200 protein-coding genes and 1 riboswitch (2 of these 201 cut by a window edge) are annotated in these 230686 nt (G+C 56.3%); of the genes, 102 read left to right on the top strand and 98 right to left on the bottom strand.

What is annotated here, in order from left to right; translation table 11 throughout:
* The 5 genes from hutG to AC236I_RS17085 form a co-directional block, all read left to right on the top strand.
* On the top strand, window positions 1-173 hold the 3' end of the coding sequence (gene hutG / locus AC236I_RS17105) for a formimidoylglutamase (RefSeq protein WP_048024134.1). Its footprint begins 784 nt before the window's first position; only the last 173 of its 957 coding nucleotides appear in the window; its start codon lies beyond the left edge, outside the window; the stop codon is at window positions 171-173.
* A gap of 56 nt (window positions 174-229) precedes the next feature.
* On the top strand, window positions 230-955 hold the full coding sequence (locus AC236I_RS17100; RefSeq protein ID WP_099144840.1) for a histidine utilization repressor: 726 nt from the start codon (window positions 230-232) through the stop codon (window positions 953-955).
* 143 nt (window positions 956-1098) lie between these two features.
* Window positions 1099-2784, top strand: coding sequence for a urocanate hydratase (gene hutU, locus AC236I_RS17095; protein WP_180554015.1), 1686 nt, complete (start codon window positions 1099-1101; stop codon window positions 2782-2784).
* A gap of 1 nt (window position 2785) precedes the next feature.
* Window positions 2786-4318: a histidine ammonia-lyase gene (hutH, locus tag AC236I_RS17090; RefSeq protein WP_004859756.1), complete on the top strand. Its 1533-nt coding sequence runs from the start codon at window positions 2786-2788 to the stop codon at window positions 4316-4318.
* A gap of 99 nt (window positions 4319-4417) precedes the next feature.
* Window positions 4418-5824, top strand: a complete 1407-nt coding sequence (locus AC236I_RS17085) for an amino acid permease (protein WP_004859757.1) — start codon at window positions 4418-4420, stop codon at window positions 5822-5824.
* Window positions 5825-6071: 247 nt separating this feature from the next.
* On the opposite strand, the gene AC236I_RS17080 is transcribed toward AC236I_RS17085, so the two are convergent.
* Both AC236I_RS17080 and bioA read right to left on the bottom strand, forming a co-directional pair.
* On the bottom strand, window positions 6072-6548 hold the full coding sequence (locus AC236I_RS17080) for a kinase inhibitor (protein ID WP_075808801.1): 477 nt from the start codon (window positions 6546-6548) through the stop codon (window positions 6072-6074).
* Window positions 6549-6623: 75 nt separating this feature from the next.
* A complete protein-coding gene (bioA, locus tag AC236I_RS17075; protein WP_004859759.1) occupies window positions 6624-7913 on the bottom strand; it encodes an adenosylmethionine--8-amino-7-oxononanoate transaminase in 1290 nt (429 codons plus the stop codon).
* Window positions 7914-7998: 85 nt separating this feature from the next.
* Between bioA and bioB the strand changes: the two genes are divergently transcribed.
* Genes bioB through bioD form a run of 4 tightly spaced genes read left to right on the top strand, consistent with a single transcriptional unit; the run spans window position 7999 to window position 11647 of the window.
* Entirely contained in the window at window positions 7999-9039 is a 1041-nt protein-coding gene (gene bioB / locus AC236I_RS17070; protein WP_004859760.1) for a biotin synthase BioB, read from the top strand.
* A complete protein-coding gene (bioF, locus tag AC236I_RS17065) occupies window positions 9036-10193 on the top strand; it encodes an 8-amino-7-oxononanoate synthase (protein WP_487608558.1) in 1158 nt (385 codons plus the stop codon). Before bioB ends, bioF begins: the two co-directional genes overlap by 4 nt.
* Window positions 10177-10932: a malonyl-ACP O-methyltransferase BioC gene (gene bioC, locus AC236I_RS17060; protein ID WP_004859762.1), complete on the top strand. Its 756-nt coding sequence runs from the start codon at window positions 10177-10179 to the stop codon at window positions 10930-10932. The genes bioF and bioC overlap by 17 nt, the downstream gene beginning before the upstream one ends.
* Window positions 10925-11647, top strand: a complete 723-nt coding sequence (gene bioD, locus AC236I_RS17055) for a dethiobiotin synthase (RefSeq protein WP_004859763.1) — start codon at window positions 10925-10927, stop codon at window positions 11645-11647. The genes bioC and bioD overlap by 8 nt, the downstream gene beginning before the upstream one ends.
* On the opposite strand, the gene AC236I_RS17050 is transcribed toward bioD, so the two are convergent.
* Window positions 11589-12311 carry an ABC transporter ATP-binding protein gene (locus AC236I_RS17050; RefSeq protein ID WP_004859764.1) on the bottom strand — a complete coding sequence of 241 codons (723 nt, stop codon included), beginning with the start codon at window positions 12309-12311 and terminating at the stop codon, window positions 11589-11591. The two genes, bioD and AC236I_RS17050, sit on opposite strands and share 59 nt — an antisense overlap.
* A 737-nt stretch (window positions 12312-13048) precedes the next feature.
* Between AC236I_RS17050 and uvrB the strand changes: the two genes are divergently transcribed.
* Window positions 13049-15070 carry an excinuclease ABC subunit UvrB gene (gene uvrB, locus AC236I_RS17045; RefSeq protein WP_004859765.1) on the top strand — a complete coding sequence of 674 codons (2022 nt, stop codon included), beginning with the start codon at window positions 13049-13051 and terminating at the stop codon, window positions 15068-15070.
* Window positions 15071-15305: 235 nt separating this feature from the next.
* Here the strand turns inward: uvrB and pmrB are convergent, their stop codons facing one another.
* From pmrB to yvcK, 4 genes are all read right to left on the bottom strand, one after another.
* Complete coding sequence (gene pmrB, locus AC236I_RS17040; RefSeq protein WP_004859767.1) at window positions 15306-16397, bottom strand: two-component system sensor histidine kinase PmrB; 1092 nt, start codon at window positions 16395-16397, stop codon at window positions 15306-15308.
* Window positions 16398-16401: 4 nt separating this feature from the next.
* A complete protein-coding gene (gene pmrA / locus AC236I_RS17035; protein WP_004859768.1) occupies window positions 16402-17073 on the bottom strand; it encodes a two-component system response regulator PmrA in 672 nt (223 codons plus the stop codon).
* Complete coding sequence (eptA, locus tag AC236I_RS17030) at window positions 17070-18716, bottom strand: phosphoethanolamine transferase EptA (protein ID WP_487608557.1); 1647 nt, start codon at window positions 18714-18716, stop codon at window positions 17070-17072. The genes pmrA and eptA overlap by 4 nt, the downstream gene beginning before the upstream one ends.
* Before the next feature lie 118 nt (window positions 18717-18834).
* Entirely contained in the window at window positions 18835-19740 is a 906-nt protein-coding gene (yvcK, locus tag AC236I_RS17025) for a uridine diphosphate-N-acetylglucosamine-binding protein YvcK (RefSeq protein ID WP_004859770.1), read from the bottom strand.
* Window positions 19741-19949: 209 nt separating this feature from the next.
* Window positions 19950-20088: riboswitch (molybdenum cofactor riboswitch) on the top strand.
* Here yvcK and moaA point away from each other — a divergent pair.
* From moaA to AC236I_RS16995, 6 genes are all read left to right on the top strand, one after another.
* A complete protein-coding gene (moaA, locus tag AC236I_RS17020; protein ID WP_487608556.1) occupies window positions 20076-21065 on the top strand; it encodes a GTP 3',8-cyclase MoaA in 990 nt (329 codons plus the stop codon). It overlaps the preceding riboswitch by 13 nt.
* Window positions 21066-21087: 22 nt before the next feature.
* Window positions 21088-21600, top strand: coding sequence for a molybdenum cofactor biosynthesis protein B (moaB, locus tag AC236I_RS17015; RefSeq protein WP_004859772.1), 513 nt, complete (start codon window positions 21088-21090; stop codon window positions 21598-21600).
* 3 nt (window positions 21601-21603) lie between these two features.
* A complete protein-coding gene (gene moaC / locus AC236I_RS17010) occupies window positions 21604-22092 on the top strand; it encodes a cyclic pyranopterin monophosphate synthase MoaC (protein WP_015584850.1) in 489 nt (162 codons plus the stop codon).
* Complete coding sequence (moaD, locus tag AC236I_RS17005) at window positions 22085-22333, top strand: molybdopterin synthase sulfur carrier subunit (RefSeq protein ID WP_048024123.1); 249 nt, start codon at window positions 22085-22087, stop codon at window positions 22331-22333. The genes moaC and moaD overlap by 8 nt, the downstream gene beginning before the upstream one ends.
* Window positions 22334-22786: a molybdopterin synthase catalytic subunit MoaE gene (gene moaE / locus AC236I_RS17000; protein WP_004859775.1), complete on the top strand. Its 453-nt coding sequence runs from the start codon at window positions 22334-22336 to the stop codon at window positions 22784-22786.
* Between the two features lie 45 nt (window positions 22787-22831).
* A complete protein-coding gene (locus AC236I_RS16995) occupies window positions 22832-23536 on the top strand; it encodes a Bax inhibitor-1/YccA family protein (protein WP_004859776.1) in 705 nt (234 codons plus the stop codon).
* A gap of 59 nt (window positions 23537-23595) precedes the next feature.
* On the opposite strand, the gene AC236I_RS16990 is transcribed toward AC236I_RS16995, so the two are convergent.
* Genes AC236I_RS16990 through AC236I_RS16980 form a run of 3 tightly spaced genes read right to left on the bottom strand, consistent with a single transcriptional unit; the run spans window position 23596 to window position 26560 of the window.
* A complete protein-coding gene (locus AC236I_RS16990; protein ID WP_004859777.1) occupies window positions 23596-24561 on the bottom strand; it encodes a lysylphosphatidylglycerol synthase domain-containing protein in 966 nt (321 codons plus the stop codon).
* A complete protein-coding gene (gene clsB, locus AC236I_RS16985) occupies window positions 24561-25805 on the bottom strand; it encodes a cardiolipin synthase ClsB (protein ID WP_004859778.1) in 1245 nt (414 codons plus the stop codon). The genes AC236I_RS16990 and clsB overlap by 1 nt, the downstream gene beginning before the upstream one ends.
* Window positions 25802-26560, bottom strand: coding sequence for an endonuclease/exonuclease/phosphatase family protein (locus AC236I_RS16980; protein ID WP_004859779.1), 759 nt, complete (start codon window positions 26558-26560; stop codon window positions 25802-25804). The genes clsB and AC236I_RS16980 overlap by 4 nt, the downstream gene beginning before the upstream one ends.
* Window positions 26561-26691: 131 nt before the next feature.
* Between AC236I_RS16980 and AC236I_RS16975 the strand changes: the two genes are divergently transcribed.
* Complete coding sequence (locus AC236I_RS16975) at window positions 26692-27129, top strand: YbhQ family protein (protein ID WP_015584848.1); 438 nt, start codon at window positions 26692-26694, stop codon at window positions 27127-27129.
* A gap of 328 nt (window positions 27130-27457) precedes the next feature.
* On the opposite strand, the gene AC236I_RS16970 is transcribed toward AC236I_RS16975, so the two are convergent.
* The 5 genes from AC236I_RS16970 to cecR all read right to left on the bottom strand — a co-directional run bounded on the left by AC236I_RS16970 (window position 27458) and on the right by cecR (window position 33188).
* Window positions 27458-28564, bottom strand: coding sequence for an ABC transporter permease (locus tag AC236I_RS16970; protein ID WP_004859781.1), 1107 nt, complete (start codon window positions 28562-28564; stop codon window positions 27458-27460).
* Window positions 28565-28663: 99 nt separating this feature from the next.
* Window positions 28664-29797: an ABC transporter permease gene (locus AC236I_RS16965; RefSeq protein ID WP_004859782.1), complete on the bottom strand. Its 1134-nt coding sequence runs from the start codon at window positions 29795-29797 to the stop codon at window positions 28664-28666.
* On the bottom strand, window positions 29787-31526 hold the full coding sequence (locus AC236I_RS16960; protein WP_438304001.1) for an ATP-binding cassette domain-containing protein: 1740 nt from the start codon (window positions 31524-31526) through the stop codon (window positions 29787-29789). The genes AC236I_RS16965 and AC236I_RS16960 overlap by 11 nt, the downstream gene beginning before the upstream one ends.
* A complete protein-coding gene (gene hlyD, locus AC236I_RS16955) occupies window positions 31519-32514 on the bottom strand; it encodes a secretion protein HlyD (RefSeq protein WP_162661523.1) in 996 nt (331 codons plus the stop codon). The genes AC236I_RS16960 and hlyD overlap by 8 nt, the downstream gene beginning before the upstream one ends.
* On the bottom strand, window positions 32511-33188 hold the full coding sequence (gene cecR / locus AC236I_RS16950) for a transcriptional regulator CecR (protein WP_004859787.1): 678 nt from the start codon (window positions 33186-33188) through the stop codon (window positions 32511-32513). The genes hlyD and cecR overlap by 4 nt, the downstream gene beginning before the upstream one ends.
* 282 nt (window positions 33189-33470) lie before the next feature.
* On the opposite strand from cecR, the gene rhlE reads away from it, so the two are divergent.
* From rhlE to ybiB, 3 genes are all read left to right on the top strand, one after another.
* The gene (gene rhlE, locus AC236I_RS16945; protein ID WP_015584846.1) at window positions 33471-34871 is read left to right on the top strand and encodes an ATP-dependent RNA helicase RhlE; all 1401 of its coding nucleotides are present in this window, start codon (window positions 33471-33473) and stop codon (window positions 34869-34871) included.
* 233 nt (window positions 34872-35104) lie between these two features.
* Window positions 35105-37249: an ATP-dependent DNA helicase DinG gene (gene dinG, locus AC236I_RS16940; RefSeq protein ID WP_004859791.1), complete on the top strand. Its 2145-nt coding sequence runs from the start codon at window positions 35105-35107 to the stop codon at window positions 37247-37249.
* Between the two features lie 42 nt (window positions 37250-37291).
* Window positions 37292-38260 carry a DNA-binding protein YbiB gene (gene ybiB, locus AC236I_RS16935; protein WP_004859793.1) on the top strand — a complete coding sequence of 323 codons (969 nt, stop codon included), beginning with the start codon at window positions 37292-37294 and terminating at the stop codon, window positions 38258-38260.
* A 128-nt stretch (window positions 38261-38388) separates the two neighbouring features.
* Here ybiB and ybiJ read toward each other — a convergent pair whose 3' ends face one another.
* The 6 genes from ybiJ to AC236I_RS16905 form a co-directional block, all read right to left on the bottom strand.
* Window positions 38389-38649: a DUF1471 family protein YbiJ gene (gene ybiJ / locus AC236I_RS16930; RefSeq protein ID WP_004859796.1), complete on the bottom strand. Its 261-nt coding sequence runs from the start codon at window positions 38647-38649 to the stop codon at window positions 38389-38391.
* Between the two features lie 285 nt (window positions 38650-38934).
* Complete coding sequence (locus AC236I_RS16925; RefSeq protein ID WP_004859799.1) at window positions 38935-39201, bottom strand: DksA/TraR family C4-type zinc finger protein; 267 nt, start codon at window positions 39199-39201, stop codon at window positions 38935-38937.
* 266 nt (window positions 39202-39467) lie between these two features.
* Complete coding sequence (gene ybiX / locus AC236I_RS16920; protein WP_004859801.1) at window positions 39468-40145, bottom strand: PKHD-type hydroxylase YbiX; 678 nt, start codon at window positions 40143-40145, stop codon at window positions 39468-39470.
* A 45-nt stretch (window positions 40146-40190) separates the two neighbouring features.
* Window positions 40191-42479, bottom strand: coding sequence for a catecholate siderophore receptor Fiu (locus AC236I_RS16915; RefSeq protein WP_004859802.1), 2289 nt, complete (start codon window positions 42477-42479; stop codon window positions 40191-40193).
* A gap of 271 nt (window positions 42480-42750) precedes the next feature.
* Window positions 42751-43017, bottom strand: a complete 267-nt coding sequence (locus AC236I_RS16910; protein WP_032716935.1) for a YdgH/BhsA/McbA-like domain containing protein — start codon at window positions 43015-43017, stop codon at window positions 42751-42753.
* A 155-nt stretch (window positions 43018-43172) separates the two neighbouring features.
* Entirely contained in the window at window positions 43173-43787 is a 615-nt protein-coding gene (locus AC236I_RS16905; protein WP_004859806.1) for a flavin reductase family protein, read from the bottom strand.
* A gap of 95 nt (window positions 43788-43882) precedes the next feature.
* Here AC236I_RS16905 and rlmF point away from each other — a divergent pair, with 95 nt between their 5' ends.
* A complete protein-coding gene (gene rlmF / locus AC236I_RS16900) occupies window positions 43883-44803 on the top strand; it encodes a 23S rRNA (adenine(1618)-N(6))-methyltransferase RlmF (protein WP_015584842.1) in 921 nt (306 codons plus the stop codon).
* Window positions 44804-44855: 52 nt separating this feature from the next.
* Here rlmF and ybiO read toward each other — a convergent pair whose 3' ends face one another.
* The 6 genes from ybiO to rhtA all read right to left on the bottom strand — a co-directional run bounded on the left by ybiO (window position 44856) and on the right by rhtA (window position 51507).
* A complete protein-coding gene (gene ybiO, locus AC236I_RS16895; protein WP_266279196.1) occupies window positions 44856-47069 on the bottom strand; it encodes a mechanosensitive channel protein in 2214 nt (737 codons plus the stop codon).
* 117 nt (window positions 47070-47186) lie between these two features.
* Entirely contained in the window at window positions 47187-47909 is a 723-nt protein-coding gene (glnQ, locus tag AC236I_RS16890; protein ID WP_004859814.1) for a glutamine ABC transporter ATP-binding protein GlnQ, read from the bottom strand.
* Window positions 47906-48565: a glutamine ABC transporter permease GlnP gene (gene glnP / locus AC236I_RS16885; RefSeq protein ID WP_004859816.1), complete on the bottom strand. Its 660-nt coding sequence runs from the start codon at window positions 48563-48565 to the stop codon at window positions 47906-47908. The genes glnQ and glnP overlap by 4 nt, the downstream gene beginning before the upstream one ends.
* Window positions 48566-48715: 150 nt before the next feature.
* The gene (gene glnH, locus AC236I_RS16880) at window positions 48716-49462 is read right to left on the bottom strand and encodes a glutamine ABC transporter substrate-binding protein GlnH (RefSeq protein ID WP_004859818.1); all 747 of its coding nucleotides are present in this window, start codon (window positions 49460-49462) and stop codon (window positions 48716-48718) included.
* A 404-nt stretch (window positions 49463-49866) separates the two neighbouring features.
* A complete protein-coding gene (gene dps, locus AC236I_RS16875) occupies window positions 49867-50370 on the bottom strand; it encodes a DNA starvation/stationary phase protection protein Dps (protein ID WP_004859819.1) in 504 nt (167 codons plus the stop codon).
* Between the two features lie 249 nt (window positions 50371-50619).
* Complete coding sequence (rhtA, locus tag AC236I_RS16870) at window positions 50620-51507, bottom strand: threonine/homoserine exporter RhtA (RefSeq protein WP_004859821.1); 888 nt, start codon at window positions 51505-51507, stop codon at window positions 50620-50622.
* A gap of 353 nt (window positions 51508-51860) precedes the next feature.
* On the opposite strand from rhtA, the gene ompX reads away from it, so the two are divergent.
* Window positions 51861-52370: an outer membrane protein OmpX gene (ompX, locus tag AC236I_RS16865; RefSeq protein ID WP_004859826.1), complete on the top strand. Its 510-nt coding sequence runs from the start codon at window positions 51861-51863 to the stop codon at window positions 52368-52370.
* Window positions 52371-52477: 107 nt separating this feature from the next.
* On the opposite strand, the gene AC236I_RS16860 is transcribed toward ompX, so the two are convergent.
* Complete coding sequence (locus tag AC236I_RS16860) at window positions 52478-54055, bottom strand: phosphoethanolamine transferase (protein ID WP_015584840.1); 1578 nt, start codon at window positions 54053-54055, stop codon at window positions 52478-52480.
* A 269-nt stretch (window positions 54056-54324) separates the two neighbouring features.
* The gene (gene mntS / locus AC236I_RS16855) at window positions 54325-54450 is read right to left on the bottom strand and encodes a manganase accumulation protein MntS (protein ID WP_004859832.1); all 126 of its coding nucleotides are present in this window, start codon (window positions 54448-54450) and stop codon (window positions 54325-54327) included.
* A 181-nt stretch (window positions 54451-54631) separates the two neighbouring features.
* On the opposite strand from mntS, the gene mntR reads away from it, so the two are divergent.
* The 5 genes from mntR to AC236I_RS16830 all read left to right on the top strand — a co-directional run bounded on the left by mntR (window position 54632) and on the right by AC236I_RS16830 (window position 59706).
* Window positions 54632-55105, top strand: coding sequence for a manganese-binding transcriptional regulator MntR (gene mntR / locus AC236I_RS16850; protein ID WP_004859834.1), 474 nt, complete (start codon window positions 54632-54634; stop codon window positions 55103-55105).
* The gene (locus AC236I_RS16845) at window positions 55102-56214 is read left to right on the top strand and encodes an anion transporter (RefSeq protein ID WP_004859836.1); all 1113 of its coding nucleotides are present in this window, start codon (window positions 55102-55104) and stop codon (window positions 56212-56214) included. The genes mntR and AC236I_RS16845 overlap by 4 nt, the downstream gene beginning before the upstream one ends.
* A gap of 107 nt (window positions 56215-56321) precedes the next feature.
* Window positions 56322-57362: an aldo/keto reductase gene (locus AC236I_RS16840; RefSeq protein WP_015584838.1), complete on the top strand. Its 1041-nt coding sequence runs from the start codon at window positions 56322-56324 to the stop codon at window positions 57360-57362.
* 154 nt (window positions 57363-57516) lie between these two features.
* Entirely contained in the window at window positions 57517-58893 is a 1377-nt protein-coding gene (locus AC236I_RS16835; protein WP_032716938.1) for a glycoside hydrolase family 1 protein, read from the top strand.
* Between the two features lie 96 nt (window positions 58894-58989).
* The gene (locus tag AC236I_RS16830; protein ID WP_004859844.1) at window positions 58990-59706 is read left to right on the top strand and encodes a GntR family transcriptional regulator; all 717 of its coding nucleotides are present in this window, start codon (window positions 58990-58992) and stop codon (window positions 59704-59706) included.
* Window positions 59707-60001: 295 nt separating this feature from the next.
* Here AC236I_RS16830 and ldtB read toward each other — a convergent pair whose 3' ends face one another.
* Together ldtB and AC236I_RS16820 are read right to left on the bottom strand one after the other, a co-directional pair.
* Window positions 60002-60925: a L,D-transpeptidase gene (ldtB, locus tag AC236I_RS16825; RefSeq protein ID WP_160873486.1), complete on the bottom strand. Its 924-nt coding sequence runs from the start codon at window positions 60923-60925 to the stop codon at window positions 60002-60004.
* Window positions 60926-61116: 191 nt separating this feature from the next.
* The gene (locus tag AC236I_RS16820; RefSeq protein WP_004859850.1) at window positions 61117-61899 is read right to left on the bottom strand and encodes a tyrosine-protein phosphatase; all 783 of its coding nucleotides are present in this window, start codon (window positions 61897-61899) and stop codon (window positions 61117-61119) included.
* Window positions 61900-62077: 178 nt separating this feature from the next.
* Between AC236I_RS16820 and AC236I_RS16815 the strand changes: the two genes are divergently transcribed.
* Window positions 62078-63673, top strand: a complete 1596-nt coding sequence (locus AC236I_RS16815; protein ID WP_004859854.1) for an ABC-F family ATPase — start codon at window positions 62078-62080, stop codon at window positions 63671-63673.
* A 406-nt stretch (window positions 63674-64079) separates the two neighbouring features.
* Here AC236I_RS16815 and AC236I_RS16810 read toward each other — a convergent pair whose 3' ends face one another.
* The 3 genes from AC236I_RS16810 to AC236I_RS16800 all read right to left on the bottom strand — a co-directional run bounded on the left by AC236I_RS16810 (window position 64080) and on the right by AC236I_RS16800 (window position 68155).
* Window positions 64080-64328, bottom strand: coding sequence for a hypothetical protein (locus AC236I_RS16810; protein ID WP_054829194.1), 249 nt, complete (start codon window positions 64326-64328; stop codon window positions 64080-64082).
* A 144-nt stretch (window positions 64329-64472) separates the two neighbouring features.
* Entirely contained in the window at window positions 64473-66839 is a 2367-nt protein-coding gene (locus tag AC236I_RS16805; protein WP_487608555.1) for a glycoside hydrolase family 31 protein, read from the bottom strand.
* Between the two features lie 14 nt (window positions 66840-66853).
* Entirely contained in the window at window positions 66854-68155 is a 1302-nt protein-coding gene (locus AC236I_RS16800; protein ID WP_015584831.1) for an MFS transporter, read from the bottom strand.
* A gap of 284 nt (window positions 68156-68439) precedes the next feature.
* Here AC236I_RS16800 and AC236I_RS16795 point away from each other — a divergent pair, with 284 nt between their 5' ends.
* The gene (locus AC236I_RS16795) at window positions 68440-69531 is read left to right on the top strand and encodes a LacI family DNA-binding transcriptional regulator (protein ID WP_162098176.1); all 1092 of its coding nucleotides are present in this window, start codon (window positions 68440-68442) and stop codon (window positions 69529-69531) included.
* Here the strand turns inward: AC236I_RS16795 and AC236I_RS16790 are convergent.
* The 6 genes from AC236I_RS16790 to moeA all read right to left on the bottom strand — a co-directional run bounded on the left by AC236I_RS16790 (window position 69528) and on the right by moeA (window position 77619).
* Complete coding sequence (locus tag AC236I_RS16790; protein WP_004859865.1) at window positions 69528-70793, bottom strand: DUF1479 domain-containing protein; 1266 nt, start codon at window positions 70791-70793, stop codon at window positions 69528-69530. The two genes, AC236I_RS16795 and AC236I_RS16790, sit on opposite strands and share 4 nt — an antisense overlap.
* A 147-nt stretch (window positions 70794-70940) precedes the next feature.
* Complete coding sequence (locus AC236I_RS16785; RefSeq protein WP_004859868.1) at window positions 70941-71756, bottom strand: Cof-type HAD-IIB family hydrolase; 816 nt, start codon at window positions 71754-71756, stop codon at window positions 70941-70943.
* A 382-nt stretch (window positions 71757-72138) separates the two neighbouring features.
* Complete coding sequence (locus tag AC236I_RS16780; protein WP_004859870.1) at window positions 72139-74571, bottom strand: formate C-acetyltransferase/glycerol dehydratase family glycyl radical enzyme; 2433 nt, start codon at window positions 74569-74571, stop codon at window positions 72139-72141.
* 4 nt (window positions 74572-74575) lie between these two features.
* Window positions 74576-75475, bottom strand: coding sequence for a glycyl-radical enzyme activating protein (locus AC236I_RS16775; protein WP_004859872.1), 900 nt, complete (start codon window positions 75473-75475; stop codon window positions 74576-74578).
* Window positions 75476-75628: 153 nt separating this feature from the next.
* Window positions 75629-76384 (bottom strand): molybdopterin-synthase adenylyltransferase MoeB, encoded by a 756-nt coding sequence (moeB, locus tag AC236I_RS16770; RefSeq protein ID WP_015584830.1) that lies wholly within the window; start codon window positions 76382-76384, stop codon window positions 75629-75631.
* Window positions 76384-77619: a molybdopterin molybdotransferase MoeA gene (gene moeA, locus AC236I_RS16765; protein ID WP_004859877.1), complete on the bottom strand. Its 1236-nt coding sequence runs from the start codon at window positions 77617-77619 to the stop codon at window positions 76384-76386. Before moeA ends, moeB begins: the two co-directional genes overlap by 1 nt.
* A 279-nt stretch (window positions 77620-77898) precedes the next feature.
* Between moeA and iaaA the strand changes: the two genes are divergently transcribed.
* From iaaA to gsiD, 5 genes are all read left to right on the top strand, one after another.
* Window positions 77899-78840: a beta-aspartyl-peptidase gene (gene iaaA / locus AC236I_RS16760; protein WP_487608554.1), complete on the top strand. Its 942-nt coding sequence runs from the start codon at window positions 77899-77901 to the stop codon at window positions 78838-78840.
* An 11-nt stretch (window positions 78841-78851) separates the two neighbouring features.
* Window positions 78852-80708, top strand: a complete 1857-nt coding sequence (gsiA, locus tag AC236I_RS16755) for a glutathione ABC transporter ATP-binding protein GsiA (protein WP_032724625.1) — start codon at window positions 78852-78854, stop codon at window positions 80706-80708.
* A 37-nt stretch (window positions 80709-80745) separates the two neighbouring features.
* Entirely contained in the window at window positions 80746-82287 is a 1542-nt protein-coding gene (gene gsiB, locus AC236I_RS16750; RefSeq protein WP_015584829.1) for a glutathione ABC transporter substrate-binding protein GsiB, read from the top strand.
* A 106-nt stretch (window positions 82288-82393) separates the two neighbouring features.
* Window positions 82394-83314, top strand: coding sequence for a glutathione ABC transporter permease GsiC (gene gsiC / locus AC236I_RS16745; protein ID WP_015584828.1), 921 nt, complete (start codon window positions 82394-82396; stop codon window positions 83312-83314).
* A 1-nt stretch (window position 83315) separates the two neighbouring features.
* The gene (gsiD, locus tag AC236I_RS16740; RefSeq protein WP_004859886.1) at window positions 83316-84227 is read left to right on the top strand and encodes a glutathione ABC transporter permease GsiD; all 912 of its coding nucleotides are present in this window, start codon (window positions 83316-83318) and stop codon (window positions 84225-84227) included.
* Between the two features lie 118 nt (window positions 84228-84345).
* Here gsiD and rimO read toward each other — a convergent pair whose 3' ends face one another.
* Window positions 84346-85671: a 30S ribosomal protein S12 methylthiotransferase RimO gene (rimO, locus tag AC236I_RS16735; RefSeq protein ID WP_004859888.1), complete on the bottom strand. Its 1326-nt coding sequence runs from the start codon at window positions 85669-85671 to the stop codon at window positions 84346-84348.
* 128 nt (window positions 85672-85799) lie between these two features.
* A complete protein-coding gene (locus tag AC236I_RS16730; protein ID WP_162098177.1) occupies window positions 85800-87038 on the bottom strand; it encodes an oligosaccharide MFS transporter in 1239 nt (412 codons plus the stop codon).
* A 406-nt stretch (window positions 87039-87444) separates the two neighbouring features.
* Here AC236I_RS16730 and bssR point away from each other — a divergent pair, with 406 nt between their 5' ends.
* Window positions 87445-87828 (top strand): biofilm formation regulator BssR, encoded by a 384-nt coding sequence (gene bssR / locus AC236I_RS16725; RefSeq protein WP_004859892.1) that lies wholly within the window; start codon window positions 87445-87447, stop codon window positions 87826-87828.
* Between the two features lie 141 nt (window positions 87829-87969).
* Window positions 87970-89058 carry a PQQ-dependent sugar dehydrogenase gene (locus tag AC236I_RS16720; protein WP_224050162.1) on the top strand — a complete coding sequence of 363 codons (1089 nt, stop codon included), beginning with the start codon at window positions 87970-87972 and terminating at the stop codon, window positions 89056-89058.
* Between the two features lie 2 nt (window positions 89059-89060).
* On the opposite strand, the gene AC236I_RS16715 is transcribed toward AC236I_RS16720, so the two are convergent.
* Window positions 89061-89687, bottom strand: coding sequence for a glutathione S-transferase family protein (locus AC236I_RS16715; protein WP_004859898.1), 627 nt, complete (start codon window positions 89685-89687; stop codon window positions 89061-89063).
* A gap of 256 nt (window positions 89688-89943) precedes the next feature.
* Here AC236I_RS16715 and dacC point away from each other — a divergent pair, with 256 nt between their 5' ends.
* Window positions 89944-91146, top strand: a complete 1203-nt coding sequence (gene dacC / locus AC236I_RS16710; protein ID WP_015584824.1) for a serine-type D-Ala-D-Ala carboxypeptidase — start codon at window positions 89944-89946, stop codon at window positions 91144-91146.
* A gap of 28 nt (window positions 91147-91174) precedes the next feature.
* Here the strand turns inward: dacC and deoR are convergent, their stop codons facing one another.
* Together deoR and ybjG are read right to left on the bottom strand one after the other, a co-directional pair.
* Window positions 91175-91933: a DNA-binding transcriptional repressor DeoR gene (gene deoR / locus AC236I_RS16705; protein WP_004859902.1), complete on the bottom strand. Its 759-nt coding sequence runs from the start codon at window positions 91931-91933 to the stop codon at window positions 91175-91177.
* Between the two features lie 69 nt (window positions 91934-92002).
* Window positions 92003-92596 (bottom strand): undecaprenyl-diphosphate phosphatase, encoded by a 594-nt coding sequence (ybjG, locus tag AC236I_RS16700; RefSeq protein ID WP_015584823.1) that lies wholly within the window; start codon window positions 92594-92596, stop codon window positions 92003-92005.
* Between the two features lie 326 nt (window positions 92597-92922).
* Between ybjG and AC236I_RS16695 the strand changes: the two genes are divergently transcribed.
* The gene (locus AC236I_RS16695; RefSeq protein WP_004859906.1) at window positions 92923-94161 is read left to right on the top strand and encodes an MFS transporter; all 1239 of its coding nucleotides are present in this window, start codon (window positions 92923-92925) and stop codon (window positions 94159-94161) included.
* A gap of 47 nt (window positions 94162-94208) precedes the next feature.
* Here the strand turns inward: AC236I_RS16695 and AC236I_RS16690 are convergent, their stop codons facing one another.
* Together AC236I_RS16690 and AC236I_RS16685 are read right to left on the bottom strand one after the other, a co-directional pair.
* Window positions 94209-95021, bottom strand: coding sequence for a Cof-type HAD-IIB family hydrolase (locus AC236I_RS16690; protein ID WP_004859908.1), 813 nt, complete (start codon window positions 95019-95021; stop codon window positions 94209-94211).
* Window positions 95021-96223, bottom strand: coding sequence for an MFS transporter (locus AC236I_RS16685; protein ID WP_004859909.1), 1203 nt, complete (start codon window positions 96221-96223; stop codon window positions 95021-95023). Before AC236I_RS16685 ends, AC236I_RS16690 begins: the two co-directional genes overlap by 1 nt.
* A 158-nt stretch (window positions 96224-96381) precedes the next feature.
* Between AC236I_RS16685 and AC236I_RS16680 the strand changes: the two genes are divergently transcribed.
* On the top strand, window positions 96382-96930 hold the full coding sequence (locus tag AC236I_RS16680) for a TetR/AcrR family transcriptional regulator (protein WP_004859910.1): 549 nt from the start codon (window positions 96382-96384) through the stop codon (window positions 96928-96930).
* 43 nt (window positions 96931-96973) lie between these two features.
* Here the strand turns inward: AC236I_RS16680 and AC236I_RS16675 are convergent, their stop codons facing one another.
* The 3 genes from AC236I_RS16675 to AC236I_RS16665 form a co-directional block, all read right to left on the bottom strand.
* On the bottom strand, window positions 96974-97774 hold the full coding sequence (locus AC236I_RS16675; protein WP_113991206.1) for an SDR family NAD(P)-dependent oxidoreductase: 801 nt from the start codon (window positions 97772-97774) through the stop codon (window positions 96974-96976).
* A gap of 79 nt (window positions 97775-97853) precedes the next feature.
* Window positions 97854-98660 (bottom strand): DUF6216 family protein, encoded by an 807-nt coding sequence (locus AC236I_RS16670; RefSeq protein ID WP_113991205.1) that lies wholly within the window; start codon window positions 98658-98660, stop codon window positions 97854-97856.
* A 462-nt stretch (window positions 98661-99122) separates the two neighbouring features.
* Window positions 99123-100808 carry an aspartate:alanine antiporter gene (locus AC236I_RS16665; RefSeq protein WP_004859941.1) on the bottom strand — a complete coding sequence of 562 codons (1686 nt, stop codon included), beginning with the start codon at window positions 100806-100808 and terminating at the stop codon, window positions 99123-99125.
* A gap of 268 nt (window positions 100809-101076) precedes the next feature.
* On the opposite strand from AC236I_RS16665, the gene AC236I_RS16660 reads away from it, so the two are divergent.
* A complete protein-coding gene (locus AC236I_RS16660; RefSeq protein WP_004859943.1) occupies window positions 101077-101460 on the top strand; it encodes an inner membrane protein YbjM in 384 nt (127 codons plus the stop codon).
* A gap of 6 nt (window positions 101461-101466) precedes the next feature.
* Here the strand turns inward: AC236I_RS16660 and AC236I_RS16655 are convergent, their stop codons facing one another.
* A complete protein-coding gene (locus AC236I_RS16655) occupies window positions 101467-101730 on the bottom strand; it encodes a GrxA family glutaredoxin (RefSeq protein ID WP_004859945.1) in 264 nt (87 codons plus the stop codon).
* 209 nt (window positions 101731-101939) lie between these two features.
* Between AC236I_RS16655 and AC236I_RS16650 the strand changes: the two genes are divergently transcribed.
* From AC236I_RS16650 to AC236I_RS16595, 12 genes are all read left to right on the top strand, one after another.
* Window positions 101940-102227 (top strand): YbjC family protein, encoded by a 288-nt coding sequence (locus AC236I_RS16650; protein ID WP_015584819.1) that lies wholly within the window; start codon window positions 101940-101942, stop codon window positions 102225-102227.
* The gene (nfsA, locus tag AC236I_RS16645) at window positions 102211-102933 is read left to right on the top strand and encodes an oxygen-insensitive NADPH nitroreductase (protein WP_487608553.1); all 723 of its coding nucleotides are present in this window, start codon (window positions 102211-102213) and stop codon (window positions 102931-102933) included. Before AC236I_RS16650 ends, nfsA begins: the two co-directional genes overlap by 17 nt.
* A gap of 113 nt (window positions 102934-103046) precedes the next feature.
* On the top strand, window positions 103047-103949 hold the full coding sequence (gene rimK / locus AC236I_RS16640) for a 30S ribosomal protein S6--L-glutamate ligase (protein WP_004859950.1): 903 nt from the start codon (window positions 103047-103049) through the stop codon (window positions 103947-103949).
* Window positions 103950-104037: 88 nt separating this feature from the next.
* The gene (locus AC236I_RS16635) at window positions 104038-104517 is read left to right on the top strand and encodes a type III secretion system chaperone family protein (RefSeq protein ID WP_004859952.1); all 480 of its coding nucleotides are present in this window, start codon (window positions 104038-104040) and stop codon (window positions 104515-104517) included.
* Between the two features lie 348 nt (window positions 104518-104865).
* On the top strand, window positions 104866-105978 hold the full coding sequence (gene potF, locus AC236I_RS16630; protein ID WP_004859954.1) for a spermidine/putrescine ABC transporter substrate-binding protein PotF: 1113 nt from the start codon (window positions 104866-104868) through the stop codon (window positions 105976-105978).
* Window positions 105979-106165: 187 nt separating this feature from the next.
* The gene (gene potG / locus AC236I_RS16625; RefSeq protein WP_004859956.1) at window positions 106166-107299 is read left to right on the top strand and encodes a putrescine ABC transporter ATP-binding subunit PotG; all 1134 of its coding nucleotides are present in this window, start codon (window positions 106166-106168) and stop codon (window positions 107297-107299) included.
* Window positions 107300-107309: 10 nt separating this feature from the next.
* Window positions 107310-108263: a putrescine ABC transporter permease PotH gene (potH, locus tag AC236I_RS16620; protein WP_004859957.1), complete on the top strand. Its 954-nt coding sequence runs from the start codon at window positions 107310-107312 to the stop codon at window positions 108261-108263.
* Complete coding sequence (gene potI / locus AC236I_RS16615) at window positions 108260-109105, top strand: putrescine ABC transporter permease PotI (protein ID WP_004859959.1); 846 nt, start codon at window positions 108260-108262, stop codon at window positions 109103-109105. Before potH ends, potI begins: the two co-directional genes overlap by 4 nt.
* Window positions 109106-109180: 75 nt before the next feature.
* The gene (locus tag AC236I_RS16610) at window positions 109181-109654 is read left to right on the top strand and encodes a YbjO family protein (RefSeq protein WP_004859962.1); all 474 of its coding nucleotides are present in this window, start codon (window positions 109181-109183) and stop codon (window positions 109652-109654) included.
* Window positions 109655-109696: 42 nt separating this feature from the next.
* Window positions 109697-110827 carry a 23S rRNA (uracil(747)-C(5))-methyltransferase RlmC gene (gene rlmC, locus AC236I_RS16605; RefSeq protein ID WP_004859963.1) on the top strand — a complete coding sequence of 377 codons (1131 nt, stop codon included), beginning with the start codon at window positions 109697-109699 and terminating at the stop codon, window positions 110825-110827.
* Between the two features lie 78 nt (window positions 110828-110905).
* Window positions 110906-111622, top strand: a complete 717-nt coding sequence (locus AC236I_RS16600) for a response regulator transcription factor (protein WP_004859966.1) — start codon at window positions 110906-110908, stop codon at window positions 111620-111622.
* The gene (locus tag AC236I_RS16595) at window positions 111619-113097 is read left to right on the top strand and encodes a sensor histidine kinase (RefSeq protein WP_044348951.1); all 1479 of its coding nucleotides are present in this window, start codon (window positions 111619-111621) and stop codon (window positions 113095-113097) included. The genes AC236I_RS16600 and AC236I_RS16595 overlap by 4 nt, the downstream gene beginning before the upstream one ends.
* A 78-nt stretch (window positions 113098-113175) precedes the next feature.
* On the opposite strand, the gene artJ is transcribed toward AC236I_RS16595, so the two are convergent.
* The 6 genes from artJ to AC236I_RS16565 all read right to left on the bottom strand — a co-directional run bounded on the left by artJ (window position 113176) and on the right by AC236I_RS16565 (window position 117739).
* Window positions 113176-113907, bottom strand: coding sequence for an arginine ABC transporter substrate-binding protein ArtJ (gene artJ, locus AC236I_RS16590; protein ID WP_004859969.1), 732 nt, complete (start codon window positions 113905-113907; stop codon window positions 113176-113178).
* Window positions 113908-114126: 219 nt separating this feature from the next.
* Entirely contained in the window at window positions 114127-114795 is a 669-nt protein-coding gene (gene artM / locus AC236I_RS16585) for an arginine ABC transporter permease ArtM (protein ID WP_004859971.1), read from the bottom strand.
* On the bottom strand, window positions 114795-115511 hold the full coding sequence (gene artQ / locus AC236I_RS16580; RefSeq protein WP_004859972.1) for an arginine ABC transporter permease ArtQ: 717 nt from the start codon (window positions 115509-115511) through the stop codon (window positions 114795-114797). Before artQ ends, artM begins: the two co-directional genes overlap by 1 nt.
* Before the next feature lie 6 nt (window positions 115512-115517).
* Entirely contained in the window at window positions 115518-116249 is a 732-nt protein-coding gene (gene artI / locus AC236I_RS16575; RefSeq protein ID WP_004859975.1) for an arginine ABC transporter substrate-binding protein ArtI, read from the bottom strand.
* Window positions 116250-116268: 19 nt separating this feature from the next.
* Window positions 116269-116997: an arginine ABC transporter ATP-binding protein ArtP gene (gene artP, locus AC236I_RS16570; RefSeq protein WP_004859977.1), complete on the bottom strand. Its 729-nt coding sequence runs from the start codon at window positions 116995-116997 to the stop codon at window positions 116269-116271.
* 223 nt (window positions 116998-117220) lie between these two features.
* Window positions 117221-117739 carry a lipoprotein gene (locus AC236I_RS16565; RefSeq protein ID WP_004859979.1) on the bottom strand — a complete coding sequence of 173 codons (519 nt, stop codon included), beginning with the start codon at window positions 117737-117739 and terminating at the stop codon, window positions 117221-117223.
* 253 nt (window positions 117740-117992) lie between these two features.
* Here AC236I_RS16565 and AC236I_RS16560 point away from each other — a divergent pair, with 253 nt between their 5' ends.
* Complete coding sequence (locus tag AC236I_RS16560) at window positions 117993-118907, top strand: hypothetical protein (RefSeq protein WP_064359924.1); 915 nt, start codon at window positions 117993-117995, stop codon at window positions 118905-118907.
* A 50-nt stretch (window positions 118908-118957) separates the two neighbouring features.
* Here the strand turns inward: AC236I_RS16560 and AC236I_RS16555 are convergent, their stop codons facing one another.
* Both AC236I_RS16555 and yahO read right to left on the bottom strand, forming a co-directional pair.
* Window positions 118958-120145, bottom strand: coding sequence for an OmpP1/FadL family transporter (locus AC236I_RS16555; RefSeq protein WP_004859984.1), 1188 nt, complete (start codon window positions 120143-120145; stop codon window positions 118958-118960).
* Window positions 120146-120450: 305 nt separating this feature from the next.
* Window positions 120451-120723 (bottom strand): DUF1471 family periplasmic protein YahO, encoded by a 273-nt coding sequence (yahO, locus tag AC236I_RS16550; RefSeq protein WP_004859987.1) that lies wholly within the window; start codon window positions 120721-120723, stop codon window positions 120451-120453.
* Window positions 120724-121127: 404 nt separating this feature from the next.
* On the opposite strand from yahO, the gene AC236I_RS16545 reads away from it, so the two are divergent.
* The gene (locus AC236I_RS16545) at window positions 121128-121955 is read left to right on the top strand and encodes an N-acetylmuramoyl-L-alanine amidase (protein WP_123629431.1); all 828 of its coding nucleotides are present in this window, start codon (window positions 121128-121130) and stop codon (window positions 121953-121955) included.
* A 7-nt stretch (window positions 121956-121962) separates the two neighbouring features.
* Here AC236I_RS16545 and AC236I_RS16540 read toward each other — a convergent pair whose 3' ends face one another.
* The 4 genes from AC236I_RS16540 to poxB form a co-directional block, all read right to left on the bottom strand.
* Window positions 121963-122976, bottom strand: coding sequence for an NAD-dependent epimerase/dehydratase family protein (locus AC236I_RS16540; protein WP_004859991.1), 1014 nt, complete (start codon window positions 122974-122976; stop codon window positions 121963-121965).
* A 96-nt stretch (window positions 122977-123072) separates the two neighbouring features.
* A complete protein-coding gene (locus AC236I_RS16535) occupies window positions 123073-124506 on the bottom strand; it encodes an SDR family oxidoreductase (RefSeq protein WP_015584809.1) in 1434 nt (477 codons plus the stop codon).
* A 10-nt stretch (window positions 124507-124516) separates the two neighbouring features.
* A complete protein-coding gene (gene ltaE / locus AC236I_RS16530; RefSeq protein ID WP_015584808.1) occupies window positions 124517-125518 on the bottom strand; it encodes a low-specificity L-threonine aldolase in 1002 nt (333 codons plus the stop codon).
* Window positions 125519-125670: 152 nt separating this feature from the next.
* Window positions 125671-127389, bottom strand: coding sequence for a ubiquinone-dependent pyruvate dehydrogenase (poxB, locus tag AC236I_RS16525; protein ID WP_004859997.1), 1719 nt, complete (start codon window positions 127387-127389; stop codon window positions 125671-125673).
* A 151-nt stretch (window positions 127390-127540) separates the two neighbouring features.
* Between poxB and AC236I_RS16520 the strand changes: the two genes are divergently transcribed.
* Window positions 127541-127975 carry a DoxX family protein gene (locus AC236I_RS16520; protein WP_044351378.1) on the top strand — a complete coding sequence of 145 codons (435 nt, stop codon included), beginning with the start codon at window positions 127541-127543 and terminating at the stop codon, window positions 127973-127975.
* A gap of 151 nt (window positions 127976-128126) precedes the next feature.
* Here AC236I_RS16520 and hcr read toward each other — a convergent pair whose 3' ends face one another.
* The 4 genes from hcr to aqpZ all read right to left on the bottom strand — a co-directional run bounded on the left by hcr (window position 128127) and on the right by aqpZ (window position 132705).
* Window positions 128127-129095, bottom strand: a complete 969-nt coding sequence (gene hcr / locus AC236I_RS16515) for an NADH oxidoreductase (RefSeq protein ID WP_004860001.1) — start codon at window positions 129093-129095, stop codon at window positions 128127-128129.
* Window positions 129096-129106: 11 nt separating this feature from the next.
* A complete protein-coding gene (gene hcp / locus AC236I_RS16510) occupies window positions 129107-130759 on the bottom strand; it encodes a hydroxylamine reductase (RefSeq protein ID WP_487608552.1) in 1653 nt (550 codons plus the stop codon).
* Between the two features lie 223 nt (window positions 130760-130982).
* Complete coding sequence (locus AC236I_RS16505) at window positions 130983-131882, bottom strand: LysO family transporter (protein WP_004860005.1); 900 nt, start codon at window positions 131880-131882, stop codon at window positions 130983-130985.
* 127 nt (window positions 131883-132009) lie between these two features.
* Window positions 132010-132705: an aquaporin Z gene (gene aqpZ / locus AC236I_RS16500; RefSeq protein WP_004860006.1), complete on the bottom strand. Its 696-nt coding sequence runs from the start codon at window positions 132703-132705 to the stop codon at window positions 132010-132012.
* 395 nt (window positions 132706-133100) lie between these two features.
* On the opposite strand from aqpZ, the gene AC236I_RS16495 reads away from it, so the two are divergent.
* The 3 genes from AC236I_RS16495 to macB all read left to right on the top strand — a co-directional run bounded on the left by AC236I_RS16495 (window position 133101) and on the right by macB (window position 137919).
* Window positions 133101-134759 carry an ATP-dependent endonuclease gene (locus tag AC236I_RS16495; RefSeq protein WP_044349967.1) on the top strand — a complete coding sequence of 553 codons (1659 nt, stop codon included), beginning with the start codon at window positions 133101-133103 and terminating at the stop codon, window positions 134757-134759.
* Window positions 134760-134860: 101 nt separating this feature from the next.
* Complete coding sequence (gene macA, locus AC236I_RS16490; RefSeq protein WP_004860011.1) at window positions 134861-135976, top strand: macrolide transporter subunit MacA; 1116 nt, start codon at window positions 134861-134863, stop codon at window positions 135974-135976.
* Complete coding sequence (gene macB, locus AC236I_RS16485; RefSeq protein WP_015584805.1) at window positions 135973-137919, top strand: macrolide ABC transporter ATP-binding protein/permease MacB; 1947 nt, start codon at window positions 135973-135975, stop codon at window positions 137917-137919. The genes macA and macB overlap by 4 nt, the downstream gene beginning before the upstream one ends.
* A 68-nt stretch (window positions 137920-137987) precedes the next feature.
* On the opposite strand, the gene cspD is transcribed toward macB, so the two are convergent.
* Window positions 137988-138209 carry a cold shock-like protein CspD gene (cspD, locus tag AC236I_RS16480; protein ID WP_004860015.1) on the bottom strand — a complete coding sequence of 74 codons (222 nt, stop codon included), beginning with the start codon at window positions 138207-138209 and terminating at the stop codon, window positions 137988-137990.
* 325 nt (window positions 138210-138534) lie between these two features.
* On the opposite strand from cspD, the gene clpS reads away from it, so the two are divergent.
* The gene (clpS, locus tag AC236I_RS16475) at window positions 138535-138852 is read left to right on the top strand and encodes an ATP-dependent Clp protease adapter ClpS (RefSeq protein ID WP_004860017.1); all 318 of its coding nucleotides are present in this window, start codon (window positions 138535-138537) and stop codon (window positions 138850-138852) included.
* Window positions 138853-138882: 30 nt separating this feature from the next.
* Window positions 138883-141162, top strand: a complete 2280-nt coding sequence (gene clpA, locus AC236I_RS16470; RefSeq protein WP_004860019.1) for an ATP-dependent Clp protease ATP-binding subunit ClpA — start codon at window positions 138883-138885, stop codon at window positions 141160-141162.
* 130 nt (window positions 141163-141292) lie between these two features.
* On the opposite strand, the gene infA is transcribed toward clpA, so the two are convergent.
* The 5 genes from infA to trxB form a co-directional block, all read right to left on the bottom strand.
* Window positions 141293-141511, bottom strand: coding sequence for a translation initiation factor IF-1 (gene infA / locus AC236I_RS16465; RefSeq protein ID WP_002211347.1), 219 nt, complete (start codon window positions 141509-141511; stop codon window positions 141293-141295).
* Window positions 141512-141895: 384 nt separating this feature from the next.
* The gene (aat, locus tag AC236I_RS16460) at window positions 141896-142600 is read right to left on the bottom strand and encodes a leucyl/phenylalanyl-tRNA--protein transferase (protein WP_204279967.1); all 705 of its coding nucleotides are present in this window, start codon (window positions 142598-142600) and stop codon (window positions 141896-141898) included.
* A 160-nt stretch (window positions 142601-142760) separates the two neighbouring features.
* Complete coding sequence (cydC, locus tag AC236I_RS16455) at window positions 142761-144482, bottom strand: heme ABC transporter ATP-binding protein/permease CydC (protein WP_075808819.1); 1722 nt, start codon at window positions 144480-144482, stop codon at window positions 142761-142763.
* Window positions 144483-146249, bottom strand: coding sequence for a heme ABC transporter permease/ATP-binding protein CydD (gene cydD, locus AC236I_RS16450; RefSeq protein ID WP_126509837.1), 1767 nt, complete (start codon window positions 146247-146249; stop codon window positions 144483-144485).
* A 114-nt stretch (window positions 146250-146363) separates the two neighbouring features.
* Window positions 146364-147332, bottom strand: coding sequence for a thioredoxin-disulfide reductase (gene trxB / locus AC236I_RS16445; protein ID WP_004860029.1), 969 nt, complete (start codon window positions 147330-147332; stop codon window positions 146364-146366).
* Between the two features lie 535 nt (window positions 147333-147867).
* Between trxB and lrp the strand changes: the two genes are divergently transcribed.
* The 9 genes from lrp (at window position 147868) to AC236I_RS16400 (ending at window position 161781) form a co-directional block, all read left to right on the top strand.
* The gene (lrp, locus tag AC236I_RS16440) at window positions 147868-148362 is read left to right on the top strand and encodes a leucine-responsive transcriptional regulator Lrp (protein WP_000228469.1); all 495 of its coding nucleotides are present in this window, start codon (window positions 147868-147870) and stop codon (window positions 148360-148362) included.
* Between the two features lie 135 nt (window positions 148363-148497).
* Window positions 148498-152757: a DNA translocase FtsK gene (gene ftsK, locus AC236I_RS16435; RefSeq protein ID WP_487608551.1), complete on the top strand. Its 4260-nt coding sequence runs from the start codon at window positions 148498-148500 to the stop codon at window positions 152755-152757.
* Window positions 152758-152880: 123 nt separating this feature from the next.
* A complete protein-coding gene (lolA, locus tag AC236I_RS16430) occupies window positions 152881-153492 on the top strand; it encodes an outer membrane lipoprotein periplasmic chaperone LolA (RefSeq protein ID WP_004860037.1) in 612 nt (203 codons plus the stop codon).
* Window positions 153493-153500: 8 nt separating this feature from the next.
* Entirely contained in the window at window positions 153501-154844 is a 1344-nt protein-coding gene (gene rarA, locus AC236I_RS16425; RefSeq protein ID WP_015584803.1) for a replication-associated recombination protein RarA, read from the top strand.
* A 91-nt stretch (window positions 154845-154935) separates the two neighbouring features.
* Window positions 154936-156228, top strand: a complete 1293-nt coding sequence (gene serS / locus AC236I_RS16420; protein ID WP_004860040.1) for a serine--tRNA ligase — start codon at window positions 154936-154938, stop codon at window positions 156226-156228.
* Window positions 156229-156429: 201 nt separating this feature from the next.
* Window positions 156430-158868: a dimethylsulfoxide reductase subunit A gene (dmsA, locus tag AC236I_RS16415; protein ID WP_487608550.1), complete on the top strand. Its 2439-nt coding sequence runs from the start codon at window positions 156430-156432 to the stop codon at window positions 158866-158868.
* Between the two features lie 10 nt (window positions 158869-158878).
* The gene (locus AC236I_RS16410; protein WP_487608549.1) at window positions 158879-159496 is read left to right on the top strand and encodes a DMSO/selenate family reductase complex B subunit; all 618 of its coding nucleotides are present in this window, start codon (window positions 158879-158881) and stop codon (window positions 159494-159496) included.
* 1 nt (window position 159497) lies between these two features.
* Window positions 159498-160361, top strand: coding sequence for a dimethyl sulfoxide reductase anchor subunit family protein (locus AC236I_RS16405; protein WP_004860046.1), 864 nt, complete (start codon window positions 159498-159500; stop codon window positions 160359-160361).
* Window positions 160362-160632: 271 nt separating this feature from the next.
* Window positions 160633-161781 carry an MFS transporter gene (locus AC236I_RS16400; RefSeq protein WP_015584800.1) on the top strand — a complete coding sequence of 383 codons (1149 nt, stop codon included), beginning with the start codon at window positions 160633-160635 and terminating at the stop codon, window positions 161779-161781.
* A gap of 56 nt (window positions 161782-161837) precedes the next feature.
* Here the strand turns inward: AC236I_RS16400 and AC236I_RS16395 are convergent, their stop codons facing one another.
* The 5 genes from AC236I_RS16395 to AC236I_RS16375 are packed head-to-tail and all read right to left on the bottom strand — an operon-like array spanning window position 161838 to window position 165610.
* Window positions 161838-162278 carry a PTS sugar transporter subunit IIA gene (locus AC236I_RS16395; protein ID WP_004860048.1) on the bottom strand — a complete coding sequence of 147 codons (441 nt, stop codon included), beginning with the start codon at window positions 162276-162278 and terminating at the stop codon, window positions 161838-161840.
* Between the two features lie 52 nt (window positions 162279-162330).
* Complete coding sequence (locus tag AC236I_RS16390; protein ID WP_032716977.1) at window positions 162331-163242, bottom strand: transketolase family protein; 912 nt, start codon at window positions 163240-163242, stop codon at window positions 162331-162333.
* Window positions 163242-164039: a transketolase gene (locus AC236I_RS16385; protein ID WP_044352287.1), complete on the bottom strand. Its 798-nt coding sequence runs from the start codon at window positions 164037-164039 to the stop codon at window positions 163242-163244. The genes AC236I_RS16390 and AC236I_RS16385 overlap by 1 nt, the downstream gene beginning before the upstream one ends.
* A gap of 12 nt (window positions 164040-164051) precedes the next feature.
* Window positions 164052-165317, bottom strand: a complete 1266-nt coding sequence (ulaA, locus tag AC236I_RS16380; RefSeq protein WP_015584799.1) for a PTS ascorbate transporter subunit IIC — start codon at window positions 165315-165317, stop codon at window positions 164052-164054.
* A 17-nt stretch (window positions 165318-165334) separates the two neighbouring features.
* Entirely contained in the window at window positions 165335-165610 is a 276-nt protein-coding gene (locus tag AC236I_RS16375) for a PTS sugar transporter subunit IIB (RefSeq protein ID WP_015584798.1), read from the bottom strand.
* A 122-nt stretch (window positions 165611-165732) separates the two neighbouring features.
* On the opposite strand from AC236I_RS16375, the gene AC236I_RS16370 reads away from it, so the two are divergent.
* The gene (locus AC236I_RS16370; protein ID WP_015584797.1) at window positions 165733-166581 is read left to right on the top strand and encodes a MurR/RpiR family transcriptional regulator; all 849 of its coding nucleotides are present in this window, start codon (window positions 165733-165735) and stop codon (window positions 166579-166581) included.
* An 89-nt stretch (window positions 166582-166670) separates the two neighbouring features.
* Here the strand turns inward: AC236I_RS16370 and pflA are convergent, their stop codons facing one another.
* The 4 genes from pflA to ycaO form a co-directional block, all read right to left on the bottom strand.
* Entirely contained in the window at window positions 166671-167411 is a 741-nt protein-coding gene (gene pflA, locus AC236I_RS16365; protein WP_004860059.1) for a pyruvate formate lyase 1-activating protein, read from the bottom strand.
* A gap of 200 nt (window positions 167412-167611) precedes the next feature.
* Complete coding sequence (gene pflB, locus AC236I_RS16360) at window positions 167612-169894, bottom strand: formate C-acetyltransferase (RefSeq protein ID WP_004860061.1); 2283 nt, start codon at window positions 169892-169894, stop codon at window positions 167612-167614.
* A 51-nt stretch (window positions 169895-169945) separates the two neighbouring features.
* Window positions 169946-170803 carry a formate transporter FocA gene (gene focA, locus AC236I_RS16355; protein ID WP_004860063.1) on the bottom strand — a complete coding sequence of 286 codons (858 nt, stop codon included), beginning with the start codon at window positions 170801-170803 and terminating at the stop codon, window positions 169946-169948.
* A gap of 385 nt (window positions 170804-171188) precedes the next feature.
* Window positions 171189-172949: a 30S ribosomal protein S12 methylthiotransferase accessory factor YcaO gene (gene ycaO, locus AC236I_RS16350; protein WP_004860065.1), complete on the bottom strand. Its 1761-nt coding sequence runs from the start codon at window positions 172947-172949 to the stop codon at window positions 171189-171191.
* Between the two features lie 115 nt (window positions 172950-173064).
* On the opposite strand from ycaO, the gene AC236I_RS16345 reads away from it, so the two are divergent.
* The 13 genes from AC236I_RS16345 to AC236I_RS16285 all read left to right on the top strand — a co-directional run bounded on the left by AC236I_RS16345 (window position 173065) and on the right by AC236I_RS16285 (window position 188109).
* Window positions 173065-173757 (top strand): DUF421 domain-containing protein, encoded by a 693-nt coding sequence (locus AC236I_RS16345; RefSeq protein WP_064367996.1) that lies wholly within the window; start codon window positions 173065-173067, stop codon window positions 173755-173757.
* 187 nt (window positions 173758-173944) lie between these two features.
* The gene (serC, locus tag AC236I_RS16340; protein WP_004860069.1) at window positions 173945-175033 is read left to right on the top strand and encodes a 3-phosphoserine/phosphohydroxythreonine transaminase; all 1089 of its coding nucleotides are present in this window, start codon (window positions 173945-173947) and stop codon (window positions 175031-175033) included.
* 72 nt (window positions 175034-175105) lie between these two features.
* Window positions 175106-176389: a 3-phosphoshikimate 1-carboxyvinyltransferase gene (gene aroA / locus AC236I_RS16335; protein WP_015584795.1), complete on the top strand. Its 1284-nt coding sequence runs from the start codon at window positions 175106-175108 to the stop codon at window positions 176387-176389.
* Between the two features lie 204 nt (window positions 176390-176593).
* Window positions 176594-177277, top strand: a complete 684-nt coding sequence (gene cmk / locus AC236I_RS16330) for a (d)CMP kinase (protein WP_004860072.1) — start codon at window positions 176594-176596, stop codon at window positions 177275-177277.
* Between the two features lie 136 nt (window positions 177278-177413).
* A complete protein-coding gene (gene rpsA, locus AC236I_RS16325; protein WP_004860074.1) occupies window positions 177414-179087 on the top strand; it encodes a 30S ribosomal protein S1 in 1674 nt (557 codons plus the stop codon).
* Between the two features lie 151 nt (window positions 179088-179238).
* Complete coding sequence (gene ihfB, locus AC236I_RS16320; protein WP_004100704.1) at window positions 179239-179526, top strand: integration host factor subunit beta; 288 nt, start codon at window positions 179239-179241, stop codon at window positions 179524-179526.
* A gap of 209 nt (window positions 179527-179735) precedes the next feature.
* Window positions 179736-182000 (top strand): ComEC family protein, encoded by a 2265-nt coding sequence (locus AC236I_RS16315; RefSeq protein ID WP_104897116.1) that lies wholly within the window; start codon window positions 179736-179738, stop codon window positions 181998-182000.
* 36 nt (window positions 182001-182036) lie between these two features.
* On the top strand, window positions 182037-183785 hold the full coding sequence (gene msbA, locus AC236I_RS16310; RefSeq protein ID WP_004860079.1) for a lipid A ABC transporter ATP-binding protein/permease MsbA: 1749 nt from the start codon (window positions 182037-182039) through the stop codon (window positions 183783-183785).
* Window positions 183782-184762, top strand: a complete 981-nt coding sequence (lpxK, locus tag AC236I_RS16305) for a tetraacyldisaccharide 4'-kinase (RefSeq protein ID WP_048023150.1) — start codon at window positions 183782-183784, stop codon at window positions 184760-184762. Before msbA ends, lpxK begins: the two co-directional genes overlap by 4 nt.
* A gap of 55 nt (window positions 184763-184817) precedes the next feature.
* Window positions 184818-186047 carry a winged helix-turn-helix domain-containing protein gene (locus tag AC236I_RS16300; RefSeq protein ID WP_004860083.1) on the top strand — a complete coding sequence of 410 codons (1230 nt, stop codon included), beginning with the start codon at window positions 184818-184820 and terminating at the stop codon, window positions 186045-186047.
* 101 nt (window positions 186048-186148) lie between these two features.
* Entirely contained in the window at window positions 186149-186331 is a 183-nt protein-coding gene (locus tag AC236I_RS16295; RefSeq protein WP_004860086.1) for a Trm112 family protein, read from the top strand.
* Window positions 186328-187074, top strand: coding sequence for a 3-deoxy-manno-octulosonate cytidylyltransferase (gene kdsB / locus AC236I_RS16290; protein WP_004860088.1), 747 nt, complete (start codon window positions 186328-186330; stop codon window positions 187072-187074). Before AC236I_RS16295 ends, kdsB begins: the two co-directional genes overlap by 4 nt.
* A gap of 141 nt (window positions 187075-187215) precedes the next feature.
* On the top strand, window positions 187216-188109 hold the full coding sequence (locus AC236I_RS16285) for a YcbJ family phosphotransferase (RefSeq protein WP_015584791.1): 894 nt from the start codon (window positions 187216-187218) through the stop codon (window positions 188107-188109).
* Here the strand turns inward: AC236I_RS16285 and elyC are convergent.
* Window positions 188086-188865: an envelope biogenesis factor ElyC gene (gene elyC / locus AC236I_RS16280; protein WP_004860091.1), complete on the bottom strand. Its 780-nt coding sequence runs from the start codon at window positions 188863-188865 to the stop codon at window positions 188086-188088. The genes AC236I_RS16285 and elyC overlap by 24 nt on opposite strands.
* Window positions 188866-188986: 121 nt before the next feature.
* On the opposite strand from elyC, the gene cmoM reads away from it, so the two are divergent.
* The 7 genes from cmoM to AC236I_RS16245 all read left to right on the top strand — a co-directional run bounded on the left by cmoM (window position 188987) and on the right by AC236I_RS16245 (window position 199593).
* The gene (cmoM, locus tag AC236I_RS16275; protein ID WP_213894660.1) at window positions 188987-189766 is read left to right on the top strand and encodes a tRNA uridine 5-oxyacetic acid(34) methyltransferase CmoM; all 780 of its coding nucleotides are present in this window, start codon (window positions 188987-188989) and stop codon (window positions 189764-189766) included.
* A 3-nt stretch (window positions 189767-189769) separates the two neighbouring features.
* Entirely contained in the window at window positions 189770-191092 is a 1323-nt protein-coding gene (gene mukF, locus AC236I_RS16270; RefSeq protein WP_004860096.1) for a chromosome partition protein MukF, read from the top strand.
* Window positions 191073-191777 (top strand): chromosome partition protein MukE, encoded by a 705-nt coding sequence (gene mukE / locus AC236I_RS16265; protein ID WP_004860098.1) that lies wholly within the window; start codon window positions 191073-191075, stop codon window positions 191775-191777. The genes mukF and mukE overlap by 20 nt, the downstream gene beginning before the upstream one ends.
* Window positions 191777-196225, top strand: a complete 4449-nt coding sequence (gene mukB / locus AC236I_RS16260; RefSeq protein WP_004860100.1) for a chromosome partition protein MukB — start codon at window positions 191777-191779, stop codon at window positions 196223-196225. The genes mukE and mukB overlap by 1 nt, the downstream gene beginning before the upstream one ends.
* Before the next feature lie 184 nt (window positions 196226-196409).
* Window positions 196410-198200 (top strand): L,D-transpeptidase, encoded by a 1791-nt coding sequence (ldtD, locus tag AC236I_RS16255; RefSeq protein WP_044349110.1) that lies wholly within the window; start codon window positions 196410-196412, stop codon window positions 198198-198200.
* 180 nt (window positions 198201-198380) lie between these two features.
* Window positions 198381-198932: a peptidoglycan L,D-endopeptidase MepK gene (mepK, locus tag AC236I_RS16250; RefSeq protein WP_015584788.1), complete on the top strand. Its 552-nt coding sequence runs from the start codon at window positions 198381-198383 to the stop codon at window positions 198930-198932.
* A 13-nt stretch (window positions 198933-198945) separates the two neighbouring features.
* Window positions 198946-199593 (top strand): MBL fold metallo-hydrolase, encoded by a 648-nt coding sequence (locus AC236I_RS16245; protein WP_015584787.1) that lies wholly within the window; start codon window positions 198946-198948, stop codon window positions 199591-199593.
* Between the two features lie 65 nt (window positions 199594-199658).
* Here the strand turns inward: AC236I_RS16245 and aspC are convergent, their stop codons facing one another.
* The 4 genes from aspC to pncB form a co-directional block, all read right to left on the bottom strand.
* Window positions 199659-200849, bottom strand: a complete 1191-nt coding sequence (aspC, locus tag AC236I_RS16240; protein WP_004860107.1) for an aspartate transaminase — start codon at window positions 200847-200849, stop codon at window positions 199659-199661.
* Window positions 200850-201032: 183 nt separating this feature from the next.
* Window positions 201033-202115, bottom strand: a complete 1083-nt coding sequence (locus AC236I_RS16235) for a porin (RefSeq protein WP_004860110.1) — start codon at window positions 202113-202115, stop codon at window positions 201033-201035.
* A 591-nt stretch (window positions 202116-202706) separates the two neighbouring features.
* Window positions 202707-204107, bottom strand: coding sequence for an asparagine--tRNA ligase (gene asnS / locus AC236I_RS16230; RefSeq protein WP_004860113.1), 1401 nt, complete (start codon window positions 204105-204107; stop codon window positions 202707-202709).
* Between the two features lie 177 nt (window positions 204108-204284).
* Window positions 204285-205487, bottom strand: a complete 1203-nt coding sequence (gene pncB, locus AC236I_RS16225; protein WP_004860115.1) for a nicotinate phosphoribosyltransferase — start codon at window positions 205485-205487, stop codon at window positions 204285-204287.
* Window positions 205488-205817: 330 nt separating this feature from the next.
* On the opposite strand from pncB, the gene pepN reads away from it, so the two are divergent.
* On the top strand, window positions 205818-208433 hold the full coding sequence (gene pepN / locus AC236I_RS16220; protein ID WP_004860118.1) for an aminopeptidase N: 2616 nt from the start codon (window positions 205818-205820) through the stop codon (window positions 208431-208433).
* A 110-nt stretch (window positions 208434-208543) separates the two neighbouring features.
* Here the strand turns inward: pepN and ssuB are convergent, their stop codons facing one another.
* The 5 genes from ssuB to ssuE are packed head-to-tail and all read right to left on the bottom strand — an operon-like array spanning window position 208544 to window position 212788.
* A complete protein-coding gene (gene ssuB / locus AC236I_RS16215) occupies window positions 208544-209317 on the bottom strand; it encodes an aliphatic sulfonates ABC transporter ATP-binding protein (RefSeq protein ID WP_004860120.1) in 774 nt (257 codons plus the stop codon).
* Window positions 209314-210105 (bottom strand): aliphatic sulfonate ABC transporter permease SsuC, encoded by a 792-nt coding sequence (ssuC, locus tag AC236I_RS16210; protein ID WP_004860122.1) that lies wholly within the window; start codon window positions 210103-210105, stop codon window positions 209314-209316. The genes ssuB and ssuC overlap by 4 nt, the downstream gene beginning before the upstream one ends.
* Window positions 210106-210115: 10 nt before the next feature.
* Window positions 210116-211261, bottom strand: a complete 1146-nt coding sequence (gene ssuD / locus AC236I_RS16205) for an FMNH2-dependent alkanesulfonate monooxygenase (RefSeq protein WP_015584716.1) — start codon at window positions 211259-211261, stop codon at window positions 210116-210118.
* Window positions 211258-212220 carry a sulfonate ABC transporter substrate-binding protein gene (locus tag AC236I_RS16200; protein ID WP_097357569.1) on the bottom strand — a complete coding sequence of 321 codons (963 nt, stop codon included), beginning with the start codon at window positions 212218-212220 and terminating at the stop codon, window positions 211258-211260. Before AC236I_RS16200 ends, ssuD begins: the two co-directional genes overlap by 4 nt.
* Entirely contained in the window at window positions 212213-212788 is a 576-nt protein-coding gene (ssuE, locus tag AC236I_RS16195; protein ID WP_004860128.1) for an NADPH-dependent FMN reductase, read from the bottom strand. Before ssuE ends, AC236I_RS16200 begins: the two co-directional genes overlap by 8 nt.
* 250 nt (window positions 212789-213038) lie before the next feature.
* Between ssuE and pyrD the strand changes: the two genes are divergently transcribed.
* Window positions 213039-214049, top strand: a complete 1011-nt coding sequence (gene pyrD, locus AC236I_RS16190) for a quinone-dependent dihydroorotate dehydrogenase (RefSeq protein WP_004860131.1) — start codon at window positions 213039-213041, stop codon at window positions 214047-214049.
* Between the two features lie 167 nt (window positions 214050-214216).
* A complete protein-coding gene (zapC, locus tag AC236I_RS16185) occupies window positions 214217-214759 on the top strand; it encodes a cell division protein ZapC (protein ID WP_004860132.1) in 543 nt (180 codons plus the stop codon).
* A gap of 6 nt (window positions 214760-214765) precedes the next feature.
* On the opposite strand, the gene AC236I_RS16180 is transcribed toward zapC, so the two are convergent.
* Entirely contained in the window at window positions 214766-215875 is a 1110-nt protein-coding gene (locus AC236I_RS16180) for a YcbX family protein (RefSeq protein WP_268650881.1), read from the bottom strand.
* A gap of 98 nt (window positions 215876-215973) precedes the next feature.
* Between AC236I_RS16180 and rlmKL the strand changes: the two genes are divergently transcribed.
* The 6 genes from rlmKL (at window position 215974) to rmf (ending at window position 223892) form a co-directional block, all read left to right on the top strand.
* A complete protein-coding gene (rlmKL, locus tag AC236I_RS16175) occupies window positions 215974-218079 on the top strand; it encodes a bifunctional 23S rRNA (guanine(2069)-N(7))-methyltransferase RlmK/23S rRNA (guanine(2445)-N(2))-methyltransferase RlmL (RefSeq protein ID WP_015584713.1) in 2106 nt (701 codons plus the stop codon).
* Window positions 218080-218091: 12 nt separating this feature from the next.
* Window positions 218092-219999 carry an ABC transporter ATP-binding protein gene (locus AC236I_RS16170; protein ID WP_004860139.1) on the top strand — a complete coding sequence of 636 codons (1908 nt, stop codon included), beginning with the start codon at window positions 218092-218094 and terminating at the stop codon, window positions 219997-219999.
* A gap of 14 nt (window positions 220000-220013) precedes the next feature.
* Window positions 220014-221282, top strand: coding sequence for a membrane integrity-associated transporter subunit PqiA (gene pqiA, locus AC236I_RS16165; protein ID WP_044346494.1), 1269 nt, complete (start codon window positions 220014-220016; stop codon window positions 221280-221282).
* Entirely contained in the window at window positions 221272-222909 is a 1638-nt protein-coding gene (gene pqiB, locus AC236I_RS16160; RefSeq protein WP_004860144.1) for an intermembrane transport protein PqiB, read from the top strand. The genes pqiA and pqiB overlap by 11 nt, the downstream gene beginning before the upstream one ends.
* The gene (gene pqiC, locus AC236I_RS16155; protein WP_004860145.1) at window positions 222909-223469 is read left to right on the top strand and encodes a membrane integrity-associated transporter subunit PqiC; all 561 of its coding nucleotides are present in this window, start codon (window positions 222909-222911) and stop codon (window positions 223467-223469) included. The genes pqiB and pqiC overlap by 1 nt, the downstream gene beginning before the upstream one ends.
* Before the next feature lie 255 nt (window positions 223470-223724).
* A complete protein-coding gene (gene rmf, locus AC236I_RS16150; protein WP_004871568.1) occupies window positions 223725-223892 on the top strand; it encodes a ribosome modulation factor in 168 nt (55 codons plus the stop codon).
* Window positions 223893-223958: 66 nt separating this feature from the next.
* On the opposite strand, the gene fabA is transcribed toward rmf, so the two are convergent.
* Window positions 223959-224477, bottom strand: a complete 519-nt coding sequence (fabA, locus tag AC236I_RS16145; RefSeq protein ID WP_004860150.1) for a bifunctional 3-hydroxydecanoyl-ACP dehydratase/trans-2-decenoyl-ACP isomerase — start codon at window positions 224475-224477, stop codon at window positions 223959-223961.
* 69 nt (window positions 224478-224546) lie between these two features.
* Window positions 224547-226304, bottom strand: a complete 1758-nt coding sequence (locus tag AC236I_RS16140) for an AAA family ATPase (protein WP_097357567.1) — start codon at window positions 226302-226304, stop codon at window positions 224547-224549.
* Between the two features lie 185 nt (window positions 226305-226489).
* Here AC236I_RS16140 and matP point away from each other — a divergent pair, with 185 nt between their 5' ends.
* Window positions 226490-226942: a macrodomain Ter protein MatP gene (gene matP / locus AC236I_RS16135; protein ID WP_048023133.1), complete on the top strand. Its 453-nt coding sequence runs from the start codon at window positions 226490-226492 to the stop codon at window positions 226940-226942.
* A 108-nt stretch (window positions 226943-227050) separates the two neighbouring features.
* On the opposite strand, the gene ompA is transcribed toward matP, so the two are convergent.
* Together ompA and sulA are read right to left on the bottom strand one after the other, a co-directional pair.
* The gene (ompA, locus tag AC236I_RS16130) at window positions 227051-228121 is read right to left on the bottom strand and encodes a porin OmpA (RefSeq protein ID WP_004860157.1); all 1071 of its coding nucleotides are present in this window, start codon (window positions 228119-228121) and stop codon (window positions 227051-227053) included.
* A gap of 352 nt (window positions 228122-228473) precedes the next feature.
* A complete protein-coding gene (gene sulA, locus AC236I_RS16125) occupies window positions 228474-228983 on the bottom strand; it encodes an SOS-induced cell division inhibitor SulA (RefSeq protein WP_004860159.1) in 510 nt (169 codons plus the stop codon).
* Between the two features lie 26 nt (window positions 228984-229009).
* On the opposite strand from sulA, the gene AC236I_RS16120 reads away from it, so the two are divergent.
* Window positions 229010-229330: a hypothetical protein gene (locus tag AC236I_RS16120; RefSeq protein WP_128620917.1), complete on the top strand. Its 321-nt coding sequence runs from the start codon at window positions 229010-229012 to the stop codon at window positions 229328-229330.
* A gap of 114 nt (window positions 229331-229444) precedes the next feature.
* Window positions 229445-230068 carry a TfoX/Sxy family DNA transformation protein gene (locus tag AC236I_RS16115; protein WP_004860161.1) on the top strand — a complete coding sequence of 208 codons (624 nt, stop codon included), beginning with the start codon at window positions 229445-229447 and terminating at the stop codon, window positions 230066-230068.
* On the opposite strand, the gene yccS is transcribed toward AC236I_RS16115, so the two are convergent.
* Window positions 230056-230686, bottom strand: the final stretch of a protein-coding gene (gene yccS, locus AC236I_RS16110) for a YccS family putative transporter (RefSeq protein WP_004860163.1). The gene runs 1505 nt beyond the window's last position; only the last 631 of its 2136 coding nucleotides appear in the window; the start codon falls outside the window, past its right edge — the gene reads right to left on this strand; its stop codon occupies window positions 230056-230058. The two genes, AC236I_RS16115 and yccS, sit on opposite strands and share 13 nt — an antisense overlap.

Genomic DNA, 230686 nt, shown 5'->3' with positions numbered 1-230686 from the left:
CGGCGCTGGGCATTCCGCTGGCGATCCTGCTGCGCATCGTTGAACCGTTATGCCGCAGCGGAAAACTGCAGGCGGTGGATCTGGTGGAGTTTAATCCGCAGTTTGACATTGACAGCCAGGGGGCCCGTGCGGCGGCCCGGCTGGCATGGCAAATCGCCCATTGGTGGCGCTGACGATTCAGTATATTCTGACCGTTTCGCCGCCCATTGAGTATAAGGAAAGTCAGGCTATGTTTTCACAGCAATCTCGAACCGCGCCTGCCCCGTTTTATGAAAAGGTGAAGCAGGCGATCAGCGAAAAGATTCAGCGCGGCGTCTGGCGTCCCCACGACCGCATTCCTTCCGAGGCGGAACTGGTGGCCCAGTTTGGTTTCAGTCGCATGACGATCAATCGGGCGCTGCGTGAACTCACGGATGAAGGTTTACTGGTACGTTTGCAGGGTGTCGGTACCTTTGTCGCGGAGCCGAAAGGGCAGTCGGCGCTGTTTGAAGTGCGGAGCATCGCCGACGAGATTATCTCCCGTCGCCATCAGCACCGCTGCGAGGTGCTGCTGCTGGAAGAGACCGAAGCCGATCTTATCCAGTCGGCTGCGCTGAATGTCGCCGAAGGGACGCGGATTTTTCACTCTCTGATGGTGCATTTTGAAAACGACATTCCGGTACAGATTGAAGACCGCTGCGTCAATGCGGCGGTGGTGCCGGCGTATTTACATCAGGACTATACCGTCACCACACCGCATGATTACCTGTCGCTGATTGCGCCGTTAACCGAAGGCGAGCACATCGTCGAAGCGGTACAGGCCAGCGCCAAAGAGTGCGAACTGCTGCATATCCATGCCCACGATCCTTGCCTGCTGATCCGGCGCCGTACCTGGTCTACCACGCATATTGTTTCCCACGCCCGTCTTCTGTTCCCGGGTAGCCGCTACCGGCTGCAGGGCCACTTCACTTCCTGACAATCGTCTGCGTCGGCAAAAGCGTGATTGCTGACGCAATATAACAAAATTGTATCATTTCTGTTAAATCCTGGCTTGCGTAGAGTTGTATAGACAAGTATATGTATCTACGTAAACAACGTTAATTGTCAGGAGAAACCCCGATGTCGCAAAGCAAATATCGCCAGCAAGACGTACGTGCACCGCGAGGCACGACGTTGAATGCCAGGAGCTGGTTGACCGAAGCACCGCTGCGTATGTTAATGAACAACCTCGATCCCGATGTTGCCGAGAACCCACATGAGCTGGTGGTCTACGGCGGTATTGGTCGCGCGGCGCGTAACTGGGAATGCTATGACGCTATCGTGAAGGCGCTGAAAAACCTGGAAAGCGATGAGACGCTGCTGGTGCAGTCCGGTAAGCCGGTTGGCGTATTTAAAACCCATGAAAATTCACCGCGCGTACTGATTGCCAACTCCAACCTGGTCCCGCACTGGGCGACCTGGGAACATTTCAATGAGCTGGATGCAAAAGGTCTGGCGATGTACGGCCAGATGACCGCGGGCAGCTGGATCTATATCGGTAGCCAGGGCATCGTGCAGGGCACCTACGAAACGTTCGTCGAAGCCGGACGTCAGCACTATCAGGGCAGCCTGAAGGGGCGCTGGGTCCTCACCGCCGGTCTGGGCGGTATGGGCGGCGCACAGCCGCTGGCGGCGACGCTGGCAGGCGCCTGCTCGCTGAATATCGAATGTCAGCAGAGCCGGATCGATTTCCGTCTGCGTACCCGCTACGTTGACGAGCAGGCCACCTCGCTGGATGACGCGCTGGCCCGCATCAAGAAATATACCGCCGATGGCCGGGCTATCTCTATCGCCCTGTGCGGCAATGCCGCCGATATCGTGCCGGAGATGGTGAAGCGCGGCGTGCGCCCGGATATGGTCACCGACCAGACCAGCGCCCACGATCCGCTGCATGGCTATCTGCCGAAAGGCTGGACCTGGGAAGAGTATCAGGCGAAAGCTGAATCCGACCCGCAGGGGACGATTCTGGCGGCCAAGCGTTCGATGGCCGACCATGTTCAGGCGATGCTGGCCTTCAACGAAATGGGCGTACCGACCTTCGACTACGGCAACAATATCCGCCAGATGGCGCAGGAGATGGGCGTCGACAATGCGTTCGACTTCCCGGGTTTTGTCCCGGCCTATATTCGCCCGCTGTTCTGCCGCGGCATCGGTCCGTTCCGCTGGGTGGCCCTCTCCGGCGATCCGCAGGATATCTACAAAACCGACGCCAAAGTGAAAGAGATCATCAAAGATGATCAGCATCTGCACCACTGGCTGGATATGGCGCGTGAGCGTATTAGCTTCCAGGGACTGCCGGCGCGTATTTGCTGGGTGGGGCTGGAGTGGCGCCAGAAGCTGGGGCTGGCCTTTAACGAAATGGTCCGCAGCGGTGAAGTATCTGCGCCGATCGTCATTGGTCGTGACCACCTTGACTCTGGCTCGGTTGCCAGCCCGAACCGCGAAACTGAATCCATGCGTGATGGCTCCGATGCCGTCTCCGACTGGCCGCTGCTGAACGCCTTACTCAATACCGCCAGCGGCGCGACCTGGGTGTCGCTGCATCACGGTGGTGGCGTCGGGATGGGCTTCTCGCAGCACTCCGGGATGGTTATCGTCTGTGACGGTACCGACGAAGCGGCCGCGCGTATTGCCCGCGTGCTGCATAACGATCCGGCGACCGGGGTGATGCGTCACGCCGATGCGGGTTACGACATCGCGATTGAGTGCGCGGCGGAACAAGGACTGAATCTTCCTATGGTGGCAGCAACGCAGGGGCAACGCTGAGATGAAAAACTTAACTCTGATTCCAGGTCAACTGAGTCTGGCGCAGCTACGCGAGGTGTTCCAGCATCCGCTGACCATCACTCTCGACGAGCAGGCTTTTGCCGCTATTAACGAGAGCGTCGCCTGCGTCAACGCCATTCTGGCCGAAGGACGCACCGCTTACGGCATTAACACCGGTTTTGGCCTGCTGGCGTCAACGCGGATCTCCACGGACGATCTGGAAAACCTGCAGCGTTCTCTGGTGCTGTCTCATGCGGCGGGCATTGGTGAGCCGCTGGATGATGCCATGGCACGTCTGATTATGGTGCTGAAGATTAACAGCCTTTCCCGCGGCTTCTCCGGGATTCGTCTGAGCGTCATTCAGGCGCTGATTCAACTGGTGAATAAAGGCGTCACGCCGTGGATCCCGGCTAAAGGTTCCGTCGGCGCATCCGGTGACCTGGCGCCGCTGGCGCACATGTCCCTGACGTTGCTGGGTGAGGGGAAAGCCCGCGTCGACGGCGAGTGGATGCCGGCGCTGCAGGCGTTGAAAAAAGTGGGTCTCGAGCCGATTACCCTGGCGGCGAAAGAGGGGCTGGCGCTGCTGAACGGTACTCAGGCATCGACGGCGTTTGCGCTGCGCGGCCTGTTTGACGCGGAAGATCTGTTTGCTTCCGCGGTGGTATGCGGCGCGCTCACCACCGAAGCGGCGCTGGGATCGCGTCGTCCGTTTGATTCGCGTATTCACGAAGCGCGCGGCCAGCGCGGGCAGATTGACGCTGCGGCGCTGTATCGCCATGTGCTGACCGACAGCAGCGAGATTTCGCAGTCGCATCACAACTGTAGCAAAGTGCAGGACCCGTACTCTCTGCGCTGTCAGCCGCAGGTGATGGGCGCCTGTCTGACCCAGATTCGCCAGGCCGCGGAAGTCCTGCTGATTGAGGCCAATGCGGTGTCGGATAACCCGCTGGTCTTCGCCGCCGAGAATGAAGTGATCTCCGGCGGTAACTTCCACGCCGAACCGGTAGCGATGGCGGCGGATAACATTGCGCTGGCGATTGCCGAAATCGGTTCGCTGTCCGAGCGTCGTATTGCGCTGATGATGGACAGTCATATGTCGCAGCTGCCGCCTTTCCTTGTGAAAAATGGCGGCGTCAACTCCGGCTTTATGATTGCGCAGGTGACCGCTGCGGCGTTAGCCAGTGAGAACAAAGCGCTGGCGCACCCGCACAGCGTTGATAGCCTGCCGACGTCGGCAAACCAGGAAGATCACGTCTCGATGGCGCCGGCTGCCGGTCGTCGTCTGTGGGCGATGGCGGAAAACACTCGCGGCGTGCTGGCCGTGGAGTGGCTGGCCGCCGTCCAGGGGCTGGATATGCGCGAAGGGCTGGCCAGCAGTCCGCTGCTGGAAGAGGCGCGTCATCTGCTGCGCGAGCGGGTTTCGCATTACACCCAGGATCGCTTCTTCGCCCCGGATATCGATAACGCTATTGAGCTTCTGGCTGCGCGCCACCTGACGCGACTGCTCCCTGCCGTCTTGCCTGGTCAGATCTGACCCTCGTTGTTTTCTGTACCCGTGTCGGGGGGATAAGCTCCCCCCGGCCGTCCTACACGCATATTTGTCGTCATACAAAAATTATCAGGACACTTGCATATGCAACAACAACCACAATCGCCACAAAAGCCCCACCTGCTGCGCGGGCTGAATGCCCGACATATTCGCTTCATCGCGCTCGGTTCCGCCATTGGTACCGGGCTGTTTTATGGTTCTGCCGCCGCCATTAAGGCCGCGGGACCGGCGGTTCTGCTGGCCTATCTGATCGGCGGCGCGGCGGTATTTATCGTCATGCGTGCGCTGGGCGAAATGGCGGTACGCAACCCCGTTTCCGGCTCCTTCGGCAGCTATGCCCGCCAGTATCTCGGGCCGCTGGCCGGGTTTATTACCGGCTGGACCTATACCTTTGAGATGGTGATTGTCGCCCTGGCGGATGTCACCGCGTTTGGTATCTATATGGGGCTCTGGTACCCGGATGTGCCGCGCTGGATTTGGGTACTGAGTATTATCTTCTTCATCGGCGCGATGAACTTGTGCCACGTGCGCATTTTCGGCGAGATGGAGTTCTGGCTGTCGCTGATTAAAGTGGTGGCGATTATTGCGATGATCGTCGCCGGCGGCAGCATTATTTTCTTCGGCTTTGGTCATGCCTTCCCGGCGACGGGGCTGGAAAACCTGTGGAGCCACGGCGGGTTCGCGCCGAACGGCTGGCAGGGAATTGTTGCGTCGCTGGGTATTGTGATGTTTGCCTTTGGCGGCGTCGAAATTATCGGCGTGACCGCGGCGGAAGCGCAGAACCCGAAGAAAGTGATTCCGCAGGCAATTAATACCATCCCGCTGCGTATCGTGCTGTTCTATGTCTGCACGCTGGCGATCCTGATGGCCATTTTCCCGTGGAACAGCTTTGGCGAGCAGGGCAGCCCGTTCGTGCTTATTTTTAGCGGCCTGGGGATTCCGGCGGCGGCGACAATCCTCAATATCATCGTGATCAGCGCCAGTATTTCAGCCATCAATAGCGATATTTTTGGCGCCGGTCGCATGATGTACGGCATGGCAAAAGAGGGGATGGCGCCGAAAAGCTTCCAGCGAATCGCCAGCAACGGCGTGCCGTGGATGACGGTAGTGGTGATGGGCGTGGCGCTGCTGGTGGCGGTAGTGCTGAACTATCTGATGCCGGAACAGGTCTTTGTGCTGATTGCCTCCCTGGCGGCATTTGCAACGGTATGGGTCTGGCTGATGATCCTGCTGGCTCATTTCGCCATGCGTCGCGGTTTGTCGGCAGAAGAACGTCGCCAGATTGCGTTCCCGGTGCCGTTCTGGCCGGTTGCGCCGCTGCTGACCCTGCTGTTTATGGGACTGGTGATTGCGGTGCTCGGGATGGTGGAGGAGACGCGGATTGCGCTGATCGCCGGTCTGGTCTGGCTTGGGCTGCTGACGATTATCTGGTATGCGAAAGTCAAAAAAACCGTGCGGATGCCGGTGGCTGAGCAGTCATCTTCGAGCTGAATGAGTCCCCGGTGGCGCTGCGCTTACCGGGGCTACAAGGGGTTGTCAGGTATCGCGGGTGGGCGTAATTCGCGCCCCTGGAGGCTCCCCCGGTGGCGCTGCGCTTACCGGGGCTACAAAGGGGCTGTCAGGTATCCCGGGTGGCGTAATTCGCGCCCCGGGCCAGGTTTACCGGGCCACAAAGGGGTTGTCCGGTCGCCCGGATAAGGCGTAAGCCGCTATCCGGGGAGGGACTGACGGGAGAAAGTCAGATAAACAGGGCGGTGATGGATGCGCTGCCCAACGAATGAAAATGGACGTTAAAGCCTACCATCGCACCGCTTGCCCCTTCATCGACCTCGATCTTCTCGACATCCAGCGCATGCACCGTAAAGATGTAGCGATGGCTTTCCCCTTTTGGCGGCGCCGCGCCGCCGTAGCCGGGGAGGCCGAAATCGGTGCGGGTCTGGATTGCGCTGGCCGGCAGCGGGGCCAGACCGGAGCCGGCTCCCTGCGGTAGTTCGCGCGTTTCCGCCGGTAGATTGGCGACCAGCCAGTGCCACCAGCCGGAGCCGGTGGGCGCATCGGGATCGTAACAGGTCACCACAAAGCTTTTAGTTCCGTCAGGCACCTTGTCCCACGCCAGATGCGGCGAGATATTATCGCCATCGTAGCCCATGCCGTTAAATACATGGCGGTGGGGCAATTTCCCGCCATCCTGCAGATCGTGACTGATTAGGTTCATGCCGTCTCGTCTCCTCTGGGATAATCAACTGATTAACAAAGAAGTGTAGTCCTGTTGACGGCCAGTTTCTGCTACTTATTCGCGAAAAAATGTTTCGTTGAGCACCGCCGCGTTAACCGCCTGGGTCAGGCGCGTCAGCTGCCGCGGGGTAATCACGTACGGCGGCATCAGGTAAATCAGGCGGCCGAACGGGCGAATCCATACGCCTTGTTCGACGAAGAAGCGCTGCAGCGCGGCCATATTGACCGGGCGGCAAGTTTCCACCACGCCGATGGCGCCCAGCACGCGGACATCGGCGACCAGCGGGGATTCCCGTGCCGGAGCCAGCTCGACATTAAGCTGCGCTTCAATCGCGGCGACCTGGCCTTGCCATTCGCCGCTTTCCAGCAGACGCAAACTTTCTGTCGCCACCGCGCAGGCCAGCGGATTGCCCATAAAGGTCGGGCCGTGCATAAAGCAGCCGGCTTCGCCGTCGCTGATGGTCTCTGCCACCGAACGGGTGGTGAGGGTAGCCGACAGCGTCATGGTTCCGCCGGTCAGCGCTTTGCCGAGACACAGAATATCCGGGGCGATATCCGCGTGTTCGCAGGCAAACAGCTTGCCGGTCCGGCCAAATCCGGTGGCAATCTCATCGGCAATCAGCAGAATGCCCTCACGATCGCACATCTTGCGGATGCGCTTCAGCCACTCAGGATGATACATCCTCATGCCGCCGGCACCCTGTACGACCGGTTCGAGAATGACCGCCGCGATCTCATCCCGATGGGCCGCCATCAGGCGGGCAAACGGCACCATATCCCGTTCATCCCACTCGCCGCCAAAGCGGCTTTGCGGCGCCGGGGCGAACAGGTTATCCGGCAAATAGCCCTGCCACAAACTGTGCATGGAGTTATCCGGATCGCAGACCGACATCGCGCCAAAGGTATCGCCGTGGTAGCCGTTGCGGAAGGTGAGAAAGCGCCGCCGCGCTGCGCCTTTTGCCTGCCAGTACTGCAGGGCCATCTTCATGGCCACTTCCACCGCGACCGAGCCGGAGTCGGCGAGGAATACGCACTCCAGCGACTCCGGAGTCATCGCCACCAGCTGGCGGCACAGCGCCACCGCCGAAGGGTGGGTGATACCGCCAAACATCACGTGCGACATCTGGTCAATCTGCGCTTTCATCGCGGCGTTTAAACGAGGGTGATTGTAGCCGTGGATTGCCGCCCACCAGGATGACATTCCGTCAATCAGCTGCTCTCCGCCGGCGAGGGACAGCTCGCAGCCGTGGGCGGAAACCACCGGATAGACCGGCAGAGGAGAAGTCATGGAGGTGTAGGGGTGCCAAATGTGGCGCCGATCGAAGGCGAGATCGTCCGTTGTCATAAGTGACTTGTAAACCATTTTGAAAACATTTAGGTTTACGAGTATAAACCGAACCGACAATTAACAAAACCCTTTGGAGAGGCCAATGGCTCACCACGCACGCTGGACAATGTCGCAAGTTACTGAGTTGTTTAATAAACCATTGTTAGATCTGCTGTTTGAAGCGCAGCAGACCCATCGCCAGCACTTCGATCCGCGTCAGGTCCAGGTCAGCACGCTGCTGTCGATCAAAACCGGCGCCTGTCCGGAAGATTGTAAATATTGCCCGCAAAGCGCGCGCTACAAAACCGGTCTCGAATCGGAGCGTCTGATGGAAGTTGAGCAGGTGCTGGAGTCCGCGCGCCAGGCAAAAAATGCCGGATCAACGCGCTTCTGCATGGGGGCCGCCTGGAAGAACCCCAACGATCGCGATATGCCGTATCTGGAGCAAATGGTCAAAGGCGTCAAAGCGTTGGGGCTCGAATCCTGCATGACGCTCGGCACCTTGACCGACACCCAGGCGCAGCGCCTCGCGGGAGCCGGGCTGGACTACTACAATCACAACCTCGATACCTCGCCGGAATTTTACGGCAACATCATTACCACCCGCACCTATCAGGAGCGCCTGGACACCCTCGACAAAGTGCGTGACGCCGGGATTAAGGTGTGTTCCGGCGGGATCGTCGGCTTAGGCGAAACCGAGAAAGATCGCGCCGGCCTGCTGTTACAGCTGGCTAATTTGCCAACGCCGCCGGAAAGCGTGCCGATCAACATGCTGGTTAAGGTGAAGGGCACGCCGCTGGCCGATAACGACGATGTCGATGCTTTCGATTTTATCCGCACCATTGCGGTGGCGCGCATCATGATGCCGACCTCGTACGTGCGTCTTTCCGCCGGCCGCGAGCAGATGAACGAACAGACCCAGGCGATGTGCTTTATGGCCGGGGCGAACTCGATTTTCTACGGCTGCAAGCTGCTGACCACGCCGAACCCGGAAGAGGACAAAGACCTGCAGCTGTTCCGCAAACTGGGGCTTAACCCGCAGCAGACGGCGGTGCTGGAAGGCGATAACGAGCAACAGCAGCGTCTGGAACATGCGCTGAATAACCCCGATACCGAGGAATACTACAACGCGGCGGTGCTATGAGCTGGCAGCAACGCATCGACCAGGCGCTGAGCGAGCGGCGGCAGGCGGATGCATTCCGTCGCCGCCAGCCGGTGGCGCAGGGTGCCGGGCGTTGGCTTATCCGTGAAGATCGGCGCTGGCTGAATTTCTCCAGCAATGATTATCTCGGACTGAGCCAGCATCCGCAGATTATCGCCGCCTGGCAGCAGGGGGCGGCGCGTTATGGCGTGGGTTCCGGCGGCTCCGGCCACGTCAGCGGTTACAGCGAGGCGCATCGTGAACTGGAAGAGAGCCTGGCGGACTGGCTGGGATATCCGCGCGCGCTGCTGTTTATTTCCGGGTTTGCCGCCAACCAGGCGCTGATTACCGCGCTGCTCGCCAGGGACGATCGCATCGTTGCGGATCGCCTGAGCCACGCCTCTTTACTCGAAGCGGCCAGCCTGAGCCCGGCGCAGCTCAGACGCTTTGCGCACAACGACGTGCAGCAGTTGAGTGAACTTCTCGGCAAGCCGCTGGCGGGGCAACAGCTGGTGGTGACGGAAGGGGTGTTCAGCATGGATGGCGATAGTGCACCGCTTCGCGATATTGCCCCAACGACCCGGGCGGCCGGCGGCTGGCTGCTGGTGGACGATGCGCATGGTATTGGCGTCGTGGGCGATGAAGGGCGCGGCAGCTGTCACGCGCAAAACGTCCGCCCGGAACTGCTGGTCGTGACCTTCGGTAAAGCCTTTGGCGTCAGCGGCGCGGCGATCCTGTGCGACGAGGCGCTGGCGGACTATCTGCTGCAGTTTGCCCGACATCTGATTTACAGCACCGCCATGCCGCCGGCCCAGGCGGTTGCGCTGAGCGCCGCGCTGGCGGTGATCCGCAGCGATGATGGCCGGCAGCGGCGGGAACAACTGGCCAGCCGCGTGGTGCAATTTCGCGACGGTATGGCGGATTTTCCGGGGGAGCTGAGCGCCTCGACCAGCGCGATTCAGCCGCTGATCGTGGGTGACAATACGCGGGCGTTGCAGCTGGCGGCGCGCCTGCGTGAGCAGGGCTGCTGGGCGACGGCCATTCGTCCGCCGACGGTGCCGGCAGGCAGCGCGCGGCTGCGCCTGACGCTGACCGCGGCCCATGAGCCGACTGATATTACCCGTCTGCTGGAGGTGCTGCATGGCGGCGGTGAATAAACGGGCGGTGGCTGCGGCCTTTGGCCGGGCGGCCACCCACTATTCGCAACATGACGCGCTGCAGCGTTACAGCGCTGAACTGCTGCTGCGTCAGCTTCATGGCCGCCCTTTTTCAGCGGTCCTCGACGCCGGCTGCGGCCCCGGCAGCATGAGTCGCTACTGGCGCGAGGTCGGCAGTCATGTGACGGCGCTCGATCTCTCGGTTGAGATGCTGGCGCAGGCCCAGCGCAACGCGTGCGCGCATCGTTATCTTGCCGGGGATATTGAGTCGCTGCCGCTGGCCGATGCCTGCGTCGATTTGGCGTGGAGCAATCTGGCGGTTCAGTGGTGCGAGAGTCTGTCCGGCGCGCTCGATGAGCTGTGCCGGGTGGTGCGCCCCGGCGGTCGGGTCGCGTTCACCACCTTGCTGGCCGATTCGCTTCCCGAGCTGAATCAGGCCTGGCGCGCCATTGACACCCATCCCCATGCCAACCGCTTTCTCAGCGAACGGGCGGTGCGCGAGGCGCTGGCCGGGCGGCGAGCCGTTGGCGAGGTTCACGCCGTCAGCCTGCCGTTTGCCGATGCTCTGAGCGCGATGCGTTCGCTCAAAGGGATTGGGGCAACACACTTGCATCAGGGGCGCAGCGCGGCGCCGTTGAGCCGGGGAAAACTGCGTCAGCTGCAGCTGGCCTGGCCAAAACAGCAGGGCCAGTGCCCGCTGACGTACCATCTTTTTACAGGAGTCATTGAACGTGACTAAACGTTTTTTCGTCACCGGAACCGACACAGAAGTCGGTAAAACGGTCACCAGCTGCGCCCTGTTGCAGGCGGCGAAGCTGTCAGGTCTGAAGTGCGCGGGCTATAAACCGGTCGCCTCCGGGAGTGAGTTGACGGCGCACGGGCTGCGTAACGATGATGCGCTGGCACTCCAGCGCAATAGCGGTGTGGCGCTGAACTATGCGCAGGTCAACCCCTTTACCTTTGCCGAACCGACCTCACCGCATATCGTGAGCGCGGAAGAGGGGCGGCCGATTACCGGCGATGCGCTTTCTGCCGGGCTGCGTGAACTGGAGACGCTGGCGGAATGGGTGCTGGTGGAGGGAGCGGGAGGCTGGTTTACGCCGCTATCCGCGACGCTGAGTTTTGCCGACTGGGTACGCGACGAACGGCTGCCGGTCATTCTGGTGGTCGGCATTAAACTCGGCTGCATCAACCACGCGCTGCTGACGGCCCAGGCGGTACGTCAGGCCGGGCTGCCGCTGGTGGGCTGGATTGCAAACGACATCCAGCCGCCGGGTAAACGCCATGCGGAATATCTGGCGACCCTCAACGATCGACTTGCGGCCCCGTTGCTGGGCGAGATCCCATGGCTGGCGGACGCGTCGCGACGTGAGGATCTCGGCCAGTATCTGGATCTCAGCGCGCTGGATCGGGCGTCATCCACTGTGCCAGCAGCGGTTCATCCAGCTGGATAACGCGGCCTTGCGCCACGTTACGCCCGCGATGCAGCAGGCAAAAACGGTCCGCCACCCGGCGAATAAACGGCAGGTGCTGTTCCGCCAGCAGCACCGTTAAACCGATGTCGCGGTTCAGGCGCACCAGCAGGTCACCCAGCTTATGCACGAAGTGTTGTCCGCTGCCACGCGAAGGTTCATCAAGAATCAGCAGACGCGGCCGGACAACCAGCGCTCTCGCCAGCGCCAGCTGGTACTGGTCATCTTCTGACAACATCGCGGCTTTATGCTGACGTCGTGCGTAGAGCTCCGGGAAAAAATCGTAAATCTCCCCCTTTACGGCGCCGCCCGGGTTCCCTCCGGCGGCCAGCGCAATATGCAGATTCTCCTCCACGCTCAGCTGAGAAAAGATCCGCCTGTCCTGCGGGACATAGCCGATGCCAATAATCGAGCGGGAATGGGCGGAGAGCGGCGTGATATCGCAGGGCGGCGAGCCGATGTCATGCCAGGTCATACTGCCGCTGGCGACCGGAAGATGTCCGGTAATGCAGTTCACCAGCGTGGTTTTCCCCATCCCCTGGAGTCCCATCACACAGGTGCACTCCCCCGGCTGAAGTTCAAGGTCGACATTCCATAGCGTGTGCTGATTTCCGTAGTACTGATTGACTGCGCGTAGACTCAACATAGACGTTTTCTCCTGTTTGGGGATAGCGGGCGACATGAAGATTCTGCAAATCTCTTGCCAGGAAAAAGATGTTTCGGTTTTTTCCCGTACGGGCAGCTGCCGCGGGGCGGGGCGAAGGCGAGTCAGCGAGGCGGTTGCACTCTCCCGGTGCTAAGGGGTATGAAAAATGGTGCAGAAAGCAACAAAAAAGCAGGCACCCTTAGCTGATAAATATCAAAAATAATTCGATAATTTTTTTTAGGCGGTCGATTTTCACCGGCGGTCGATTTCTGCGGGGTGGCAGAAGGCATGGCCTGCAGACACTTATCCACTATTCCTGTGGATAACCTTGTGTATTAGAGTTAGAGAACTTGCGGTAAGCTAGAGATTACGCGGCCTGCGGCTGAATTGGCGCGAAACCCATCTTTTGTTTAATATCATTAAATATCAATTAGTTGAATAAAAGCAATGGCTGTAAGGAAAGTGTCACCTGATGCCACAAAAGATTCACCACCTTGCTTGACAAATGTTAAATGATAAATTTTTTTGGGGATAACCCTACTCTCTGGCGGATTATTCTGCAGGATGGTCTTTTTTTACCCCAAAACGACGCGCGCGCGGGCGATTTCAGGCACAAACAATAATAGAATACTGTTTTTATATCCAGTATTATTTATTGGCAAAAGTGAGCGTGAAGGGTAGAATTAAACACCTGCCGTATATCACCAGGCGCTTCATCCTTCTTCAGGGCCAGACATATGAGTAAAACGTTCACGCTGCATTCCGCATTCCGTCCTTCTGGCGACCAGCCGGAGGCTATCCGCCGCCTGGAAGAGGGGCTGGAAGATGGCCTGGCGCACCAAACGCTGCTGGGGGTGACCGGGTCGGGCAAGACGTTCACCATTGCTAACGTTATCGCCGATCTTCAGCGTCCGACGATGGTGCTGGCGCCGAATAAGACCCTGGCGGCACAGCTGTACGGCGAAATGAAAGAGTTCTTCCCGGACAATGCGGTGGAATATTTCGTCTCCTACTACGATTACTATCAGCCTGAAGCCTACGTGCCGAGCTCGGACACCTTCATCGAGAAAGACGCGTCGGTGAACGAGCATATCGAGCAGATGCGTCTGTCGGCGACCAAAGCGCTGCTTGAGCGGCGCGATGTGGTGGTGGTGGCTTCGGTATCGGCTATCTACGGTCTGGGCGACCCGGATCTCTACCTGAAGATGATGCTGCACCTGACCACCGGCATGCTGATCGACCAGCGGGCGATTTTACGCCGCCTGGCGGAGCTGCAGTATACCCGTAACGATCAGGCCTTCCAGCGCGGCACCTTCCGCGTGCGCGGCGAAGTGATCGACGTCTTCCCGGCGGAATCCGACGATATTGCGCTGCGTATCGAGCTGTTCGATGAAGAGGTTGAGCGGCTGTCGCTGTTCGATCCGCTCACCGGTCAGGTGGAATCGACGATTCCACGCTATACCATCTACCCGAAAACGCACTACGTGACGCCACGCGAGCGAATCGTTCAGGCGATGGAAGAGATAAAAGTCGAGCTGGCGGAGCGGCGTAAAGTGCTGCTGGAAAACAACAAGCTGCTGGAAGAGCAGCGCCTGAGCCAGCGTACCCAGTTCGACCTCGAAATGATGAACGAGCTGGGCTACTGCTCGGGCATCGAAAACTACTCGCGCTATCTTTCCGGGCGCGGGCCGGGCGAACCGCCGCCGACGTTGTTTGATTACCTGCCGGCAGACGGTTTGCTGGTGATTGACGAATCCCACGTCACTATTCCGCAAATCGGCGGCATGTACCGCGGCGATCGGGCGCGCAAAGAGACGCTGGTGGAGTACGGCTTCCGTCTGCCGTCGGCGCTGGATAACCGTCCGCTGAAGTTCGAAGAGTTTGAGGCGCTGGCGCCGCAGACCATTTACGTCTCGGCGACGCCGGGGCCTTATGAGCTGGATAAATCTGGCGATGAGGTGGTCGATCAGGTGGTACGTCCGACCGGGCTGCTTGACCCGCTGATTGAAGTGCGACCGGTGGCGACTCAGGTCGATGACCTGCTGTCGGAGATTCGCATCCGCGTCGCCATCAACGAGCGCGTGCTGGTCACCACTTTGACCAAACGGATGGCGGAAGATTTAACGGAGTATCTCGAAGAGCACGGCGAGCGCGTGCGCTACCTGCACTCCGATATCGATACCGTGGAGCGTATGGAGATCATCCGCGACCTGCGGCTGGGCGAGTTCGATGTTCTGGTGGGTATCAACCTGCTGCGTGAGGGACTGGATATGCCGGAAGTGTCGCTGGTGGCAATTCTGGATGCCGATAAAGAGGGCTTCCTGCGTTCGGAACGCTCGCTGATTCAGACCATCGGTCGCGCCGCGCGTAATATCAACGGTAAAGCGATTCTGTATGGCGATAAAATTACCGCTTCGATGGCCAAAGCCATCAGCGAGACCGAGCGTCGCCGTGAGAAGCAGCAGCGCTATAACGAAGAGCACGGTATCACCCCGCAGGGGCTGAATAAAAAAGTGGTCGATATTCTGCAGCTGGGCAGCAATCTGGCGAAGACGAAAGCCAAGGGCCGCGGAAAATCACGTTCGCCGGTTGAGGCGGATACGCCTGAGGTGCTGCTGACGCCAAAAGCGCTGCAGCAGAGAATTCACGAGCTGGAAGGGCAGATGATGCAACATGCGCAGAATCTGGAGTTCGAAGAAGCCGCGCAAATTCGTGACCAGCTGCATCAGCTCCGCGAGCTGTTTATTGCGGCGTCCTGATCCCGCAGGACGCGATGCGCTGCGCGTGGGGCCAGGCAGTGTGACGGGACGCCGATTTTTTGCTATTCCGCGGCGTTTTCTGGCTGGCTTAATGTCTGCTTAATCTTGCCAGGCGACACTATCCTCATTCTGATGAGGATAGTGTCATGCAAAAATTAACCTTCCGTGAGTCTCTGGCCCTTACCTGTGCGTTTGTTGTGGTTGTCGCTTTTGTCCATCAGTGGGTGCTGACGTTCTAACGCGAAGGCTTAGGAAACTGAATCCAGCCTCGAACGCCGGGGCCAGGCTGGCGGTTATGTAAGAAAAACTGGGCATCGTGCAGCTGAACGATGCGCGTCACAATACTTAATCCCAGGCCAATTCCCCCGTAGCGGCTGTCCATACGGACAAATGCTTTACTCAGCTCGCCGCTTTTCGCTTCATCAATCCCCGGACCTTCATCTTCCACGGCCATAACCGGCGTTGTACCGGCCTGTATGGCGATTTTTATCTTCGACCCTGCCGGGCTATAGCGATGCGCATTCTCCACCAGATTGCGCAGCACAACGCGCAGCAGCGTGGCATCACCGGAGACAACAACATCTTTGGCATCATCCCCCTCGGGGAGGGCGAGCGCCAGCGTCTGCTGGCGCTGTTCCAGCATGCTCTCCAGCTCACCGCGAATCGGTTCGACCACATCCTCTTTCAGCAGCACGCGCTGGTAGCTCCCGGCGGAAAATGACTGCCCGACGCGCGCCAGCTGCAGCAGCTGTGAGATGCTGTTGGTCATCTGATCCAGACGCTGGATCAGCTGACCCACCTCCACGTGGTGCACTTTCGCCATCAGTTCGAGATGCAGACGCAGTCCCGCCAGCGGGGTACGCAGCTCGTGCGCGACGTCAGCGGTGAACAGGCGTTCGCGATCGAGGGTTAAGTTAAGGCGAGAAACCAGCTGGTTAATCGCTGTCGTCACCGCCGTCACTTCCGGAACCGACTCCGTCAGCGTAATCGGCTGCAGGTTATCCGGCGTACGGCTCTCCAGCTCAGTTTGCAGATTCGACAGCGGTCGGGTGATTTTTCTCACCGCCACCAGACTGATATACAGCGCCAGACCGACGATCAGCAGGCTGGGTATTAACAGACTCGCGACCGCCTCGCGCACTTCGTGTTCAACGTGCTTTTGGTTGTTATGCCCTTCGATGGCGCTCGCCACCAGCAGCTGAATCTGCTCTTTGCTTTCGTGCCATAACCAGAAAACGCTGATCAGCTGACAGACCACCAGAATAGTGCCGATCGTCAGCAGCAGACGGTGACGCATGGTCCAGGTTTCACTTGCGAACAGTGCCATGGCGTTATTCCGTTCCTGAATTGTTCACCAGCATATAGCCAAACCCCCTGACGGTACGAATACGGGCTTTACCCACTTTTTCGCGCAGGTTATGGATATGAACCTCCAGCGTATTGGTGGCGGGTTCATTGTCCCAGCTGTAGATATCGTTGTAGAGAATTTCACGGTGTACCGGGCTACCCGCTTTCATCATCAGGCGAGAGAGCAGGGCGTACTCTTTCGGCGTCAGGTCCAGCGCCTCGCCGCCCAGCCACACCAGGCGACGAGTCATGTTCAGCCGCAGGTTGCCCACGGCCATTTCGTTGTCGCCCTGGTTATTATGGCGGCGGAGCAGCGCGCGGATGCGGGCGTTCAGCTCTTCCAGGGCGAAAGGTTTCACCAGATAGTCATCCGCGCCGGTGTCGAGACCGCTGATGCGATCTTCAACGGTATCGCGGGCGGTCAGGATCAGCACCGGCTGGCTGAATTTTTCCCGACGCATGCGCATCAGGAAGTGCAGGCCATCTTCATCCGGCAGGCCGAGATCGAGTACGATCAGGCTGTAATGGTTGCTGGCGAGGGACAGGGCGGCCTCGTGAGCAGTGGCGACGCCATCACAGACGTATCCCTCGCTTTGCATTGCCAGGATCAGGCCTTGTAACAGGAGTGCGTCGTCTTCAATGACTAAGATTTTCATCTGGCGGTCTCGCTTCTGCACGGCGTTAAAATATCATCGATTGCCTGGTACTCGTGGGTATCGACCCCAAGGAGTCCGAGCAGGGTAGAAAACAGATTATCCTGAGAATAAGGGTCTGTTTTAGCTCTTTGTTGCAGACACTGGCTGGAAACGCCATAGCGCTGTTGGTAATCCTCGGACAACCAGAGCAGCATCGGCACATGTTTTTGCGTTTCCGGGGCGATTGACCACGGCAGGCCGTGTAAATAGACGCCATTTTCCCCCAGCGACTCACCGTGATCGGAGAGGTAAACGAGGCTGGTGGTGAATTTATCCTGCTTTGACTGCAATAATTTTATCGCTTTATCAACTATATAGTCGATATACAGAATTGTATTATCGTAGGTATTCGTCAGCTGCTGCTGGGTGCAGCTCTGGATTTCGTTGGTATCGCAGGTTGGGGTGAATTTTTTGAATTCAGCAGGGTAGCGATTGTAATACGTCGGACCGTGGCTACCGATGGTGTGCAGCACGATAATCCCGTCCTGCTGCAGATTATCGATGTAGCTCTCCAGATTATGGAACAACACTTCATCGTAACATTCGCCATCGATGCACTGGCCGGTCAGGTTCAGGTCGGTCACGTTCTGATGCGGGACGCGATCGCAGGCGCCCTTACAGCCGCCGTCGTTGTCGTTCCACAGCACCCGAATGCCAGCGCGTTGCAGGATGTCGAGAACGCCTTCCTGATGGTGGGCCAGCTCTTCATCGTAATGCGCCCGCGGCATATTGGAGAACATGCAGGGTACCGACACCGCGGTCGCCGTGCCGCAGGAGGTGGTATTCGCAAAGTAGATGACATCGTCTTGTTTGAGTCGCGGGTTGGTCTCGCGTTCGTAGCCGCCCAGTGAGAAATTCTGCGCGCGCGACGTCTCTCCCAGCACCAGAATGGTCAGGTTTTTGCGCGGGCCGCTGTGCATTTCGGGTTTTTGCACGGCATCTTCGCCAATGTTTACCAGCGGCAGGTTGTCCATCTTGTTGTGCGCATACCACGAGTTGATGGCAACGATGCTATTGGAGGGACTCAGGGATTTCACCAGCTCTTTATTGTTGCGAAAGACCGAGGCGTAATCTTTATAAAACAGCGCAGCGACCAGAACGATCAGCAGGGCCGATACGAGGATATTCAGCAGACGTACCGCGATGCTGCGCCACACTGTTTTGGCTTTACTGATTTTTATCCACCAGGCGAGGGCGACCATCAGAACACCGGACAGTCCCAGCGTCAGCACCATCTTACCGGACATCAGGGCGAAGCTTTCCGCCGGCGTGGTATCCAGAATGTTGGTAATCATGGCGCGGTCAATGACGACGCCGAAGGTCCAGATAAAATACTGGGCCGAGGCGCTCAGCAGAATAAACAGGCTAATAACGAGGCGGTCGAGCTTGAGGAAGGAGGCGAGCGTGGTGAGAATATTCATCACGCTGAAGGCAACCACCGGCATGCTGAGGAACACCAGCCAGTTGTGCAGGCTGTTTACCGGCAGCAGAGTGAACACCTGACGATAGAACGCGAGATTGAGCAGCAGCCCGACATAGAGGGCAAAAATAATCAGATAAACCGTACGGCTCATGACCGGCCGACGTAAAGTGAATAACGACATAGCAACAATCCTGGGACTAAGATAGTTGCCATGGTGCCACCTTTATTTTAAGACAACCTTAATATTTTAATATAAAGGTCTGGCGCGTCGTTACCCGCGCCTTCTCGCCTCCAGCGGGTTAACCTAAGGTCTGGATCGCTTTTTCCAGCGCGTTACGTAACAGCACCCGGTCGTGGCGATAGGGAACATCCGCGGCATCCAGCGGCGTCTGCACGATCGCCCGGTTTTCCAGACCGGTCGTATCGGTTTTCGGCCCAACAACGATGGCATCGATCACCCGCTTGCCAATATAGTGCTCCATAATCCCGACCCTGTCCGCCAGCGTCAGATTCGCCGCTGGGCTGTGTTCTTTGCCGAGATTGTCGATAAAAACCATTGTCGCCGGCGTTCGGCGCAGCGCCTGCGCCATCTCATCGAGCAGCAGAATCGGCAGCAGGCTGGTATAGAAACTTCCGGGGCCAATCAGGATTAAATCGGCTTCTGCGATAGCCTCTACCGCTTCGCGGGTCGCCGGCACCGGCGGGGAGAGCATCAGTTCCTTCGGCACGCGGGGCAGCTGGTCGATATTGACTTCGCCGTAGACTTCATGGCCTTCATGGTCAATGGCCATCAGATCTACCGGTTGTTCCGACATCGGGATCAGGAATGCGTCCACTTTTAGCAGATTTCTGATTAAATTGATCGCCTCTAAAGGCCGCACGCTCAGGTGATCCAGGGCCTTTAACATCAGATTTCCGAGGTTATGCCCGGAAAGTTCGCCATTACCGGAGAAACGGTACTCAAACATCGCCGAAGCAATGCTGGGTTCAGCGATCAGCTGGTTAAGACAGTTGCGCATATCGCCCCAGGCAATGCCGCCTTCGGAACGGCGAATCCGCCCCGTGGAGCCGCCGTTATCGGTAGTCGTGACGATCCCGGTAAGACGTGATCCGAGCGATGAGAGTGATGACATCACCCGGCCCAGACCGTGCCCTCCGCCAAGTGCCACGACGCGATCCAGATCGGCGAACGTACGAGTGCGCATACACATTCCTTATCTCAATTAAACGGGCTCACAGTAACCGATCTACCCCTAAAAGACGATGCCCGGATCCTGACAAAATGACCGATATCAATGCAAAAGCCTGGTTTTTAGCTATTCTGTATCGAAAATGCACGATCGTGTCGATATATACATAATTATATAACGAAAGTGAGAATGGCGAAACTGCCGTTTCCGCGCTACTATCGGCATAAACCAGTTAACACTCTAGCCTCTGTGCCTGTGTCGCAAGATATGGTGCTTTGGCCGTGACAGCCTCGCTTGTCACCAGGGCGTGGGAAGAAATGACCGCGTCTCCCGTACTTGGAAAGGTGTATATGGCTTCACAGCTTACCGATGCATTTGCGCGTAAGTTTTATTACTTGCGCCTGTCAATTACCGATGTGTGTAACTTTCGTTGCACCTACTGCCTGCCGGATGGTTACAAACCCGGCGCGGTCACCAACAAAGGCTTTCTCAGCGTTGATGAAGTACGTCGCGTCACGCGCGCTTTCTCTGCGCTCGGCACCGAGAAGGTGCGGCTGACCGGCGGCGAACCCTCTTTGCGCCGCGACTTTGCCGATATCATCGCCACTGTACGTGAAAACAGCGCGATTCGCCAGATTGCGGTCACCACCAATGGCTATCGTCTGGCGCGCGACGTCAGCCGGTGGCGTGATGCCGGGCTGACGGCGATTAACGTCAGCGTTGACAGCCTCGACGCGCGCCAGTTTCACGCCATTACCGGGCAGGATAAATTTCACCAGGTCATGGACGGCATTGATGCCGCCTTTGCCGCCGGTTTTGAGAAGGTCAAGGTCAATACCGTGCTGATGCGCGATGTGAACCATCATCAGCTCGACACCTTCCTCGCGTGGATCCAACCCCGACGCATTCAGCTGCGCTTCATCGAGCTGATGGAGACCGGCGAGGGCAGCGATCTGTTCCGACGTCACCATATTTCCGGCATGGTGCTGCGCGATGAGCTGCTGCGTCGCGGCTGGATTCACCAAATCAGCCAACGCAGCGACGGCCCGGCCCAGGTCTTTTGTCACCCGGATTACGCCGGGGAAATTGGCTTAATCATGCCGTACGAGAAAGATTTCTGCGCCAGCTGCAACCGTCTCCGCGTCTCCTCCGTAGGCAAGCTGCATCTGTGTCTGTTCGGCGACGGCGGCGTGGATCTGCGCGACCTGCTTGTCGAGGACCAGCAGCAGGCGGCGCTGGAAGCGCGCATCTCCGAAGCATTAACCCATAAAAAGCAAACCCATTTCCTGCATCAGGGCAACACCGGTATTACGCAAAACCTGTCGTATATTGGCGGATAATTCATTCTAAAGGAGCGAACAGATGAGTCAGGCCAGCGCTGAGTTTAACCCGACCCGTATTGCTATTCTCACCGTTTCCAGCCGACGTGGCGAAGAGGATGATACCTCCGGCCACTGGCTGCGTGACGCGGCGCAGGAGGCGGGCCACCGTATTGTCGATAAGGCGATTGTTAAAGAGAACCGCTATGACATCCGCGCCCGGGTCTCGGCGTGGATAGCCAGCGATGATGTGCAGGTGGTGCTCATCACCGGTGGAACCGGGTTTACCGACGGGGATCAGGCGCCGGAGGCGCTGCGACCGCTGTTTGACCGTGAAGTCGAAGGGTTTGGTGAAGTTTTCCGCATGCTTTCCTTCGAAGAAATCGGCACATCGACGCTGCAATCCCGCGCCATTGCCGGCATGGCGAATCGCACGCTGATTTTTGCCATGCCGGGCTCAACCAAAGCCTGCCGCACCGCGTGGGAAAATATCATTGCTCCGCAGCTGGATGCCCGTACGCGCCCATGTAACTTTATCTCTCATCTTAAGAAATAAACGATGTCACAACTCACCCATATTAACGCCGCCGGCGAGGCGCACATGGTAGACGTTTCTGCCAAGGCCGAGACGGTACGCGAAGCCCGGGCTGAAGCCTATGTTGAAATGCGGCCGGAGACGCTGGCGATGATCATCGACGGCAGTCACCATAAAGGCGATGTCTTCGCCACCGCCCGCATTGCCGGTATCCAGGCGGCAAAACGCACCTGGGAGCTGATCCCACTGTGTCATCCGCTGATGCTGAGTAAAGTCGAGGTCAATTTGCAGGCCCAGCCGGAACACAACCGGGTGCGCATCGAGTCGCTGTGCCGTCTGACCGGCAAAACCGGCGTGGAGATGGAAGCGCTGACCGCTGCTTCCGTGGCGGCGCTGACGATTTACGATATGTGCAAAGCGGTGCAAAAAGATATGGTGATTGGTCCGCTGCGTCTGCTGGCGAAAAGCGGCGGCAAATCCGGGGATTTCAAGGCGGACGAGACTCATGATTAAGGTTCTGTTTTTTGCCCAGGTGCGCGAACTGGTTGGCACTGAATCCCTGACCCTTGAGGTCGATGCGCAGTCGACGGTCGAAACCGTACGGCGTCAGCTCGCCGGCCGCAGCGAACGTTGGGCGCTGGCGCTGGAAGAGGGCAAGCTGCTGGCGGCGGTAAACCAGACGCTGTCCCCCTTTGACCATCCGCTGGTGGCCGGCGACGAAGTGGCGTTCTTTCCGCCGGTTACGGGAGGTTAAATGACGCAGACTCGTATTATCGTCAGCCACGATCGTTTTTGCGTCGGCGACGAATATCCGTGGTTGGCCGAGCGCGATGAAGACGGCGCGGTGGTCACTTTTACCGGAAAAGTACGTAATCATAATCTCGGGGATAGCGTGAAGGCGCTGACCCTCGAACACTACCCGGGAATGACGGAAAAATCGCTGGCGGAAATCGTTGAGCTGGCGCGGGAACGCTGGCCGCTCGGCCGGGTGACGGTGATTCACCGCATCGGCGAAATGTGGCCAGGCGAAGAGATTGTATTCGTTGGCGTGACCAGCGCGCACCGCAGCAGCGCTTTTGCCGCCGGGGAGTTCATTATGGATTACCTGAAAACCCGCGCACCGTTCTGGAAGCGGGAAGCGACACCGGAAGGCGAACGTTGGGTGGATGCACGCGATAGCGATCGCCAGGCGGCAGAGCGCTGGTAGTGTGGTACGCTTAGTAAGAGAAAACGTGTTAATCAGGAGACAGTCATGGACAGATTCCCTCGTTCAGATTCCATTATTCAGGCACGCAGTGGCCTGCAAACCTATATGGCCCAGGTTTACGGCTGGATGACGGTCGGGCTGCTGTTGACGGCATTCATTGCCTGGTTTGCCGCCAATACGCCGGCGGTCATGATGTTCGTCTTTTCCAGCAAAATAACCTTTTTTGGTTTGATTATCGCCCAGCTGGCGCTGGTATTCGTGCTTTCCGGGATGGTGCAGCGCCTGAGCGCTGGGATGGCGACCACGCTGTTTATGCTCTATTCGGCGCTGACCGGACTGACGCTATCCAGCATCTTCCTCGTCTATACCTATTCGTCGATTGCCAGTACCTTTGTGGTCAGCGGCGGGATGTTTGGGATAATGAGCCTTTATGGCTATACCACTAAGCGCGATCTCAGCGGTTTCGGCAACATGCTGTTTATGGCCTTAATTGGTATTGTCCTGGCTTCGCTGGTCAACTTCTGGCTGAAGAGTGAAGCGCTGATGTGGGCGATTACCTATATCGGGGTGATTGTGTTCGTCGGCCTGACCGCTTATGACACGCAGAAACTGAAAAACATCGGCGAGCAGATCGATACGCGAGACACCTCCACGCTGCGTAAGTACTCCATTCTTGGCGCGCTGACGCTGTATCTGGACTTTATCAACCTGTTCCTGATGCTGCTGCGTATTTTCGGCAACCGTCGTTAACGCCTTGCTCCCCGGACTGCACCTGGCCCGGGGAGCGCCGATTATCCCCGCCATCTCACCTATCCGTCCGCCAGCTTACGCTGATTCCTTTCGCGTAATGTTTTCGCCCGACTCTCCAGCAGCAGATAGCCGACGGTGGCGATAAGCAGCGGCAAAAAGTAATACAGCGCGCGCCAGGCCAGCAGGGCGGCAATAATCGCCCCGCGGCTAATCGACTCGGCGGAAAGCATGGCGATAAAAACGGCTTCCAGCACGCCGATCCCGGCTGGAATATGCACAATGACGCCGGCAATACTGCTGACCAGCAGCACGCCCAGGACGAGGAAATAATCGACCTGCTGCGCCATCAGCAGCCAGATAATCGCGCCCATCACCATCCAGTTTGCCACCGAAAGCGCCATCTGCAGCAGAGCGAACCGCCATGAAGGCAGCACCAGCCGTTGGCCTTTAATCGTCAGATGGCGCCGACGGGCAAAGGCGCAGGCCCACAGATAAAGCGCGCTCATCGCCAGCAGTCCGCCCCCGATGAGCCGCAGCGTGTCCTGACTGATATACCAGTGCGCCGGTAGCGCCACCAGATTTGCGGTGAAAATCACGCCGCCCAGCAGAATAAACCCCAGCCAGTTGGTGGTGATGCTCAACGAGAAAATACGGGTAATGGTCCCGCCGCTCAAACCGAGGCGCGAATAGAGGCGGTAGCGCATACCGATACCGCCAACCCAGGTGCTGAGGGTCAGATTAAAGGCGTAGCAGATAAACGACACCAGCATCACCTGCCGTTTAGCCAGTTTATGTCCGCACCATGCGCGCCCCAGCAGATCGTAGCAGCCATAAATCAGGTAGCTCGCTATCGTCAGCCCCACCGCGCCGAGCAGGGCGGTGCGATCATAGTGGCGAATCACCTTCCACACCGCCGGCCAGTCCACTTTTTGCGCATAAACCACCAGCAGGGCCGTTACGGCGAGGAAGAAAATGACGGTAAAGATCTTTTTCGCCATCCGCCTGCGAGGGTGTGATTTTGCCATCAGGGTTTCACCTCCTGATTCGTCGCATCCAGCCGATCCTGAGTTTCAATTTCTGGCTGCACCGGCGGGCGGACCCGCGCCAGATGCGGCGTATGGGCAGGCAGCCAGCCTATCCACGCCGGGAAGTGACGGAGAAAGTGGAAGGCCAGCACGCTGGTACCCACATTCCACCAGCTGCGCTTTGGCAGCATCGACTTGTCCACTTGCTTACAGTCCTCGGCGATCAGTCCGTTAAGGTTGTCGCGCAAGGTCTGATTAAACTGGCGATCGTGGATAATCAGGTTAGCTTCCAGATTTAATGACAGGCTCAGCGGGTCAAGATTGCTCGATCCGACGGTGGCCCAATGGTCGTCGGCGAGAGCAACTTTGCCGTGCAGCGGTCGGCGGCGATACTCAAAAATCTGTACGCCGCCGTTGACCAGATAGCGATACAGCAGGCGGGCGCCGACTTTAACAATAGGAATATCCGGCTCGCCCTGCACGATCAGCTTAACCCGCACGCCGCGGCGGGCGGCGTTACGCATCGCATGCAGCAGCCGGTAGCCGGGGAAAAAGTAGGCGTTGGCAATGATCACTTCCCGGCGGGCGTTAGCCAGCATCTTGAGATAATGGCGTTCAATATCATCGCGATGTTCTTGATTATCCCGCCAGACAAACAGCGCCTGCGCCTCCCCGGGGTTGCGGTTGATCGCCGGCTGGTGGCGACGCCTGAGCCACCAGCGGCGCGTCTCTTCGCTGGCCGGAAGATTTTCCAGCTCAAACTGCAGGATATCCTGCACCACCGGCCCCTCCACCTGAACGGCATAATCCTGTTTTGCCTCCGGGCCATAGTCGGTCATGTGCTCGGCGGAGTAATTGATGCCCCCGACGAAGGCCGTCGTCTCATCGATCACCACAATTTTGCGGTGCATGCGGCGAAACAGATTGGTTCGCATGCCGAACAGACGCGGGCGCGGATCGTAGTAGCGAAAAATCACGCCGGCGGCACTCAGCTCATTCACGAAACGCTCACTCAGGTCGGGGGAACCGTAGCCGTCGAGCAGCACTTCGACCCGTATCCCGCGGCGTGCGGCTTTTAACAGCACGGCGTGCAGCTGCCAGCCCACGTCATCTTCAAACCAGATAAACGTTTCGAGGATCACTTTCCGCTGCGCGCGGGCGATGGCGGCAAACAGTGCCGGATAGTAGTTATCGCCGTTCTCCAGGAGCTGGATGCGGTTTCCTTCCTGCCAGCTGCATTTCATAGATGAATCTCCACGCTCAGCGGGGCATGATCAGAGAGGTGACGCCAGGGTCGAAGTGGCAACGCCGTTGGGTGGCTGGCATGCGCATTTTTCACGTAGATCCGATCAAGGCGCAGGAGCGGAAGACGCGCAGGAAAGGTTCTCGCCGGGCGGCCATGGGCGCGGGTAAAGATCTCCTCCAGCCCGGCCTGCGCCTTTAGCACCCGGTTGGCCTGCTGGCGCCAGTCATTAAAATCGCCGGCCACCACCACCGGCTGCTGGGCGGGCAGGTCGTTGACCCGCCTGGCGAGCATCGCCAGCTGGGCCGATCGCTGCCGCGCGCTCAGGCCGAGGTGCACACAAATCAGATGTAGCGCCGCGCTTTGCGGCGGAACGATTCGGCAGTAGAGCAGACCGCGCTTTTCGCTGTTGCCAACGGAGATATCGATATTTTCATTATATTCAATAGGAAAGCGAGAGAGTACGGCGTTGCCGTGATGGCCTTCCGGGTAGACTGCGTTGCGTCCATAGGCGTATTCGCTCCACAGGGTATCGGCAAGAAACTCATAATGGCTGCGGTCCGGCCAGTTTTCGATCTGCAGCGAATGAATCTCATGCGCCCCGGTGACCTCCTGCAGACAGACGATGTCGGCGCTGACGCTGCGAATGGCGTCGCGCAGTGCCGGCAACATGAAGCGTCGATTAAACGTCGTAAAGCCTTTATGGATGTTAATTGTCAGCACGTTTAACGAAAATCTGCACGTTTGCTCAGACATATTTCCCCGGTCAATGTCACTTTCCTGAATGAAATAGTGTAGTAGGTGTCACAAAAAGATGCGGTGTTCCGGAATTTTCCGTAAAGTGCGGTACTCTGAGTTACAGATAAAGATCCTTCAGGAGAGAAGCCATGAAGTGGCAACAACGTGTACGCGTCGCAACTGGCCTCAGTTGCTGGCAGATTATGTTGCATCTACTGGTCGTGGCAGTACTGGTGATGGGTTGGATGAGTGGCGCGCTGGTTCGCGTCGGATTAGGGCTGTGCGTACTGTACGGCGTTACGTTACTGTCGATGCTGTTTTTACAGCGTCACCACGAAGCACGCTGGCGCGATGTCGGTGATTTCCTTGAGGAACTCACCACCACCTGGTACTTTGGCGTAGCGGTTATCGTGCTGTGGCTGCTGTCACGCGTGCTGCATAACAATCTGCTGCTGGCCGTCGCCGGGGTGGCGATTCTGGCGGGTCCGGCAGTGGTGTCACTGCTGGCGAAAGACAAGAACCGTTACCCGAAAGCCTTCGGGTTGCAGCAAGGCGGTAACGCTGCCAATCCCCAGAAGCACAGATAGCTGTGCGAACGGACCGACGGGGCGAGGCCCTGGACGGACCGGGTAATCAGGCCAACGCCGAGGCAGGCTGAACGATAGCAAGGATCCCCTAAAGCGTTCGGACTGCATCAAGGCGGCGACGCGACGAATCCCCGGGAGCATAGATAGCTATGTGACCGGGGTGAGTAAGGAAGTCAACGCCGAGGCAGGCTGAACGATAGCAAGGATCCCCTAAAGCGTTCGGACTGCATCAAGGCGGCGACGCGACGAATCCCCGGGAGCATAGATAGCTATGTGACCGGGGTGAGTAAGGAAGCCAACGCCGAGGCAGCCTGAACGATGACGGGGATCAGGCGATCTTTCTGCGGAACATCGCATATGCCGCTGAACCCGTTGTGGCCGCTATGACCAGTAGCGGCCACAAACTTCCCCAAACAATCTCCAGACTCGCATCCTTCAAATAAATCTGCTTGGTGATGTCAGTAAAGTGACGAATCGGGTTTATCCATGTCACGTCCTGCAGCCACTGCGGCATATTCTCAACCGGCGAGACGTAGCCGGAGAGCAGGATCGCCGGCATCATAAAGACGAAAACGCCGATGAAAGCCTGCTGCTGGGTTGAGCATAAAGACGAAATCAGCAGACCAAATCCCACCAGCGACAGACCGTAAATGACCATCGTAAAGTAAAACAGCAGCAGCGAACCGGCGAAGGGGATTTGATACGCCCAGATGCCAATAGCCAGCACGATGCTCGCCTGCAGCGTGGCGACAATCAGCGCCGGGACCGCTTTGCCGACGAAAATTTGCCAGGTGGCCAGCGGCGAAACCAGCAGCTGATCGAGCGTGCCTTGCTCCCGCTCGCGGGCCACCGAGAGAGAGGTGACGATCATCACCCCGATGGTGGTGATCATCGCGATCAGCGATGGAACCACAAACCACTTGTAATCGAGATTCGGGTTATACCAGTTGCGCACGATCAGCTCGCTGTTGTTCGGCTTCGCTTTCCCTTCCAGCAGCTCCTGCTGATAGTTTTTGACGATCTGCTGGAGGTAGTTGGCGGCGATTTGCGCGCTGTTCGAGTTGCGTCCGTCCAGTAAGAGCTGGAGCGGCGCGGGCTGGTTGGTGTCGAGATTGCGCGAGAAGTCCGCCGGGAAGCGGATCAGCAACAGCGCTTTTTGTTCATCAATCGTCGGGCGGATCTCCTGCGGGCTCTTGAGGAGCATCACATGAGTGAAGGCCTTAGCCCGGGCGAAACGCTGGGTCAGTTCTACCGCGTGACGGCCATTGTCTTCGTTGTAGATGGCGATGGTCGCGTTGGTCACTTCCAGCGTTGCGGCGAAGGGAAACAGCAGCACCTGAATCAGAACCGGCATAATCAAAATGGCGCGCGTTTGCGGTTCGCGCAGCAGCGATTGCAGCTCTTTACGAATCAAGGTCCATAAGCGATGAAACATAGTACTTTCCTCATGTCAGGTGGCGCGGCGCATACCCGACCAACAGGGTCCGCAGGCGCGGTAAGCATAGCGCCACCGGGCAAAATACGAGCGCCAGGCTTAATCCAACCGACGTTTGGTTTTCAGCCAGGTCAGGCCGATAAACATCACCGCCGAGGCAATTAAAAACAGCGTGTTCACCAGCAGTACCACCGGAATATTACCGGCGAGAAACAGGCTTTGCAGCGTGCTGACGAAATAGCGCGCCGGGATGACGTAGGTCACCGCGCGGATCACCGCCGGCATACTGTCGATCTGGAAAATAAACCCGGAGAGCATAATGGAGGGCAGAAAGGCGGCGTTCAGAGCGACCTGCGCGGCGTTAAACTGATTGCGGGTGATGGTCGAAATGAGCAGCCCCATCCCGAGGGTGCTGAGCAAAAACAGGCTGGTTATCAAGAACAGAACCACCAGCGAACCGCGAAACGGCACGCCGAGGATGAACACCGCCACCAGCATGCACAGCAGCATCGCCAGCATGCCGAGGAAATAGTAGGGAATCAGCTTACACAGCAGCAGCTCCGCACGGGTGATTTCCGTCGACAGCAGCGCCTCCATGGTCCCGCGCTCCCATTCGCGGGCCACCACCAGCGAGGTCAGAATCGCGCCGACCACCGTCATAATGATGGTAATGGCGCCGGGAATAATAAAGTGCTGGCTGATGGCCGCGGGGTTAAACCAGTAGCGCATCTGTACATCAATCAGCGGTTCGAAGGTTTCCCCGCGATCTTCCGCGCGCTGCTGCTGCCAGATTTGCCAGATGCCCTCTACGTAGCCCTGGGCAAAGTTGGCGGTATTGGGTTCGCTACCGTCGGTAATCAGCTGGATGGGAGCATCATCGCCGGGGCGCGCCATCTTCTGGTCGAAATCCACCGGGATGACCACCAGCCCACGAATGCGCCCGGCCTGCATCATCTCAATCAGCTGCTGGCGATTGTCGCTGACGGTGGCGTCAATATAGGGTGAGCCGGTCATGGCGTGGACGAAATCCAGCGCCTCTTCGCTTTGTTGCTCCAGCAGTACGCCGACTTTGAGCTTGCTGGAGTCGAGATTGATCCCGTAGCCGAAGATAAACAGCAGCAGCAGCGGAATGACCACCGCAATCAGCCAGCTGCTGGGGTCGCGGACGATCTGCCGCGTCTCTTTGACGCACAGGGCGCGCACGCGACGCCATGAGAGAATTTTAGCGCTCACCGGCATTCTCCTTATCCCAGTCGTGAATCAGGGTGATAAAGGCCTGCTCCATCGTCGGATCGGGCTGTTGATCATTTGCCGCCAGCGCTTTGAGCGCATCCGGCGTACCGCTGGCGATCAGCTTGCCGTGATACACCAGACCAATACGATCGCAATATTCCGCCTCATCCATAAAGTGGGTCGTCACCATCACCGTCACCCCTTTATCCACCATGCTATTAATATGCAGCCAGAACTCGCGGCGGGTAATCGGGTCGACGCCGGATGTCGGCTCATCGAGAAACAGAATATCGGGTTCATGCATCAGCGAGCAGGCCAGCGCCAGACGCTGCTTGTACCCCAGCGGCAGCTCATCGGCCGCATGGCTGGCGATGCTTTTCAGACCAAAAGCATCGCTCATCCGGGCGATTTTCTCGTTCTGGACCCGACCACGCAGGCCATAAACGCCCGAGAAGAAGCGCAGGTTTTGTTCAACGGTCAGGTTGCCGTACAGCGAAAACTTCTGCGCCATGTAGCCGAGATGCTGGCGTGCTTTCCCGGAACTGACTTTCAGGTCCATTCCCAGAACCAGCGCCTTGCCGGAGGTCGGCACCAGCAGGCCGCACATCATTTTAAAGGTGGTGGATTTACCGGCGCCGTTGGGGCCAAGCAGGCCGAAAATTTCCCCGCGTTTGACGCGAAAATCAACGTGGTCGGTGGCGGCGAAGTCGCCGAATTTTTTGGTCAGACTCTGCGCTTCAATCACCGTTTCGTCGGCCGTGCCCTCTACGCGGTGGATAATTTCGCCCAGCGGCGATTCCGCGGTCGCGGCACCGCCCAGCAGATCGATGAATGCATCTTCAAAACGCGGTGCGGTTTCGGCAATCTCCAGCGTCGGCATGTTAGCGCTGCGCTGCACCTCCGCAATGGTGGCCTCTTTTTTCAGGATCAGGCGTACCGATTTCCCCTGAATGACGCCATCGCTGATCTGCGGCAGCTTCAGCGCTCGTTGCAGGAGGCGACGGTTATTTTCCTCGCGGCTGGAGACGAGGAAACTGCGGCCGGCCATGGTTTGGGTCAACGCTTTTGGCTCACCCTGATAAAGCAGCTGGCCTTCATTCATCAGCAGGACGTCGCGGCACTGTTCGGCTTCATCAAGGTAGGAGGTGCTCCAGAGGATCAGCATCCCGTCGCCGGCCAGTTCGTGCACCATTTGCCATAGTTCACGGCGGGATATAGGGTCAACCCCGACCCCCGGCTCATCGAGCAGCAGGACTTTTGGCTCGCCCACCAGGGTGCAGGCGAGGCCCAGTTTCTGCTTCATCCCACCGGAAAGTTTCCCCGCCAGGCGTTCGGTAAAGGGGCCGAGGGAGGTAAATTCCAGCAGACGAGCGAAGGTTTTCCTGCGCGTCTCGCCGGTAACGCTGCGCAGGTCGGCATACAGCGTGAGGTTTTCCATGACCGTCAGGTCTTCGTACAGGCCGAATTTTTGCGGCATATAGCCGAGCACCGCGTGCAGCGCGCTATCGTCGGTAATCGGGTCGAAACCGATCACCCTGGCGGTGCCGTCATCGGCCTTCAGTAGCCCGGCGAGCATGCGCATCAAGGTGGTTTTCCCGGCGCCGTCAGGGCCGACCAGACCGGTGACATAGCCGGCGCGGATGGTAGAGTTGAGCGGCGCAACGGCGGGCCGATCCATGCCGGTGAAGCGGCGGGTGAGCCCGTTGAGCGTGATAACGTCCTCACTCATGTCTGTTCCCGCTGCTGAAGGTGACGGTTACCGGCATCCCCTGGCGCAGCGAATCATCCGCATCGGTGACGACAATACGCAGGCGATAGACGAGGTCAGTTCGTAAATCTGGCGTCTCTACGGTCTTCGGCGTGAATTCGGCGCTCGGCGACACAAAGCCAATCTTGCCGTGCCAGGGTTGATTCGGGCGACTATCGGTATAGAGCAGCACTTCGCGTCCGGGTACCGCCTGGCCGAGATTTTTTTCATCAATGTAGGCACGGACCCATACCGGGTGAGTCAGCGACAGCGTCATAACCGTGCCGCCGGCGCTGAGCATGCTGCCCGGTTCGACGGCGCGGGTCATCAGCGTGCCGTCGGACGGGGCGATCAGCGTGGTATCGTGCAGGTCGAGTTTAGCCTGCGCCAGGGCCGCCTGCGCCTGTTCAAGGCTGGCTTTGGCCTGGGCGATTTCCTGCGGGCGGTTGCCGGCGCGATACTGGCGCAACTTGTCCTGCGCGGACTTCAGCGTCGCCTGAGCCTGGTCGCGGGAGGAGCGCGCGTTTTCCAAATCGTTAACCGAGATGGCGCTGTTCTGACGCAGCCCCAGCTGACGCTGGTAAAAGTTCTGCGCGTAATCGTACGCGGCCTGCGCCTGTTTGACGGCGGCGGCGGCCTGGGCTATCTCTTCCGCCCGGTAGCCGGCCATCATCAGGTCATACTGCGCCTGAGCCGTGGAGACATTCGCCTGGGCCTGTTGTAAGGCGTTCTCATACGGGGCGCGATCCAGCTGGCCTAGTATTTGCCCGGCCTGAATCTTATCGCCCTCATCAACGTTCAGTGAGGCCAGTCGTCCGCCGACGCGGAAGCTCATGTTCACGGTGCGAATATCGACGTTGCCATACAGGGTCAGCTCCCTTTGCTGGCTGCTTTGATACCACCACCAGCCGCCGCCGAATGCGGCAATCAGCAGCAGTATGAACAGAACGATGATGACGGGTTTTTTCATGATCCCAGGCTCCTTTGCGATAACCCTTGCAGAACGAAATCAATATGGCAGGCGATAACCTGATAAATTTGCTCAGTTTTTTCTTCGTCGAACTGCGTCCATCCGGTGCGCAGCAAAATGGTTTCCCGCCCAAGGCGGAAGGCGAGAATCTCTCCCAGCAGCGCGTGGGTGTGCAGAATCATTGCCGTGTCATCGGCATCAAGGCCGGTAAATGCGGCGATCAAACGGGTCAGGTAGCGATGGAGCGGCGCAATTACCTGACCGTGGATGAGCTGGTAGGCCGGGGTAGGGGAAAGCTGCTCGCGGGAGATGAATTTGCTCAAATTGACCGTGTCATCCTGGGTCAGCAGCAAAATCATATTCTGACAGGCGCGCAGAATCAGTACCCGAATCTCCGCCTTATCCGGCGAAGGTGTCGCCAGCAGCGTTTCCGCCGCTTCGGCATGCGGACGAAAATTATGGCTGATAAAATCGGCAATCCACTGGGCGCAGGCGAGATAGAGATCGTCCTTGGAACCAAAATAGTAGGGGATCGCCGCGATATTTTGCCCGGCCTGCGCGGCAATATCGCGGGTGGTTGCGTGCAGGCCGTATTCGCCGAACTGGGCGATGGCTGCGGCAATGAGCTGGCTTTTGGCTTGTTCACCTTTGGTTGTCACAGGAGTCGTCGTCATCGCACTATAAAAAATTAATCAATCGATTGATTAAGAGTATGACCAATTCGCGTCACTGTCCAGAATAGTGGATACTCTCTTTTGCGTATTTCGCATCACTCTTTGCAAGCGGCGGGTGACGAGGATTATCCGGCGCAGCGGCCCCGAGGGGATATTTATGCGCTGCGTCACAAAACCTGCTAGACTGCGCCCCTTTATGGCATTGTGGTTTTTGCCATCTCTATTCGCAATAATCTCCCCGAAAACTACGCCTGTTACGGGCCGGGGTGGTTTGGAGTTGTTATGTCTTTTGATTCCCTTGGCCTGAACCCTGATATCCTGCGCGCTGTCGCCGAGCAGGGTTACCTTGAGCCAACCCCAATTCAGCAGCAGGCTATCCCTGCGGTGTTGCAGGGACGCGATCTGATGGCCAGCGCCCAGACCGGCACCGGCAAAACGGCGGGCTTTACCCTGCCGCTCCTGCAGCATCTGATTCAGAAAGAGCCGCATGCTAAAGGCCGTCGCCCGGTGCGCGCGCTGATCCTCACGCCAACGCGTGAACTGGCGGCACAGATCGGTGAAAACGTTCGCGATTACAGCAAATACCTGAATATTCGCTCGCTGGTGGTTTTTGGCGGGGTGAGTATTAACCCGCAGATGATGAAGCTGCGCAGCGGCGTCGATGTTCTGGTGGCCACCCCTGGGCGCCTGCTGGATCTTGAACATCAGAATGCCGTCAGCCTGGACAAGGTTGAAATCCTGGTGCTTGATGAAGCCGACCGTATGCTGGATATGGGCTTTATTCATGATATTCGCCGCGTGCTGGCGAAGCTCCCGGCGAAACGCCAGAACCTGCTGTTCTCCGCGACCTTCTCGGACGACATCAAGGCGCTGGCGGAAAAGCTGCTGCATAACCCGCTGGAAATCGAAGTGGCTCGCCGTAATACCGCTTCCGAGCAGGTGACGCAGCACGTCCATTTCGTTGATAAGAAACGTAAGCGGGAACTGCTGTCGCAGATGATCGGTGAAGGTAACTGGCAGCAGGTGCTGGTCTTTACCCGCACCAAACATGGCGCCAACCACCTGGCCGAGCAGCTGAATAAAGACGGCATCCGCAGCGCCGCTATTCATGGCAACAAGAGCCAGGGGGCTCGTACCCGGGCATTAGCCGACTTCAAATCCGGTGGTATTCGCGTGCTGGTGGCGACGGATATCGCGGCGCGTGGGCTGGATATCGAAGAGCTGCCGCACGTCGTCAACTACGAGCTGCCTAACGTGCCGGAAGATTACGTTCACCGTATCGGCCGTACCGGTCGCGCAGCCGCCACCGGTGAAGCGCTGTCGCTGGTCTGCGTGGACGAGCATAAACTGCTGCATGATATCGAACGCCTGCTGAAAAAAGAGATTCCCCGTATCGCTATTGATGGCTATGCGCCGGATCCGTCTATCAGAGCGGAGCCGATTCAAAACGGTCGCCAGCAGCGTAGCGGTGGCGGCGGTCGCGGCCAGAGTCAGGGCCGCAGCGGTCAGGGACAAGGACGTAACGCCCAGGGGCAGGGTCGCAGCCAGCAGTCTGCGCCGCGGCGTAACGATGGCGAAGCGCCGAAAGCCGGGGCAAAACCTTCACGTCGTATCGGCGAGGCGAAACCGGCCGGCGAGCAACAGCGCCGTCGTCGCCCGCGTAAACCAGCGGCAGCTGAGTAACCGCCTCCCGCCAGATCGTCGCTATCCGGGCAACAGGTTTTACCCGGATAACGCAACGACACCCGGAAGCAGCGCGCATGCTGTCTCCGGGTTCTTCCCTCGCGTGCCCTGTGATTCCCGGTCGGTGCATTGACAAATCCCGAGCATCATTCCACATTGCTCAGAAAGAAATTCCTCCTGCCAGGTAAAAAGTGTCACAATAGTGGCTGTTTATACAGTATTCAGGTTTTCTCATGGCTTTGACCGCTGCGCTAAAAGCGCAAATCGCCGCCTGGTATAAGGCGCTTCAGGAACAGATCCCGGATTTTATTCCCCGTCCGCCACAGCGGCAGATGATTGCCGACGTGGCAAAAACGCTGGCCGGGGAAGAAGGCCGACACCTGGCTATTGAAGCACCCACTGGCGTCGGCAAGACGCTGTCATATCTGATTCCCGGCATCGCTATCGCCCGTGAGCAGCAGAAAACCCTGGTGGTGAGTACCGCCAACGTTGCGCTACAGGATCAGATTTACAGCAAAGATCTGCCGCTGCTGCGCAAAATTATTCCCGATCTGCGTTTTACCGCCGCGTTTGGTCGCGGACGTTACGTTTGCCCACGCAATCTTACGGCGCTGGCCAGCACCGAACCGACGCAGCAGGACCTGCTGGCGTTTCTCGATGACGATCTCACGCCGAATAATCAGGCTGAACAGAAGCTGTGTGCGACGCTGAAAACCGATCTCGACAGCTACCGCTGGGACGGTCTGCGCGATCACACCGATAAACCTGTCGATGATGCGCTATGGAGTCGCCTGAGCACCGACAAAGCCAGCTGCCTCAACCGCAACTGCCACTACTATCGCGAATGTCCGTTCTTCGTTGCCCGGCGAGAAATTCAGGAGGCGGAAGTGGTGGTGGCGAACCATGCGCTGGTGATGGCGGCGATGGAGAGCGAAGCCGTGTTGCCGGAGCCGAAAAACCTGCTGCTGGTGCTCGATGAAGGCCATCATCTGCCGGACGTAGCTCGCGATGCGCTGGAAATGAGCGCGGAAATGACCGCCCCCTGGTACCGGCTACAGCTGGATCTGTTCAGTAAGCTGGTGGCGACCTGTATGGAGCAGTTTCGGCCGAAAACCACGCCGCCGCTGGCCAATCCCGAGCGCCTGACCGGCCACTGTGAGGAGCTGTATGAGCTGATCGCCTCGCTGAACGCTATCCTTAATCTCTATATGCCGGCCGGGCAGGAAGCCGAGCACCGTTTCCCGATGGGCGAGTTGCCGCAGGAGGTGATGGATATCTGCCAGCGTCTGGCGAAACTGACCGAGATGCTACGCGGGCTGGCGGAACTCTTTCTTAACGACCTCGGGGAAAAAACCGGTAGCCACGACGTGGTGCGCCTGCATCGGGTTCTGCTGCAAATGAACCGTGCGCTGGGGATGTTTGAAAGCCAGAGCAAGCTGTGGCGGCTGGCGTCGCTGGCGCAGTCATCCGGCGCGCCGGTCACCAAATGGGTGACGCGCGATATGCGCGACGGTCAAACGCATATCTGGTTTCACTGCGTCGGCATTCGCGTCAGCGACCAGCTGGAAAGGCTGCTGTGGCGCAGCGTACCGCATATTGTTGTCACCTCCGCTACTCTGCGCTCATTGAACAGCTTTTCACGCCTGCAGGAGATGAGCGGGTTGAAAGAAAAGGCCGGCGACCGTTTTGTGGCGCTGGATTCCCCTTTTAACCATGTTGAGCAGGGCAAAATCGTTATTCCGCAGATGCGCTATGAACCGCTGATCGATAACGAAGAGCAGCATATTGCTGAAATGGCAGCTTATTTCCGCGAGCAGGTTGAAAGTAAAAAGCATCTCGGGATGCTGGTGCTGTTCGCCAGCGGGCGGGCGATGCAGCGTTTCCTGGAACATGTCCCCGATCTGCGCCTGCTCTTGCTGGTACAGGGCGATAAGCCGCGCTACCGGCTGGTGGAACTGCACCGCAAGCGCGTCGAAGGGGGGGAGCGTAGCGTGCTGGTGGGGCTACAGTCCTTTGCCGAAGGGCTGGATCTCAAAGGTGAGCTGCTCAGCCAGGTACATATTCATAAGATTGCCTTCCCACCCATAGACAGTCCGGTGGTGATTACCGAAGGCGAATGGCTGAAGAGCCTGAACCGCTATCCGTTTGAAGTGCAGAGTCTGCCAAGCGCCTCCTTTAACCTGATTCAGCAGGTCGGACGCCTGATTCGCAGCCACAGCTGCTGGGGCGAGGTGGTGATTTATGATAAGCGTTTGTTGACCAAAAATTATGGTAAGCGTCTACTGAACGCATTGCCCGTTTTTCCGATAGAACAGCCTGCCGTTCCAGAGGTTATCGTCAAAACAAAAGCAAAACAGACGCGTCGCAAACGGCGTTAACGGTGTAATGTCGACGATGTGAGCAGCTAACAGGAGTCTTCGATGGACTACAGCAAGATCATTAAAGAAGTCGGGCGCGGGAAAAATCACGCGCGTGACCTGGATGTGGATACTGCCCGCGCGCTTTACTCGCGGATGCTTGACGGCGAGGTGGCAGAGCTGGAGCTGGGCGGGATTTTAATTGCCCTGCGTATTAAAGGCGAAGGCGAAGCGGAAATGAAAGGCTTCTATGAAGCCATGCAGCAGAAGACCCTGCGTCTGACGCCGCCTGTCGCCAGGCCAATGCCGATTGTGATCCCTAGCTATAATGGCGCGCGCAAGCAGGCTAATTTGACTCCTCTGCTGGCCGTTTTGCTGCATAAGCTCGGCTTTCCGGTGGTGGTGCATGGCGTCAGCCACGATCCGACCCGGGTGCTGACGGAAACGATTTTTGAGCTGATGGGGATCCCCGCCACCCGACATGCGGGCCAGGCTCAGGCGCGACTCGACGGCCACGAGCCGGTGTACATACCGGTTGGCGTACTCTGCCCGCCGCTGGAGAAACAGCTTGCCCTGCGCTGGCGTATGGGCGTACGCAACAGCGCACATACGCTGGCAAAGCTGGCGACGCCATTTGCTGAAGATGCGGCGCTACGTTTATCGAGCGTTTCTCACCCCGAATATGTGGGCAAGGTTGCGAAATTCTTTGTTGAGATCGGCGGACGGGCGCTGTTAATGCACGGGACGGAAGGTGAAGTGTATGCCAATCCACAGCGATGCCCGCAAATTAGCCTGATTGATGCTTCAGGGACGCGGGTTGTGCATGAACGCCAGAGCGAGCTGCCGGAGGAGGGGGCTGTACTGCCGGAGTCAAAAGATCCTCAGGTCACCGCTCGCTGGATTGAGCGCTGCGTAGTGGGAAGTGAGCCGCTGCCGACCTCATTGAGAATTCAGCTGGCCTGCTGCCTGGTGGCAGCCGGCGAGGTTGCGACCCTCGAGCAGGGACTGAGCCGGGTGGCGGAACAGTGGTAGCCGCCGGTTTCCCCTGAAAAAAGCTCACGTCAGAAAGCAACGCATAAAAAAAAGCCCGTCCGGTGGCACGGACGGGCAAAACAAGGGTATTAAAGGGTCGTTCAGGGTTAATACAGGTCGGGCAGCGATTATTTATAGATAACCGCGGTACCGCTAATTTTGTTGTTGGTGTTAGCGGAGGTGATGCTGTAACCAGTCGCGCCAGCGGCTTCCGCTTTTTCAGCCAGTTTGGCTTCCAGACCATCCAGAGTCGTTGCGCCTTCAGCAGACACTACGCCAATTTTGTTCATGCTTTCAGCCTGAGACGGGCTAACCGGCTGAGCGGCAAAAGCGCCAAAGGACAGAGTAGTAAGGGCAATAGCAGCGGCAGCATATTTAATGGTTTTCATAGTTAATCTCTCGCAGGTTATTTTGTTAAGAGGACGATGTTCCGTCGATGTGATAAGTATCACGCTTTTTTGCGAGAGATAAAATCGAAGGAAATTAACAGTCTTCATCGATTTTTTTGAATGATTATTAATTTATTGAATATTAATAAATTATTTCGTGGCGGGATGGCCGGAGAGACGCCGGCGGGATGAAGAACGCATTGAGGGCACATTTTGCCACTTTTTTAGCCAAAAAACGTGCGCGAAAAGATAATGCTTTCTGCGGTAATGAACGGTAAAGGAAGGTCAGCGTAGCTGGCTGTCCTTGGAGCCACGGCGATTATATCCTGAAAATGTATTGTTATGTAAATCTTTCTCCTGCTGGCACTTCACGCAGTATCTGACCCCCGGGATCGCCTTCCTCCGGGCCTCGGGAATCGGCTCTCCGCATTCATCACAAAATTTGTGGCTCTCTCCGCTGGGTAGGGCGTTTCTCGCCCGTGCGACCGCATCATCAACGGTGCTGTCGATCTGATCCTGAACTGCGCCATCATTTGCCCAACCTGATGCCATGATGCACCTCCTCACTGTTGTTACTGTCATTATATACCCTGACTTATTCGCGTTGCAGAAAGGCGACGACGCCGGGCCCCCGGACGCTTACTCCGGTAAGTGGCTGGGGGGAGCGGCCAATCTGTGCGCAACAGATTTGAACGCTGCGCGGCGGCGGCCCGTATGGGTGAGGCCTCATTGGGAGTCGAGTAGCCAAGCCAACGTGCAGGCAACTTGAGTATGACGGGTAGCGTGAAGATGGGGGCAAAAATGCGTCAGGCAAGGGCTCAGATTTCCGACCACTCCCGTAGCAGGTTATGGTACAGATTAAGCAGCGATAGCACCTCGTCACTCTCGCCGTGGCGGCTCTTCAGAGTCTGAATATTCCGATCCAGCTCGAACAGCATGCTGCGGCGTTTATCATCGCGGATCATCGACTGGATCCACAGAAAAGAAGCCACGCGCACGCCCTGGGTCACCGGCATCACGCAGTGCAGGCTGCTTGAGGGGTAGAGTACCAGGTCGCCCGCCGGCAGCTTGACCGTATGCTGACCATAGGTGTCGTTTACCACCAGCTCACCGCCGTCATAGCTCTCCGGCGCGCTGAGGAACAGGGTGGCGGAAAGATCGGTACGCATCCAGCCGCCCTGAGCCTGACTGCGCACCGCGCCGTCAACGTGAAAACCGTAGGTTTCACTCTGCTGATAGCGGTTAAACAGCGGGCTGGAGAGAGTTTTGGGCAGGGCGGCGGCGAAGAACAGCGAACTGCGGTTGAGCGCCGCGAGGACCCGGTTCTGCAGTTCGCCGTACAGCGGGCTGCGGGTATCGACCTGCTGATTTTTTTTCACCAGCGCGCCCTGATCGCCGGTCGTGGCTCGCCCGTCAACCCAGTCGGCCTGCTGCAGCTGCGCGCGAAAATCGTCAACTTCCTGCGGGCTGAGAACGGCGGGGATATGGTACATCATCGTTGTTTCTCCTCAAGAAACGGGGCGTTGCCGCCCCGTCGTGGATTAGAAATGCACGTTGGCGGTCAGCAGGAAAGTACGCGGTTCGCCTGGATGATAACGGTAGCCGCTCTTGTTGATTGAGGCGACGTAATGGGTATCGAACAGGTTATAGACGTTCAGCTGTAGATCGACGTTACGGTTGATACGATAGCCCACTTTCGCATCAGCCACCCAGTAGCCTTCGGTGTAGGACGGCGTACCGACGGCGCCGTCGCTGCCGCGGTGCATGCTGCCGATATAGCGAGCGCCTGCGCCAAGGGCGATGGCATCGGTTGCCTGGTACTGGCTCCAGAGGGTAAAGGCGTGCTCCGGCGTGTACGGCAGCGCGCTGGTGCCGTCCTGGGCGATGTTGTTGCCTTCACGAACGCTGGCGTGCTGCTGGGTATATCCGCCGATAACCTGCCACTCCGGGGTGATATTCCCGGCCAACGACAGCTCATAACCTTCAACGCGTTTTTTACCGTACTGCGAATAGGTGCCGTCGTCGTTTTGCTCGACTTCGTTCTCAATATCGGTACGGAAAAGCGCTGCCGTCAGCAGCAGACGTTTATCCATCAGCTCCCACTTGGTACCGACTTCGCTGGTTTTCGCTTTCTGCGGTTTAAAATCGGTACGGTTGGCGCTGTTCCCGGTGCCGCTCTGGGCCAGGGCAAAGTTATTGCCGCCCGGAGGCTGCTGGGAGATCGCATAGTTGACGTAAATGTTGCCGCTGTCGGTCAGGTGGTACAGCGCACCGGCTTTCCAGTTCACCAGATTGCCGCTGGTGGAGGTATCAACCGTGGTGACCGGGCTGTTTTTCGCCACGCCGGCCGGACAGGCAACCGCACCGCGGCCGGTGCCGCCGCACAGGCTGGCGCTGTCATATTTGGTCTGGTAGTTATCCAGACGGATGCCGCCGTTCAGCTCGAAATCACGGGTAATCTGCAGGGTATCGAAGGCATAAACGCCGAAGGTATCCGTCTGCCCGTTGGCGTTGGCGCCGCTGCGGTCCAGACCGCCAATAGAGATGTTGCTATTGGGATGGTAAATATTGACCGCCGGAGGCGTAATGGGATAAACGCCGTAGTTGGTCTGTGTTTCCCGGGTCAGCTCGAAACCGGCGCTGATATCATGCCCGATCGAACCGGTATAGAACTTTGAGGTCAGGTTGGTCTGGTTGGTCAGAATTTTATTGCTGACGTCTTTGGTGTTCGCCAGACGCGACCAGGTCCAGGTGCCGACATCGTTCGGATCCGGCTGGGTGATGTTGGTCGCGCCGCCCATGACTGCAGTCAGCAGATAATCCTGTTTTACGCGCGACCAGCGGGTGGTGTTGCGAATGGTGGTGTTATCGCTCAGGTCATGCTCGAAGCGCATGGTCACCGTATCGGTGGTGGAGTCGTCGTAGTCGGAATCCGTCCCGTAGAAGTTGCTGGTAGCCACCCTACCCGAGTGATTGAGCGCCGCGGTGCCTGGGGTTGGCGCGGAGTACCCCGGCAGACCGATGGTCGGAATACCGCCGTCCGGCGTGTTGTGCTGGGTGACATGCAGATAGTTCAGGTACAGACGGTTCTCAGTGCCGAGACCAAACGCGGCCGATGGCGCGATGCCGTAACGCTCATTTTTGACCTTATCGCGGCCGGCATCATGGGTTTTTTCGCCCATCAGGTTCAGCCGTACGGCGCTGGTTTCGCCGATGGCTTCATTGATATCGAGCGTACCGCGACGGAACCAGGCGCTGCCAGCACTGACGGAGGCATCGATACCGGAATCCAGACGCGGCTGTTTGCTGATCATGTTGATTGAGCCGGTCGGAGCGCTACGACCGTAGTCAGAGCCAGACGGGCCTTTAATCACTTCCACTTGTTCGGTGTTAAAGGTATCGCGGGTCACGCTACCGATATCGCGGACACCATCGACATAGATGCTGTTAGAGGTATCGGCTCCGCGCATATAAATGGTGTCGCCGGTCGACGAGCTGCCGTTTTCACCGGCGTAGAAGGCTCCGACGCCGGGAACGTTCTTCAGCGCATCGGTCAGGTTAGTCACGCCCTGATCTTTCATCACCTGCTCGGAGACCACGGTGACCGTACGGGTGGTATCGGCAATCGGGCGGGAAAATTTGGGGTCGGCGGATTGCGTCGGGGCATACAGAGAGGGAGCCTGCGCTTCCACCACCAGCGTTTCACCGCCATTTTTTTCGGTGTTGTCTGCGGCCAGAGCCAGGCCTGTCGGCGACAGACTCAGACACATGCCGGTAAAGATCGTCAGCGAGCTAAAACTGCTGAACGGTAAGTTTTGTTTTTTGTCCATTTCAATAAGCAACTTATAGTTTTAATTAAAGCCATCACAACCGCAGGCACAGCGATGCCGGCCCCGACCGCTGCAGGTGATTTGTTAAAATAGCAATGCGTTTGATAATGATTTTGATAACTATTATCAAATGACGGCGAATTTTTATCACTCGTTGATAAAAAAATAAATACATTTCTTTACGTGAACTGCATTTTTTCTACATAAACGGCAGCGGTCGGGCCACGCGAGGCGGGACCGCGATGGGTTCAGACCCGTTCAGGCCGGCGGATTATTTATAGATAATGGCGGTACCGGACATTTTATTCGCGCTGCTGGCGGAGTTGATTCGCCAGGCGATTGCCCCTTTTTGATGGGCTTTTTCCGCCAGTTTCGCCTGCAGATCATCCAGATTGCTGGCGCCGGAGGCAGAAACGGTGCCTGCAGGGCGTAGCGGACCGCTCTCGGCGGTAGGCGGAGGAGGTGAGATCCCGGCCTGGGCAATAAAAGAGGTGAGGGCAATCGCGATTGCGGTGAGTAACAGCAGATTTCTTTTCATGAGCATATCCTCATTAACTGCATGGGACATACTATAAGTTTAGGCCTTTACGGCAGGATAGACAGGGTAAAAAATTGAAGACAAACAACATCTTTTTTGCATAAACGGCGGCCCGACCGGGCGCGCGCCGTGGGTCGGGCGGAAGAACAAACGGCTTAACGGGCGTCCGGGCGGATCAGGTCGAAACGCAGATTTTCATCGATAGTGTAATAGGCGCTCGGCCCGCCGGCACGGAGAATCGGCCTGGCCTTAGCGGTCTGATAGACGCCATTTTCCAGTAACGACTCATCGATATGTACCGCGACGACTTCGCCGAGCACCAGCCAGCTATCGACAGGCTCACCATCGGCACGGGTCAGGCGAATACATTGGGAGAGCCGACACTCGAAGTTCACCGGGCTTTCCGCGACCCGAGGGGCCGCAACGAGACGGCTGGCGGCGGGAGTCAGCCCGGCACGGGCAAATTCATCTTCGTTGCGGGGAATGCTGGCGGAGGTTTCGTTCATCGCTTCAGCCAGAGGGCGGGTGGCCAGATTCCAGACAAACTCTTTGGTTTCGACAATATTCTGTACACTGTCTTTCCAGCCGCTGCTGGCAAAACCGATAATCGGGGGCCGATAGTTAAAACAGTTAAAGAAGCTGTAGGGGGCAAGATTGCGATGACCTGCGGCGTCCAGAGAGGCGATCCAGCCGATAGGGCGTGGGCCGATAATCGCGTTAAGCGGGTCGTGCGGCAGGCCATGTCCCTGTGAAGGTTGATAGAAATACATAGAGCACCCGTAACCGAATAAGAGATATCCAGACTCCCTTATTTACCGCGCCGCCGTCAACGGGTATCTTACGCGGCTGTTCAAAGGAGATTGCCATGAAAGCCCAGAAACCGGGGTTACACCCGCGTAACCGTCATCATCAACGTTATGATTTGCCCGCGCTATGCCAGGCTCACCCTGAGCTGCAAGGCTTTATCACCCTTAATCCGGTGGGCGAGCAGACCATCGATTTTGCTAACCCGCTGGCGGTGAAGGCGCTGAATAAGGCGCTGCTGGCGCATTTTTACGCGGTGAAACACTGGGATATTCCAGACGGCTTCTTATGCCCGCCGGTACCGGGAAGAGCGGATTATATTCACCACCTGGCCGACCTGCTGGCGCTGGATACCGGCACCATTCCTGAAAATGCCAGCATCCTCGATGTCGGCACCGGGGCAAACTTAATCTATCCGCTGATTGGTGCGCATGAGTACGGCTGGCGTTTTACCGGCAGCGAAATTAGCGCGGAAGCGATCGCCAGTGCGCAGGCGATTATCAATGCTAACCCGGGGCTCAGTCGCCAGATTCGTCTGCGTCGACAGAAAGAGAGCGGGGCTATCTTTAGCGGCATTATTCATAAAAATGAGTGTTTTGATGCGACGTTGTGCAATCCGCCGTTCCACGATTCTGCTGCCAGCGCGCAGGCAGGCGGCGAGCGTAAGCGTCGCAATCTGGGGCTGGGGGCGGACAGCGTGATGAACTTCGGCGGCCAACAGCAGGAGCTGTGGTGCGAAGGCGGTGAAGTGGCGTTCATTACGCAGATGATCCGCGAAAGCCAGCAGTTTGGTCGCCAGGTGAAATGGTTCACCTCGCTGGTGTCGCGCGGCGATAATCTGCCGCCGCTTTACCGTGCGCTGACCGAAGCCGGCGCGGTGAAGGTGGTGAAAAAAGAGATGGCTCAGGGGCAGAAGCAGAGTCGCTTTATCGCCTGGACCTTCATGGATGAGGCTAAACGCCGCCGTCCGCTGGCACGTTAAGGATGATGCCTCCGGGCGGCCAGGTTCGCCCGGAATATGCTTTGCGCGGTGGCTAGAGCGTCGGCTCTGCGGGCGCCGCAGGTGGCGCGGAGATGGGCGCAGGTGCCGGCAGAACCTGGTAGGTTTGCACGGGTGCCCGGACTCCGGCGAGATCGAAATGTTTCTTCACCTGCGTATCGAGCGCAAAGCGTACCGTCCACTGCTTCAGCGGCAGAGTGGTGAAGGTGACCCGCAGGGTAAATGCCGTATTGCTCAGGCCGACAAGCCCGGCAAATGACGGCTCGCCAATCACCAGCCCGCGAATCTCCTCCTGATCCATCACGTCGGCAACCGCGTTTTTCAGCGCCTGGCCGGCTTTATCCAGATCTTCCTGTCTGTCGACATCGTAGTTGGCAACCACTGAACCGATGCCGCGCACGAAGTTCGCGAAGGTGGTAATCGAGGACCACGGGATAATATGGTAAGCGCCGGTATCCTGGCGCACGCCGACGGAACGGATCGACATCCGTTCCACTGTGCCGGTTAACGGCCCGATGGTTACCAGGTCACCGGTATTCATCCCGTTCTCAAACTGGATAAAAATGCCGGTGATAATATCTTTTACCAGCGTCTGGGCACCGAACGAAATGGCCAGCCCCAGCGCACCGGCGCCGGCCAGCAGCGGCGCGATATTTACCCCCACTTCGGAGAGCAGGATCATCGCCGTGATGGTGCTGATAATGACCGCCAGCGCGTTACGGAATAACGTCAGCAGCGTACGGGCACGAGCGCCCGGTAGCGGGCGGCCGTGAATATCTGAGGCCAGGCGGTTTTCTATCAGGCTGGCGAGCAACGTCCAGCCGATGGCGGAGAAGAACAGAATCAGCGCGATGCGAATCAGCACATCCACCGCTTTTTGCCCGGCGCCGTGTTGCATCCAGTTCCAGAAATCAAACAGTCCCCAGGCGCTTAGCAGCAGCATAATCGCCACGCAGACCACTAAAATTCGCGCCACTTTGAGCGCGACGGAGATCCAGCCGTTCAGCCGCTTCTGCAGCTCGGGATAGTTGCGCTGGGTCTGCGGCGACAGGGTAATGGTTTTCGCTATCCAGCGTGACAAGATGCCGGAGAGCAGCGCGGCGGCGCCGATAATCGCCAGGCTGCGTACCGTGGCTCCCATCATAAATTTCAGGCTGTTGCCGGGGTCGAAAAGTGAAAAGAAAAACAGCACGATAAAGTAGAGGCAGGCCAGCCAGTGCCAGATAAGCGCAAAGGCGCGGATAAACAGACTGAAGAAGGCCAGCGAGCGGTCCGCCAGGTGCAGCAGCCCCTGGGTAATCCGCGTTTTATTACGGAAGATCAGATACAGCGCCCAGAGGGTGATACACAGCATAATGACCACATTCGCCAGCGCGCCGACCTGAACGTTGACCTGATTGGAGATAATCGGCACCGCGACGATCAGGCCGTAGCCAATCAGGCTGCTCAGCGCGCTCAGGCGCAGGTTCCAGTACTTCGCGCTCTCATCGCTGAGGTTAAACGGCCGCAGCTCCGTCACCCGCGGACAGAAAATCAGCCGCAGAATCGCTTTAAAAAACTCAATCAAGGCGAAGGCATTCAGAAACAGGCTTTGCTGAAAGGCGATAGTCCGGTTGCCGCCATTAAACCGATCGCTGAGCATCTGGCCAACAAACAGCGTCAACACCAGCAGCAGGAGATCGAAGATAAACGCGCCGGCGATGGTGGCCGGGAGCTGTAGCCAGTTACCGCGATCGTGGTTTTTGCGTCGCCCCCACTGACCCATTTTGCGATACAGCGGCAGCGCGGCGAGGCGGACCAGCCACCAGAAGGCGAATACCAGCACGGCCAGCAGCAGGAAATGGCCGGCGGCGTTGCGAAAGGTTTCGGCATGAAACGGCTTATGTGCAGAGGCAGTGATATTGCGCCACAGCTGAGAAAAACGTGAAGCAAAGCGTTCACCGTACTCGCGGCTCACCTGGGTGACGTTTTCCAGTACCGTCCGTTCATCTTTCTCTTCCGGCGGCGTCAGCTTTGGCGTGCTGGCCGGCGGCGTGGCGGCGGCAGAGCGCAGCTGGTCGATTAATTCTCTGCGGGCGGCATCGTTTTCCAGCACATCGGCCAGCGCCGCATAGGCGGCCTTTTTTTTCTCGAGGTCTGGTTCACTGCTGGCGGGTTGTTCAGCGCTCGCGGCCGGGACACCGGGCAGTGTGGCTGCCGAAAGCGGGGCGGTAAACAGCGTAGCAAGCAGTAACAGGATCCACGGCACGGGCGCCTCCATCTCATTCCAAAACCATTAAGTATAGAAGTTGATAGCGGGAGAAGCGGCGTGGGATGTGTCTGGAAAGCGAAAGCGGCTCCCCGCATACGGGGAGCCAGGGGAATATCAGGCGACGTGCTGCAGGAATTCGCGCAGACGCGGGCTCGGTGGGTTTTTCACCAGTACCTGCGGATCGCCATCTTCGGCGATACGCCCTTTGTCGATAAAGATCAGTCGCGATGCCACTTTCTCAGCAAAGCCGATCTCGTGAGTAACGATGACCATCGTCATCCCTTCTTCCGCCAGATCCTGCATCACTTTCAGCACTTCGTGGCGTAGTTCCGGATCCAGTGCCGAGGTCGGTTCGTCAAACAGCATCATTTTGGGTTTTACCGCCAGGGCGCGAGCGATTGCGACGCGCTGCTGCTGGCCGCCGGAGAGCTCGGAAGGGTAGTGGTGCGCGCGTTCGGCGAGTCCCACTTTTTCCAGCAGATCTTTAGCCAGTTTTTCGGCAGCCTCTTTTTTAGCACCACGCACGCGTAGCGGCCCGAACATGACGTTCTCCAGCGCCGTCAGGTGCGGGAACAGATAGAACTGTTGGAACACCATCCCGGCTTCCTGACGGATCAGGCGCTCGTCGACTTTCGGGTCATTAACCTTCAGGCCATCGACGATCAGCTCGCCGCTGGTGATCTCTTCCAGTTTGTTAATACAGCGCAGCAACGTCGATTTCCCGGAGCCGGACGGCCCGATAATCACCACAACTTCGCCTTTATTGATCTTCAGATCGATATCGTGCAGCACCTTGGTCGGGCCAAAGTGCTTGGAAACATTTTTAAATTCAATCACAGGATTTTCATCCTTCTTTCAAGACGACGCAGAACAAAGCTCAACACCAGGGTGATGATCAGATAAATCACGGCCACGGCGCTCCAGATTTCCAGCGCGCGGAAGTTACCGGCAATAATCTCCTGACCCTGACGGGTCAGTTCGGCGACGCCGATGACGATAAAGAGCGAGGTATCTTTGATGCTAATGATCCACTGATTACCCAGCGGCGGCAGCATGCGACGCAGCGCCAGCGGCAGAATCACGTGGCGGATGGTTTCGCGACGGGACAGGCCAAGCGCCAGGCCGGCTTCACGGAAGCCCTTGTGAATTGAGAGTACCGCCCCGCGGGTAATTTCTGCGATATAGGCGCCGGAGTTGATCATGATGGTCACGACTGCCGCCGAGAAGGGGTCAATGCGAAGATCATTGAACGCCATCGGCAGGGCGAAGTAGATAAACATGACCTGAACCACAATCGGGGTTCCGCGAATGATCTCGATAAAGACTAACGCAATGTGGTTAGCAATCCAGCCGCCAAAGCAGCGGGCGAAACCGGCGACGAGGCCGATTATCAGGCCGCCAGCCAGGCCGAGGACGGAAATCCACAGCGTCATTTTGGCGCCTTCCAGCAAAATTGGAATGGCAGGCCAGATGGCACTCCAGTCAAACTGCATAGTTCGTTCCTGTTACCGTGTCGAAAAACAGAGGCGTGCCTCTGAGAAAAAATGACTCAGGCCTGCGGCAAAGCGATACCCGGACGGTGGCCAGTAGCCCTGTCCGGGTGATCGGAATTCAGCAGACCTGTAAGCGATCAATGCTGATTATTATTTTGGCTCAGTACCGAACCATTTTTTATAAATTTCGTTGTAGGTGCCGTTTTCACGCAGCGTTTTCAGCGCGCCGTTCACTTTCTCGCGCAGCTCGTCGCTGCCTTTCGGGAAGGCGATACCGTAGTTTTGCGCTTCCAGCGATTCCCCTACCGCTTTGAACTGACCGTTGCCGGCCGTTTTGATGAAGTACAGGATGTTTGGCGTGTCATGCAGAACGGCATCGGCGCGGCCGGTACCCAGCTCCATATAGGCGTTATCGATATTCGGGAACTGACGCAGGTCTTTGGTTTTGATATTGGCTTTCGCGTAGTCAACGGAGCCGGTACCGCCTTTCACGGCCACAACTTTACCGTTCAGGTCCTTCACATCTTTGATGTCGTTGTTATTGGCTTTCACCATCACCAGCAGACCGCTCTTATAGTAGCCATCGGAGAACTCGATCGCTTTCTTGCGTTCTTCAGTAATGGTAATCCCCGCCAGCGCGAGGTCGATGTTTTTGGTTTGCAGCGCAGGAATGATGCCGCTGAAATCCATCGGCTTCAGGGTATAGTTCAGTTTCAGCTCTTTCGCGATGGCGTCCCACAGGTCGACATCAAAACCGACATACTTATCACCTTGCTTAAATTCAAACGGAACAAACGCCGTATCGGTCGCAACAATCAGTTGTTTTTCAGCGGCCTGAGAAGAAACCGCAAAAGCCAGGGTCAGTGCAGCCAGTGAAACTTTAAATACAGACTTCATAGCATTTCCTTTTTTATCCACGGGACGATCCCCTGCGAGAACGCGTAACCATATGAAAAAATCGTGCCAGTTTTACAACTTGTTGTTTTATAACAAACGAAGTCTATCCTGTTGCACGGTTTCGGTTATAGATCACGGCAGATGCACCGCAATGGGGCGTCATTTTGGTGCGTCATAAACACGCCGCATAACAAGTGCATTTTTAACGCAAACACTGATGGTAAAACAATCTCGCCGTAACGATTGTGTGAGGTGATTATTACAATTGTTTTACTTTTGTACGTATTTTGTCCATTGTTGCGCACCAAAATGGTGCGAGTGAGGCGCGAGGAAAAAATCAGGTGGCAGAAGTGAGGATAATCTGAAAAAAAACCGCCAGCGAGGCTGACGGTGATTGTGCAGGTTTATGCGATGTTGGCTTCGATGAACCACAGGAATTTATCCAGGTCGCGGGAGGCGGCGGTAAAGATATCGGCGGTGTCTTCATCTTTTGCTTCGCCGATCGCTTTACGCACGTCATTGGCCACAATCGCGTAGCGGTCAGCCAGCTCTTTCAGGTGATCCTGAACGTTGTGAATATCCAGCGGGTAGCTTTTCAGCGGGGTTTTGCTGTTGATCACCTGAGTGGTGCCCAGCGCAACGCCGCCCAGCTGTACGGCACGTTCAGCCATGGTGTCGAGGTGGTCGGTCAGAGCGGTGCGGAAGCCATCCAGCATTTCATGAACGGCAATAAAATTGGCACCGCGCATATTCCAGTGAGCCTGCTTGGTAATCAGCGACAGGTCAATGAACTGGATCACCTGACGATTCAGCAGCTCGACGGTTGCTTTCTTCTCATTGTCTGCAACATCGTTGCGGGTATAGAGCAGATCGGATGCTTTCGTTTTAACCAGTTTTGCGGTACTCATAGTTTCATATCCTCTTGATATTTATACTCGTCATACATCAAATTTGAATCAAATGGAGCGCTTGTCCCCGGTAACTAATGGCACTAAGTATAGCAACGGATTGCCATATGGGGAGGGCGGTTGTCCCTATCGGTTCGATAGTGCGGGGAGGTTGGCTATTTTGAAAAAGGGGTGAAATTGCGTAAAAAGTCAGCGGGGTGGCGCGGTTCTGCACGATGCGAGAACCTCGTGCAGAACGGGTAACGTTGGCTAGCTGATATCCACTTTTTCGATTTTACTTTCCCGACGCATCGTCAGCGTAGAGCCCATTGAGGCGAGGATAATCGCCCCGAGCGCCAGGGTTTGCGTAGAGGTCAGCGTCTCGCCCAGAAATATCATTCCCGATAGCGCGGCGAGCGCCGGCTCCATGCTCATCAGCGTGCCGAATGTGCGGGTAGGCATACGGGTGAGGGCAATCATTTCCAGCGAGTACGGCAGCGCCGTAGAGAGGACGGCGATGGCCAGTCCCAGCGGCAGCAGCGACCACTGGAACAGCGTGTCGCTTGCCTGCAGCATGCCCAGCGGGACAAAGACCACGGCGGCAATAAGCGATCCCATCGCCACCGTTGCCGGACCGTGTTCTTCTCCGGCACGCTGGCCGGTCAGAATATAGACGGCCCAGCAGGCCCCGGCGCCCAGCGCCAGCAGCGCACCGGTCAGATCGACCTGCGCGACGTCTTGCCCCAGCGGCAGCAGGAACCACAGCCCGAGTACGGCCAGGATCACCCAGACGAAATCGAGCGGACGCCGCGAGCCAAACAGCGCCACCGCCAGCGGCCCGGTAAACTCCAGCGCCACCGCAATCCCCAGCGGAATGCGCTGAATCGATAAGTAGAAGAGATAATTCATTGCCCCCAACGCCAGACCATACAAGAGGAGCGGCAGGCGCTGCTCTGCGGTAAAGCGCAGGCGCCAGGGCTTGAAGACAATCACCAGAATCAAGGTGCCTAATGCCAGGCGCAGCGCGGTTACGCCGGGTGCGCCGACCAACGGGAACAGCGATTTCGCCAGCGAAGCGCCGCTCTGGATAGAGACCATGGCGATTAAAATGACCAGTATCGGCAGCCATGCCGGTATTTTGCGGGACGAGCCGGGCATCCTTTCTCCTGTCAGGGTTTGTCAAATGCGGTAAAGGTTCCAGTGTAAATGAATTACCTGGCTACGGTTTATCTATTGTTGAAAAAAACGCGTTCGGGAGGCGTACAATGGGGCGAGACGAGAAGAGAAATTAACCTGTTGATTAGGATTAATCTGGATGCACGTGCGGGGCTTTATCGGCCTTAATAGTAGGGTATTCGCCAAAAACGGTTGTTTTCCAGTTTGTTACAGAATTATGGAAACTTTTGGTTACATGAAAAGCTATGTTAGACAGTGTAAAGTCAAAAGAGTTTCCTGAAAGTTTTTGATATATTTAAGACTTAGGACTTATTAGAAACACATTTGAGGTGGTTATGAATAAAATTGCACGTTTTTCAGCACTGGCCGTTGTTCTGGCTGCATCCGTAGGTACCGCTTTCGCTGCAACTTCTACCGTTACCGGTGGTTATGCTCAGAGCGACATGCAGGGTGAAGCCAACAAAGCTGGCGGTTTCAACCTGAAGTACCGTTACGAGCAAGACAATAGCCCGCTGGGTGTTATCGGTTCTTTCACCTACACCGAAAAAGACCGTACTGAATCTGGCGTATACCAGAAAGGCCAGTACTACGGCATCACCGCAGGTCCGGCTTACCGTCTGAACGACTGGGCTAGCATCTACGGCGTAGTGGGTATCGGTCACGGTAAATTCCAGGACAACAGCTACCCGAACAAGCACGACATGAGCGACTACGGTTTCTCTTACGGTGCAGGTATGCAGTTCAACCCGATCGAAAACGTTGCTCTGGACTTCTCCTACGAGCAGTCTCGTATTCGTAACGTTGACGTTGGCACCTGGATCGCTGGCGTTGGTTACAGCTTCTAATCGCTTCGGTGATATAAAAAATCCGCCTCACTGGGGCGGATTTTTTTTGCCTACAGCCCGCGACGTTCGCCCGGGTTTGCCGCCGCCGTTTCCCGGCGGCGTGCCTGCTAGTGGGTCGTGAACAGATCGCTACCCAGGTGGGTATAGTCTACTTTCTGTAGCTGGAAGTTGGTGATATAGGCCGGCCCGGCGGCTTGTTCAGAGATAAAGCGGTAGCGAGGCGTAATCTCGGCGGCGCGGATCCCGGTCCACTGGGAGAAGAACCCGAGGAAATCGTTGGCAGAGCGCCGTGCCTTAATCACTTTATGCGCTTTATCATCGCTGGACAGCACCATAAACGGCACCTGGAAATTCTGCTGGTACTTATCGTCGTGCGCCAGGTACTGAACCTCTTTACCGCGCTCTTTAAAGGCCAGACCGTGATCGGAAAAATAGGTCATCGAGAAGCTTTCGCCGGAATTCTGCAGCTGATGATAGAGCTTGCCGAGCAGCGTATCGGTTTGCGTCATGCTGTAGAGATAGCAGGACGTCTCTTTCGATTGCACAAAGACGGTATATTTTCCCTTGGTGCGATCGCAGGCCTGCGGGTGCGATCCCATCAGATGCAGGACGATCAGCTGCGGCTGGGTCCGCTGCACGGAGAGCACCTGCTCGGTTAGCTTCAACAGCTGCTCATCCTGAGTATTTTTGTTGGCCTCAAAATCGCCATTCTTGAGGAACTGCACCTCATCCGCACGCTTTGCGATGCTGGCTATCGCCGTATCGTATTCGCCAATTTGCCCCTGATTGGAAAACCACCATGTCTGGAAGCCGGCGCGGTTCGCCAGCGTGACGAAGTTATCCTGGTATTGCGGCTTGCCGTCCACCACCCGGTTGAGCGTCAGGCCGAGAGATTTTTGCGTTGAACCGCTGGCGGAAATGTAGTCATTAAACAGATAGCCGTTGACTGAACTGGCGAACGGCGTGTTGTCCCAGTGGCCGCCAAAAGCCCCAAGCGCATCGCGGCGCGCGCTCTCTCCGATGACCACGACGTAAAGCTGATATTTGGGTTTGACCGCCAGCACATGCCAGCTGTCTTTCATATTGGCCAGCTGAGCCATACGCGCCTGCTCGTCCAGCACTTCATTATTGTTGACCACCACGTCTTTCACGAAACGGAAGGCGGGATAGCCGGTATCAATCACTTTGAAGACGCCGCCCCAGGCCAGATTCTGCACCGGCTGCAGAAAGAAGATGCCGATGCTGAACAGCAGCCCCAGCACCTCCATTTTGCTCCACGGCTTACGCGCTTCCGCTTTACGACGCACGGCAATCACGCCCAGCGCAAAAATAAAGACCGCCAGCAGGTAGTTGTACCAGGGAAAGATGGTCAGAATTTCGGTGGACTCTTCGACATTGGTGGCATGCAGCGCCAGCAGAGTATTGAAGTTGGGGGCGCCGTACGCCTGGCCAAACGGGTAATAGAAGGCGGCAAGCAGCGAGTAGCCTCCTACCACAACCTTTTGCATCCGCGGGGCATGACGCCACAGCAGATGTAACACGCATGTAAATGCGACGGTATAGAGCAGGCTAAATTCATAGCCGAGTGCGAGGTTAATCAGCAGAGACTGGAGAAAATAAAATCCTGTCCACGGGTTAGGGACTAATCCGCGAGCGACCAGCGTTTCTTTCAGGGTGACATTCATAGTAATTAATCAAAAAGACGCCATGTGCATCCCCTGGCATCAAGGGGTAAAACCTGCTGGACAGTGCCTGAAGAGGGTCTCTGCGAGCCGCAGTAGTGGCAGGGCTGACAAAAGATAGGGCTTGCAAATGATAAGGTCAACCGGACATAACGGATTGTTTTGAGAGAAAGCTTACAAAACTTGAAAAAAGCGGCGAGAACGCGGCGAAACGGGTCAGTTTGACAGGGTATTGTGACGGAAAAATGAAGCGGCGTACCGCGACGCCGCATTTAGTGATGGGGTTTTTCCTGGCGATTCTTGCCGTTCATCATGTCGCACAGCATGTTAATCAGCATTAAGCGGACTTTAAAAGGAGAATGAGTAAACACGCGTAAGCACCTCTGGAATTCGTTCATGGGACCTCCTGTAATTTCGCCCTTCGCTCCTTGAAGGATGTCTGTATTACATACAGATATAGCACAGGCTATATTTTATAGCTATGGCTAAAACGTTAATTTTTTGTGCTACGGGCCCAATCATTTACAATGGGGATCTTTTGAGATGATGCTTGATGCGTCACACGTATGAGGAAGCACAATGAACCGTCGCGCCGGAAGACCTATAACAAAAAAAGTGACGCAGCTTGTTAATGTTGAAGAACACGTTGAGGGGTTTCGCCAGGTACGCGAAGCCCACCGCCGGGAGCTGATTGACGACTACGTCGAATTGATTTCAGATCTGATTCGCGAAGTGGGAGAGGCGCGTCAGGTTGATATGGCCGCGCGTCTGGGGGTCTCCCAGCCAACGGTGGCCAAAATGTTAAAACGCCTGGCCAGCGTCGGGCTGATTGAGCAGATCCCATGGCGCGGGGTCTTTTTAACTCCGGAAGGTGAGAAGCTGGCGCATGAGAGCCGCGAACGCCACCAGATCGTCGAGAATTTCTTACTGGTTCTGGGCGTGAGTCCGGAGATAGCCCGTCGTGACGCGGAAGGGATGGAACATCACGTCAGTGAAGAGACGCTGGCGGCATTTAATCAGTTCACCCTTAAATACGGGCAGCAAGGAGAATGAATCTTCCCTTTGTTCACTCTCTGGCTCGCGATCGTTTTCTGCATTTACTGGTGATCATCGCCTGCGGCTTAAGTTTCTTTGTCCCGTTTGCGCCAAAAAGCTGGCCCCAGGCTATCGACTGGCACACGATTATCACCCTGAGCGGCTTGATGCTGCTGACTAAAGGGATTGAACTGAGCGGCTATTTTGATGTGCTTGGCCGCAAAATGGCGCGTCGGTTTGCCACCGAGCGTCAGCTGGCCATATTTATGGTCCTTGCGGCGGCGCTGCTCTCGACGTTTCTGACCAATGATGTGGCGCTGTTTATCGTCGTACCGCTCACGCTGACGTTGAAAAAATGGTGCGCGATACCGGTTAACCGGCTGATTATTTTCGAGGCGCTGGCGGTCAACGCCGGATCTTTGTTAACACCGATCGGTAATCCACAAAATATCCTGCTGTGGGGGCGATCCGGCCTCAGCTTCCTTGGGTTTATCGGGCAAATGCTACCGCTGGCGGCGGCAATGATGTTGACGCTGCTGGTACTGTGCTGGTGCTGTTTCTCCGCCACCCGTCTGCACTTTCAAAGCGCGGACCGGGCGCCATCGTGGCAGCCGAAGCTGGTGTGGGGCTGCCTGGCGTTTTATCTGATCTTCCTGACGGCTTTAGAAATGAAGCTTGAACTGTGGGGGCTGGGACTGATTATTCTCGGCTTTCTGCTGCTGGCGCGGGCGGTGATTATCCATGTGGACTGGTCGCTGCTGCTGGTCTTTATGGTGATGTTCATTGACGTTCATCTGTTGACGCAACTTCCCGCGCTGCATCAGGTTTTAAGCGGGGTGGGGCAGCTTTCTGCCGGCGGCTTGTGGCTGTCGACGATTGGCCTGTCGCAGTTCATCAGCAACGTACCGGCCACCATACTGCTGCTCAACTATGTTCCTCCTTCGCCGCTGCTGGCCTGGGCGGTCAACGTCGGCGGCTTTGGCCTGCTTCCCGGCTCGCTGGCGAATTTAATTGCACTGCGTATGGCATCAGATCGCCGCATCTGGTGGCGCTTCCATCTTTACTCTCTGCCGCTGCTGCTGTGGGCGGCGCTGGTGGGCTACGCCTTACTGTTATTCATCGCCTGATTTTCAGAGGATTGGGCAAGAAACAGACAGAATCACCCCATTCGCCCGTTCCGCCGCGGGCGTATAACGTTAACGCTGAGGTTTAATATCCTGATGAGGAGAGTCCAATGCGTTATCAAAAACTCGGAAATACCGGTCTGTTTGTCTCCCGACTGTGCCTGGGCACCATGACTTTTGGCGGCGAAGGCGGCATGTGGGGAAAAATTGGTCAGTTGCGCCAGGCTGAGGCCGAACAGCTGGTGGGCAGTGCGCTGGATGCGGGCATTAACTTTATCGACACCGCCGATGTCTATTCTGAAGGCCGTTCGGAAATGTTAACCGGTCAGGCGCTAAAAAATCTGAAGGTTCCGCGCGAGAACGTGGTGGTGGCCACCAAAGTCTTTGGCGAAACCGGCACGGCCGGCGTCAACTCCCGCGGCAGTTCGCGCTTTCACATCATGGGGAGCGTCAAAGAGAGTCTGCGACGGCTGCAGCTCGATCACATCGATCTTTATCAGCTGCACGGTTTCGATCCGGCAACGCCCATCGAGGAGACGCTCTATGCGCTGGATAATCTGGTGCAGCAGGGACATGTCCGCTACATCGGTGTGTCAAACTGGGCGGCCTGGCAAATCGTGAAAGCGCTGGGGATTTCCGCGCGTCTGGGGCTGTCGCGCTTCGCCTCCCTCCAGGCTTACTACACGATTGCCGGGCGCGATCTCGAACGTGAGCTGATTCCGATGATGCAGAGTGAAGGGGTCGGTTTGATGGTCTGGAGTCCATTGGCCGGCGGTCTGCTGAGCGGAAAGTACGATCGTGACGGCCAGAGCGCCGAGGGCGGCCGTCGGCAGGCGTTTGATTTCCCGCCGGTAAATAAAGATCGCGCCTTCGACTGCATCGATGTCATGCGCGTCATCGCGGAGGCTAAAGGTGTTTCGGTCGCGCAGATTGCCCTCGCCTGGCTGCTGCATCAGTCGGCGGTCAGCAGCGTGATTATCGGCGCCAAACGTCCCGAGCAGCTGGCGGACAACCTCGCCGCCGTCGATATTCAACTGAGCGAGGTGGAGCTGGCCCAGCTGGATGCGGTCAGCGCACTGCCGCGCGAATACCCCGGCTGGATGCTGGAGCGGCAGGGTGAATATCGCCGCGATCAGCTCGCACAGCAGTAAATACAGGTCGCTGTCTGGCCGGATCGGGGCCCCCGATCCGGCTTTTTTTATTTGCTGCGCTCACAAAAAACGATCCTTTGTTTTGCCTGGGCGGTGAAGATCGTTTATATGACTAGTCATGAAATTTAAATGACTAGTCATATAGAGGCGTGAGATGAACAATAGACTACCGGCGGACTTTTTGTGGGGTAATTCGGTTTCCAGCATGCAAACGGAAGGGGCCTGGAATGAAGGGGGGAAAGGGATGTCGGTGTACGATATTCGCGAGCCTGCGGAATTCGCCTCCGACTGGAAAGTCGCCACGGACTCATACCATCGTTACCGGGAAGATTTCGACCTGATGCAGGATCTGGGGATGAACTGCTATCGCTTCCAGATTGCCTGGAGTCGGGTGTGTCCGCTGGGCGACGGCGAATTTAATGAAGAGGGGATCGCTTTCTACCACCGGTTTATTGATGAACTGATCGCCCGCGGTATTGAGCCGATGATCTGCCTGTATCATTTCGATATGCCGCTTTCACTGGCGGAACGCTATAACGGTTTCACCGACCGTCGTGTGATGGACGCCTTTATTCGTTACGGCCAGAAGATGATCGCCTGCTACGGCGATAAGGTGAAGTACTGGCTGACCTTCAACGAGCAGAATCTCTACCATATGCCGGAGGCGTTCCTCATTACGGGCTATCTGCGCGGTGAGAAAACTCTGCGCGAGCTGTACCAGATCCAGCACCACGTGATGATGGCCCATGTTCACCTGACCCACTATCTGCATCAGGCGAAACCGCACTGCCTGATGGGCGGTATGCTGGCGCACGCGCTGGTCTATCCGGCGACCTGTAAGCCGCGCGATATGCTCTGCGCCCAGCAGCTTGATGAGTTCTTTAACCAGAACCTGCTCCGCGCATTTGCCGGTGAAGGCTACAGCCCGGAAGTCATGCACTTCGTGGCGCGGGAAGGTTTTAGCGAGATCTATCGGGAAGAGGATCTGGCGCTGATGGCGACGGTAAAAGTCGACTATCTGGCCTTCAGCTACTATGCCAGCCGGACTCTGGACAGCGATCCCGTTCCTCCCGGTACGCCGGTGAACAACTATATGCTGTTCGGCGATAAACCGAATAGCTGGCTGAAAGCGACGGAATGGAACTGGCAGATTGACCCGCTCGGTTTCCGCATGATCATCACGCGCTATTACAACGACTGGCGTTTGCCGGTATTCCCGATTGAAAACGGCATTGGCGTGATTGAGTCATGGGATGGTGAGACGCCGGTGGCCGATGATTACCGTATTGCCTATCATCGCGATCATATCAACGCCATGAAAGAGGCGATATTTGAAGATGGCGCGCAGGTGATAGGCTACCTCGGCTGGGGACTGATTGATATCCTCAGCTCTCAGGGCGATATGCGCAAGCGCTACGGCGTGGTGTATGTGAATCGCGAAAACCACGATCTGAAAGACCTTAAGCGCGTGCCGAAGAAAAGCTACGCCTGGTTAAAGCAGGCTATCCGCAGCAATGGTGCAGAGATGTAGCGGGGCGAGCGGCGGGCGTTTGGTGTATTCTTAGGCCCGCCAGCACTGGTGCAGCAGAGTATATCCAGAGACAATCATCATAAAAAAGGACGGGGAATGACGGCGAAGTATCTTTCGATCGCGCGGGAAATAAAAAAACGGATTATCAGCCAGCAGTACCCCGCCAGCGTCCCGTTACCCGACCAGTTTGCGCTGGCGGCGGAATTTAACACCAGCAGGATGACCATCCAGCAGGCGATGCGCCAGCTTATTGTCGAGGGCCTTATTTATACCCGCAAAGGGCAGGGCACCTTCGTGCGGAAAAACTTTCTGCAGCTCTCGCAGTGGGAACTGCCGGGCAGCGATTACTTCGGCGCCACCAAAACCTGGGAGCATCTCGGGGAAGTGGCCAGCCAGGTGATCCGCTTTGAACTGCGCTTTGCCACGGAAAAAGAGCAAACCTCGCTGCTTATCGACGCCGATGCCCCAGTCTATGATTTTGTTCGCCTGCGGGTGCTCAACGGCGAACCGGTCTCGCTGGATATGACGGTGATGCCCGTGGCGCTGGTGCCGGGGCTGAATAAAACGCATCTGGAAAGCTCGGTGTTTCGCTACGTGCAGGAGACGCTGGGGCTGAAGCTAATGGGCTCGTATCGCGTGGTGCGGGCGATGAAGCCGGATGCCCTCGACCAGCTGCACCTGAACTGCGGCGAGAGCGACCCGGTACTGGAAGTTGAGCAGGTTATCTATCTGGAAGACGGGACGCCGCTGGAGTATGCCCGCTGCCACTATCGCTACGATCATGGCGGCATTATCCTGGTCAATAACGGATAAAAAAGGCGGGCACCGGGCCTAATGGCGATCGTTCAGGGGGCGGTTGACCGATCCGCCAGAGGTGTAAGAATCCGTCATCTCACAGAGATTGCCGTTTCGATTCGGCTTCAACATATCTGTAGGCGTTCCTGCCCCGTAGGTCGCTGTTAAGCCGGGGATTTAGTTTTTACGGTGGTGCAAACCACCGTTTACCGGCATCGCCCTGGCCGGCGATAAACCAAAAAAAAGCGGGTCACCTTTCAGTGACCCGCATTAGGCGCAAGGCCTGCTTTTTTTATGTCGTTACGTCAGAAGATTAGTTCAGACGAACCGGCATACCGGAACGGTTCTGGACAGCCTGCTCGACCACGGTCTGATCGACATCGGACTGACTGGTGACCGCCTGGACTTCTTTGGTCAGCGTAATCGGTACGATTTCACCGCCCTGGAACTGCGCTTCGGTGGTGGAGAGCGGGTTATGTACTTCGACATAACGGCTGCCGTCCGGCTCGGTAGTGGCTTTCACCGGCTCATCGATAAACTCGACGCGGGTACCAACCGGCACATTCTCAAACAGGAATTTGATGTCTTCGTTACGCAGACGGACGCAGCCGTGGCTGACGCGCAGCCCGATACCGAAGTTAGCGTTGGTGCCGTGGATCGCATACAGACGACCAATGTACAGCGCATACAGCCCCATCGGATTGTCAGGACCCGCCGGTACGACGGCCGGCAGCGGGTTACCCGCCGCGATGTATTCCGCGTGCATCTTCGCCGTCGGCGTCCAGGTTGGACCCGCTTTCTTACGTTCTACCTTGGTGACCCATTTGATCGGCGTATCTTTGCCCAGCTGGCCGATACCAATTGGCAGCACGATAACGGTGTTGGTGCCTTTCGGGTAGTAGTAAAGACGCATTTCCGCGCTGTTGATAACGATACCTTCATGCACGGTGTCCGGCAGAATCAGCTGCTGCGGGATATTCAGCACGGTGCCGCTCTTCGGCAGATAGGTATCCACGCCCGGGTTGGCTTCCAGCATGTTGGACAATCCCATCTGGTATTTAGCTGCGAAATATTCCAGCGGTTGCTTGTTGTTATCAGGAACCGTAATCACCTGGTTCTGACCAATCAGTCGGCTACCGTCGGTCGGCAGCGGATAAGTGACAGCGGATGCAGTGTTGCAAAAGCCGACGAGGGCGAAGGCTGCCGCTAAGAGTGTCGATATTTTCATATTCTTCATGTCGTGTGCAGTGGCAAAGCCACAAAGGCCTTTGTCAGATGATTCAGCTAATAGATGGGAGCGCATTATATGTGCATTCCATCCAACAGGGAAATCAGATGTGTACGAAATCACACTTTTTTGCCAGTTGTTTCAAGTGTAGTTCGCCGTTTTTCATTTCTGCGGCAAATCGTGGCAGGAAAAAACGGCATTTACCCCTCGAGAAAGCGTGAGCGCAGCGCTTCGCGCGCGTCGGGCGTCAGCTGATATTCCTGTTCCAGCCATGCATCCACGCTGGCATAGCGCTCGTGAATTGCCGATAGCGCCGCCGCGAGGTACGACTCATGTACCGTCAGGATTTCTGCCAGATTCTGCCGTCCGCGGGAGCTCAGTTGATCGCCGAGCAGGCCGAGGAGTCCGGTTTCGACCTGGTTCAGCGTACCGTGGGTGAGGAGATACTCCTCCATCACCGTCGGCGTGTCGCAGCCAAGGGCGAACAGCGTCAGCGCGCAGCCCACGCCGGTACGATCTTTACCCACCGCACAGTGCTGCAACAGCGCACCGTCAGCTGGCTGCATCAGCCAGCCGGCAAGCTGGCGATAAGCGGCGTTATTAAAGGGCAGCTGACGATAAAGCTGCAGCATAAATTTCTCGCCGCTCATGGCATTGAGCGTCGCGGCGTTAAGTTCCGTGACTTTGGCATCGACGCCTGGCGTCAGAGGATTGGCGGGCGCATTGAGATAACGCATCCGTCCATTCAACCTGTCGGGGCTGCGCTGGACCTCGTGCGGATCGCGGTAATCAATGACCCGGGTCACCGGCAGATTGTCCAGATGGCTCAGATCCTCGTCGGTCATCCGATGTAACGCGCCGGAGCGCAGGAGTTTCCCCTCGCGTATGCGGCGGCCGTCGGCGGTATGCAGGCCGCCGAGGTCACGAAAGTTGATGCCGCCCTGAAGCGATAAGAATGCCGGATGGCGGGAGTATGTGGTCATAGGTTCCTTCCAGATTAAGGGAAAAAATCATGTATCGGTTAAATGAATCGCGCAATATGAGAGAGACCGTACCACAGGCGCTGCCTGCGATTTTATTGCAAACCGTGAAAAGTGATGGCTTTGCTGGCATAATGCCCGATGTATCACACTTCTCATTCTCTTTTTTCAGGATAACCCCGTGCTAGTATCCAGCAACGTCACCATGCAGTTTGGCAGTAAGCCGCTGTTCGAAAACATCTCCGTCAAATTTGGCGGCGGCAACCGTTACGGCCTGATTGGCGCCAACGGTAGCGGTAAATCCACCTTTATGAAGATCCTCGGCGGCGATCTTGAGCCGACGTTGGGTAACGTCTCTCTCGATCCGAACGAACGTATCGGTAAACTGCGTCAGGATCAGTTCGCCTTTGAAGAGTTCACCGTGCTGGATACGGTCATTATGGGCCACGGCGAGCTGTGGGAAGTGAAGCAGGAGCGCGATCGCATCTATTCTCTGGCGGAAATGAGCGAAGAAGACGGCTATAAAGTGGCCGACCTCGAAGTCACTTACGGTGAGATGGACGGCTATTCTGCCGAAGCGCGCGCCGGTGAACTGCTGCTCGGCGTCGGGATCCCGGTTGAACAGCATTACGGCCCGATGAGCGAAGTGGCGCCAGGCTGGAAGCTGCGTGTACTGCTGGCGCAGGCGCTGTTTTCGAACCCGGATATCCTGCTGCTCGATGAACCGACGAACAACCTGGACATCGACACCATTCGCTGGCTGGAGCAGGTGCTGAACGAACGTGACAGTACCATGATTATCATTTCGCACGACCGTCACTTCCTGAACATGGTCTGCACCCATATGGCCGATCTCGACTACGGCGAACTGCGCGTTTATGCCGGTAACTACGACGAGTATATGACCGCCGCGACCCAGGCTCGCGAACGCCTGCTGGCCGACAACGCCAAGAAAAAGGCGCAAATTGCCGACCTGCAATCCTTCGTCAGCCGCTTTAGCGCGAACGCCTCAAAATCTCGCCAGGCGACTTCCCGCGCCCGCCAGATTGACAAAATTAAGCTGGATGAAGTAAAAGCGTCCAGCCGTCAGAACCCGTTCATCCGTTTTGAACAGGATAAGAAGCTGTTCCGTAATGCGCTGGAAGTGGAAGCGCTGGCGAAAGGTTTTGACAATGGTCCGCTGTTCAAAGGCGTCAATCTTCTGCTGGAAGTGGGTGAGAAGCTTGCCGTGCTGGGGACCAACGGCGTGGGTAAATCCACGTTACTGAAAACCCTGGTGGGTGAGCTGGAACCGACCAGCGGCAGCGTAAAATGGTCTGAAAATGCGCAGATTGGCTACTATGCGCAGGATCACGAGTACGAATTTGAAAACGATCTGACCGTCTTCGACTGGATGAGCCAGTGGAAGCAGGACGGCGATGACGAGCAGGCGGTGCGCAGCATCCTCGGTCGTCTGCTGTTCAGCCAGGACGATATCAAAAAGCCCGCTAAAGTGCTGTCCGGTGGTGAAAAAGGCCGCATGCTGTTCGGTAAGCTGATGATGCAAAAGCCGAACATCCTGGTCATGGATGAACCGACTAACCACCTGGATATGGAATCGATCGAATCGCTGAACATGGCGCTGGAGATGTATCAGGGAACCCTGATCTTCGTTTCCCACGACCGCGAGTTCGTCAGCTCTCTGGCAACCCGCGTGATCGAAATTACGCCGGAGCGCGTGATCGACTTCAGCGGTAACTACGAAGATTACCTGCGTAGCAAAGGTATCGATAACTAAGTGTCTGCGTTCCCGGCGCGCCTGCGTGCCGGGATAACGTTGTTCAGCGCCATCCTGCGCTGAATCTCTCCGCTGCAATCCGCCCTGCATTCAGACCCCTTAATTTACTCATCTTTCCTGCACAATACTGTGAATAAATAGCCGCTGAATTATCTGTTGCAGGAGGGGGCCATGAGCGCGTTTTCGCTGAGTGATTGCGTGGCTGAACCCCGTCTTCTCTGAATCTGAACGGGGTAGCGTGCAATGATTATTGTTCTGACTTTACTGAGCCTGGTGCTTTACTGCGTGCTGATTGGTTTTCTGATTGCTGCGGTTTGAGGGGGACGGCCGCCCGGCGGTACGACCTGATGAGCCGGACAGGTTCGCGACAGCGGCCGCCCGGCACCAACCGAAGAGGCAGGGCAAGTTAGTGGTGATGGACGGCGGCGGCAGGGGCCGGGAAACCGCGGGAGGTTGGCGCGGTACCGGTAAATGTCCCGGGGCTATAGGCCTGGGCGATCGCCACATCGTTTTCATCAGCGGCAAAGCGGCTGATGGCGGTGGTTTTGGCCGCGGCGGAGGGCAGCGGCATTTCAGGAGAGGGTTTTTCCTGAAATGCCAGTGCGCTGGTGGAACATAACATCAGCCAGACAATAAGAGCGCTCGGTAGTTTCATCGTCAGAGGTCCGGATCCAGAGAAGGGGCACTCTTACGGTATAACCGACGCCTCAAAAACGCCACGCCGCCTTACAGTTATGGCGTAGTTAGTTACAGCTGGACATCAATTAGCGGCCCTTCCAGACAGGGAAGGGCTCCGGGACTACTTCAGACGCCATTCTCCGGCTTCTTCACCATTTATCAGCAGCTTGCGCTTTTCACCGGCGGGCAAAGTCACTTTCAGCGCATGCCAGGCCGGGCAATAACGGCCGCGAGGGGTTAGCTGCAGGCTGATGGTGCTGGCGTCGCAGGCCATCTCCCACGTCAGCCACAGCGCATCATCCTCTTTATAGCCCCAGCTTTCGCCATCGTCCTCAAACAGCAGACCCTGCGACGACCCCACGCCTTTTAGCGGGTATAGCTTCAGCTCGCGCCGATCGTCTTTTGTCGCGCTGACGTGGGTGATGCGTTCGCTGAGCGGCAGGCCGGCTCCGGCGCGGACCAGCAGCGGCAGATGTTCCAGCGGCGCATCTCGCGTTATCCACTGGCCGCCGGAGAACCACTCCCCGCTATAAAAATCGTACCAGCCGGAGCAGTTTTCCGGCAGCCACACCCGGCGTTGACGCTGGTCCGGTTCGACGACGCTGGCGACCAGCAGATCGCGCCCCAGCAGGAAATCATCGCACTCTAGAAAGGTTTGCGGATCGTGCTCATGATCGAGGAACGTCGGTCGCAACATTGGCTCATCGTCAGCGTGGGCCTGCCACAGGAGCGTATACAGATAGGGCAGCAGACGATAGCGCAGTTCAATCGCGCTGCGAATCGCCGGGGTCACGCCCGGATACATCCACGCCTCGTTGACCGTCTGGTCATCGTTCCATGAATGAATGGTAAAGCGCGGGTGCATCACGCCATTCTGCACCCAACGTACGAACAGCTCGGCATCCGGTTTATCACCGGAAAAACCGCCGACGTCGTGGCCCACGTTATATAAGCCGGATAAACTCATCCCCAGCCCCATGCGGGTGTTATAGCGCAGGGTCTCCCAGCTGGTACGGTTGTCGCCGCTCCAGGTCTGGACATAGCGCTGCATTCCGGCGCAGCCGGAACGGGAGATCAGATACGGTCGCTTGTGTGGCGCGAAACGCTGCTGGGCTTCCATTGAGGCGCGCATCATCAGCAGCGGCATCACCGGGCGAATATGCTTGATGGCGATGTGCTGGCCAAAGCCGTGACAGCGGGCCTCGCCATCCCAGACTTCAAATTCGTTATTATCATTCCAGGTGGAATCGATGCCCATCTCCAGCAGCTGGCGGGTAACGCCGTCCTGCCACCAGGCGACGGTTTGGGGATTCGTGAAGTCGAGGTGCGATCCTTCGTCATCCCAGAAGCTGGAGCGTTCCGGTGCGTCGGTCTCCGAGTCGCGAATAAATAACCCCTTTTCCGCCACTTCGCTATAGCGCGGATGGTCCTGCAGCAGACAGGGTTTAATATTGGCCGCCAGCTTGATGCCGGCGTCATGGAAGCGCTGACTCATCACTTTCGGCTGCGGTACCTTGTCGTAGTTCCAGTTAAACACGTAGCGCTTGCCGTTGATCGAGGTGTAGCCGGAAGAGAGCTGAAAAGAGTCGCAGGGAATCGCATGCGCTTCACACAGACGGATAAAGTTCATCAGCTGATTTTGCGCATCCGGCGCGTCGGTGTAATGCATGGTGGAGCCGCTGTAGCCGAGACTCCACTTCGGCCCGAACAGCGTTTTGCCGGTCAGGCGAACAAACGCTTTGGTGACGTCCAGCGCCCGTCGGCCGGTGAACAGGTAGTAATCGATATCGCCCGCTTCCGCCTGCCAGCGGCGATAGGCGGTGTGGTAGTTATCAATTTCATTGCCCAGATCCAGCCAGCTGCTGCTCAGGTTATCGTAGAACAGGCCGTAGCTGATGTCGCTACGCTGGGTGAGGGTAAAGGGGATATGCTTGTACAGCGGGTCGGTACTGACGGCGTTATAGCCCATCGCATCGAGATTACGCATTTCATAGCGTTTACCGTTGCGCTGAAGATCGCCGGCCTTCTCGCCAAGGCCATAGAATCGTTCGTCCTTGCGGCGGCTCAGATAGTGTGCCGCGCCGTCGCCGTGGGCGTTGAGCAGATAGGCGCTGGTGGGGCGGTCATTGACCAGCGGGAGCCATTCGCCGTCGTCATGACGATAGCTCCATTCCAGCCACAGCGGCTGGTGAACGGTGACGCGCAGCTGCCCGGTGGCGACCGTCAGGCTGTCAGCGCGTTGTTCAAGCGTCCACGCGGGCAGACTAAAGCCGCTCAGATCCTCGCGAGGACGTCCTTCCCACGGCACGTCCTGCTGCGGTGCAATGCTCCAGGTACGGTCCAGCGCCAGCTGACCTTTGCGCTTTAGCAGGACGCGGAACAGGTTCTCCTCCAGTACATACAGGCACAGCGTGTGCTGCCCGTCGATAGTTAACTCAACGTGATGAGCCAACCGTTGGTGCAATGTCCAGTGTTTCAGCGTTTTCATCTTTGTATCCACTCTCAGGCGCGTTTGGCGCGACGTTCAGCAATAAATGCCACCAGGAAGATGGCGCCAATCAGGTCAAAGAACCCCATGGCAATAAACAGCGGGTTGAAGCCAATTTTGTCGGCAGTTACCCCGATTAATAGCGAGAACAGGAAGCTGGCAATCCAGGCCGCGGAACCGCGCATCCCGTTGACGGTTGCCATCTGGCCTTTATCAAACGACTCCACCACCAGCGCGCTCAGCATGCAGGAGATGATCTGGTGGCCGAAGCCGCCGATGGAGATCAGCACGATGGTGATATAGGGGTCGCGGGTAATGGCAACGAGGGCCAGCGAAATCATCAAAAAGGCGCCGGTCACCGAACTGGCGACGACGGCGTTAACCCGGGTATAGCCGAACCAGCGGGTATACAGTCTGGTCAGATAGCCGCTGACGACGCTGCCGAGGTCGGCGGCAAGAAACGGCAGCCAGGCGAACATGGCAATCTGTTTCAGATCCATGCCGTGCTCTTTAGCAAGGTACAGCGGGACCCAAAAGCTCAGCACGGCCCAGGCCGGTTCGGCCATGAACGCCGGAATCGCGATACCGTAAAAACGCTTGTTTTTCGAGACGGTTTTTAACGCGGTGAAGAACGGCAGCTTAACGGCCGGCGGCTCATTGTCCTGACGAATGAACGCCAGCTCGCTTTTGTCGAGGTTCGGGTGTTTTTCAGGGTTGTGATAAAGCGCCCACCACAGCACGACCCACAGCAGCGCCAGCACGCCGGTGAACATGAACGCGCCCTGCCAGCCGAAAGAGGCGTGGGCGAAGTAGATAATCGGCGGCGCCAGCATCGCGCCAATCGAGAAGCCGACGCCGGCCCAACCGGCGGCGATTGGACGTTCCGATTTCGGGAACCATTCGCCGATAGTTTTGGCGTTTGCCGGCGTGGCGGCGGCTTCCGCACCGCCCATAAAGAAGCGCAGGATGGCCAGGTGCAGCCAGCTACCGGCACCGGCATGGGCGATACAGGCAACGGCCCACAGGGTGGCGCAAATCATAAAGCCGAGCTTCAGGCCGATGACGTCGATAAGCCAGCCGCACAGCGGCTGGAAAAGGGTGTAGGCCAACTGAAAAGCGCCGACAATCCACGAATACTGTTCGGTGGTGATGCCGAGCGAGACCTTCAGCTCCGGGGCGATAATCCCCAGAGAGTTACGTGTGATGTAGTTGACGGTAACGCCGAGCAAAAAAAGGACCAGCATCCACCAGCGTAAATTTTTTATCACCCGCCGGGATTTGCTGGCGGCGATATCGTTGTTGAGGCCTTGACTCATAGAACTCTCCACGAGGTTTTTTTAATGTAGGGTAATGAGCGACTCGCACCACGAGTTGTCATACCGGTTCCTGTAATGGTTTGAATAATATTGTTTTATTTCTTCTTATATCCGGGTAACTAGTATGGAAGTTATCGGACCAATTCAGGTTAGGCGAGAAAATCGGCGGGCAGTAGCGTTATTTATGAAAGTTTTTTCATAAGAAGATGAAATGCTCACTGAAGAGGCAAACATTTACTTGATAATCTGGCTTTGTCGATGATGAAAATTCTTTCATTTTGAAGATGGAGCTGGATCACAAAATGGATAAAAAGCTCAAAATAGCCGAGATCGCCAGCCGGACGGGGATGTCGGCGAGCACGGTTTCCAGAGTGCTGGCAGGAAAAGCGAACACCAGTGATAAGGCCCGGCGGGCCGTGCTGACGTGCGCGCGCGATATGGGGGTGCTGGAAGGCATTGCCGCCGGGCGTATGCTGCTCAACAGCCTGGTCGTCTTTGCGCCGCAGCGGGCGTTTGATGAGCGTTCTGATATCTATTACTACCGGGTCATTCAAAGTATCCACCATGCGCTGGCTGCTCATGAGGTGCGCCTGCGAACCTGCGCGCTGGAAGAGAATGACAGCGATGCCAATCAGTTCCTGGCCCGCATGAACGAACCGGAAACCGAAGCGGCGATCCTGCTGGGCATTGACGATCCGCATATTCACGATCTGGCGGTAGATCTGGCGAAACCCTGCGTGCTGATCAACTGCCGCGACGAAGCGATGCGCCTCTCTTCCATTGCGCCGGATCACCGGCTGATTGGCCAGTTTGCCGCGCAGTATCTGTTTGATATGGGCCATCGGGCGGTGCTGAATGTCATGTGCCTGCGGCGTTACACGATGGACCTGCGGCTGGCAGGTATCAAAGAGGCCTGGCGGATGCGCAACCTGCATTTTACCGATGGGCGTGACCTGCTTACGGTCGCCAGCTTTAGCGCCAGGGACAGCGAAGAGCGGGTAGGCGAATGGCTCGACGCGCGGGCAGGCAAATCGCTGCCAACGGCATTTTTGGTCGGCGGAGATTTTATGGTCGCCGGGACGGTGAGTGCGCTGCAAAAGCGCGGGCTGCGGGTGCCGCAGGATATTTCGGTGATGAGTATCGACGGTTTCAATCTGGCCGCCATTCAGGATGTGCCGCTGACCGCCGTTCACGTCCCGCGTGACGAGCTGGGTACGGAAGCGGTACATCTGCTTCAGCAGCGGTTGATTCGCCCGGATGCGCCGCGCGGCTCGCTGCTGCTGCACGGCACGCTGGTGGTACGGGATTCGGTAAGGCGGATACGTTCCGGTAACCGCCTTACCACGGTTGTGCAGGCAGGGCTCTACGACGACTAGACGGCGATACCCAGCGCCCGTTTACCATGAATATTGAGATCGTCCAGGGTAAAACGCTCCTGCCAGTCGGCCTCATAGTCTTCACGGGGGAAGTCCCCCGGCGAAGCGCCGTTTTCCAACGCCAGCTTGACCTTCTGCGCGTAGGCGAGGTTTTTCTCGCACATCGGGGCGGCGGGAATGTACATCACATTGCCCCAGCCCTGCTGGTTTTCCACCGGCGCCACCGAATGAATCACATCGCAGTGCCACCATACCGAATCGCCGGCATTGAGCGCCGGGATAGAGCTGAGCGCTTTGATCAGCAGCGGATGCCATTTCTCGGAAACCGGCAGTACTTTCCCCGGCGCCACGCCGCACAGCTCATCGTCCGGCACATCGTCCAGCAGCGGGCGCAACAGGATATACGCCATCGCCTCCGGAATCGGCACTACGTGCAGCAGCCCCTGATCGGGAATCATATCCGAGAGCGCGGTCCAGCCCTGGAAAGTCCGGAAGACGGAGCACTTGGTGGTGTTGTCGACGGTGTACTCTTCGACTTCAGTACGGTGCGCCGCATTCCACGGGTCATAGGCATCAAGATTGCCGTTGAAGACGTTGGCAAAGACGCGCTGATAGGCCGGCAGCAGCCAGCGCTCCAGCGCGCCGGAATCGGTGTGTGCGCCCAACCCTTTCGAGGTGGTTCCCGGCGGGCGACGGCGGATGCGATCCGGATAGATAACGCTCACGTCCGGGTCGAACCACTGCTTGCCGTCATGGTTAAAGGTCCACAGGCGGTTAAGGAAAGACTGCACGGCGGCCATCTCATCGCTCTGACGCGCCTGCATCTGTGCCTGTGACCAGTAAATCGGGTAAATCTCCGGGCGCGAAGCGTCAAGTGAGCCGAAGAAGGTGTCGCCAGGGCCTTTGTAGACATCGTCGAAATGGTTGCGATCGAGATATTCAAGCATCGCGTTATCCCAGGCCAGCGCTCGTTCGCGCGAGAAGTGACCTTTGATCACCGCACAGCCGCGGCGCTTAATGGCCTCGCGCTGGGCGTCGCTGACTTTCCCTTGCGCGATATCGCTGAACGGGATCACCGGCCAGACATCCTCGCCGCGGGCTTTCAACGCCTCAATCTCTTCCAGGCGGGCGCTAATCTTTGCGCTGAGGCGATCGAATACCGCCTGCACATCGCCGATTTGCGTGCGCAGATGCTGTTTCATTTGGCGAATCGCCGCTTTGTGGTCGGCGGGTAATGTTTCGTGGGTGTAGATAGCAGCCATGGTGACCTCACTCAGCTTTCAGCTTTCATTCGAAAGTATTAAATCTTACAAACGTTAATTTAAGTTAAATTAAAGTTAATGCAAGTTTAAAATTTAGAGGAGGTGCACAAAATGGAAAAAACCGGGGCAGGGGGCCCCGGTCAGCGGTCAGCAGGAGAAGGGAGGCGTCTTATCGAGAACGGCCTGAATGACCTTCAGCGCGCCGTGATGGTTGTTGTCGTCAGTCGTGTAATCGGCGATAGCTTTGATGCTTTCGGCGGCGTTGCCCATGGCGAATGCGTATTTCACCAGCTTCAGCATTTCCGCATCGTTGCCGCTGTCGCCGATGGCGACGCACTCCTGCGGCGAGAGCTGCCAGCGTTTGAGCAGGCGGCTGATGCCGTTCGCTTTGTGCAGCCCGGGAATAATTAAATCAACGAAGCCGAAACCGCTGGTCACGGGCTTCATGATGCCATCGAGTGAAACGTGCAGTTTATCGATAAGCTGCGGGATATCGCTATCCGGCAGATTGAGCGAGAATTTGAACAGGGTGTCGTTAATGTTCTGATAATCGCTGATTCGCTGCAGGCGATGATAGTGTTTTGACATCAGGGCGACGAACGCGTCGGGGGCGTTGTCGCTGACGTAGGCGCTCTCCAGACCGCAGGCGACGAAGTTCAGCTGGCGGTCTTTCAGCAGCTCGCCAATCACCACCTGGGATTCATGGCGGGTCAGCTCGCCGTGGAACAGCTGTAGGCCGTGTTCGTACACCAGCGCACCGTTCTCGGCGACAAAAGAGATCTGCTCGCGAATTTCCGGGAAAAAAGAGATCAGCTGATAGTACTGGTTGCCGCTGGCGACAACAAATTCAATACCCTGCTGCTGAAGTTGCGCGAACTGCGCGAGAAAACGCGGGCGATCGTACTGCTTGGCGTCATTGAGAAAAGTTCCGTCCATATCGGTGACGATAACTTTAACGGTCATAACAAATGCTCCTGGCTAACTTCGACCAGTAACATTCTAATTACAATGTGACCTGAAGCACAAATTTATTTCGAATGAAACTTCATCCGCCTCGTTGCGCTCCAGATAGGTGGGTTGACTCCGCTAGCGGCTGACAATGTACGGGAGAAAATCCCCGGGTTGCGGCGCTCACGTCTGACCCGGGCTACCAGCCAGCAAATGGCCGTGAATCCGTAGCCCGGCTCAGCGCAGCGCCAGCCGGGGCTTTTCTTACAGCGTAGGCCCGGTACGGGCGATGAACTCGTCTCCGGGTTGCGGCGCTCACGTCTGACCCGGGCTACCAGCCAGCAAATGGCCGTGAATCCGTAGCCCGGCTCAGCGCAGCGCCAGCCGGGGCTTTTACTTACAGCGTATGCTCGGTACGGGCGATGATATCGTCCTGGGCATCCGGCGACAGGGCGGTAAAGAACGCCGAGTATCCCGCCACGCGGACCACTAAATCACGATACTGGTCAGGGTGCTTCTTCGCTTCCAGCAGCGTCTCCCGCGACACGATGTTGTACTGAATATGCCAGCCTTTATGCACTTCGAAGAAGGTACGCAGCAGCACCATCAGTTTCTGCTTATCGGACTCGTTCTCCAGCGTCGCCGGGTTCAGCTTCTGGTTTAGCAGCACGCCTCCGAGAATCGAACCGGTCGGCAGTTTGCCGACGGAGCTGATGACCGCCGTTGGCCCCAGATGGTCAGTCCCGGAAGCCGGGCTGGCACCTTCCGCCAGCGGTGAGTGCGCTTTACGTCCGTCCGGCGTGGCCATGGTCTGGGCGCCAAACGGCACGTTAGCAGAGATGGACGAGGTACCGGCGTAGTAGTTACCGCCGATTGGACCGCGGCCGTAGCGCGGGTTGTGGTACTGCTTCAGCTCATCGATATAGGTCTGGTACGCGCGCGCCAGCAGGGTATCCACGCTGTCATCATCGTTACCATACTTCGGTGCGCCGTTGATTAAACGCTGACGCAGCTGCTCGTGGGTCAGGCCTTCAAAGTCTTCCGCCAGCGCTTTCGCCAGCTGCTGCTGACCGATTGCCCCCTGCTCAAACACCAGCTTTTTCACGGCGACCAGGCTGTTGCCGAGGTTGGCGATCCCGACCTGCAGTCCGGATACCCAATCGTATTTGGCGCCGCCTTGTTTAATGCTCTTCGCCCGCTCGATGCAGTCATCCACCAGCGCCGAGCACAGAATGTCATGGACGTTCTCTTCCAGCATGGTATCGACGACGTACTCAATCTCGATCGATTTACGCGTGTAGTAGCGAATCTGGGTATCCCAGTCTTCCAGCACCTGCTCGAAGCGGGTGAAGTTGCCTTTCGACAGCGCGTGTTCCTGCGGCAGGAACACCTGACCGCTGGTAGCATCGCGGCCACCTTCCAGGGTGGCGAGCATTACGCGGGCGAAGTTGATAAAGCTCATCCCGGTACAGCGATAGCCCCACTTGCCGCCGACGGCGGTTTCGATGCAGCCGATGGCCGCGTAGTCGTAGGCATCCTGCGGTTCGATGCCGAGTTTGATGAATTCCGGAATAACGATTTCGTCGTTATTAAACGCCGGCATCCCGAAGCCGCAGCGAATGACCTGTACGCAGGCGTCAAGGAAGTCATTACTCATACCGGCGTGGTAGCGCACGCTGAGGTTCGGCTGGGTGGAGCGCAGACGGCCGCAGGATTCGAGAATCGCATAGGAGAGCGGATTCACCGCATCCTGCGCGTTGCCGTCCACCAGGTTCTGGCCGCCGATCGTCACGTTCTGGTATAGCGGGCTGCCTGCGGAGGCTTTCGAGTGCGAGCCGGAGCGGATTTTGTTCACTTCCAGCAGCTTCAGCCAGCAGCTATGCAGCAGTTCAATCGCTTGTTCACGCGCCAGCGATTGCTGCAGCTCGACGTCGCGACGGTAGTATGGATAGAGGTACTGGTCCATACGGCCGAAGGAAACCGAGTGGCCGTTGGATTCAATTTGCAAAATCAACTGGATGAAGTAGCACAGCTGCAGCGCCTGCCAGAACGTTTTTGGCGGTTCATGGGCGATGAGGTCGCAGTTTTCGGCGATGGCCAGCAGCTCGTCCCGGCGCGTTTCGCGTGTCTCGGCGGCAGCCATGGTACGGGCCAGTTCGGCAAAGCGTTGGCAGTGTTCGCTCACCGCTTCCAGCACGATATCAATGGCTTTGAGGAACTGCTCACCGTGCAAATCTTCCAGCACCGTAAGGTTGATGCGTGAACGGCGCTCGGCTACTTTGGCGCGCATGCCGTCGAGGCCTTTTTCCAGCAGCAGCGGATAGTTGACCGCCAGGTGGGCGTCGCCGGAGGTCATATTGCCTTCCGCTTTAATAATGCCGGTGGCCAGCAGCGCTTTTTGTTCATCGGTAAACATCCCGTAGCAGCGATCCTGAACGGTCTGTCCACGCCACCACGGGCAGATCTCATGCAGCACCCGCTTGTTCTCTTCGCTGACGGCGAAACCGGCTCCCGGACGATCGGCCAGATCATCGATCTCTTTTTCAATCCAGCTGACGGTATATTCCGGGAAGATCGGCGCGGCGCGGACTTCGCTTGCCTGGTTGCCGACGATCAGCTCGTCGTGTTTGATCCAGATAGTCCGCTCCGCCAGGTGATGGGCCAGCGCCAGCGCGCGACGTACCGGGATCGGCTTATCCAGATGCTGTTGATAAGCGGCGGTGTAATGCTGCGCGCGCTCGGTGCATACCGGCGGCTTAACGATATGAACCAGCGCCATTTTATGCGCCTGAATGCGAGCGCTCAGCGTATCCAGTTTCAGGGTTGTCATGAGTTTATCCTCGTAAAGTAGCCGTTAAACCTTTGCTCTGAGCATAGTGCTGCGCGAAGGCGAGCAGCTCGGGTGCAGCAAGCGGTTTGTCCGGAGCGGTATAGGGCTGACTGAGTAACTGATATTTGTTCATTCCCAGCGTGTGGTACGGCAGGAAGTGAATCTCCTCGACCTTCAGACGGTCGGCGGCAAAATCGGTGATGGCGGTAATGGCGGCTTCATCGGCATTAAATCCCTGAATCAGCGGGACGCGGATGATAATTTTTTTCCCGGCCTGCGCAACGCGTTGCAGGTTATCCAGCACCCGGCGAGCGCTGCCGTCCGTCCATTGGTTGAAAATCGCTTCGTTCACGTGCTTAAGGTCGGCGAGAAACAGATCTACCCACGGCAGCGAAGGCGCAACATATTTCCACGGCACGTGCAGACAGGTTTCGACGGCGGTGTGAATACCGGCTTCATGACTGGCCTGAAACAGCTGCTGCGCCAGCTCAGGATTCATAAACGGCTCACCGCCTGAGAGGGTAACTCCGCCGCCGCTGCGATCGTAGAATGGTTTATCCCGCAGTACCGTGGCCATAATCTCCTCCACAGGCTTCTCTTCGCCGCAGACGGTGAGTGCGGTGGTCGGGCAGCATTCGCGCAGCCGCGCATAGTGGTCGTCGGTGAGCTTTTCACGATGGATAATCAGGCCATCCAGCTTGCGGGTTATCACCTCCGGCGCCGCCTGCTGGCACAAATCGCAGCCGTCGAGACACAGACGAGCGTCATACAGCAGATCCGCGGTGCGGGAACGACTTTCCGGATTCTGACACCAGCGGCAACCCAGCGAGCAGCCTTTAAGGAATACGACGGTGCGAATCCCCGGGCCGTCGTGGGTTGAATAGCGCTGAATGTTGAAGATCATGTTGAGCCCTCTCTTTGCATATGAAGATTAAATTACTTTCGAATGAAAGTTACATTGATGCAAATCAACAAGCAGAACGGATACGATCGGGGAGAAGAGGGAAAGGTGTAGCGGGTCACAGATTATCCGGCGACGGTCGCCGCCGGTGGGGGGTTAGTGGCTTGCGCATACCTCGCACTGCGGATTACGCGGCAGCTTCATTTCACGAAACTGACAGGTCATTGCGTCGTACATGACGATTTTGCCTGCCGCCGGCGTGCCGTAGCGGCTGAGCACTTTAATCGCTTCCATCGCCTGTAACGCGCCGATGACACCCACCAGCGGCGCCATCACGCCCGCCTCAACGCAGGTGAGGGCGTTGTCGCCGAAAAGACGGCTCAGACAGCGATAGCACGGCTCACCCTCCTGCCAGGTAAAAACGCTGATCTGACCTTCCATGCGAATCGCCGCGCCGGAAACCAGCGGCGTTTTGTGCCGGAAACAGCCCACGTTAAGCTGGTTGCGGATAGCGACGTTATCGGTACAGTCGAGCACCAGATCGTGGGCGGCGATCTGCGCCCGCAAGGCTTCCTCTTCCAGCACCGCATTCAGCGTCGTGAGCTGAACGTGCGGGTTGATGCGTGCCAGCGCGTCGCGCGCGGAGTCGACCTTCGGTTGGCCGAGGGTCGCATCGCTGTGCAGCGTCTGACGCTGCAGATTGGAGAGCGACACGGTGTCGAAATCCAGCAGCGTGAGCTGACCGATGCCCGCCGCCGCCAGATACTGCGCGGCCGCGCAGCCGAGCCCGCCCAGGCCAACCACCAGCACCCGGGAGGCTTTCAACTGCTCCTGACCGTCAAAGTCGAAACCGCGCAGGATGATTTGACGGTTGTAGCGCAGCATCTCCTCATCGCTCAGTTCAACCGCCATTACAGCCCCCCGAACAGATGGTTAAAGGGCTCGACTTCAACCCACTCACCCGCTTCAACGGCGCCGCGCTCGCGTTCGAGAACGATAAAACAGTTGCCGAGACTGAAAGAGCTGAAGATGTGCGACCCCTGATGACCGGTCGATTCAACCACCAGCTCACCGTCCGGATTGCGTCGCAGCACGCCGCGCTGGAAGTCGAGACGGCCCGGTGATTTCTTTAGCCGCGTAGCGGCGCGAACGCGCAGGCGCATCGGCTGCGCCTGGCCGCCGTTGCCCCCCAGTTTTGCCAGCAGCGGCTGCACCAGCTGATAGAAGGTGAGGGTGGCGGAAACCGGATTACCTGGCAGGCCGCAGAACCAGCTGTTATTCAGTTTTCCGAAGGCAAAAGGTTTACCCGGCTTGATGGCCAGCTTCCAGAAGCCGATTTCACCCAGCTCTTCGAGTATCTCTTTGGTGTAGTCCGCTTCCCCGACTGAGACGCCGCCGGAGCTGATGACTACATCGGCCTGCCGGTCGGCCTCGATAAACGCCTCGCGCAGTCGATCCGGATCGTCGGGAATAATGCCAAGGTTAATCACCTCGCAGCCCAGCTGCTCAAGCATCAGGTGAACGGCGAGGCGGTTGGTATCGTAAATTTGCCCGTCGCCCAGCGGCTGGCCCGGCAGCTGCAGTTCATCCCCGGTCGAGAAGACCGCGACGCGCACTTTGCGCACCACCGCAACTTGCGCAATCCCCAGCGAAGCGAGCACCGGCAGTTCGGCGACGGTAAGCGGGGTTCCTGCCGGGAAGACCACGGCGCCATCGGCGATATCTTCCCCACGGCGGCGAATGTTCTGCCCGGCTTTGACCGGCGCGATGAAGCGGATGCCCTCTTCGGTCTGCTCCGTCTCTTCCTGCATCACCACCGCGTCGCAGCCTGGCGGGACGGGGGCGCCGGTCATGATGCGAATACAGCTTCCGGCAGGCCAGGCATCGTGGAACGGCTGTCCGGCGAACGCTTTACCCGCCACCGGCAGCGCCGCGCCGTCGGCGAGGTCGGCCAGACGCACGGCATAACCGTCCATCGCCGAGTTATCAAAACCCGGGACGTCCAGCGGTGAAATGAGATCATGGGCGGTTACGCGCGAAAAGGCCTGCAACAGCGGGACGGTTTCCACCGCGCTGAGCGGTGTAATTCGATTGAGCATCTGAGTCAGGGCTGTGTCGAGCGGCATCAGTCCGGCGGTAAAATCCATGGGGGTCTCCTGCGGGCAAAACATCGAAAACACCTATTATGACAGAAAAGCGCTGGCGGCTATATGCCACCACGGTACAGGGTTTACACCGCACTCCGCGCTTTCTATATTCAAAAATTGTATAGGACAGTCAGCACGATAATGATATTTATACACAAAATCATCCTGAATACAGCGGGGCAGCAGGGGAATACACCTGGAAAAGAGCGGGTTATCCGTCGCCTGTCAGGAGCGGTTTGCAGGATGTATCAAGACACTTTATCGGTAAAGGATCGCTGAATGGGCAAGGCGGTGATAGCAATTCATGGCGGGGCGGGGGCGATTACGCGTTCCGCCCTGACGCCGGAACGTGAACGACAATACGTGGCGGCGCTTTCAGCGATCGTCGATAGCGGGCAAAAAATGCTGGCGGCAGGTGCCAGCGCGCTGGATACGGTGACGGAAGCGGTGCGGCTGCTTGAGGAGTGTCCGCTGTTTAACGCGGGTATCGGATCGGTCTTTACCCGCGATGCAACCCATGAACTGGATGCCTGCCTCATGGACGGCAACCGGCTGCTGGCCGGGGCGGTTGCCGGAGTAAAACATTTGCGTAATCCGGTGTTGGCCGCGCGTCTGGTGCTGGAACAAAGCCCGCACGTGCTGCTGATTGGTGAAGGGGCGGAAGCCTTTGCCGTTTCTCATGGCATGGAACGGGTCGAGAACCATCTGTTTTCGACCACCGAGCGTTTACTCCAGCTACAACAGGCCCAGGCCGACGATGAAATCGTGCTCGATCATCGCCCCGCGCCGCTCGATGAGCGCCATAAGATGGGGACCGTCGGGGCGGTAGCGCGGGATTTGGCCGGTAATCTGGCGGCGGCGACCTCGACCGGCGGCATGACCAATAAGCTCCCCGGGCGCGTCGGTGACAGCCCGTTACCGGGGGCCGGCTGCTATGCCAATAACGCCAGCGTCGCGGTCTCCTGCACCGGAACCGGCGAAGTGTTTATGCGCACGCTCGCGGCCTACGATATTGCGGCGTTGATGGAGTATGGCAATCTCAGCCTGTATGAGGCCTGTGAGCGGGTGGTGATGGAAAAACTGCCGGCGCTCGGCGGCAGCGGCGGCCTGATTGCCATCGACAGAGAAGGCAACGTGGTTCTGCCGTTTAACAGCGAAGGCATGTATCGGGCCTGGTGCTATGCCGGGGATACGCCGACGATTGGTATTTATCGGGAATAAGGGGAAGCAGGTTGCCGCATAGTCAAGAAATCGACGCCGATGATGTTCTGGTGGTACGCGATCTGAACGTGGCGTTTCGCCAGCAGCAGGAGACGTTTTCCGCGGTGCGTCAGCTGTCGTTTACCCTGCGGCGGGGCGAAACGTTAGCCATTGTCGGCGAATCGGGTTCAGGAAAATCCGTGACCGCGCTGGCGCTGATGCGCCTGCTCGATCGGGCGGTAAGCGAGGTCAGCAGCGAAGCGCTGTGGCTGCGCCGTCGCAACCGTCAGGTCGTCTCCCTGAGCGAGCAGTCCGCCGCGGGGATGCGCAGCGTGCGCGGGGCGGACATGGCGATGATTTTCCAGGAGCCGATGACCTCGCTAAACCCGGTATTTACTATCGGAGAGCAGATTGCCGAGTCTATTCGTTTGCACCAGGGGCTGGGGCATGATGCGGCGCTGCGCGAAGCGAAGAAAATGCTCGATCAGGTCAGGATCCCCGAGGCGGAAACGGTGCTCTCGCGCTATCCCCATCAGCTTTCCGGTGGGATGCGTCAGCGGGTGATGATCGCGATGGCGCTCTCCTGTCGTCCTGCGGTTCTGATTGCCGATGAGCCCACCACGGCGCTGGATGTGACAATTCAGGCACAGATTCTTCAGCTCATTGCCGTGCTGCAAAAAGAGATGGCGATGGGGGTGATCTTTATTACTCACGATATGGGGGTGGTCGCCGATATCGCCGATCGGGTACTGGTGATGTACCGCGGAGAAGCGGTGGAGAGCGGCACGGTGGAGGAGATCTTCCGCGCGCCGCAGCACCCCTACACCCGGGCGCTGCTGGCCGCGGTCCCGCGGCTCGGGTCGATGCGCGGTAGCGATCTGCCGCGTCATTTTCCGTTATTACAGCAAGCTGCGCCTGACGAGGGCGAGCAGAATACTGTCGTCGCCGGCGAGCCGATTCTTAAAGTGCGCGATCTGGTGGCGCGCTTCCCGCTGCGCAGCGGCATTCTGAATCGCGTCACCCGCGAAGTTCATGCGGTGGAGAAGGTGAGTTTTGACCTGTGGCCAGGAGAAACCCTCTCTTTGGTCGGCGAGTCCGGCTGCGGGAAGTCAACGACCGGCCGGGCTCTGCTCCGGCTGGTGGCGACGCAGGGCGGCACCATCGTTTTTAACGGCGAGCGGATTGATACGCTGGCAAACAGCAAACTTCAGGCGCTGCGCCGCGATATCCAGTTTATTTTCCAGGATCCGTTTGCGTCGCTCGACCCGCGACAAACCGTGGGTTATTCGATCATGGAGCCGCTGCGCGTACACGGCATGCTGGAGGGGGACGCGGCCCGCGCGCGCGTCGCCTGGCTGCTGGAGCGAGTCGGTTTGCAGCCGGAACATGCCTGGCGCTACCCGCACGAGTTTTCCGGCGGCCAGCGCCAGCGTATTTGCATCGCCCGCGCGCTGGCGCTCAATCCGAAAGTGGTGATTGCCGACGAGGCCGTGTCAGCGCTGGATGTTTCCATCCGCGCGCAGATTATTAATCTGATGCTCGATTTACAGCGCGAAATGGGCATCGCATTCCTGTTTATTTCACACGATATGGCGGTGGTTGAACGCATCAGTCATCGCGTGGCGGTGATGTATCGTGGGCGGATTGTCGAGATAGGCCCGCGGCGCGCCGTGTTTGAAAACCCGCAGCACCCTTATACCCGTAAATTGATGGCCGCCGTACCGGTTGCCGACCCGACGCATCGTCATCCGCAGCGCGTACTGCTCTCTGACGAACTGCCGGGCAATATCTATAAGCGGGGCACCGAGGTTAGCAGCATGCCGTTACAACAGGTGGGGCCGGGCCATTTTGTCGCCAGGGAACCCGTCGCCGACGTGCTGGGAAGATAACAACGACACCAACAGTACAGCCTTTCAGGAGAACAACATGACACAACGTGTATTACGCAAAGGGTTGCTGGCGCTGGTCGTCACGTCAGCGCTGGCGGCAGGCCCGGCTTTTGCCGCGAAAGATGTGGTCGTCGCGGTCGGCTCTAACTTCACGACCCTCGACCCGTATGATGCCAATGACACCCTGTCCCAGGCCGTCGCCAAATCGTTCTATCAAGGGCTGTTTGGTCTGGATAAAGAGATGAAGCTGCAAAATGTGCTGGCGGAGAGTTACACCATCTCGCCGGACGGACTGGTTTACACCATCAAACTCCATTCCGGGGTGAAGTTCCAGGATGGCACCGACTTTAATGCCGAGGCGGTGAAGGCCAACCTCGATCGCGCCAGCAATCCTGATAATCATCTCAAGCGCTACAACCTGTATAAAAATATCGCCAGTACTGAAGCGCTCGATCCGACGACGGTAAAAATTACCCTGAAGCAGCCGTTCTCCGCGTTCATCAATATCCTGGCCCATCCGGCCACGGCGATGATCTCTCCGGCGGCGCTGAAAAAGTACGGCAAAGAGATCGGCTTCCATCCGGTGGGAACCGGGCCGTATAAGCTGGACACCTGGAATCAGACCGATTTCGTGAAGGTGACGAAGTTTACCGGCTACTGGCAGCCAGGCTTGCCGAAGCTCGACTCGATCACCTGGCGTCCGGTGGTGGATAACAACACTCGTGCGGCGATGCTGCAAACCGGCGAAGCGCAGTTCGCATTCCCCATCCCTTATGAACAGGCACCGCTGCTGGAAAAAAACAGCAAGCTGGAGCTGGTGGCCAGCCCGTCGATCATGCAGCGTTACATCAGCATGAACGTGACGCAAAAACCGTTCGATAACCCGAAAGTACGTGAAGCGATCAACTACGCCATCAACCGCCAGGCGCTGGTCAAAGTGGCGTTCGCCGGCTATGCGACACCGGCCACCGGCGTCGTACCGCCGTCTATTGCCTATGCCGAAAGCTTTAAGCCGTGGCCGTACGATCCGGCGAAAGCCCGCGAGCTGCTGAAAGAGGCCGGTTTCCCTAACGGTTTCAGCACCACGCTGTGGTCATCGCATAACCACAGTACCGCGCAGAAAGTGCTGCAGTTCACCCAGCAGCAGCTGGCGCAGGTGGGCATTAAGGCCCAGCTGACGGCGATGGATGCCGGCCAGCGTGCGGCGGAAGTCGAGGGTAAAGGGCAGAAAGAGAGCGGAGTACGCATGTTCTACACCGGCTGGTCGGCTTCAACCGGCGAAGCTGACTGGGCGCTGTCGCCGCTGTTTGCTTCGCAAAACTGGCCGCCGACCCTGTTCAACACCGCGTTTTATGGCAATCCGCAGGTGGATAAAGATCTGACGGATGCGCTGAAAACCACCGATGTGAAGGAAAAAACGCGGCTCTATAAAGAGGCGCAGGAGACTATCTGGAAAGAGTCCCCGTGGGTGCCGCTGGTGGTGGAAAAACTGGTCTCAGCGCACAGCAAAAATCTGACCGGTTTCTATATCCAGCCGGATACCGGGTTCAGCTTCGAGCAGGCGGATTTAAGCCAGTGATGGAAGGGACTTTGACCCTCTCCCGCAGCGGGAGAGGAAGGTGGCGCGAGGGGCTCTGCTCTTCATTCGCGCCCGAGGGCGACAGGGATACCAGCAAGGGGGGACGATGCTCAATTATGTGATTAAGCGTCTGCTGGGGCTGATTCCCACGCTGCTGATTGTGGCGGTGCTGGTATTCCTGTTCGTGCATATGTTGCCTGGCGATCCGGCGCGGCTGATTGCCGGACCTGAGGCCGATGCGCAGGTGGTGGCGATGGTGCGCCAGCAGCTGGGGCTCGACCAGCCGCTGCATGTCCAGTTCTGGCACTATATCACCAGCGTATTGCAGGGCGATTTCGGCACCTCGATGGCGTCACGCCGTCCGGTCAGCAGCGAAATAGCCAGCCGCTTTATGCCGACGTTGTGGCTGACTCTGGCCAGCATGAGCTGGGCGGTGATCTTCGGCATGGCGGCGGGCATTGTGGCGGCTGTGTGGCGCAATCGCTGGCCTGACCGCCTGGGGATGGCGCTGGCGGTGACCGGTATTTCGTTTCCGGCTTTTGCGCTCGGTATGCTGCTGATGCAGGTCTTCTCGGTGGAGCTGGGCTGGCTGCCGACGGTGGGCGCCGACAGCTGGCGGCACTATATTTTGCCTTCCCTGACGCTGGGGGCGGCGGTCGCGGCGGTGATGGCGCGTTTTACCCGCGCCTCTTTTGTCGATGTTCTGCATGAAGATTACATGCGCACGGCGCGCGCCAAAGGGGTCAGTGAGACCCGGGTGGTGCTGAAACACGGTCTGCGCAACGCCATGATCCCGGTGGTGACCATGATGGGACTACAGTTCGGTTTTTTGCTCGGTGGGTCGATCGTGGTCGAGAAGGTCTTTAACTGGCCAGGTCTTGGACGGCTGCTGGTGGATTCGGTGGAGATGCGCGACTATCCGGTCATTCAGGCGGAAGTCCTCCTCTTTTCGCTGGAATTTATTCTTATCAATTTAGTGGTGGATGTTCTGTACGCCGCCATTAACCCGGCTATCAGGTACAAGTAAGGTGCGATTGCTCAACTGGAGAAGACAGGCGGCTATTAACGCCATGCCGGGAGTTAAGCCCGGACAAATACGCACGCCGTGGCGTGAGTTCTGGCGGCGATTTCGTCGTCAGCCGGTGGCTATGGGCGCCGGTGTATTTGTCCTGCTGCTGATTGCAGTTGCTCTCGCGGCGCCGTGGATAGCGCCGTTCGATGCGGAAAACTATTTTGATTACGACCGGCTCAACGACGGTCCGTCGATGATGCACTGGTTCGGGGTGGATTCGCTCGGGCGCGATATCTTTAGCCGGGTGTTGGTGGGGGCGCAGATTTCGCTGGCCGCCGGCGTGCTGGCGGTGCTGATTGGCGCGGCGATCGGTACCGTGCTCGGTCTGCTGGCCGGGTATTATGAAGGCTGGTGGGATCGCATCATCATGCGCATCTGCGACGTGCTGTTCGCCTTCCCGGGGATCCTGCTGGCGATTGCCGTGGTAGCGGTGATGGGCAGCGGGATGTCGAACGTGATCATTGCGGTGGCGATCTTTTCGATCCCGGCATTTGCCCGCCTGGTGCGCGGTAACACCCTGGTGCTCAAGCAGCAGACCTTTATTGAATCGGCGCGCAGCATCGGCGCCAGCGATACGACGATTCTGTTCAGCCATATTCTGCCCGGAACGGTCTCGTCGATCGTGGTCTATTTCACCATGCGTATCGGGGTATCGATTATCTCCGCTGCCAGCCTCTCTTTCCTGGGACTCGGGGCGCAGCCCCCGACCCCGGAATGGGGGGCAATGCTCAATGAAGCGCGGGCGGATATGGTGATGGCGCCGCATGTGGCGCTGTTCCCGGCGATTGCGATTTTCCTGACGGTGCTGGCGTTTAACCTGCTGGGGGACGGCCTGCGCGACGCGCTGGATCCGAAGATAAAGGGGTAGGGGCTATTCCCCGGTGGCGCTGTCGCTAACCGGGGCTACGGATGGGTGCGGATGAGTGCAGTTTTGTAGCCCGGATCAGGCGCGTTAGCGCCGCAATCCGGGGATAAGAGGCGCAGGATTAAACCCGGCTGCCCCACAGGTCGTATTCGTCGGCATGTTCGACTTTCACACGGACGACGTCGCCAGGTTTGACCTTCGTTTCGCCGTTCAGGTAGACCGCACCGTCAATTTCCGGGGCATCGGCCATACTGCGGCCAATGGCGCCTTCTTCGTCCACTTCATCGATCAGCACCATGATCTCGCGGCCGACCTTCTCCTGCAGACGTTCGGCGGAGATCTGCTGCTGCAGCTGCATAAAGCGGTTCCAGCGCTCTTCTTTTACCTCTTCAGGCACCTGATCCGCCAGCTCATTAGCGGTCGCGCCTTCAACCGGGCTGTACTTAAAGCAGCCGACGCGGTCCAGGCGAGCCTCTTTCAGGAAGTCGAGCAGCATCTGGAAATCTTCTTCCGTTTCACCCGGGAAGCCGACGATGAAGGTCGAACGCAGGGTCAGGTCAGGGCAGATTTCACGCCACTGCTTAATGCGTGCCAGCTGACGGTCGGCAGAACCCGGACGTTTCATCAGTTTCAGAATGCGCGGGCTGGCATGCTGCAGCGGGATATCCAGATACGGCAGAATTTTACCTTCCGCCATCAGCGGAATCACGTCATCGACGTGCGGGTACGGGTAGACGTAGTGCAGACGGACCCAGATACCCAGTTTCGCCAGCTCTTCGCACAGGCTGACCATGCTGGTTTTTACCGGCGCGCCGTCGTGGAAGCCGGTGCGATGCTTCACATCGACGCCGTAGGCGGAGGTATCCTGAGAGATAACCAGCAGCTCTTTGACGCCGGCATCGGCCAGGCGTTTGGCTTCGGACAGCACTTCACCAATCGGACGGCTGACAAGGTCGCCGCGCATCGACGGGATAATGCAGAAGGTGCAGCGATGGTTACAGCCTTCGGAAATTTTCAGGTAGGCGTAATGACGTGGCGTGAGCTTCACGCCCTGTTCCGGCACCAGGCTCAGGAACGGGTTGTGTTTCGGCTTCGGCGTATAGTGATGGACATGCTCCAGAACCTGTTCATAGCTGTGCGGCCCGGTTATCTCCAGCACTTTCGGATGCACTTCGCGAATCTGGTCTTCTTTCGCGCCCAGGCAGCCGGTCACAATAACTTTGCCATTTTCTTTTAACGCTTCGCCAATGGCTTCCAGAGACTCCTGAACGGCGCTGTCGATAAAGCCGCAGGTGTTGACGATAACCATATCGGCATTGTCGTAGGTGGGGACCACGTCATAACCTTCGGTACGCAGTTCGGTCAGGATGCGTTCTGAGTCCACGAGGTTTTTCGGGCAGCCCAGAGAGACAAAGCCGATCTTCGGCTGATGCGTTACATTGCTCATAGTTTAAAAAGTGTTCGATTATTGGAATGGTCAGGGCAGGAATTTTACAGATCTTTATGAAAAAGAGTATAGCCACGGTGTGACAGATGATGAAAAAGCCCGGGAGATCCCCCCGGGCGGATGGTTCGTTATGGCTGCGCGACGCCTCCTGCCGGTGCTGAACCTGGGGCGGTGGGTTCTCGCTTATCGCGTAGGGTGAAAATCGATATCAGGGTGAAGAGCCCGGCGATGCTGCCGAGAATATAATATGTATGCGCGAAGCCGATGGTGTCATACAGATAGCCGGCCAGCGGCGAGTAAATCGCCGTGGCGATGGAGGCCACAAACAGCACCAGCAAATAGACCGTTGATGACAACTTATGGTCGAAGTTGGCGGCGATGAATTTAAATACTGATACCAGGATCAGTGGTTTTTCCAGCGCGTGCATCATTTTCACCGCGCCAATCCACACCGGACCAAGCGGGATGGCGGAACCCACGATACGTACCGACATAATCAATCCGGCAATAATCAGCGCCCACTTGGCCCCGGTGCGGTTAACAAACCACGGCATCAGGCAGAGAAAGAGCGTTTCACCGCAGACCTGGATGGAGGCCAGAATTCCGTACCAGCGGTTGCCTTCTTCCGGGGTCGGGAACTGCAATGAGAAGTACTGCGCAAACTGCTGATCGTAGGTGTCATAAATTTGCGTAACGAATAAGGTAAAGATCAGCAGCATCCAGAACTGCCCGTTTTTCGCCAGCTCCAGCGCATGGGAGACCTTCAGCGCGCTGGTTTTTTCCATCTCGGCTTCGGTGAGTTCGATTTTAGTCAGCATGAAGCAGATGGCGGCAATCACAATGGCAATACTGGCCAGCCAGAAGGCCAGATTGGGGTTGCTGTCGATATATTTTCCCACGATCCACGCGGCGGCTGCCCAACCTAACGAGCCCCACATCCGCACCCGGCCATACTCAAAGCGATAGCGCCGCGAAATTTTGTCGATATACGAATCAATCACTCCGCAGCCGGAGTTAAAAATTATCCCCAGGTAGATACCGCCCAGTAAGGCGCCCAGCCAGAAGCTGTGGACCAGCAGCGGGGCATAGAGATAAATAAAGAACGGGCCGACCGGCAGCAGCATGGCCAGCAGGATCCAGATAAGCCGTTTTTTCAGACCAAATTTATCGGCAATAAAGCCAAAAAAAGGCTGCATCAACAGAGCAATGAAGGCGTTGACGGAGTACAGCAGGCCGGTTTTGGTGGCGCTGATGCCGAGATGCTGAGTTGTCCAGATGACAAAGAACGCCATGGTGGATGACCAGGCGAATAGATAGAGGAAATCGAAAAGACTCAACAAGATATAGTTTCTTTTGCCGGGCGTAATCATTTCAGTTCCTTCAGGCGGATCGGAGTTAATGCTGCGGGCAATGGCCGCAGATTGTGTTTTTTATTAAATGTTATACGTATTACATTAATGGCGTTGATATGACACCCGCTGGAAATTTTGATCAATTGAAATGATGGTTATTTGTGATCTTATCGGCAAAAAAGAGTTATTTATTGATATTCACACCTTCATTACGATGGGGTGTTTTATGAGAGCGTATAACATTGATTGTGATTTTTTTCATGGGAGCCTGAAAGAGAGGGCGAGCGGATCGCAATTTTGAACATAAATGTAACATTGTAAATGATGTTAATTAACCAGGAATTATTGACCTCGCGCATCATTTTGTACGAAAAATAGCCATATTCTGATAATGGTAATGGATGACAGAGGAGGAACCCTGATGAACGTTGACAGACTGTATCGTAACCTTCTGAATAAGCTGATTAATGCCAATATTGATCTCGACGCTTATTTGCAGCTACGCAAAGCGAAGGGCTATATGTCAGTCAGCGAAAATGAGCATCTGCGTGATAACTTGTTCGAACTGTGTGGTGAAATGCGTAAGTACGGGCTGCAGTTGCAGCACGATCTTGCACCGGAAGAAAAGGACGCTCTCCGTCTTGCAGGTGGAGCCATCGCGTCTGCGGCGGTTTGCCTGATGAGCGGGCATCATGATTGCCCGTCGTATATTGCGGTTAACGTAGAGACGCTAGAACGCTGTCTGGCAGAGCTGACGATGAATATTCGTAAACTGAATAAACAGGCGCCAGTGACCCACGTCTGAATTCAGGGGGAGGTCAGCTCCCCCTGCTTAATGTTATGTAAAAATCCCCTCCTGATGTTCCCCCGCTGGCTACCCTTAGCGCATTGCCGAAAATATTGCCGATGAAAGGAAAATGCCATGCGCCAGGTCGCCATTTCGCTGATGCTCGCCACCCTGCTGTTTCCCGTCGTGACTCTCGCCGGGAAGGTGCGTGTTGAGGTTTTGCAAAATCAGCTCGCCCATCCGTGGGCGCTGGCCTTTCTCCCCGATGATCGGGGAATACTGATAACCCTGCGTTCCGGCGAACTGAAGCGCTGGCGGCAGGGGGAAGGTCTTTCGCCCGCGATAACCGGCGTCCCACCGGTCTGGGCCAGCGGCCAGGGAGGATTGCTTGATGTGGCGCTGGCTCCGGATTTCGCCCACTCCCGCCGGGTCTGGCTGAGTTTTGCTGAAGTCGGCGATGACGGCAAAGCCGGTACCGCCGTAGGCTATGGCCGCCTGAGCGACAACCTTCAGCATCTGGAGCATTTTCAGGTTGTCTTCCGCCAGCAGCCGAAGCTCTCCACCGGCAACCATTTCGGTGGGCGCCTGGTGTTTGATGGGAAAGGGTATTTATTCATCGGCCTGGGCGAAAATAACCAACGCCCCACGGCCCAGGATCTGGATAAACTGCAGGGAAAAGTGGTGCGTCTGACCCAGGACGGCGAAGTGCCTGCCGATAATCCTTTTGTTCATCGCGCGGGGGCGAGACCGGAAATCTGGTCTTATGGCATCCGCAATCCGCAGGGAATGGCGATGAATCCCTGGAGCGATACGCTGTGGCTCAACGAACACGGGCCGCGCGGCGGTGACGAGATCAATATTCCGCAGAAGGGTAAGAACTACGGCTGGCCGCTGGCGACGCATGGCGTCAACTACAGCGGGCTGGCGATCCCCGAAGCGCAGGGCACGGCGGTCGCCGGAACGGAAGCGCCGCTTTTCGTCTGGAAGCACTCTCCGGCGGTAAGCGGGATGGCTTTCTACGCAGCGTCGACCTTCCCACAGTGGCAGCATAAGCTGTTTATCGGGGCGCTGAAGGACCAGTCGCTGATTGTTCTGAAGGTGGATGGCGATAAGGTGCGCGAAGAGGCGCGTATTCTGGGCGAGCGCGGCAAGCGGATCCGCGATGTGCGCGTCGGACCCGACGGCTATCTGTATGTATTAACCGACGAGTCCAACGGTGAACTGCTGAAGGTCAGTCCGGCCGACTAGCATCAGGTGACCGGAATCATCACCACATCGCGCCACGCCTGGCGTTGGTTAAGCTGCTGGTACCAACGCTGCAGGTGCGGGCGCGGCTGCCAGCTTTCAACAATCGTCATCAGGTTATAAACGAACGGCGCCACGGCGATGTCGCCAAGGCCAAAGGCCTCTCCGGATAGCCAGGCGGAGGTCGCCAGCTCATCATCAAGCATCGCGAAAAGCGCCTCACAGGCGGCAATACCGGCGGCGATGGCCGCCGGGTCGCGCTTATCCGCCGGCGTTCTGACCAGCCCCATTAACACCGGACGATGGGCGGGAGAAAGCGAACCGTTTGCCCAGTCCATCCATTTGTCGCTCTGGGCGCGCTTGCGCGGCGAAGTGACCCATAAACGGTCCTGTCCATACTCGGCGGCCAGATAGCGAATAATGGCATTCGATTCCCAAAGGACGAGATCATTGGCATCATCTTTCAGCAGCGGCACCAGGCCATTCGGGTTCATCGCCAGATACTCCGGGTCATGATTTAAGCCAAACTCCAGCCCTGCCATAATATGCTGATATGGAAGGCCCAGCTCCGCCAGCACCCAGCGTACTTTCTTCACATTCGTCGAGTTATTTCTGCCCCATAGCGTAATCATATCGGTTCCTGCCTGTTATTGAGCCGTCGTTGCAGCATGGTGAGCAATCATGTTGGAATAAAGATAATATTTAGGCAATCATGATCAAAAAAATTGCTCTGTTTTCAGCAGGGAGCGAGGTTATTGCGTAAACTTTAAAAACTTTACCAACTCGCTGTTTCTTTAAGGTCATTTGTACGCTTTACTCACCGGCTGCTGCTGCGCCGATAGAGTGTTGCGGCATATTTTGTTTGGAAAGGATACTTGGGTGGCTCTTATGACGCATGACGCTTTTTCTCTTCGCGGCCTCGTGGCAGGCTGCGCGCTTCTCGTTCTTGTCGCACCTGCGGTGCAGGCTGCGGAACAACTCCCCGATGCCCCATCGATCGATGCCCGAGCCTGGATCCTGATGGATTACGCCAGCGGTAAAGTGCTGAGCGAGGGCAACGCCGATGAAAAACTCGACCCGGCAAGTCTGACCAAGATCATGACCAGCTATGTCGTCGGACAGGCGCTGAAGGCGGGCAAGATTAAGTCCACCGATATGGTCACCGTCGGTCGCGATGCCTGGGCTACCGGTAACCCGGCGCTGCGCGGGTCATCGGTGATGTTCCTTAAGCCGGGGATGCAGGTTTCAGTCGAAGACCTGAATAAAGGCGTGATTATCCAGTCCGGCAACGATGCCAGCATCGCGATCGCCGACTACGTGGCGGGGAGCCAGGATGCATTCGTCAGCCTGATGAACGGCTATGCGCAAAAAATGGGGCTGACCAATACCACCTTTATGACCGTGCACGGCCTGGATGCGCCGGGCCAGTTTAGTACCGCGCGCGACATGGCGCTGCTGACCAAAGCGATGATTCATGACGTGCCTGAAGAGTACGCCATTCATAAAGAGAAAGAGTTTACCTTCAATAAGATTCGTCAGCCGAACCGCAACCGTCTGCTGTGGAGCTCAAACCTGAACGCGGATGGCGTCAAAACAGGGACCACCGCCGGCGCTGGCTACAACCTGGTCTCCTCGGCTACCCAGGGAGACATGCGTCTGATTGCCGTGGTGCTCGGCACCAAGACCGACCGTATTCGTTTTAATGAATCCGAAAAGCTGCTGACCTGGGGCTTCCGTTTCTACGAGACCGTGACGCCGATTAAACCGGATGCCACCTTTATCACCCAGCGCGTCTGGTTTGGCGACAGCAACGAAGCCAAACTCGGGGCGGGCGAAGCCGGTTCGATCACCCTGCCGCGCGGGCAGCTGAAAAACCTGAAAGCCAGCTATACCCTGACGGATACGCAGCTGACGGCGCCGCTTAGCAAAGGGCAGGTGGTCGGGACCATCGACTTTAAGCTCAATGATAAAACCATCGAGCAGCGCCCGCTGATCGTCATGGAAGCGGTCAATGAAGGCGGTTTCTTTAGCCGGATGATGGACTTCGTGCTGATGAAACTGCACGGCTGGTTCGGTAGCTGGTTCTCATAACCGACAGGCCGCGCCCTGCGGGGCGCGGTCAGTAGAGTAGTGAAATCTGCTTTTCTTTCGCCAGCGCGAGCAGATCCTCATCCGGACAGACATCGCTGGCAATCACATCAAAACGCGATAAATCGCCCATCCGCGCCGGTCTGACTTTGCCAAATTTACTGTGATCGACAACCAGTACGTGATAGCGCGCGCTGCTCATCGCCCAGTGTTTAACCGGCAGCTCTTCGAGGTTATAGCAGGTGGCGCCCTGCGCGCAGTCGATGCCGGCCGCGGAATAAAAGGCGATGTCCGGGCACAGATGGCTGAGCGTATCCTGCAGGCTGAGTGGTTTAAAAATGGCATTGCTGGCATGGAACTCGCCGCCGCAGAGAATGGCCCGACACTGGGGTTTTTCCTGCAGCGCCAGAAAGGTGTTCAGCGAATAGCAGACGCCGGTAAAGGGCAGGGCGTTATCGATCGCGTCAATGATCCAGGGCGTGGTGGTCCCACAGTCGAAAAAGGCCATTTGATGGGCTTCAAGCAGCGCGGCAGCGTGACGGGCGGCACGGCGTTTTTCCTCCACCAGGCGGGTTTTCTGGTCGCTGAGCAGGTAATGGGTTGCGCTGCGCGGTTCGAGAACGATATAACCGCCTAACAACACCACCGGGCCATTATGGCCGTTCAGGTCGCGACGAATGGTCATTTCTGATACGCCAAGCAGCGCGGCGGCCTCTTTTAAATGAAGCTTATCGCTGCGCTTGAGCGCCTGAATGAGCTGGCTGATACGTTCATCACGACGTGTTTCCATATTCCCTCTACGCTGAAATCGCCCTGCATCGGCAGGGCGTCGTGGGCAATTTTACCTGCCGAAAGAGGGTTAGTCACGCACCCAGCCTTTACGAATCGGCAGGGAGAAGCAAACCCGATACAGCTGCTGCAGGTATTGATACAGCGGTTGACCGCCGGCCTGCCACAGTAATCCGGCGGCCAGGCAACCGCACATCCCGGTCAGCAGGCCGCCCAGCATATCCAGCGGCCAGTGAACGCCAAGATAGACCCGGGACCAGGCGATCGCCACGGCAGTCGCCAGCAGCGCGATCCCGGACCACAGGCGATGCCAGAACAAGAAGGCCAGCGCAAAGGTAAAGCTGATGGTGCCGTGATTGCTGGGGAAGGAGTTATTCGGCGCGTGATGCAGGAACTGATAGCCGACGCCTGCGGCAAACGGACGCTCATGCGGGAAGAGCAGGCCAAAAATCCATGACAGACTCAGGCTAATCGCCAGCGCCAGGAGCACTTTAAACACCAGCTGCCGCTGGTTTGGGCCCCAGAGCCACAGCGCCGCGGTCAACAGAGGCACAATCAGAATCACCTCTTTGGCAACGAATGTCGCCAGGGCGATGACCCACGAGGGCGAGGCGGGGGTGGCGTTGATTAAGGCAAACAGCGCGTCGTTGATATTTTCCAGCATAGATTCAGGCTCTTGGTATCCGATAGCAATCAGCCGCCCACCTTAAAAAACGGTGGCGATAAGGTAAAGCAGTATTGTCTTAATTATCAGCTTGTTAAGAAGCCGTGGGCGCGGCATATGGTGGTGAATATGCCGCAGAGGATGAGTATATCGCCTGTAACCTAATTGAAATATAAACGAAATATAGACAGGTTTAATTAAAATGGCGGCAATATCCGCCGGCTGAAGGCGCATTGCGCTATTTTTAATTGTCACTCACAATTCACTATCTCCTCCGCAAGACTTTCATTAAACTTTGCGCGATTTTTGTTTAACGAAGAGATTGCATGCAGAATTATTCGCTTTCAGGCAAACGCCTCGGACGGCAGGCGCTTCTATTCCCGCTCTGCCTGGTGTTATACGAATTTTCCACTTATATCGGCAACGATATGATCCAGCCGGGAATGCTCTCGGTGGTGGAAGAGTTTCAGGTCGGTAATGAATGGGTTCCGACCTCGATGACCGCCTATCTCGCCGGCGGTATGTTTTTGCAGTGGCTGCTGGGGCCGCTGTCGGATCGTATCGGCCGTCGCCCGGTGATGCTCACCGGGGTGGTGTGGTTTATCGTCACCTGTCTGGCCACGCTGCTGGCGCAGACCATTGAGCAGTTCACGCTGCTGCGCTTTTTGCAGGGCATTAGTCTGTGCTTCATCGGCGCGGTGGGATATGCCGCCATTCAGGAGTCGTTTGAGGAGGCGATGTGTATCAAAATCACCGCCCTGATGGCGAACGTTGCGCTGATTGCCCCGTTGCTCGGTCCGCTGGTGGGAGCGGCCTGGGTCCACATCCTGCCGTGGGAAATGATGTTCGTGCTGTTTGCCGTGCTGGCCGCTATTGCCTTTGTGGGCCTGCAGCGCGCGATGCCGGAAACCGCGACGCGGATGGGCGAGAAGCTGTCGATGAAAGAGCTGGGTCGCGATTATGGCCTGGTGCTGAAGAATCTGCGCTTCGTCGCCGGCGCGCTGGCGACCGGGTTTGTCAGCCTGCCGCTGCTGGCGTGGATTGCCCAGTCGCCGGTGATTATCATCAGCGGCGAAAAGGCCACCAGCTATGAGTATGGCCTGCTGCAGGTGCCGATTTTCGGCGCGCTGATTGCCGGTAACCTGGTGCTGGCGCGACTGACCTCGCGGCGGACGGTACGCTCGCTGATTATTCTCGGCGGCTGGCCGATTATGTTCGGGCTGCTGCTCTCTGCGGTGGCGACGGTGGTATCGACCCATGCTTATTTGTGGATGACCGCCGGGCTGAGCGTTTACGCCTTCGGGATTGGTCTGGCGAACGCCGGGTTAGTCCGCCTGACGCTGTTTGCCAGTGACATGAGCAAAGGTACGGTTTCGGCCGCGATGGGGATGCTGCAGATGCTGATATTTACCGTCGGCATCGAGGTCAGTAAGCATGCGTATGAGCTGGGTGGTAGCGGGGTATTCAGCCTGTTTAACTTGCTCAGCGGCGTAGTGTGGCTGGCGATGATTGTCTATTTTCTCAAAGACAAGAGCGTCGGCAGTTCCAACGACCCGCAGGCATAGCGGCGAAGCGTTCCGGGTGGGGCACGACTGCCGCACCCGGACGAAGGTCAGGCGAACGGCGCTTCGCGATTCAGCACTTTGTCGATGATGTGCAGCACACCTTCCTCATTGTTATGCGGCGCATCATAGTCGGCGACGGCTTTCACCGGTGCTGCCGCGTTGGCCATCGCAAAGCCAAATCCGGCATGTTGCAGCATTTCAATATCATTTCCGCTGTCGCCAAAGGCGACGACTTCATGATTCTCAATGCCCCAGCGCTGTTGCAAAATACGCAAACCGTTGGCTTTGTGCACACCGGGAATAATCAGATCGATACTGCCGTAGCCGGTTGCCACGGCGGTCACCATATCGCCCAACGCCGCGTGTAGCTGCGGCTGGATTTGCGGAATCAGTTGGTCAGGTACGTTGAGGCCGAATTTCAGTATCACGTCATCGATATGGTTGAAATCGTCCACCAGCTGCAGGCGATGGTAATATTTCGCGGCGACCGTCTTTAACTCATCGTTATAGCTATTGAGGGTATACGCGCTGCGTTTACCGCAGGCGATAATTTCAATATTGGTCAGCGTCTGCAGATAGTCGATGACGGTGTGGAAATGATCTTTCGGCAGCTGACAGTTAAAAACGTCATCGCCGGCGCTGACCACCCAGCCGCCGTTTTCGGCGACAAAGGCTATCTCGTGGGCGATGTCCGGGAAAAACGAAATCAGCTGGTAATACTGGTTGCCGCTGGCGACGACGAAGCGAATATTCTGTTCGCGCATGCGCTGATACTGGTTCAGGAAGCGCGGGCGATTGTAGGTTTTGGCATCGCTTAAGAAGGTGCCATCCATGTCTACCGCAATCAGTTTGATGCTCATTAACTGTTCTCCATGACAGGTTCATGTTGTGGTTTGGCCACCGCTCTGGCGACCAACGCCGCTACCATAACCAGACCCAGCACCACCATCATGGCGCTGCGCAGGCCGAAGTGTTCGCCAAGGAAGCCCAGCAGCGGCGGCCCGACCAGGAAGGCAAGATAGCCGGTTATCGCTACCACGCTGACGCGCTTCGGCGCATCGGGACCGGTGTCGCTGGCGGCGGAAATGGTCAGCGGGAAACCGAGCGATGCGCCAAGACCCCACAGCAGTACCGAGACGCCGGCCACCCACGGGTTGTCGACGAAGATAATCAGGCCGATACCCAGCGCGCCCATCACGGCGCTGGCACGGACTACCGTGACCCGGCTGTAGCGATCGATAAACCAGCCGCCGGTAAAGCGACCTATTGTCATCCCGAGGGTGAAGCCGGCGTAAATCAAGGAGCCGGAGGTGGGGCTAAAGCCGTGGCCGTCCACCATCAGCAGCGGCAGCCAGTCGTTGGCAGATCCTTCAGCAAAGGCCATCGCCAGCACCACGACGCCAATCAGCAACAGCTGAACATCACGCCATACCGGCAGACCTTTTTCCTCATGATGCGCGTTCTCTGCCGCATTTTGTCCGGTTCCATCCGGGATGGCGCGAATCGCAATAGCAATCGGGGCTATCGCCACCAGCGCAGCCAGCAGAATATGCGGTGCGGCGGGCAGACCAAAACCGGTCACCGCCATCCCCACGCCGGCGCCGAACAGCGTGCCGAAGCTGTAAAATCCATGCATCATCGGCAGGACGGTTTTATTCATTTCGCGCTCGACGGCGGCGCCTTCAACGTTAATCGCCACCTCCGCCGAACCGAAGCTGGCGCCGAAAATGGCCAGCCCGATGGCAAACAGGACCGCCGAGGTGAGCCACAGCGCCACGCTGAGTACCATCATGCCGACCACGGCGCACGACATTGTGGTGCGAATCACCTTGCGGGTGCCAAAACGTTTGACCAGCCACGCCGAGCAGAGAATCCCGCTCATCGAACCAATCGACAGGCCAAATAAAACGATGCCCATTTCCGCCGTTGACAGCGTCAGCAGGTCACGGATCGCCGGAGTACGGGTAGCCCATGAGGCCATCAGCAATCCAGGGATAAAAAAGAACATGAAAAGGGCCCAGAGTCGGAGCTGTAAGGCCCGGCGGGAGGTTTGCGCTGTCATCCGTAAACGCCTGTGAATGAGAAGATGGAGACAACAGTAGCAAGAATGTGTACATTTGTACATATTCTTCAGAATGCGTATTCGGACAAGAACCGGGCGCCTGGGAGCGTGATATTGCTGCCGATTGCCTGCGCATGACAGCGACTAAGAGGAAAGATATGGCCCGTCGACCGAACGATCCGCAGCGCCGGGAGCGCATTTTACAGGCCACGCTGGATACCATTGCCACCCACGGGATTCACGCGGTAACCCATCGTAAAATTGCCAGCTGTGCGGAAGTCCCGTTAGGCTCGCTGACCTACTATTTCAGCGGCATTGACGCGCTGATAGAAGAGGCGTTTCGCATTTTTACCCGCGATATGTCCGCGCAGTACCAGCAGTTTTTTACCTCGGTCAGCAGCCGTGAAGAGGCCTGCGATGCGATTGCCGAGCTGATCTTTAGCGCCCAGGTGACGACCGCGCGAAATATGGAGTTGATGTATCAGCTGTATGCGTTTTGCAGCAGCCAGCCGGCGCTGAAGGCGGTGATGCAGCACTGGATGCGGCGCAGTCAGCAAACGCTGGAACAGTGGTTTGAGCCGGCTACGGCTCGCGGACTGGATGCGTTTATCGAGGGAATGACCCTGCATTTTGTCACCGATAGCGCGCCGCTCTCAAAGCAGGCTATCCGCCTGATGGTCGGACGCCTGGCCGGAGAGGGGCAATAGCCAGATAAAGCGCTGTACGCCGAGGTATTGCGAGATCCGAGGGCTATCCGCCGGTAGTGGCACCGGCCGTCATATTCACCATCGTTGCCGTCATGGCGTCGGCACGATCGGATGCCAGAAAGGTGATGACATCCGCCACCTGCGCCAGCGTCGGCAAACGTTTGAGCATGGTGCTGTGTGCCGCACCGCCAACCCACTGTTCGACCGTCAATCCCATCGCCTGCGCTTTTGCCGCAAAGACTTCCGCGGTGTAAGAGCCGGCCTCAACCGCGCCGGTAATGGCGTGCGAGCGCACGCCGAGGACGCGGATATTCTTCGGCCCCAGTTCGCTGGCGAGCGCTTTGATAAAGGCTTCGCTACCCGCACAACCGACGATATGGCCCAGGTGGCCCGGCATGGCCATTGTTGCCGCCGGAGCCACGACGGTGATAATGGCGCCCGGGCGAGCGCCGCCCATATGGGGGATAACGGCTTTCGCCAGGTTGAACTGGGCCGCCAGGAACGGGGTGATGCCCTGCATAAACTCGGCGAGGGAGAGCGTCGTGATCTCCTTGCCTTGATTATGGACGAAGCCGGTAGCATTGATGACGATATCGAGCCCGCCGCTGTGCTGCGTCAGCTGCGCTATCCGCTCGCCGGTCGATCGCTCATCGAGGACATCAACGACAAAGGTCTCGGCCCTGCCGCCCGCGGCACGAATGTCATCCGCCACCCGATCCAGCTTCTTCCGATCGCGCGCGCCGAGGTAGACTCGCGCCCCCTCGCGCGCCATAGCATGCGCCACGGCGGAGCCTATCGCACCGCTACCGCCGAAGATGACGGCAACTTTATCTTTCACCAGCATCGCCTTTACCTCTCACCGGACTGAGCTGGTCAAAGTATGAGCAATAACCGGAAGGATGCCAATGCGACGGAGCATACAGTTACCGCCGGGGTCTGCGAGCGTCTCTCTCCTCCAGCTCCTGATAGATGGCGTAGATACCTGTCGCCGCGAAGTTGCCCTGGACGCAATGAATCGCTTTTTGTTGTTCAAGCAAAATAAAGTGCCTGACTTTATTGGTGTAGTGAATCATTAACATGAATCCCAACAGCAGCCATAGCAGCATAAATTCAATAATAAAAATGGATGAGTAAGTGAAGATTTTATCTTTTTCGAAGTTTTTAATTGATTCTTCTAAATACTCCTTGCCTTCGGCTGTTGTCAGCAAGCGGCAAAGATCGTCACGATATTCGCGATCCAGGACGCTGGCGGTGTTTTTCGTCGGGGCTTTATTGGCCTGACAGTCGTTGGCTGTGACGGTCCAGCGAGGGGGCGTCAGCAGCGTAGCCTCCGTGGCTGCGGTTCTGGAGATGTAAAAGCGATCGCCTGACTTTTTCCAAATCAACAGTGCCGTGTCTGGCGGGGCGGTAAAGGTTTGCACAAGCGGTGGGACAAAATACCACAAAGACCATGCGAAAAGAGCTGAGAACAAGAGGGTGATTAATTTCTCGGGCCAGCCTGTCGAGGGCAATTTTTTCAATGGGATGGAGATGGCAAAGAAGTTCAAAATGAAGGGGGGCACCCCCGCATTCTTTAATACGCTGCCGTGGCCTTTTTTATATTTGAAAATCCCATTGACGGCTTTTCGCAATGGCTGGAACAGAAAAGCGAGAACGGTCAGGGCCGCGACAGTTGTGCTCAGCGGCGCGCCGGAGAACTCAGAAATAACATCAGGTTGGAAAGCGGGCATCAACATCTCCTGTGGTGAACATTCCTTATGGGTATGATTTGACTGGCGGGGCAAGCGGGAGGCGTCGCGAGCGGATCGCTCTGTTCTTTGCTGATGACGTGTGCAACTCGGCGCTTCACCCGGCGTATCAGTGTACATCACCCGCGGGGTCAGGGGAGGGCAACGCATCCATGAGGTCTGGGACAACAGAAATGGTGGGGTGAGGAGCAGGTCCAGGGAAGATGCCTGGCTGAGGTGGCGGCGGCGGTCGCCGGGCTATCGCCAATGGTACCGCCTGGCGGTTGTAACCGAATAATTTTAAACATCATAAAATTCAGGCAACAAAAAACCCATCAACCTTGAACCAAAATGGCGGGGTTGATGGGCTCCACAAAATGGGGACATCAAAGAAAAGCAGTGGCACTACTTATGACTGATGCCCAAGAGAAAAGTTCTGCCTCTATCCATTTTTTTCTTAAATATTTACTGTAGCCCTGGCCAGATGATGACAATCAGCGTCCCCGCCAGGGTCAGCAGCACGTTGGCAATCGCATAGGTGCCCGCGTAGCCCAGCGCCGGAATGTTGCTGCGCGCGGTGTCGCTGATAATTTCCATCGCCGGGGCGCAGGTGCGCGCCCCCATCATGGCGCCAAACAACATCGCGCGGTTCATACGCAGCACATAGGCGCCAAACAAGAAGCAAATCACCACCGGCACCAGGCTGACGATCAGACCCGCCGCCAGCATCTGGCCGCCGATGGCGCCCAGGCCGTGGCCAATCCCGGCGCCGGCGCTCAGACCGACCCCGGCCATAAAGACCATCAGGCCGAACTCTTTCACCATATTGAGCGCGCCCTGCGGAATATAGCCGAAGGTCGGGTGGTTGGCGCGCAGGAAACCGAGCATAATCCCGGCAAACAGCAGCCCCGCCGCGTTACCGATACCAAAGCTGAAAGAGCTGAACTGGAAGGTGATCATGCCGATCATCAGCCCGACGATAAAGAAGGCGCAGAAGGCAAGCAGGTCGGTCACCTGGCTGTGAATGGAGATAAAGCCGATACGGTCGGCAACGGTTTTGACGCGTCGCGCATCGCCGCTGACCTGTAACACGTCGCCTTTGTTGAGCACCACGTTATCGTCGATCGGCATTTCAATCTGGCTGCGGATGACGCGGTTTAAGAAGCAGCCGTGATCGGTCAGCTTCAGCTGGGCCAGACGGCGGCCTACGGCGTTGTGGTTTTTCACCACGATCTCTTCGGTGACGATGCGCATATCCAGCAGATCGCGGTCGAAGACCTCTTTGCCGTTACGGAAGCTGGGATCAAGGCGGGCATGGGCGTCCGGATAACCCACCAGCGCGATATCATCGCCCATCTGCAGGACGGCATCGCCATCCGGGTTCGCCAGAATACCGTTACGGCGAATACGCTCAATGTAGCAGCCGGTTTGCCGATAAATCCCCAGCTCGCGCAGATTTTTACCGTCAGCCCAGGCGACCAGCTCCGGGCCGACGCGATAGGCACGGATCACCGGCAGGTAGACTTTACGTTTGGAGTCGGTATCGAGTCCGCGTTCACGCGCAATCTGCTGGGCGCTGGTTTGCAGATCCTGATGCTGCAGCTTCGGCATATAGCGCGCGCCGACGATCAGACTGACGAGACCAATCAGATAGGTCAGGGCGTAGCCCAGACTCAGGTGGTCGAGGGAGAGCGCCAGCCGATCGCTGGGCAGGCCAAAGTGCCGTAGCGTATCCCCCGCACCGACCAGCACCGGCGTTGACGTCATCGCGCCTGCGAGCATCCCGGCGGTCAGGCCGATGTCCCAGCCGAACAGTTTTCCCAGCCCCATCGCCAGCAGCATCGCGCTGCCGACCATCACCAGGGCGAGCATCAGATAGTTTTTTCCGTCGCGGAAAAAAATAGAAAAAAAGTTGGGACCCGCTTCCACGCCAACGCAAAAAATAAACAGCATAAAGCCCAGATTTAGCGCATCAGTGTTAATACTGAAATGCTGCTGACCTAATAATAATGAAACCACTAAAACGCCAATAGAATTACCAAGTTGTACTGACCCGAGACGAAGTTTCCCGAGACAAAGCCCCAGGGCAAGTACAACGAATAATAACAGGATGTAATTCCCGTTTAACAAATCTGCGACGTTTATATTCACGAAAGCCAACTTCTCATTTACTAGTAAGTTGTTGAAGGAAATGGTTATTTGGTCTAAGGTTGGTCCAGTGTTCGCGTTGTCCCGAACCCTGTTCTGGCATCCCGTTATAACCAGTAAAAACAGAGCCGGTAGTTTAATCCTTCCTGGATGCTGCGGCTAGTCACAATCGTTTTTACGCCGATGGGGAGCTAAATTGGCATGGATTGCCGGAATGCTTTATCTGACTGGACGAATTGAAGTGGGTTAGAAGCAGAATCAGGAGGATATTGTGAAATCTGAGCGTGCCTGGGTGGGTATTACCTGTGGGTTCTTTCTGTTTATCGTAGTGTGTTTATTGCTGTTACTGCATATGAAAGGCGTCTTTCGGGCTACCGGTAATCCTGAGGTTGGACTGCTCTATTTTTTGCTGCCCGGTGCGGCCGCCAGCTGCCTCTCTCCGGGGCGACGCGTCATCCAGCCGCTGGTGGGAGCAATTCTGGCTACCCCCGTCTGTCTGCTGATCATGCGGATTTTTTTTGCGGCTCAGCGTACCTTCTGGCAACAGCTGGCGTGGCTGTTTAGCGCGGTGTTCTGGTGCGCGCTGGGCGCGCTGTGCTTTCTGTTTATCTGCGCCTGGCTGGATACCAGACGCAATCATTCGTCAGAGAAATGAGTCGGCTCAGGCAAACAGACCGAGATTCTCTTTCGCCCAGGCTTCAAAATCAGTGCAGCCGCCGATATGTTTTTGATCGACAAAAATCTGCGGAACGGTCTCAACCGGTTTGCCTACGGTCTTTTCCAGGTCGCTCTTGCTGATGCCTTCGGCGTGAATATCAACGTAGCGGTAGTTGAAGTCATCGCGTTCATTGGTCAGTTTCTCTGCCAGCTCTTTGGCGCGAACACAATACGGGCAACCAGGACGACCAAAAATAACGGTAAACATACTTTCTCTCCTTAAATCTCAGCCGGATGGCGAATGACCGCTATGATGACGCGTTATGCCGGCGAGGAAAAGAAGGTTCTGCCTTTTTCTTCGATGGTTTAAGGCTATGTTTGATAAATGTCTTCGTGGTTAAATCATTATACTGTGTCTGCCGCGCGCGATTAGCCAGGAGAGCGCGCGAATAATATTGACTGGAGGAGAGCTGAGCTATGCGATCGCCTGCCGTTTTGCCGAAAAGCGTTCTGGTGGTAGAGATCATCGGGATTGCGCTGTTGACCCTCGCCTGGCTCTCGCTCAATCAGTACCTGCAGCTGCCGGCGCCGTTTTCCAGCCCGACGGCGGCGATGCTGATGATCTTTTCCGGGATCCTGCTGATGCTCCCGGCCGCGATAGCATTAATGTGGCGAATGGCCAGGATCGTCGCGCCGCAGCTGACTCACACTCCAAAACCAACTTCTTCATCAGACAGAGAAAAACAAGATGACGCCGACCATTGATCTGCTGCGTAGCCACCGCTCCATCCGCCACTTCACCGATGCGCCGATCGGCGACGAACAGCGCGAAGCTATTATCGCCAGCGCGCAGGGGGCCTCGAGCTCGAGCTTTTTACAGTGCAGCTCTATTATCCGCGTCACCGATCCTCAGCTTCGTCAGCAGCTGGTCACGATGAGCGGCGGCCAGCAGCACGTGGCGCACGCGGCGGAATTCTGGGTATTTTGCGCCGACTTTAACCGTCTGCTGCAAATCTGTCCGGATGCCCGGCTCGGGCTGGCCGAACAGCTGCTGCTGGGGGCGGTGGATACCGCAATGATGGCGCAAAATGCGCTGGTTGCCGCCGAATCCCTGGGCCTCGGCGGCGTCTATATCGGTGGGATCCGCAATAGCATTGAAGAGGTGACCGAACTGCTGAAACTGCCACAGCACGTCCTGCCGCTGTTTGGTCTGTGTCTGGGATGGCCAGCCGATAACCCTGAGGTGAAGCCGCGTATGCCCGCTGCTATGCTGGTGCATGAAAATGCGTACCAGCCGGTGGATGAGGCAGTGCTGGCGCAATATGATGAGCAGATGGCGCAATACTACCTGTCGCGCGGCAGCAACACCCGCCGTGATACCTGGAGCGACCATATTCGCCGCACTATCATTAAAGAAAGTCGCCCGTTTATTCTCGAATATCTGCATAAGCAGGGGTGGGCAACGCGCTGATTGCGTGTACACTGCTGCCTGCTTTCCGCCCCGCCATTTGGTGCACCGGGCGGTCGTGGCGCAATTAACATATTGCAGGCCCGCCGGAGCGGGCCTTGTTGCAGAGGTGCAGGGTGAAAATTGCTATATTATCCCGGGATGGAACGCTTTATTCATGTCGTCGCCTGCGCGAAGCCGCGCAAAAACGCGGCCACCAGGTGGAAATCCTCGATCCGCTTTCCTGCTATATGAACGTGAGTCCGGTGGCCTCATCGATTCACTATAAAGGACGTCAGCTCCCGCATTTCGATGCCGTGATCCCGCGCATTGGTTCGGCGATTACCTATTACGGGACCGCTGCCCTTCGTCAGTTTGAACTGCTCGGCAGCTATCCGCTCAATGAATCGGTGGCGATAACCCGCGCCCGCGACAAGCTGCGCTCGCTGCAGCTGCTGGCGCGGCAGGGCATCGATCTGCCGCTGACCGGGATCGCGCACTCTCCGGATGATACCAGCGACCTGATTGCCATGGTCGGCGGCGCGCCGCTGGTGGTCAAACTGGTGGAAGGGACGCAGGGCATCGGGGTGGTGCTGGCGGAGACCCGCCAGGCGGCAGAGAGCGTGATCGACGCCTTCCGCGGCCTGAATGCGCATATTCTGGTTCAGGAGTATATCGCCGAGGCGAAAGGGCGGGATGTCCGCTGCCTGGTCGTGGGTAATGAAGTGGTGGCGGCGATCGAGCGGCGGGCGAAAGAGGGCGATTTCCGCTCTAACCTGCACCGCGGCGGTGTGGCGACGGTGGCCACGATCAGCGATCAGGAACGTGAGATGGCCATCAGGGCGGCGCAAACCCTGGGGCTGGATGTCGCCGGGGTGGATATCCTTCGCGCGACCCGTGGGCCGCTGGTCATGGAAGTGAACGCCTCTCCGGGTCTGGAGGGCATTGAAACGACCACCGGAATTGATATTGCCGGGCGCATGATCGCCTGGATTGAGCGTCAGGCCACGCCAGAATTTTGTCTGAAAATGGGCGGATAACCGGCGCGGGTGACACTTTCATGGTATGCGCTGCGTTTTTTGCGTAAGCTATGGCGTCGTTTTTCTACAGTAAGAGGTCACAGGTCATATGGATTCACTGGTCGTTCCGGGTCTGGATACGCTACGTCACTGGCTCGATGAGTTAGGCATCAACTTCTTTGAGTGTGATTCCTGCCAGGCCTTGCATCTGCCGCATATGCAGAATTTCGACGGCATTTTTGATGCGAAGCTCGATCTGGTGGATAACGTCGTGCTCTTTTCTGCTCTGGCGGAAGTGAAGCCTTCGGCGCTGCTCGGGCTTTCCGCAGATCTTTCGGCAATTAACGCCAGTTCGTTGACCGTCAAAGCCTTCCTCGATATTCAGGATGACAATCTGCCTAAACTGGTGGTGTGTCAGGCGCTATCCGTTGGCGTCGGCATTACCGTCGAACAGTTTGGCTGGTTCTTCCGTCAGAGCGAAGAGCAGATCTCTATGGTTATCCTCGAAGCAGCCGCCAACCAGGTGCTCTATAAAGCCGAAGAAGAAGAGTACGTCGCTGAAGATATTCAGCACCATTTTCTTCACTAAGCCTGTCGATGAATAGCGCAGCCACTGCCATAGCGGCTGCGTATTACGTGCTTTTATTCTGCATTTAACCTTCCCTTAAAGAATTTTTCACCGCCATTCAGCCGCTTTTGGCTTATCACGTAGACCGTTACTGCATAAAAAATTGATAAAAGGCGTTATTTTACCTGGGCTATAGCCTCTTATTCTGGCTACAGTTATTCTGACGATGCTTCCAGTTGCGGGCAACCATTCCGGGAGAGGTCCTCTCTCCTTTTCTTAGGCAATGAGAAAATATGCATGATTATTGCATGCAGACAAGTGCGTATATTAAGCCCGCTTGTTAACGGGCATTGAGAAGGAAAAAGAGATATGACCGCCTTTGGTAAAAAATGGTTAACAGGTCTGGTTACGGGTGCGTTGATGGCCGTCTCTGCCGGTTCACTCGCCGCTGAACAAAAAACCCTGCATGTTTATAACTGGTCTGATTATATTGCGCCGGATACGGTGGCAAATTTTGAAAAAGAGACCGGCATTAAAGTGGTGTACGACGTTTTTGATTCCAACGAAGTGCTGGAAGGCAAATTAATGGCGGGCAGCACTGGCTTTGACCTGGTGGTCCCGTCCGCCAGCTTCCTTGAACGTCAGCTGGCGGCAGGTGTCTTCCAGCCGCTGGACAAGAGCAAGCTGCCAAACTGGAAGAATCTTGACCCGGAAGTCCTCAAGCTGGTCGCCAAACACGACCCGGATAACAAGTACGCGATGCCGTATCTGTGGGCGACCACCGGCATTGGCTATAACGTCGATAAAGTGAAAGCCGTACTCGGTAAAGATGCGCCGCTGAATAGCTGGGATCTGGTACTTAAGCCGGAGAACCTTGAAAAACTGAAAAGCTGCGGCGTCTCCTTCCTCGATGCACCGGAAGAGATTTTTGCCACCGTCCTGAACTATCTGGGCAAAGATCCGAACAGCACAAAAGCCGATGATTACACCGGTCCGGCGACCGACCTGCTGCTGAAACTGCGGCCGAATATCCGCTACTTCCACTCCTCGCAATATATTAACGACCTTGCTAACGGCGATATCTGCGTCGCCATCGGCTGGGCTGGCGACGTCTGGCAGGCGGCGAACCGGGCAAAAGAAGCCAAGAACGGTGTGAACGTCTCCTACTTCATTCCAAAAGAGGGGGCGCTGGCGTTCTTTGATGTCTTCGCGATGCCGGCGGATGCGAAAAACAAAGATGAGGCTTATCAGTTCCTTAACTATCTGATGCGCCCGGAAGTGATCGCCAAAATCAGCGATCAGGTGTACTACGCTAACGGCAACAAAGCCTCCACGCCGCTGGTGAGCGAAACCATCCGTAATAACCCGGCTATCTACCCGCCGGCCGATGTGTTCGCCAAACTGTTCACCCTGAAGGTGCAGGATCCGAAAATCGACCGCGTACGCACGCGTGCGTGGACGAAAGTCAAAAGCGGGAAATAAAACCTGATGGCCCGGTTCACCGGGCCTGAAAAGGTCTGACCCGGCCGGGTGGTTGCTCCACGCGGCCGGGCAACAAACGGATTAAAGTGCAGCGAAAACATGCACCAGGATGGTGCACCTGCACTGTAAAGTTCAATGTATGGCAACCGGGCCATACGGTGGTAGTTTTTTGCCGGAGAGCACCTGAGTGAACGACGCAATTCCCCGCCCACAAGCGAAAACCCCCAAAGCGCTGACCCCGCTGCTGGAAATCCGTAATCTGACGAAGTCTTTCGACGGGCAGCACGCCGTCGATGACGTCAACCTCACGATTTATAAAGGTGAAATCTTCGCACTGCTGGGCGCATCCGGCTGCGGCAAATCGACGCTGCTGCGTATGCTGGCCGGCTTTGAGGAGCCGACGGCCGGGCAAATTATGCTCGATGGCGTTGACCTGTCGCGCGTACCGCCCTATCAGCGGCCGATCAATATGATGTTCCAGTCCTACGCGCTGTTCCCCCATATGACGGTGGAGCAGAACATTGCCTTTGGGCTGAAGCAGGACAAGCTGCCGAAAGCCGAAATCGCCAGCCGGGTGCAGGAGATGCTGGCGCTGGTGCATATGCAGGAGTTCGCCAAACGTAAACCGCATCAGCTTTCCGGCGGTCAGCGTCAGCGCGTGGCGCTGGCCCGTAGCCTGGCGAAACGACCAAAACTGCTGCTGTTGGATGAGCCGATGGGCGCGCTGGATAAAAAGCTCCGTGACCGCATGCAGCTGGAAGTGGTGGATATCCTCGAACGCGTGGGGGCCACCTGCGTCATGGTGACCCACGATCAGGAAGAGGCGATGACCATGGCGGGACGTATCGCCATTATGAACCGCGGGAAGTTCGTGCAAATCGGCGAGCCGGAGGAGATCTACGAGCATCCGACAACCCGCTACAGTGCGGAATTTATCGGCTCGGTCAACGTGTTTGAAGGGGTGGTAAAAGATCGTCTGGAAGATGGTCTGGTGCTGAGCTCGCCGGGGCTGACGCACCCGCTGAAAGTCGATCCTGATGCGTCCGTTATCGATAATGTGCCGGTGTGGGTCGCTCTGCGCCCGGAAAAAATCATGCTCTGCGATGAGCCGCCGGCGGATGGCTACAACTTTGCGGTAGGAGAGGTGATCTATATCGCCTATCTCGGCGATCTGTCTATCTACCACGTACGCCTCAAAAGCGGGCAGATGATCAGCGCCCAGCTGCAGAACGAACATCGTCATCGTAAAGGTACGCCAACCTGGGGTGATGAAGTGCGTTTGTGCTGGGATGCCGACAGCTGCGTTGTTCTGACGGTGTAAGGAGAGGGCGATGAGTGTATTACAACCACCGGCCGGGGTGAAGAAAACGGGCGGTTTTGCCCAATGGCTCACGCGGTTGCAGATGGCGCATGGGCGCAAGCTGGTGATTGCGCTGCCCTATCTGTGGCTGATCCTGCTGTTTCTGCTGCCGTTCCTGATCGTCTTTAAAATCAGCCTGGCGGAGATGGCGAGGGCGATCCCGCCCTACACCGATCTGTGGGAGTGGGCGGACGGCCAGCTCACGCTGACGCTGAACCTCGGCAACTTCCTGCAGCTGACCGACGATCCGCTCTATTTCGAAGCCTATCTGCAGTCGCTGCAGGTGGCGGGGATTTCGACGTTCTGCTGCCTGCTGCTGGGCTATCCGCTGGCATGGGCGGTGGCGCACAGCAAACCGTCCACGCGAAATATTCTGCTGCTGCTGGTGATCCTGCCATCGTGGACCTCATTCCTGATCCGCGTTTATGCGTGGATGGGGCTGCTGAAAAGCAACGGCGTGTTGAATAACTTCCTGCTGTGGCTGGGGGTCATCGACCAGCCGCTGGAGATCCTGCATACCAACCTGGCGGTTTATATCGGCATTGTTTACGCCTATCTGCCGTTTATGGTGCTGCCTATCTATACCGCGCTGACGCGGATCGACTACTCGCTGGTGGAAGCGTCGCTGGATCTGGGCGCCCGGCCGCTGAAAACCTTCTTCCAGGTGATCGTCCCGTTGACCAAAGGCGGGATTATCGCTGGTTCGATGCTGGTTTTTATCCCGGCGGTTGGGGAGTTCGTGATCCCGGAACTGCTGGGCGGTCCGGACAGTATTATGATCGGGCGGGTCCTGTGGCAGGAGTTCTTTAATAACCGCGACTGGCCGGTCGCCTCGGCGGTGGCCATCGTGATGCTGCTCCTGCTGATCGTGCCGATTATGTGGTTCCACAAACATCAGCAAAAACAGATGGGGGATCATGGATGAACGATTTGCCGGTAGTCCGTTCGCCGTGGCGAATTTTAATCCTCGTACTCGGCTTTACCTTTTTATATGCACCGATGCTAATGCTGGTGATTTACTCATTCAACAGCTCGAAGCTGGTGACGGTGTGGGCGGGGTGGTCGACGCGCTGGTACAGCGAATTGTTCCATGATGATGCGATGATGAGCGCCGTCGGGCTGAGTCTGACCATCGCGACCTGTGCGGCGACGGCGGCGGCGATTCTGGGGACGATTGCCGCGGTCGTGATGGTGCGCTTTGGTCGCTTTCGGGGATCAAACGGCTTTGCCTTTATGATTACGGCGCCGCTGGTGATGCCGGATGTCATTACCGGGCTGTCGCTGCTGCTTCTGTTTGTGGCGCTCGGGCATGCCATCGGCTGGCCGTCGGATCGCGGCATGTTGACCATCTGGCTGGCGCACGTGACCTTCTGTACCGCCTACGTGGCGGTGGTGATCTCGTCGCGGCTGCGTGAACTGGACCACTCGATTGAGGAGGCGGCGATGGATTTAGGCGCGCCGCCGCTGAAGGTCTTTTTCATCATTACGCTGCCGATGATCATGCCGGCGGTTATCTCCGGCTGGCTGCTGGCGTTTACCTTATCGCTGGACGATCTGGTCATCGCCAGCTTTGTTTCCGGCCCGGGCGCCACCACCTTGCCGATGCTGGTCTTCTCCAGCGTGCGTATGGGGGTGAACCCGGAAATCAACGCCCTGGCAACCTTAATCCTCGGCGTAGTCGGCATTGTTGGTTTTATCGCCTGGTATTTGATGGCGCGCGCAGAAAAGCAGCGGGTGCGCGATATCCAGCGTGCAAGACGGAGCTGAAGCCCCTAAAATCTACGGTAAAACTGGTATCGGCGTCGCGATAGTGCGACGCCGTTTTCATGGAAGACGTTTCCGTTGGGACTGTTTACAAAAACTCGTTCATCTCATGCGCGTCTTAACGTCCCTGCACTGGTGCAGGTGGCGGCGTTCGCCATTATTTTGATTCGTGCCGTGGATCTGCTGATGATCCTGAATCAGCTGGGTATCGGTGGGATAGAGGCGTTTATTCAGCGTAGCGTGCAGACATGGACCTTGACGCTGGTGTTTCTCTCCAGCCTGTTGCTGGTCTTTATTGAGATCTGGTGCGCATTTTCACTGGTAAAAGGGCGCAATCTGGCGCGCTGGATCTTTCTCCTGACGCAAATTACCGTCACCGCTTATCTCTGGGCGGCCTCGCTGGGGTACGGCTACCCGGAGCTGTTCAGTATTGCCGGCGAGTCAAAACGTGAAATTCTGCGTTCTCTGGTGATGCAAAAACTGCCCGATTTGCTGGTGCTGGCGCTGCTGTTTGTTCCGGCGTCGTGTCGACGGTTTTTCCGACTGCAATAACGGTGATACAATCCCCGCCCCTGATTTCTGGAAGGTCTTTTTATGCACTGCGCACTCTATGACGCGGGCCGCTGTCGCTCCTGTCAGTGGCTGGAACGGCCGTTAACACAACAGCTCGCCAGTAAAATGGCCGATCTCAGAACGCTGTTGGCGGACAGCCCGGTGGCGACATGGTTTGAGCCGGTTTCCGGCCCGGAAGCCGGTTTTCGCAACAAAGCTAAAATGGTGGTCAGCGGCAGCGTTGAACGTCCGCTGCTGGGGATGCTGCACCGCGATGGCAGCCCGGAAGACCTGACCGACTGTCCGCTCTATCCGGCCAGTTTTGCAGCGGTATTTGCCGTGCTGAAACCGTTCATCGCCCGCGCCGGATTAACGCCCTATAACGTTGCCCGCAGGCGCGGCGAGCTGAAGTATCTGCTGTTAACGGAAAGCCAGCTGGATGGCGGCATGATGCTACGTTTTGTGCTGCGTTCCCCGACGAAACTTGCGCAGCTCCGCGCCGCGCTGCCGTGGCTGCAGGCGCAGCTGCCGCAGTTGAAGGTGATTACCGCCAATATTCAGCCGGTGCATATGGCCATTATGGAAGGCGAAGAGGAGATTCTCCTCAGCGAGCAGGCGGCGCTGGCGGAAAACTTTAACGGCGTACCGCTGTGGATCCGCCCGCAGAGCTTCTTTCAAACGAATCCTGCCGTTGCCGGCCAGCTGTATGCGACCGCCCGCGATTGGGTACGCCAGCTGCCGGTCAATCATATGTGGGACCTGTTCTGCGGAGTGGGGGGCTTTGGCCTGCACTGCGCCACGCCGGAAATGCGCCTGACCGGGATTGAGATTGCGCCGGAGGCGATCGCCAGCGCGAAGCAGTCTGCCGCCGAACTGGGCCTGACCAACCTTCATTTTCAGGCGCTGGACTCGACGCAGTTTGCCACCGCTGAGGGCGAGATTCCTGACCTGGTGCTGGTCAACCCGCCGCGCCGCGGGATCGGCCGCGAGCTGTGCGACTATTTATGCCGTATGGCGCCGCCCTTTATTATCTACTCCAGCTGTAACGCGCAGACGATGGCGAAAGATATCGCGCGGCTGCCGGGCTATCGGGTTGAGCGGGTGCAGCTGTTTGATATGTTCCCCCACACCGCCCACTACGAAGTGCTGACGCTGCTGGTTCGCGAAGTTTAAACAAAATGTGAACTCTTCTGCCGGCGTAAATCGGGTAAGCTTGGCTAATAACGGCGTGAAATGAGCGGAGCACTACCCATGGCAAAGAAAATCCTGTTGGTCGAAGATGACGACGATATTGCCGCGTTGCTGCGTTTAAATCTGCAGGATGAGGGATATCAGATTGTGCATGAAGCGGACGGCGCCCAGGCGCTGGTGCAGCTGGAAAAGGGCGGCTGGGATGCGGCGATTCTTGACCTGATGCTGCCCAACGTCGATGGGCTGGAGATTTGCCGGCGCATTCGCCAGATGACCCGCTATCTGCCGGTGATTATTATCAGCGCCCGTTCCAGCGAGACGCACCGCGTGCTGGGACTGGAGATGGGGGCGGACGACTACCTGGCCAAACCGTTTTCGGTTATTGAACTGGTTGCGCGAGTCAAAGCGCTGTTTCGTCGCCAGGAGGCGATGGGGCTTAATTTGCTGATGGATTCCGGGCGTATCGATTGCCACGGCCTGAGCATCGACCCGCTTTCGCGCGAAATCAGACTGCACGGTGAGCCGGTGGATTTAACGCCGCGCGAATTTGATCTGCTGTACTACTTTGCCCGCCATCCCGGCGAGGTCTTTTCTCGTCTGGCTCTGCTTGACCGCGTCTGGGGCTACCAGCATGAAGGCTATGAGCATACGGTCAATACGCATATCAACCGTCTGCGCAGTAAAATCGAACGCGACCCGGCGGAGCCGGAAATCATTCTGACGGTCTGGGGCAAGGGCTATAAATTCGCGCCTGCGCGTCAAGGAGCGGGGCAATGATGCGCCGGTTAAGCCTGAGCCAGCGCCTGGCACTGGTGTTTACTTCGCTGCTACTGCTTTGCGCGGCGGCGGTCTGTGCGGTTCAGCTGTACAGCAGCGCGCAATACGGTAATGCGATGGTCCAACGTCTTTCGGTCGGGCTGGCGCAGCAGATTGTTGCCCGTGAACCGCTGCTCGATGCGCAGGGCCAGGTCAATCGCGAGGCGCTGAAACCGCTTTTCGATCGGCTGATGGTCTTCAACCCCAGCGTCGAACTCTATCTGGTCTCTCCTGACGGCGAGCTGCTGGCCGATGCTGCGCCGCCGGGCCATATCAAACGCCAGCGCGTTGACATCGTGCCGATACAGACGTTTCTCTCCGGCGGCACCTGGCCGGTGTACGGTGACGATCCGCGTAGCCAGGATCAGCGCAAGGTCTTCAGCGTGGCGCCGTTGAATGTCGACGGCCAGCTGCGCGGCTATCTCTATATTATCCTGCAAGGGGAAACCTTTAATGAGCTGGCGGCCAGCGCCTGGCAGAAGACGCTGGGTAGTCTGCTGATCTGGACGCTGCTACTGGTGGCCCTGTTTGGTCTGCTCGCCGGCGGCCTTGCCTGGTATTGGGTGACGCGCCCGGTACGTCAGCTGACCGCACAGGTGGGGATCCCCGGAGAAGACAGCATCGGGGCGATTAAACTGCTGGCGGCGCAAGCGCCGGAGCCGCATCCCGGTAATGAAGTGGCGATCCTGCATAACCGGTTTATCGACCTGGCCCGGCAGATCGCCGGACAGTGGGATCGACTGGCCGACAGCGATCGTCAGCGGCGTGAATTTATCGCCAATATTTCTCACGATCTGCGGACTCCGCTGACTTCGCTGCTGGGTTATCTGGAGACGCTGACGTTGAAAGCCGATCGGCTGAGCGCGGAAGAGAGCAAGCGCTACCTCAATATTGCGCTGCGCCAGGGGAATAAAGTCCGCTCTCTTTCTCAGCAGCTGTTTGAGCTGGCGCGCCTCGAACATGGCGGGATCAAGCTGCAGCCGGAGAAATTTGTGCTGGCGGAGCTGGTCCAGGACGTGGCGCAGAAGTTCGATCTGGCGATTGCCACCCGCCACATCCGATTACAGCTCTCGCTGGCCGGGGGATTGCCGCCGGTGGTGGCGGATTTATCGATGATGGAGCGGGTGTTGACCAATTTACTGGATAACGCGATTCGCCACACGCCGGATGGCGGCAGTATCAGCCTGACGGCCCGTCAGCAGGGGGCGGAGATGGTGGTTGAGGTAGCCGATAGCGGTCCCGGAGTTGCCGGCGAGCTGCGGGCGACATTGTTTGAACGGCCTTCAGTGCTTGAACCCGGTCAGAGCCCGGAATCACGGGGCGGGTTGGGGCTGATGATTGTGCGGCGAATGCTGCAGCTGCACGGCGGTGATATTCACCTGGTCGATGTGCCGGCAGGGGCCAGCTTCCGCTTTACCCTGCCGTTGCGTTCGTAGCGATAGCTCCCCGGTCAGGCTGTGCTGGCCGGGAAGCCGCCCGGGCAAGGTATTTCCGCACCGCGGGTCAGCAGAAAATTATTCCGGGAACCACTGGTTGCTGATTTTCTGATACGTGCCGTCCGCTTTAATCGCCTTCAGCGCACCATTGAGTTTTTCCAGCAGCGCCTTGTTGTCCGGACGTACTGCGATACCGAGGCCGGTGCCGAAGTATTGCGGGTCGGTCACTTTTGGAGTGGCGACGCCCAGCTGCGGGTTGGTTTTCAGCCACTCATTCACCACGGCGGTATCGCCAAACACCCCGTCAATACGGCCGTTTTTCAGGTCGATAATCGCATTCTGATAGCTGTCATAGGCGACAGTTTTCACTTCCGGATGTTTATCCTGCAGGTATTTCTGGTGGGTGGTGCCGTTTTCCATGCCAATACGTTTGCCTTTCAGATCGGCAAAGGAGTGGAAGGCGTCTTTTTTAGCAATAACCAGCGCCGAGTTGGCGTAGTACGGATCGGTAAATGCGACCTGCTTGCTGCGCTCCGGGGTAATGTCCATACCGGAGATCACCGCGTCATATTTTTTAAATTTCAGCGCCGGGATCAGGCTATCGAAAGCGTGGTTGGTAAAGGTACAGTCAGCCTGCATCTGTTTGCACAGCGCTTTTGCCAGATCCAGATCGAAACCGACGATCTGATTGTTCGCATCCATGGATTCAAAAGGGGGGTAGGTTGCAGAAACGCCGAAGCTGATTTTTTCTGCGGCAGCGGCGCCAAAGGCGAAAGAGGAAAGCAGTGCAGCCAGAACTAACTTTTTCATCGTGGAACTCCCGTCGGTCAATCTTATGATGTTGTGCCGTGTCTGCGGCTGATTTTCACAATGCCACTAAATGAATTTGTATTCAATAATTACGTATAATTATTTTTTGTGGAAATAAAAAAGACGGGCATTCTATAGACATGCCCGTCTTTATGTTTGCTACTTATGCATTCATCTCATGCAACTCACTCGTGATGTGAGCTGCTGCGTCGGTCAACGCTAATTCCGTCGTTCAAACGCCAGCGCTTTACGCTCCACTAACCGCATCAGCAGCGTCAGCAGACCGTTGACGATGAGATAGACAATACCGGCCGCCCCAAACACCATAACGTCATAGGTACGTCCGTACAGCAGCTGGCCGTGTCCCATGACTTCCATCAACGTAATGGTGTAAGCCAGGGAGGTGCTTTTGAACACCAGCACAACCTCGTTGGAATACGAAGAGAGGGCGCGTTTAAAGGCGTACGGCAGCAGAATCGCCAGCGTGTCTTTCTTGCTCATTCCCAGCGCGCTGCAGGATTGCCACTGGCCGTCAGGAATGGCGCGGATCGCACCATAAAACAGCTGGGTGGTGTAAGCCGCGCTGTTCAGGGACAGGGCTATCATGGCGCACAGCCAGGGTTCAGAAATCAGATGCCACAGTACCGGGTAGTTCTGCAAAGAGGGGAACTGACCCGGGCCATAGTAAATCAGGAAGATCTGTACCAGCAGCGGCGTACCGGTAAATAAGGTGATGTAAGCGCGAACAATCCACACCAGTACCGGCGTTTTCAGCGTCAGGACGATGGTGAAAACCAGCGACAGAATCAGCGCCACGACGATCGACGCCGCGGTCAGCGTCAGGCTGGTATGCAGCCCTTTCAGCAGTTCAGGTAAATAATCGAGCATCAGCCTGGTCTCCGTTCGAAGCGCGTCGCACGTTGGTCAATACGTTTGAGGATGTACTGACTGAGCAGGGTGATGACCAGATAGATCGCCGCCGCGATGATGTACCAGTTAAACGGTTCCTGAGTGCGGGTGGCGATGCTCTTGGTTTGCAGCATCAGATCGTTGACGCTGATTAAACTGACCAGCGCGGTATCTTTCAGCAGAACCAGCCACTGGTTGCCGAGGCCCGGCAGCGCATGACGCCACATTTGCGGCATCACCAGACGGAAGAAGATCGCCCCTTTCGATAGCCCCAGCGCCTGGCCGGACTCCCACTGCCCCTGAGGTACCGCCTTGAGCGCCCCGCGCAGAGTTTGCGAGGCGTAAGCGGCGTAGAGCAGGGACAGTGCGATGGCGCCGCAGAGGAACGGACTGACGTCGAAGTTTTCAATCTGCATCTGTACCGGAATCTGCACAAAGCCAAGATTGATCGTAAAACCGTCAGAGAGCGTAAGCAGCAGCTGAGAGGAGCCGAAATAGATAAACAGGACCACCAGAATCTCCGGTAGTCCACGCAGAACCGTGACCACGCCGGTTGCGAACCATGCCAGCGGGCGCCATTTTACTGACTCCAGCACGGCAAACAGCATCGCCAGCACAAGGCCGATGATGAGCGCGCAAACGGCAAGGCCGACGGTCATCCCGGCGGCACTTGCTAAGGGAAAAATTTCATTCATTTAGCGTTACTTCTGAAACCATTTGCTATAGATGGTCTGGTAAGTCCCATCTTTTTTCACTTTTTCCAGCGCAGCATTAAATTTCTGCTGCAGTTCGGTATTGCCCTGACGAAGCGCAATGCCCAGACCGGTACCGAAGTAGTCTTTATCGGTGACTTTATCGCCCACCGCGGCCAGCTTCGGATTGCTCTTCAGCCACTCGGTGACGACGGCATTATCACCAAACACGGCATCAATACGGCCGTTTTGCAGATCCAGCTTCGCATTCTGGTAGCTGTCGTATGGCACGGTGGTGATTTCAGGGTGTTTGTCGTTAATAAATTTCTGGTGCGTGGTTCCGTTCTGGACGCCGACCTTTTTGCCTTTCAGCTGTTCGAGGCTGGTGAATTTACCCTGCTGGCCGACAAACAGCGCCGAGTTTTCGTAGTAAGGCGTCGTGAACAGCACCTGTTTTTCACGCTCAGGCGTGATATCCATCCCGGCCATCACCGCATCGACGCGGCGGAATTTGAGGCTGGGGATCAGGCTGTCGAAGGCCTGGTTGGTAAAGGTGCAGGTAGCATCAATTTCTTTACACAGCGCGTTGGCCAGATCGACATCAAAACCGACAATTTTATTGTTGGCATCAATCGATTCAAACGGAGGGTAGGAGGCCTCAGTGGCGAAACGAATGGTCTGGGCGGCAGTAGCTGACAGGCTCATGCTGGCCAGGATCGCGGCAATCAGTACTTTTTTCATCGTCATTTCCCCGAAAACATCAATGTGAAAGATAGTTTTTAAACGCGTCGGTCTGCGGATGCGTAAAGCAGCTGGCATCCCCTTGTTCAATGATGTGACCATTTTCCATATACACTACGCGGCTTGCCGTTTTACGCGCCACTTCCACTTCGTGGGTGACGATAACCTGCGTAATGCCGGTGCCGGCCAGTTCGCGGATAATGCTGACGATCTGAGCGGTGATTTCCGGATCGAGTGCTGCGGTAGGTTCATCAAACAGCAGGACCTGAGGTTCCATCATCAGCGCCCGCGCAATGGCGACGCGCTGCTGCTGGCCCCCGGAAAGATGCAGCGGATAGCGATCGCTGTAGGGCTTGAGACGAAGACGTTCCAGCAGTTTTTCGGCGCGAGCGAGCGCCATGTCTTTACTTAACCCCAGCACGCGGCAGGGGGCTTCAATCAGGTTTTGCTGCACCGTCAGGTGCGGCCACAGATTATACTGTTGGAAAACCATACCCACGTTCTGGCGCAGCTCACGAATGGCTTTGTCAGAAGGTGCTTTGGTAAAGTCGAAGTGGTTACCGGCGATATGTAATGTCCCGGAACGCGGCATTTCCAGCAGGTTGAGTACGCGAAGCAGCGAGCTTTTCCCGGCGCCACTGGGGCCGAGCAGCACCAGCGTTTCCCCCTGCGGGCAATCCAGCGTGATGTCGAACAGCGCCTGATGCGCGCCGTAGAAGCAGTTAATGCCGTTTAGTTTAATACTCATCTGGGCTGTCTGATACGAATAGCTATTGAGGCCGCAAATACTACCTTTGACAGAATAGTTATGCAATATTTATGCGTTAAAAGTTAAATGTAAACCACATTTACCTCTAAACTTAGCACAAAATATGGGTTCGCGGGGTGGGGAGGCACAAATGTCGGCATAACCTGGAGAAATACCGACATTTTACCGGGGTTATCGTTTAAGTGGCGTGGGTTCCACGCCCTTATCCGCGTTTTTCAAGACTCTGTTGCAGGGAACCGGCCGGGGCATGGGAGTTAATGCCAAGATAACGCACGTCGTCGACGGCCCAGCACTGACCTTCCTGAATCATCAGCACTTCATCCTGCCAGCTTTGACTGCCCTGTTTTAAATCGACGCGCAGAGGAATATTGCGGGCATCGCGGTTTGGGATAGTTGAGGCGCTGGCTACGCTGGCGCTATCGGCCGGGGTCGTCGAGCTGGAGAAGAGGTTCGATTGCAGCAGCGAGCTGCGCGAGGGATCCTGGCGGGCATCGTTTAACAGCCTGGCCAGATCGTCGCTGAGATAAGGTCGCAGGGCCGCCAGGTCGTTGTTCCGATGCTGGATCTGATAATCGTAGAATTTCTGTGCTACCTCATCCGGCCCACCTTCGATGCAGGCCCCGCTGCGGGTGCCATTATCTTTATAGGCGGGCGTGACGGTGGTACAGGCACTCAGCGCGAGCGCGCACGGGATAATAAAAGCAACGAGTTTGTAGCGCATGATGATTTCCTTATAAGCTCACTACGTTATTAGTTTCTGTTCAAGCATAGCGTACTGGTTCCGGAATGCGCTTGACTCTTAGAGCTCAGGCAATACATTTTTTCCCCACGGTCTATTTGTGCCCATGCGTTGTCCGCGATAATGCTATTTCTTATCATCGATGGCACGCTATTTATTCTCGCCAATACAATCTGTTTTTTACGTAAAAGTAAATTTATATATCTGGTTAAATGCTAATTAAGCAGTAGGGATAGTGTTTATATTTAGATTAAAAGAGGCTGTCAGCATAACGGGATTATTCGTGTTAAATAACTTTATAGCAAATGTTAAGGCCCGATTATGGGCGAAGTTTTTACCTCGCTTTGTGGCAAAAAACGACCGGCTGGGGGAACCGTATGACTATTATGCGGTACATTTTGCCGATGCCGGCAGGCAGCGCTATCGGCTGATTGGATTCAATGGTTGCGACGTCCACGTTGAGCGTTTAGCCCTGTTGGCATCTGATGATGTGCAAACGGAAAAGTTACCCGTTTCCCGTATTCTCGGGATGGAAAGCGAAATTGTTCACTATAAAAAATATGGCAAAATCATATCGGAATCTATATTTTATTACGCCATTAACTATTATCTGCATATCGTCGATAGCAAAATTTTTCTTTTCAAAGGGAAGGGGGCTGTTGTTTCCACATTCTTCCGGGAGCGTGAACTCAAAAGTCAGGAACGTATATTTTTATTGCGTTTAATCGTGAATGAGTTCGTGAGGCGGCGCCCGTCAGACCCAGAGGCAGGTCTCACTGTGGATGAGGTGATTGAACTTCTCTACGGCAGGCTGTGGTATAAACATATCCGCAATGAGTCATTCCAATATAAAGTCACGCTGCTGATGGAATCGCTTGCCCTTTCAGGTGAGCTGGCCGAAGAGCGTGGCCGCTATATTGTGCAGGGCAAGGCGATTACCACGCTGGTCGAGTATGAAAAAGAACAGCGCCACGCCCGGCAGCAGGAAAAAATTCAGCGAAATATGGTCCGCCTGATGCTGATTATTACCGCCGCGACGGTATTGATTACCCTGGCATTACTCGGGCTGGCTGGCGTTATCGATTTACATAAAATATGGCAGGATATTTTGCAGATTAAGCCGGTACGTTTCTTATTCAAGCTGATTTAACGACCGGAGAATATCGCCCGATGCGCAGTTGCCGCGGGCGATATTTTGCGTCAGAACCGGTAGCTGTAGTTCATGCTGGCAAACCACAGGTAGGGATGATCGTAATCACCGGCGACAACAGTCGGTGTTTTCACCTGCCCGGACTGCATATGCAAACAGGAGACCGCGATGCCAATATTGCTGGCTGGCGTTATCTGATATTGCGCGCCGGCGGCAAAGCGCCACTCGTCGCCTGTCGGCATCGACAGAGCAATATCGCTTTGTGAATCATAAACCGTACTGTCGAAGCCCACCCCGGCGTTCAGGCGCCACTGTTCGGTTGGGCGATACTGAACGCCAGACGCGGTGTGCCAGGCGTCTTTCAGGCGATTCTGTTTATCACTTTGCCGCCCTGCGACGGTCACTTGCGGGCTGCCAAACTGGCTCCAGTCCTGCCAGCCGAGGTCACCCATCACCGACCACTGCTTATTGATGTCATGCACAAGGCTAAACATAATTTGTTGAGGGGCGCGTACCTGTGCCGAAATGGGTAGGTCATAGGTGGTATTTTCCGGCCTCGAGAGGCGGGCTTTGCCATCGATTTTAAAGTCGTAGTCGGTCTTACTGTTCCAGGTGATGCCGGCGCGAGTTTGCTCGGTCAACTGCATCAGCAGCCCCAGTCGATAGCTCATCGCCCAATCGTTGTCTTTATCTTTTTGATCGCTGCCTTCGACGTCGCGCGTCAGGCTCAGATAGCCGTAATTCAGGTTGGCGGAGGCGCCGATTGAGAGGCGATCGTTAAGCTTGTATGCCAGGGACGGGCTCAGGGTCATGGCGACCATGGTGCTTTTCTTAATCAGACGATCCCCGGCCCAGTTGCCAAAATCGATGCCTGAGCCGTAATTACCGTATAAACCCAGGCCGGCATAGAGATCATCATCGATTTTTTGCGCATAGAAACCGCTGGCGCCAGGAAACAAATTCATCACGTTTCCCGGACTGCTTCGACCGTTTTCATCGTTTAACTGATAAGAGATATCGCCGCCCATGACCTGCATTCCCCCGGTAAACATGTGATCCGGCAGGCGGGTCATTCCCGCAGGGTTGGTGACGATAGTGGAGGCATCCTGCGCCCGCGCCGCCTGACCGGCTCCCGCCAGACCGACATCTTCCGTACCGATTTCATAAAAATAGAGCGCACTCGCGTGCGAAAAACTGGAACAGACCAACCCAGAGAGGATCAATACGACCTTTTTCATTTGCCACCTGCAATGCTGTAAATTTTAGTCTTGTTTTTATGCCCGATAAGTATCGCCAACCCGCCTGCGGCAGAATGAATTTCTGTTTTTAAATATCATTTCGCTGCATGGTGTCAGAAGAATTTCGCCGGGATTTAAAATATGTAGATCTGAATTTGAGTGTGCTGGCCGTGCGCGGGGCGCTATTTAATAATGATATGTAGGGGCTGTAAATATAAATGCTATCTAAAAATAAACCTTGTCATAAATACAAAAGGGGTAATATCGCCATTTGGCGATATTACCCCTTCAGAAAGAAAGATTAATTATTTTTTCTTATAAATATTGGCAGAAACATGAAGTTTCTTGTCGGTGTTGCCAGAAGACAGAACGACAACATCAGCACCTTTTTCTTCAGCTTTTTTCAGCAGCTCTGCACGCGCATCGCTAGGAGCGGTCTGGCCTGTAGAGGAAATGGTACCCACTTTTTGATACTGGGTCTGCACTTTTGCGAAATCTTCTTTGGACAAAATTTCCGCAGAGAATGCGTTTGCGGTTAAAAACAATGCTGCACCTGCCACTAAAGCTGCATATTTCATATTTTTAATCTCCATTGTTTAACTTGCTATCATCATGCCCTTGTTTTAACTAACCAATGAGCGGCACCAGATTGAATCAAGTGAATTTTTTTTTCAAGCTAAATACTACAAAACTATGATCCTTAACTTGTGAACTCATAAGGAAAAGATGACTCCAGGGTTATGATTTGTGTCGTCATTTTTCAAAAGGGCCGTTAAGACTTTACTTAATCTCATTTTAAACAGTGGTTAGTATAAATTTACCTTATGTATTACTGCGGTGAAATGTGAAAAATGGTACCGGCAGACAGCGTTGAGTTGATGGTTTATCATGAGTCAAGCCGCTATCGACACTGGCGGAAGGTGGTTTATATAAGGATCTGACTGATGGCCCGACTCACCGTAGGTTGGGGGATTGCCTCCCGATGAAACGTTCTGGACTTATCGCGCTCTTACTGCTGCTGGCCGGTTGTAGCGCAGAAAAAGGGATTATTGACCGCGACGGTTACCAGCTCGATACTCGCCATCCGGCGCAGGCAGCCTACCCGAGAGTGAAAGTATTAGTCATTCACTATACCGCCGATGACTTTGACGTCTCCCTGGCGACTCTGACGGACAATCAGGTCAGCTCCCACTACCTGATCCCCCAGCAGCCGCCGCTGTATCAGGGCAAACCGCGGATTTGGCAGCTGGTGCCGGAACAAGATTTGGCCTGGCATGCCGGAATTAGCTTCTGGCGCGGCAGTACGCGTATTAACGATACCTCGATCGGCATTGAACTGGAGAACCGCGGCTGGCAGAAGAGCGCGGGGGTGAAAAGCTTTACACCGTTTAGTCCGGCGCAGATTAATGCGCTGATTCCGTTGGCAAAAGATATTATTGCCCGCTACCACATTGCGCCGCAAAACGTGGTTGCCCACGCCGATATTGCCCCGCAGCGTAAGGACGACCCCGGGCCGTTATTCCCATGGCGGCAGCTGGCCGGGCAAGGTATTGGCGCGTGGCCGGATGCCAGCCGGGTGGCGTTTTATCTCAACGGTCGGCCATCGTATCAACCGGTTGATAGCGCTGAACTGCTGGATACGCTCTCTCGCTATGGCTATCAGGTCACCCCGGAGATGACTCCCGCGCAACAGAAACGGGTCATTATGGTCTTTCAGATGCACTTCCGCCCGGCGCGCTGGGATGGCGTCGCCGATGCTGAAACCCAGGCCATCGCCGATGCGCTGCTGGAAAAGTATGGCCAGGGATAACCTGAGGCTAGCGGTGTAATTTGCCGTGGTCTTTCAGCCAGGCGGCGGTGCGAATAATGCCGTCATCCAGCGTGACCACGGGCTGATAACCCAGCTCTTGCTGAGCGCGGGAGATATCGAGGGTAAAATCAAAGTTCAGCTTGGAGACGCCGTAGTGGGTAAAGGCGGGTTCCCTGGCGGACTTATTGCCAAAATGCTCCATACTGCGGGCGATAATATCCAGCATCGGGTAGGGCACTGAGCGGATCCGGCATTTAATGCCCAGTTCATCAATCAGCTTCTGCACGATGCTGTTCAGCGTACGCGGTTCGCCGTTGGTGATATTCCAGGCGCGGCCGGAGGGCAGATGATCGCACTGTGGCTGGCTGGCGAGCCACATCGCATGTACCGCATTTTCATAATAGGTCATATCAACCAGCGCGCTGCCGCCGCGCGGCAGCAGAACGCTACCGTAGTGCTGCATCATTTGCGCCAGGCGAGGAATAAACACTTTGTCATGGGCGCCGAACAGGCTTTGCGGACGCAGAATGGTAAAGCGGGTATTGGGGTTCGCCTGGGCCAGCAGATGAATGACCTCTTCGCTGGCCGCCTTGCTGCGGGCAAATTCATTGGCGAAACGCTGCGGGCGGAAATCTTCCTGCACATCGCGATGATGGTGATAATCGAAATAGAGCGACGGGGAGGAGATATGAACGAAATTACGCACGCCCCAGGCAACGGCCCACTCTCCGAGACGGCGGGTAGCCCGCACGTTAGCGAGATCAAAAGCCTGCTGTGTACCCCAGGGGGAGGTAAAGCTTGAACAGTGCCACAGGGTATCGATACCGGCGAGCATCACTTTGGCCTGCGAAGAAACCAGTTCGGTTAAATCAGCAGGCACAAACTCGGCGCCCATTTTGCTCAGAAGCTTGCCCATCGCTTCATTACGCCCGGTGGCTCTGACGCTGATGCCTTGATGGCGCAGATATTCCACCGCGTTGCGGCCTAATCCGCTGGTCGCACCGGTAACCAGTACCTTCATATCAACCTACTGTCCCAGAAAAGAATTTCGTGCGCATTTTTCCGTGATTCTCCTCATGATGCAATGAGAATGATGAAAGAATGCCACACATACTGCCTATTTGCCTGTGATTTGTTCGGCCAGCCGGGCAATGCGTCGCGCCATGCCGCGAAAGATAAACAGATGCGCCGGGATCATCAGCAGCCAATAGAACAGCCCGGGCATGCCGTGAGGATGCCACCAGGCGCGGACATCCAGCTCGCGGCGATCGCCTTTATCTCTCAGCGTAAAACTCAGGCGCCCAAGACCCGGCGCTTTCATGCCGAATAATAAGGTTAGCTGCTTTTCCGGTTCGACGATAATGACCTTCCAGCTGTCCACCGTATCCCCGGTCTGTAGGCTGGCGCGATCGGGACGACCTTTCGCCAGCCGGTGGCCGACCAGCAGGTCCATCGCCCCGCGGATCTGCCACAGAATATTGCCAAAGAAGTAACCCTCTTTGCCGCCGATTTGATTGACCACCTGCCACAGCGCCGCCGCGCTGGCATGGGTGCTGACCGTACAACCGGCCTGTTTAGGGTAGTAGCCATACTCCGGCCGCCAGCGGGCAAACGCCTGGGCGTCATAGCCCCAGTCGCTGGAGTTGGCGAGCTGCTCTTCCTCTTTTAGCGTGCGGCGCACCGCTTCATCAAAGGAGATCAGCGTCTGGGGGATCAGCGCTCGCAGGGCGCGATCGTCGGCGATCAGATCGTGTTTTAATCCCTGAATCAATGCCCGGGCGATAGTGGGAGGCACCGACGTAATCACGTTAAGAAACCACACCGAAATCCAGCGGGTGGGAAAGGGGATCGGGATTAACAGGCGATGTTTGCCGCTAACCGCCATAAAGCGAGTGAACTGCTGCTGGTAGCTTAAGACTTCTGGTCCGGCGGCTTCCAGTACGCGATGAACGCGGGTCGGATGGTGAAGGAGTTGCACCAGATAATAGAGCAGGTTTTCCAGAGCGACAGGCGTCGTTCGCGAGCGAACCCAGCGCGGTGGCGTCAGGACCGGCAGGTTGTAGACCATATCGCGCATCACTTCGAAAGCGGCGGAACCGGCGCCGATGATAATTCCCGCCCGCAGTTCGGTGACCGGGACGGCGGATTCCCGCAGAATGTCGGCGGTGATTTGCCTGGCGCGCAGATGATCCGATTGTTCAGCTTCCGGCGCCTGCAGGGAGCTGAGAAAAATCAGCTGCCGGACCGGCGTAGCGCGCAGGGCATCGCGAACGTTGACCGCGACCCGGCGTTCGTGCGCAATAAAATCGCCGCCTTCACCCATCCCGTGCACCAGATAATAAACGGTATCCACCTGCGCCAGCAGGGCGGAAAGCCCCTGCGGCTGGTTAAGATCGAGCGGATGGCAGCTTACGCCCGGGAGATTGAGCTTCTGCAGCCTGTCGACATGGCGTGCCGCCGCCAGCACCGGGTAACCCTGCTCGCTTAATGCCTGCACCAGATGCTGGCCGATATAGCCGCTGGCGCCGAGCACCAGAATTCGTTGCGCCACGCCGCTCTCCTTAGCGTTGCAAAAATGCCTGCCAGTGGCCGACGACGTCCGTAAGCTGCTGGCGGCTGACATCCAGATGGGTCACCAGGCGCACGATCGGCGAGGCATTGATCAGCACGCCGCGCTGCTGCATAAATGCGCCCAGCGCTTCGGCGTGTTCTTCCCCCACGCGGACAAACAACATATTGGTATCATGCCGGGTCACGTCGGCGCCAATTGCGCTGAGCTGCCCGGCCATCCACGCCGCATTGTCGTGGTCCTCTTTTAACCGTTGGACGTTGTTTTGCAGGGCATAAAGGCCTGCCGCCGCCAGAATACCGGCCTGGCGCATGCCGCCGCCGACCATTTTCCGCCAGCGGGTGGCGCGGCGAATGTACTCGTGGCTACCGACCAGCAGCGAGCCGACCGGCGTGCCCAATCCTTTAGAAAGACAGATAGTAAAAGAATCGCAATACCGGGCGATATCCCGCAGCTCACAATCGTATTCCACGACCGCATTGAAGATACGCGCGCCGTCAACGTGCAGCGCCAGATTGCGCTCGCGGGTAAACTGCCAGGCCTCTTTGAGATAGTCGCGCGGCAGAACCTTACCATTATGGGTGTTTTCAAGGCTCAGCAGGCGAGTTGGGGCAAAGTGGATATCGTCAGGTTTAATCTTCGCGGCAACTTTATCCAGCGGCAGGGTGCCGTCGGCGGCGGCGTCTATCGGCTGCGGCTGAATGCTACCCAGCACTGCCGCTCCGCCCGCTTCATACAGATAGTTATGCGCGCCCTGGCCGACGATATACTCTTCGCCGCGTTGGCAGTGGCTCAGCAGGCCGACCAGATTAGCCTGAGTACCGGTGGGCAGGAACAGCGCGGCTTCTTTACCGGCCAGCTGTGCGGCGTAGCGCTGAAGTTCATTTACCGTCGGGTCGTCACCATACACGTCGTCTCCGACCGGGGCGGCCATCATCGCCTCCAGCATGGCGGGTGATGGGCGGGTTACGGTATCACTGCGTAAATCTATCACGGCATTTCCTTCTGGGTAGCTCATCCCGCAGGCAGTTGCTGGGGCGCGACTTTTCTGACCCCGGCGACAGGCGTGGTGCTGTCGTCGGGGATGTTCGGGCGCGCCGCATCACGGCATCAGGCATGATTTCAGGTATTAACTAAAAGAATGTTTTACCTGAGCCAGTTGGTTTTCGCCAGTTCGATTACCTCATCGCCGCGTCCGCTGATAATGGCACGCAGCATGTACAGACTAAATCCTTTGGCCTGCTCCAGTTTGATCTGCGGCGGAATGGCCAGCTCCTCTTTGGCGACGACAACATCCACCAGTACCGGGCCATCGGTACTAAACGCGGTCTGTAACGCGCTATCGACCTCGCTGGCTTTTTCGACGCGGATCCCGGTGATCCCGCAGGCTTCAGCAATGCGGGCGAAATTCGTGTCGTGCAATTCGGTGCCGTCGGTCAGATAGCCTCCGGCTTTCATTTCCATTGCCACGAAGCCGAGGACGCTATTGTTAAAAATGATAATTTTCACCGGCAGCTTCATCTGCGCCAGCGAAAGGAAGTCGCCCATCAACATGCTGAAACCGCCGTCGCCGCACATCGCCACCACCTGGCGATCCGGCGCTGTCGCCTTGGCGCCAATCGCCTGCGGCATGGCGTTAGCCATCGAACCGTGGTTAAACGACCCGATCAGGCGGCGTCTGCCGTTCATTTTCAGATAGCGGGCGGCCCAGACGGTTGGCGTCCCGACGTCGCAGGTGAAAATCGCGTCGTCGGCGGCAAATTGGCCGATCTGTTGCGCCAGATACTGCGGATGAATGGCTTTGTCGCTTGGTTTCGCCAGATCATCGAGCCCTTTACGCGCTTCGCGGTAGTGCTCAAGGGCTTTATCCAGAAACGCGCGGTCGGTTTTCTCTTCCAGATGCGGCAGCAGCGCAGCGAGCGTGGATTTAATATCGCCGACCAGCGCCATATCGACTTTGCTGTGGGCGCCGATGCTGCCGGGGTTGATATCAATCTGGATAATTTTGGCGTCGGTGGGGTAGAAGGCCCGGTAGGGGAACTGGGTGCCAAGAAGCACCAGGGTATCGGCATTCATCATGGTATGGAAACCCGAGGAGAAGCCAATCAGTCCGGTCATCCCGACATCATAGGGATTATCATACTCAACGTGCTCTTTGCCACGCAGGGCATGGACGACAGGGGCCTTTAATTTGGCGGCAAACTGGACCAGCTCGGCGTGCGCGCCGGCGCAGCCGCTGCCGCACAGCAGGGCGATATTACTGGAATAGCGCAGGACCTGCGCCAGCTTTTTGATCTCTTCTTCCGGCGGCGTAACCGTCGGCAGCGGCGCAGCGTACCAGTGCGTGCTGGCGTTCTCCGGCGCGGCTTTCAGCGCCACGTCGCCGGGTAGCACCACCACCGATACGCCACGGTTAATCACCGCTTTGCGCATCGCTATTGCCAGCACCTGCGGGATTTGCTCTGGCGTGGAGACCAGCTCGCAATAGTGGCTGCATTCGCGGAACAGCTCCTGCGGATGGGTTTCCTGGAAATAGCCGCTGCCGATTTCACTGGAGGGAATATGGGCGGCGATAGCCACCACCGGAACGTGGTTGCGATGGCAGTCAAAAAGGCCGTTGATCAGATGGAGGTTACCCGGGCCGCACGAACCTGCGCAAACCGCCAGTTCACCGGTTAACTGCGCTTCGGCGCCTGCCGCAAAGGCGGCGACCTCTTCATGTCGGGTGGGCATCCAGGCAATGGTGCCCATCCGGTTCAGGCTATCGCTCAGTCCGTTGAGGGAATCGCCGGTGACGCCCCAAATGCGTTTTACGCCGGCCTGTTCAAGAGTTTTTGCTATGTATGCCGCCACAGTTTGCTTCATGGTTTTCCATCTCCTTTTTGTGATAACGCTTACAAGCTTAGATGAAACTGACCGTTCCGCCCGCCCGTTCCCCTCATTTTCCGCTGGTTTATTGTTCGCAAATCCCGCATATTCTGTCGACACACCAGACGGTAAACAGGAATCATTTCAAATGGTTAAATCGCTGTTAAGTGCTGTTAATAAAATGTTATCACATGATGATGTCGGCAAACTCTTGTTACGACTTGCGGTGGGTGGGCTGATGCTGTTTCACGGGTTGCATAAGCTTTTTGCCGGCGTGGACGGCATTAGCGGCATGCTGGTGGCCAAAGGATTGCCCGGTTTTATCGCGTATGGCGTGCTGGTGGGGGAGGTGGTTGCGCCTTGTCTGCTGATTCTGGGGATCCTTACCCGCCCGGCGGCGCTGGTGCTGGCGTTTACGATGATCGTGGCGTGGCTGATGGTGGGAATGGGCGAAACCGGGTCGCTGGATAAAACCGGGGCCTGGGCAATTGAGAGCCTGGTCTATTTCTTTACTGGCGCGCTGGCGATTGCCTGTCTTGGGGCGGGGCGTTTCTCGGTGGCGGGAAATTCGGTCTGGCGGTGAAGAACGGCCGGATGGCGCTGCGCTTATCCGGCCTACCGCGACTCTCACAGGCCCGGTCAGCGTTAGCGCCACCGGGCATTTTTGTCGGGGGCTCGGTGTTTACCCGACCTACAAAACGACCGCTGCTCTCGTAGGTCGGGTACCTCTACGATCAGGCGAGAACCAGATCCCCCTGCGGATGGCAGGAGCAGGCCAGTACGTAGCCGTCAGCGATTTCTGCATCGGTGAGCGTCATGGTGCTGCTGACCGTGTAATCGCCGGAAACCACTTTGGTCTTGCAGCAGCCGCATACACCCGCGCGACAGGCGACGGTCACCGGCACCTGGTTGCTTTCCAGCGCCTCCAGCAGCGTAGTACCGACCGGCGCATAAAATGCCTTCGCCGGCTGCAGTTTGGTGAACTTCAGTCCGTCGGTGGCCGCTTGCGCAACCGGCGTAAAGAACTTCTCTTTAAAGAAGCGCGTCACGCCAAGGGCGGTCACTTCCTGCTCCACCCAATCCATATAGGGCGCAGGTCCGCAGGTCATTACCGTACGGGTTGCGAGGTCCGGCACGCTTTTCAGTAACTCCGTGGTCAGACGCCCGGCGACAAAACCGTGAGTGGCGTTATTTTCCGCCACCAGCGTCACCGGGTACTGCCGCCACTCATCGGCGAAAATCACATCCTGAGGCGAGCGAATATTGTAAATCACCTGCACATCGGCCTGCGGACGATATTTTGCCAACCAGCGGCGCATCGACATAATCGGCGTAACGCCGCAGCCGGCGGCCAGCATCAGAAACTTGTCTTCCGCCTTATCTTCACAGGTGAACTCACCCATCGCGTCGGACAGCCAGAGATAATCCCCGCGTTTGAGCTCACGGGTCAGCCACTGTGAGCCGGCTCCCTCGTCAATCCGGCGAACGGTCAGCGTAATATATTCGCTGACCCCCGGCGTCGACGAAAGGGTGTAAGCGCGCAGCGTCTCTGCAGAATTGCGTACGCTTACCAGCGCGTACTGCCCGGCACGGTACGGATAATAGTCGTGGCAGAGCAACGAAATCGTCCAGACATCCGGCGTTTCCTGATGGATGTGATGAACCTGCATCCGCCACGGGCACTGATGGGTTGGCATGGTCATTCTCTTACTCCTTACGCGCTCAGCAGCAGCTGCATATCTTCTTCGACGGTGGTCACTGAACGCAGACCGAACTTCTCATTGAGAATCGCCAGCAGGTCCGGCGTGAAGAAGCCTGGCGCGGTCGGGCCGGTCACGATGTTCTTCACCCCCAGCGAAAGCAGGGTCAGCAGAATAACAATCGCTTTTTGCTCAAACCAGGAGAGCACCAGAGAGAGCGGGAGATCGTTGACGCCGCAGCCCAGTTTCTCCGCCAGGGTGACCGCCAGAATAATCGCCGAGTAGGCGTCGTTGCACTGACCGGCATCGACCAGACGCGGCAGGCCTTCGATATCGCCGAAGTCCAGTTTGTTAAAGCGGTATTTACCGCAGGCCAGGGTCAGGATCAGGCAATCATCAGGGACGCTGGTGGCGAAATCGGTGAAGTAGTTACGTTCGCCGCGCGCACCGTCGCAGCCGCCGACCAGGAAGATATGGCGCAGTTTTTCACGGCTGACCAGGTCGATAAGGGTATCCGCGGCGCCCAACAGCGTCTGGCGACCGAAGCCGACGGTGATCAGGTGCGGAATTTCGCTGTACGGGAAGCCCGCCATCTGCTGTGCCTGAGCGATAACCGGAGCAAAATCATCCCCCTCGAGGTGATTGACGCCCGGCCAGCCGACAATGCTGCGGGTCCAGATACGGTCATCATAGGCGCCAACGGTCGGGTCGATAATGCAGTTCGAGGTCATCACGATAGGACCTGGGAAGCGGGCAAACTCTACCTGCTGATTTTGCCAGCCGCTGCCGTAGTTACCGATCAGATGTTTGAATTTACGCAGTTCCGGATAGCCGTGCGCCGGCAGCATTTCACCGTGGGTATAGACGTTGACGCCGGTGCCTTCGGTTTGTTGCAGCAGATTGTAGAGATCTTTCAGGTCGTGGCCGGAGATCAGGATGCACTTGCCTTCGGTCGCTTTGACGTTGACCTGAGTCGGGGTCGGGTGGCCATATTTAGTGGTTTCACCGGCATCCAGAATGCTCATCACTTTGAAGTTCATCTGGCCGATTTCCATCGAACACTCCAGCAGCGCGTTCAGATCGGCGGGCCAGGTGCCTAACCAGGCCATGATTTTGTGGTACTGCGCATAGATGTCATTGTCATACTGACCGAGAACGTGCGCGTGCTCCATATAGGCCGCTGCACCTTTCAGGCCGTACAGACAGAGCAGACGCAGGCCGAGAATGTTCTCGCCAATAGCCGCTTTGTCTTTGTTGGGGGTAAAGTCCGCCGCCTGGCGCTGCAGGTCGCCGAGATCGTCGCTCACCAGCTGCAGATTGGCCATCGGGTTATCGACGCTGGCGGTCGCATCAACGCTCAGGCACTGCGCTTTCAGCGCGTCGCGCATAGCAATCGCTTCACGCGCGTAGCCAACAATCCGCGGGGAGTCGAAGTTAACGTTGGTCAACGTGGAGAAAAATGCGCGCGGGGCAAAATTATCAACATCATGATTGATGATGCCATATTCACGGGCCTTTACCGCCCATGCAGACAGACCTTGTAGGGAAGCAATCAGCAGATCCTGGAGATCGGACGTTTCGGCCGTTTTACCGCACATACCCTGCGCGTAAGAGCAGCCGTTCCCTGCCGGGGTACGGATGGTTTGTTCACATTGCACACAAAACATGGTCACACCTTTTTTAAAGTTATATTTGAGATACATGTTTAAGGTTATGCCGGTAAAAGAAGGGAGAAAAGGTATTTCTGATACAATTTAAAGGGAGATTGATTTAGCGCAAATTTGGCCGCGGCGGGCTACCGCCACGGAGGTACAGATCGAGACCAGGACGATGCGCCCCCGGGGCGCGGCGAATATCGTCGCCGGAGGCAGAGTGCGGGCGCTAAGTGCCTCAGGCCGAGAAGAGGGCGATCAGCACCGGCACCAGCAGGCTCAGAACAAAACCGTGGACGATAGCGGCAGGGACAATCTCGACGCCGCCGGAACGCTGTAAAACCGGCAGGGTAAAGTCCATTGAGGTGGCGCCGCATAGCCCTAATGCCGTGGAACGACTGCGGCGAACCAGGCCCGGGATCAACATGATGGCCAGCAGCTCGCGGGAAAGGTCGTTGAAGAATGCGGCGCTGCCGATGACCGGCCCAAAGGATTCCGTCATCAGGATCCCGGAGAGCGAATACCAGCCGAACCCGGAGGCCATGGCCAGACCGGTCTTCAGCGGCAGGTCGAGAATAAAGGCGTTAATCACGCCGCCGACTAATGAACTCGCCGTGACGACCACCGCCACAATCATGCCGCGACGATTAAGGACTATTTGCCGTAAGGTCATTCCGTTATTCCGCAGCTGAATACCAATCAGGAACAGCAGGAAGATCAGCGTATATTCGCTCGCCTCGGTGGCATGCTGCAAAAATGACAAACCGCTCAGACCAATCAGGAAACCAATAAGCACCACGCCGCACAGCTGCAGGGATTCCATGGCCATTGCGACGCGCGAAGGTAATTTCTCCTGCCGGTGCTGGTGGCGCCACGGCATTTTCTGCTCGAGCCACATTAATGCGCCAATATTACACAGCAGAATAACAATCACGCTGACCACAGCATAATGAAGAATGGACAGCAGGTTGCTGGAGAGATTGTCGAGGAAGGCGAGACTAATCCCCATGAAAAAGAGGATCACGTAGACAATCCAGCTCAACAGTCGCGCAATAAGTTTTAGTGCTGAAGGGTGACGCAGAGGAATAAGGTAGCCGGCAACCAATGGCAGCAGAATGATTAATAATCCCGAAAACATGAACGATCTGGTCCTTGCAGAATGAGGTGAGCGCCACTGACACTACCCAAATCAGAGAACCGAGTAAAGCTGTGCCTGAAAAGAAAGGCCCGGCATTGCCAGGCCTTGCGTGAAACCAGATAAACGATTAATCGCGTTTTTCCAGCAGAGTACGATACAGCACGCCGCCGAGGATACCGCCGATAACAGGCATCACCCAGAATAACCACAGCTGCTGCAGCGCCCAACCCCCCTGGAAAATCGCCACGGCGGTGCTTCGTGCCGGGTTAACAGAGGTATTGGTGACCGGGATGCTGATCAGGTGAATTAAGGTCAGCGCCAGGCCAATCGCAATCGGCGCAAAACCGGCCGGTGCGTTTTTATCCGTTGCGCCATGAATCACCAGCAGGAAGCCGCAGGTCAGGACAATTTCAATCACAATGGCGGAGAGCATGGAGTAGCCGCCCGGCGAGTGTTCCCCGAAACCGTTGGAAGCAAAGCCGCTGGCTGCGGCATCAAAGCCGGCTTTACCGCTGGCAACCACATACAGAACGGCAGCGGCAATAATACCGCCAACAACCTGGGCGATAATATAGCCAATAACGTCCTTCGCCGGGAAACGACCGCCGGCCCACAGACCTAAAGTCACCGCCGGGTTGAAGTGCCCGCCGGAAATATGACCGACGGCAAATGCCATGGTTAATACAGTTAAACCGAAGGCTAAAGCCACCCCGGCAAACCCAATTCCCAGTTCCGGGAAGGCTGCGGCAAGTACTGCGCTACCGCAGCCACCAAACACGAGCCAGAATGTACCAAAGCATTCCGCTGCTAATTTTCTGAACATAACCACCTCAAAAGAATAATGTTAACGGGCACAGACTTTTGTGCCGATCTTTATTTATCGACGTAAAGGATAACGATAAAAATAAAGCGACGCTATTTTATGGACGATCGTCATCCTGCGGCTAGCTAAATAACTAGATCTAATTTGATTTAGGGCAATGTGATCTTAATCCTTGCACCATTGGTGATTGCACAAAAGTGTAGAACAAAAATAATAAAAATAACCACTTTAGCGGATGAATTATTTCCAAAATAAATAGCACGGTTAATAATCATAACCTGGACATTATCATTCGTCGGCGCGAGGCCGCGTTTAGGCCGGTAGTGTCATGTTTACGCATGTATCGCTATACTGCTGATTATTGAAGGAGAAAGTGGTTACTGAGCGGAGGAGATATGCATCTTGAGCGGGTAGAAATCGTCGGTTTTCGCGGCATCAATCGTTTATCGCTGATGCTGGAGCAAAATAACGTTCTGATCGGCGAGAATGCATGGGGTAAATCCAGTCTGCTGGATGCGCTGACGCTACTGCTTTCGCCTGAATTTGAGCTCTATCACTTCGTGCGCGATGATTTCTGGTTTCCGCCGGGCGATGTCCAGGGACGTGAACATCATCTGCATATCATCTTGACCTTCCGCGAGAATGAGCCCGGCCATCATCGGGTGCGCCGTTTCCGTCCGCTGAGCGATTGCTGGGTACCCTGCGAGGATGGCTATCAGCGCATTTTTTATCGCCTGGAAGGCGAACTGACCGATGATAACAGCGTCATGACGCTGCGCAGCTTTATCAACAGTAGAGGCGAGGCGCTGACGCTGGACGATATTGACGAAATGGTGCGCCACCTGGTGCGGCTGATGCCGGTTCTGCGTCTGCGCGATGCGCGCTTTATGCGGCGCATTCATAATGATGCCGTTCCGCACTCGCCGCAGATTGAGATAACCGCTCGCCAGCTGGATTTTCTCTCCCGCGAGCTGGTGAGTCACCCGCAAAATTTAACCGATAGTCAGATACGCCAGGGGCTATCGGCTATGGTGCAGCTGCTGGAACACTATTTTGCCGAGCAGAGTAGCGCGCAATCTCGTCACCGCCTGATGCGTCGCCACTCGCATGACGAACAGCGCAGCTGGCGCTACCTGGATATTATCAACCGGATGATTGATAAGCCCGGCGGCCGCAGCCATCGGGTGATCCTGCTTGGTCTGTTTTCAACCCTGCTACAGGCAAAAGGGACGGTGAGGCTCGACCGCGATGCGCGGCCTCTGCTGCTGATTGAAGACCCGGAAACACGTCTGCATCCAATTATGCTGTCGGTCGCCTGGCATTTACTCAATTTGCTGCCGCTGCAGCGCGTCACAACCACCAATTCCGGCGAGCTCCTGTCGTTGACGCCGGTGGAACAGGTCTGCCGGCTGGTGCGCGAATCCTCGCGCGTGTCGGCCTGGCGGCTTGGTCCTGGGGGAATGAATGCAGAAGACAGCCGGCGCATCGCTTTTCACATTCGGTTTAACCGCTCCTCCTCACTGTTTGCCCGCTGCTGGCTGCTGGTTGAAGGGGAGACTGAGACCTGGGTGATAAACGAACTGGCCCGGCAGTGTGGGCATCATTTTGATGCTGAAGGGGTCAAGGTCATTGAATTTGCTCAGTCGGGCCTGAAGCCGCTGATCAAGTTTGCCCGTCGGATGGGGATTCAATGGCACGTGCTGGTCGACGGCGATGAGGCGGGGAAAAAATATGCGGCGACGGTTCGTAGCCTGCTCAATGATGACCGCGATCTTGAACGCGATCACCTGACCACGCTTCCGGCGCTGGACATGGAACATTTTATGTATCGCCAGGGCTTTAACGATGTTTATCATCGGGTGGCGCAGCTACCGGCGAATGTGCCGATGAATATGCGACGGGTGATTACCAAGGCGATTCACCGCTCGTCAAAACCAGATCTGGCCATTGAGGTGGCGATGGAGGCCGGGCGCCGCGGCGTGGAGTCGGTGCCGACGCTGTTGAAGAAAATGTTCTCCCGCGTGCTGTGGCTGGCGCGCGGTCGCGCGGACTAAGTGTGGTGACAATAAGAATGATTCAAATTTAGCGTTATGTTTTTACCCTCTGCGGATAGAATCACCCCCTGGCTCTGCGAGTTAAAACATCAGGAATTTTTATGAAGCTCAATGGAAAACGCAGGAAAGTCTGGTGGCTGCTGGTCGTTGTCGTGCTGGCGCTGGCCTTCTGGGGATGGCGGATACTCAATGCGCCGCTGCCGCAGTATCAGACATTAGTGGTGCGTAAAGGCGATTTACAGCAGAGCGTGCTGGCCACCGGCAAACTGGACGCGCTGCGCAAAGTCGATGTCGGGGCGCAGGTGAGCGGCCAGTTAAAAACGCTGCGCGTGAATATTGGCGACAAGGTTCAGAAAGATCAGCTGCTGGGGGTGATTGACCCCGAGCAGGCGCAAAACCAGATCAAAGAAGTCGACGCGACGCTGATGGAACTGCGCGCCCAGCTGAATCAGGCTCGCGCTGAACGCCAGCTTGCCGCGGTCACCCTGGCTCGCCAGCAGCAGCTTGCCCAACGTCAGCTGGTTTCCCGCCAGGAGCTGGATACGGCGGCTACGGATTTGGCGGTGAAAGAGGCGCAGATCGGCACCATCGAGGCGCAGATAAAGCGTAATCAGGCGACGCTGGATACCGCAAAAACCAACCTCGACTACACGCGGATTCTGGCACCGATGTCCGGTGAAGTGACGCAAATTACCACCCTGCAGGGGCAAACGGTGATTGCCGCCCAGCAGGCACCCAATATTCTGACCCTGGCCGATCTCAGTACGATGCTGGTCAAAGCTCAGGTATCTGAGGCGGACGTGATTCACCTTCGTCCGGGGCAAAAAGCCTGGTTTACCGTACTCGGCGACCCGCTGACCCGCTACGAGGGGAGCCTGAAGGATATTTTACCCACCCCGGAAAAAGTCAACGACGCCATTTTCTATTATGCCCGCTTTGAAGTGCCGAATCCGCAGGGGATCCTGCGCCTGGAGATGACGGCCCAGGTGCATATCCAGATGGCGGAAGTAAAAAATGTCATCACCATCCCGCTCAGCGCGCTGGGCGATGCCATCGGCGATAACCGTTACCACGTTCGTCTGCTGCGCACCGGCGAGGTGAAAGAGCGCGAAGTGACTATCGGCGCGCGCAACGATACCGATGTGGCGGTGGTGAAAGGGCTGGAAGAAGGCGATGAGGTGATCGTCGGCGAAAGTCGTTCCGGGACGGCAAAATGACGGCGTTGCTCGAACTGCGTGATATCCGCCGCAGCTACCTCTCCGGTGACGGCAGTGTTGAGGTGCTCAAGGGCGTGACGCTGAGCATTGCCGCTGGTGAAATGGTGGCGATTGTCGGGGCATCGGGTTCAGGAAAATCGACGCTGATGAATATTCTCGGCTGTCTCGATAAACCGACCAGCGGCAGCTACCGCGTTGCCGGAACCGATGTCTCCTCACTCAGCGGTGATGCGCTGGCCCGCCTGCGACGGGAACATTTTGGTTTTATTTTCCAGCGTTACCATCTGCTTTCGCACCTGACGGCAGCGCAGAACGTTGAAGTCCCGGCGGTGTATGCCGGGGCCGAGCGACGAGAACGCCTGGCCCGGGCGCATGATTTGCTGGTACGGCTTGGTCTGGGAGAGCGGGCGGAATATCAGCCTTCGCAGCTCTCCGGCGGCCAGCAGCAGCGGGTCAGTATCGCCCGCGCGCTGATGAATGGCGGGGAGGTGATTCTGGCCGATGAGCCGACCGGCGCCCTGGACAGCCGCTCGGGTGAAGAGGTCATGGCTATCCTGCATCAGCTGAAATCGCAGGGGCATACGGTGATTATCGTCACCCATGATCCGCAGGTGGCGGCACAGGCCGAGCGGATCATTGAGATCCACGATGGGGAAATTGTGCGTAACCCGCCGGCGAAAAGTCTGACCGGCGGCGGGGTAGCCCGGCCATTGGGCGGTGAAGAGCCTTCCGCATGGCGCCAGTTTACCAGCGGCTTTCGTGAAGCGCTGGTCATGGCCTGGCGGGCGATGGCGGCCAATAAAATGCGCACCCTGTTGACCATGCTCGGCATCATTATTGGTATCGCATCGGTGGTGTCGATCGTGGTAGTGGGCGATGCGGCCAAACAGATGGTACTGGCGGATATTCGCGCAATTGGCACCAACACCATCGATGTTTATCCCGGTAAAGATTTTGGCGATGACGACCCCCGCTATCAGCAGGCGCTGAAATATGACGATCTGCTGGCCATTCAAAAGCAGCCCTGGGTGAGTTCGGCGACGCCCGCGGTGTCAAAAAGCCTGCGCCTGCGTGCCGACAACATCGATGTTGCCGCCAGCGCGGAAGGGGTCGGGCCACAGTATTTTAATGTCTACGGCATGACCTTTAGCGAAGGCAATACGTTTAACGAGCTGCAGCTCAACAGTCGGGCGCAGGTGGTGGTGCTGGATAGCAATACGCGTCGCCAGCTGTTTCCGCACAAAACGCGGGTTGTCGGGGAGATAATCCTCGTCGGCAATATGCCGGCGACCATCGTCGGCGTCGCGGATGAGAAACAGTCGATGTTCGGCAGCAGTAAAATCCTGCGCGTCTGGCTGCCGTACACCACTATGGCCGGGAGAGTGATGGGGCAATCGTGGCTCAATTCGATTACCGTTCGCGTAAGGGAAGGGTATGACAGCGCCGCCGCCGAACAGCAGCTGTTGCGTTTACTTGAGCTGCGCCATGGCAAAAAAGATGTTTTTACCTGGAATATGGACAGCATCTTGAAAACGGCGGAACGGACCACACATACATTACAGCTGTTTCTGACTCTGGTCGCGGTGATTGCGCTGGTGGTGGGCGGTATCGGCGTCATGAATATCATGCTGGTGTCGGTGACCGAACGAACGCGTGAAATCGGGATTCGGATGGCGGTCGGGGCGCGGGCCAGCGACGTACTGCAGCAGTTTCTGATTGAGGCTGTTTTAGTCTGTCTGGTCGGCGGCGCGCTGGGCGTGACGTTATCGCTGATGATCGCGGTGGTTCTGCAGCTGTTTTTACCCGGCTGGGAGATCGGTTTTTCTCCGCTGGCGCTGCTGACGGCGTTTTTGTGCTCGACGCTAACCGGCGTGCTGTTCGGGTGGCTGCCGGCGCGAAATGCCGCGCGCCTCGATCCGGTGGATGCGCTGGCCCGCGAGTAGACACAAAAAAATGCCAGTCAGAAGGACTGGCATTTTACTGGCAGGATGTACACAATGAAGCAAAAGAGTTATGCAGCCGCTTCTGCTTCCACAGGAACAATCACACTGGCGTGATTGCCTTTCGGCCCCTGGTGAACATCAAACCGAACGGCTTGTCCGGCTTTTAGCGTTCTGTAACCATCCATCTGGATGGTGGAGTAATGGGCGAAAATGTCTTCGCCGCCGCCCTCAGGGCAAATAAAGCCGAACCCTTTGGCATTGTTGAACCACTTAACAGTACCCATTTCCATACTTCGACATCCTTCGTAAATCTTTATTAGTAAGATGGAATGAACCGGTGGTGGAGTGACGAGTTGTTCAAATGCTCGCCAACTCTCGCTAGTACAATTTAGAGAAATAAGGAAATGCGTCAAGCAATTGACGGTAGTGGGAGGCGAAAAATGCGTCAAAATTTGAAGCAGTTAACGCTATTGCCGGGGAATGTGACAGACATCGCGGATGGAAGTAATAGATGATAGTTATCTATGATCTATTGTAGATTTGCGATGTGCATAGCCTCTGGTCATCGACAGGCCGCCGCCTGTTGGCAACAGCAACCGATGATGAATACTGACGATGAGTAAGAGAGATTGGCTGGACTTCGATCAGCTGGTAGAAGACGAAGTTCGTAATGAGCTTAAACCACCATCTATGTATAAAGTGATATTGCTCAATGATGACTACACTCCAATGGAGTTTGTTATTGACGTGTTACAAAAATTCTTTTCTTATGATGTAGAACGTGCAACGCAACTGATGCTGACGGTTCACTATCAAGGTAAAGCGATTTGTGGTGTATTTACCGCAGAAGTGGCGGAGACCAAAGTCGCGATGGTGAATGAATACGCGAAGGAGAACGAGCATCCATTGCTGTGTACGCTAGAGAAAGCCTGAAGACAGGCGTGAAAATTGGGGGAGGTGCCTATGCTCAATCAAGAACTGGAACTCAGTTTAAACATGGCTTTCGCCAGAGCGCGCGAGCACCGTCATGAGTTCATGACCGTCGAGCACTTGCTGCTGGCGCTGCTCAGCAACCCCTCGGCCCGCGAGGCGCTTGAAGCGTGTTCCGTGGACCTGGTGGCGCTGCGTCAGGAACTTGAAGCCTTCATCGAACAGACCACACCCGTTCTGCCCGCCACGGAAGAAGAGCGTGACACCCAGCCTACGCTGAGTTTTCAGCGCGTGCTGCAGCGTGCCGTCTTCCATGTACAATCCTCTGGCCGCAGCGAAGTAACCGGCGCTAACGTTCTGGTCGCGATTTTCAGCGAGCAGGAGTCACAGGCGGCCTATCTGCTGCGTAAACATGAAGTGAGCCGTCTTGACGTCGTCAACTTCATCTCTCACGGTACACGCAAAGACGAGCCGAGCCAGTCTTCCGATAACAGCGGAAGCCAGCCCAGCAATGAAGAGCAAGCAGGCGGGGAGGATCGTATGGAAAACTTCACCACCAATCTTAATCAGCTTGCTCGCGTCGGCGGGATCGATCCGCTGATCGGCCGCGACAAAGAGCTGGAGCGCGCGATTCAGGTGCTGTGCCGCCGCCGTAAAAATAACCCGCTGCTGGTGGGGGAGTCCGGCGTGGGTAAGACCGCGATCGCCGAGGGCCTGGCCTGGCGGATCGTTCAGGGCGACGTGCCGGAAATCATGGCCGATTGCACCATCTACTCGCTGGATATTGGCTCCCTGCTGGCGGGCACAAAATATCGCGGTGATTTTGAAAAACGCTTCAAAGCGCTGCTTAAACAGCTTGAGCAGGATACCAACAGTATTCTGTTTATTGATGAAATCCACACCATTATCGGTGCGGGCGCGGCGTCAGGCGGTCAGGTCGATGCCGCTAATCTGATTAAACCGCTGCTCTCCAGCGGTAAGATTCGGGTGATGGGTTCCACAACCTACCAGGAATTCAGCAATATCTTCGAAAAAGACCGGGCGCTGGCTCGTCGCTTCCAGAAGATAGATATTACCGAACCTTCCGTGGAAGAGACGGTGCAGATTATCAACGGCCTGAAGCCGAAGTACGAAGCGCACCACGATGTGCGCTATACCGCGAAAGCTGTGCGTGCGGCGGTGGAGCTGGCGGTGAAATACATTAACGATCGCCATCTGCCGGATAAGGCCATTGACGTCATTGATGAAGCCGGGGCGCGGGCGCGGTTAATGCCGGCCAGCAAACGGAAGAAAACCGTCAATGTCGCCGATATCGAGTCCGTGGTGGCGCGTATCGCCCGTATTCCTGAGAAGAGCGTCTCGCAGAGCGATCGCGATACGCTGAAAAATCTCGGCGACCGCCTGAAAATGCTGGTCTTTGGCCAGGGCAAAGCGATCGAAGCGTTAACCGAAGCGATCAAGATGGCGCGCGCGGGCCTCGGTCACGAGCACAAGCCTGTCGGGTCTTTCCTCTTCGCCGGGCCGACCGGAGTCGGGAAAACCGAGGTCACCGTGCAGCTGGCGAAAGCGCTGGGCATTGAGCTGCTGCGTTTTGATATGTCCGAATATATGGAACGTCATACCGTCAGCCGCTTAATTGGTGCGCCTCCGGGATACGTCGGTTTCGATCAGGGCGGGCTGCTGACCGATGCGGTGATTAAACATCCGCATGCGGTACTGCTGCTTGATGAGATCGAAAAAGCGCATCCGGACGTCTTTAACCTGCTGCTGCAGGTGATGGATAACGGTACGCTGACCGACAATAACGGCCGCAAGGCGGACTTCCGCAATGTGGTGCTGGTGATGACGACCAACGCCGGCGTGCGTGAGACCGAGCGTAAATCGATTGGTCTTATCCAGCAGGATAACAGCCCGGATGCGATGGATGAGATCAAGAAGATCTTTACCCCGGAATTCCGCAACCGTCTCGACAACATTATCTGGTTCGATCATCTGTCCACGACGGTGATCCATCAGGTGGTGGATAAGTTTATCGTCGAGCTGCAGGTTCAGCTGGATCAGAAAGGCGTCTCGCTGGAAGTGAGCCAGGAAGCGCGTGACTGGCTGGCAGAAAAAGGCTACGACCGGGCAATGGGCGCACGTCCGATGGCGCGCGTGATTCAGGATAACCTGAAGAAACCGCTGGCTAACGAACTGCTGTTTGGTTCACTGGTGGACGGCGGACAGGTCACCGTTGCGCTGGATAAAGAGAAGGGCGCGTTGACCTATGACTTCCAGAGCGCGCAGAAGCACAAACCAGAAACGGCACATTAATGCCGCTCTGTGATAGCAAAAACCGGCCTGCGGGCCGGTTTTTTTATGCCGCTTTTAGCCGGCTGCAGATATGAAAAGACCGGGAATTATCCCGGCCTTCAGCATCTGACGCCACGAGGGCGGAAAACTATCAGCGACTACGGAAGACAATGCGGCCTTTGCTCAGGTCGTACGGGGTCAGCTCAACAGTCACTTTGTCGCCCGTCAGAATGCGGATGTAGTTTTTACGCATTTTACCGGAAATATGCGCAGTTACCACGTGACCGTTTTCCAGTTCTACGCGGAACATTGTGTTAGGCAACGTGTCAAGTACGGTGCCCTGCATTTCAATATTGTCTTCTTTGGCCATCTAGTCCTCTGGGGTATCACTACCGTAGTTTTGAACCGGCAAGATAATGCCGAAGTTCAGCGAGTAAGTAAAGGTTTACGTTTGTGCACTTTATCTTTCAGGCTGCCTTCGCTCACTCGGTTACATAGTTATTGACGCAGCCAGGCGCTTTGCGGTGCTACCTGACGCATCCAAAATTATTAAGGGTAAAATTATTGAAGTAGTTTTGGCGCATTGCCCGGAATTCACACGGATAAGCCGCATGACAGGCGCAAACGTAAAGGGGAGCGACAGAACGATGGGCGTTATCTGACTCTTATTATTCCCAAACGGCGGCGGGGCAACAGGCAGAAGCTACTCTACTGCGCAATTATACCATCACGGTAAAAAATGTGCTGAAAACATTTACACATTGCCGGTAAATAGCACCCTGGGCACCCAGAATCTTTCCGGCAGGCGACGGGTGCGCAATACCGACAGCGCATCAAGATAATCGCGGCGGGGGATTTCGACGGCGCCCAGCGATGCCGTGTGCTTATTCAGAACCTGGCAATCTATTAATTTCCCGCCGTCGCGGATAAACGCCTGGCAGAATATCAGCAAGGCCGTTTTCGACGCATTTTCCGCGCGGCTGAACATGGACTCGCCGCAAAACAGCGCGCCTTGCGCTACGCCATACATTCCTCCCACCAGGGTCTCGCCTTGCCACACTTCAATCGAGTGCGCATGGCCAAGCTCATGCAGCTGGTGATAGGCCTTGACGATGCTGGAGGTGATCCATGTCCCTTCATCGCGATTGTCGGCACAACCTTCAATCACCTGACCAAACGCGTGGTTCAGCGTGACGCGATAGGGCGATCGCTGATGAAAACGCTTCATGCTGCGGCTGAGATGGAACTGCCCGGGCCACAACACCGCCCGCGGATCGGGGGACCACCATAAAATCGGATCGCCAGGAGAAAACCAGGGAAAAATTCCTTGCTGATAGGCCATAAGCAGACGCGACGGACTGAGATCGCCGCCGAGCGCCAGCAGGCCATTGGGTTCGCGTAACGCTCCCTCCGGGGAAGGGAAGGCAATGGACTGACGGGAGAGCTGAACCAGACGCATTTTAACCTCAATACGCACCAGGCAATTGTTCAATATATTCGCTGTTATTCAAGCGGACGGTCCGTCGCCATGCTGGCAAAGCCAGGACGCAGCGGACCGCTCTTTTCAGCACGCCTGAAACTCATTGAGTATATACGCAAAACGGCGTGAAACAGCCGGACTACAGACGCTGCTTAAACTGGTAGTAACGCCCCTGTTCAGCCAGCAGTTCCGCGTGACTACCTTGCTCAATAATCTTGCCGTTGTCCATGACAATTATCCGATTAAACCGCGCCAGTCCGCGCAGGCGGTGAGTCACCATCAGCACGGTTTTTTCGCGCATCACTTCAGCCAGTAAATCGAGGATCTGGCTCTCTGTCGTCGCATCAAGGCCTTCGGTCGGCTCATCGAGTAACATCAGCGGCGCATCGTGCAGCAGCGCACGGGCAATGGCCAGTCTGCGCAGTTCACCGCCGGAAAGCTGGCGGCCGCCTTCGCCCAGCCAGGCGTTGAGACCGCTATCTTCCAGTAATTTTTCCAGCCCGACACGTTCCAGGGCTTTCATCAGCTGGATATCGCTGGCGCCGGGGGCGGCCAGCGACAGGTTATCGCGCAGCGTGGCGCTGAACAGATGCACACGTTGGGGGACGACGCTCATCGCCTGACGCAAAGTGGCTTCGTTGAGCCGGGTTAACGGCTGGTCGTTGAGTAAAATCTCGCCATTCGCCGGATCCCAGGCGCGGGTCAGAAGCTGCAGCAGCGTAGATTTACCGCAGCCGGTGCGGCCAAGAATGGCAATATGCTCTCCTGCGCCGACCTGCAATGAGATATTTTCCAGCGCCGGAGAAGGCTGCTGCGGATAGCTGAAGGTGACCTGGTTCAACGTCAATGAGACCTGCCCGAACGCTTGCCCCTCGCCGGCGGCGAAAGTGACCTCCGGCTGTTGCCCGGTAATCTGCGTAATTCGGCGGGCGGAAGCAATGACCTGTCCGAGATGCTGAAAGGCGCCGGTAACCGGCGCCAGCGCTTCAAATGCCGCCAGCGCGCAGAAGACAAAAAGGGCGATCAGCGCGCCGGGCTGGCTGTTGCCGCCTACGCCAGCAGAGGTGAGCCACAGCATAGCAACCACGGCAACACCACCAATCAGCAGCATCAGCGCCTGCGACAGCGCAGTCAGCTCTGCCTGACGACGCTGGGCATCCTGCCAGCGCTGCTCGGTTTTCTCCAGCTGCTTGCGGTAGCGGTCGCTGGCGCTGAACAGCATCAGTTCAGCCTGTCCTTGCAGCCAGGCGGTTAGCTGTTGACGGTACTGCCCGCGCATTTGCGTGATGCTCTCACCGGCGGGTTTCCCGGCGCGATAAAACAGCGGCGGCAGGACCAGCAGGGTCACCAGCATAATACCGCCTAGCGTCAGCGCCAGCGTGACATCGAGAATGCTTAAGCCTGCGGTGACCACCACAATGACAACCAGTGCGCCGATCAGCGGCGAGATGACCCGCAGGTAGAGATGATCCAGGGTGTCGACGTCGGCGACCACCCGGTTGAGGAGTTCACCTTGACGAAAACGCGCCAGCCCGGCAGGGGAGAGGGGGAGCAGCTTACTGAAGGTAAACACCCGCAGATGCTGTAACACGCGGAAAGTGGCGTCATGGCTGACCAGACGTTCGAAATAGCGACCGGCGGTACGGATAATCGCCGCCCCGCGAACGCCGGCTGCCGGCAGCATATAGTTGAAACTGTAAATACCGGCGACGCCAACGACGGCAGAAGCGGATAAAAACCAGCCTGATAGCGTCAGCAGGCCGATACTGGCCAGCAGGGTGACGATAGCCAGTACCACGCCGAGAGTCAGCAGCCAGATATGCCGTTTGTACAACGCCAGATAAGGTAATAGTGCGCGCATTCAAATCTCCTCCTGCCGGTGGGCCAACAGGGCGGCAAAAGGCCCGTTTGCCATAGCCAACTGGCTATAGGTCCCTTGTTCGACGATCTGACCATCCTGCATCACCCAGATGGCATCCCAGTCGGTGATACCTTCCAGCTGGTGGGTCACCATCAGCGTTGTTTGCTGCGAAGAGGCATTAAAGAGTGCCTGCATGACCCGCTGTTCGCTATGCGCATCAAGGCTGGCGGCCGGCTCATCCAACAACAACAGCCGGCACGGTACCAGCAGCGCCCGCGCCACGGCGATACGCTGCGCCTGCCCGACGGACAGACGACCCGCCTGATCGCCGACCGGCGTATTAATCCCTTGCGGCAGTTGGGAGATGAATTCGCTCACCCAGGCCTTATCCAGCGCGAGCTGAAGCTGTGCTTCGCTGGCTTCCGGCCAGGCCAGCAGAACGTTTTCGCGTAGCGTGGCGGCCGGTAGCTGCGGGTTCTGCCCCACCCAGCTGAGCAGACGATGCCAGCGGCTGACGTCAAGATCGCGCAGTTCAACGCCGTTGACCAACAGCGAGCCGTCGTAGGGGAGAAAACCGGTCAATGCATTCAAAAGCGAACTTTTGCCGGAGCCGCTCTGCCCGACCAGCACGACGCGTTTACCGGCCGGGAGCGTAAAGTTCAGCGGCCCCGCCAGGACTTTGCCTTCCGGCGATTTGATAATCGCATCGCGCGCTTCGAGACTAATCAATTCGTTGTCGCTGAGGATCTTCTCGCCGCGAGTTTCCTGCGCCAGCGGCTTTTCCATAAACGTTTTCAGACTATCCGCAGCACCGATGGCCTGAGCTTTGGCATGGTAAAAGGTGCCTAAATCACGCAGCGGCTGGAAAAATTCCGGCGCCAGGATCAGGGCCAGGAAACCTGACATCAGGGTGACGCCCACGCCATAGTGGCCAAAGTTGAGCTCGCCGAGATAGGAGAAACCGAAGTAAACCGCGACCAGAGCAATGGAGAGCGAGGTGAAAAACTCCAGTACGCCGGAGGAGAGAAAGGCGAGGCGCAACACTTCCATCGTCCGCTGGCGGAAATCCTGGGAAGCATGGCGAATATTGTCCGTTTCCGCTTCGCCACGGTGAAAGAGGCGCAGCGTTTCCATCCCGCGCAGGCGGTCGAGAAAGTGGCCGCTCAGGCGAGCGAGCGCCAGGAAGTTGCGGCGATTGGCCTCCGCCGCGCCCATGCCGACCAGCGCCATAAACAGCGGGATCAGCGGGGCAGTGCCGAGAAGAATCAGCGCCGCCGCCCAGTTTATCGGGAAAATGGTGATCACAATCAGCAGCGGGACGCTGGCGGCGAGGGTCATCTGCGGGAGATAACGCGCGTAGTAGTCGTGCATATCGTCAATTTGTTCAAGTACCAGCGTCGCCCAGCTTCCGGCGGGTTTCCCCTGAATCCACGCAGGGCCAGCCTGCTGCAGGCGATCGAGCACCTGGCGGCGGATTTCATAGCGAATATGCTGCCCGGCATAGAAACCTACCCGCTCGCGTAGCCATACCACCCAGGCACGCAGAACAAAAATCAGCACCAGGACGATAAACGGCAATACCAGCGCCGTCGCCGGAATACTCTCCATAATCATGCGATGAAGGATCCGCGCCAGCAGCCAGGCCTGACCGACGATCAGCAGGCCGCTAATGACGCCCAGCGCGCGGGAAATCATCAACCAGCGACGGGAGAGAATGCTTTGCTCTTTTAACCAGCGTGTTAACTCTTGTTGACGGGTTTTATTCATTGCGCACTTAGCAGGTGTAGTTATGAGGTTTTTAGGCCACGCAATGTTACAACGAGGAAAAAATAAAGGCGACTTTTCGTCGCCTTCTTTACCTTTGTTACTGACTTGTAAAGATTATTTGCACGCGTCAGCTAAACCATCAAGATAACGTTCAGCATCCAGCGCCGCCATACAGCCGGTACCGGCAGAGGTGATGGCCTGGCGATAGATATGGTCCATCACATCACCCGCGGCGAATACGCCCGGAATGCTGGTCTGGGTGGCATTGCCGTGGATCCCGGACTGCACTTTGATATAGCCGTTTTCCAGCGCCAGCTGGCCTTCGAAAATGGCCGTGTTGGGGCTGTGGCCAATCGCGACAAACAGACCCGCGACCTCCAGAGACTCGACATTGTCGGCATTCTGCGTATCACGCAGACGCAGACCGCTGACGCCCATCTGGTCGCCCGTCACTTCTTCCAGCGTGCGATGGGTATGCAGCACGATATTACCGTTGGCCACTTTATCCATCAGACGATTAATCAGGATTTTTTCCGCGCGGAAGGTATCACGGCGGTGAATCAGGTGGACTTCGGACGCGATGTTAGAGAGGTACAGGGCTTCTTCCACCGCGGTATTGCCGCCGCCAATGACGGCCACTTTCTGGTTGCGATAGAAGAATCCGTCGCAGGTTGCGCAGGCGGATACGCCGCGTCCTTTGAACGCTTCTTCTGACGGTAGCCCCAGATAGCGTGCTGAAGCGCCGGTGGCGATAATCAGCGCGTCACAGGTGTACTCGCCGCTGTCGCCGACCAGGCGGAAAGGACGGTTTTGCAGATCGACGCTATTGATATGGTCGAAAATAATTTCGGTATCAAATTTCGTCGCATGTTCGTGCATACGTTCCATCAGCAGCGGCCCGGTCAGATCGTTGGGATCGCCCGGCCAGTTTTCCACTTCCGTGGTGGTGGTCAGCTGACCGCCTTTTTCCATGCCGGTAATCAGTACCGGCTGCAGGTTTGCGCGCGCGGCGTAGACTGCAGCGGTATATCCCGCAGGTCCAGAACCAAGAATAAGCAGTTTACTGTGTTTGGTCGTGCCCATGAGATCCCCATAATTTATTGGCATACATTGGGCTGGATTGTAGGGAATTTGTTGTCGTAAAAAAAGAGCGCAGCAGTTTTGTTAACGATATGTGCAATAGAGGCCGCCAATGAACTGGCGATTTTACGTGCGAAGAATATAACTAATTCTACTGTCGGCAGGACAATTATAAGAGGAAAACATGAGAATCACCGGGAGTGGATAATGAATATCTGGCATCTTGTACTAAAAATCGATGTTTTGCTTTGACAATCCCCTGTGCTTTTGCGAAAACATTCATGGAAGACAAAAAGCAGTGTTTCGCGTGCGGCGAATTTTCATGCACGCAAATGCCATTTTTATCCGGGTTAGCGAAATCTACGCATGGTGTGGACAGACGCCATGCGTGATGTCGGTGGCTGCCGTCAGGCAACGGGCTTCTCACGTACCCCTGGGGTTACTCGATGTCGTATACGGGTAAGAACAGGATGGACTCGGGCAGTGAAGGCTCTGAGTCGGAACAGGAGTAGGGAAGGAATACAGAGAGACAATAATAATGGTAGATAGCAAGAAGCGCCCTGGCAAAGATCTCGACCGCATCGATCGTAATATTTTGAATGAGCTTCAAAAAGACGGGCGTATTTCAAACGTCGAACTTTCTAAACGGGTGGGACTTTCCCCGACGCCTTGCCTTGAGCGCGTGCGTCGACTGGAAAGACAGGGTTTTATTCAGGGCTATACGGCGCTGCTCAACCCGCACTATCTGGATGCATCACTTCTGGTATTTGTTGAGATTACTCTGAATCGTGGCGCGCCGGATGTGTTTGAGCAATTTAACGCCGCTGTGCAAAAACTTGAAGAAATTCAAGAGTGTCATCTGGTATCCGGTGATTTCGACTATCTGTTGAAAACCCGCGTGCCGGATATGTCAGCGTATCGCAAATTACTGGGCGAGACCCTGCTACGTCTGCCGGGCGTGAACGACACCCGTACCTACGTGGTAATGGAAGAAGTCAAGCAAAGTAATCGTCTGGTAATTAAGACGCGCTAACACGGAACAGGTGCAAAATCGACGTAGTTTGATTACACTCCTGTTAATCCATACAGCAACAGTGCCGGGGTGACCCGGCACTGTTGTCCGTTTTAGCAGCAGGCAGGAAACAGCCTGATACCTGGAGAGCCTTTTTTGAGCCAGGAATACACCGAAGACAAAGAAGTCAAACTGACCAAGTTAAGCAGCGGGCGCCGACTCCTTGAGGCGTTACTCATCCTTTGCTCCCTGTTTGCCATCTGGCTGATGGCGGCATTACTGAGCTTTAATCCCTCGGATCCTAGCTGGTCGCAAACGGCCTGGCACGAACCTATTCATAACATAGGTGGCATTCCGGGAGCCTGGCTTGCCGATACGCTATTTTTCATTTTTGGCGTAATGGCTTACACCATTCCCGTAATTATTATCGGCGGCTGCTGGTTTGCCTGGCGTAATCAGGCCAGCGACGAGTACATCGACTACTTCGCCGTATCGCTACGCTTAATTGGCGCACTGGCGCTGATTCTGACCTCCTGCGGCCTGGCCGCGATTAACGCCGATGATATCTGGTATTTTGCCTCCGGCGGCGTGATCGGCAGTTTGCTGAGCACCACTCTGCAACCGTTGCTGCACAGCAGCGGCGGCACTATTGCGCTGCTGTGCATCTGGGCGGCAGGTTTAACGCTGTTTACCGGTTGGTCATGGGTCAGCATTGCCGAAAAACTCGGCGGTGCGATTTTGTCTGTTCTGACATTCGCCAGTAACCGTACCCGTCGGGACGATACCTGGGTGGATGAGGACGAATACGAAGACGATGAAGACGACTACGACGACGCCGTGAAGCCGCAGGAATCTCGTCGTGCGCGCATTTTACGCAGCGCGCTCGCGCGCCGTCAGCGTCTGGCGGAGAAATTCTCCAATCCGATGGGGCGTAAAACCGATGCCGCGCTGTTCTCTGGCAAACGTATGGATGATGCCGAAGAGGATGTACAGTTCAGCGCCAACGGGGCGCCCGTAGCGGCGGACGATGTACTCTTTTCGGGTTCCAGCGCCGCACGTCCGGGCGATGCTGACGATGTGCTGTTCTCTGGCGCCAGCGCGGCGCGGCCGGGAGATTTTGACCCTTACGATCCGCTATTAAATGGTCACAGCATTGCCGACCCGCTGGCTGCAGCAGCTGCTGCCACCGCAGCGCCACAGGCATGGGCTGAACCGGTAGCTGAGCACGTGCCGCAGCCGGTTTACCAGCCAGATCCGTCTTATCCGCAGCATCAGGCGTATCAGCCTGAGCAGGCGCCGGTGCAGCAGCCGGTTTACCAGCCGGAGCCGTCTTATCCGCAGCATCAGGCGTACCAGCCTGAGCAGGCGCCGGTGCAGCAGCCGGTTTACCAGCCGGAGCCGTCTTATCCGCAGCATCAGGCGTATCAGCCTGAGCAGGCGCCGGTGCAGCAGCCGGTTTACCAGCCGGAGCCGTCTTATCCGCAGCATCAGGCGTACCAGCCTGAGCAGGCGCCGGTGCAGCAGCCGGTTTACCAGCCGGAGCCGTCTTATCCGCAGCATCAGGCGTATCAGCCTGAGCAGGCGCCGGTGCAGCAGCCGGTTTACCAGCCGGAGCCGTCTTATCCGCAGCATCAGGCGTACCAGCCTGAGCAGGCGCCGGTACAGCAGCCGGTTTACCAGCCGGAGCCGTCCTACCCGCAGCATCAGGCGTACCAGCCTGAGCAGGCGCCGGTACAGCAGCCGGTTTACCAGCCGGAGCCGTCCTACCCGCAGCATCAGGCGTACCAGCCCGAGCAGGCGCCGGTGCAGCAGCCGGTTTACCAGCCGGAGTCACCAGCTCCTGCCGTAACGCCTGAGGCTCCGCAGGAAGAGGTGAAGCCACAGCGTCCGCCAATGTATTATTTTGAAGAGGTCGAAGAGAAGCGCGCGCGCGAGCGCGAGCAGCTGGCCGCCTGGTATCAGCCGATCCCTGAACCAGCAAGCCCGGTCGCCACGCGTCCTGTTACACCGCCACCGGTCTCTCCGGTCGAAGCCGCAGCGGTGACCACCCTCGCCGCCGGCGTACACCAGGCGACGAGCGCGGGTGCAACCGCGGCGACGGTCGCTTCCACCGCGTCATCCGCTGCACCGCTGTTCAGTCCGGCATCCGGTGGCCCGCGTGCGCAGGTGAAAGAGGGGATTGGTCCAAAACTGCCGCGTCCTAATCATGTCCGCGTCCCTACGCGCCGTGAGCTGGCATCGTATGGTATTAAACTGCCGTCACAACGTATGGCTGAAGAACGGGCGCGTAAAGCTGAACTCAATCAGGCCTATGACGACGAGCCGTTAACGGATGAAGAAGCGGATGCGTTGGAACAGGACGAACTGGCTCGCCAGTTTGCCGCCACCCAGCAGCAGCGTTACGGCGAAGTCTACGCGCAGGATGAAGAGGATGACTCCGCAGCTGAAGCTGAACTGGCCCGTCAGTTTGCGGCGTCGCAGCAGCAGCGCTACAGCAGCGAACAGCCGCAGGGCGCAACGCCGTTCTCTCCTGCGGATTATGATTTCTCGCCGATGAAAGCGCTGGTCGATGACGGTCCGAGCGAACCGCTGTTCACACCGCTGCCGGAGACACCGCCGCCGGTGCAGCAGTACCAGCAGCCGGCACAGCAGCAACCGGTTCAACAGTACCAGCAGCCGGCACAGCAGCAACCGGTTCAACAGTATCAACAGCCGGTGCCGTCGTCGCCGGTACAACAACCGTATCAGCAGCCTGTGCAGCCGGCTCAACCTCCGCAGATGGCGCAGCAGCATCAGCCTGCCGCACAGAGCTATCAGCCGCAGCAAGCCCATCAGGGCCACATGCCGCAGCAGACAGCCCCGGTGCCGTCGCAGGATAGCCTGATTCATCCGCTGCTGATGCGTAACGGCAACAGCCAGCCGATGCAACGGCCGACAACTCCGCTGCCGTCGTTGGATCTGCTGACCCCGCCGCCGAGAGAAGTCGAGCCGGTGGATACCTTCGCGCTGGAGCAAATGGCGCGCCTGGTTGAGGCTCGTCTGGCTGACTTCCGCATTAAAGCCGATGTGGTGAACTACTCGCCAGGCCCGGTTATCACCCGCTTCGAACTGAATCTGGCGCCAGGCGTGAAGGCCGCGCGGATTTCAAACCTTTCGCGTGACCTGGCCCGCTCCTTGTCCACCATTGCGGTGCGCGTCGTGGAAGTCATTCCGGGTAAACCGTACGTGGGTCTGGAACTGCCGAATAAAAAACGCCAGACCGTTTATCTGCGAGAAGTGCTGGATAACACGAAATTCCGCGATAACCCGTCGCCGCTTACCGTGGTGCTGGGGAAAGACATCGCCGGCGATCCGGTCGTTGCCGATCTGGCAAAAATGCCGCACCTGCTGGTTGCCGGTACCACCGGTTCCGGTAAATCGGTTGGGGTGAATGCCATGATCCTCAGCATGCTTTATAAAGCGCAGCCGGAAGATGTGCGCTTCATTATGATCGACCCGAAAATGCTTGAACTGTCGGTCTATGAAGGGATCCCGCATCTGCTGACCGAAGTCGTTACCGATATGAAAGACGCCGCTAACGCACTGCGCTGGAGCGTGAATGAAATGGAGCGTCGTTATAAGCTGATGTCGGCGCTGGGCGTGCGTAACCTCGCGGGTTACAACGAGAAAATCGCCGAAGCGGCGCGGATGGGCCGTCCCATTCCGGATCCGTACTGGAAACCGGGCGACAGCATGGACGCCGTGCATCCGGTGCTGGAAAAACTGCCGTATATCGTTGTTCTGGTGGATGAATTCGCCGACCTGATGATGACTGTCGGCAAAAAGGTCGAAGAGCTGATTGCGCGTCTGGCGCAGAAAGCGCGTGCGGCGGGTATTCACCTTGTGCTGGCAACGCAGCGTCCGTCGGTTGACGTGATTACCGGTCTTATTAAAGCGAACATTCCGACGCGTATCGCGTTCACCGTCTCGAGCAAAATTGACTCGCGTACCATCCTCGATCAGGGCGGCGCGGAATCACTGCTGGGGATGGGGGATATGCTTTACTCCGGGCCGAACTCGACCATGCCGGTTCGTGTACACGGCGCGTTTGTTCGCGACCAGGAAGTCCACGCTGTGGTTCAGGACTGGAAAGCGCGCGGGCGTCCGCAGTATGTTGACGGCATTACATCAGATAGCGAAAGCGAAGGCGGCAGCGGCGGCTTTGACGGTGGTGAAGAGCTGGATCCGTTGTTCGATCAGGCGGTGAACTTCGTCACTGAAAAACGTAAAGCCTCTATTTCCGGCGTTCAGCGTCAGTTCCGCATCGGATATAACCGTGCGGCACGTATTATCGAACAGATGGAAGCGCAGGGTATTGTCAGCGAGCAGGGCCATAATGGTAACCGCGAAGTGCTGGCGCCGCCTCCCTTCGAGTAAGTGCAAAGTTGGGTAAATAAGCGCAAAATCAGCCTGTTCTGCTGTTCCGTCGTGCCAGGCGGTCCTACATTAGGAGGCAGAAGAGGCTCCCGCGTCGGGAGTGACGCACATTAAGGAATAACAATGAAAAAACTCGCAATCACCTGTGCATTACTGTCTGGATTTGTCGTGAGCCAGGTTTGGGCGGATGCCGCCAGTGATTTGAAAAGCCGCCTCGATAAAGTGAGCAGCTTCCATGCCAGTTTCACCCAAAAAGTGACCGATGGCAGCGGTAACGCCGTACAGGACGGGCAGGGCGACCTGTGGGTTAAACGTCCGAATCTGTTTAACTGGCATATGACCCAGCCGGATGAAAGCATTCTGGTCTCTGACGGGAAAACCCTGTGGTTCTACAACCCGTTTGTCGAGCAGGCAACCGTCACCTGGCTGAAAGACGCTACCAGCAACACGCCGTTTATGCTGATTGCCCGCAACCAGTCCAACGACTGGCAGCAGTACAACATCAAGCAGAACGGCGATGATTTTGTTCTTACGCCGAAAAGCGGAGGCGGCAACCTGAAGCAGTTTACGATTAACGTTGGCCGCGACGGGACCATCCATCAGTTCAGCGCGGTAGAGCAGGATGACCAGCGCAGCAGCTACCAGCTGAAGTCTCAGCAAAACGGTGCGGTCGATGCATCTAAGTTCACCTTTACACCGCCGAAAGGGGTGACGGTGGACGATCAACGTAAGTAGAGGCGAATGTGAGCAATCTGTCGCTCGATTTTTCCGACAATGCGTTTCAACCTCTGGCCGCCCGCATGCGGCCAGAAAATTTAGCGCAGTACATAGGCCAGCAGCATCTGCTGGCGCCGGGGAAACCTTTGCCGCGGGCGATTGAGGCCGGGCATCTGCATTCGATGATCTTGTGGGGGCCGCCTGGCACCGGCAAAACTACGCTGGCTGAAGTGATTGCTCGCTATGCCAGCGCCGATGTTGAACGGATCTCGGCGGTGACCTCCGGCGTAAAAGAGATCCGCGAAGCGATCGAGCGCGCGAGGCAGAACCGCAATGCCGGACGCCGCACGATTCTGTTCGTTGACGAAGTCCATCGTTTCAATAAAAGCCAGCAGGATGCGTTTTTACCGCATATTGAAGACGGCACCATCACCTTCATCGGCGCGACGACGGAAAACCCCTCTTTTGAACTCAATTCCGCATTGCTATCCCGGGCGCGAGTGTATCTGCTGAAATCGTTGTCCAGCGAGGATATTGAGCATGTGCTCACGCAGGCGATGAACGATAAAGATCGTGGCTATGGCGGGCAAAATATCGTGCTGCCGGATGATACCCGCCAGGCTATCGCCGGGCTGGTTAACGGCGATGCGCGCCGGGCGCTTAATACGCTGGAAATGATGGCCGATATGGCAGAGACGGATGCCTCCGGCAACCGGGTGCTGAAAGCGGAACTGCTGACCGAAATTGCCGGTGAACGCAGCGCGCGGTTTGATAATAAAGGCGATCGTTTCTACGATTTGATTTCCGCGCTGCACAAGTCCGTTCGCGGCAGCGCGCCGGATGCTGCGCTGTACTGGTACGCACGAATCATCACCGCCGGCGGCGATCCGCTGTATGTGGCCCGACGCTGCCTGGCGATCGCTTCCGAAGATGTCGGAAATGCTGACCCGCGAGCCATGCAGGTCGCGCTCTCTGCCTGGGACTGTTTTACCCGCGTAGGGCCAGCGGAGGGCGAGCGTGCTATTGCGCAGGCCATCGTTTATCTCGCCTGCGCGCCGAAAAGCAACGCGGTCTACACCGCATTTAAAGCCGCCATGGCCGATGCCCGCGAGCGTCCTGATTACGATGTGCCGGTGCACCTGCGCAACGCGCCAACCCGCCTGATGAAAGAGATGGGCTATGGGCAGGAGTATCGCTATGCCCATGATGAGCCAAACGCCTATGCTGCCGGGGAAGCCTATTTCCCGCAGGAAATGGCCCAAACTCGTTATTATCGGCCTACAAATCGGGGGCTGGAGGGGAAAATTGGCGAAAAGCTCGCCTGGCTTACCGAACAGGATCAAAATAGCCCCATAAAACGCTACCGCTAACAGAGACGTTGCGGTAAGGTTATCAAGATATCCCGGTGGTCGTAGTCTGCGGCCACTTTTCTTTTATTTATTCGATAAGCACAGGATAAGCATGCTCGATCCCAATCTGCTGCGTACCGAGCCAGACGCAGTCGCTGAAAAACTGGCACGCCGGGGCTTTAAGCTGGATGTAGATAAACTGCGCGCTCTGGAAGAGCGTCGTAAAGTTCTGCAGGTTGAAACAGAAAACCTGCAGGCGGAGCGTAACTCCCGATCGAAATCCATTGGCCAGGCGAAAGCGCGCGGGGAAGATATCGAGCCATTACGCCTGGAAGTCAACAAACTGGGCGAACAGCTGGATGCGGCGAAAGCCGAGCTGGACGTGTTACTGGCAGAGATCCGCGATATCGCGCTGACTATCCCTAATATTCCGCACGACGACGTTCCGGCCGGTCGCGACGAAAACGACAACGTTGAAGTCAGCCGTTGGGGTACGCCGCGCGAGTTCGATTTTGACGTCCGCGATCACGTGACGCTGGGCGAAATGCACGGTGGGCTGGACTTTGCCGCAGCCGTTAAGCTGACCGGTTCCCGTTTTGTGGTGATGAAAGGGCAACTGGCCCGTCTGCACCGTGCGCTGGCGCAGTTCATGCTGGATCTGCATACCGAACAGCACGGCTACAGTGAAAACTATGTACCGTACCTGGTCAACCAGGATACGCTGTACGGTACCGGTCAGCTGCCGAAATTTGCCGGCGATCTGTTCCATACGCGTCCGCTGGAAGAAGAAGCCGACAGCAGCAACTATGCGTTGATTCCAACTGCGGAAGTACCGCTGACCAACCTCGTTCGCGATGAGATCATTGACGAAGACGATCTGCCGATCAAAATGACCGCTCACACGCCGTGTTTCCGTTCTGAAGCGGGCTCCTATGGTCGTGATACCCGTGGTCTGATTCGTATGCATCAGTTCGACAAAGTGGAAATGGTGCAGATCGTGCGTCCGGAAGATTCGATGGCGGCGCTGGAAGAGATGACCGGCCATGCGGAAAAAGTTCTGCAGTTGCTGGGTCTGCCATACCGCAAAGTGGCGCTCTGCACCGGCGATATGGGCTTCAGCGCATGCAAAACGTATGATCTGGAAGTCTGGGTTCCGGCACAGAACACCTATCGTGAAATCTCCTCCTGCTCTAACGTCTGGGACTTCCAGGCGCGTCGTATGCAGGCACGCTGCCGCAGCAAGTCCGACAAGAAAACCCGTCTGGTGCATACGCTGAACGGCTCCGGGCTGGCGGTAGGTCGTACCCTGGTTGCGCTGATGGAAAACTATCAGCAGGCGGATGGTCGTATCGAAATCCCGGAAATTCTGCGCCCCTATATGCGTGGCCTCGAATTTATCGGCTGATTTTTTTACCTGTTTCTCAAAAGCGCCTCCGGGCGCTTTTTTTTTATCCCCTTATTGATGCCGGGCAATAATCCCTCCGGTGATTCCCCCCATACTCCCTTGGTGTTAACGCAGCATAAAAAACTATAAAAGATTAAATTCGTTATATATGTATCTATATAGCGATTGTCAGTGAATTGTGAGCAACCAAAGCGAGTATCCATGAAAATTAAAGCCCCCGATGCTTTACTGGCTGCCGAAGTAAGCCGGCGTGGTTTAATGAAAACCACGGCAATTGGCGGTCTGGCGATGGCCAGCAGCGCATTTACCCTACCGTTTACACGCATTGCCCATGCTGCCGACGCTCTGGCGCCGGTGAATGAAACCGTCACCTGGAGTGCCTGTACCGTGAACTGCGGCAGCCGCTGTCCGCTGCGGATGCATGTGGTTGATGGTGAAATTAAATACGTTGAAACGGATAATACCGGCGATGACAACTATGATGGCCTGCATCAGGTACGCGCCTGTCTGCGCGGGCGTTCCATGCGTCGCCGTGTCTACAACCCCGATCGTCTGAAGTATCCCATGAAGCGCGTTGGCAAGCGCGGGGAAGGAAAATTTGAGCGCATCAGCTGGGAAGAAGCATTCGATACTATCGCCAGCAATATGCAGCGCCTGATTAAAGATTACGGTAACGAATCGATCTATCTGAATTACGGGACCGGAACTCTTGGCGGCACCATGACCCGCTCCTGGCCACCGGGGAAAACGCTCATTGCGCGTCTGATGAACTGCTGCGGCGGTTACCTTAACCACTATGGTGATTATTCATCGGCGCAAATAGCCGCGGGTCTGAATTACACCTACGGCGGCTGGGCCGACGGTAACAGCCCGTCGGATATCGAAAACAGTCAACTGGTGGTGCTGTTCGGTAACAACCCCGGCGAAACGCGGATGAGCGGCGGCGGGGTAACGTACTACCTGGAACAAGCGCGGCAAAAATCCAACGCCCGGATGATCATTGTCGATCCGCGTTACACCGATACCGGCGCCGGCCGTGAAGATGAGTGGATACCGATTCGCCCCGGTACCGACGCCGCGCTGGTTTCCGCGCTCGCCTGGGTGATGATCACCGAAAACCTGGTTGATCAGCCGTTCCTCGATAAATACTGCGTCGGCTATGACGAGAAAACGTTGCCTGCCGATGCGCCGGCCAACGGTCACTACAAGGCTTACATCCTCGGTCAGGGTAGTGACGGCACTGCCAAAACGCCGCAGTGGGCATCGACTATCACCGGGATTCCGGTCGAGCGTATTGTGCAGCTGGCACGCGAAATTGCGACAGCCAAACCTGCCTTTATCAGCCAGGGCTGGGGGCCGCAGCGCCACGCGAATGGTGAAATCGCCACCCGGGCTATCTCGATGCTGTCGATTCTGACCGGAAACGTTGGCATCAACGGAGGGAATACCGGCGCGCGTGAAGGTTCTTACGACCTGCCTTTTGAACGTATGCCGACGCTGGAGAACCCCGTTGAGACCAGTATCTCCATGTTTATGTGGACCGATGCGATTGAACGTGGCCCGGAGATGACGGCGCTGCGTGACGGCGTGCGCGGTAAAGATAAACTGGACGTCCCGATCAAAATGATCTGGAACTATGCCGGTAACTGTCTGATTAACCAGCACTCTGATATCAACCGCACCCATGAAATCCTGCAGGATGATAAGAAGTGCGAGATGATCGTGGTGATCGACTGCCACATGACCTCGTCGGCAAAATATGCCGATATTCTGCTGCCGGACTGCACCGCTTCCGAGCAGATGGACTTCGCGCTGGATGCTTCATGCGGCAACATGTCCTACGTCATCTTCACCGACCAGGTGATTAAACCGCGTTTTGAGTGCAAAACGATTTATGACATGACGACGGAACTGGCAAAACGCATGGGCGTGGAGCAGAAGTTTACCGAAGGCCGTACCCAGGAAGGCTGGATGCGTTATCTGCACGAACTTTCCCGCAAGGCTATCCCGGATTTGCCGGACTTCGATACCTTCCGTCAGCAGGGGATTTACAAGCAGCGCGATCCGGAAGGGCATCATGTTGCCTATAAGGCATTCCGTGACAATCCGCAGGCAAATCCGCTGGAGACCCCGTCGGGCAAAATTGAGATCTATTCCCAGGCGCTGGCGCAAATTGCCGCCACCTGGGAACTCCCCGAAGGCGATGTGATCGATCCGCTGCCGATTTATACGCCAGGTTTTGAAAACTATAACGATCCGCTGACGGCGAAATTCCCGCTGCAGCTGACCGGTTTTCACTACAAGTCGCGCGTTCACTCCACCTACGGCAACGTCGATGTGCTGAAGGCCGCCTGTCGTCAGGAGATGTGGATTAACCCATTCGATGCGAAACAACGCGGCATTGCCAACGGCGATCGCATCCGTATTTACAACGATCGCGGTGAAGTGCATATCGAAGCCAAAGTGACGCCGCGAATGATGCCTGGCGTTGTCGCGCTGGGTGAGGGCGCCTGGTATAACCCGGACGCAGGACGCGTGGATCAGGCGGGGAGCATCAACGTGCTCACCACCCAACGCCCGTCGCCTTTGGCGAAAGGTAACCCATCGCACACGAACCTGGTCCAGGTTGAAAAGCTGTAAGGAATAACCGATGACAACTCAATACGGATTTTTTATCGATTCTGCTCGTTGTACCGGTTGTAAAACCTGCGAGCTGGCCTGTAAAGACTTCAAGAACTTAACGCCGGACGTTAGCTTCCGCCGCATTTATGAATATGCGGGCGGTGACTGGCAGGAGGATAACGGCGTCTGGCATCAGAACGTCTTTGCCTATTACTTATCCATCGCCTGTAACCATTGCGAAAACCCGGCCTGTACCAAAGTGTGCCCGAGCGGCGCTATGCATAAACGCGATGACGGTTTTGTCGTGGTTGATGAAGATGTGTGCATCGGCTGTCGCTATTGCCATATGGCCTGCCCGTACGGTGCGCCGCAGTATAATGCGGCGAAAGGGCATATGACCAAGTGTGATGGCTGCTACCAGCGCGTTGCCGAGGGTAAAAAACCGATTTGCGTCGAATCCTGCCCGCTGCGCGCGCTGGACTTTGGCCCGATCGAAGAACTGCGTAAGAAACACGGCGAACTGGCTGCGGTTGCGCCGCTGCCATCCGCGCACTTTACCAAACCCAGTATTGTCATCAAACCGAACGCCAATAGTCGTCCGTGCGGTGATACAACCGGCTATCTGGCCAACCCGAAGGAGGTGTGAGATGGGAAGTGGATGGCATGAATGGCCGCTGATGATCTTCACGGTCTTTGGACAATGTGTGGCGGGCGGTTTTATCGTCCTGGCACTGGCGCTGATGAAAGGCGGTTTGTCGAATGAGCAGCAGCAGCGCGTAGTGCTGAGCATGTTTGGCTTGTGGGTGCTGATGGGGATTGGGTTTATCGCCTCAACGATGCACCTGGGATCGCCGATGCGGGCTTTTAACTCGCTTAACCGGATTGGTGCGTCGTCGTTAAGTAACGAAATTGCCAGCGGAGCCCTCTTTTTCGCCGTCGGCGGAATTGGCTGGCTGCTGGCGGTGGTGAAGAAGCTGCCGGCCGGGCTGCGCAGCCTCTGGCTGGTCGCGACGATGGTGCTGGGTATTCTCTTCGTCTGGATGATGGTGCGGGTGTATAACACCATTGATACCGTACCGACCTGGTATACCGTCTGGACGCCGCTGAGCTTCTTCCTGACGCTGTTTCTCGGCGGCCCGCTGCTGGGCTATCTACTGCTGCGCGTGGCGGGCGTTGACGGTTGGGCGATGCGTCTGTTGCCGGTGGTCACGCTGCTGGCGCTGGTGGCCAGCGTTATTGTGGCCCTGATGCAAGGCAGCGAGCTGCCGATGATCCACAGCTCTATTCAGCAGGCCTCCGCGCTGGTGCCGGATTATGGCTCACTGATGGCCTGGCGTGTGGTTGCGCTGGTGCTGGCTCTGGCATGCTGGGTTGTTCCGCTGCTCAAAGGCTATCAGCCCGCTGTGCCGCTGTTAAGCCTGGCATTGGTGCTGGTACTGGTCGGCGAGATGGTAGGGCGTGGCATCTTCTACGGTCTGCATATGACGGTCGGCATGGCTATCGCCAGCTGATAAGCTGTTGCGCCAGAACCCCCGGTTCTGGCGCAACAAAAAAGTGCTGTTGATTCATGAAATTTTTCTACTGATATTCCCGCCGTTTATTTTCAATAAATTAATAAAAACAATGGAATAATATAAAGAATAATTCTGTTGTCGCTCCGCTGGATGAAAAACTTCTATCGTTGCCCGTGAAACCGCGTCCCGCCTGATTTCTGGTGGATTGACAATGTTTTTAGCGGTGGCATGATGCGCACGAAATCTAAACTTCCTCACGGTTATATCCATGTCCATCTACACCCGGCCGGTGCAAATGTTGCTCTGCGGCCTGCTTCTGTTGACGCTGGCGATTGCGGTTTTAAATACCCTCGTCCCGCTTTGGCTCGCCCATGAAAATATGCCAACCTGGCAGGTCGGAATGGTGGGCTCGTCCTATTTCACCGGTAACCTGGTCGGGACGCTGCTGGCCGGATGGGTGATTAAGCGTCTGGGATTTAACCGTAGCTATTATCTTGCGTCGCTGATCTTTGCGGTGGGCTGCGTCGGACTTGGTATTACCCTCGGTTTCTGGACCTGGTTCAGCTGGCGCTTTCTCGCCGGCGTCGGCTGCGCGATGATTTGGGTAGTGGTCGAAAGCGCGCTGGTTTGCAGCGGAACGTCGCGTAGCCGCGGTCGTCTGCTGGCCGCCTATATGATGGTTTACTATGTGGGAACCGTGCTGGGTCAGCTGATGGTCAGCAAACTGCCGACGGATCTAATGAGCGTGCTGCCGTGGGTGACCGCGCTGACGCTGGCGGCGATTCTGCCGCTGCTGTTTACCCGCGTCGTGAATCAAAGTGATGAACAGCATGAGCCGGCGCGGATCTGGCCAATGCTCAGGCTGCGTCAGGCCCGCCATGGCGTGAACGGCTGCATTATCTCCGGGATTGTTCTTGGGTCGCTGTATGGATTGATGCCGCTGTGGTTGAACCATCAGGGCGTCAGTGACTCCGGCATTGGTTTCTGGATGGCGGTTATGGTCAGCGCAGGTATTTTGGGCCAGTGGCCGATCGGCCGTATGGCCGACCGCTATGGTCGCTTGCTGGTGTTGCGCGTTCAGGTTTTTGTGGTGATTTTAGGCTGCCTGGCAATGCTTAGCGGCGCGGCAATGGCTCCGGCGCTGTTTATCCTTGGCGCATCGGGCTTCACGCTGTACCCGGTGGCAATGGCCTGGGCCTGTGAGAAAGTCGAGCGCCATCAGCTGGTCGCCATGAACCAGGCGCTGTTGATGAGCTATACCGTCGGCAGCCTGCTCGGGCCAACCTTCACCGCCATGCTGATGCAGAACTTTTCCGACAACCTGCTATTTATCATGATTGCCAGCGTGTCGTTTATTTATCTGCTGACGCTGCTGCGTAAAGCCGGTCATCATCCGACGCCGGTGGCGCACGCGTAATTTTTCTTCCGGCCTTCGCTACGGTGATAATCAAAGGGGACGTTGTCCCCTTTGATTTATTTACCGCCAGCGACGAGCGCATCAAGCTGGCTCTGATGCTCCACCCTGGTGAGCCGATGCAGCCGATCCCCCTCATCCAGCCAGCAGACTAATCGCTGGATCGTCTGAATATGCTGTTCGCTATCGGCCGCGGCCAGGACGATAATCAGCCGTACATCAGGGTGATCGGGAAACGCCACGGCTTCGGCGCAGCAAACCAGTGAGAGCACGCTGTGCGGGCTCAGAACCCCTTCATCCGGGCGGGCGTGCGGGAGGGCAAATTCCGGAGTGAGTATGTACCAGGGGCCATTTTTCTCGGTGGCGCTGATGATGGCATCCGCATAGCCGGCGCTGATTTTCCCCTGCTGCGCCAGCGGACGGCAGGCCAGCTTAATCGCGCCGCGCCAGTCCAGACCACGCTCGGTGTACTGACAAGCGGCAAATAATTTTTCATCCATGTCGGCTCCTCAAATAGCGAGCCGGTCAGTGGGCGACCGGCTCGTGCGACGGTCAGCGAAGCGCGTTATACAGCGCCTCGCCGGAGATGCCGTATTTTGCTTTGAGCTGCCGGCTGTTGCCCGACTCGGTGAAGGTATCCTGCGTTCCCAGGCGCGTCAGGCGCGCCGGATGGGCCGCCTGGGCCATCGCTTCGGCTACCTGGCCGCCAAGGCCGCCGTTTACCGTGTGATTCTCCAGCGTGGCGATCTGCGGACAGTCTGCTACCAGCGCATAAAACTCCTGCTGGTTAAACGGTTTGAGCGTCGCCACGTGGATGAGCTTGCCTTTCTTGCCGCTGGCAACCAGCTTTTCATAGCCTTCGCTGGCCTGTTCCAGCACCGTGCCCTCAAAGAGAATGGCGAACTCGTTGCCGCTGCTGGCGATAGCCGCGATATCGGTGACCCGGGGTATCACGCTCTTATCGCGCACCGGCATCGGTTCACGCGCCACGCGGATATAAACCGGGCCTTTGATTTTTGCCGCCTGCTCAAAGGCGTCGGCTATTTCTTCGGCATCGGCCGGCGTCAGGATCGTCAGGCCCGGCAGCACGCGGGTCAGGGCAAGATCCTCCAGCGCGTGGTGCGAGGCGCCGTCCGGGCCGTCATCCATCCCCGGATGGCTACCCACCAGCTTGACGTTGGCTTTGGCGTAGCAGGCCTGTCGCAGCTGGGTCCATGCCGTCCCCGTCACAAACATCGCAAAATTGACATAGAAGGGGATATAGCCCTCAAGCGCCTGACCCACGGCAAAACTCATCGCTGAACCTTCCGCGATCCCCATTTCGAAGAAGGCCTCCGGGTAGCGCGCCTGAAACTGGTCGGTGCGGGTTGAACTGGCTAAGTCACTATCGATAGCGACGATGGGGTAGCCTTTTTCTTTCAGGGCAATCAGTGCATTACCGATCTCATCACGCGGTGCTTTCATCACTGTAACTCCTCCATTGCCTGCTGGTATTGTTCGTTGGTCGGGGTTTTTGAGTGCCAGTCGCCGTTATTTTCCATATAGCTGACGCCGGATCCCTTGGTGGTATGGGCAACGATGGCTACCGGCTTGCCTTTCAGATGGCGGGAGAGCATCAGGGTGTCGGCCACCTGGTGCATATCATTACCGTTATGCAGCTCCAGCACGTGCCAGCCGAAGCTGCGGATCTTATCCGCCAGCGGCTCGAGATTAACCACCTCATTGACCGGATCGTGAGAAGAGAAGCCGTTGTAATCGATAATCGCGACCAGATTATCCATTTTCATATGCCCGGCCTGCTGTAAGGTTTCCCAGATTTGCCCTTCGTGCATTTCGCCATCGCCGATGATGGCAAATACCCGATGAGGCTCGTCGCGGCGCTTTTTAGCGGCCGCCATACCGAAGGCGACGGATAGCCCCTGGCCGAGCAAACCGGTCGTCGCATCGACATCCGGCAGCGATTTTATGCTGGGGTGTCCCTGCAGGCGCGAATTGATCTGGCGGAAGGTATTGAACTCGCTGCGATCGATTTTCCCTTTTTGGTAAAGCATGGCGTACTGTGCGGCAACGGCGTGCCCTTTGCTCATAACGACGCGCGCGCGGGGCGAGGCCGCCAGGTCAACCTCCTGATAATAGATCCAGGTGAGGATATCGATTATCGATAAGGCGCCGCCCGGGTGGCCAATGCCGGACTCATAAATCATCGTGACAATATCGCGGCGAGCGGCGAGCGCATGGGACTTCAGTTCATCAATGTTCATGTGGTTTCCTTCTTATGGCAGCATTTTGCCGATGTAGTACACAACCAGGCCCAGGGCGACAAAGTCGGTTTCCGGGAAGCTGGTTCCCGACAGGCCGACGGACTCCATGATGGGGTAGATCAACGCAGGACCGATGCCGATCAGGATCCCGGTGACGAAGCTGCCGGCGATAGCTCCTTTCCAGCCGCCCGAAGCGTTACCAAATACCGCTGCGGTGGCGCCGATAAAGAAGTAGGGGATCGCCACCGGAATAATGACGGTTTGCCCGAGGATCGCCAGAAAGCCCATCACCACCAGCCCGCCAACAAATGAAGAGATAAATCCCAGTACCGTGGCGGTTGGCGCATACGGGAAAACGACCGGGCAATCGAGGGCGGGTTTGGCGTTGGGAATGAATTTCTCCGAAATGCCGAGGAAGGCCGGGACAATTTCAGACAGCAGCAGGCGTACCCCGGTAATGATGATGTACAGAGACGCGGTGAAAGTGAGCGACTGGAACAGAGGGTAAACCAGCCAGTGCATTCCGCCAGCCGCCGCCGTGACCGCCGCTTTCCCGGCGGCGAGCGCCGCAATGTAATAGAAAATACTGACCGAGATTGATACGGAGACGATGTAATCTTTAAAGATCCCCAGCCAGCCGGGCAGGTTCAGCTTTTCGGTCGACTGTTTAGGATCGCCCACCTTTGAACCGATCCATCCGGATGCCGCGTAGGCCAGCGTCACGTAGTGCCCCATCGCAATTTCATCATTACCGGTGATTTTTCTCATCCACGGCTGGGCAATTGCCGGGTACAGACAGGCGGCCAGCCCCAGCAGGATTGAACCGACAATAATGGTGGTCATGTCGCTATAGCCGAGCGCTTTCAAGGTGACGGTCAGCAGGGCCGAGAGATAGAGATTATGCTGTCCGGTGAGAAAGATGTATTTGAAAGGGGTCACGCGGGCAAAGAACAGGTTCCAGCCAAAACCAATCACCATAATCAGCGAGACGCACATCGCGAATTTAGTTTGCGCCAGCCCGGTCAGCGCTTCCGCCAGCGGCATCACGCCTTTCAGACCAAAGCCATCGCTAAATAATGTCTGAAAATTGCCGAGAGAGGTCACGGCCAGCCCGGCACCGCCGGCAAAAACCAGAAAGCCGACAATGGTTTTGAAAGTCCCGGAGAGCACTTTTTCAATGGGCTTTCGTTGGATCAATAAGCCAATTAATGCGATAAAACCAACTAAAAGTGGGGTGACGCCCAGAATGTCGAATACAATAAATCTGAGGAAATCCATATTGCCTCCGGGAGAGGTTAGTTGTGCTGGATTACGCGGATAAGCGCTGATTCCATTTCTTCACTGTTCATCAGGTCGGTGATACCGATAGCGTTAAATCCGGCAGCTTCGACTTCCTCGGTGAGATCGCGCATCGTGATCACGAAATCAATATCTCGCCAGGTTCGTAACCCGGAGAGGACGTCGTGTTCCAGCTCGATATCCCAGCCGTGTTTATCGATGATTTTTTGTGCTTTTATTTTGAGCATTAAGGAACTGCCCATACCGGTGCGACAGACGATGAGACCTTTCATGAGATGTTCTCCTGTTTGTAAAAATAATTATTTTTATTTGTTTGTGTGAGATAATAATTATTATCTTTAGCGCGAAACGAAAGATGTGACTGTGTTTGCATTTTGAGCAAGAAAGGCAAAAAATGAGCCAGATAGATAACAACCTGTTGATAAACATACGAAATGGGTCTTCAGAACTCAGCCCGATACTGGAGAAAGTGGGCCGTTTTATTGCGGAAAATCCTGATTTTGTGATGCGGCATACGATTTCAGAACTGGCCGACTCTGTTGACACCAGCGAGGGCAGCATCACCCGTTTTTGTCGGGCGTTTGGATTTAAAGGTTTCTCCGATTTCAGAACGGCGCTGGCGGTTGAGCAGGGGGCTGCCCGCCCGGAAGCCGGCGATGACGACGATATTGCGCCGGTGCTGGCGAGCATTCGCGATAGCAATACCATTATCGATGCTCAGGAGCTGCAAAGCGCAGCGGTGTGGCTGAATGCGCTGAATAACATCGCTATTTATGCGGTGGGTACGGCGGTGCCCGTTGCCCTGTTTCTGCAAATGAATTTAATCAACATGGGCAAAGTTGCCAGCTTCGTCGATCGCTCTTATCCGGCGGCGATCCCGATAGCAACCGATCGGCAAAAGACGGGAATTATCGTCGTGCATACCGAACAGGCCTCGGCGGATATGATCCAGGCTTTGACGCTGGCGAAGCAGCAGGGGGTGAAAATATTGTCGCTGACCCGCGGCACGTTTACGCCGCTGGCCCGTTTATCGGACTGGAACCTGCAGGCCGCGGTGGCTTTACAGGGAGAAGGTGAATCAGGATTTGCCGAAATTGCGGGGGCAATGATGGTTGCCGATCGAATGCTTCGCGCGCTGGAGGAGCAGGATGAGCGCTATGCGGAATATCGTAAGGCGCATCAGAAACGCATTTTCTCGATTGAAAGCGTGGCGAATAAGCTGTCGCAATACTTTATGTCGTAATGCTTGCCGAAGCGTTTTCCACCCGGATAAGACGTTCTGCGTCGCTATCCGGGGAAAATTCTGCTTAGCCGGCCACGCCGTCCGTCGGCTTAGTACATGACCTTATGGCCATACTGCTCGAGAATGCCTTTGACCCGATCCATGGTCTCTTTCTTAGGCGGATGTACGCCATCCAGCTTGTACTCTTCACCCATCGCTACCCATTTGTGCTTGCCTAACTCGTGATAGGGCAGCAGTTCGATTTTTTCGACATTGCCCATATCGCGGGTAAACTCGCCGAGGCGGTGCGCGGAATCATCATCGTCAGACCAGCCGGGAACCACCACGTAACGAATCCAGACTTTGATGTTTTTATTCGATAAGTAGCGGGCAAACTCCAGCGTACGGTGGTTAGACACGCCAACCAGATTCTGATGGATCTCATCATTCATCTGTTTGAGGTCGAGCATGACCAGATCGGTCACTTCAAGCAGCTCGTCAATAACCGGGTCGTAGCGACGAACAAAGCCGTTGGTATCGAGGCAGGTATGAATGCCTTCTTTGCGGCAGGCGCGGAACCAGTCGCGCACGAACTCGGCCTGCAAAATGGCCTCACCGCCGGACGCGGTCACGCCGCCGCCGGAAGCGTTCATAAAGTGGCGATAGGTTACAACCTCTTTCATCAGGCTTTCGACGGTGACTTCGGTGCCGCCGTGGGTATCCCAGGTGTCACGGTTGTGGCAATACAGGCAGCGCATCAGGCAGCCCTGGAAGAAGGTGATAAAGCGGATCCCGGGGCCATCGACGGTGCCGCAGGATTCAAAGGAGTGAATACGACCAATAGTTGACATTGCGGTGATATCTCCAGATTCGGCCCGTCCGGGGCCTGTGATGCACAGCTCAAACCGGCTGTGTTAAGTCTGTTTTGGCTGTTATCCATGCAGTATAGATAGCGGGCAAAAGAGACTGTAGTACGAGAGGTGCTAAAAAGGCCCCACTTACGTGGAGCCTTTATTGTACGCTTTTTAAATCGCGATTTCAGTCACAACCATTACATGGTCTGAGTGAAGGTACGAGTGATAACGTCCTGCTGCTGTTCTTTAGTCAGGGAGTTAAAACGTACTGCATAGCCAGATACACGGATGGTCAGCTGCGGATATTTTTCCGGGTTTTCCATCGCGTCGAGCAGCATTTCGCGGTTCATGACGTTGACGTTGAGGTGCTGACCGCCCTCGATTGACGCTTCGTGGTGGAAGTAACCATCCATCAGGCCTGCAAGGTTGGTTTTACGCACTTCGTCGTCTTTACCCAGCGCGTTCGGCACGATAGAGAAGGTGTAAGAAATACCATCTTTCGCGTAAGCAAACGGCAGTTTAGCAACGGAGGTCAGAGAGGCAACAGCACCTTTCTGGTCACGGCCGTGCATTGGGTTAGCACCTGGTCCGAACGGCGCGCCAGCACGACGACCGTCAGGGGTATTACCTGTTTTCTTACCATAAACCACGTTAGAGGTGATGGTCAGAACGGACTGAGTCGGGATAGCGTTACGATAGGTAGTGAGTTTCTGAATTTTCTTCATGAAACGTTCTACCAGGTCAACCGCCATGTCATCAACGCGAGAATCGTTGTTACCGAACTGCGGGTATTCACCTTCGATTTCGAAGTCAACGGCCAGGCCGTCTTCGTCACGAATCGGTTTAACTTTCGCATATTTGATAGCAGACAGGGAGTCAGCCGCAACGGACAGGCCAGCAATACCGCATGCCATGGTACGAATGACGTCACGGTCGTGCAGCGCCATCAGAGAGGCTTCGTAGCTGTACTTGTCGTGCATGTAATGGATAATGTTCAGGGCGGTGACATACTGCTTAGCCAGCCAGTCCATGAAGTGATCCATACGCTCCATCACTTCGTCGAAGTTCAGAACGTCGCCTTTGATTGGTTCAGATTTCGGACCAACCTGCATTTTCAGTTTTTCATCAACGCCGCCGTTGATAGCGTACAGCATAGTTTTCGCGAGGTTAGCACGAGCACCGAAGAACTGCATTTGCTTACCAACAACCATCGGGCTTACGCAGCATGCGATAGCGTAGTCGTCGTTGTTGAAGTCCGGACGCATCAGGTCATCGTTCTCGTACTGCAGAGAAGAGGTATCGATAGACACTTTAGCGGCGAATTTCTTGAAGTTCAGCGGCAGTTTTTCAGACCACAGAACGGTGATGTTCGGTTCCGGAGACGGACCCATGGTGTACAGGGTGTTCAGGAAGCGGAAGCTGTTTTTGGTGACCAGGGTACGGCCGTCAACGCCCATACCACCGATGGATTCAGTTGCCCAAATCGGGTCGCCGGAGAACAGTTCATCATATTCCGGAGTACGCAGGAAGCGAACCATACGCAATTTCATGACCAGGTGGTCAATCATTTCCTGAGCGTCTTGTTCAGTGATTTTGCCTGCTTTCAGGTCACGTTCGATGTAAGCATCCAGGAAGGTGGATACGCGACCGAAGGACATTGCTGCACCGTTCTGAGACTTAACCGCGGCCAGGTAGCCGAAGTAGGTCCACTGGATAGCTTCCTGCGCGTTGGTTGCCGGACCTGAGATATCGCAGCCGTATTTCGCTGCCATTTCTTTGATCTGACCCAGAGCGCGGTGCTGTTCAGAGATCTCTTCACGCAGACGGATAGTCGCTTCCAGGTTTACGCCGTTTTCCAGGTCAGACTGCAGAGACAGGAACTGTGCGTATTTGTCTTTCATCAGGAAGTCGATACCGTACAGCGCAACGCGACGGTAGTCACCGATGATACGGCCACGGCCATACGCATCCGGCAGACCAGTCAGAACGCCAGACTTACGGCAGTTCAGAATGTCTTTGGTGTACACATCGAATACACCCTGGTTATGGGTTTTACGGTATTCGGTGAAGATTTTTTTCAGCATCGGGTCCAGTTCGCGATCGTACGCTTTGCAGGAACCTTCAACCATTTTGATGCCGCCGAACGGGATAATCGCACGTTTCAGAGGCTTTTCAGTCTGCAGACCAACGATTTTCTCAAGAGCTTTGTTGATGTAGCCCGCGTCATGAGACGTGATGGTGGATGCAAGGGAAGTGTCGAAGTCAACAGGCGCGTGAGTGCGGTTTTCCTGTTTAACACCTTCCATAACGTTGTCCCACAGCTTGGTTGTCGCTTCAGTTGCGCCAGCCAGGAAGGACTCGTCGCCTTCATACGGGGTATAGTTTTTCTGGATAAAGTCACGTACGTTGACTTCTTTCTGCCAGTCACCTTTCGCGAAACCTTCCCAGGCTGTGGCTAACTTTTCATTAAGCTCGGACATGTAACACCTACCTTCTTAAGTGGATTTTTTATTTACTGCCTGAAACGGCCCTTAGTGATGGTCGTCGCCACGCAGGTAAATGACCCAGTATGTCAACCCAACCAGCAGACCACCGCCGATAATGTTCCCGATAGTTACCGGAATCAGGTTATCAGTAATGAAGTTCATCACGGTCAGGTGAGAGAAATTTTCCGGAGCAGAACCAATAGCGGTCCAGAATTCCGGGGTTGCAAAGTCGCGAATTACGATACCCAGCGGGATCATAAACATGTTAGCGATACTGTGCTCAAAGCCGCTGGCAACAAACATCGCCACCGGTAAAACCATAATCATGGCTTTATCCATCAGGCTGCGACCGGAGTAGCTCATCCACACCGCCAGACAGACCATCAGGTTAGCCAGGATACCCAGACACACGGCTTCAATAAATGTATGGTGCATTTTGTGGTCGGCGGTTTGCAGGACGTTCAGGCCCCATGCACCGTTGGCGGTCATATACTCGCCAGATAACCACATCAGCAATACAAACAGCAGTGCACCTATCAGGTTACCAACATAGACGTTGAGCCAGTTTCTTGCCAGTTGACCCCAGGTAATTCGTCCGCTGGCTTTCGCCACGACGATAAGTACGGTGGAGGTAAACAGGTCGGCACCGCAGATGACGCAAAGAATCAGGCCGAGTGAAAAGCAGATCCCCCCGATCAGTTTAGCAATTCCGAAAGGCATCGCGGCAGTGCCGGTTGTCGCCGTAATATAGAAGACAAAAGCAATGGAAATGAAAACACCAGCGGTAATCGCCAGATAAAACGTCTTCATCGGGTGCTTTGTCGCTTTGTAGACACCTGCTTCTTCGGCGACTTTCGCCATGGCTGCAGGGAGTAAAAGATCAAAAGGGTTGTCAGCTTTCACACTAACTCTCTCTTTATAAAAGTTGGCGGTGAGATACTAACAAAGCATTATAGAAGGGAAATTGATGTAGATCATATCCCACCGGAACTATAAGCCCTGGATATGTGTGGTTTTGACTTATTATGGGAATAAATGATTGTTTTAAATGAAAAAAATAAATTTTAAAATTTACAACTTATGTTGATTTTTTTCATTTTGGGCCGCTGTGGACGGTTAATTAAAATGGGGTATTTTTTATTAAAATTAACAATCCTAAAGTGATGCGTAAAAAAAGTTTACTGTAAATTAACGTTGCAACTACAAATTAGCCGCGGGTCTACTTAGCGATGAAAAACGGGGTCTTTATCGACCCCGTAAATAATGCGGCTGGCAGTAAAATGAAGCCTTATTTAGCCCAGAATGCCGCTTTTGCCCGCTGCAGTTTTTCATAGGCTTTCAGTAAAGACTGATGGGCCGGGAAAGCCTGGAGATCGCTATCTACGGCCTGCAGGCCATAGAACGGCGCTTCACCGCTCATCGCCGCGCTGGCAGCTTCTACCGCATCGGCGCCGTACATACGGATAAAGGCATTCAGGTACTGCAGAGGCTGGCGTTCTTCTTCCTGACTGAGCAGCAGCAGCGTCTGCAGGCAGCGGTAGTAATTTGCGCGTTCCGCACTGAAGATAGACGCATTGAATTCAATGGTCCATTCCGTCCAGATCAAGGCCTGCTCCAGATCGCCACCGGCCAGCGCCAGCATCGCTTTCAGTTCGCCAATACGCAGCGTATACCAGCCGTTGTCTTTGCCCGTCGCCAGGCCCAGCAGCTCGCGTACGCGGGTGAAGTCGTCATTCCCTTCATCATCCAGTTGTTCGATCAGCGCCAGATAATCTTCTTTTTCCCATTCACTGCCCGGCAGGGAGAGAAGGGTTTCGCGCAGATGGCTGCCCATGCTGTTATTGGCCAGCCACAGATCTTCCGCCGGGTAAATGTCTGACATTCCCGGAACGATGATGCGGCAGGCGTAGACGCTCAGGTGCTCATAATCGGCGATGTAAACTTCTTTATCTTCTTCTTTAAAGATGGCCATCAGGGTGGCGAACTCTTCTTCCGTGGTGCCGGAAAAGCTCCAGTCGACGAACGGATAGTCAGCATCCTGTTTGAACATATCCCAGGAGATCAGACCGCTGGAATCAATAAAGTGGGTTTCAAGATTGGCGTGTTCAGCGACTTCTTCATCATCGAAGGTTGGTGGCGTAAAGACATCGAGATCTTTCAGGCTACGGCCTTGCAGCAGCTCGGTGACGGTACGTTCAAGAGCGACGCCGAAGTCCGGATGCGCGCCGAAAGAGGCGAAGCAGGTTCCGTTGGTCGGGTTAAACAACACCACGCAGATAACCGGGTATTTGCCGCCCAGCGAGCCATCGTAAGCAAAGATCGGGAAACCTTCGGCTTCCAGCTTATTGATGGACTCCACCACACCTGGATAACGCGCCATGACCTCTGCCGGAATTTCTGGCAGGCTGATGCTCTCAGCGATGATGCGGTTTTTAATGTGACGCTCGAAGACTTCCGACAGTGCCTGAACGCGCGCTTCGTTCGCCGTGTTGCCTGCGGACATCCCGTTAGAGACATACAGGTTGCCGACGATATTCATCGGGATATAGACGGTTTCGCCATCGGACTGGCGGGTGAACGGCAGGCCGCAAACGCCGCGTTCGTCGTTGCCCGACTGCAGATCGACCAGCATGCTGGCGGTCAACTGATCGTCAGGATCGTAAAATGCGCGCAGACGAGGATCCAGCAGACCTTCCGGCACTTCATCGTCTTCGGTCAGCGGGAACCATTTCTCATTTGGATAGTGGACGAATGGTCCGTTAGCGATGGTTTCGCCCAGCCAAAAGTCAGCAAAAAAGTAGTTGGTGGACAGACGCTCGAAATATTCACCAAGAGCCGAGGCCAGCGCCGCTTTTTTGGTTGCCCCTTTGCCGTTGGTGAAACACAGCGAGCACTCTTTATCACGGATATGTACTGACCACACGTGCGGTACGGGATTCAGCCATGAGGCCTCTTCAATATCAAATCCGAGGTCGAGCAATTTCTGCTGGAAGCGGGCGATGGAATCTTCCAGGGCGGCATCTTTGCCGGGAATAAACGTTTGAGTCATGGCGATCACTTTTATCGTACGTAAAGCGCGCAATGATACGGCTTTTAGATGACCGGCGCTATCTCCATCGTCTGGCTATCCTTACTGACACCCGATAACTGTGCAGGCGTTAACCATGAAGGCATTTGATTGGCATCGTATGGCGCTGGATAAAGTGCCAGCGGACTTTTTGGCTGAGGTGGCGCTGAGGAGCGTGTACACCTTTGTCCTGGTATTTATCTTTCTCAAAATCACCGGCCGACGCGGCGTGCGGCAGATGTCGCTGTTCGAAGTCCTCATTATCCTGACCCTTGGATCCGCGGCAGGGGATGTCGCTTTCTATGACGATGTCCCGATGCTGCCGGTGCTGGTGGTCTTTGTCACCCTGGCGTTGCTCTACCGGCTGATCATGTGGCTGATGGGCAAAAGCGAGAAGCTGGAGAACCTGCTTGAGGGCAAACCGATCCCGGTCATCGAACAGGGGGAACTGGCCTGGAAAAATTTACAGACGGAAAACATGACCGAATTCGAGTTTTTTATGGAGCTGCGGATCAACGGCGTCGAACAGCTGGGACAGGTCCGGTTGGCTATTCTGGAAACCAACGGGCAAATTAGTCTCTACTACTATGCGGATCGAGACGTCAAAGCCGGTCTGTCTATTTTACCTCCTCCCCATAACGCAAGCTTCGCTACCATTCCGCGCGACGATGAATATGCCTGCGTACGGTGTAGCGCAGTTCTTAAGCTCCGCGCCGGGGATAAACAATTATGTCCCCGCTGCGCAAATGCAGAATGGTCGCAGGCCAGCAGGGCGAAAAGAGTCACCTGACAGCAATTATGTCGGTTTTATGACGTCAAGCCGGCAGATTCTTTTGTGTGACGACAGCCACATTTCGTGGCTGCTTAGTTTTACTCGTTGCGGTGCGTGTCACTGAATGATAAAACCGATAGCCACAGGAATAACTTATGCCCGCGATGGTTCGCGGGCAGACAACATAGCAACGTGGTGAGGGGAAATGGCTCAGGTCTATAACTTTAGTTCGGGCCCGGCAATGCTGCCGGCGGAAGTTCTCAAACTGGCACAGCAGGAGCTGTGTGACTGGCATGGCCTGGGTACGTCGGTCATGGAAATCAGTCACCGTGGTAAAGAGTTTATCCAGGTGGCTGAGGCGGCTGAACAGGATTTTCGCGATCTGCTCAATATCCCCTCCAACTACAAAGTTTTATTCTGCCACGGCGGTGGTCGCGGTCAGTTCGCGGGCGTTCCGCTGAACCTGCTGGGTGATAAAACCACCGCTGACTATGTTGATGCCGGCTACTGGGCGGCAAGCGCGATTAAAGAAGCGAAAAAATATTGTTCGCCGAACGCCATTGACGCGAAAATCACGGTTGACGGCCTGCGCGGAGTTAAGCCGATGAGCGAATGGCAGTTGACGCCAGGCGCGGCCTATCTGCACTACTGTCCGAATGAAACCATCGACGGCATTGCGATTGATGAAACGCCGAATTTTGCGGACGACGTCGTGGTTGCGGCGGATTTCTCCTCCACCATTCTCTCTGCCCCGATTGATGTCAGCCGTTACGGCGTTATCTATGCGGGCGCACAGAAAAATATCGGCCCGGCGGGCCTGACGCTGGTGATTGTACGTGAAGACCTGCTGGGTAAAGCCAGTATCGCCTGCCCGTCAATTCTCGACTACACCGTACTGGATGCTAACGACTCCATGTTTAACACCCCGCCGACGTTCGCCTGGTACCTGGCCGGTCTGGTGTTCAAGTGGCTGAAAGAGCAGGGCGGCGTCGCGGCAATGGACAAAATCAATCAGCAAAAAGCCGATTTGCTGTATGGCGCGATCGACCGCAGCAGCTTCTATCGTAACGATGTGGCAGCGGCTAACCGTTCCCGTATGAACGTCCCGTTCCAGCTGGCCGACAGTGCGCTGGATAAACTGTTCCTTGAAGAGTCCTTTGCCGCAGGTCTGCATGCACTGAAAGGCCACCGCGTAGTGGGCGGCATGCGTGCCTCTATCTATAACGCGATGCCGCTGGCGGGCGTGAAGGCACTGACCGACTTTATGCAGGATTTTGAACGCCGCCACGGCTAATCACCCTCCTGTTTTTCATCCCCGCGGCTGGTCTGCGGGGTTTTTATTCTGTTTGTTTGAGAGTTAAGTTTGATGGAATCCCTGACGTTACAACCCATTGCGCGAGTAGATGGCACCGTGAACCTGCCTGGGTCAAAAAGTGTCTCTAACCGTGCTTTGCTGCTGGCGGCTTTGGCCCGTGGCACCACGGTGCTGACCAACCTGCTGGACAGCGACGATGTACGCCATATGCTGAATGCCCTGAGCGCCCTGGGAGTTCATTACGTTCTGTCTGCTGACCGCACCCGCTGTGAAGTGACCGGCAACGCTGGGCCGCTGCAGGCTGGTAGTGCGCTGGAGCTGTTCCTCGGTAACGCAGGGACCGCCATGCGTCCGCTGGCGGCCGCGCTGTGTCTGGGCGGCAACGATATCGTGTTGACTGGCGAACCGCGCATGAAAGAGCGCCCGATTGGCCATCTGGTCGACGCGCTGCGCCAGGGCGGCGCGCAGATTGATTATCTGGAGCAGGAAAACTATCCGCCTCTGCGCCTGCGCGGCGGCTTTACCGGCGGCGAAGTTGAAGTGGACGGCAGCGTATCCAGCCAGTTCCTCACCGCGCTGCTGATGGCTGCGCCACTGGCGCCGCAGGATACCGTCATCGCGATTAAAGGCGAGCTGGTTTCCCGCCCATATATCGACATCACGCTGCATCTGATGAAAACATTCGGCGTTGAGGTCGAGAATCAGGCCTATCAGCGCTTTATTGTCAGCGGCAATCAGCAGTACCAGTCGCCGGGTGATTACCTGGTGGAGGGGGATGCCTCTTCGGCCTCTTATTTCCTCGCTGCCGGCGCCATCAAAGGTGGGACGGTAAAAGTCACCGGTATCGGCCGCAACAGCGTACAGGGCGATATTCGTTTTGCCGACGTGCTGGAAAAAATGGGGGCGACCGTCACCTGGGGCGAGGATTATATTGCCTGTACCCGCGGCGAGCTGAATGCTATCGATATGGATATGAACCATATTCCGGATGCGGCGATGACTATCGCCACTGCGGCGCTGTTTGCCAGGGGAACGACCACGCTACGCAACATCTATAACTGGCGCGTCAAAGAGACCGACCGTCTGTTTGCGATGGCCACCGAACTGCGTAAAGTGGGCGCTGAAGTGGAAGAGGGGGAGGATTACATTCGCATTACGCCTCCGCTGACGCTGCAGTTTGCCGAGATTGGCACCTATAACGATCACCGTATGGCAATGTGTTTCTCGCTGGTGGCGTTGTCTGATACGCCGGTGACTATTCTTGACCCGAAATGTACGGCGAAAACCTTCCCGGATTACTTCGAGCAGCTGGCGCGAATCAGCACGCTGGCGTAACGTTCGCTGCGCAAAAAGCAAACCGAAAAGGTAAAATATTGTCATCTTCCGGGCTGACGTTCCGTCAGCCCGCTATAATTGCGCAATTCTTCTGCGTTTCATTTCTGGTAGTCCGTAATTTGCAAGCAATGCTCACTTTCCGGCGTAGAGATGCGTATAATGCGCGGCGTTTATATTCTATGCGCCTTGCTGAAGGAGAAAAAGATGACGGCAAATATTCCGGTAATCACCATTGATGGGCCTGGCGGTGCGGGTAAAGGCACATTGTGCAAGGCAATGGCGGAAGCGCTGGGCTGGCATCTGCTGGATTCCGGGGCCATCTATCGTGTTCTGGCCCTCGCGGCGCTGCATCACCATGTTGATGTCGAATCTGAAGAGGCGCTGGTACCGTTGGCGGCGCACCTGGACGTGCGTTTTATCTCCACCGACGGCACTCTGGAAGTGATTCTTGAAGGCGAAGACGTCAGCGCCGCCATTCGTACTCAGGAAGTGGCTAATACCGCATCGAAAGTTGCCGCGTTTCCCCGCGTGCGTGAAGCATTGCTTCGTCGTCAGCGCGCATTTCGTGAACTGCCTGGCCTGATTGCCGACGGACGCGATATGGGAACCGTCGTGTTTCCCGATGCGCCAGTGAAGATTTTCCTTGATGCTTCGGCACAAGAGCGCGCCCATCGCCGTATGCTGCAGTTGCAGGAAAAGGGCTTTAGTGTTAACTTTGAACGTCTTTTGTCCGAGATAAAAGAACGTGACGATCGCGACCGTAATCGCAGCGTCGCGCCGCTTGTCCCGGCCGCCGATGCTTTAGTTCTCGATTCTACTGAACTAAACATTGAGCAAGTTATTGAAAAAGCGCTACACTATGCGCGCGAAAAACTGGCAGTCGCCTGACCGCGAAGCGGTGAAGCGAAACGGCCTCAGAATTATAGCAGTACCCCCGCAGCAATGGAGTGTTAGCGGGTATGTTAAACAACCCCATCCGGCACGGAGCCAGGTGGACGTTAAATATGAAACCTGAAGATTAAACATGACTGAATCTTTTGCTCAACTATTTGAAGAATCCTTAAAAACAATCGAAACCCGTCCGGGTTCCATCGTTCGTGGTGTTGTTGTTGCTATCGACAAAGATATCGTACTGGTTGACGCTGGTCTGAAATCTGAGTCTGCCATTCCGGCAGAGCAGTTCAAAAACGCCCAGGGCGAGCTGGAAATCCAGGTCGGTGACGAAGTTGACGTTGCTCTGGATGCAGTAGAAGACGGCTTCGGTGAAACCCTGCTGTCCCGTGAAAAAGCTAAACGTCACGAAGCTTGGATCACGCTGGAAAAAGCTTACGAAGAAGCTGAAACTGTAGTCGGTGTTATCAACGGCAAAGTTAAAGGTGGCTTCACTGTTGAGCTGAATGGTATTCGCGCGTTCCTGCCGGGTTCCCTGGTTGACGTTCGTCCGGTTCGCGACACTCTGCACCTGGAAGGCAAAGAGCTTGAGTTCAAAGTAATCAAGCTGGACCAGAAGCGTAACAACGTTGTTGTATCCCGTCGTGCCGTTATCGAATCCGAAAACAGCGCAGAACGCGATCAGCTGCTGGAAAACCTGCAGGAAGGCATGGAAGTCAAAGGTATCGTTAAGAACCTCACTGACTACGGCGCATTCGTTGATCTGGGCGGCGTTGACGGCCTGCTGCACATCACCGACATGGCGTGGAAACGCGTTAAGCACCCGAGCGAAATCGTAAACGTTGGCGACGAAATCACTGTTAAAGTGCTGAAGTTCGACCGCGAGCGTACTCGTGTATCTCTGGGCCTGAAACAGCTGGGCGAAGATCCGTGGGTAGCTATCGCTAAGCGTTATCCGGAAGGTACCAAACTGACCGGTCGCGTGACCAACCTGACCGACTACGGCTGCTTCGTTGAAATCGAAGAAGGCGTTGAAGGCCTGGTTCACGTTTCCGAAATGGATTGGACCAATAAAAACATCCACCCGTCCAAAGTTGTTAACGTTGGCGACGTAGTGGAAGTTATGGTTCTGGATATCGACGAAGAACGTCGTCGTATCTCCCTGGGTCTGAAGCAGTGCAAAAACAACCCGTGGCAGCAGTTTGCGGAAACCCACAACAAGGGCGACCGTGTTGAAGGTAAAATCAAGTCTATCACTGACTTCGGTATCTTCATCGGCCTGGACGGCGGCATCGACGGCCTGGTTCACCTGTCTGACATCTCCTGGAACGTTGCAGGCGAAGAAGCAGTTCGTGAATACAAAAAAGGCGACGAAATCGCAGCAGTTGTTCTGCAGGTTGACGCAGAGCGTGAGCGTATCTCTCTGGGCGTTAAACAGCTCGCAGAAGATCCGTTCAACAACTGGGTTGCACTGAACAAGAAAGGCGCAATCGTAAACGGTAAAGTCACTGCAGTTGACGCTAAAGGCGCAACCGTAGAACTGGCTGACGGCGTTGAAGGTTACCTGCGCGCTTCTGAAGCTTCCCGTGACCGCGTTGAAGATGCAACTCTGGTTCTGAGCGTTGGCGACGACGTTGAAGCTAAATTCACCGGCGTTGATCGTAAAAACCGTGCAATCAGCCTGTCTGTTCGTGCTAAAGACGAAGCTGATGAGAAAGATGCAATCGCAACTGTTAACAAACAGGAAGATGCAAACTTCTCTAACAACGCAATGGCTGAAGCTTTCAAAGCAGCTAAAGGCGAGTAATCTTAGTCATTCAGGTTACAACAACCTGAATTACGACGAGTTTACTTGACAGATTGCAGGATTCGTCCTGTAATCAAGCACAAAGGGCGGCTACGGCCGCCCTTGTTTAAAGCAGTTAGCTAATTTTGCCTTGAAGGAAACCGGAGGAATAATGACCAAGTCAGAATTGATAGAAAGACTTGCCAGCCAGCAATCTCACATTCCTGCGAAAGCGGTCGAAGATGCTGTTAAAGAAATGCTGGAACATATGGCCTCAACGCTTGCTCAAGGTGAGCGCATTGAAATCCGCGGTTTCGGCAGCTTCTCTTTGCATTATCGAGCACCTCGCACCGGGCGTAACCCGAAGACTGGCGATAAAGTCGAACTGGAAGGTAAGTACGTTCCGCACTTTAAGCCTGGGAAAGAATTACGCGACCGCGCCAATATTTACGAAGAGTAAGTTTCGCACAGCCGCGACAACGTACTCCGATGATAAAAAAAGCACCTTTGCGGTGCTTTTTTTATGCCTCCGGTTTGCCCCGCCTCACAGCAACATCTTCGTTTTGCTGCAACCCCGTAGGTTTTGCGGAAGCCGAAATCCATACCCGGCCGCCGACCGCTGACGACCTTTAGCTTTCACGCGATACTCTCCGTCAACAGGGAGGGGACATGCGTTTATCACAGCTTGCCGGGTGCGTGGTTGTCGGGATCTGCCCACTGCTGTTCTTGCCAGAACTGCCCACACCGCTCGCCGTTCAGGTCATTATCGGCGGCGCGATCCTGATGTCGCTTTACCGCTGGAGGCCATTGCGTTACCTGGCGTTGACCATGCTGTTTTTTGCCTGGGGTGTGCTGAGCGCGCGTCAGGTGCTGTGGCCGATGCAGGTGCTACCCGGTGGCAACCGGCAGGTTGAAATTAAGCTAACGGCCGTCGAAGGTGAGACCACCTACCAGGGAAATATTCTCCGTTTCAACGGGCAGAGGCTATGGCCGGCGCCAGGGGTAACTCTTTATGGTAATGCGCTGCCCGACCTGCCGTGTGCCGGGCAGCGCTGGAAGATGACCGTCCGTCTTCGCCCGGTCCATAGTCAGCTCAACGTAGGGGGCTTTGACGGCCAGCGTTTTGCCCTGGCGCAACATCGTTCGCTAACCGGGCGCTTTACGTCGGCCGAAGCATCAGACCCGACGTGCAGCTACCGCGCTCGCTATCTGGCATCGCTGGAACGTACTCTCGACGCTTTTCCCTGGCAGTCGGTGATACTCGGGCTCGGGATGGGCGAGCGACTGGTTGTACCGCGGGATATCAAACGTCTGATGCAGGAGACCGGTACCTCACACCTGATGGCGATTTCGGGGTTGCATATTGCGTTAGGCGCCATACTCGGTGGACTGGTGGTTCGGGGGCTGCAATTCTTTTTCCCGTGCCGATGGATTGGCTGGAGAATGCCGTTACTTATCGGTCTGGGCTGCGCGCTATTTTATGCCTGGCTGACCGGTATGCAGCCGCCTGCGCTGCGGACCTGCGTAGCCCTGAGCTGCGTGGTGGGCCTACGGCTATCTGCCAGACGCTGGTCGTCCTGGCAAATCTGGCTCTGTTGTATTGGCGCTATCTTATTCGCCGATCCGCTGGCGGTGTTGTCTGATAGTCTGTGGCTGTCCATCTTCGCCGTCGCAACGCTGATTTTCTGGTATCAGCTGGTGCCGCTGCAGCGGCATACGTGGCGCTGGCCGTGGCGTGAAGGGCTTGCTTTAGGCCATCTGCAGCTTGGGCTGATGTTTCTGCTATTGCCAATTCAGATTCTCCTTTTCCACGGCATCAGCCTGACCGCCTGGGTAGCAAATCTGATAGCCGTACCGTTGGTCACCTTTGCGGTTGTTCCCACGATTCTGCTGGCGATGCTGCTGCATCTCAGCGGACCTGTCGTGGTTGAAATGGCGGTGTGGTGGCTGGCCGACCGCCTGCTGGCAGCACTATTCTGGTTTTTGCATCTGCTGCCGCAGGGCTGGCTCAGTCTGGATTTTCGCTGGGCGGGGCTCAGCGCGTTGCCCTGGCTGATACTGCTGGTGTGGCGTTTTCATGCCTGGCGTTCGCTACCGGCGCTTTGTCTTAGCAGCACGCTGCTGCTGAGCTGGCCCTTCTGGCGCCATGGAGCGAAAGATGAATGGCGGGTCACGATGCTGGACGTCGGGCAGGGGCTGGCTATGGTCATTGAGCGCGAGGGGGCGGCAATCCTCTATGATACCGGACTGGCCTGGCCCGATGGTGATAGCGGTCAGCAGATTATTATTCCCTGGCTACGCTGGCATCACCTGCGCCCGGAGGGCGTTGTGTTGAGCCATGAACACCTTGACCACCGCGGCGGTCTCAATTCGCTGCTGAAGGCCTGGCCCGAGCTCTGGATCCGCAGTCCGCTGGGCTGGCGGGGGCATCTTCCCTGTCGACGAGGCGAAAGCTGGCGATGGCGTGGATTAACTTTTCGCGTGCTGTGGCCGCTGCCGGATTCCAGCCTGACGGGCAATAACCGCTCCTGCGTGGTCCGTATTGATGACGGCAAGCAGAGCATTCTACTGACCGGAGATATTGAAATTCCGGCAGAACGGGCCATGCTGAGCCACTACTGGCAACATCTTGCGTCTACACTTATCCAGGTTCCGCACCACGGGAGTCATACCTCTTCTGCGCTTGCCTTATTGCAGCGGGTCGGTGGCGCGGCGGCGCTGGCTTCGGCCTCGCGATATAATGCCTGGCGTATGCCTGTGGCTAAAGTGGTGCAGCGCTACCGTCAGCAGGGCTATCGATGGCTCGATACGCCGCATCAGGGACAAATTACGGTTATTTTTTCTCCAGAAGGTTGGCAAATCCAAAGCTTACGAGATCAACTTTTACCGCGTTGGTATCATCAGTGGTTTGGCGAGACCGTGGATAACGGGTAGAATATGCGGCTATTTCAACATAAGCTGGTTTATTGAATGCAGAATGATAAAGATCTCTCCACGTGGCAGACCTTCCGCCGCCTCTGGCCGCTTATTGCGCCATTTAAAACCGGACTGATCGTCGCGGCAGTTGCGTTAGTCTTTAACGCCGCTAGTGATACCTTCATGCTATCGCTTCTTAAACCGTTACTGGATGATGGTTTTGGTAAAACGGATCGCTCAGTGCTGCTATGGATGCCGCTGGTCGTGATTGGGTTGATGTTACTGCGTGGCGTCACCAGCTATATTTCGAGCTACTGTATCTCGTGGGTTTCAGGCAAAGTCGTCATGACAATGCGCCGCCGTCTGTTCAGCCATATGATGGGGATGCCCGTCTCCTTCTTTGATAAACAGTCTACGGGTACCTTGCTGTCACGCATTACCTATGATTCCGAACAGGTGGCGTCATCCTCTTCCAGCGCCTTGATTACCGTCGTGCGCGAAGGCGCCTCGATCATCGGTCTGTTTGTGATGATGTTCTATTACAGCTGGCAGCTGTCGCTGATTCTGATCGTCCTGGCCCCCATCGTCTCGATGGCGATTCGCGTGGTATCGAAGCGTTTTCGTAATATCAGCAAGAATATGCAAAACACCATGGGGCAGGTGACCACCAGCGCAGAGCAGATGCTGAAAGGGCATAAAGAAGTGCTGATGTTTGGCGGTCAGGCGGTAGAAACCAAACGTTTTGATAAGGTCAGCAACAAAATGCGCTTGCAGGGGATGAAAATGGTCTCTGCGTCGTCTATTTCTGACCCGGTTATTCAGCTGATTGCGTCACTGGCGCTGGCATTTGTTCTCTATGCCGCCAGCTTCCCGAGCGTCATGGAAACGTTAACTGCCGGTACCATCACCGTCGTCTTCTCCTCGATGATCGCGTTGATGCGCCCGCTGAAGTCGCTGACTAACGTCAATGCTCAGTTCCAGCGCGGGATGGCCGCCTGCCAGACGCTGTTTGCGATTCTTGATTCCGAACAGGAAAAAGACGAAGGCAAGCTGGTTATCGAGCGGGCGAAGGGCAACCTGGAATTCAAAGACGTCACCTTTACCTATCCGGGCCGTGAAACGCCGGCGCTGCGAAATATCAACCTCAACATCCAGGAAGGTAAAACGGTCGCCCTGGTCGGGCGTTCGGGGTCGGGTAAATCGACCATCGCCAGCCTGATTACGCGCTTTTACGATATCGATAACGGCCAGATTTTGCTGGATGGCCACGATCTGCGTGAATACACTCTGGCATCCCTGCGCGATCAGGTGGCGCTGGTGTCGCAAAACGTTCATCTGTTCAACGATACCGTGGCCAACAACATTGCCTATGCGCGCACGGAAGAGTACAGCCGTGAGCAGATCGAAGAAGCGGCGCGTATGGCCTACGCGATGGACTTTATCAGCAAAATGGATAATGGCCTCGATACCGTTATCGGTGAGAACGGCGTACTGCTCTCCGGCGGTCAGCGTCAGCGTATTGCCATCGCGCGTGCGCTGCTGCGTAACAGCCCGATTCTGATTCTGGACGAAGCGACATCGGCGCTGGATACCGAGTCTGAACGCGCGATCCAGGCCGCCCTCGACGAACTGCAGAAAAACCGCACTTCGCTGGTGATTGCCCACCGTCTTTCCACCATCGAACAAGCCGATGAAATTGTGGTGGTGGAAGATGGCCGCATTGTCGAGCGCGGTAGCCATGCCGATCTGCTGGAACACCGCGGCGTGTACGCCCAGCTACATAAGATGCAGTTTGGCCAATGATTGCGCGTATCTGGTCCGGTGAGTCGCCCGTATGGCGACTCTTGCTGCCGCTCTCCTGGCTCTATGGCCTGGTGAGTGGGCTGATCCGCCTCAGCTATCGGCTGGGGCTGAAGAAAGCCTGGCGAGCGCCGGTTCCGGTGGCGGTGGTGGGGAATCTCACCGCCGGAGGCAACGGCAAAACGCCGGTGGTCATCTGGCTGGTGGAACAGCTCCAGCAGCGCGGTATCCGCGTTGGCGTCGTTTCCCGCGGTTATGGCGGGAAAGCGGCGAGCTATCCGTTACTGCTCAGCAATGACACCAGTACCGCGGAAGCCGGCGATGAACCGGTACTCATTTTTCAACGCACCGGCGCGCCGGTTGCGGTCTCGCCAGCGCGTCGTGAGGCGGTGCAGGCGCTGCTTCATGCACATGATTTGCAGCTCATTATCACCGATGATGGCCTGCAGCACTACAAGCTGGCGCGGGACAAAGAAATTGTGGTAATTGATGGCGAGCGCCGTTTTGGCAATGGCTGGTGGCTACCGGCCGGGCCGATGCGTGAACGCGCGTCACGTTTACGCAGCGTCGACGCCATCATTGTTAACGGCGGCATCGCGCAGGCGGGGGAAATTCCCATGCAGCTGCGACCCGGACTGGCGGTAAATTTACGCAGCGGCGAACGGCGTGACGTGGCTTCTTTCGATAATGTCGTTGCCATGGCCGGGATCGGTCATCCGCCGCGCTTTTTCGCCACGCTGGAAAGCTGCGGCGTCCTGCCGGTAAAAACCGTCGCGCTTGCCGATCACCAGGCATTGACTCAGACGAGCGTTTCCGCCCTTGTGAATCCACAGCAAACGCTGCTGATGACCGAGAAAGATGCGGTGAAATGTCGTGGGTTTGCCGAAGCAAACTGGTGGTATTTACCTGTCGACGCCATAATGACGGATGAACGCGCACAGCAGCTGCTGACGGAACTGGTGACGCTGGCGCAACGTTAGTTCTGCCACGTTCGCTTCAATAACGCTGTGCCGGAGTCCTTTACGGAGAACCTGCATGTCGGTACTACAACTGTCGCTTAAAGAAGCCCGTCATCTCCATCTTGCGGCGCAGGGATTGCTGAAGAAGCCCCGGCGACGTGCCCGCGCCAGCGATATTCTGTCAACTATTCAGCAGATGTCATTGCTGCAAATCGATACCATCAACGTCGTTGCCCGCAGCCCTTATCTTGTGCTATTTAGCCGTCTTGGCAGCTATCCGCAAAGCTGGCTGGAGGACGCCCTGCGCAGCGGGGAGCTGATGGAATACTGGGCTCATGAAGCCTGTTTCCTGCCCCGTAGCGACTTTGCTCTGGTGCGCCACCGTATGCTGACGCCCGATAATATGGGCTGGAAGTATCACAAGGCGTGGATGACGGAACATGCTGACGATATTCGGCTGCTGCTGGAGCATATCGCGCAGAATGGTCCGGTTCGTTCGGCCGACTTTGAACATCCGCGCAAAGGCGCCAGCGGCTGGTGGGAGTGGAAACCGCACAAGCGCCATCTGGAAGGCCTGTTTACCGCAGGTAAAGTGATGGTGGTGGAGCGGCGTAACTTCCAGCGGGTGTACGACCTGACGCATCGCGTCATGCCGCACTGGGACGATGAGCGCGATGCGCTGACGCAGCCGCAGGCGGAGGCGTTAATGCTGCGCAACAGTGCCCGGAGCCTCGGCATTTTTCGCCCCCAGTGGCTGGCTGATTACTATCGTCTCCGCCAGCCCGCTTTGCCGACGCTGCTGGCGAGCTGGCAGGAGGAGGGCACGGTGGTTCCGGTGAAGGTCGAGGAACTGGGCGACATGTGGCTCCACCACGAAGCGCTCGGGCAGCTGGAATCGGCGCCCGGCGGTAAACTCGCCGCCAGCCATAGCGCGGTACTCTCGCCATTTGACCCGGTAGTCTGGGACCGTAAACGCGCTGAGCAACTCTTCAATTTCAGCTATCGCCTCGAATGCTACACGCCGGCGCCGAAGCGTCAGTATGGCTACTTTGTTCTGCCGCTGCTGCACCAGGGAAAACTGGTGGGCAGAATGGACAGCAAGGTGCATCGGAAAAACGGGGTTCTGGAGGTTTTTTCGCTGTGGCTGGAAGAGGGGATCAGAGTCACCTCGGGGCTGGAGAAAGGGTTGCTCCGGGCGATTGAAGAGTTTGCCATCTGGCAGTCGGCTCAACGTATCACCTGCGGTCGTCTGCCGCCGGGGCTTTTCTCCGACCGTCAGCAGGGCTGGGAGATTTCCCCGGCCTGAACAAGAGCACACCCCGCTCAGCCTTTGCCGCAAACGGATCCCTGAGTTTGCCATCATGTGATATGCTGCTGCGGAATCTATTCGGTCCATCAGGAGGAATCATGGATCACCGTTTACTAGAAATCATCGCCTGTCCTGTCTGCAACGGCAAACTGTACTACAGCCAGGATAAGCAAGAGCTGATCTGCAAAATTGACAGCCTGGCCTTTCCTTTCCGTGAAGGCATTCCCGTCTTGCTGGAAACCGAAGCCCGCGCATTAGCCGTGGGAGAGAGCCATTCATGAGTTTCGTGGTCATCATTCCTGCACGTTTTGCCTCCACGCGTCTGCCGGGCAAGCCCCTACAGGATATCAACGGTAAGCCGATGATCGTTCATGTTCTCGAGCGCGCGCGCGAATCCGGGGCCGATCGCATTATCGTCGCGACGGATCATGACGATGTTGCGCGTGCGGTCGAAGCTGCCGGCGGCGAAGTGTGCATGACGCGTGCGGACCATCAATCCGGCACCGAGCGTCTGGCCGAAGTTGTTGAAAAGTGTGGCTTCAGTGATGACACGATCATCGTCAATATCCAGGGCGATGAGCCGATGATCCCGCCGGCGATCGTCCGCCAGGTGGCGGACAATCTGGCGGCCAATGCCTGCGGTATGGCCACGCTCGCCGTTCCGATTCACGACGCTGAGGAAGCATTTAATCCGAATGCCGTGAAAGTGGTGATGGATGCGCAGGGCTATGCGCTCTACTTCTCCCGCGCCACTATTCCATGGGATCGCGATCGCTTTGCGCAATCACGCGAAACTATCGGCGATACGCTGCTACGTCATATCGGTATTTACGGTTATCGTGCCGGCTTTATCCGTCGCTACGTCAGCTGGTCGCCGAGCCCGCTGGAACAGATCGAAATGCTGGAGCAGCTGCGGGTGCTGTGGTATGGCGAAAAAATCCATGTCGCGGTGGCCGAAGTTGTGCCTGGAACCGGTGTCGATACACCGGAAGATCTGGAGCGCGTGCGCGCAGAGCTGCGTTAATCCGTTCATCCCCTCCGTCGTGAGGGGATATCTTCACGCTATTTTTCCATACTTTTTCCCTCAATTTTTGATCTCACCTGATGACATCCCTGCGGCTGGCGCTCATTATAAAACCAGTAGTATTCACAGGGGTAATCAGAGATGGAACAGCTGCGAACCGAACTTAGCCACCTGCTGGGAGAGAAACTGAGCCGCGTGGAGTGTATCAGCGAGAAACCCTCCTCGGCACTGTGGTCGCTTTATGACGCGCAGGGAAACCCGCTGCCGCTGTTGGCGAGAAGTTTTACCACGCCAGGGATTGCCCGCCAGCTGGCGTGGAAAATCTCAATGCTGGCGCGCAGCGGTACCGTGCGCATGCCGGTGGTCTATGGGGTGTTGACGCATGAAGAACATCCTGGCCCGGACGTGTTGCTGATTGAGCGGCTGCGCGGAGTCTCTGCGGAAGCGCCGGCCCGTACGCCGGCGCGCTGGGAACAGCTGCAGGAGCAGATCGTGGAAGCTCTTCTGGCATGGCACCGGCACGATAGCGGCGGCTGCGTCGGCATGGTGGACAGCACCCAGGAAAACCTGTGGCCGCACTGGTATCGCCAGCGGGTTGAGATGCTGTGGAGTACCCTTAATTTGTATCAGGATACCGGCCTGACGATGCAGGATAAACGAATTCTGTTCCGCGCCCGCGCGTGCCTTCCGGATTTATTGAAAGATTTTAATGATAACTGCGTGCTGGTACACGGCAGCTTCACGCTGCGCAGCATGCTGAAGGATGCGCGTAGCGATCAGCTGCTGGCGATGGTCGGGCCTGGGATGATGTTGTGGGCGCCGCGAGAATATGAACTGTTTCGCCTGTCCGACGGAGGACAGGCGGAGCAACTGCTGTGGCACTATTTGCGCCGTGCGCCGGTGGCCGAATCTTTCCTGTGGCGACGCTGGCTCTATCTGCTGTGGGATGAGGTGGATAATCTGGTCAATACCGGGCGTTTTGACCGCGCCCGGTTTGACCTGGCCGCTAAATCAATTCTCCCCTGGCTCGCCTGAGGCGCCTTTTAACCATTGCCAGATGCGCCCCAGCGTTTCGTAGCCGACGCGATCGCTGTGCATCAGCCAGACGGGGGAAGGGATCGCCTGTTCCCACGGATTGAGCGGTGACGCGATCGCCAGCTGATTGGCGGGTGCCGGCAGCGGGTTTAGCCCGACATGCTGGAAGAAAATCATCGCCCGGGGTAAATGCGATGCGGAAGTCACCAGCAGGAACGGCGCATCGCCGATGGCCTGTTTCACCGCTTCGGCTTCTTCTTCGGTATCTTTGGGTTTATCCAGAACGATAATTTCGCTGCGCGGTATCCCCAGACTCTCCGCAACTCTGGCGCCGGCTTCTGCCGTGCTGACGGGATTTGTTTTCGCCGCTGCGCCGGTAAAGATGAGTTTTGCGCCCGGGTTCTCATACCACAGGCGGATTCCCTCCGTCAGCCGCGGCAGGCTGTTGTTGATGAGATTTGAACTGGGCGCCCAGTCCGGATTCCAGGTGTAGCCCCCGCCAAGTACGACGACGTACTGCACGCGCCCGGCATCCCGCCACGTCGGGTATTTATCCTCGATTGGTTTGAGCAAACTATCGGCTACCGGTTGCAGGCTCAACAATAGCAACAGCAGCCAGCCGAGGCTGACGCAGAGCTTGCCAGTGCGCTGGAAACGGCTAAACCACAGTAACGCGATTCCGACCGCCATCAGCAGCAGCAGCAGGGGAAGCGGCAGCATCATGCCACCTAAATACTTTTTCAGTGTAAAAAGCATGCCAGATGGGTCCTTTTTTAACCATATAACCAAAGTTATGTCCGGATCTTATAACAGATCGCTTCATTCTCAGCGTGGGTATGACAAAATAGCGGCTTTGTGTTGGCAGGTGGAACCGTCCGTGAAAGATCGTAATTTCGATGACATGGCTGAAAAGTTTTCGCGCAATATTTACGGCACCACCAAGGGCGAACTGCGTCAGGCCATTCTGTGGCAGGATCTGCAACCGCTGTTAAGCCAGCTGGGGCCAGGGCCGCTTCGGATTCTTGACGCCGGCGGTGGCGAAGGGCAAACGGCGGTAAAAGTCGCGGAAATGGGCCACCATGTGACGTTATGCGATCTTTCGGCTGAAATGGTCGCGCGCGCCCGGCAGGCTGCTGCCGATAAAGGTGTGATCGACAACATGCATTTTGTACAATGCGCCGCTCAGGATATTGCGCAGCATTTGGAAAGCCCGGTCGATCTGATACTGTTTCATGCGGTGCTGGAGTGGGTGGCCGAGCCGCAGGAGATGCTGCGAACGCTGTGGTCGGTTTTACGGCCCGGCGGTGCGTTATCGTTAATGTTCTACAATGCTAACGGTCTGTTGATGCATAACATGGTCGTCGGGAACTTCGACTACGTACAACTCGGCATGCCGAAAAAGAAAAAACGCACGCTGTCGCCGGACTATCCGCGTTCCCCGCAGCAGGTTTATGGCTGGCTGGAAGAGCAGGGCTGGCACATTACCGGTAAAACCGGCGTGCGGGTGTTTCATGATTATCTGCGTGAAAAACGCAAACAGCGCGACAATTTTGCGGCGCTGCTGGAGCTGGAGACGCGCTACTGTCGCCAGGAGCCGTATATCAGCCTGGGTCGCTACATTCATGTCACAGCGCTTAAGCCGCAGATGCAAGGATAAACTATGAGTGAATTTTCCCAGACAGTCCCCGAACTGGTTGCCTGGGCCAGAAAAAATGATTTTTCTATTTCGCTGCCGGTAGACAGACTCTCGTTTCTGCTGGCGGTTGCTACGCTGAACGGCGAGCGGCTCGAAGGGGAAATGACCGAGGGAGAACTGGTGGATGCGTTCCGCCACGTCAGTGATGCGTTTGAGCAGACCAGCGAAACCATCAGCCAGCGCGCCAATAATGCGATCAACGATATGGTGCGCCAACGTCTGCTGAACCGCTTTACCAGCGAAATCACGGAAGGCAATGCAATTTATCGCCTGACGCCGTTGGGCATCGGGATTACCGACTACTATATTCGCCAACGCGAATTTTCCACTCTGCGTCTGTCGATGCAGCTGTCGATCGTCGCCGGTGAGCTCAAGCGCGCAGCCGACTCGGCAGAAGAGGGCGGCGATGAGTTTCACTGGCATCGCAACGTCTTTGCGCCGCTGAAATATTCGGTTGCTGAGATTTTCGACAGTATCGATCTGACGCAGCGCATCATGGATGAACAGCAGCAGCTGGTCAAAGATGATATCGCTCAGCTGTTAAACAAAGACTGGCGCGCGGCGATCTCCAGCTGTGAGCTGCTGCTGTCAGAAACGTCCGGCACCCTGCGCGAGTTGCAGGATACGCTGGATGCCGCAGGCGATAAGCTGCAGGCTAACCTGCTGAGAATTCAGGATGCGACAATTTCACGCGACGACCTGCATTTTGTCGACCGCTTAGTCTTCGATCTGCAAAGTAAACTGGACCGTATCGTCAGCTGGGGCCAGCAGGCGATTGACCTGTGGATCGGCTACGATCGCCACGTGCACAAATTTATCCGTACCGCTATCGATATGGATAAAAACCGCGTCTTCGCCCAGCGTCTGCGTCAGTCGATCCAGACCTACTTTGACGCCCCGTGGGCGTTGACTCACGCCAGCGCCGATCGTCTGCTGGATATGCGCGATGAAGAGATGGCGCTGCGTGACGAAGAGGTTACCGGGGAGCTCCCGGCGGATCTGGAATACGAAGAGTTTAACGAAATTCGCGAGCAGCTCGCCGCGCTGATTGAAGCGCAGCTGGTGGTTTACAAAGACAAAGGCGTCCCGCTGGACCTCGGTCTGGTGGTGCGCGAATATCTGGCGCAGTATCCGCGGGCTCGCCATTTTGATGTGGCGCGAATCGTCGTCGATCAGGCGGTACGCCTGGGCGTCGCACAAGCAGATTTCACCGGACTGCCGGCAAAATGGCAGCCGATTAATGATTACGGAGCCAAGGTACAGGCGCATGTCATCGACAAATATTGAACAAGTGATGCCAGTTAAACTGGCGCTGGCGTTGGGCAATCCGTTATTTCCGGCGCTGGATAGCGCCCTGCGAGCAGGCCGTCATATCGGCCTGGACGAACTGGATAATCACGCTTTTTTGATGGATTTCCAGGATTACCTGGAAGAGTTTTACGCTCGTTATAACGTTGAGCTGATTCGCGCGCCGGAAGGGTTTTTCTATCTGCGCCCGCGCTCCACGACGCTGATCCCGCGCTCGGTGCTCTCCGAGCTGGATATGATGGTCGGCAAAATTCTTTGCTACCTCTATCTCAGCCCGGAACGGCTGGCCAACGAAGGGATCTTTACCCAGCAGGAGCTCTACGACGAGCTTCTGACCCTGGCGGACGAGGCTAAACTGCTGAAGCTGGTGAACAACCGCTCTACCGGATCCGATCTCGACCGCCAGAAGCTACAGGAAAAAATGCGCGCGTCGCTCAACCGTCTGCGCCGCCTGGGCATGGTCTGGTTTATGGGCCATGACAGCAGCAAATTTCGCATCACCGAGTCGGTCTTCCGCTTTGGGGCTGACGTTCGCGTCGGCGACGATCCGCGTGAGGCGCAGCTGCGCATGATTCGCGACGGCGAAGCGATGGCGCTGGAAAATCATCTGCGGCTCCATGACGAGAATGAAGAGAATCAGCCGGATAGCGGGGAGGAAGAGTAATGATTGAACGCGGTAAATTTCGCTCGCTGACGCTGGTTAACTGGAACGGTTTTTTTGCCCGCACCTTTGATCTGGATGAGCTGGTCACCACCCTCTCCGGCGGCAACGGCGCCGGGAAATCGACCACCATGGCGGCTTTCGTCACGGCACTGATTCCGGACCTGACTCTGCTGCACTTCCGCAACACCACCGAAGCGGGGGCCACCAGCGGTTCGCGCGATAAAGGTCTGCACGGGAAGCTGCGGGCCGGGGTGTGTTATTCGGTACTGGACGTGGTCAACTCGCACCACCAGCGCGTGGTCGTGGGCGTGCGCCTGCAGCAGATCGCCGGTCGCGATCGTAAAGTGGATATCAAGCCGTTTGCTATCCAGGGGCTGCCGATGTCCATTCAGCCGACCCAGCTGTTGACGGAAACCCTTAACGAGCGCCAGGCGCGCGTGTTGAGCCTCAACGAGCTGAAAGATAAGCTTGAAGAGATGGAAGGGGTGCAGTTCAAGCAGTTCAACTCGATAACCGATTATCACTCGCTGATGTTCGATCTGGGCGTTGTCGCGCGTCGTCTGCGTTCGGCCTCCGACCGCAGCAAATACTATCGCCTGATTGAAGCCTCGCTGTATGGCGGGATCTCCAACACTATTACCCGCTCGCTGCGCGACTACCTGCTGCCGGAAAACAGCGGCGTACGTAAAGCATTCCAGGATATGGAAGCCGCGCTGCGCGAAAACCGCATGACGCTCGAAGCCATTCGCGTCACCCAGTCCGATCGCGACCTGTTTAAACATCTGATCAGCGAAGCGACGAACTATGTAGCGGCGGACTATATGCGTCACGCCAATGAACGTCGCGTGCATCTGGATAAAGCGCTGGAGTATCGTCGCGATCTCTTTACCTCGCGGGCGCAGCTGGCGGCAGAGCAGTATAAGCACGTCGATATGGCTCGTGAACTGCAGGAACATAACGGCGCAGAAGGCGATCTGGAAGCCGATTATCAGGCTGCCAGCGACCACCTGAATCTGGTACAAACCGCGCTGCGCCAGCAGGAAAAAATCGAGCGTTATGAAGCGGATCTCGATGAACTGCAGATTCGTCTTGAAGAGCAGAATGAAGTCGTCGCCGAAGCGACCGATTTGCAGGAAGAGAACGAAGCTCGCGCAGAGGCCGCTGAACTGGAAGTGGATGAGCTGAAAAGCCAGCTCGCCGACTACCAGCAGGCGCTGGACGTGCAGCAGACCCGCGCGATTCAGTACAACCAGGCGCTGCAGGCGCTGGAACGTGCGAAGGCGCTGTGTCATTTACCGGATTTAACGCCGGAAAGCGCCGACCAATGGTTGGAAACATTCCAGGCCAAAGAGCAAGAAGCGACGGAAAAAATGCTGTCGCTGGAACAAAAAATGAGCGTGGCGCAGACCGCCCACGGCCAGTTTGAGCAAGCTTACCAGCTGGTGGTGGCCATCAATGGCCCGCTGGCGCGTAATGAGGCCTGGGACGTAGCGCGCGAGCTGCTGCGCGATGGCGTCAACCAGCGTCACCTCGCCGAGCAGGCACAAGGGCTGCGCAGCCGTCTGACCGAGCTGGAACAACGTCTGCGCGAGCAGCAGGACGCTGAACGCCAGCTGAGCGAATTCTGCAAGCGTCAAGGAAAACGCTACGATATTGACGATCTGGAAGCGCTGCATCAGGAGCTGGAAGCGCGCATCGCCTCCTTATCCGATAGCGTCTCTTCTGCCAGCGAACAGCGCATGAACCTGCGTCAGGAGCTGGAGCAGCTGCAGTCGCGCACTCAGTCTCTGCTGCGTCGGGCGCCGATCTGGCTGGCCGCGCAAAACAGTCTCAACCAGCTCTGCGAACAGAGCGGTGAGCAGTTTGAATCAAGCCAGGATGTCACTGAATATCTCCAGCAGCTGCTGGAGCGCGAGCGCGAAGCCATCGTCGAACGCGACGAAGTGGGCGCCCGTAAACGCGCTATCGACGAAGAGATCGAACGCCTCAGCCAACCGGGAGGGTCTGAAGATCCTCGTCTTAACGCGCTGGCGGAACGTTTTGGTGGCGTACTGCTGTCGGAAATTTATGACGATGTCAGCCTTGAAGACGCCCCGTACTTCTCCGCGCTGTATGGCCCGTCGCGTCACGCGATCGTGGTACCCAATCTGGCGCAGATCGCCGAACAGCTGGAAGGGCTGGAAGATTGTCCGGAAGATCTCTATCTGATCGAGGGCGATCCGCAATCCTTCGATGACAGCGTATTCAGCGTCGATGAGCTGGAAAAAGCGGTTGTCGTTAAGGTGGCCGATCGCCAGTGGCGCTACTCGCGCTTCCCGACGCTGCCGCTGTTTGGCCGCGCCGCGCGTGAAAGCCGCATTGAGAGTCTGCATGCCGAGCGTGAGGATCTGTCAGAGCGTTTTGCGACCCTCTCATTCGACGTGCAGAAAACGCAGCGTCAGCACCAGGCCTTCAGTCGCTTTATCGGTAGCCATCTGGCCGTCGCGTTTGAAGACGATCCGGAAGAAGAGATCCGTAAGCTCAACAGCCGCCGCGGCGAGCTGGAGCGCGCGCTCAACGCGCATGAAAGCGACAACCAGCAGAACCGGGTGCAGTTTGAGCAGGCGAAAGAGGGGGTTTCCGCCCTCAACCGCCTGCTGCCGCGCCTTAACCTGCTGGCGGACGATACGCTGGCCGACCGCGTTGACGAAATCCAGGAACGGCTGGATGAGGCCCAGGAAGCGGCGCGCTTTATTCAACAGTACGGCAATCAGCTGGCAAAACTGGAGCCGATCGTTTCAGTCCTGCAGAGCGACCCGGAACAGTTTGAACAGCTGAAAGAAGACTATGCCTATGCGCAGCAGATGCAGCGCGACGCGCGTCAACAGGCGTTTGCGCTGAGCGAAGTGGTTCAGCGTCGTGCCCACTTCAGCTATTCTGATTCGGCGGAAATGCTGAACGGCAACAGCGACCTCAATGAAAAACTGCGCCAGCGCCTGGAGCAGGCGGAGGCTGAACGTAGCCGTGCCCGCGACGCGATGCGTACCCATTCTGCGCAGCTGAACCAGTACAATCAGGTGCTGGCGTCGCTGAAAAGCTCCTTTGATACCAAAAAAGAGCTGCTCAGCGATCTGTACAAAGAGCTGCAGGATATCGGCGTACGTGCCGACAGCGGCGCGGAAGAGCGTGCGCGTGCGCGCCGCGATCAGCTGCATACGCAGTTAAGCAACAACCGCTCACGCCGGAATCAGCTGGAAAAAGCGCTGACCTTCTGTGAAGCCGAAATGGACAACCTGACCCGCAGGCTGCGTAAACTTGAGCGCGACTACTGTGAAATGCGTGAGCAGGTGGTGAGCGCCAAGGCGGGCTGGTGTGCGGTTATGCGGCTGGTGAAAGATAACGGGGTCGAACGTCGTCTGCATCGCCGCGAGCTGGCCTACCTCTCCGCTGACGAACTACGCTCGATGTCGGATAAAGCGCTGGGTGCACTGCGTCTGGCCGTAGCGGATAACGAACATCTGCGCGATGTGCTGCGTGTCTCCGAGGATCCGAAACGTCCTGAACGTAAAATTCAGTTCTTTGTCGCGGTCTACCAGCATCTGCGCGAGCGTATCCGTCAGGATATTATCCGCACCGACGACCCGGTAGAAGCGATTGAACAGATGGAAATCGAGCTGAGCCGTCTGACGGAAGAGTTGACCAACCGTGAGCAGAAACTGGCCATCAGCTCCCGCAGCGTGGCCAATATTATTCGCAAAACGATTCAGCGCGAGCAGAACCGCATCCGTATGCTCAACCAGGGGCTGCAAAGCGTCTCCTTCGGCCAGGTCAACAGCGTGCGCTTGAATGTCAACGTGCGGGAAACCCACTCGACGCTGCTTGATGTGCTGTCCGAACAGCACGAGCAGCATCAGGATCTGTTTAACAGCAACCGCCTGAGCTTCTCGGAAGCGCTGGCGAAGCTGTATCAGCGCCTGAACCCGCAGATCGATATGGGACAACGTACGCCGCAGACCATCGGCGAAGAGCTGCTCGACTACCGCAACTATCTGGAGATGGAAGTGGAAGTTAACCGCGGCTCCGACGGCTGGCTGCGTGCAGAATCCGGCGCGCTGTCCACCGGGGAAGCTATCGGTACCGGGATGTCGATTCTGGTGATGGTGGTGCAGAGCTGGGAAGATGAGTCTCGTCGCCTGCGCGGCAAAGACCTGTCACCGTGCCGTCTGCTGTTCCTCGATGAAGCGGCGCGTCTCGATGCCCGCTCTATCGCCACGCTGTTCGAGCTGTGCGAGCGTCTGGAGATGCAGCTGATTATCGCGGCGCCGGAAAACATCAGCCCGGAAAAAGGCACCACCTACAAGCTAGTGCGTAAAGTGTTTAATAACCACGAACACGTCCACGTTGTCGGGCTGCGCGGTTTTGCCGCCCAGCTGCCGGAAACGCTGCCTGGAACGGCGGATGCCTCTTAGCGGTCATCGATCGATAGATAAAAGGGCGACTTGATGTCGCCCTTTTTGTTATCGGATTCGCTAAGTTAACGCTTTATAATCTTTAAACTTCTTTACATTTGGGGAGGCAAAAGCTTTTGCGCCTCTATATACTGAGAGTAAAACCCGGTTTTACGGGCGGCAATGTGACAACAGGGGGCAAGGGATGTTGCTAAAAAAACGGTATGGTCGTCAATTGTCAGCGCTGAGTTTGAGCCTGGCATTTGCATTTGCTCCACTGTTTAATGCCCAGGCCGAAGAGCCTGAAATTGTACCCACGGACAGTTCTGCGACGCTGGGAGAACTGTCGTCTGCGCTTATCCAGAGCGATGGTCAATCCGCGGCGGTGGCGAAAATGGCCGGCGAACAGCCGCTGGCTGCCGGTGCCGCAGAAAAAAGCCGCGCCGCGATAACGGCGCTGCTGCCGGCCGGCTATCAGCCCGTGTTTATGAACCCGCTGGTGTCGCTCTATGCGGCCAGAGAGATGAAGCCGATGTGGGAGAACCGCGACGCGGTTCAGGCTTTCCAGCAGCAGCTGGCTGAGGTCGCCATCGCCGGTTTTCAGCCGCAATTTACCACCTGGGTCAGCCTGCTGACCGATCCGGCGGTGAACGGCATGGCTCGCGACATCGTGCTCTCCGACGCCATGATGGGATACCTGCATTTTATCAGCGGTATTCCGGTGCAGGGGAACCGCTGGCTGTACGGAACGAAGCCGTACGCCATGGCGACCCCGCCGCTGTCGGTGATTAATCAGTGGCAGCTGGCGCTGGATAATGGCTCTCTGGTGCCGTTTATTGCCGGACTGGCGCCGAAGCATCCGCAGTATGAGGCGATGCACCGGGCGCTGCTGGCGCTGGTGGCCGACTCCCGTCCGTGGCCGCAGCTGACCAGCAACGCGTCGCTGCGTCCGGGGGAGTGGAGTAACGATATTGGCGCGCTGCGCGAAATTTTACAGCGCAACGGTATGCTCGATGATTCCGCGAAAATTGCGCTGCCGGGGGATGTCGTGAGTCCGTCTGCCGGGAAGAAGAGTAAACCCGCGGCGCGCGGCGTCTACGATCGCCAGCTTGTTGAGGGCGTTAAGCGCTTCCAGGCCTGGCAGGGGCTGGGCGCCGATGGCGTAATTGGTCAATCCACCCGCGACTGGCTCAACGTCTCAGCGGCTCAGCGTGCGGGCGTGCTGGCGTTGAACATTCAGCGCCTGCGTCTGCTGCCGGGCAAACTCTCTACCGGCATTATGGTCAATATTCCGGCCTTTTCTCTGGTCTATTACCAGGATGGCAGTCAGGTGCTGGCATCGCGAGTGATTGTGGGGCGGCCGGACCGTAAAACGCCGATGATGAGCAGCGCGCTAAACAACGTGGTGGTTAACCCGCCGTGGAACGTACCGCCGACGCTGGCGCGCAAAGATATCCTGCCGAAGGTGCGTAACGATCCGGGCTATCTTGAGCAGCATGGCTACACCGTGATGCGCGGCTGGAACAGCAAAGAGGCTATCGACCCGTATCGCGTTGACTGGTCGACGATCACTGAAAACAATCTGCCGTTCCGTTTTCAGCAGGCGCCTGGCGCGCGTAACTCATTGGGGCGCTACAAGTTTAATATGCCCAGCTCCGATGCTATCTATCTGCACGATACGCCGAACCACAATCTGTTCCAGAAAGACGTGCGGGCCTTAAGTTCCGGCTGCGTGCGGGTCAACAAAGCTTCGGAGCTGGCGAATATGCTGCTGCAGGATGCCGGCTGGAATGACACGCGGATTTCTGATGCGCTCAAGCAGGGCGATACCCGCTATGTTAATATCCGCCAGAACATCCCGGTCAATCTCTATTATCTGACCGCCTTCGTCGATGCGGATGGCCGCATGCAATATCGCACAGATATTTACAATTACGATCTCACCGCGCGATCTGGCGCACAAATTCTGGCGAAAGCAGAACAATTAATCAGGTAAATGAAGTAGTTCAACGAATTTCGTTGTCCTAACTCTCAGTGAAAACAAGCCCTGTTCCTCTACAGGGCCCGTATTTACTGGGGTTAGGCTACCTTGACGTTGGCAATAATGCCCGGTAAGGTGCCTTTCGTGCGCCAGAAGTGCATATATTCGATTCATTTACTTGTAGACCTGATTATCATGGACAAATTTGACGCTAATCGCCGCAAATTGCTGGCGTTAGGTGGGGCTGCGCTCGGTGCTGCCGCCATTCTGCCTGCGCCGGCATTTGCCACCCTCTCGACCCCCCGACCGCGTATTCTGACGTTGAATAACCTGCATACTGGTGAATCACTCAAGGCGGAGTTTTTCGATGGCAGAGGCTATATTCAGGATGAATTAGCAAGGCTTAACCATTTTTTCCGTGATTTTCGCGCGAATAAAATTAAGCCAATCGATCCGAGTTTGTTTGATCAACTCTATCGTCTGCAGGGATTACTTGGTACCAATAAACCTGTTCAGCTTATCTCCGGCTATCGTTCCCTTGATACCAATGATGAGCTCCGTGCACGAAGCCGTGGTGTGGCGAAACATAGCTATCACACCAAGGGACAGGCAATGGATTTCCACATAGAAGGCATTTCGTTAAGCAATGTTCGCAAAGCGGCGTTATCTATGGGCGCAGGTGGTGTAGGATACTATCCACGTAGCAACTTTGTGCATATTGATACCGGTCCGGTCAGGCACTGGTAACGAAAGGAGCATCATGAACTATCGTATTATTCCGGTTACCGCGTTCGCTCAGAACTGTTCTTTAATCTGGTGTGAGCAAACCCGGCTCGCTGCGCTGGTCGATCCCGGCGGTGACGCTGAGCGAATCAAACAGGAAGTCTCGGCAGCAGGCGTCAGCCTGATGCAGATTTTGCTCACCCACGGCCATCTCGATCACGTTGGTGCGGCGGCCGAACTGGCACAGCACTATGGCGTGCCGATTATCGGACCGGAAAAAGAAGATGAGTTCTGGCTGGAAGGTCTGCCGGCGCAGAGCCGGATGTTTGGTCTGGAGGATTGCCAGCCCCTGCAGCCGGACCGCTGGCTCAATGAAGGCGACGTCGTCAGCGTGGGGAATATTTCTCTGCAGGTGCTGCACTGTCCCGGGCATACGCCAGGGCACGTGGTCTTTTTTGATGAGGCTTCCCGGCTGCTGATTTCCGGCGATGTCATTTTCAAAGGTGGCGTTGGGCGCAGCGACTTCCCGCGCGGCGACCACGGTCAGCTGATTGATGCGATTAAACGTAAATTACTGCCTTTGGGTGATGATGTGACGTTTATTCCCGGTCACGGGCCGATGTCGACGCTGGGCTATGAGCGTCAGCACAACCCTTTCCTGCAGGATGAAATGCCCGTCTGGTAATACTTCCCGACGGAAAATATAAAAAAGGCCGCGCAAGCGGCCTTTATTTTTTGCCAGCGATGCTATTACAGCACGGCGACAATCGCTTCACACAGCGGCGCCATGTTGTCTGGCGTCATACCGGCGACGTTGATACGCCCGGAAGCTACGGCGTAGACCCCGAACTCTTCACGCAGACGCAGCACCTGCTCTTTGGTCAGGCCGCTGAACGAGAACATCCCGTTTTGCTTGATGATGAAAGAGAAGTCGCGGCTGGCCCCTTTTTCCTGCAGGGTATTGACGAACAGCAGACGCATACGCTGAATACGCTGGCGCATATCGGTCAGCTCTTGTTCCCAGATAGCACGCAGTGCATCGTTGCTGAGGATCGTCGCTACCACCGACGCGCCGTGCGCAGGCGGGTTGGAGTAGTTCGCACGAATCGCCGACTTCATCTGCGTGAAAGCGCGGTCAACGGTTTCGGCATCCGCCGCAACCAGCGTGCAGGCACCCACGCGTTCGTTGTACAGACCAAAGTTCTTCGAGTAGGAGCTCGCAACCAGCAGCTCTTTATGCAGCGCAACGAACGCGCGCAGACCTTCGGCATCTTCTTCCAGACCGCGGGCAAAGCCCTGGTAGGCGAAGTCGAACAGCGGCAGCCAGCCTTTCTCAACGGACAGCTGTGCCAGCTGCTGCCACTGCTCCAGCGTAGGATCGATACCGGTTGGGTTATGGCAGCAGCCATGGAACAGAACCACGTCGCCCGCCTGTGCTTCATTGAGGCTTGCCAGCATACCGTCGAAGTCGAGGGTATGGTTGGCCGCATCGTAATAGGCGTATTCGCGCACTTCCAGGCCTGCGGAATTAAATACGCTTTTGTGGTTCGGCCAGCTCGGGTTGCTTACCCAGACGCGTTTTACAGCGGTGTTCTTCGCCAGGAAGTCAGCGGCAACGCGCAGAGCGCCGGTGCCGCCAGGGGTTTGGGCGGTACGTGCGCGCTTATCGCTGATGATTGCGCTTCCTTTACCGAACAGCAGTTCCTGGGTGCAGCGACCAAATTCCGCAATACCGTCGATACCCAGATAGTTTTTTGTGGTTTCATTTTCCAGCAGATACTGTTCTGCTTTTTTAACGCTGGTCAGGACCGGGGTTTTACCCGTTTCATCTTTGTAAACACCAATCCCGAGGTTAATTTTAGTCGGGCGGTCATCGGCACGAAACAGATCGGCCAGGCCTAAAATGGGGTCGGCAGGGGCGGCAGTAATGTTCTCAAACATGACGAGGTTCCATTGTGATTACTGAGGGAATTTCGCTATCAGGGTAACGGGAGATTTACAAATTGCCAACCGTTTGCGACAAAAAGCGAGAAGGTTTTCGAAAGTTACGATCTTTATCTTAGTAATGTAGAAAAGCAGGACCGAAGTCCTGCTTTTTAGGCATATCACGAAGGGGTGTACTGATTAGAACTGGTAAACGATACCTACTGCAGCCTGGTCATCGGTGGACACTTTAGCCGTTTCGGTATAGCTGTTGTCGTCCAGCAGGTTGAATTTGTATGCTGCGTAGACGTTCATGTTCTTGTTGAAGTAGTACCAGGTACCCACTTCGATGTATTTAACCAGGTCAGCATCGCCGCCGGAGAAACCGGTACGACCCTGCAGGTTTTTACCTTTAGTCTGAACATAGCCGATGGACGGACGCAGACCGAAGTCGAACTGATACTGAGCAACGGCTTCGAAGTTCTGAGTTTTGCCAGCGAAGTAGTTCGCCTGGTTTTCCGGGGTCATGTTGTAGGTCTGAGAGTACATGACTGCTGCGTAGATGTTGTTTGCATCGTACTTAGCGGAGGTTGCCCACGCTTCAGCTTTGTCGCCGTTACCGTCAGCTTTCTGCGCGACGCTACGGTTAGAAGAGGCGTAACCAGCAGACAGCGCGATACCGTTGTCAAATGCATAGGTTGCAGAGGTGCTGACGCCGTCGCCGTTTTGTTTCTGGATAGCACGGCTGCTGTCGTTTTTACCCTGGTACTGCAGCGCGAAGCTCAGACCGTCAACCAGACCGAAGAAGTCAGAGTTACGGTAGGTTGCTACGCCGTTGGTACGGCCGGTCATGAAGTTGTCGGTGTAGTTCCAACCGTCGCCGCCCCACTCAACCAGCATATCGGTTGCGGATTCAACGTCGTAGATAGCACCGTAGTTACGGCCGTAGTCGAATGAACCGTATTCACCCGCTTTCAGACCCGCGAAGGCCAGACGAGTTTTGGTACCCTGGGAACCTTCAACGTTGGACGCATCCATGTTGTATTCCCACTGGCCGTAACCGGTCAGCTGATCGTTGATCTGGGTTTCGCCTTTCAGGCCGATACGTGCATAGGTGGTGTCGCTGCTGTTGGTGTCACCATTGGTGGTCCAGACGTGCTCACCAACCATTTTCCCGTAGAAGTCCAGTTTGTTGCCGTTTTTGTTATAGATTTCTGCAGCGTTAGCTGCGCCGGCTACCAGCAGGGCAGGGATTACCACTGCCAGAATATTGCGCTTCATCATTATTTATTACCCTCATTAATATTTTTATATGAACACTTGCCACTGCCGCCAATAAATTCCGTCAATAAAAATTTACAGAACTATTGATGATAGTTTGGTGTCTGAAGGCATCTTTCCATCCGCGCCAGCGTTTCGCTAGCCGGAAAATGCTACCAATGTCGCATATGAGTAACAAGACGAAAGAGTGTGTAACTAAATGTGTATTTTTTGGAACTTTGTGAACTCAATCAAAATTCCGTTCCACTTTGCTCGCAAAACAGACAGACTATATATATCTATATGAATTAATTATGATTAATTTAGATAAAGGCCCGTTTGTGCATTTTATGTCTGCATTTCGCTTTTTTTTCGCTCAGCATTTGTCTTTACATCTTGTGCTGCGTGAGGTTAAAAAATGAACAAAATTATCAGGCATTTCGTCGATGAATGAACATAAGGTGCGGTTTGGCGTGCAGGAACAAGTCGTAATAGTGAGTAACATAAATGTGAACTGGAAGGGTTGATGTTTAAATTTCTTGATATTCATTAACAGAGCCTGACATAAAAAAAGGCCAGCTTACGCTGGCCTTCGGCAATGATAAGAAAAATTAATCAGAATGTGGCGTTGCGCGGAGTCCGCGGGAACGGGATCACATCACGCACGTTTTGTACGCCGGTGACATAGGCGATCAGGCGCTCAAAGCCCAGGCCGAAGCCGGAGTGCGGTACGGTGCCGTAACGACGCAGGTCGCGGTACCACCAGTAGTCTTCTTTATTAAGACCCATCTCCGCCATACGCGCGTCAAGCACATCCAGGCGCTCTTCACGCTGGGAACCCCCGATGATTTCACCGATGCCAGGCGCCAGAACGTCCATGGCGGCGACGGTTTTACCGTCTTCATTAAGGCGCATATAGAACGCCTTAATGTCTTTCGGATAGTTTTTCACGACCACCGGCGCTTTGAAGTGTTCTTCAGCCAGGTAGCGCTCGTGCTCGGAAGAGAGGTCCACGCCCCAGTAAACCGGGTTTTCAAACTGCTTACCGCAGTTTTCCAGAATGGTGACGGCGTCGGTGTAATCGACCTGAGCGAAGTCGGCATCAATAAAGCGCTCCAGACGGGAAACGGCTTCTTTATCCACGCGCTCGGCGAAGAACTTCATATCGTCCGCTCGTTCTTCCAGTACCGCCTTAAAGACGTATTTCAGCATGGCTTCCGCCAGGCCTGCAACGTCGTTCAGGTTGGCAAACGCGACCTCCGGTTCCAGCATCCAGAATTCCGCAAGGTGGCGGCTGGTGTTGGAGTTTTCGGCACGGAAGGTTGGGCCAAAGGTGTAGATTTTAGACAGCGCGCAGGCATAGGTCTCACCGTTCAACTGGCCGGATACGGTCAGGAACGACTCTTTACCGAAGAAGTCTTTATCGAAATCTACTTTGCCCTGATCGTTACGCGGCAGGTTTTCCAGATCCAGCGTGGAGACACGGAACATTTCACCCGCGCCCTCGGTATCGGAAGCGGTAATCAGCGGCGTGGAAACCCAGAAGAAGCCCTGCTCGTCAAAGAAGCGATGCAGCGCTTGTGCCAGGGTATGACGTACGCGAGCGACCGCGCCAATCAGGTTGGTACGTGGACGCAGGTGCGCAACTTCACGCAGATACTCGATGCTGTGACGCTTAGCGGCCATCGGATAGGTATCCGGATCTTCTACCCAACCTGTCACTTCAACGTGGCTGGCCTGGATTTCAAAACTTTGACCCTGGCCTTGAGATGCCACGATTTTACCCGTAATGACGACCGAGCAGCCGGTGGTCAGGCGCAGCACTTCCTGATTGTAATTGGGCAGAGAATTATTAATAACGGCCTGTACAGGATCAAAGCAGGAACCGTCATAGACGGCCAGGAAGGAAAAGCCAGCTTTTGAATCTCGGCGGGTACGTACCCATCCGCGCACGGTGACTTCGCTGTCAACGGCAACACGGCCCTGGAGTACGTCGGCTACAGGCACAACGCTCATAATAGTCTCTCTATTCGTAGTCCAATAAAAAAATCTGTATCCCCCGATAATGGGGGATATCTATGTTACCTGTCATCTTCCATCAGACAAGCAGATTTCGCACCATCAAGGGGAGTTTTCGGAAATAAATAAAGAACAAGGAGCCAGAACGGCTCCTTGCGATGATTAATGTGGTGATTAACTGGCCTTTTTCACCGGCGGAAGGTCAAAGGCTTTACGCAGTGCCCGGACAAAAGCCTTGTCGTGACAGATGGTTTTCCCCGGGCTGTCGGAGAGTTTCGCGACCGGTTTACCGTTACATTCCACCAGTTTTATCACGATGTTTAGCGGTTTAACCTGTGGGATGTCGCAGGTTAAACGCGTGCCAATGCCGAAGCTCAGATTGACCCGCGAAGAGAAGTGGCGATAGAGATCGACGGCTTTTGCCAGATCGAGGTTATCGGAAAAGACCAGCACTTTACTCATGGGGTCGATCCCCAGCTTCTGGTAATGGGCGATGGCTTTTTCGCCCCACTCGACAGGGTCGCCGGAATCGTGGCGCAGCCCCTGGTAGCGGCTGGCAAATTCCGGGCCGAAATCGCGCAGGAAAGCATCCATGGTAATGCAGTCGGTGAGAGCGATACCGAGTTTGTCAGGATACTCTTCCAGCCAGGCTGCCAGCGCCGCGCGCTGGCTGTTGGCTAAACTGGGGCTGATTTGCTGATGCGCCTGGAACCATTCATGCGCCTGGGTGCCCATTGGCGTCAGATGAAGCCGGCGAGCCAGATCGTAGTTGCTGGTACCGATAAACCACGGCTCCTGCTGCAGGCGTTCGACGATGGCCTGCTGCACTTCACGCGAGAAGCGACGACGGGTGCCGAAGTCCATCAGACGAAAGTGGCTGAGATCGAGGCCGGCGGTGATTTGTGCAAAATCAGCCAGCTTGTGTTCGAGGGTTTCCAGCGCTAAATCGACGCTGATTTCCGGCGAGCGGTAATGATGGACCAGCTCGCTAATCACCGCCAGCAGCGGAACTTCCCACATGATGACTTCACGCCACGGGCCGGACAGGCGAATATTTAACTTGCCGTTTTCATTGTTGACGGTGACCTGGCCCGGGTCGTAACGGAAGTCGCGTAGCCAGTCGAGATAATCCTGAGAAAAGAACGGCAGGGTAGACAACCAGTGATATTCATCGTCCTGCAGCTTCAGGTCGCGCATGGTTTCAACCTGCTCGCGAATTGCGTCGGCGTAGATACCGAGCAGATCGTCCCCGCGGCAGCGGAACTCCGCCGCAACGTGTACATCGCCGTAGCGGTGGAAGACAGCCTGCTGCATGTGCAGCTTGTAGGCGTCCGTATCGAGCAGCGAGTGCAGTACAGGAGAAGTGAATTGTGTCATGGTGCGCAGTAGCGTCCTCTCACTGGAGCGTTTCCATCAAAAACCGAAGCAGAAAAAAGGAGGCGGAGTATACCTTTATTACCCGACTCTGTCCCGCAGTGACGGTCGATGGCGACGCTGGCGGTCATTTGCGAGGCCTAGTTTAATATATTGAACAGGGATCACACCACAAGCTTTGCACCCGGTCGAGCGCATTTCGTGCCTCTTGTGTTATCAATATGTAGCAATTTTCGTGTTTAGCGTTGAAAAGATGAAGATTCTGCATAGCGCGATCTACACAACAGGAATAGACTGGGTTTGACACTTTATGGAACATGCTAAAGGTTTTTTATGACACAACAGCCCCAAGCCAAATACCGCCACGACTACCGTGCGCCGGATTATCTCATTAGCGATATCGATTTGACCTTTGACCTGGATGCCGAGAAAACCGTGGTTACGGCTGAGAGCAAAGTCTCCCGTCACGCGGCGGCGTCCGATGTGCCGTTGCGTCTGGATGGTGAAGACCTGACGTTGGTCTCCCTGCAGGTGGATGGCCAGCCGTGGAGCAACTATAAAGAAGAAAATAACCAGCTGGTGATTGGCGGATTGCCGGAACATTTCACCTTGACCATCGTCAATGAAATCAGCCCGGCGGCGAATACTGCCCTGGAAGGTCTCTATCAGTCTGGCGAAGCCCTGTGCACCCAGTGCGAGGCGGAAGGTTTCCGTCACATTACCTGGTATCTGGATCGTCCGGATGTGCTGGCCCGCTTCACCACCAAAATTATCGCCGACAAAACGAAATATCCGTACCTGCTCTCCAACGGCAACCGCGTGGCGCAGGGCGAGCTGGAAAATGGTCGTCACTGGATCCAGTGGCAGGACCCGTTCCCGAAACCGTGCTATCTCTTTGCGCTGGTGGCCGGCGACTTCGACGTATTGCGCGATACCTTCAAAACCCGTTCCGGGCGAGAAGTCGCGCTGGAGCTGTTCGTTGACCGCGGCAATCTCGACCGCGCGCCGTGGGCGATGACCTCGCTGAAGAACTCGATGAAATGGGACGAAACCCGTTTTGGTCTCGAGTACGATCTCGACATCTATATGATTGTCGCCGTCGACTTCTTTAATATGGGAGCGATGGAGAACAAAGGACTGAACGTCTTTAACTCCAAATACGTACTGGCCCGCACCGATACCGCCACCGATAAAGATTATCTCGATATTGAACGCGTCATCGGCCACGAATACTTCCATAACTGGACCGGCAACCGCGTGACCTGCCGCGACTGGTTCCAGCTGAGCCTGAAAGAAGGGCTGACCGTGTTCCGCGATCAGGAGTTCAGCTCCGATCTCGGTTCGCGCGCGGTGAACCGGATTAACAACGTGCGTACCATGCGCGGTCTGCAGTTCGCTGAGGATGCCAGCCCGATGGCCCATCCGATTCGCCCGGATAGCGTCATCGAGATGAATAACTTCTATACCCTGACGGTGTATGAGAAGGGGGCGGAAGTGATCCGCATGCTCCATACGCTGCTGGGCGAAGAGAATTTCCAGAAAGGGATGCAGCTGTACTTCGAACGCCACGACGGCAGCGCCGCCACCTGCGACGATTTTGTCCAGGCGATGGAAGATGCCTCTAACGTCGACCTGTCGCATTTCCGTCGCTGGTACAGCCAGTCCGGCACGCCGGTGGTGAGCGTCCATGATGACTACAACCCGGAAACCGAACAGTACACCTTAACCATCAGCCAGCGTACGCCGCCGACCGCGGAACAGCCGGAGAAACAGCCGCTGCATATTCCGTTTGATATCGAACTGTATGATAACGAAGGGAAGGTGATCCCGCTGCAGAAAGGGGGCCACCCGGTGCATCACGTGCTCAATGTGACCCAGGCCGAGCAGACTTTTGTCTTCGACAACGTCTACTTCCAGCCGGTACCGGCGCTGCTGTGCGAGTTTTCCGCCCCGGTGAAGCTGGAATATAAATGGAGCGACCAGCAGCTCACCTTCCTGATGCGCCACGCGCGCAACGACTTCTCCCGCTGGGATGCTGCGCAGAGCCTGCTGGCAACCTACATCAAGCTGAACGTCAACCGCCATCAGCAGGGCCAGCCGCTGTCGCTGCCGGTTCACGTTGCCGACGCGTTCCGCGCGATTTTGCTGGATGAGAAGATCGATCCGGCGCTGGCGGCTGAAATTCTGACGTTGCCTTCCGCCAATGAAATCGCTGAGCTGTTTGCGATCATCGATCCGATCGCCATTGCGGCGGTCCGTGAAGCGTTGACCCGCACGCTTGCAAAAGAGCTGGCGGACGAGTTCCTCGCGGTTTACAACGTCAACAAGCTGGCGAGCTATCGCGTGGAACACGCCGATATCGGCAAGCGTTCACTGCGCAATACCTGCCTGCGCTATCTGGCGTTTGGCGACGTTGAGCTGGCGGATAAGCTGGTCGTCGCCCAGTATCATCAGGCCGACAACATGACCGATGCGCTGGCTGCCCTGTCGGCCGCGGTTGCCGCGCAGCTGCCTTGCCGTGATGCGCTGATGCAGGAGTATGATGACAAATGGCACCAGGACGGCCTGGTAATGGATAAATGGTTTATCCTGCAGTCCACCAGCCCGGCGGACAATGTTCTGGAGACGGTACGCGGTCTGCTGAATCACCGCTCGTTTAGTATGAGCAACCCGAACCGCGTACGCTCGCTGATTGGCGCGTTTGCCGGCAGTAACCCGGCGGCATTCCACGCCGAAGATGGCAGTGGCTATCAGTTCATGGTGGAGATGCTGACCGAGCTCAACAGCCGCAACCCGCAGGTGGCGTCCCGGTTGATTGAGCCGTTGATTCGGCTGAAACGCTACGATGCTAAACGCCAGGCGCTGATGCGCGCGGCGCTGGAACAGCTGAAAGGTCTGGAGAATCTCTCCGGGGATCTGTTCGAAAAAATCAGTAAGGCGCTGGCGTAACGGGGCAGGACTCCCGGATAACGGCGCGGATGCGCCTTATCCGGGCTATTCACAACCTCAGACCGTCGCCCCGACAGCTGCAGCGTCGCCGGGGCGATCTTCGGGCGGGATTAACCGTGGCTCAATAAGCGCGGCGCCGATTCGCTCTTGCCACGTTTCATGACTCGGTTCAGTACCTCGGCTTCCAGTTCAGCCAGCCTGGCCGATCCGGTCCGCCGCGGCCGCGGAATATCGACGGCGACATCGAGGCCAATTTTCCCTTCTTCAATCAACAGCACCCGGTCCGCCATGGCCACCGCCTCACTCACATCGTGTGTGACCAGCAGTACGGTAAAACCGTATTCTTCCCACAGCGAGACGATCAGATCCTGCATCTCCAGCCGGGTTAACGCATCCAGCGCGCCCAGCGGTTCATCGAGAAGCAGCAGGCGAGGACGATGAATCAGCGCGCGGGCCAGCGCAACGCGCTGTTTTTGTCCGCCGGAGAGGGCTGCTGGCCAGTCGCCGGCGCGGTTTTCCAGGCCAACGCTGGCCAGCGCCTGCAGGGCGGCATCACGCCATTGCCCCTTCAGCCCAAGACCGACGTTGTCTATCACCGTTTTCCACGGCAGCAGCCGCGAGTCCTGGAACATCATGCGACTGTCTTCCTGGACCTGCGCCAGCGGCGTTGAGCCGGCCAGCAGCTCGCCACCATTGGGTTTTTCGAGCCCGGCCAGCAGACGCAGCAGGGTACTTTTGCCGCCGCCGCTGCGCCCGACCACCGCGACAAACTGCCCGGTCGGAATATGTAAATCCAGTGCGTTAAGAATGGTATTTTCGCCGTAGCGTTTGGTCACGCCGTTAAGCAACAGCGGGATCCCTGGGTTCAGACGGGCAGTGGTCATGCGTTGGCCTCCTGAAGATGATAAGCCGGGTTCCAGCGTAGCCAGACGCGTTCCAGCAGCTGCGCGCTGAAGTCGGCCAGTTTGCCAAGAATGGCGTAAAGAATAATGGCGACGACCACCACATCCGTTTGTAAAAACTCCCGCGCATTCATCGCCAGATAGCCGATGCCGGCGTTAGCGGAGATGGTTTCGGCGACAATCAGCGTTAACCACATCAGCCCGAGGGCGAAGCGGATGCCGACCATTATTGAGGGCAGGGCCCCCGGCAGAATCACATGGCGGAACAGGGCGAAGCCGGACAGGCCATAGCTACGCGCCATTTCCACCAGCCCGCGATCGATATTGCGGATGCCGTGCCAGGTATTAATGTAGATCGGGAACATGGTCCCCAGCGCGACGAGGAAGATCTTGGCGCTTTCATCAATGCCGAACCATAAAATAACCAGCGGAATCAACGCCAGATGCGGGACGTTACGCAGCATCTGAATCGAGGTATCCAGCAGACGCTCCCCCCAACGCGACAGGCCGCTGATCAGGCCCAGCACCAGCCCGATGGAACCGCCGATGGCGAAGCCCAGCAGAGCACGCCACGAACTGATGGCCAGGTGTTGCCACAGTTCGCCGCTGGCGGAAAGCGTCCAGAAGGCCTTGAGCACCCCCTCCGGAGAGGGAAGGATGCGGGTGGACAACCAGCCCACGGAAGAGGCGAGCTGCCAGATGATGACGGTCCCCACCGGCAGAAGCCAGGGGGCAACCCGCAGCAGCAGCTTTTGCGCAGACGTAGCCATGGCGTGCTCCTTAGCTTTGTGCGACTTTGCGCGGAATAAACTCGTTTGCCACCGCCTCGCCCTGCAGACCCAGAGGTTGCGGTTGCGGAATCGACGGGATAGTAACATCCAGCAGCGGGAACAGCAGTTCGCCGACGCGATAAGCCTCTTCAAGATGCGGATAGCCGGAGAAGATGAAGCTATCGATACCCAGCGCTGCATATTCATTGATTCGTTCGGCCACGGTAGCCGCATCGCCGACCAGAGCGGTTCCCGCCCCTCCGCGTGCCAGTCCGACGCCAGCCCACAGATTAGGGCTGATTTCAAGCTTGTCGCGCCGACCGTTGTGCAACGCGGCCATCCGCTGCTGTCCGACGGAATCGGTTTTGGCAAAGGCGGCCTGCGCCCGGGCAATGGTATCGTCATCAAGATGCGAGATGAGGCTTTCGGCCGCTTCCCAGGCCTCTTCATTGGTTTCCCGGACAATCACATGCAGACGAATACCGAAACGGACCCTACGACCGTGGCGGGCGGCTTTTTCACGCACCTGGGCGATTTTTTCCGCAACCTGCTCCGGGGGCTCTCCCCAGGTGAGATAGAGATCGACCTGCTCGGCGGCGAGATCCTGCGCCACGTCGGACGACCCGCCAAAGTAGAGCGGCGGGCGCGGCTGCTGCAAGGGAGGGAATAGCAGCTTCGCGCCGCGTACCCGCTGATGTTTTCCATTGAAGGTCACGGTTTCACCTTCCATCAGGCGGCGCCAGATATGAGTAAATTCAGCAGAGGCTTCGTAACGTTCGGTATGGTCGAGGAAAACCCCGTCGCCGGCGAGCTCCTGCGGATCGCTGCCGGTCACCAGGTTAAACAACGCCCGGCCGTTAGACAGGCGGTCGAGCGTCGCGGCCTGGCGGGCGGCGACAGTCGGGGAGGTCACGCTCGGGCGCAGGGCGACAAGAAATTTCAGACGCTGGGTGACGGGAATCATCGAAGCAGCAACCAGCCACGCATCTTCACAGGAACGTCCGGTCGGGATCAGGACGCCGGTAAAACCGAGGCGATCCGCGGTTTGCGCAATTTGCTGCAGGTAGCCGTAATCAACCGGGCGGGCGCCCTCTTCAGTCCCCAGGTAGCGACCATCACCGTGGGTCGGTAAAAACCAGAACATATTCAGACTCATGATTTTGCTCCTTGTACGGTTGCGGGCAGCCAGATGCGGGTACGGATGTCGACTTTTTTCGGCACCAGCTTATTCTCGTAGAACAGATCGGCGGTTTGCTGCTGCCGGGCGGCGGTTTCGCTACTGACCGGAGTGATGGTGGTCGGCGGCCGATGATCCAGATAGCTGGCGATCACCGCTTCAGGGAGTCCCATCGTTTTTGCCAGCAGGGTAATGCTCTGCGGGCGTTGGCTCAGCGTCAGGGCATCCGCCTGGCTGAATGTATCGAGCACGCCGCTAATAAAGGCGCCGTTCTTTTCTGCATAGGGGCGCGAAGCCAGATAGAAAGAGCCGGTTTGTTTCAGATCGGTTCCGTCTTTAAGCACCCGGGCGCTCGCTTGTTGCAGAGCGGCTGAATAGTAGGGATCCCAGATAGCCCAGGCATCAACATTGCCCTGTTGAAACGCCGCGCGGGCGTCCGCGGGGGCAAGATAAACGGGCTGAATATCGCTGAATTTCAGTCCCGCCTGCTGCAATGCCCTTAGCAGCAGGTTGTGGGAGCTGGAGCCTTTCTGAAACGCGACTTTGCGACCCTTCAGTTCAGCGACGGTTTTGATTGGGCTATTTTCCGCAACCAGAATCACTTCCGCTTTTGGCTTCGGCGGTTCCGAGCCGACGTAAACCAGATCGGCTCCGGCGGCCTGGGCGAAAATCGGTGGGATATCGCCGGTACTCCCCAGATCGATACTGCCGACGTTTAGCGCTTCAAGCATTTGCGGACCGGCGGGAAATTCTACCCAGGAGATGTTGGTGTTCGGGTAGCGCTTTTCCAGCAGCTGATGGCTTTTAGCCAGCACCATACTGACGCTGCCTTTTTGGTAGCCGATGCGCAGCGCGTCCGGCGCGGATTGTGCGGCATGGCTCAGGGCCGATAGCGTCAGCAACCCGCCCAGCGCGAGAGTTCTGAAAAGGTTATGCATGTTCCACCCCGCGGAGGGTCTTGAGCGCGGGAGCGCGGCTGGTCGGGCGATGCAGCGCCTGCCAGAAGGTCTCCAGCGCCAGATCGAGCCGCCCCTGCAGATTAGGGGTAAACTGCGGTTTATGTTGATAGTCGGTGACCTGGCTATCGTCGGCAAACACTCCGTGCAGAATCTCCTGCGCTTTCAGGGCGTTGAGCACCGGCTTCAGCGCATAATCCACCGCCAGCATGTGGGCGATCGTGCCGCCGGTCGCCAGAGGCAGGACGATTTTTCCCTCCAGCGCCCGTTCCGGGAGCAGGTCGAGCAGCGTCTTCAGCGCGCCGGAAAAAGAGGCTTTATAGACCGGGGTTGCGATGATAAGCCCGTCGGCGCCTGCCAGCTGTTCATTCAGCGTATGTAATGCCGGGTTATCGAAGCGAGCATACAGCAGGTCTTCCGGAGCAAAATTTTGCAGATGCCAGTGGCAGACTTCAACATCTGCCGCGGAGAGCGTCTCTCTGGCATATTCCAGAAGCGCGCTGGAACGGGAAGGGTAACGCGGACTGCCCGCAAGTGTAATGACACGCATCTTCTCTCTCCTTATAACCAAATGTTTGCATTTATCTATAATTGATAACATTTAATGGCAGTGTGACAGAGCCGATTTATTTCCCTAAATGATTTTTCCACCCTAGTTTTGTCAGAAATTGCATAACGCCGGGGAGAAAAGTAAACGTTTGCGTTGGATGCGAGATTTTTTGTCGTAGGTCAATTCCCTTTCAGGCGTCGATCGAACATAATACGCCCCCGGTTTGCACACCGGGAATCCAGGAGAGTTCATGTACTACCCCTTCGTTCGTAAAGCCCTTTTTCAGCTCGATCCTGAGCGCGCTCATGAAGTTACTTTTCAACAATTACGCCGTGTATCAGGTACGCCGCTGGAAATGCTGGTCCGTCAGAAGGTACCGTCCAAACCGGTCACCTGCATGGGTCTCACGTTTAAAAATCCGCTGGGTCTGGCCGCTGGGCTGGACAAGAACGGCGAGTGCATTGATGCGCTCGGCGCCATGGGTTTTGGCTCCATTGAAATTGGTACCGTAACGCCGCGTCCGCAGCCGGGGAACGATAAGCCGAGGATCTTCCGTCTGGTGGATGCCGAAGGTTTGATCAACCGCATGGGCTTTAATAACCACGGTGTTGATAACCTGGTTGAGAACGTTAAAAAGGCGCATTTTGACGGTATTCTCGGTATTAATATCGGTAAGAATAAAGATACGCCGGTTGAGCAGGGTAAAGATGATTATCTGATTTGTATGGAAAAAGTCTATCCGTATGCCGGGTATATCGCCATTAATATCTCTTCACCGAATACCCCAGGCCTGCGCACCTTACAATACGGCGATGCCCTGGATGATTTACTCTCTGGTATTAAAAATAAGCAGCTTGAGCTGCAGCAAAAGCATCAGAAATATGTTCCAGTCGCTGTGAAGATCGCGCCGGATCTTTCTCTTGAGGAATTGATCCAGGTGGCCGATAGTTTAGTTCGTCATAATATTGATGGCGTCATTGCCACCAATACTACCCTCGATCGTTCGCTGGTCCAGGGAATGAAATTCTGTGATGAAACCGGTGGTCTCAGCGGTCGTCCATTGCAATTAAAGAGTACGGAAATTATCCGTATGCTGGCGACAGAATTAAATGGTCGTTTGCCCATTATCGGAGTCGGAGGGATTGACTCGGTGATCGCGGCACGGGAAAAAATCGCCGCCGGTGCCAGCCTTGTCCAGATTTATTCCGGATTTATTTTTAAAGGCCCTCCGCTGATTAAAGAAATTGTTACCCATATCTAATCTTTTCCCCCTCTGATCCCCCCCAGGGCTTTATTTCCGGCCCTGGTTGTTTTATATTCCTTCATTGTTGCTTATTTAGACATTTTAGTCTTTTCTTAATTTTGGAAATTATTCTGCTGCAGGATGCTATTGCATAAGAGATGCACGGGAAAGAGGACGGGGGAACGATGCGAATTAAACCTGACGATAACTGGCGTTGGTATTACGATGAAGAGCACGATCGTATGATGCTCGATTTGGCCAATGGTATGTTGTTCCGTTCGCGGTTTGCACGTCGAATGTTGACGCCCGACGCCTTCTCACCTTCCGGATTCTGTGTTGACGATGCCGCGCTGTATTTCTCTTTTGAAGAAAAATGTCGCGATATCGAGTTATCTAAAGAGCAGCGCGCGGAATTAGTTCTCAACGCGCTGGTCGCCATTCGCTTCCTGAAACCGCAGATGCCAAAAAGCTGGCACTTCACAACGCATGAGGTCTCCTGGCAGCCCGCCACCGGCGATGCCGCCAGCGCCTGGCTCAGCGATAGCGGACAGCAGGTTAATCTGCTGGTGGTTGAACCGGGTGAAAATGCCGCGCTCTGTCTGTTGGCGCAGCCGGGCGTGACGGTCGCCGGGCGAGTCATGCAGCTGGGGGATGTGATTAAAATCATGAATGACAGGCTGCAACCGGCGCAGGGTATGACCAGTTACAGCCTGGGTCAGGCGGTCTAAAACGCGCTAAGGCGCCAGCCGTAAGGCCGTTTTCGGTATACAGCTACAGCACAGAATCGTACCATCGCCAGCGACCGCGTTTTTCTTCAACGGGCTGACCTCGCCTTCTTCCAGTCTGATGCGGCAGCTGCCGCAAATCCCAGCCCGACAAGAGTAGGGGATGCGAATGCCTTTTTGCTCCAGCTGCTCCAGCAATACCTGCTGATTATTGCCGCTAAACCGCTGCCCCTGCCATTCAATTTCAATGACCGCATCCGGCTGTGCGACAACCGCCGGCGTATCGTCGCTCTCGCCTGCGCCGTAGGCTTTTGCCGGGCCGCGAGTCAGCACTTCCACTTCATCGCCCACGCGCACGACGCCGCTGTTGCGGGCAATCAGGTTTTGCCCAAAATCGACATCGCCGTTATCCAGCGCGGTGCGGAACTGCTGCAGCGTGGCCAGCGGTTCACCGGAGGGGTGCTTTTGCCCCCGTTCCGGACTGACGGTCGTCAGCACGCAGCGGCTACATGGTTTGGCGACGTCAAAAACCACGTCACCAATGCGAATCACTTTCCAGGTATCCTCTTCCCAGGCCGCCGCGCCGGTCACCACCAGATTAGGGCGAAACTGCTCCATTCGCACGCTGGCCCGACAGCGTTGTTGCAGATCGCGCAGTGAGGCTTCGTTAGCCAGCAGATAGGGGAAACCATCGGCGAAGGAGAGTGGGACGGCATCATGGCGCTTCACCCGCCGGGTGAGGTGAGGGCCTAACCAGCGGAGCTGAACATCGCGGTTAAAGAAACCGCTGAGCCACTGGTTGACCGATGGCGGAGCAATCAGCGCGGTGAAGTGATTCCCCCATACCTCGGTAGGCGCACCCTGCGCTGAAAAATCGCTGAAGCGCACTATCGCGCTGCTGCCGTCTACCGCCGTCAGATGAATACCGTCGTGCAGCGGGGATGGCGTAAACTTCACCATCTGCGGAAACTGGCGGGCAGTAATAAAGGTGCCATCGGTTTCCGTCACCATAAAGGCGCGATCGAAGGCCAGGCCGCTGATATCGGCAAACGCGTGCGTCAGACCAATTCCACGCATGGATTTGACGGGATGAATAAAAAGTCGCGATAGCGTTATCATGCGCTGCCTCTGGGCTTAAAAATAAGCCTTTAACTTTATGACATGGGGCGCATATTGGCTATAATGCGCAACAATTTTCTTTTAGTAAAAGTGACGATATGAATTCTCTGTTTGCCAGTACGGCTCGTGGCCTTGAAGAGCTGTTAAAAACTGAACTGGAAGCACTTGGCGCGGTGGACTGCCAGGTTGTCCAGGGCGGGGTCCATTTTCAGGGGGATACGCGCCTGTTGTATCAAAGCCTGATGTGGAGCCGACTGGCTTCGCGCATCATGCTGCCGCTGGGCCAGTGTAGCGTGTATAGCGACCTGGATCTGTACCTCGGTGTGCAGGCCATTCCATGGACGGAGATTTTCACCCCTGACGCCACCTTCGCCGTCCATTTTAGCGGGCTGAACGATGAGATTCGCAACAGTCAGTACGGGGCGTTAAAGGTTAAAGATGCGATCGTCGATAGCTTCACGCGTAAAAATCTGCCGCGGCCAAACGTCGATCGTGAAAACCCCGATCTGCGGATTAATGTCTGGCTGAATAAAGAGACGGCGCACATTTCACTCGATCTCAGCGGCGAAGGTCTGCACCTGCGCGGCTACCGCGACGGCACCGGCATGGCGCCGATCAAAGAGACGCTAGCTTCGGCGATCGTCATGCGCTCTGGCTGGGTTCCGGGAACACCGCTGCTCGATCCTATGTGCGGCTCCGGTACGCTGCTGATTGAAGCCGCTATGCTGGCGACCGACCGCGCACCGGGTCTGCATCGCGGTCACTGGGGCTTCAACGGCTGGCTGCAGCACGATGACGCGGTCTGGAAAGAGGTGAAGGCCGAAGCACAGACCCGCGCACGTAAAGGGCTGGCGGCCTATGAGTCGCGTTTCTATGGCTCTGATGTCGATGCCCGCGTCATTGAACGCGCGCGCAGCAACGCCCGTCGCGCGGGCGTCGGCGAACTGATTACATTTGAAGCGAAAGATGTTGCCCAACTCAGCAATCCGCTGCCAAAAGGCCCGTACGGGACCGTTATCAGCAACCCGCCGTACGGCGAACGTCTTGAAAGCGAGCCGGCGCTGATTGCCCTGCATAGCCTGCTTGGTCGGACGATGAAAACCCAGTTTGGCGGCTGGAATCTGTCGCTGTTCAGCGCTTCGCCGGAGCTTCTGAGCTGCCTGCAATTGCGTGCGGACAAGCAGTTTAAAGCCAAGAACGGCCCGCTGGACTGCGTACAGAAGAATTACCATCTGGCGGAAAACGACGGCAGCGGCGCGGTCTCCCTGGCGGAAGATTTCGCTAACCGCCTGCGCAAAAATCTGAAGAAATACGAGAAATGGGCGCGTCAGGAAGGGATCGAGTGTTACCGGCTGTATGATGCCGATCTGCCGGAGTATAACGTCGCGATCGACCGCTACGGCGAGTGGGTTGTGGTACAGGAGTATGCGCCACCGAAAACGGTTGATGCGCATAAAGCGCGTCAGCGTCTGTTCGATATTATCGCCGCAACGATCTCCGTGCTTGGCATTGCGCCGAATAAGCTGGTGTTGAAAACCCGCGAGCGGCAGAAAGGGAAAAACCAGTATCAGAAAATGGCCGAGAAGGGCGATTTCCTCGAGGTTCAGGAGTATAACGCGCGTTTGTGGGTCAACCTGACCGACTATCTGGATACCGGTCTGTTCCTTGACCACCGTATTGCGCGTCGCATGCTGGGCCAGATGAGCAAAGGGAAAGACTTCCTCAACCTTTTCGCCTACACCGGCAGCGCCAGCGTTCATGCCGGCCTCGGCGGGGCGCGTTCAACGACCACCGTCGATATGTCGCGAACTTATCTCGAATGGGCCGAACGTAACCTGCGCCTCAACGGCTTAACCGGGCGCGCGCATCGCCTGATGCAGGCTGACGTGCTGGGCTGGCTGCGCGAGAGCGATGAGCAGTTCGATCTGATCTTTATCGATCCGCCGACGTTCTCTAACTCAAAACGCATGGAAGATGCCTTCGACGTGCAGCGCGACCACCTGCGTCTGATGACGGATCTCAAACGTCTGCTGCGTAAAGGCGGCACGATTATGTTCTCGAATAACAAACGCGGTTTCCGTATGGATCATGACGGGCTGGCGCAGCTGGGGCTGAAAGCGCAAGAAATTACCCAAAAAACGCTGTCTCAGGATTTCGCCCGTAACCGTCAGATCCACAACTGCTGGCTGATTACTGCAGCCTGAAAGGAATAAAGAATGTCATTAATTAGTATGCATGGTGCCTGGCTCTCCTTCAGCGACTCTCCGCTGCTGGATAATGCCGAGTTGCATATCGAAGATAACGAACGCGTCTGTCTGGTCGGGCGCAACGGCGCGGGCAAATCCACCCTGATGAAAATCCTTAACCGGGAGCAGGGGCTGGATGACGGGCGCATTATTTATGAGCTGGATCTGGTGGTCGCGCGACTGCAGCAGGATCCGCCGCGTAATGTGAGCGGAACCGTCTATGATTTCGTTGCCGAAGGCATCGCCGAGCAGGCGGCCTATCTCAAAGGCTATCACGATGTTTCGCAGTTGGTGATGACCGACCCGAGCGACAAGAACCTGAATGAACTGGCGCGTCTGCAGGAGCAGCTGGACAATTTAGGGCTGTGGCAGCTCGACAGCCGTATTAACGAAGTGCTGGAGCAGCTTAATCTCGATGCCAACGCCGAGCTCTCCTCGCTCTCCGGCGGCTGGCTGCGTAAAGCGGCTCTCGGCCGCGCCCTGGTCAGCGGGCCGCGCGTGCTGCTGCTCGATGAACCGACCAACCACCTGGATATTGAAACCATTGACTGGCTGGAAGGTTTCCTCAAGACCTTCAAAGGGACCATTATTTTCATCTCGCACGACCGTTCCTTTATTCGCAACATGGCGACGCGGATTGTCGATCTCGATCGTGGCAAGCTGGTGACCTACCCGGGGAACTACGATCAGTATCTGCTGGATAAAGAAGAAGCGCTGCGCGTGGAAGAGCTCCAGAATGCGGAATTCGATCGTAAGCTGGCGCAGGAAGAGGTGTGGATCCGTCAGGGGATCAAAGCGCGTCGTACCCGTAACGAAGGGCGTGTGCGGGCACTGAAAGCCATGCGCCGCGAACGTGGCGAGCGCCGTGAAGTGATGGGCAGCGCGAAGATGCAGGTCGAAGAGGCTGCTCGCTCGGGTAAGATTGTCTTCGAAATGGAGAACGTCAACTACCAGGTTGATGGCAAGGTCCTGATTAAGGATTTCAGCGCCCAGATCCAGCGCGGTGACAAAATTGCCCTGATTGGCCCGAACGGCTGTGGGAAAACCACGCTGCTGAAATTGATGCTTGGTCAGCTGAAAGCGGATAGCGGACGTATTCACGTCGGGACCAAGCTGGAAGTGGCCTACTTCGACCAGCACCGCGCGGAGCTTGACCCGGATAAAACGGTGATGGACAACCTTGCGGAAGGCAAGCAGGAAGTGATGGTCAACGGTAAGCCGCGCCACGTTCTGGGCTACCTGCAGGACTTCATGTTCCATCCGAAGCGCGCGATGACACCGGTGCGCGCGCTCTCCGGCGGTGAGCGTAACCGCCTGCTGCTGGCGCGTCTGTTCCTCAAGCCCAGCAACCTGCTGATCCTCGATGAACCGACCAACGATCTGGATGTCGAAACCCTCGAACTGCTGGAAGAGCTGGTGGACGGTTATCAGGGCACCGTGATGCTGGTCAGCCACGACCGTCAATTCGTCGATAATACCGTTACCGAGTGCTGGATCTTCGAAGGGGAAGGGCGCATCGGGCAATATGTCGGCGGCTATCACGACGCCCGCGGCCAGCAAGCGCAGTATCTGGCGCAAAAGCAGCAGATTAGCAAAAAAGCGGTAGAGGTTGCTCAACCGAAAGCAGAAAGTGTCAAACGAGCATCAGGCAAACTAAGCTATAACCTGCAGCGCGAACTGGAACAGTTGCCACAACGGCTCGAAGAACTGGAAACCCAACTGCAAACCCTGCAGGAACAGGTTGCCGATCCTTCTTTCTTTGGCCAGTCCCATGATCATACGCAGCAGGTGCTGGCGCAGCTGGCCGAGGCGGAACAGGCGCTGGAAACTGCCTTTGAACGCTGGGAATATCTCGAAGGATTAAAAAACGGCGCATAAGCTGAGGAGTTTTCATGTGCGATCATCATCATGCTGCGCGGCATATCCTGTGCCCACAATGTGATTTGCTGGTGGCTTTGCCGCAGCTGGAGCATCGCCAGAAAGCCGTGTGTCCGCGCTGCGGCACGACGCTGACAACTTCGTGGGACGCGCCCCGGCAGCGTCCTACAGCCTATGCGCTGGTGGCGTTGTTTATGCTGCTGTTGGCCAATCTGTTTCCCTTTGTGGATATGAAGGTGAGCGGTCTCAGCAGCGAAATCAAGCTGCTGGAAATCCCCGGCGTGCTGTTTAGCGAAGATTACGCCAGCCTCGGCACCTTCTTTTTACTCTTCGTACAGCTGGTGCCCGCTTTTTGTCTGGTCACCATTCTGCTGCTGGTCAACCGCATTCATATGCCGCGCGCGCTAAAGGCGTTTCTGGCGCGCATTCTGTTTCACCTTAAAACCTGGGGAATGGCGGAGATTTTCCTCGCCGGGGTGCTGGTGAGCTTCGTCAAGCTGATGGCATACGGTGATATCGGCGTCGGCTTAAGCTTCGTTCCCTGGTGTTTGTTCTGCATGCTGCAGCTGCGTGCGCTGCAGTGCGTAGACCGGCGCTGGTTGTGGGACGATATTGCCCCGATGCCGGCGGTGACGCAGCCGCTGAAGATCGGCGTGACGGGGATCCGCCAGGGGCTACGTTCATGTTCGTGCTGTACCGCGGTTTTGCCCGCTGATGAAGCCGTTTGTCCCCGCTGTCAGACAAAAGGTACCGCGCGACGCAAGCATAGCCTGCAGTGGACGCTGGCCCTGCTGCTGACCTCATGCGTCCTTTATCTGCCCGCCAATATCATGCCGATCATGATTACCGATTTACTGGGCGATAAATTGCCGTCAACGATCATGGCGGGGGTGATCCTGCTGTGGAGTGAAGGCTCGTACCCGGTGGCGCTGGTGATATTTATCGCCAGTATTATGGTGCCGACGCTGAAAATGCTCGCCATTGCCTGGCTGTGCTGGAACGCTAACGGTAATGGACAGCGCGACTCGGAGCGCATGCACCTGATTTACGAAATTGTGGAGTTTGTTGGCCGCTGGTCAATGATTGATGTTTTTGTCATCGCTGTGCTCTCGGCGCTGGTGCGCATGGGAGGGTTGATGAGTATCTATCCTGCGATAGGGGCGGTGATGTTTGCGCTCGTTGTTGTCATGACAATGTTCTCAGCCATGACCTTTGACCCTCGTTTGTTGTGGGACCGTGAACCAGATTCAAGCCATGAGGAAATGCAGCAGCATGGAAAATAAGAGCGGAGAAGCGAAAGTGCAAAAGGTGAAGAACTGGTCACCCGTGTGGATCTTCCCCATCGTCACTGTGCTAATCGGCGCGTGGATTCTTTTTTATCACTACAGCCATCAAGGGCCGGAAGTGACGCTGATCACCACCAACGCTGAAGGGATTGAAGGCGGGAAAACCCGGATTAAAAGCCGCAGCGTGGATGTGGGGGTCGTCGAGAGCGCCACGTTGACCGACGATCTGACCCACGTAGAGATTAAAGCCCGGCTGAACGCCGGCATGAAGAAACTGTTGCATGAAGATTCCGTTTTTTGGGTCGTCAAACCGCAGGTAGGACGTGAAGGGATCAGCGGACTCGGTACGCTGTTGTCCGGAGCATATATTGAACTGCAGCCGGGGACGAAAGGCGGGGAGCCCGCCCGTTTCCCGCTGCTGGACTCTCCGCCGCTGGCTTCGCCGGATGCAAAAGGGATCCGTATTCTGCTGGAGAGTAATAAAGCGGGTCAGCTGTCGCCTGGCGATCCGGTACTCTTCCGTGGCTATCGCGTTGGATCGGTGGAAACCAGCTCCTTTGATGCCCAAAAGCGCAGCATCACCTATCAGCTGTTTATCAATGCGCCCAACGATCGTCTGGTAACAACCAACGTCCGCTTCTGGAAAGACAGCGGTATTGCGGTCGATCTCTCCTCATCCGGGATGCGCGTGGAGATGGGATCGCTGGCGACCCTGTTCGGCGGCGGCGTCAGCTTTGATATCCCGGAAGGTCTGGATATGGGCGAGCCGGTGGCGAACAAAACGGGTTACCATCTGTTTGACGATCAGAAGAGCATTCAGGATTCCGTCTTTACCCAGCATATTGATTACGTCATGTTCTTTAAAGACTCGGTGCGCGGACTGCAGCCGGGGGCTCCGGTCGAGTTCCGTGGAATCCGCCTGGGTACCGTCGGTAAAGTGCCGTTCTTTATTCCAGGACTGTATCAGCACCTGAATGAAGACTATCGTATCCCGGTAGAGGTTCGTATTGAACCAGAACGGCTGATTAGTCAGCTCGGCGGCGATCCAAATATCCGTACGCATATTGATGATCTGATTAATCGTGGCCTGCGGGGATCGCTGAAAACAGGGAACCTGGTGACCGGTGCGCTGTATATCGATCTCGACTTCTATCCGAAGGCGCCTCCGCGCGGCAAGATTCAGGAGTTTGGATCCTATCCGATCATTCCAACAATCAGCGGTGGTCTGGCGCAGATCCAGCAGCGCCTGATGGAAGCGCTGGATAAGATTAACAACCTGCCGATAAATCCGCTGTTGGAACAAGCGACCACCACGCTGGCGCAAAGTGAAAAAACGATGCAGCATGTTCAGACCACGCTGGATAGCCTGAACAAGATAGCGGCAAGCCCGTCAATGCAGCAGCTTCCTGGCGATATGCAGAATACGCTGCGCGAACTGAACCGCAGTATGCAGGGCTTCCAGCCAGGCTCGGCGGCATACAATAAAATGGTGGCCGATATGCAGCGACTGGATCAGGTTCTTCGCGAACTGCAGCCGGTACTGAAAACGCTCAATGATAAGAGCAATGCGCTGGTATTCGAGGCCAAGGATAAGAAAGATCCTCAGCCGAAGGGAGCGAAATAATGAAAAAATGGCTAATTGTGGCTGCGGCCTGCGCGTTGGCGGCCTGCAGCAGTGGGGAAAATAAAACCTACTATCAGCTTCCGGTTGTACAAAGCGGCGCGCAAAGCGCCGCCCACCAGAGCAGAAATCTGCTGTGGGTTGAACAGGTCAGTATCCCGGATTATCTGGCGGGCAACGGGGTGGTCTATCAGACCAGTGACGTGCAGTATGTCATTGCCAATAACAATCTGTGGGCCAGCCCGCTCGATCAGCAGCTGCGTACGACGCTGGTGGCGAATCTGAGTGCTCAACTTCCGGGCTGGGTGGTTGCTTCACAGCCTCTGGGCAGCGAACAGGATACGCTCAACGTGGCGGTTAATGGTTTCCATGGCCGTTACGATGGCCGGGTCATTGTCAGCGGTGAGTGGTTGCTCAAGCATCAGGGGCAGCTGATTAAGCGTCCGTTCAATATTGAGCTTAAGCAGCAGCAGGATGGCTATGATGCGATGGTGAAGACCCTGGCTCAGGCCTGGTCTCAGGAAGCCACGGCAATTGCCAGCGAATTGAATCGCCTGCCATAAGCAAAATGAATGAAAATGAAGCGCCGCGGTGGTCTGAAAAACCCCGCGGTTTTTTTATTTGTCTCGTCAGATCGTTACTTGTGCCGGTTCACATTTTTTGTACAAATGAATTTTCATGTAGCTCACAATTATGACAATGGCGTGAATTTTGCGCATTGACGTTGCCTCTGATTCGCGGTATTCGTTAACCGTGGTTGCACGTTTAGTGACCACTGTTTTCTTTTCCACCAGATCAAATAATGAGGGAAACGAGGCATGAAGAGACAAAAACGAGATCGCCTGGAACGGGCACATCAACGTGGATACCAGGCCGGGATAACCGGAAGATCGAAAGAAATGTGTCCCTACCAGACCTTGAACCAAAGGTCCTACTGGCTAGGAGGCTGGCGAGAAGCCATGGAGGACAGGGTACAAACTGCCTGACTGTCTCTTTAAAAAAAGAAGCCTCCGCAGAGCGGGGGCTTCGCCTTTTTTAAGCATCGCTGCTTATCAGAATGCAGACGTATCCTGGAACAGACCGACTTTCAGATCGTTTGCGGTGTAGATCAGACGATCGTCAACCAGCACTTCACCATCCGCCAGGCCCATAATCAGACGACGGTTAACAACGCGTTTGAAGTGAATACGGTAAGTGACTTTCTTCGCAGTCGGCAGGACCTGGCCGGTGAATTTTACCTCGCCAACGCCCAGTGCGCGGCCTTTGCCTTCGCCGCCGAGCCAGCCCAGATAGAAACCAACCAGCTGCCACATGGCATCCAGTCCCAGACAGCCAGGCATAACCGGATCGCCGATAAAGTGGCAACCGAAGAACCACAGGTCCGGGTTAATATCGAGTTCTGCTTCAACATAACCTTTATCGTAGTTACCACCCGTCTCAGTCATTTTGATGACGCGGTCCATCATCAGCATATTCGGCGCGGGTAACTGTGGGCCTTTTGCGCCAAACAGTTCACCACGGCCAGAGGCAAGAAGGTCTTCTTTCGTATAGGATTCGCGTTTATCTACCATGTTTTCAGTAAGCCTTATTTTGAGTTCGGGACGCAGGATAGCTAACACGTGTAAGCTGAACAAGTCCGATCAGTTCGAACCTGAACCACCTAACCAGCGTAGCGGCCACGGAAAACGATGACGACTCTCTTGCTGCGTCGCCTGCGCGATCCGTTCCTGGATGGTTTGCCGTAAAGTTTGCCCTTCACCGTCCCAGAGCAGCTGGGTCAGAACAGGCAGCGCTTCCGTGACATCTTCCACCGCCCAGATGAAAAACTGCTCGTCAGCAACGGCCTGCCGGAGTTCTGCTGCCAGACTCAGGTGGCGGATATTTGCCGCGGGAATAATGACCCCTTGCTTACCGGTTAATCCGCGCTGCTGGCAAATGGTGAAAAAGCCTTCGATTTTCTCATTAAGGCCGCCTACCGGCTGCACGCGACCAAACTGATCGACGGAACCGGTAATGGCGATGCTCTGATTAATCGGTACGCCAGCGAGAGCGCTGATTAGCGCACATAGCTCGGCCATCGAGGCGCTGTCGCCGTCGACTTCACTGTAGGATTGTTCGAAGGTCAGCGAAGCCGTGAAGGGGAGCTGCTGTTCGAGTTCCAGCTCGGACATCAGGAACGCCTGCATGATCATCATGCCTTTGGCATGGATGTTGCCGCCCAGTTCCGCCTTACGTTCAACGTCGATGAACTCACCGTCGCCGATGTGTACCACGCAGCTGATGCGGGACGGTTCGCCAAACGGACGCGGATGTCCGGGGAATTCGATGACCGACAAGGCGTTAATCTGGCCGATGCATTCGCCTTCGGTTTCAATCATTATCTGTTCTTGCAGGATTTCGTCCTGAATCCGCTCGGCGAGATAGCCTTCACGCCACTCGCGGCGGGCCAGCATGGTTTGCATCTCTTCCGCGGTGATCTGCCCACCTTCGCAGAACGCCGCCGCTTCGCGTAGCTGGCGGGCTATCCAGAGCGGGCACAGCGGTAATGTCCCCTGATCGCCGGTATAACGCGCGGCTTCCTGAATCAGCAGGGGCCAGGCGTCAGCGGCCACTCCCGGTAGTCCGAGCTGCTGCGCGTTTTTCCCTACCCACTGACACCACAGTTTGAGCGTATCTGCATCGGCAATCTGTATATTCTCTTCGTATTCGCTGTAAATCGCCTGAGCGGAGAGTTCGGGCTCCATCTCCTGGAAATCGGCCAATGAATCACGTTCCCCAACCAGAATCACTTTCAGGCTGAGCGCCATAGAGGGAATCGCGACCGGCAGAGGACGAGACTCGTCAATGGACAGCCAGTCAAAGCGCTGGCGGGTGACCATGCTTTTCAGACGCATCCAGAGCAGCGGCTGAGCGAGTAACGCGCGCAGAGAAATAATCAGTACGCCGCCGTTGGCCCGGTGTACCAGTCCCGGCTGGAGAGTGATTTCGCCGTTAAATTGGCGCACGCAGCCAAAGAGCTGCTCCGCTTCTACCCAGTCGGCAGTTTCAACCGGCGCGGAGCTGGCAAAATTATCGTCGGCATCTTTAGCCGGGGTGAGGGTGACGTTGCCGCCATTGACCTGATAGCGCACACCGTAGAGCGGTGCGGCAGGCTCATGTAAGGTTCGCGTTTCCGTCGCCAGCCACTGCAGGTACTCCGGCTCTTCCGGGGCTTTCACCAGCATGAATGGCGAGATGGTCGGAGTCACCAGAAGTTGCTCCAGACCATAGAATAAACGGGGCTGCAGTTCGCCGGAGAGGCCATCTTCCGCCTGGGCTAAATCGGCTTGTGCAAACAGCGCCTGATAACTTTCCGTATCAGGAGCGAGGTCGTTTCGGGTAAGTTTCGTAATGGTCAAAGTCGCTGTTTTTTAGTCAGATGTAAAACGCGCGATTATACCTTATGCTGCGTCTGAGCACACGGGGGATTGCGTTTGCCGTGATGATTACCGGGCTACCTGCATCACGAATGATGATTTATTCTCAGCACATTGGGAAAAAACTGATATCCTGAAATGAGTTACACGGTCACATTGAGATCGCAATGAAATATCAACAACTGGAAAACCTTGAAAGCGGCTGGAAATGGAAATATCTGGTAAAAAAGCACCGGGAAGGTGAGCTGATTACCCGCTACATTGAAGCCAGCGCAGCGAAAGCCGCGGTCGATGTCTTACTGACGCTCGAAAATGAACCTGTTCTGGTGCATACCTGGATTGAGCAGCATATGAATCCGGAGTTAATGAACCGGATGAAGCAGACAATCCGCGCGCGTCGGAAACGGCACTTCAACGCTGAGCATCTGCACACGCGCAAAAAGTCGATCGATCTGGAGTTTATGGTCTGGCAGCGACTGGCGGGACTCGCGCAGCGGCGTGGAAAAACCCTGTCTGAAACCATCGTACAGTTGATTGAAGACGCCGAGCATAAAGAGAAGTACGCCAGTAAAATGTCCAGCCTGAAGCACGATCTACAGGTGCTGTTGGGGAAAGAGTAGCTGCAAAGGACAGGGCAGGACGACAGTACCGGGCAGACTGTGTGTTGATACCAGAATTTAGCCCAAAAAAAACCCCGCCAAAGCGGGGTTTTTTATCGGTAGTTAAACTTAAGCCTGCGGCTGAGTTACTACGTCTTTGTAACCTTTAACTTCGATCTCTACGCGACGATCTGGGCCCAGGCAGTCGATCAGTGCAGCGCGAGCTTTCACGTTGTCACAGGTATTGCCGGTAACCGGGTTGGATTCACCCATGCCACGTGCGGAGATTTTGCCAGCCGGGATACCTTTAGACACCAGGTAATCAACAACGGACTGAGCACGTTTCTCAGACAGCTGCTGGTTGTAAGCGTCAGAACCGATACGGTCGGTGTAGCCCAGAACCACTGCAGAACCGTCTTTCGGATCCATGTTGCTCAGCTGAGTGTACAGCTGATCCAGCGCCTGCTGACCTTCCGGTTTCAGGGTAGATTTGTTGAAGTTGAACAGAACGTCAGACTTCAGAGTGAAGTGCTTAGTAGTCACTTCCGGAGCCGGTGCCGGTGCCGGAGCAACAACCGGAGCTGCTTCTTCCTGACCGAAACGGTAAGAAACACCCAGGCTCAGCATGCCGTTGTCAGGACGCGCGCCAACGGTACCTGCGTCACCGATGTTGTTAACCCACTGGTATTCCAGACGGGTAGCGATGTCACGAGTAACAGCCCACTCTAAACCACCAGCAAATACCGGGGATACGCCAGTGTCGTGTTCGCTGCGGGAAACGCCGGTAGAACCGTAGTTGCCGTCAGCATCTGCACGCCAGACCATACCACCCAGACGGGTATAGATATCCAGATCGTCAGTGATCGGGTAACCCAGTTTAGCAGTCAGCTGAACGCCCTGAGCTTTGAAAGCGCCGTTGTCTACGCTGCCTTTATATGCAACGCGACCCAGCCAATCGTAACCCATTTCAAAACCCAGGTACGGGTTTACCTGATAACCACCGAACGCACCAGCACCGAGCTGGCTGTTGTGGGTTGGGCCATTGTTGTTCTGGAAACCGTTACCGTAGAAACCGGTATCGTGAAACTGGGACCAGCCCAGTTTACCACCTGCATACCAGGTGTTATCTTTCGGTGCGGCCTGCGCTACGGTAGCGAAGCCAGCCAGTGCCACTGCAATCGCGATAGCTGTCTTTTTCATTTTTTGCGCCTCATTATCATCCAAAATTCGCCATGAAGTTACAAAAGACCTCACGGTTAAATCCTTCACCCGGGGCGTGACTTGTTGTTAACTATGCTGATACATGCAGCGTAAGCCGATCACCCCTGGCGATGTAAAGTCTACAACTTAGTTCGAAACTTACAAGTGTGAACTCCGTCAGGCATATGAAAAAAAAGGGTTGTGTACACAAGATTTAACAAATATGGTTAATTTTTGTTCGCCAAATAAAGCCGCGAAACCGCATCAGACAGGCATTCCGGTACAAATCACCCTGTTCAGAAAATGGTATTGTTGTAAGCAAAAAAAATTCTAGGATTAATCCTAATTTGGCTTAATGGTACAAATTCGAGTGAATTTTTAGCCCGCTGAGTTGTCTCCCAGCCGGGTTCGTATTTCCAACCGGCCGCATGATAAACCCCATTGCATGTCCTTCTTGTGCGGCGATGACCAGACGTTCGTGCTCTTCTGCCGTCAGTTCATCTGTCAGCCAGCCAATCACCACACTGTAATTCCCTGTGCGCAGCGCGCGGATCATCGAATCGACGGTGTTGAAAGGGGAGAGCTGATTAATCTGCATAACCTTCGACAGCGGTAATCCGGAAGACTGAACCCATTCGCGACTCAATTTCTGCTTCGGCGTGAGCCAGAGCTGCCAGCGAGACTGCTGGCCAAGCTGCTGTAATAAAGGTAGCAGGAGTAATTGCGTCATCATAGGTTGATCTTCACGGTAGACAATTTCACTGATCAGCCCGCTGGCCGGTTGTTCGACGACGTCATGTGAAGGGCGACGTACTGAAGCAGAAGTCAGTGATGAACGATTTGCGTAAGCTGAAGTAAACATAGTCTATCCCGCCTGTGGGTTACTGTATGAATATACAGTATATCCAGCAGGGGAAAAGATCAACCTCATTTATCACTTCATTGGTTGAAAATTGTACATTATTTTTGTCGCTTCCGCGCCAGACCTTCCTGGTGGGGAGAGTGGAGAGATCGATACTTCTCGGCAATGGTTATGGCAGAGACCAGATCGTCTGGTCCATCGCTATATTCATATCTCTCAAATTTTTCACCCTGCTCGCCAAACTATTCACTTGTATTTCAGTGCGCGGGGCTTGCGTATTTATTCCTTATATATCGGGTATTCCCGGCAGACAGTTTTCTGAAAGCACCTCGCAAAATGATGATTAAATGTTGAACAGTGTAAAAATCATCTTGCTGCAATATACGAAGTCACTTACTTTCTATATTAACGGATCCGTTCACAAATAATATTCTATTTACATGATTAACAAAGGAATAATCATGAAGAAAATTTCATCTTTACGGTTCCATCAACTCCAGGAATGTTTATCTCCACTCGGCAAAATAAGCTGTCGCCCGCTCTTTGGGGGCTATAGCCTTGCCATAGACGATACCGTTTTTGCCATGGTTGCCGAGGGCGAAATCTATCTTAAAATTTGTGAGCAGAGCGCGGAATATCGCGTTGTGCATGCTACCCCTCTTTTGACGATGCGGAAAAATGGTCGCCCGGTATTACTGAAATATTATCAGGTTGACGAGACTCTCTGGGGGGATAGCAAAACGCTTTTCAATCTATCGGCGTCCTCATTACAAAGTGCACGTAATGAAAAGCACCGACAGCGCGCGTCCGGAAGATTAAAAGATCTCCCGAACATCAGTTTTCACATGGAGCTGCTGTTGATTAACGCGGGCGTGAGCGATGAAAACATGCTCCGTCAGTTTGGGGCAGAGAAAGTCTGGCTGAAATTGCGCGAGTCAAATAAAGCCCTCACCCTGAATGTTCTCTATGCGCTGGAAGGCGCGATTGCCGGCGTGCATTCCGCAGCGCTCCCGACGCAGCGGCGTCAGGAGCTTAAGGTTTGGGCCGACAGCCAGCACAAGAGTATCGATGCTTACTCGGGTTGAACCGCAACCTGTTTTTGCAACCTGCAGATTTCCGGTAACAGCGCCAGCAGCAGACCAATTTGCTGAAGCACCAGCGGCTCTTTGCTGTCAGCCCGGGGCTCAAGATGTTGGATCCGGGTCTGCAGACTATTAAGCGCCTGCTGCACCCGCTGCTCGTCGGCAGGCGTGTGGTGCAGCGCATCATCCACGTAGCAGACGGCATCATCAAGCAGGGCGAGAATTTCCGCCGTCGTGAGTTTTTCCCGGTGCGCGCCGAGTGCGGAAATATAGCTGGTAAAGGTATGGTTCAGGCAAAGTAAACGGAATGCCGTTTCGCGCATGGCTGAGTTTGCCCGCGGTTCCGTCGACAGGTTTGATACCACAGATGCCAGTTCGCCATCCCGGCTATGGGCATCGCGGCGGGCAACGCGATAGGCCAGGCGGTTATCGCGTCCCTGGTGATATTGCTCGAGAATGGCATCGAGGTATCGGCAGTTGGCGTTGATAGCCTGGTCCAGCACCCGCGGCAAATTGCGGAACTTCCAGTCTGGCCAGATAAAGCTCACGGCCGCCCAGGCGATCGCACAGCCAATCAGCGTGTCGAAAATACGTGGTAGCGCGACCTCGAAACCTTCACCT

Source organism: Klebsiella sp. Sb-30, from assembly GCF_057652795.1.
This window is presented reverse-complemented; position numbering and strand designations above follow the sequence as displayed.

What these genes read in the sequence shown, in the direction of transcription:
- AC236I_RS16670 (WP_113991205.1), bottom strand. Translation starts at nt 98,660, where the DNA reads ATGCCCGCTTTCCAACCTGATGTTATTTCTGAGTTCTCCGGCGCGCCG.
- AC236I_RS16595 (WP_044348951.1), top strand. Translation starts at nt 111,619, where the DNA reads ATGATGCGCCGGTTAAGCCTGAGCCAGCGCCTGGCACTGGTGTTTACT.
- bioB (WP_004859760.1), top strand. Translation starts at nt 7,999, where the DNA reads ATGGCTCACCACGCACGCTGGACAATGTCGCAAGTTACTGAGTTGTTT.
- AC236I_RS16910 (WP_032716935.1), bottom strand. Translation starts at nt 43,017, where the DNA reads ATGAAAAGAAATCTGCTGTTACTCACCGCAATCGCGATTGCCCTCACC.
- moaA (WP_487608556.1), top strand. Translation starts at nt 20,076, where the DNA reads ATGGCTTCACAGCTTACCGATGCATTTGCGCGTAAGTTTTATTACTTG.
- mukE (WP_004860098.1), top strand. Translation starts at nt 191,073, where the DNA reads ATGTCATCGACAAATATTGAACAAGTGATGCCAGTTAAACTGGCGCTG.
- ldtB (WP_160873486.1), bottom strand. Translation starts at nt 60,925, where the DNA reads ATGAAGAATATGAAAATATCGACACTCTTAGCGGCAGCCTTCGCCCTC.
- ulaA (WP_015584799.1), bottom strand. Translation starts at nt 165,317, where the DNA reads ATGGATTTCCTCAGATTTATTGTATTCGACATTCTGGGCGTCACCCCA.
- glnH (WP_004859818.1), bottom strand. Translation starts at nt 49,462, where the DNA reads ATGAAGTCTGTATTTAAAGTTTCACTGGCTGCACTGACCCTGGCTTTT.
- potF (WP_004859954.1), top strand. Translation starts at nt 104,866, where the DNA reads ATGACCGCCTTTGGTAAAAAATGGTTAACAGGTCTGGTTACGGGTGCG.
- dacC (WP_015584824.1), top strand. Translation starts at nt 89,944, where the DNA reads ATGACGCATGACGCTTTTTCTCTTCGCGGCCTCGTGGCAGGCTGCGCG.
- ompX (WP_004859826.1), top strand. Translation starts at nt 51,861, where the DNA reads ATGAATAAAATTGCACGTTTTTCAGCACTGGCCGTTGTTCTGGCTGCA.
- infA (WP_002211347.1), bottom strand. Translation starts at nt 141,511, where the DNA reads ATGGCCAAAGAAGACAATATTGAAATGCAGGGCACCGTACTTGACACG.
- ssuD (WP_015584716.1), bottom strand. Translation starts at nt 211,261, where the DNA reads ATGAGTCTGAATATGTTCTGGTTTTTACCGACCCACGGTGATGGTCGC.
- mukB (WP_004860100.1), top strand. Translation starts at nt 191,777, where the DNA reads ATGATTGAACGCGGTAAATTTCGCTCGCTGACGCTGGTTAACTGGAAC.
- rpsA (WP_004860074.1), top strand. Translation starts at nt 177,414, where the DNA reads ATGACTGAATCTTTTGCTCAACTATTTGAAGAATCCTTAAAAACAATC.
- mepK (WP_015584788.1), top strand. Translation starts at nt 198,381, where the DNA reads ATGGACAAATTTGACGCTAATCGCCGCAAATTGCTGGCGTTAGGTGGG.
- iaaA (WP_487608554.1), top strand. Translation starts at nt 77,899, where the DNA reads ATGGGCAAGGCGGTGATAGCAATTCATGGCGGGGCGGGGGCGATTACG.
- bioA (WP_004859759.1), bottom strand. Translation starts at nt 7,913, where the DNA reads ATGACAACGGACGATCTCGCCTTCGATCGGCGCCACATTTGGCACCCC.
- dmsA (WP_487608550.1), top strand. Translation starts at nt 156,430, where the DNA reads ATGAAAATTAAAGCCCCCGATGCTTTACTGGCTGCCGAAGTAAGCCGG.
- AC236I_RS16685 (WP_004859909.1), bottom strand. Translation starts at nt 96,223, where the DNA reads ATGACAGCGCAAACCTCCCGCCGGGCCTTACAGCTCCGACTCTGGGCC.
- AC236I_RS16375 (WP_015584798.1), bottom strand. Translation starts at nt 165,610, where the DNA reads ATGAAAGGTCTCATCGTCTGTCGCACCGGTATGGGCAGTTCCTTAATG.
- AC236I_RS16180 (WP_268650881.1), bottom strand. Translation starts at nt 215,875, where the DNA reads ATGATAACGCTATCGCGACTTTTTATTCATCCCGTCAAATCCATGCGT.
- AC236I_RS16720 (WP_224050162.1), top strand. Translation starts at nt 87,970, where the DNA reads ATGCTCGCCACCCTGCTGTTTCCCGTCGTGACTCTCGCCGGGAAGGTG.
- moaE (WP_004859775.1), top strand. Translation starts at nt 22,334, where the DNA reads ATGACGCAGACTCGTATTATCGTCAGCCACGATCGTTTTTGCGTCGGC.
- pflA (WP_004860059.1), bottom strand. Translation starts at nt 167,411, where the DNA reads ATGTCAACTATTGGTCGTATTCACTCCTTTGAATCCTGCGGCACCGTC.
- AC236I_RS16995 (WP_004859776.1), top strand. Translation starts at nt 22,832, where the DNA reads ATGGACAGATTCCCTCGTTCAGATTCCATTATTCAGGCACGCAGTGGC.
- AC236I_RS16860 (WP_015584840.1), bottom strand. Translation starts at nt 54,055, where the DNA reads ATGAATGTCACCCTGAAAGAAACGCTGGTCGCTCGCGGATTAGTCCCT.
- hutH (WP_004859756.1), top strand. Translation starts at nt 2,786, where the DNA reads ATGAAAAACTTAACTCTGATTCCAGGTCAACTGAGTCTGGCGCAGCTA.
- AC236I_RS16410 (WP_487608549.1), top strand. Translation starts at nt 158,879, where the DNA reads ATGACAACTCAATACGGATTTTTTATCGATTCTGCTCGTTGTACCGGT.
- AC236I_RS16385 (WP_044352287.1), bottom strand. Translation starts at nt 164,039, where the DNA reads ATGAACATTGATGAACTGAAGTCCCATGCGCTCGCCGCTCGCCGCGAT.
- aat (WP_204279967.1), bottom strand. Translation starts at nt 142,600, where the DNA reads ATGCGTCTGGTTCAGCTCTCCCGTCAGTCCATTGCCTTCCCTTCCCCG.
- AC236I_RS16120 (WP_128620917.1), top strand. Translation starts at nt 229,010, where the DNA reads ATGAATATACAGTATATCCAGCAGGGGAAAAGATCAACCTCATTTATC.
- AC236I_RS16975 (WP_015584848.1), top strand. Translation starts at nt 26,692, where the DNA reads ATGAAGTGGCAACAACGTGTACGCGTCGCAACTGGCCTCAGTTGCTGG.
- AC236I_RS16345 (WP_064367996.1), top strand. Translation starts at nt 173,065, where the DNA reads ATGAAGGCATTTGATTGGCATCGTATGGCGCTGGATAAAGTGCCAGCG.
- AC236I_RS16115 (WP_004860161.1), top strand. Translation starts at nt 229,445, where the DNA reads ATGAAGAAAATTTCATCTTTACGGTTCCATCAACTCCAGGAATGTTTA.
- AC236I_RS16545 (WP_123629431.1), top strand. Translation starts at nt 121,128, where the DNA reads ATGAAACGTTCTGGACTTATCGCGCTCTTACTGCTGCTGGCCGGTTGT.
- bioF (WP_487608558.1), top strand. Translation starts at nt 9,036, where the DNA reads ATGAGCTGGCAGCAACGCATCGACCAGGCGCTGAGCGAGCGGCGGCAG.
- AC236I_RS16690 (WP_004859908.1), bottom strand. Translation starts at nt 95,021, where the DNA reads ATGAGCATCAAACTGATTGCGGTAGACATGGATGGCACCTTCTTAAGC.
- sulA (WP_004860159.1), bottom strand. Translation starts at nt 228,983, where the DNA reads ATGTTTACTTCAGCTTACGCAAATCGTTCATCACTGACTTCTGCTTCA.
- AC236I_RS16655 (WP_004859945.1), bottom strand. Translation starts at nt 101,730, where the DNA reads ATGTTTACCGTTATTTTTGGTCGTCCTGGTTGCCCGTATTGTGTTCGC.
- pepN (WP_004860118.1), top strand. Translation starts at nt 205,818, where the DNA reads ATGACACAACAGCCCCAAGCCAAATACCGCCACGACTACCGTGCGCCG.
- AC236I_RS16495 (WP_044349967.1), top strand. Translation starts at nt 133,101, where the DNA reads ATGCATCTTGAGCGGGTAGAAATCGTCGGTTTTCGCGGCATCAATCGT.
- AC236I_RS16405 (WP_004860046.1), top strand. Translation starts at nt 159,498, where the DNA reads ATGGGAAGTGGATGGCATGAATGGCCGCTGATGATCTTCACGGTCTTT.
- rlmKL (WP_015584713.1), top strand. Translation starts at nt 215,974, where the DNA reads ATGAATTCTCTGTTTGCCAGTACGGCTCGTGGCCTTGAAGAGCTGTTA.
- dps (WP_004859819.1), bottom strand. Translation starts at nt 50,370, where the DNA reads ATGAGTACCGCAAAACTGGTTAAAACGAAAGCATCCGATCTGCTCTAT.
- AC236I_RS16820 (WP_004859850.1), bottom strand. Translation starts at nt 61,899, where the DNA reads ATGACCACATACTCCCGCCATCCGGCATTCTTATCGCTTCAGGGCGGC.
- ldtD (WP_044349110.1), top strand. Translation starts at nt 196,410, where the DNA reads ATGTTGCTAAAAAAACGGTATGGTCGTCAATTGTCAGCGCTGAGTTTG.
- AC236I_RS16505 (WP_004860005.1), bottom strand. Translation starts at nt 131,882, where the DNA reads ATGTTTTCGGGATTATTAATCATTCTGCTGCCATTGGTTGCCGGCTAC.
- aqpZ (WP_004860006.1), bottom strand. Translation starts at nt 132,705, where the DNA reads ATGTTCAGAAAATTAGCAGCGGAATGCTTTGGTACATTCTGGCTCGTG.
- hcr (WP_004860001.1), bottom strand. Translation starts at nt 129,095, where the DNA reads ATGACCATGCCAACCCATCAGTGCCCGTGGCGGATGCAGGTTCATCAC.
- AC236I_RS16390 (WP_032716977.1), bottom strand. Translation starts at nt 163,242, where the DNA reads ATGAAAGCACCGCGTGATGAGATCGGTAATGCACTGATTGCCCTGAAA.
- trxB (WP_004860029.1), bottom strand. Translation starts at nt 147,332, where the DNA reads ATGGGCACGACCAAACACAGTAAACTGCTTATTCTTGGTTCTGGACCT.
- rimO (WP_004859888.1), bottom strand. Translation starts at nt 85,671, where the DNA reads ATGAGCAATGTAACGCATCAGCCGAAGATCGGCTTTGTCTCTCTGGGC.
- pflB (WP_004860061.1), bottom strand. Translation starts at nt 169,894, where the DNA reads ATGTCCGAGCTTAATGAAAAGTTAGCCACAGCCTGGGAAGGTTTCGCG.
- AC236I_RS16680 (WP_004859910.1), top strand. Translation starts at nt 96,382, where the DNA reads ATGGCCCGTCGACCGAACGATCCGCAGCGCCGGGAGCGCATTTTACAG.
- moaB (WP_004859772.1), top strand. Translation starts at nt 21,088, where the DNA reads ATGAGTCAGGCCAGCGCTGAGTTTAACCCGACCCGTATTGCTATTCTC.
- pyrD (WP_004860131.1), top strand. Translation starts at nt 213,039, where the DNA reads ATGTACTACCCCTTCGTTCGTAAAGCCCTTTTTCAGCTCGATCCTGAG.
- matP (WP_048023133.1), top strand. Translation starts at nt 226,490, where the DNA reads ATGAAATATCAACAACTGGAAAACCTTGAAAGCGGCTGGAAATGGAAA.
- rlmF (WP_015584842.1), top strand. Translation starts at nt 43,883, where the DNA reads ATGAAAGCCCAGAAACCGGGGTTACACCCGCGTAACCGTCATCATCAA.
- ybjG (WP_015584823.1), bottom strand. Translation starts at nt 92,596, where the DNA reads ATGCTGGAAAATATCAACGACGCGCTGTTTGCCTTAATCAACGCCACC.
- mntR (WP_004859834.1), top strand. Translation starts at nt 54,632, where the DNA reads ATGAACCGTCGCGCCGGAAGACCTATAACAAAAAAAGTGACGCAGCTT.
- cydC (WP_075808819.1), bottom strand. Translation starts at nt 144,482, where the DNA reads ATGCGCGCACTATTACCTTATCTGGCGTTGTACAAACGGCATATCTGG.
- pncB (WP_004860115.1), bottom strand. Translation starts at nt 205,487, where the DNA reads ATGACACAATTCACTTCTCCTGTACTGCACTCGCTGCTCGATACGGAC.
- rmf (WP_004871568.1), top strand. Translation starts at nt 223,725, where the DNA reads ATGAAGAGACAAAAACGAGATCGCCTGGAACGGGCACATCAACGTGGA.
- elyC (WP_004860091.1), bottom strand. Translation starts at nt 188,865, where the DNA reads ATGCTTTTTACACTGAAAAAGTATTTAGGTGGCATGATGCTGCCGCTT.
- AC236I_RS16555 (WP_004859984.1), bottom strand. Translation starts at nt 120,145, where the DNA reads ATGAAAAAGGTCGTATTGATCCTCTCTGGGTTGGTCTGTTCCAGTTTT.
- AC236I_RS16285 (WP_015584791.1), top strand. Translation starts at nt 187,216, where the DNA reads ATGGAACAGCTGCGAACCGAACTTAGCCACCTGCTGGGAGAGAAACTG.
- hcp (WP_487608552.1), bottom strand. Translation starts at nt 130,759, where the DNA reads ATGTTTTGTGTGCAATGTGAACAAACCATCCGTACCCCGGCAGGGAAC.
- AC236I_RS16650 (WP_015584819.1), top strand. Translation starts at nt 101,940, where the DNA reads ATGCGATCGCCTGCCGTTTTGCCGAAAAGCGTTCTGGTGGTAGAGATC.
- AC236I_RS16395 (WP_004860048.1), bottom strand. Translation starts at nt 162,278, where the DNA reads ATGGATGAAAAATTATTTGCCGCTTGTCAGTACACCGAGCGTGGTCTG.
- AC236I_RS16845 (WP_004859836.1), top strand. Translation starts at nt 55,102, where the DNA reads ATGAATCTTCCCTTTGTTCACTCTCTGGCTCGCGATCGTTTTCTGCAT.
- gsiB (WP_015584829.1), top strand. Translation starts at nt 80,746, where the DNA reads ATGACACAACGTGTATTACGCAAAGGGTTGCTGGCGCTGGTCGTCACG.
- AC236I_RS17100 (WP_099144840.1), top strand. Translation starts at nt 230, where the DNA reads ATGTTTTCACAGCAATCTCGAACCGCGCCTGCCCCGTTTTATGAAAAG.
- moaD (WP_048024123.1), top strand. Translation starts at nt 22,085, where the DNA reads ATGATTAAGGTTCTGTTTTTTGCCCAGGTGCGCGAACTGGTTGGCACT.
- AC236I_RS16540 (WP_004859991.1), bottom strand. Translation starts at nt 122,976, where the DNA reads ATGAAGGTACTGGTTACCGGTGCGACCAGCGGATTAGGCCGCAACGCG.
- cspD (WP_004860015.1), bottom strand. Translation starts at nt 138,209, where the DNA reads ATGGAAATGGGTACTGTTAAGTGGTTCAACAATGCCAAAGGGTTCGGC.
- lpxK (WP_048023150.1), top strand. Translation starts at nt 183,782, where the DNA reads ATGATTGCGCGTATCTGGTCCGGTGAGTCGCCCGTATGGCGACTCTTG.
- mntS (WP_004859832.1), bottom strand. Translation starts at nt 54,450, where the DNA reads ATGAACGAATTCCAGAGGTGCTTACGCGTGTTTACTCATTCTCCTTTT.
- AC236I_RS16775 (WP_004859872.1), bottom strand. Translation starts at nt 75,475, where the DNA reads ATGATCTTCAACATTCAGCGCTATTCAACCCACGACGGCCCGGGGATT.
- poxB (WP_004859997.1), bottom strand. Translation starts at nt 127,389, where the DNA reads ATGAAGCAAACTGTGGCGGCATACATAGCAAAAACTCTTGAACAGGCC.
- AC236I_RS16830 (WP_004859844.1), top strand. Translation starts at nt 58,990, where the DNA reads ATGACGGCGAAGTATCTTTCGATCGCGCGGGAAATAAAAAAACGGATT.
- pqiB (WP_004860144.1), top strand. Translation starts at nt 221,272, where the DNA reads ATGGAAAATAAGAGCGGAGAAGCGAAAGTGCAAAAGGTGAAGAACTGG.
- fabA (WP_004860150.1), bottom strand. Translation starts at nt 224,477, where the DNA reads ATGGTAGATAAACGCGAATCCTATACGAAAGAAGACCTTCTTGCCTCT.
- AC236I_RS16785 (WP_004859868.1), bottom strand. Translation starts at nt 71,756, where the DNA reads ATGACCGTTAAAGTTATCGTCACCGATATGGACGGAACTTTTCTCAAT.
- AC236I_RS17085 (WP_004859757.1), top strand. Translation starts at nt 4,418, where the DNA reads ATGCAACAACAACCACAATCGCCACAAAAGCCCCACCTGCTGCGCGGG.
- AC236I_RS16400 (WP_015584800.1), top strand. Translation starts at nt 160,633, where the DNA reads ATGTCCATCTACACCCGGCCGGTGCAAATGTTGCTCTGCGGCCTGCTT.
- artI (WP_004859975.1), bottom strand. Translation starts at nt 116,249, where the DNA reads ATGAAAAAAGTACTGATTGCCGCGATCCTGGCCAGCATGAGCCTGTCA.
- aroA (WP_015584795.1), top strand. Translation starts at nt 175,106, where the DNA reads ATGGAATCCCTGACGTTACAACCCATTGCGCGAGTAGATGGCACCGTG.
- lolA (WP_004860037.1), top strand. Translation starts at nt 152,881, where the DNA reads ATGAAAAAACTCGCAATCACCTGTGCATTACTGTCTGGATTTGTCGTG.
- AC236I_RS16810 (WP_054829194.1), bottom strand. Translation starts at nt 64,328, where the DNA reads ATGAAACTACCGAGCGCTCTTATTGTCTGGCTGATGTTATGTTCCACC.
- clsB (WP_004859778.1), bottom strand. Translation starts at nt 25,805, where the DNA reads ATGAAATGCAGCTGGCAGGAAGGAAACCGCATCCAGCTCCTGGAGAAC.
- pqiA (WP_044346494.1), top strand. Translation starts at nt 220,014, where the DNA reads ATGTGCGATCATCATCATGCTGCGCGGCATATCCTGTGCCCACAATGT.
- AC236I_RS16800 (WP_015584831.1), bottom strand. Translation starts at nt 68,155, where the DNA reads ATGAGTCAAGGCCTCAACAACGATATCGCCGCCAGCAAATCCCGGCGG.
- AC236I_RS16695 (WP_004859906.1), top strand. Translation starts at nt 92,923, where the DNA reads ATGCAGAATTATTCGCTTTCAGGCAAACGCCTCGGACGGCAGGCGCTT.
- ompA (WP_004860157.1), bottom strand. Translation starts at nt 228,121, where the DNA reads ATGAAAAAGACAGCTATCGCGATTGCAGTGGCACTGGCTGGCTTCGCT.
- ybiX (WP_004859801.1), bottom strand. Translation starts at nt 40,145, where the DNA reads ATGATGTACCATATCCCCGCCGTTCTCAGCCCGCAGGAAGTTGACGAT.
- AC236I_RS16295 (WP_004860086.1), top strand. Translation starts at nt 186,149, where the DNA reads ATGGATCACCGTTTACTAGAAATCATCGCCTGTCCTGTCTGCAACGGC.
- moeA (WP_004859877.1), bottom strand. Translation starts at nt 77,619, where the DNA reads ATGGATTTTACCGCCGGACTGATGCCGCTCGACACAGCCCTGACTCAG.
- pqiC (WP_004860145.1), top strand. Translation starts at nt 222,909, where the DNA reads ATGAAAAAATGGCTAATTGTGGCTGCGGCCTGCGCGTTGGCGGCCTGC.
- kdsB (WP_004860088.1), top strand. Translation starts at nt 186,328, where the DNA reads ATGAGTTTCGTGGTCATCATTCCTGCACGTTTTGCCTCCACGCGTCTG.
- AC236I_RS16235 (WP_004860110.1), bottom strand. Translation starts at nt 202,115, where the DNA reads ATGATGAAGCGCAATATTCTGGCAGTGGTAATCCCTGCCCTGCTGGTA.
- AC236I_RS16980 (WP_004859779.1), bottom strand. Translation starts at nt 26,560, where the DNA reads ATGTCTGAGCAAACGTGCAGATTTTCGTTAAACGTGCTGACAATTAAC.
- AC236I_RS16200 (WP_097357569.1), bottom strand. Translation starts at nt 212,220, where the DNA reads ATGCATAACCTTTTCAGAACTCTCGCGCTGGGCGGGTTGCTGACGCTA.
- bioC (WP_004859762.1), top strand. Translation starts at nt 10,177, where the DNA reads ATGGCGGCGGTGAATAAACGGGCGGTGGCTGCGGCCTTTGGCCGGGCG.
- yahO (WP_004859987.1), bottom strand. Translation starts at nt 120,723, where the DNA reads ATGAAATATGCAGCTTTAGTGGCAGGTGCAGCATTGTTTTTAACCGCA.
- hutU (WP_180554015.1), top strand. Translation starts at nt 1,099, where the DNA reads ATGTCGCAAAGCAAATATCGCCAGCAAGACGTACGTGCACCGCGAGGC.
- ssuC (WP_004860122.1), bottom strand. Translation starts at nt 210,105, where the DNA reads ATGGCTACGTCTGCGCAAAAGCTGCTGCTGCGGGTTGCCCCCTGGCTT.
- yvcK (WP_004859770.1), bottom strand. Translation starts at nt 19,740, where the DNA reads ATGCGCACTCGTACGTTCGCCGATCTGGATCGCGTCGTGGCACTTGGC.
- AC236I_RS16960 (WP_438304001.1), bottom strand. Translation starts at nt 31,526, where the DNA reads ATGAGTGAGGACGTTATCACGCTCAACGGGCTCACCCGCCGCTTCACC.
- glnP (WP_004859816.1), bottom strand. Translation starts at nt 48,565, where the DNA reads ATGCAGTTTGACTGGAGTGCCATCTGGCCTGCCATTCCAATTTTGCTG.
- AC236I_RS16600 (WP_004859966.1), top strand. Translation starts at nt 110,906, where the DNA reads ATGGCAAAGAAAATCCTGTTGGTCGAAGATGACGACGATATTGCCGCG.
- gsiC (WP_015584828.1), top strand. Translation starts at nt 82,394, where the DNA reads ATGCTCAATTATGTGATTAAGCGTCTGCTGGGGCTGATTCCCACGCTG.
- AC236I_RS16840 (WP_015584838.1), top strand. Translation starts at nt 56,322, where the DNA reads ATGCGTTATCAAAAACTCGGAAATACCGGTCTGTTTGTCTCCCGACTG.
- rhtA (WP_004859821.1), bottom strand. Translation starts at nt 51,507, where the DNA reads ATGCCCGGCTCGTCCCGCAAAATACCGGCATGGCTGCCGATACTGGTC.
- zapC (WP_004860132.1), top strand. Translation starts at nt 214,217, where the DNA reads ATGCGAATTAAACCTGACGATAACTGGCGTTGGTATTACGATGAAGAG.
- AC236I_RS16915 (WP_004859802.1), bottom strand. Translation starts at nt 42,479, where the DNA reads ATGGACAAAAAACAAAACTTACCGTTCAGCAGTTTTAGCTCGCTGACG.
- pmrB (WP_004859767.1), bottom strand. Translation starts at nt 16,397, where the DNA reads ATGGCACTGTTCGCAAGTGAAACCTGGACCATGCGTCACCGTCTGCTG.
- ihfB (WP_004100704.1), top strand. Translation starts at nt 179,239, where the DNA reads ATGACCAAGTCAGAATTGATAGAAAGACTTGCCAGCCAGCAATCTCAC.
- artQ (WP_004859972.1), bottom strand. Translation starts at nt 115,511, where the DNA reads ATGAATGAAATTTTTCCCTTAGCAAGTGCCGCCGGGATGACCGTCGGC.
- AC236I_RS16795 (WP_162098176.1), top strand. Translation starts at nt 68,440, where the DNA reads ATGGAGCTGGATCACAAAATGGATAAAAAGCTCAAAATAGCCGAGATC.
- deoR (WP_004859902.1), bottom strand. Translation starts at nt 91,933, where the DNA reads ATGGAAACACGTCGTGATGAACGTATCAGCCAGCTCATTCAGGCGCTC.
- uvrB (WP_004859765.1), top strand. Translation starts at nt 13,049, where the DNA reads ATGAGTAAAACGTTCACGCTGCATTCCGCATTCCGTCCTTCTGGCGAC.
- AC236I_RS17080 (WP_075808801.1), bottom strand. Translation starts at nt 6,548, where the DNA reads ATGAACCTAATCAGTCACGATCTGCAGGATGGCGGGAAATTGCCCCAC.
- AC236I_RS16520 (WP_044351378.1), top strand. Translation starts at nt 127,541, where the DNA reads ATGGTTAAATCGCTGTTAAGTGCTGTTAATAAAATGTTATCACATGAT.
- AC236I_RS16780 (WP_004859870.1), bottom strand. Translation starts at nt 74,571, where the DNA reads ATGACAACCCTGAAACTGGATACGCTGAGCGCTCGCATTCAGGCGCAT.
- AC236I_RS16170 (WP_004860139.1), top strand. Translation starts at nt 218,092, where the DNA reads ATGTCATTAATTAGTATGCATGGTGCCTGGCTCTCCTTCAGCGACTCT.
- artJ (WP_004859969.1), bottom strand. Translation starts at nt 113,907, where the DNA reads ATGAAAAAGTTAGTTCTGGCTGCACTGCTTTCCTCTTTCGCCTTTGGC.
- macA (WP_004860011.1), top strand. Translation starts at nt 134,861, where the DNA reads ATGAAGCTCAATGGAAAACGCAGGAAAGTCTGGTGGCTGCTGGTCGTT.
- cydD (WP_126509837.1), bottom strand. Translation starts at nt 146,249, where the DNA reads ATGAATAAAACCCGTCAACAAGAGTTAACACGCTGGTTAAAAGAGCAA.
- ybiB (WP_004859793.1), top strand. Translation starts at nt 37,292, where the DNA reads ATGGACTACAGCAAGATCATTAAAGAAGTCGGGCGCGGGAAAAATCAC.
- pmrA (WP_004859768.1), bottom strand. Translation starts at nt 17,073, where the DNA reads ATGAAAATCTTAGTCATTGAAGACGACGCACTCCTGTTACAAGGCCTG.
- nfsA (WP_487608553.1), top strand. Translation starts at nt 102,211, where the DNA reads ATGACGCCGACCATTGATCTGCTGCGTAGCCACCGCTCCATCCGCCAC.
- AC236I_RS16835 (WP_032716938.1), top strand. Translation starts at nt 57,517, where the DNA reads ATGAACAATAGACTACCGGCGGACTTTTTGTGGGGTAATTCGGTTTCC.
- moeB (WP_015584830.1), bottom strand. Translation starts at nt 76,384, where the DNA reads ATGGCGGTTGAACTGAGCGATGAGGAGATGCTGCGCTACAACCGTCAA.
- AC236I_RS16675 (WP_113991206.1), bottom strand. Translation starts at nt 97,774, where the DNA reads ATGCTGGTGAAAGATAAAGTTGCCGTCATCTTCGGCGGTAGCGGTGCG.
- potH (WP_004859957.1), top strand. Translation starts at nt 107,310, where the DNA reads ATGAGTGTATTACAACCACCGGCCGGGGTGAAGAAAACGGGCGGTTTT.
- AC236I_RS16635 (WP_004859952.1), top strand. Translation starts at nt 104,038, where the DNA reads ATGGATTCACTGGTCGTTCCGGGTCTGGATACGCTACGTCACTGGCTC.
- ssuB (WP_004860120.1), bottom strand. Translation starts at nt 209,317, where the DNA reads ATGACCACTGCCCGTCTGAACCCAGGGATCCCGCTGTTGCTTAACGGC.
- cecR (WP_004859787.1), bottom strand. Translation starts at nt 33,188, where the DNA reads ATGACGACGACTCCTGTGACAACCAAAGGTGAACAAGCCAAAAGCCAG.
- serC (WP_004860069.1), top strand. Translation starts at nt 173,945, where the DNA reads ATGGCTCAGGTCTATAACTTTAGTTCGGGCCCGGCAATGCTGCCGGCG.
- AC236I_RS17050 (WP_004859764.1), bottom strand. Translation starts at nt 12,311, where the DNA reads ATGTTGAGTCTACGCGCAGTCAATCAGTACTACGGAAATCAGCACACG.
- ycaO (WP_004860065.1), bottom strand. Translation starts at nt 172,949, where the DNA reads ATGACTCAAACGTTTATTCCCGGCAAAGATGCCGCCCTGGAAGATTCC.
- clpA (WP_004860019.1), top strand. Translation starts at nt 138,883, where the DNA reads ATGCTCAATCAAGAACTGGAACTCAGTTTAAACATGGCTTTCGCCAGA.
- AC236I_RS16990 (WP_004859777.1), bottom strand. Translation starts at nt 24,561, where the DNA reads ATGGCAAAATCACACCCTCGCAGGCGGATGGCGAAAAAGATCTTTACC.
- ybiJ (WP_004859796.1), bottom strand. Translation starts at nt 38,649, where the DNA reads ATGAAAACCATTAAATATGCTGCCGCTGCTATTGCCCTTACTACTCTG.
- AC236I_RS16300 (WP_004860083.1), top strand. Translation starts at nt 184,818, where the DNA reads ATGTCGGTACTACAACTGTCGCTTAAAGAAGCCCGTCATCTCCATCTT.
- bssR (WP_004859892.1), top strand. Translation starts at nt 87,445, where the DNA reads ATGAACGTTGACAGACTGTATCGTAACCTTCTGAATAAGCTGATTAAT.
- AC236I_RS16790 (WP_004859865.1), bottom strand. Translation starts at nt 70,793, where the DNA reads ATGGCTGCTATCTACACCCACGAAACATTACCCGCCGACCACAAAGCG.
- AC236I_RS16805 (WP_487608555.1), bottom strand. Translation starts at nt 66,839, where the DNA reads ATGAAAACGCTGAAACACTGGACATTGCACCAACGGTTGGCTCATCAC.
- clpS (WP_004860017.1), top strand. Translation starts at nt 138,535, where the DNA reads ATGAGTAAGAGAGATTGGCTGGACTTCGATCAGCTGGTAGAAGACGAA.
- AC236I_RS16565 (WP_004859979.1), bottom strand. Translation starts at nt 117,739, where the DNA reads ATGCGCTACAAACTCGTTGCTTTTATTATCCCGTGCGCGCTCGCGCTG.
- moaC (WP_015584850.1), top strand. Translation starts at nt 21,604, where the DNA reads ATGTCACAACTCACCCATATTAACGCCGCCGGCGAGGCGCACATGGTA.
- ssuE (WP_004860128.1), bottom strand. Translation starts at nt 212,788, where the DNA reads ATGCGTGTCATTACACTTGCGGGCAGTCCGCGTTACCCTTCCCGTTCC.
- mukF (WP_004860096.1), top strand. Translation starts at nt 189,770, where the DNA reads ATGAGTGAATTTTCCCAGACAGTCCCCGAACTGGTTGCCTGGGCCAGA.
- msbA (WP_004860079.1), top strand. Translation starts at nt 182,037, where the DNA reads ATGCAGAATGATAAAGATCTCTCCACGTGGCAGACCTTCCGCCGCCTC.
- rhlE (WP_015584846.1), top strand. Translation starts at nt 33,471, where the DNA reads ATGTCTTTTGATTCCCTTGGCCTGAACCCTGATATCCTGCGCGCTGTC.
- AC236I_RS16315 (WP_104897116.1), top strand. Translation starts at nt 179,736, where the DNA reads ATGCGTTTATCACAGCTTGCCGGGTGCGTGGTTGTCGGGATCTGCCCA.
- AC236I_RS16970 (WP_004859781.1), bottom strand. Translation starts at nt 28,564, where the DNA reads ATGTTTCATCGCTTATGGACCTTGATTCGTAAAGAGCTGCAATCGCTG.
- dinG (WP_004859791.1), top strand. Translation starts at nt 35,105, where the DNA reads ATGGCTTTGACCGCTGCGCTAAAAGCGCAAATCGCCGCCTGGTATAAG.
- eptA (WP_487608557.1), bottom strand. Translation starts at nt 18,716, where the DNA reads ATGTCGTTATTCACTTTACGTCGGCCGGTCATGAGCCGTACGGTTTAT.
- aspC (WP_004860107.1), bottom strand. Translation starts at nt 200,849, where the DNA reads ATGTTTGAGAACATTACTGCCGCCCCTGCCGACCCCATTTTAGGCCTG.
- macB (WP_015584805.1), top strand. Translation starts at nt 135,973, where the DNA reads ATGACGGCGTTGCTCGAACTGCGTGATATCCGCCGCAGCTACCTCTCC.
- cmk (WP_004860072.1), top strand. Translation starts at nt 176,594, where the DNA reads ATGACGGCAAATATTCCGGTAATCACCATTGATGGGCCTGGCGGTGCG.
- asnS (WP_004860113.1), bottom strand. Translation starts at nt 204,107, where the DNA reads ATGAGCGTTGTGCCTGTAGCCGACGTACTCCAGGGCCGTGTTGCCGTT.
- AC236I_RS16905 (WP_004859806.1), bottom strand. Translation starts at nt 43,787, where the DNA reads ATGTATTTCTATCAACCTTCACAGGGACATGGCCTGCCGCACGACCCG.
- AC236I_RS16925 (WP_004859799.1), bottom strand. Translation starts at nt 39,201, where the DNA reads ATGGCATCAGGTTGGGCAAATGATGGCGCAGTTCAGGATCAGATCGAC.
- potI (WP_004859959.1), top strand. Translation starts at nt 108,260, where the DNA reads ATGAACGATTTGCCGGTAGTCCGTTCGCCGTGGCGAATTTTAATCCTC.
- artM (WP_004859971.1), bottom strand. Translation starts at nt 114,795, where the DNA reads ATGCTCGATTATTTACCTGAACTGCTGAAAGGGCTGCATACCAGCCTG.
- AC236I_RS16370 (WP_015584797.1), top strand. Translation starts at nt 165,733, where the DNA reads ATGAGCCAGATAGATAACAACCTGTTGATAAACATACGAAATGGGTCT.
- artP (WP_004859977.1), bottom strand. Translation starts at nt 116,997, where the DNA reads ATGAGTATTAAACTAAACGGCATTAACTGCTTCTACGGCGCGCATCAG.
- AC236I_RS16245 (WP_015584787.1), top strand. Translation starts at nt 198,946, where the DNA reads ATGAACTATCGTATTATTCCGGTTACCGCGTTCGCTCAGAACTGTTCT.
- AC236I_RS16715 (WP_004859898.1), bottom strand. Translation starts at nt 89,687, where the DNA reads ATGATTACGCTATGGGGCAGAAATAACTCGACGAATGTGAAGAAAGTA.
- rlmC (WP_004859963.1), top strand. Translation starts at nt 109,697, where the DNA reads ATGCACTGCGCACTCTATGACGCGGGCCGCTGTCGCTCCTGTCAGTGG.
- lrp (WP_000228469.1), top strand. Translation starts at nt 147,868, where the DNA reads ATGGTAGATAGCAAGAAGCGCCCTGGCAAAGATCTCGACCGCATCGAT.
- hlyD (WP_162661523.1), bottom strand. Translation starts at nt 32,514, where the DNA reads ATGAAAAAACCCGTCATCATCGTTCTGTTCATACTGCTGCTGATTGCC.
- serS (WP_004860040.1), top strand. Translation starts at nt 154,936, where the DNA reads ATGCTCGATCCCAATCTGCTGCGTACCGAGCCAGACGCAGTCGCTGAA.